Below are 226,648 nucleotides of genomic sequence, written 5' to 3'. Positions count from 1 at the left end.
CGGCGAGCCCGCAGAGGCCGAGCGCGATCACGATCGGGCCCTGTCGGGGCAGCCGGGTGGCCAGCCGCGGGATGACGAAGGCCAGCGGCACGCCCATGACCATCGTGACGGCGAGGAGCACTCCAGCGGTGCCCGCGGAGACCCCCGCGTCCCGGAAGATCTGGGCCATCCAGCCCATCGTGATGTAGGCGGCGGTGGCCTGGAGCCCGAAGAACACGGCGAGCGCCCAGGCGGTGCGGCTGCGGGTGATCCGCAGCACCGGCTGCGCCCCGGGCGCGGGTGCCCCGTCGGCGGCCTCCCGCGCGCGGGGGCGTTGTTCCCCGGAGGGCGCCTCCCGGTGTCGTAGGAGAGCGATCCACGGGAGTACGGCCGCTGCGGCCAGGGCTGCCCAGACGGCGAGGCCCGAGCGCCAGCTGCCGCCCAGGGCATCGGTGACGGGGACGGTGATCGCGGCCGCTGCGGAGGTGCCGAGGGCCAGGGCCATCGAGTACAGGCCGGTCATCGAGCCGACCCGGTCGGGGAACCAGCGCTTGACGATCACCGGCATCAGGACGTTGCTGACGGCGATGCCCATGAGCGCGAGCGCGCTGCCGATCAGGAAGCCGGGCGTGCCGCCGATGTAGGGCCGTATGAGCAGGCCCGCGGTGATGGCCACCATGCCGGCGCAGACCACCGCGGCCGGGCCGAAGCGGCGGGCGAGGCGGGGGGCCATGACGCCGAAGAGGGCGAAGCACAGCGGGGGGACGGAGGTGAGCAGTCCGGCGACGCTGCCGCTCATGCCGAGGCCGTCGCGGACCTCTTCGAGGAGGGCGCCGAGGCTGGTGATGGCGGGGCGGAGGTTCAGCGCGGCCAGCACGATGCCCACGACGATCAGACGTGTGGTCCACGCGCGCGTGGGGGTGCCTCCGGTGGACTCCGGGGAGTCGGCCGAAGCGGAGCTGCCGATGTTCGTCGTGGACTTCAGTGTCCCTGTTTCCTCACGAGCCATGCCACCCATCATAGAATGATGGGATGATTGGTTGTCCATCCCCGGGTGGCCCGCTCCCGCCCCGCCCATGCGAAGGTGAGCCATGCCCCTGAGTCACCCCCGTCGCTCGGCGCTGTCCGAGCAGGTCATCGCCGCGCTGCGGAACCAGATCGCCTCGGGCGAGTGGCCGGTCGGCTCCCGGATCCCGACCGAGCCGGAGCTGGTCGAGCAGCTCGGGGTCGCCCGCAACACCGTCCGCGAGGCGGTTCGCGCGCTCGCGCACAACGGCCTGCTGGACATCCGCCAGGGCTCCGGCACCTACGTCGTCGCGACGAGCGAGCTGGCGGGCGTGATGCACCGCCGGTTCGCGGACGCCGACCCCCGGCACATCGCCGAACTGCGCTCCACCCTGGAGTCGTCGGCGGCGCAGCTGGCGGCCGAGCGGCGCACGGAGAAGGACCTCAAGCAGCTGGACGCCCTCCTCGTACGGCGTGAGGAGGCCTGGGCGTCGGGTGACACGGAGGCCTTCGTGACGGCCGACGCGACCCTGCACATGGCCGTGGTGGCGGCTTCCCACAACGACGTCATGACGGCGATGTACGCCGACCTGGGCGAGGTGCTCCGGGACTGGCTGCGCGCGGACGTCGGCGAGGCGCTGACCCCGGAGACGTACATGGACCACACCCGGCTGGTGGACGCGATCCGCGCGGGGGACGCGCAGGCCGCCGCCGAGGAGGCCGCGGGCTATCCGTTCGTGTGCCGCGCGCTGCGGTTCAGCTCGCCCGCTTCTGGTGGCTGACCCACACCGCGCGGACGTCCTCCCAGCAGCGGCCGGTGAGCCGTACGGTCTGCGCCGGGCCCGCGTCGGTCGCTATGCCGTCGCTGTCGATGTCCCACCAGCGGTCGCACTCGATGTGCAGGCTGACGCGGTCGGTCCGGGGGTACGGGTTGTGGCAGTACGCGATCACGTGCGAGCCGTGGACGGTGGTCCGGCAGTCGGCGCCGAACAACTGGGGCGCGGCCGGTTTTCGTACCTCCACGCGTGCGTGGGGCATCGCCTCGTACGCCAGGGAGATGACGAGCGCGACGGCGATGGTCACTGAGGCCAGGCTGCGGGACAGGCGCACAAGGGAAACCTCCTCGGCGGTGCTGGGGAGGAAATCGAGTGGTGAACGCGTAATCCAGAGTGCGCGGTTGTCCCCGGTCCCCGCCCGGCCGGGTGGGCCGAACGGGTGACGCGGAAAGGGCCCGCACCATGTCCGGTGCGGGCCCTTTCCGTGCTTCCGTGGCGGTGTTACGCGCCGATGGCGTGCAGGCCGCCGTCGACGTGGACGATCTCGCCGGTGGTCTTCGGGAACCAGTCGCTCAGCAGGGCGACGATGGCCTTGCCGGCGGGCTCCGGGTCGTTGAGGTCCCACTCCAGGGGGGAGCGGTTGTCCCACACGGAGGCCAGCTCGCTGAAGCCCGGGATGGACTTGGCGGCCATCGAGCCGAGGGGGCCGGCCGAGACGAGGTTGCAGCGGATGTTCTGCTTGCCCAGGTCGCGGGCGAGGTAGCGGCTGGTGGCCTCCAGGGCGGCCTTGGCCGGGCCCATCCAGTCGTACTGCGGCCACGCGAAGGACGCGTCGAAGGTGAGGCCGACGACCGAGCCGCCGTTCTGCATCAGCGGCAGGCAGGCCGTGGTCAGCGACTTCAGGGAGAACGCCGAGACGTGCATCGCCGTGGCGACCGACTCGAACGGCGTGTTCAGGAAGTTGCCGCCGAGCGCGTCCGCGGGCGCGAACCCGATGGAGTGCACGACACCGTCCAGGCCGCCCAGTTCCTCGCCCACGACGTCGGCGAGGCGTGCCAGGTGCTCGTCGTTGGTGACGTCGAGCTCGATGACCTTGGTGGGCTTCGGGAGCTTCTTGGCGATGCGCTCGGTCAGCGTGGGCCGCGGGAACGCGGTCAGGATGATCTCGGCGCCCTGCTCCTGGGCCTGCTTGGCGGCGTGGAAGGCGATGGAGGACTCCAGCAGCACACCGGAGATCAGGACGCGCTTGCCCTCGAGGATTCCGCTCATGGTGATCAGTGACCCATTCCCAGTCCGCCGTCTACGGGGATGACGGCTCCAGTGATGTACGAGGCGTCGTCCGAGGCGAGGAACCGCACCGTCGCGGCGACCTCCTCGGGCTGCGCGTACCGGCCCAGCGGCACCTGCGCCATGATCGCGTCGCGCTGCTCGTCGGTGAGCGCCTTGGTCATGTCGGTGTCCACGAAGCCGGGCGCGACGACGTTGAAGGTGATGTTGCGCGAGCCCAGCTCACGGGCGAGGGAGCGCGCGAAGCCGACCAGGGCGGCCTTGGAGGCGGCGTAGTTCGACTGACCGGGGCCGCCCATCAGGCCGACGACCGAGGAGATCAGGACGACACGGCCCTTCTTGGCGCGCAGCATCGCGCGGTTGGCGCGCTTGACGACGCGGAAGGTGCCGGTGAGGTTGGTGTCGATGACCGAGGTGAAGTCCTCCTCGGTCATGCGCATGAGGAGCTGGTCCTTGGTGACGCCGGCGTTGGCGATCAGGACCTCGACCGGGCCGTGCTCGGCCTCGATCTCCTTGTAGGCCTGCTCCACCTGCTCGGGGTCGGTGATGTCGCACTTGACGGCCAGGAAGCCGGCCGGCGGCTCACCCGAGCGGTACGTGATGGCGACCTTGTCGCCGGCGTCGGCGAATGCGCGGGCGATGGCGAGGCCGATGCCCCGGTTGCCTCCGGTGACGAGAACCGAGCGGCTCAACGGATCACCCTTTCGATAGCGGTTCTGCACGCCTGCCAGACACACCTGGATGACAGGCGGCTTTATCGAAAACCTATCGGTCCGCCCCGTCCCGCGGACAATCGGGCACCGACAGTGGCTTACGGGACTCACTGTCGGGTCCCTACAGAAAGTGCCGACGCAGCGCGGAAACGTGTGGTCCCCGCCCCCGCTCGCGCGACATGATCGGACCCGACAGGCCACGACAGCAGGGAGACCTCCGTGCCTCATTCCATCGACGAAGCCTTCACGGCGCTTCCGCTACGCGCTCTGGCCGACGCCGCGCTCGCACGCGCGCGTGCCCTCGGCGCGGAGCACGCGGACTTCCGGTTCGAGCGGGTGCGCAGCGCGTCCTGGCGGCTGCGGGACGCCCGCCCGGCCGGTACGTCGGACACCACCGACCTCGGGTACGCGGTACGGGTCGTGCACGGCGGCACCTGGGGCTTCGCCTCCGGGGTCGACCTGAGTCTGGACGCCGCCGCCAAGGTCGCCTCCCAGGCGGTGGCGATGGCGAAGCTCTCCGCCCAGGTGATCAAGGCCGCCGGGTCGGACGAGCGGGTCGAGCTGGCCGCCGAGCCGGTACACGAGGAGCGGACGTGGATCTCGTCGTACGAGATCGATCCCTTCTCGGTGCCCGACGAGGAGAAGGCGGGGCTGCTGGCGGAGTGGAGTGCCCGGCTGCTGGCGGCGGACGGCGTCAACCACGTGGACGCCTCGCTGCTCACCGTGCACGAGAACAAGTTCTACGCCGACACCGCGGGCACGGTGACCACGCAGCAACGGGTCCGGCTGCACCCGCAGTTGAACGCCGTGTCGGTCGACGAGTCGACCGGTGAGTTCGACTCCATGCGCACCATCGCGCCGCCCGTGGGCCGCGGCTGGGAGTACCTCACGGGCACCGGCTGGGACTGGGACGGCGAGCTGGAGCGGATTCCGGAGCTGCTCGCCGAGAAGATGCGGGCACCGAGCGTCGAGGCGGGCCTGTACGACCTCGTCGTCGACCCGTCCAACCTCTGGCTGACGATCCACGAGTCCATCGGCCACGCCACCGAACTGGACCGCGCGCTCGGCTACGAGGCCGCCTACGCCGGCACGTCCTTCGCCACCTTCGACAAGCTCAACAAGCTCAGGTACGGCTCCGAGCGGATGAACGTCACCGGCGACCGCACCGCCGAACACGGCCTCGCGACGATCGGCTACGACGACGAGGGCGTCGAGGGCCAGTCCTGGGACCTGGTCAAGGACGGCACCCTGGTGGGCTACCAACTCGACCGCCGCATCGCCAGGTTGACCGGCTTCGAGCGCTCGAACGGCTGCGCGTACGCCGACTCCCCCGCCCATGTGCCGGTGCAGCGCATGGCCAACGTGTCGCTCCAGCCCGATCCGGCGGGGCTGTCCACGGAGGATCTGATCGGCGGGGTCGACCGCGGGATCTACGTGGTCGGCGACCGGTCATGGTCGATCGACATGCAGCGCTACAACTTCCAGTTCACCGGACAGCGGTTCTTCAGGATCGAGAACGGCCGGATCACCGGGCAGCTGAAGGACGTCGCCTACCAGGCCACGACCACCGACTTCTGGGGCTCCATGGCGGCCGTCGGCGGCCCGCAGACCTACGTCCTGGGCGGCGCCTTCAACTGCGGCAAGGCCCAGCCGGGCCAGGTCGCCTCGGTGTCGCACGGCTGCCCGTCCGCCCTCTTCACGGGCGTCAACATCCTCAACACCACCCAGGAGGCCGGTCGATGAGTCCTCGTACGAACAAGCCGCACGAGATCGTCGAGCGCGCCCTCGAACTCTCCCGGGCCGACGGCTGTGTCGTCATCGCCGACGAGCAGTCGACCGCCAACCTCCGCTGGGCGGGCAACGCGCTGACCACGAACGGTGTCACGCGCGGGCGCACGCTCACCGTCATCGCGACCGTCGACGGCAAGGAGGGCACCGCCTCGGGGGTGGTGTCCCGGTCCGCCGTCACCCCGGAGGAACTGGAGCCGCTCGTACGGGCCGCCGAAGCCGCCGCGCGCGGAGCCGAGGCAGCCGAGGACGCACAGCCGCTCGTCACGGACGTACCCCGGTCGCCCGACTTCACGGACGGGCCCGCCGAGACGTCCTCCACGGTGTTCGCAGACTTCGCTCCGGCGCTCGGCGAATCGTTCGCACGCGCGCGTGCGGGCGGTCGCGAGCTGTACGGATTCGCCTACCACGAACTGGTCTCCAGCTACCTGGGTACGTCGACCGGGCTGCGCCTGCGTCACGACCAGCCCACCGGCACCCTGGAGATGAACGCCAAGTCCCCGGACCGTACGCGCTCGGCCTGGGCCGGCCGCTCGACCCGGGACTTCAAGGACGTCGACCCGGCCGCCCTGGACGCCGAACTGGCCGTACGACTGGGCTGGGCGGAGCGGAGGATCGAACTGCCCGCGGGCCGCTACGAGACGCTGCTGCCCCCTACGGCCGTCGCGGACCTGCTGATCTACCAGATGTGGTCGGCGTCGGGCCGGGACGCGGTCGAGGGACGCACGGTGTTCTCCAAGCCCGGCGGCGGCACCCGCGTCGGCGAGAAGCTCACCGAGCTGCCGCTGTCGCTGCGCAGCGACCCGAACGAACCGGGCCTGGAATCCGCCCCGTTCGTGCTGGCGCACACCTCGGGGGGCGACCAGTCGGTGTTCGACAACGGGCTGCCGCTGGCCGCGACCGACTGGGTGCGCGACGGCGAACTGCGGCATCTGCTGACCAGCCGGCACAGCGCGGGTCTCACCGGGCTGCCGGTGGCGCCGGCGATCGACAACCTGATCCTGAGCGGGGGCGAGGACCGTTCCCTGGAGGAGATGGTCGCGAGCACCGAACGCGGGCTGCTGCTGACCTGCCTCTGGTACATCCGCGAGGTCGACCCGGCGACGCTGCTGCTCACCGGGCTGACCCGGGACGGCGTCTACCTCGTCGAGAACGGCGAGGTCACGGGCGAGGTGAACAACTTCCGGTTCAACGAGTCGCCGGTCGACCTGCTGGGGCGGGCGACCGAGGCGGGGCGGACGGAGAAGACGCTGCCGCGGGAATGGAGCGACTGGTTCACCAGGGCCGCGATGCCCGCGCTGCGGGTGCCGGACTTCAATATGAGCTCTGTCAGTCAGGGCGTATAACCTCGTACCTGATCCACGAGACCATCCCAAGGAGATACGAGAACCGTGACGGACATCGTCGACGAGCTGAAGTGGCGGGGCCTCTTCGCCCTGTCCACTGACGAAGATGCTTTGCGCAAGGCGCTCGCGGACGGTCCCGTCACGTTCTATTGCGGCTTCGACCCGACGGCGCCCTCGCTCCACCTGGGTCACCTGGTGCAGGTGCTCACCGTGCGCCGGCTCCAGCAGGCCGGTCACCGGCCGCTGGCGCTGGTCGGCGGGGCCACGGGCCAGATCGGCGACCCCCGCCCGACGGCGGAGCGCACGCTGAACGACCCGGAGACCGTGGCCGGCTGGGTCCAGCGGCTGCGCCGTCAGATCGAGCCGTTCCTGTCCTTCGAGGGCGAGAACGCCGCGGTCATGGTCAACAACCTCGACTGGACGGCGAACCTCTCGGCGATCGAGTTCCTCCGCGACATCGGCAAGCACTTCCGCGTCAACAAGATGCTCGCGAAGGACTCCGTGGCCAAGCGCCTGGACTCCGACCAGGGCATCAGCTACACGGAGTTCAGCTACCAGATCCTCCAGGGCATGGACTTCCTCCAGCTCTACCGCAGGTACGGCTGCACGCTCCAGCAGGGCGGCAGCGACCAGTGGGGCAACCTCACGGCGGGCCTGGACCTGATCCACCGCCTGGAGCCGGACGCCACGGTCCACGCCTACGGCACACCGCTGATGACCAAGGCCGACGGCACGAAGTTCAGCAAGTCCGAGGGCACCGCCATCTGGCTCGACCCGGAGATGACCACGCCGTACGCGTTCTACCAGTTCTGGCTGAACACGGACGACCGGGACATCTCCACGTACGCGCGCATGCTGTCCTTCAAGTCCCGTGAGGAGCTTGAGGAGCTGGAGCGCCAGACCGAGGAGCGTCCGCAGGCCCGTGCCGCACAGCGCGCGCTGGCCGAGGAGCTGACGACCCTGGTGCACGGCGCCGAGCAGACGGCCGCGGTGACCGCCGCGTCCAGGGCGCTCTTCGGACAGGGCGAGCTGGCGGAGCTGGACGAGAAGACGCTGGCCGCGTCGCTCTCCGAGGTACCGCACGTCCAGGTCGCCGAACTGGGTCCCGTCGTGGATCTGTTCGCCGAGGTGGGGCTGGTGGCCAGCAAGTCCGCCGCGCGGCGGACCGTGAAGGAGGGCGGGGCCTACGTGAACAACGTGAAGGTCGCGGCCGAGGACGCGGTTCCCTCGAAGGAGGATCTGCTGCACGGGCGGTGGCTGGTGCTGCGGCGCGGCAAGAAGAACCTGGCCGCGGTTGAGGTGACCGGAGCGTAAGCGCCGAAGGGGCGCGGGTCGACCGCGGGCCGCGGCTTTCGTCGTGGCCGGTCGCGCGGTGACCCGCGCCCCTCCGGGGCGCTGCCCTAGGCTCGCTGTTTGTTCCTGCCGATCGTCGCCATGTACGCCATGTCGACGACGAAGACGATGATGACCGCGGCCACGAGCTGGAACGCGTGGCGGCTCCAGTCGATGCCGCTGGTGGCGGCGACGCCGGCCGCTCGGGCGATCGCGTTGCCGACGATGGCGCCGAGAATGCCGCAAATGGTGGTCAGCCAGAGGGGACTGTGCTGCTTGCCCGGGATGATCGCCTTCGCGATCAGGCCCAGCACGAATCCCACGATGATGGCCCACAACCAGCCCATGGCTGCCTCCTTGTACGGCTCTACGCGAGCATTACGCCAAGTGTGGGTCCGGTCGCGCTACGGCGCATGTCGGGTGGGGCCGTACGTGTTACGGCGCAGTCCGGTCGCCGTGACCCGAGGTGCCCCGGTCTCGAAGGCGGCGGAGGCGCGGCGTAACGTAGGACGTGTCGGGGCCCCGTTCCCGGATCTGATGCGAGCCGGGGTTGCGGGCCGGGGAGAGTCCGATGCGGGCGAATGGTGGAATGTGATGCGGAAGCTGCACGGCGACGGCAACGCCCAGGTGTTCCGGATCACCGGAGCCCGCACGGGACTCGCGGAGGACATCCGCGGTCGGCAGCGCCGCTACGTCATCTCGATGTCGATCCGTACGGTGTCGGTGATCCTCGCCTGCGCCCTGTGGAACGTCGAACGGCACGTCGCGATCGTCGCGCTGGTGCTCGGTGTGCTTCTCCCCTATGTCGCCGTGGTGATCGCGAACGCCGGGCGGGAGAACGCCCCGGGGCTTCCGTCCACATTCGTCACCACCCCGCTGCGGCCGATGATCGCACCGCCGAGGTCGGACGAGGCGTTCACGGGAGCCGTCCCGGAAGAGGTCGTGACGGAGCCGGCACCGGGTGCGGGAGGCGAACCGTACGACCGGTCGTGACCATGCCGAACGCGTCCGAACCGGAAGCCGAGCCCTCGCCAAGCTCAAGAAAAGCTCAGATCAATCATGTTGTTCCGGTGCCGGGCGGCCGGTTACCCGTGACATACTTCGTACGCGCTCCGCATCCCCCGTCGGAGCGACGGACCGACGCCGGGCAGCTCCCCCCGTGGCTGCTCGGCGTCGCCATGTGAGGCCCCCGCAGCACCCTCCGGAGTCGGCCCGCATCCCCCGTCGGTCAAGGGCTGGGCACGGCTGACGTACGGGCTCGGTTAGGGTCGGGCGCGTGATTCTGAACTCCGCCGGCTCCGATCCCGTCTCCCCGATCTGCTCCGCCAAGGGGTGCCGTGCCGCCGCCGTGTGGGTGCTGGCCTGGAACAACCCGAAGCTGCACACACCGGAGCGGCGCAAGACCTGGCTCGCATGTGAGGAGCACCGCGAGCACCTGTCCCAATTCCTCGGCGTACGGGGCTTCTTGAAGGACGTCGTCAGTTTCGAGGACTGGGAAGAGCCCGGGACTCCTTAGGACCCGCTCGCCCGCTCAGCCCCCGATCGCCGACATCGGGCGGTCCGGCTGGAGGAAGGAGGGGTCGTCCAGGCCCGAGCCCGCCTTCTTGCCCCACATCGCCTCGCGCCAGATGCGGGCGATCTCCTCGTCCGGGGCGTCCGAGCGCAGGGCGGTGCGGAGGCTGGTCTCCTCGCGGGCGAACAGGCAGTTGCGTATCTGTCCGTCGGCCGTGAGGCGGGTGCGGTCGCAGGCCGCGCAGAACGGGCGGGTGACCGAGGCGATGACGCCCACGCGGTGCGGGCCGCCGTCCACGGTCCAGCGCTCGGCGGGGGCGGAACCGCGCTCGTCGTCACGCTCGGGGGTCAGCTCGAAGCGGGTGCGGAGGGAGGCGAGGATGTCGCCCGCCGTGACCATGCCGTCGCGCTTCCAGCCGTGCTGGGCGTCCAGGGGCATCTGCTCGATGAAGCGCAGTTCGTAGCCGTGCTCCACGGCCCAGGCCAGGAGGTCCGGGGCCTCGTCGGCGTTGAGTCCGGGCATCAGCACCGAGTTGATCTTCACCGGGGTCAGGCCCGCGTCGTGGGCGGCTTCGAGGCCGTCGATGACGTCCTTGTGGCGGTCGCGCCGGGTGAGGGTCTTGAAGACGTCGGGGCGCAGGGTGTCCAGCGAGACGTTGACCCGGTCCAGGCCCGCCTTCTTCAGGGCGGCCGCCGTGCGCTTGAGGCCGATGCCGTTGGTGGTGATCGACATCCGGGGGCGGGGCTCCAGGGCCGCGACCCGCTCGACGATGCCGACCAGGCCGGGGCGGAGCAGGGGCTCGCCGCCGGTGAAGCGGACCTCCTCGATGCCGAGGGAGGTGACCGCGATGTCGATCAGGCGGACGATCTCGTCGTCCGTGAGGAGGTCGGGCTTGGCCAGCCACTGGAGACCCTCCTCGGGCATGCAGTACGTGCACCGGAGGTTGCACCGGTCGGTCAGCGAAACCCGCAGGTCGGTGGCTACCCGGCCATAGGTGTCGATCAGCATGTAGGCCCCCTCCCTCGTTTCGGATCGCATGTTTTCCGACACCTGCGAGCCTACGCGACACCACTGACAACGAGGGCGGCCAGATCCCACGAGGTACGGCACGGCCGCGTCGTAGGGATCTACGACGCGGCCGTCGGCGTGGGGGGAACCGTGTGGGGGGATTCAGAGCGACCGGACGGGGCCGGTCAGTGGGCTCCGGTGCCGGTCAGGGACCGTACCTCCAGCTCCGCGTACTTGCCGGTGTCCGGCTCCTCCTTGGAGAGGATCGTGCCGAGCCAGCCCAGCAGGAAGCCGACGGGGATGGAGATGATGCCGGGGTTCTCCAGGGGGAACCACTGGAAGTCGACGTGGGGGAACATCGAGGTCTCCTTGCCGGAGACCACCGGCGAGAACAGGACCAGGCCGACCGCGGTGACGAGGCCGCCGTAGATCGACCAGAGGGCGCCCTGGGTGGTGAAGCGCTTCCAGAAGAGGCTGTAGAGGATCGTCGGGAGGTTGGCGGAGGCGGCGACCGCGAAGGCGAGGGCCACCAGGCCGGCGACGTTCAGGTCGCGGGCGAGGGCACCCAGGACGATGGAGACGGCGCCGATGCCGACGGTGGCGTACCGGGCGGCTGCCATCTCCTGCTTCTCCGTGGCCTGGCCGCGCTTGATGACGTTCGCGTAGATGTCGTGGGCGAACGAGGAGGACGAGGCCAGGGTCAGCCCGGCGACGACCGCGAGGATGGTGGCGAAGGCGACCGCCGAGATGGTGGCCAGGAGGATGGCGCCCCAGTTGGAGTCGACTCCGCCCAGATGCAGTGCCAGGAGGGGGGCGGCCGTGTTGCCCGCCTTGTTGGAGGCGATGATCTCGTCGGGTTTGATCAGTGCGGCGGCGCCGAAACCGAGGGCCAGGGTCATCAGGTAGAAGGCGCCGATCAGGCCGATGGCCCAGTTGACCGACTTACGGGCGGCCTTGGCGGTGGGCACCGTGTAGAAGCGGATCAGGATGTGCGGCAGTCCGGCGGTGCCGAGGACCAGGGCGAGGCCCAGGGAGATGAAGTCCAGCTTGGTCGTGCCGGTGGCACCGTACTTGAGGCCGGGGTTCAGGAAGGCGGAACCCTTGCCGCTGTTGGAGGCGGCCTTGCCGAGCAGGTCGGAGACGTTGAAGTTGAACTTCAGCAGTACCAGGAAGGTCAGCAGCAGCGCGCCGGCGATGAGCAGGCAGGCCTTGACCATCTGGACCCAGGTGGTGCCCTTCATGCCGCCGATGGTGACGTACACGATCATCAGGACGCCGACCAGGGCGACGATGCCGATCTTGCCCGCGTCGGTGGTGATGCCGAGGAGCAGCGAGACCAGGACGCCCGCGCCCGCCATCTGGGCCAGCAGGTAGAAGATCGAGACCACGATGGTGGAGGTGCCGGCCGCGGTGCGGACCGGGCGCTGGCGCATGCGGTACGCGAGGACGTCGCCCATGGTGTAGCGGCCGGAGTTGCGCAGCGGTTCGGCCACCAGGAGCAGGGCGACCAGCCAGGCGACCAGGAAGCCGATGGAGTACAGGAAGCCGTCGTACCCGAAGAGGGCGATCGCGCCGGCGATGCCGAGGAAGGACGCGGCGGACATGTAGTCGCCGGAGACGGCGAGGCCGTTCTGGAAGGCGGTGAACTGGCGGCCGCCCGCGTAGAAGTCGGCGGCGCTCTTCGTCTGGCGGCCCGCCCATACGGTGATGACGAGCGTCGCTGCGACGAAGATCGCGAACAGGGTGATGATCAGCGGCCGGTGCTGGCTCGCCTCGCCTGCGGCCAGGGTGATCTCGGGGCTCATGCGCCGTCCTCCATCCGGGACTTGATGGCTGCTGCCTTGGGGTCGAGCTTCGCGGCGGAGTACCGCGCGTACCACCAGGCGATGAGGAACGTGGTGAGGAACTGGGCGAGGCCCAGGACCAACGCGACGTTGATGTTGCCGACGACCTTGGTGTCCATGAAATCGGCCGCGTAGTTGCACAGCAGCACGTACAGCAGGTACCAGACGATGAAGGCGACGGTCAGCGGGAAGGCGAAGGAGCGGTGGGCGCGGCGCAGTTCGGCGAACTCCGCACTCTCCTGGACCTGTTCGAACTCCTCGGTACTGGGGAGTTGGCGTTCGGCTTTCGAGGGGGGTGGTGTCTCGGTGGCCACGGTGTCTCCTCGCGTTGCGGACCTGCGGGTACTGAGTTGGCTTGGCGCTTCCTGCCCAAGGGCACGGCGCCGCCCCTCGACCGGTTCAACTCCTTTGACTTCTTTCGGTAGTCGTCTTTGGGAAATCATTGCTGGCCAGCTGTCGCGGGAGATAGCTTCGGGTCTGCACCACTCGTCATGTACCTGCCCGAGCGCCAACCACGTCTCGGGCCGTTTCGTTTCCGGATGATGTGGAGATCCCATGGCTCATCTGCGCCCCAGACGCCGGCTCGCCCTCGCCGTGCCGGTCGTGCTGTCGCTGACCGCCTCGCTCGGTTTCCTTCCGTCCGCGGCCTCGGCGGTCCCGGCCGTCGAGACCGGGACCGCGGCCCAGGCCGCCGACGCACCGAATCTTGCGTATGTGGTCAACACACGGCTGGACCACCGGACGATCAACTCGGTCAAGAAGGCGATCAATGCGGCCGGCGGCACCATCGTGGTGACGTACGAGAAGATCGGCGTGATCGTCGTCCACTCGGCGAACCCGGACTTCGGCCCCGTCATCCGCAAGGTGCAGGGTGTGCAGTCGGCCGGTGCCACGCGCACCGCGCCGCTGAGCCTGGCCTCGACGACCGACGAGGGCGCGGTGCAGTACCTCTCCAAGGACCAGGCCGCCAAGACGGCGAAGGCCTCCGCTGCCGCCGGTGACAGCGAGCCCCTGGAAGCCGACCAGTGGGACCTGCCGGCGATCGGCGCCGACAAGGCCGCGAAGATCAACCCGGGCAGCAAGAGCGTGACGGTCGCCGTCATCGACGTCGGCGTGGACGACACCCACCCGGACATCGCCCCGAACTTCTCCCCCTCGCAGTCCGCCAACTGCGTGGGCGGCAAGGCGGACACCACGTACGGCTCCTGGCGCCCCGTGGACTCCGGCCACTATCACGGCACGCATGTCGCGGGTGAGATCGCCGCCGCCCGCAACGGCATCGGTGTGGCGGGCGTCGCGCCGGGCGTGAAGGTCTCCGGGATCACGGTGGCCGAGCCGGACTCGAGCCAGCTCTTCTACCCGGAGAGTGTGGTCTGCGCGTTCGTGTTCGCGGCGGACCATGGCGTGGAGATCACCAACAACAGCTACTACGTTGATCCTTGGCTGTACAACTGCATGGACGACCCCGATCAACGTGCCATTGTTGACGCGGTCAACAGGGCCCAGCTGTACGCGCAGAGCAAGGGCACGCTCAATGTCGCGGCGGCCGGCAACTCGAACGACGACCTCGACTCCCACGCCCTGGTCGACGACTCCAGCCCCGACGACTCGACCGCGACGACCCGGACGGTCGACCCGCACGAGTGCTTCGACGTACCGACCCAGCTGCCGGGCGTCGTCACGGTCAGCTCGGTCGGCGTCAAGAAGGCCAAGTCGTACTTCTCCAGCTACGGCAAGGGCGTCATCGACGTGGCGGCGCCCGGCGGCGACGCCCTTCAGATCCCGGACACCCCGTCGAAGAACGGCCGCATCCTCTCCACGCTGCCGAACAACTCGTACGGCTATCTCCAGGGCACCTCGATGGCGACCCCGCACGTCGCCGCGGTGGCCGCGCTGCTCAAGTCCACGCACCGGTACGCCGGTCCGGCCCAGTTGCAGGCGCTGCTGAAGGCCGAGGCGGACAACCCGGGCTGCCCGACCGAGCCCTACGACACCAACGGTGACGGCGTCGTGGACGCGACCTGCGTGGGCGGCAAGCGGGTCAACGGCTTCTACGGGTTCGGCATCGTCAACGCGCTGCGTGCGGTGAAGTAGCCGACCCCTCGCTTGTTCACGGGCCGGGCGGACTTCCGCCCGGCCCGTTCGCGTCCGTACAGCCATCCATACATATATTGATTGAATCAATACCGCATAGTTCAATCATGATGAAACCCGATGGCATCAAGGTGGCATGGACTGCGATGGGCGGCGATCCCGCCCTGGTCTCACGCGTCTCGACCGTCGTACGCACGGGAGCACTTCAAGCACGCCTTCCCGTACGGGAGTCGGCGCGGGCCTGTGTGGGGGCGTGCGCGCTGGCCGCCGCCGAGCTGGGGGCGCGCCGGGCCGGGCTCGTGGAGGTGCCCGGGGTGCGGGTGGACGACGGGGCCGTCGCCACGGCGTTCGTCAGTGAGCGGCACCTGCTGGTCGACGGGCGGGCGCCGGTCGGCTTCGCGCCGCTGTCGCGGTTCTGGCGGACGGCCGACGGGTGGGTCCGCACCCACGCGAACTATCCGCACCACCGGGCGCGGCTGCTGGGCGCGTTGGGGCTGGCGGAGGATGCCTGCGTGGAGACCGTGGCCGACGTGCTCGCCGGGCGATCCGCCCTGGAGGTGGAGGAGACGGTCTACGGTGCCGGGGGTCTCGCGGTCGCGCTGCGGACGGCGGCGGAGTGGGCCGCGCATCCGCAGGGGGCCGCGGTCGCCGGGCGGCCGCTCGTCGAGCGCGAACGGATCGGCACGGCACGCGCGCGTGCGCTCCCGCGACTCGACGGCGACCCGTTGCTGCCTGCGGCCGGGGTGCGCGTGCTCGACCTGACCCGGGTCATCGCGGGCCCGGTCGCCACGCGGACCCTCGCGCTGCTGGGCGCGGACGTGCTGCGGGTGGACGCCCCGCAGTTGCCCGAGGACACGGACGCGCACGCGGACACCGGCTTCGGCAAGCGGTCGACCCGGCTGGACCTGGGTCTCGCGGCCGATCGGCGTGCCTTCGGGGAGTTGCTGGAGCGGGCTGACGTGGTCGTCACCGGGTACCGGCCGGGCGCCCTGGACCGGTTCGGGCTCTCCCCCGAGGCGCTGCTCGACCGTAGGCCCGGGCTGGTCGTGGCGCAGTTGTCGGCGTGGGGCGGGTACGGGCCGTGGGGTGACCGGCGAGGGTTCGACAGCCTGGTGCAGGTCGTCACGGGCATCGCGGCGATCGAGGGGTCGCCGGAACAACCCGGCGCACTGCCCGCCCAGGCCCTCGACCACGGGACGGGGTACCTGCTGGCGGGCGCGGTGCTGCGGGCGTTGACGGAACAGTCGGAGCGGGGCGGCGGCATCGCCCTGCGGCTGGCGCTCGCGCGGACCGCGGCATGGCTGATCGCGGACGGGGGTGAGCCGGACCGGGCGGCGGCACGCGAGGAGAGCGCGACGCCTCGCCGCGAGAGCGGGACGGCGTACAGCCAACCCGACGCCTGGCTGGTCGAGACAGACAGCGGTATCGGGCGTCTGCGGCACGCCCTGTCGCCCGTGTCGTTCGCCGGCGGCCCCTCGAACTGGACGCGTCCGCCGGGGCGTTGGGGCACCGATCCCGCTCGTTGGGCCTGATTCCGGAGGCGGCCGGAGCACCACTTACGGGCGTAATGCGGTTCCCCCAATGGTTTTGTTGCACTTGCCCGGTTCTGTGACGGCTGGTGAAGATCTTGGGGTGACCCTGATACGACCGACTGTCGAAGCGGCCGACACCAGCGGCTCCGGGCGGCGCCCCGGTCCGCGTCGGGCCGTCGCCGTGCTGGCCCTGGTGGTGCTCGCCGCGCTGATCCCGCTGCTCGGCCCGTCCGCCGCGCTGCACGGCACCGGGGAGGCCGCCGCGCCCGGCGTCTGGGGCATCGCGCTGCTGCGGGCGGTGCTGTTCGGCGCTCTGTGCGTGCCCCTGGGCGAGCTGTTCGTGAACCGGCTGGCGCGCACCGTGCCCGGCGCTCCCCCGATCGGCCCCCGCAGCTGGGCCCTGTACACGTCCGGTGCCGGTCTCGTCGCCGCGCTGGGGCTCGCGTCGGCCGTGGCGATGGGCAACCTGGTGCCGGACGGCGTGACCCGGCTCGACATCGGCGGCCTCTGTCAGTCCCGGGACGGCAGGCTCGCCCTCCTGGAGATCGGCGCGTTCGCCGTGGCGGCCCTGTGCGCGCGGTCGCGACGGCCCGGTGTGCAGATGTGGCCCCTTGGCGCCGTGGTTCTCGCGGAGGCGCTGCGCGCACACCCGGCGGGCGAGTACAGCCCCTTGGTCGGCTCCGAACTGACCCTGGTTCACCTGACGTGCGCGGCCCTGTGGGTGGGGGGCCTGCTGCACGTGTTGCGGACGCTGCGGCAGTGGCGGGGCACCGAGGCGGGCGCCGCGCTGTTGGGTCTCTACGCGCGCGTGGCGGTCGTCCTGCTCGCCGCGATCACCGCCACGGGGGTGTGCAGTTCGCTGCGGAGGATGCCGGTCGGCACGATCCTGGACCAGCTGACGACGACGGCGTACGGGCGCACCCTGCTCGCCAAGGTGCTGCTCGTCGCCGCCGTCGCCGTTCTCGCGCTGTGGGCCAGGTCCCGGCTGCGGCGGGCCACCGATCCGCTGACCGCCTGCTCCCCCGCGCGGGCGGAGGTCGTCGTCCTGGGAGTGGTGGTCGTGCTCTCCGGACTGCTGACGGCCTTGCCGGTTCCGATCCGCTGGCATTGACCAGCCAGACGGTCAACCGGTCGGTCAACCAAGCGACCAGCCGGTCAATGTCTGCCGTCAATGCTTGATCAACTGCTTGATCAGCCGTTGGTGACCAGGACCTTCAGGGCCGTGCGCTCGTCCATCGCCTTGTAGCCGTCCGGCACGCCTTCCAGGCCGACCGTGAGGTCGAAGACGGGCGACGGGTCGATCGTGCCGTCCAGGATGTCGGGCAGCAGTTCCGGGATGTACGCGCGGACCGGCGCGACCCCGCCGCGCAGGGCGATGTTCCGGTCGAACATGACCCCGAGGTCGAGGCCGGTGCCGCTGCCGTGCGGTACGCCGACGAAGCCGATCGCACCGCCGTCACGCGTGATCTCGACGGCCGTACGCATGGACTGCTCGGTGCCGACGGCCTCGACGACGGCGTGCGCGCCCTGGCCCCTGGTGAGTTCGCGGACGGCCGCGACGGCCTCCTCGCCGCGTGCGGCGACGACGTCGGTGGCGCCGAAGCGGCGGGCGATGTCCGTACGGGTCTCGTGCCGGCCGAGCGCGATGATCCGCTCGGCGCCGAGGCGCTTGGCGGCGAGCACGGCGCACAGGCCGACCGCTCCGTCGCCCACGACGGCCACGGTGGTGCCCTTGCCGGCGCCCGCGCCGAGGGCCGCGTGGTGGCCGGTGCCCATGACGTCGGACAGTGTCAGCAGCGCGGACAGCAGGTGGTCGTCGGAGGCCGCCTCCTTCGGCAGCGGTACGAGGGTGCCGTCGGCGAAGGGCACGCGTACGGCCTCGCCCTGGCCGCCGTCGTAGCCCACGGCGCCCCAGAAGCCGCCGTGCACGCAGGAGGTGGTGAGGCCCTCGCGGCAGTAGTCGCAGACGCCGTCGGACCACATGAAGGGCGCGACCACGAGGTCGCCGGTCCTGACGCCGGTCACCTCGGAGCCGGTCTCCTCGACGATCCCGAGGAACTCGTGTCCGATGCGCTGCCCCGGCTGCCGGGCCGCCTCGCCGCGGTACGCCCACAGGTCGCTGCCGCAGATGCAGGCGCGCAGCACCCGGACCACGGCGTCGGACGGCAACTGGACCAGGGGCTCGGGCACGTCCTCCACGCGCATGTCGAACGGGGCGTGGATGGTGGTGGCGCGCATGAGGGTCCTTCTCGTCGCGGATGTGCTGGTGCGGTGCGCTCAGGGGGTGGTCGAGCGCACTTCACGGTACGCCGCCGTCGGTGCGCGGCGCTCGGCGAGGGTGCCGAGCACTCCCCGGACCAGCAGGAACTGTGCGGCGACGTACGTCAGCATGATCCAGAAGTCGGGCCTTGGCGGCTGCGGCCAGTCGGCGACGCCGGTCGCGATGAGGGTGTCGGAGACCATGAAGAGCACCCCGCCGAGCCCGGCGACGAGGCCGAGCCGGGTGACCGCCACGCACGCCATGGCCGTGAGGAGCGCGCTGTAGCCGGCCACGGGGACGCGCAGGTCCGCCGGGAGGTCGGGCCACAGCAGCGTGACGGTGACGGCCAGGGCGACGGCGTACCCGGCGACGAGGAGACCGGCACGCGCGCGTGGAGCACGTTCCGGGCCGCCGTAGGTCCTGAAGAGGGCGAGGTAGCAGACGTGGCCCGCCGCGAAGCAGGCCATGCCGGCGAGGAAGGCGGGGTCGGCGTCGGAGAGCAGCAGGGTGTCGCCGCCCCAGCCGAACAGGAGCGCGGCGACGAGGAGGCGGGGTGCGCCGCGCAGGGCCGCGTACGCGGCGAGGAGTGGCATCAGGAGGGGCTTGGCGACGGTGTGGGCGGGGTCGTGACCGACGGCGAGCGCGAGCAGGTCCACGAGGGCGGCGAGGCCGAAGGCCGCCAGGAGGACGCGCGCGGCGGCCGGGTGTCCGGGACGTCGGTTCACGCGGCCGCGGTCTCCTCGGCGGCCGGGACGCCCTGTTCCACGGCGGGCGCCGGCTGCCAGCCAGGTCCCCGGAAGACGCGTCCCGCGCGCTCGCGCCAACTGGTCGCCGTCCTCAGGTCCTTGGCGATGGCGACGTACTCATGGGTGGCGACCTTGACCGGGTTGAACGTGTTGATGTTCTTGGTCAACCCGTAGACGGGCCGCTCGACCTCGGGCACGAAGGACCCGAAGAGCCGGTCCCAGAGGATGAGGATGCCGCCGAAGTTGCGGTCCAGATAGCCGCCCTGGGAGGCGTGGTGGACCCGGTGGTGGGACGGGGTGTTGAAGACGAACTCGAACCAGCGGGGCATCCGGTCGATGCGCTCGGTGTGGATCCAGAACTGGTAGACGAGGTTCGCCGAGGAGCAGAACGCGAGCGCGGCGGGATGCACGCCCAGGGCGACGAGCGGGACGTAGAACGGCCACACCGTGAGGGTCGTCCAGGGCTGGCGCAGGGCCGTGGTGAGGTTGAACTTGCGGCTGGAGTGGTGGACGACGTGGCAGGCCCACAGGATGCGGATGACGTGGTGGCCGCGGTGGGACCAGTAGTAGAAGAAGTCCTGTCCGAGCAGCATCAGCGGGATCGTCCACCACAGGACGGGCACGCGCAGCGGGGTGAGTTCGTAGATCGCCGAGTAGATCGCGACGATCGGGATCTTCCAGAGGAAGTCGAAGACGAGGCTCCCGAGCCCCATGCCGAGACTCGTCGCGGCGTCCTTCGCCTCGTAGCCCGCCGCGTCCTCGTCGGGGTGGACGCGCACGCTGATCATCTCGATCACGGTGAGCAGCACGAAGGCGGGTATCGACCAGAGCACGGCATCGGGCAGATTCGGCATGGATGAACCGTAGGACCGCGAATCGGTCGCGACTAGACGTTGTTACCCACAAGTATTACCCGGGGTACGCGCTTGCTTGTTGGTGATCTCCGCCAACGCGTCATGCCCCGGCCGCCCCCAGGAGCGTGCCCGCCAGGTAGGTCACCGCCATCGCCAGCGCTCCCCCGGCCACGTTCCGCGCCATCGCCGGCTTCGGGGCGGCGGCGCCGAGGCGGGCGCTGGCCCAGCCGGTGAAGACGAGGGCCGCCAGGGACGAGACGACGGTGACACCGAGGCGCCAGTCGGCCGGGGGCAGGACGATCGCCAGGAGGGGCAGCAGGGCGCCGACCGTGAAGGACAGGAAGCTCGCCCCGGCCGCGTGCCAGGGGTTGGTGAGGTCGTCGGGGTCGATGTTGAGCTCCACGCGCGCGTGGGCACGCAGCGCGTCGCGTTCCGTGAGCTGGGCCGCCGCCTCCATGGCCACATCCCGGGTCAGCCCGCGGTCCTGGAGGAGTTCGGTCAACTCCTCCAGTTCGGCCTCCGGTTGCTCCTTCAGCTCGCGCTTCTCCATGGCCAGGGCGGCCTTCTCCGAGTCGCGCTGCGTCGAGACGGACACGTACTCCCCCGCCGCCATCGACATGGAACCGGCGAGGAGACCCGCGAGGCCGGCCGTCAGCAGCGCCGTGCGGTCGTCCGTGGCGCCGGCCACGCCGACGACGAGTCCGGCGGTCGACAGGATGCCGTCGTTCGCGCCGAGGACCGCGGCCCGCAGCCAGTTCAGCCGGGAGCCGAGGCTGCCTCCGTGGGCCTCGGCGTGGGACTCACCGTTGGTTTCAGTCACCCCCGGAGGATTCCACCCCGGGCCTCACCACACCCGTACCGACGCTCCCCGCGCGAACACCGGGCTCGTCGCGCCGGCCGGCGGTTCGGCGAGGGGCTCCGCGATCTCGCTCACCAGGGGGCCGACCTTCGCCGCGACCGGGTCCAGGGCGTCGAGGTCGAAGCCGTACACGCGGGCCGCGTTGCCGCCGAGCATGGCGGCGACCTCGTCGCGCGGCACGCGCGCGTACGCGAACCGGAGCCCCTCCCGGGAGTACGGGTACGTGCCCTCGTCGTGCGGGAAGTCGCTGCCCCACATGATCTTCTCGATGCCGATGCGGTCGCGCAGGGGCACCTCGTGGGGGCGCATGAAACTGGCGCCCACGAAGCAGTTGTCGCGCCATACCTCCGACGGACCCTTGCCCATGGAGGCGGCCAGTCCCGCGCCGAACTTGGACTCCGCCGTGGACGCCTTCGTGGCCGCCGCGACCAGCCGCCCGTGGTAGTAGTCCAGCATGTCGAGCACCCCGGGTATCCATCCGGAGCCCTGCTCGGTCAGGACCAGTCGCAGATCCGGGTGGCGGCGGAAGGCACCGCCGAAGATCAGGTGCCACAGGGCTCGGTGCGAGAACCAGGTCGTCTCGACCATGTACACCGCGCGGGCGGCCGGTTCGTCGCCCAGGGGCGGGGACGCCGAGCCCGCGTGGTGGTTGACGGGGACGCCGAGTTCCGCGCACACGGCCCAGATCGGGTCGTACGCCGACGAGTACAGCTCCGGCAGTCCGGAGCCCGGCGGAGTGCCCGGCAGCAGCAGACCGCCCCGGAGGCCCGCCGCGACCGCCCAGCGGATCTCCTGGACGGCCTCTTGGACGTCGTTCAGGAGGATCTGGAAGACGCCCGCCCGTCGGCCCGGCGCGGCCGAACAGAAGTCCGCCAGCCAGCGGTTGTGGGCGCGCAGGCCCGCCCAGCGGCGCCGGAACTCCTCGGCTGTGGGCGCGGGCGCCATCAGGGAGCCGGACGGGAAGAACGGCGGGATGGTGTTCGGGAAGACGACCTCCGCGACGATCCCGTCCTGCTCCAGCTCCGCGATCCGCCGCGCGGAGTTCCAGTTCCGGTCGGCCGTGTCGGCGACCAGGTCCTCGTACGGATTGACGTACGTGGCCGCCCACGCGTCGAACTCCTCGTGGTACCGCCGCTCCAAGTAGGGCCTGTAGTCGAGGAGATCGGCGCCCGCGTGGCAGTCCGCGGAGATGACCGTGTACCGGTCCGCGCCGTCGGGGTCCACCGGGTCCAGGGAGTCCGTCGCGCTCATGGCGTCGCCCCCAGGACCGGGAAGTCGTGGTCGGTCAGCCAGTGCCGCCCCACCTCCCGCGAGCGCGCCCACGACGCCCTCACGGCCTCCTGGTCGTCCTGCTGGCCGAGTTCGGCGGGCGTCGGGCCGATCCGGCGGGCCAGCGGGGTCAGCGCCGCCACGTCGAAGCCGAAGGCGTCCGCCGCCGCGAGGCCCAGCATGCGGCGCGTCTCGTCCACCGGGATGTCGTGGAAGGTGCGCTTCAGCCACGCGCGCGTGTCGGGCCAGGTGCCCTCGGGGTGCGGGAAGTCGCTCCCCCAGAGGATGTTGTCGACGCCGATCTCATAACGCTGCGCCAGTTCACGGCGCTTGGTGTTGGTGGCGCAGATGAAGACCTGACGGTCGAGGTATTCGTGCGGCGGCCGCTTCAACTCCGCGAACGGCGACAGCTTCTTGCCGCCATGGGCACCCAGGTAGAGGCGGTCCATGAACCACAGCTGGTTCGGCAGCCACCAGCAGCCCGACTCCGCCACACCGAACGTGAGGCCCGGGTGGCGTTCGAAGACCCCGGACCAGAGCAGGAACCAGAGCGGCCGGGCGGGCCACCAGGTCACCTCGCTCACATAGATGCCCAGGTGGTCGCCGTACTCGTGGCGGGGTGCCGCCCCGGAGTGGGTCAGTACGGGCATCCCGCACTCGGCGGCGGCCGCCCAGACGGGGTCGTAACGGCGGTCGTGGTAGGGCTCCTTGTCGACCCACATGGAGGGGATCATCAGGGCGCCGAGGCCGGACTCCCTGGCGCGGTGGATCTCCGCGACGGCCTTCTCCGCAGGGGCCGTGATCGGCAACAGGGCGACTCCGCAGTGCCGTTCGGGGTGCTCGGAGACGAAGTCGGCGAGCCAGCGGTTGTGCGCCTGGGCGCCCGCCATGCCCAACTCGGGGTCCTGGTCCCCGGAGAGGCCGAGTCCCACTCCGAAGGGCGCGGCCGTCTGGCTGTCGACGGCGTCGGCGTCCGGGAAGACCACCTCGGCGGCCACCCCGTCCCCGTCCAGCTCCTTGAGGCGCTGCGCGGCGTCCCAACCCCCGCGCAGGCCCTCCTCGTTGTCGTGGAACCACTTGGCGGCGAACGCCTCGTTGCGGATGCCCAGCCGGGTCATCTCCTCGCGGCGCCGGTCGCGTCCGGCGAGGAACTCGTCGAAGTCCCGGTGGAACCGGGCGTCCAGATAGGGCCGGTACTCCTCGGTGGGCAGCCCGGCGTGGCAGTCGGAGGAGATGATCAGGTACGGCTCCTGGTCGGTCACAACAGCCCCCTCAGTCCAGGATGAAGCTTTCGAGGTACGACGGGTTTGTCCGGTCGAGCATCGAGGCCGCCCGTGCCCGGATCTGGGCGTCGCTGTGCTCGCTCTCGGGAAGCATCCAGAAGCGGTCCGCGCGGATGCCGTCCACGACGAGGTCGGCGACCTCCTCCACGGGCGTGAAGGCGACCTCCTTGCCGGCCTCCTTCATCGCGCTCTCCCACTGGTCCAGGCTGCGGTACGGCGTCCTGCGGGGGCGTTCCTTGGCGTACCGGGCCGGCCGGTTGCGGTGCGACTCCCACAGGCCGGTGCGCAGCATGTGCGGCCCCGGGAAGAGCACCGAGGCACCCACCCGCGCGTGCTCCGCCTTCAAGTGGGCGTACAGGGACTCGGTCATCGTCACGACGGCCGCCTTGGTGACGGCATACACGGAGGCGGTGGGCAGCGGGGCGATCCCGCCGTCCCCGGAGGACGTGTTGACGACATGACCGGGTTGATCCGACGTGATCATCCTCGGGACGAACGCCTGGATGCCGTGGAAGACACCCCACACGTTGACGGCGAACGCCCACTGCCAGTCGTTCGGTTCGTGCTCCCACATCCGGCCCTCTGCGCCCGAGCCGACCCCGGCGTTGTTGCACAGGACGTGGACGGCGCCATACCTCTCGTAGGCCGACTCGGCCAGATCCAGGACCTGTTGGCGTACGCCGACGTCGACCACGCGCGCGTGCACGTCGGCTCCGTCGGCGCGCAGGTCGGCGGCGGCCTTGTCGAGGGCGCCCTGCTCGACGTCGGCGAGGACCACCTTGAGTCCCTCGGCGGCGAACCGCCGTGCCATCGCGAGCCCGATCCCGCTCGCCGCCCCGGTGACGACGGCGACCTGCCCCTCCCTCAGCTCCATCAGACGCTCCCCTCGGGAGGCCCGTCGTGGATCTGGAGCGGGTCGTCGTAGCGCTGGTGGATGTACGGCAACAGGGCCTGCGCGTCGACCCGTTCGACGACCTTGCCGCGCTGGTCGCTGGTCTTCTCGCCGATGGTGATGTCGACGAGGGTGCGGACGGGGAGGTCGGCGACCGGGTCGTACATGGACTCGCGCAGGACGACGTCCCCGGTGACGCGTTCCAGTCGGCGGACCTTCTCGTTGCGCAGGCAGTGCACGAGCACGGGGTCGGCGTCGAAGCCCGAACCGTCCACCGCGGGAAGGAACTTGAAGTAGAAGTCGGTCTTCTGTGTCGGCCCCGGAAGGGGCAGTTCCTCGCTGATGGCGCCGCGGACCTCGACGAAGGCGATGCCGTGCCGGGCCAGGGAGGCGTGCACGACGAGGCCCACGCGCTCGACGGTCACCTCGCCGAGCTTCTTGGGCTCCCCGAAGACCTCGCGTCCGCCCGTGAGGGCCCGTTCGTGGGTCATCGGCATCACCAGGGGGTACCAGCCCTCGACGCCGTCGTGCACGGCGGCGACCGCCAACGAGCCTGCGCCCAGGGGGTATCCGGTCAGCTCGACCTTGCTGATGTTCACCCGGACCAGGGGCCGCCCGGTCGGCTTGAGCGGCGGCGGCAGGACCGCCGCGACCGCGTCCGGGTCGCTCTCCCAGACCGCCACCACACCGGTGGACCAGATGTCCGGAAGTCTGGAACTCGCCGTGCGCGCGGCGGCGATCTCCGCCTCGGTCCGTGCCCCGTACCGTACGCGTGCCATACGCCGTACCGCCCTTCGTAGGCCGTCATCCGTCAGGCGGGCAGCACGGTGGCACCGGGCGGGCAAAAGGTCCATAGCCACGCGCACGCGCATTCGGCGGACCCGAACGGGCGGGCGAGGCGGGCGACCTGAGGGACAGGGCTGTCAGTGGCGGCCCGTATCCTCAGTGACCATGCTCGAAGACCACTCGCCCGCAGTGTCCGCAGCCACTCCGTGGCCGGCCGCGTATCCCCAGGGGTACGCGGTAGTTGACGTGGAGACCACCGGCCTGGCCCGGGACGACCGGATAATCTCCGCCGCCGTCTACCGCCTGGACGCGCTCGGCGAGGTCGAGGACCACTGGTACACGATGGTCAACCCGGAGCGCGATCCCGGCCCGGTGTGGATCCACGGTCTGACGAGTGACGTCCTGGAGGGCGCGCCCCTCTTCAAGGACATCGCCGACGAGTTCGCGACCCGCCTGGAGGGCCGTGTGCTGGTCGCGCACAACGCGGTCTTCGACTGGCAGATGATCGCGCGGGAGTACGCGCGCGTGCGGATCGATCCGCCGGTCCGTCAGCGGCTGTGCACCATCGCCCTGTCGAAGGAGCTGAGCCTCCCGCTGCCCAACCACAAACTGGAGTCCCTGGCCGCGCACTTCGGTGTGGTGCAGCAGCGCGCGCACCACGCGCTGGACGACGCGCGCGTGCTCGCCGAGGCGTTCCGGCCCAGCCTGCGCGCGGCGGCCCAGGGCGGCGTACGGCTGCCGCTGCACGAGTGCCGGCCGCTGACGGAGTGGGCGGACCGCCCCGCGCCCCGGATCGGCCAGCAGGCGGGCGGCTACAGCGGCTACGGGGCGGGAAGTTGGCGCCCGGCGCGCAAGCGGCCCGCGTGCCCGTACCCGAACCCCGGGCGGTTCGAGGACGGCAGGCCGCTCAAGCAGGGGATGCGGATCGCGTTCTCCGGGGACACGTCCATCGAGCGCGAGCTGCTGGAGGACCGGGCCGTGGAGGCGGGCCTGCATGTCGCGACGAGCCTGTCCCGGCTGACCAGCCTCCTCGTCACGAACGACCCGGACTCGGGCACCTCGAAGGTCGTCAAGGCCAAGCAGTTCGGCACTCCGGTGGTGGACGAGGCGGCGTTCGGACAGCTGCTGCGGGACGTCGAGGCGGCTGACTGACCGCGCGGACGGGTGATTGTCGTACGACTCGCCCCGCGCGCGCTCGCCCGTGCCGGGCGGACGGCCCACCCTGTGGCGCATGGCGAGATGTGAAGTGTGTGGCAATGACTACGGCATGAGCTTCGAGGTGCACGCGCAGGGCGCGGTGCACGTCTTCGACTGCTTCTCCTGCGCGATCCACCGCATGGCCCCCATCTGCGAGCACTGCCGGGTGCAGATCATCGGCCAGGGCGTCGAGGTCGAGGGCCGCTGGTTCTGCGGGGGCCACTGCGCCCGGGCGGAGGGGATGGTGGGGATCATCGACAAGGTGTGAGCCGCCGGTCTCCCGGAATCCGCGACCCGTATCCCTTCCGGTACCCCCCTGAATGCGCCCCACGACCGAGTTGTACGGTCGTGGGGTGTACCGCTTCCTGATGTCCCGGCAGTGGGTGATCCTCGCGTTGATCACCCTCCTCCTGATCCCGACGATGATCAGGCTGGGCATCTGGCAGATGCACCGCTACGAGATGCGCAGTGCCCGCAACCAACTGGTGACGGACGCGCTGCACGCCAAGCCGGTCCCCGTGGAGACGATCAGCTCCCCCGGGCACGCGGTGACCCGTACGGAGAGGTACCGCACCGTCACCGCGACGGGCACCTTCGAGACCTCCAAGGAGGTCGTCGTCCGGCGTCGTACCAATGGCGACGACGAGGTCGGCTTCCACGTCCTCACCCCGTTCGTGCTGACGGACGGCAAGGTCGTGCTGATCAACCGTGGATGGATTCCGGCGACCGGCGCGCAGACCGCGTTCCCGGAGATCCCCGCGCCGCCGGCCGGGAAGACCACCGTCACCGGGCGTCTGATGGCCGACGAGACGACCGCGGCGAGCGGCATCAAGGACATCAAGGGCCTGCCCGACCGCCAGATCATGTTGATCAACAGTGCGGACCAGGCGCGGCGCCTGCACGCCACGGTGCTCGGCGGCTATGTGGAGCAGACCGCGCCCGAGGCGAAGGGCGGCTCCCCGGAGCAGATCTCCGACCCGGGCAAGGAAGACGCCCCGCTGAACTACGCGTACATGATCCAGTGGTGGCTGTTCGCGGCGGCCGTACCCGTCGGCTACGTGGTCCTCGCCCGTCGCGAGGCGCGCGACCGCCGGGAGGCGGCCGCGAAGGAAGAGGAGACGGCGGAGGCCGAGCCCGCGACGGTGTGAGCTGGGCCTCTCTTCACCCGCCCGGCCCCGAACCGAGATTGCTCCGTCGGCAGGGAGGGAACCCGCACCCCGTGCACCCACGTATCGAGGACTACGCCCTCATCGGCGACGAACAGACCGCGGCCCTGGTCGGCATGGACGGCTCGGTCGACTGGCTGTGTCTGCCGCGCTTCGACTCGGCCGCCTGCTTCGCCAGACTGCTCGGCGACGAGGACAACGGCCACTGGCGTATCGCCCCCGAGGGAGCGGACCGCTGCACCCGCCGCGCCTACCGCCCCGACACCCTCGTCCTGGACACGGAGTGGGAGACCGCCGAGGGCACGATCCGTGTCACCGACCTGATGCCCCAGCGCCACCGCGCCCCCGACGTCGTACGCATCGTCGAGGGCCTCAGCGGCCGGGTCACCGTCCGGAGCACCATGCGGCTGCGCTTCGACTACGGCGCGATCGTGCCGTGGATGCGCAGGTCCGACGGGCACCATGTGGCGGTCGCGGGCCCGGACTCGGCGTGGCTGCGCAGCGAGCCCGAAGTGCACACCTGGGGCGAGGACTTCAGCACCCACTCGGAGTTCACCGTCGAGGCCGACGAGAAGGTCGCCTTCGTCCTCACCTGGCACCCCTCGCACGAGCCCCGTCCGGCGCTCGTCGACCCGTACGAGTCGCTGCGCGCCAGCGTCGCGGACTGGCAGCGCTGGGCGGCCCGCTGCCGCTACGACGGCCCCTACAGGGACGTCGTCGTACGCTCCCTGATCACGCTCAAGGCCCTCACCTACCGGCCGACGGGCGGCATCGTCGCCGCGGCCACCACCTCCCTCCCGGAGGAGATGGGCGGCGTCCGCAACTGGGACTACCGCTACTGCTGGCTGCGCGACTCGACGCTCACCCTGGGCGCCCTGGTCTCGGCGGGCTACCACAAGGAGGCCGAGGCCTGGCGCGACTGGCTGCTGCGCGCGGTCGCGGGCGACCCGGCCGACCTCCAGATCATGTACGGCGTGGCGGGCGAGCGGCGGCTCCCCGAATTCGAGCTGCCGTACCTCTCCGGGTTCGGCGGTTCGGCGCCCGTGCGGATCGGCAACGGCGCCGTCAACCAGCTCCAACTCGACGTCTACGGAGAGGTGATGGACTCCTTGTGGCTGGCCCGGCGCGCGGGTCTGTCGCCCAAGCCGCACATGTGGTCCCTTCAGAGCGTCCTCCTGGACTGGCTGCGCGACCACTGGAAGCAGCCGGACGAGGGCCTCTGGGAGGTGCGCGGTGGGCGCCGGCACTTCGTGCACTCCAAGGTGATGGTGTGGGTGGCCGCCGACCGCGCGGTGCGCACCCTGGAGGAGTACGCCGACCTGTCGGGCGACCTGGAGGGCTGGCGCGAACTGCGCGACGAGGTGCACCGGGACGTGTGCGAGAAGGGCTACGACCCCGAACGCAACACGTTCACGCAGTACTACGGGTCGCAGGAACTCGACGCCGCCCTGCTGCTCATCCCCCGCTTCGGCTTCCTCCCGCCCGACGATCCCCGGGTGATCGGCACGGTCGACGCGGTCCGCGAGGCACTCGGCCACGACGGCTTCGTACGCCGCTACGACACCGCGGCCGACATCCCTGTGGACGGGCTCCCCGGCGACGAGGGCGCCTTCCTGGCGTGCTCCTTCTGGCTCGCGGACGCGCTCCAGATGACGGGCCGCCGGAAGGAGGCCCGGGTGCTGTTCGAGCGCCTGGTGGGCCTCGCGAACGACGTGGGACTGCTCGCGGAGGAGTACGACCCCGTGGCGGGCCGTCAGCTGGGCAACTTCCCGCAGGCGTTCAGCCACATCGGCCTGGTGAACACCGCCCTCGCCCTGTTCGGGGACGAGGAGGCAGGATAGGAGCCATGGATCTTGGACTGAAGGACCGGGTGTACGTCGTCACCGGGGCCACCCGCGGGCTCGGCAACGCCGCCGCGCGCGAGCTGCTGGCCGACGGCGCGAAGGTGGTCGTCACCGGGCGGGACGAGAAGCGGACCGCCGACGCGGCGGCCGAGCTGGGGCCGAACGCGGTCGGCGTGGCCGTCGACAACGCCGACGCGGAGGCGCCGGCCCGGCTGATCGCCGCCGCGCGTGAGCACTTCGGGGGCTTCGACGGCATCCTCGTGAGCGTCGGCGGGCCGCCGCCCGGGTTCGTCGCGGACACGACCGACGAGCAGTGGCAGACGTCGTTCGAGTCGGTGTTCCTGGGCGCGGTGCGGCTCGCGCGCGCGGCGGCCGAGGAGCTGGCGCCGGGCGGTGTCATCGGGTTCGTGCTGTCCGGTTCGGTGCACGAGCCGATCCCGGGGCTGACGATCTCGAACGCGCTGCGGCCCGGTCTCGCCGGGTTCGCGAAGTCCCTCGCGGACGAGCTGGGGCCGCGCGGCATCCGTGTCCTGGGGCTGCTCCCGGCCCGTATCGACACGGACCGGGTGCGCGAGCTGGACAGCTTGTCCGCGGACCCGGAGGCCACGCGTGCGGCCAACGAGTCGCGGATCCCGCTGCGGCGGTACGGGACGCCGGACGAGTTCGGGCGGGTGGCGGCGTTCCTGCTGTCGCCGGCCGCTTCCTACCTGACGGGGATCATGGTCCCTGTGGACGGCGGTATGCGGCACGGCTTCTGACGTACCGTCAACTCACCCTTTCCGCGCGGTGCTTGACGCCCGTCAGACGGACCTCCGTCGGCAGTGTCTCCAGGCCCGCCGAATCGCGGGCGTGGGAGAGCGCGTTGGCCGTCAGATGGTCGAGGGCGACTCCGGGGTCCACATGCGGCTCCAGGCTGAGCCGGACGCGGGCCTCGGGGGCCGTGCGGGTCCCGGCGAGCCGCACGTGCGCGTGGGCCACGCCGTCCAGGTCGCCCGCGTCGCCGGCGAGGACGCCCTCCAGTGCCTGGCCCCGCAGCAGCGCGCCCTCGCCGTCGCCGGTGCGGACGGCGACCTCGGTGAGCCGATGCCTCCGCAGGACCGCGACGAGCCACCACAGGGCGAGCAGGACGAGGACCGCGAGTACGGCGAGGACCGTGGGCCACCACCAGCCGTCGTCCCGCCAGCGGGTGCGCCGGGCGGCGCTCAGCAGGACGTCGTGACGCCCGTCGTAGATCCACCAGGAGGGCGGCTTCGCGCCGAGGCCGACGGCCAGGACGGAGCCGCCGAACGCGAGCAGTACGAGGCCCACGACACCGATCAGCACGCGGTTGACGATCCTGAGCACCGGCCTCATCCCTTCCGTCCGGAACGGCCGACACGCACCGACAGCGCGGGCGGCCTGGAGAGTCCCAGCCCGGTGATCGCATCGCCGAGCACGGCTTCCAAGTCGGCCCGTACGTCGTCGAGTTCACGGAAATGCGACACCGCGCGGACATCCGCTTTCGTTCGGCTCGTCCGTACGCGCACCGACTGCACGCCCGAGACCTCCATGGCCCGGTCGCGCAGCACCATCGCGGCGGCGGCGCGCTGAAGACCGGCCCGGACGTCGGCGTGGGTGCGGCGCATCGGCAGCACCTGGCGCAGTCCGGGGGTGAGCGCGAGCACGACCAGCAGGAGGCCGAGGGCGGAGGCGACACCGGCGCCGACGAGGACCCAGGTGTCGTCCAGGGGCCGTTCGGCGAGCTGCCGGGCCAGTGCGCGGCGCCAGTGCATCGCGGGCCGTTCGGCGCGGACGGCGGCGACGTCGTAGAGCAGGACGCCCGCGCCAGCGAGCAGCAGGACGGCGATGACGGCCGCGGGGACGCGGCGCGCCGACCAGAAGCGGCTGCCCTTGCCGTCGCCGTCGTGGACGACGGGAACGTCGTGGTCGGACGCGGCGGTGTACCCGTCGTGTCCGGGGCCGGTGTCCTTCTCCAGAACCGGTAGTCGTTGGGTCGTGCCTTCGGAGCCCTGGGGCTCGCTCATCGCGTCCTCCCCTGTGCCGCGCGGTGCGCATGTGTCGTGTGCAGCCGTTCCACATGGACGGCGACCTCGGGCACATCCATGCCCACCAACGCGCGTACCCGCTGAACCACCTGTCGACGCACCCGAGTACAGCGATCGCCGATATCGCAGGGATAGCCGAGTTCGAGGTGCACGCGCACGCGTACCGACTCGATGGGGGTCCCCCCGCTCGAACGAAGGTGAGAGTGGGGAAGTACGACGACGGTCGCATGCGGCGGCGCGGCTTCCGGGGGCAGCGGCCCGAGCGCCTCACGCGCGGCCTGCGCGGCGATCTTGGCCACGACCCGGTCGGCGATCCGGGTGGCGCCCCGCTCGCCGGGCGCGACGACCGCCGAGGGTCCGCCGCGCTCCTCGACGGCGCTGTCCCCGCCGCTCACGGGTGTCATCGCCGCCGGTCGTCGCGCGAGCGGAAGAAGTCGCCGGGTTCCAGGTCCCCCTCGAGGAACCGGCCGACGACGTACCCGACGGCACCCAGGGCCGCCACCAGCAGGAACGCCCCGAACCCGCCGAAGTATCCGGCGAAGCCCAGCGCCATTCCGGCGATCATGCCGACCACGGCCCTGCTCATCCTGCGCTCCTCAACTCGTTCGTCGGCCCGCTCGTTGACTCGTACGCCGGTCCGGTCACTGGAGCCTGGGCTCCGGTTCGTCGTCCTCTTCGTCCGGCAGCTTCACGTCGCTGACCGCGATGTTGACCTCGACGACCTCAAGGCCGGTCATCCGCTCCACGGCCGCGATCACGTTCTCCCGCACGGCCCGGGCCACGTCCGCGATCGACACGCCGTAGTCGACGACGATCTCCAGGTCGAGCGCGGTCTGCACCTCGCCGACTTCCGCCTTGACACCTCTGGACACCGATTTCGAACCGCCGGGCACCCGGTCGCGCACGGCCCCGAAGGTGCGGGACAGTCCGCTGCCCATCGCGTGGACGCCGAGGACGTCCCGGGCGGCGAGCCCGGCGATCTTCTCCACGACGCCGTCGGCGATCGTGGTCCGCCCCCTGGACGCGGGGTCGCCGCCGCCGCGCTTGGTGGGGGGCTTGCGCGTCTGCGAGAACTCCCGATCGCCGTCGGGGTCCTGTGTCCGGTTCCGCTCCGTCATATCGGTCATCGCCGTACATCCCTTTCGGTCGTCGTCCTTCGACCACGGTAGTTCCGGTTGCTCGGTCTCGCGCTCGACATGCGGCAGGCTGAGGGCATGACGGCGGACGCGTGGACGCGAGCGGTACGGCATCAACTCCGGCTCGGCAGATTGCTGCCCCTGGGTGACCGGCGGGACGGCGCGTGGGTCACCGAGCGGGCGGCGGAGGCGGTGCTACGGGGCGCCGCGAAGCCGGTGCGGGGCGTGCGGCTGGGCGCGCTGCGGATCGCCCTCGCCGATCCCGGGGACACGCGGGAACCCGCCGTACCGCCTCCGCCGGGCGCGCTGCCGCCCGGCCCGCTGCGGATCACGGCCGACTTCGCGGCGGTGGCGACGGAGCCCCTGCCGGAGGCGGCGTCCCGCCTGCGAACGGCGCTGGCCACTGCCTCGGCGGAGCGGCTCGGGCTGGTGGTGGCGGAAGTCGATCTACAGGCGACGGTCCTGCTGGACCATATGGACGACATCGCCGTCGTCGACGACCTTGACCACCTGGACGACGCCGACCGTGTGGACGATGCGGATCACGATCTTGCCGCCGACAATGACCATGTTGATGACGTTGATCGTGTGGACGGCGTTGACGGTGACGCCGGGGCCCAGGTCGCCGCGGCCGTGCTCGCCGTCCCGGGTGTGGTCCGGCTGACCGGTGCGCTGGGCGGCCTGGGCCGGGCGGTGCACATCGAGGAGGTCGCGGGCGAGGGGGCGCTGCCGCGTCTCCACGCGCGTGTGGAGCTCGCGGTGCGCGCGGACCGCCGGGCCGTGGAGGTGGCCCGGGAGGTCCGCGCGGCGGTCGGCGAGGCGCTGCCGGCTCACCCGACCGTGGCCGTGCTGGTCACCAAGGTGGAGTGACGTCACGGTGGGCGGCCGGCACGGTGGGCCGACGGCCCTGAAGGTGAACCGGCGGTCCCGAAGGCGGGCCGACGGCGTTATTCGCCGACGCCCGCCAGGTCCCGCAGCCGGCGTGCCTGCGCGGCCCGCTCGGCGGCGCGCTGATCGTCGTAGGCGCGGCCCTGGACGCCCTGGAGCAGCACCTTGGTCTCGATGACGGCGTCGCGCGGGGCGGCCAGCAGCGCGGTCGTCAGGTCGCTTACGGCGTCCTCGAGCTGGTCGGCGGGGACGGCGATGTTCGCGAGGCCGGTGCTGACGGCCTCCTCGGCCAGGACGGAGCGGCCGGTCGCGCAGATCTCGAGCGCGCGTGCGTAGCCGACGAGGCCCACCAAGGGGTGCGTGCCGGTCAGGTCGGGCACCAGGCCGAGGCTGGTCTCGCGCATGGCGAACTGCACGTCATCGGCGACGACACGCAGGTCACAGGCGAGGGCAAGCTGGAATCCGGCGCCGATGGCATGCCCCTGGACGGCGGCGATGGACACGATGTCGCTGCGCCGCCACCAGGTGAAGCCTTCTTGATACTCGGCGATGGTCCCGTCGAGCACGGCGTCGTCGCTGTGCGCGAGGTCGATGAACGACGGTTCGCCGTCGAAGCCCTCGGGCGTGAACGCCTGCCGGTCGAGCCCGGCCGAGAAGGACTTGCCCTCGGCGCGCAGCACCACGACGCGGACGGTGCCCGGCAGCGACCGCCCGGCCTCCGCCAACGCCCGCCACAGAGCAGGACTTTGAGCGTTGCGCTTGGCCGGGTTGGTCAGGGTCACCGTGGCGATCGCGTCGTCGACGGTGAGCCGTACGCCGTCCTTGTCGAGTACGGGACCGAGGTCCTTGTCGTCCTGTTCGGGCGAAGCCATGGGGCGCCTCCGATGTGTGCGGTCAGCAGAGCAGAGCTAAGTGACTGCACAGTAACCACCCGGCCGGTCAGTCGTCCGACCGGGTGGCCACCATCGAAACCGATGGGCCGCCCGGGATCAGGCCGAAGCCTTCTTGCCCCGGGTCGCCCCGCCACGCCCACGGAGCGTGACGCCCGACTCACTGAGCATCCGGTGGACGAAGCCATACGAACGGCCGGTCTCCTCGGCCAGCGCTCGAATGCTCGCACCGGAGTCGTACTTCTTCTTCAGGTCTGCCGCGAGCTTGTCGCGCGCGGCGCCGGTTACCCGGCTGCCCTTCTTCAGAGTCTCGGCCACCCGTGCCTCCTCATGGGAAGTGCGCTCTTGGTCTCCTCATGATCACCCCTCCAAGCGTTCATGGCCACCCATTCGGCAAGGTCCGTAAGACAAGGTTTTGACGACAGGAGCGCGTCCCCACATACGGAATATGGAATTCCATCGCGCGCTGTCCGTACGACCGAACGAGTTGTTCCGCGAAGTGCCTGGTCAGAGACGCAGAACGGCCGAGCCCTTGTCGATAAAGGGCTCGGCCGGGAAATCGATGTACGACACACCTCGGTACGAGGAGACCTCACACAGATGGTGGATCAACGGTAGGCCGAATGATCCATACGCCGTGGATCAAGCATTCGGTCAAGCGGCACCGACCATCAGGCCAGCGCGACGAGATCCGCGTAATCCGCACCCCACAGGTCCTCGACGCCGTCCGGCAGCAGGATGATGCGCTCGGGCTGGAGAGCCTCCACGGCGCCCTCGTCGTGGGTGACGAGAACGACGGCGCCCTTGTAGGTGCGCAGTGCGCCGAGGATCTCCTCGCGGCTCGCGGGGTCCAGGTTGTTCGTCGGCTCATCCAGGAGGAGGACGTTCGCGGACGACACGACGAGCGTGGCGAGCGCGAGGCGGGTCTTCTCGCCGCCGGAAAGCACCCCGGCCGGCTTGTCGACGTCGTCCCCGGAGAACAGGAAGGAGCCGAGGGTCTTGCGGACCTCGACCAGGTCGAGGTCGGGGGCCGCGGAGCGCATGTTCTCCAGGACCGTGCGCTCCGGGTCCAGGGTCTCGTGCTCCTGCGCGTAGTAGCCGAGCTTGAGGCCGTGGCCCTCGATGACCTCTCCGGTGTCGGGCTGCTCGACGCCGCCGAGGAGCTTCAGGAGGGTCGTCTTGCCGGCGCCGTTCAACCCAAGGATGACGACGCGCGAGCCCTTGTCGATGGCCAGGTCGACGTCGGTGAAGATCTCCAGGGAGCCGTACGACTTCGACAGGCCCTCCGCCATGAGCGGGGTCTTGCCGCAGGGCGAGGGCTCCGGGAAGCGCAGCTTGGCGACCTTGTCGGAGACCCGCACCGCGTCCAGCCCGGCGAGCAGCCGGTCGGCGCGCTTGGCCATGTTCTGCGCGGCGACCGTCTTGGTGGCCTTGGCGCGCATCTTGTCGGCCTGCGAGTGCAGGGCGGCGGCCTTCTTCTCGGCGTTCTGGCGCTCCCGCTTGCGGCGCTTCTCGTCGGCCTCGCGCTGCTGCTGGTAGAGCTTCCAGCCCATGTTGTAGTAGTCGATCTGGGAGCGGTTGGCGTCCAGATAGAACACCTTGTTGACCACGGTCTCGACGAGGTCGGTGTCGTGGGAGATCACGATGAACCCGCCGCGGTACGTCTTCAGGTAGTCGCGCAGCCAGACGATCGAGTCGGCGTCGAGGTGGTTCGTGGGCTCGTCGAGGAGCAGCGTGTCCGCGTCCGAGAACAGGATGCGGGCCAGCTCGATACGGCGGCGCTGACCGCCGGAGAGCGTATGGAGCGGCTGGCCGAGGACCCGGTCCGGGAGGTTCAGCGCGGCGGCGATGGTGGCGGCCTCGGCCTCGGCGGAGTAGCCGCCCTTGGTGAGGAACTCCGTCTCCTGGCGCTCGTACTGCCGCATGGCCTTGTCGCGGGTGGCGCCGCTGCCGTTGGCGATGCGCTGTTCGTTCTCGCGCATCTTGCGGATCAGGGTGTCCAGTCCGCGCGCGGAGAGGATGCGGTCGCTGGCGAGCACGTCCAGGTCGCCGGTGCGGGGGTCCTGCGGGAGGTAGCCGACCTCGCCTGAGCGGGTGACGGTGCCGCCGGCGGGCTGCCCCTCGCCGGCCAGGACCTTGGTCAGGGTGGTCTTGCCGGCGCCGTTGCGCCCGACCAGGCCGATGCGGTCGCCCTTGGCGACACGGAAGGTGGCGGACTCGATGAGGACGCGGGCACCGGCGCGCAGCTCGATACCGGAGGCGGAGATCACGGACAGACTCCAGAGCGGGGTCGTAGGCGGAAGGGGCGGCTGAGGACGTTCCCGCCGTCTAATGCGCGAGGAGAATGGCCATGGGCCAAGTCTAACGGGGACATGCAAGCGCTTTTCCGGTGCGCGGTGGGTCATCGCCGCGGGGCGGGCGGCCCGGGGTGATCCCGTACGGGCCGTGCACTGCGGTGAGCTGCGCGGTACGGGCCGGTTCCGGGTAACAGGAAGGGGGGCGCATCGTGACGTACGGCACGCGCGCGTGCGGAGTCGGTGGCCGTCCCCCGTTCGGCCCGCCGTCCGGCGCCCCGCAGGAGACGGGAAGCGAGGATGACGCCATGCAGTTCGACGACGACGCGAATCTGGACACCTCCGAGGTGCAGGACGTGCGCGGCAGCCGGATTCCCGGCGGCCGGGCGACCGTGGGCGGTGGCCTCGCGGGGCTGATCGCGCTGCTGCTCGGGCTCTTCTTCGGTGTCGGTCCCGACAACCTGGGGTTGTCGTCGGGCAGCGACTCCCCTGCGGCGACGGCGTCCTCGCTGGCCCAGGTGCAGTCGTCCTGCCGGACCGGGCAGGACGCGAACACCAGGGAGGACTGCCGCATCGTGGCGGTGGTCAACAGCGTGCAGGACTTCTGGGCGCAGGAGTTCCGGCGGCGCAGCGGTACGTACACGCGGTCACCCACGGTCTTCTTCAGCGGCCAGGTCGCCACGGCGTGCGGGACGGCGACCTCGGCGGTGGGGCCGTTCTACTGTCCCGGTGACCGGAAGGTCTATCTGGATCTGGGGTTCTTCGACGAGCTGCGGACGAAGTTCGGCTCCAGCGGCGGCCCGTTCGCGCAGGCGTACGTCGTGGCCCACGAGTACGGGCACCACGTGCAGGACCTGATGGGCACGCTGGGCAGGTCGCAGGACGGCCTGACCGGCGCCAACAGCAACGCGGTGAGGGTGGAGCTCCAGGCGGACTGCTACGCCGGCGTGTGGGCGCATCACGCGACCACCACGAAGGACGAGTCGACCGGGCGGCCGTTGATCACCAGCCTCACCGACGCCGACATCCGGGACGGGCTGGACGCGGCGGCGGCCGTGGGCGACGACCGCATCCAGGAGCGGTTCCAGGGCCGGGTGACGCCGGAGAGCTGGACGCACGGGTCGGCGGCGCAGCGGCAGCAGTGGTTCTACACGGGCTACCGGACCGGCGACATGGCCCAGTGCAACACCTTCCGCTGACGGCGGTCGGCGTTCGGCGGTCGCTGTGGGCGGTTCGGGGGCGTTGTCAGTGGCGGGTGCGAGACTCGTCGAAAGGGTTCAGAACAGTGAAAAACGCCCGATGGACGACGAACACGCGATGGACGACGAGCACCCGACGCACAAGGAAGTGATCGGCATGGCAGCCAAGGACAGCGGACGTCCCAGCATCTACCCGTCCCTGCTGTACAAGGACGCGAAGGCGGCGATCCGGCAGCTCACGGAGGCCTTCGGTTTCACCGAACTCGCGGTGTACGAAGGCGAGGACGGCTCGGTGATGCACGCGGAGCTGGTGCAGGGGAACGGCGCGGTGATGCTCGGCTCAAAGGGCCGCGGGGGCCGCTTCGACGAGGCGATGAAGAGCGCGGGTCCCGCCGGGGTGTACATCGTCGTGGACGACGTCGACGCCCATCACCGGCGGGCCGTGGAGCACGGCGCGGAGATCCTGATGCCCCCGACGGACCAGGAGTACGGCTCGCGGGACTACATGGCCCGGGACGCCGAGGGCAACATCTGGAGCTTCGGTACATACGCTCCGGACACAGGGACCTGACCGCCCCTAGCTGCCCCCCGTGTGCACCTGGAAGGCCGCCCGGCGTACGGCCTTGGCGAGTGCCGGGTCGGGGTGCGCGGCGGCGAGCGCGACGAGGACCTGGACCGTGCGGGGATGGCCCACGGCGCGCACCTCGTCGAGGAGCATGGGCACGGTCGGCTGGATCGCGGACTCCAGGTGGCGCACCAGCAGCGGGGCCTCCCCGTGGTCGGCGACCGCGGCGGCGGTGTCGACCCACAGCCAGGTGGCCTCGGCACGGGTGAGCACCTCGTGGGCGTCCTCCGGGTCGATCCCGTCGTGCTCCGCGAGCCACAGCAGGGCGTACGGCCGCAGCGTCGCCTCGTCGGCGACGGAGCGGACGTCGGGCTCGGCGGGGGCTCCCACGACCCGCAGCGCCTCGAAGGCGAGGCCGCGCAGCAGGGCGTCCTCGCCGCGGGCGGCGTCGATCAGCTCACCGACCGCGCTGCCCACGGTGCGGGCGGCGAGCCAGGCGCGGTACTCGGCGCGGGCGGCGTTCGGGCGGAGCTGGGAGCAGCCGCGGAGCATGTCCTCGGCGGACTGCTCGATGTTCCCCGCGGGGCTCTGCGCGGCCACGCAGATCTGCTCCAGCTTGACCCAGACCGCCCAGCTGCCGAGCGGGGTGAGGGTGGCCTGGCCGTCGCCGTAGGTGAGGGCGCCGACGGAGGCGAGAGCGTGCAGGGCCCAGTCGAGGAGGGGGTCGAGGGGGGTGTCGGCGGCCGGTGGCTGCGGCACGGGTTCGGGCTGCGGGCCGTAGGGGATCTCGCAGCGCTCGGTGCGGAGTTCGGTGACCCGTTGGCCGAGGAGGTCGAGGAGCTGTTCGACGGGGACGGGGCCGGCGGACAGCTGAAGGAAGGAGAGCACCTGAGGCATGGCCGAGACGACCTCTGCGACGGCTGAGGGCTCGTGCTCCCGGGGTTCGGGGTGGGCGAGCGACCAGGCGTCGAAGAGGGCGACCCAGCCGCGCAGTACGGCGCTGTCGTCGCGGTCCCAGGCGCGCAGCCGCCAGCCGGGGCGGGCGGTGTCGCCGTGCACCTCGACGAGTCCGGCGAGGCGGGCGGTGTCCCAGTCGGCGCGGACCTGAGCCGGGGTCAGGCCCAGTTCCTCGGCCGCCCGTTCGGCGGTCGCGTCGGAGAGGGTGCCCTTGCCGTCGGGGCTCGCGCTGTCACGGCCGGGGCGTAGTGCGGCGTCGGCCCAGTGGGCGACGCGGGCGGCTCCGGCCAGGCCGGAGCGTGCCATTCTGGCCAGTTCCGCGGGGGCCGGTGTGCCCTCCGGAGGACGGGGTGCGGGGCGGCGCGAGCGCCGCTGGTTCATCGCTCGGGGGGCGGCGGCCAGGGGTCGCGGGCGGACGAGTCGAAGCCTGGAGTCGCGCGGGATACGGGACGTCACGGGTGCAGTCTTCCGGTTGACGGTCCGAAAACCCAAACGGAATGTCACGGCGGGCGACGGGGATGGCCAAGGGACGGGGCGTCGCGGGGTGCCGGGGACCGTGTTCAGGCCAGTGGTACAGGGCTAAACGGAAGGTCGGCGGGGGTGTGCAGGGGGTGGAAGTCCCGGGTGGTGAGGGGGGGCGTCCGGTACGGGCCGGCGAATCACATGAGCGGGGTGAGGAAGCGGCGCAGGATCTCCTCGTAGCCGGCCGGGTCGGGGTTCCACATCGCGCTGTGCGGGGCGTGCGCGACCGGCTGGAGGGTGATCAGGTCGGGGCGCTGCGCGGCGAAGCGGCGCGAGAGGCGCCAGGGGGCCACGGTGTCGTCCGGGCCGTGGACGATCAGGGTCGGGACACTGAGCCGGGCCGGGTCGGCGGCCTCGGCGATGCGGTCGCCGTGCAGACCGGTGCGGCCCTGGGCGGCGCGGACCGCCAGGGGCAGCAGCGCGCCCGGGGTGTGCCGGGCGGTGGCGAGGGCGCGCAGTGTCGTCTCCCAGTCCAGCACCGGGGAGTCCAGCACCAGGCCGGAGACGTGCTCGCGCATCGCGGAGTGGGCGGCGGCACGCAGGGCCATGGTGGCGCCGGTGGACCAGCCGTAGAGGACGACGTGCTCGGCGCCGTAGCGGACGGCGTAGCGGATCGCCGCGTCCAGGTCGCGCCACTCGGTCTCGCCGAGGTGGCCCAGGCCGTCGGGGTTGCGGGGTGCGCCGAGGTCGCCGCGGTAGGCGAGGGCGAGCACCGGGAAGCGGTGGCGGTGCAGGAACTCCATGACGTTCATGGAGAGTTCGCGGGTGGCGGCCAGCCCGTGCACCGCGATCACCCAGGTGCCGCGCGCGCCGGGCACGAACCACGCGGGCAGGGAGCCGAGTTCGCCGGGGATGTCGATGTCGGCGTGGTCCAGGCCGAGGGCGGTGCTCGGGTTGCCGATGTGGACGTTCGGGGTGAGCCACACCTTGTCGCCCGGGCGGAGGGTGCCGTGGGTGACGCGTTCGAGGCGGCGTACGACGGCGTCGGCGGAGGGGGCCGCGCTCTCCACCACGGGCCCGACGACCGCGTGGGACCCGTCGCCGGCGAGGCCGTAGATGCCGGGACGCAGCGAGGCGAGATCCCGGGTGAGGGCGATCTGGCCGGCGGCGGTGGAGTGCACCGTGAGCCGGGGTTCGGTGGGCAGCGGGCGCCCGGGAGACGCCTTCAGCGCGGCGTCACTGGCATACCGCCCGGCGACGACACCGGCGACACCGGCCGCGAGGGCCACGGAGACGGCTGCGGCCGTCGCTTTGACTGTGCGCACGGGTCCAGTGTCGTGGGGGACGGGGTCGGGGGCCAGCGGGAGGGGGCTTCAGGGCGGGGTGGGGTGGTCGGGGGCGGGGGTTTCGGTGGGGGTGGGAGGGGCGGAGTGGGGGAAGCGAGGCACGAGGGAGCGCGGAGCCGTGCGGGTCACGGGGTCACGCGGTTACGCGGTTACGCGGAGCGGCTGGCCGCCGCCGGAGGGGCCTCGCCGGGAACACACCCGGGAAGGAAGCCGGCCGCCGACAACCCCGTCAGGCCTCGCCGCGCACGCCCACCCCGCGACACCCGCAGCGCCACCGCCACCAGCACCGGGACCGGCACCCGCACCCGCACCCGCACCCGCACCCGCACCCGCACCCGAGCAGACCTCACCCACTCACCAACGCCCACCCCGCACTCTCGCCAACCTCACCCACACCCTCGCCGACCCCACCCCTCACCGCGCCGACAACCACACCCGCAATCCCCTCACCTTCACGCCTCACCCTCATGCCTCGACCCTCACCCCCGCTGCCCATACCCCCTCAACCTCTCCCCCGCCTCGGCGACCTGTTCCTCCGTCAGCAACGAAGGCGACAGCCCCGGCACCGAGGACGCCGTGAGCCACAGGCGGCACATCCACTCCAACTGGGCCGTGCGGTCGAACGCCTGGTCGAGGGAGGCGCCGTAGGCGATCGTGCCGTGGTTCTGGAGGAGGCAGGCGGAGCGGTCGGTGAGGGCGTGGAGCATGTTCTCGGCCAGTTCCTCGGTGCCGTAGGTCGCGTACGGGGCGACCCGGACCGGGCCGCCGAGGGCGCCGGACATGTAGTGGACGGAGGGGAGTTCGGGGACGAGGGTCGAGACGGCCGTCGCGTGGACGGCGTGGGTGTGGACGACCGCGTCGGCGCCGGTGCTGCGGTAGACGGCGAGGTGCATGGGCAGCTCGCTCGTCGGGAGCAGCGTGCCCAGCACCTGTCGGCCGTCGAGGTCCACGCCGACCATGTCGGCGGGCGTCAGCCGGTCGTAGGGCACGCCTGACGGCGTGACCAGCACGGTGTCGCCGACGCGCACGGAGACGTTCCCGGAAGTGCCGACGACCAGCCCGTCGGAGACCGTTCGGCGAGCCGTCGCGACGAGCGCGCCCCAGGCGTCCGCCTCCTCAGCACGCACACTCCTGCCCCGCGCCTCTCCCGGACTCCCCAGGCCCTCCCCCGTGCCCCCCGGGGTCTCCCCCGAACTCCCCTGGCCCTCTCTCGTACTCCCCGGGGTCTCCCCCGAACTCCCCGCCCCCTCCCGGGCACCCCGCCCACCCCGCTGGTCCACCCGTCGCTCACCCATCCCCTGATCCTCTCAGCCGGTATCCCAACCCACGTTCGAGCGAAGGCACTTTAGGCCGGAAGCCATAGATCCGAAAGATACATATGGGCACAAATCGCCCACCCCAGTCGCCCGACTGGAGACCGACCGGCAGCGACGGACCCCCCAACACCCGCTGGGGGAGCCGCCGCACACATCACCACCCCCGAAGGAAACATGGCCCACCACCACACACCGAACCCCACCCGCACCCGCCCCCTCGCCACCGCCCTGACCGCCCTCACCGCCGCGGCGCTGGCCACCGCCCTCGCCACCACCCCGGCCACCGCCGCCGGCTCCCCCAAGGGCCACGACGTCTCCTCCCACCAGAAGAGCGTCAACTGGTCGAACGCGAAGGCGAAGGGCGCCACGTTCGTCTACGTCAAGGCGACCGAGTCGACGACCTACCGCAACCCGTACTTCAGCCAGCAGTACGACGGCGCCCGCAACGCCGGCATCATCCGCGGCGCCTACCACTTCGCCCTGCCGAACAGGTCGTCCGGCACGAGCCAGGCCGGGTACTTCGTGGCGCACGGCGGCGACTGGAGGGCGGACGGCTGGACGCTGCCGCCGGCGCTGGACATCGAGACGAACCCGTACGACAAGAAGCACCCCTGCTACAGCCTGAGCAGGACCGGCATGGTCAACTGGATCAAGGCCTTCAGCGCCGAGGTGAACCGGCGGACCGGCCGCCGCCCGGTGATCTACACGACCACCCAGTGGTGGAAGACCTGCACGGGCAACAGCAGCGCCTTCGCCGCGACACACGCCCTCTGGATCGCCCGCCACAGGACGGCGAACGCGGGCACGCTGCCCGCCGGATGGTCGTACTGGACCTTCTGGCAGTACGCCAACAGCGGCGGCCTCCCGGGTGACCAGAATCTCTTCAACGGGACGATGACCCAGCTGCGGAAGTTCGCCCGCGGCTATTAGGCCGCCCCCGGCGAACCCGCCGAGCTGCCATCGGGCCAAGCGCCGCACGGCCACCGGGCGAAACGCCACCCGAGCCCCTCCCCACCCCTCCGCACCCCCAGGCAATCCACCAGGTAATTCGCTGACATGCGGACACCACGGATACCCCCCTAGTTCACCTTCCGTTCATTCAGATTGCCTACGGTCAACGCGCCGATGACCTCGAACGATTGCCTGGGTAAATGGAAAACTTCTCGCTGATCCTCGCGATTGTGGTCGTCACCGCACTCGCGTTCGATTTTACGAACGGTTTTCACGACACCGCCAACGCGATGGCCACCACCATCTCGACCGGTGCGCTCAAGCCCAAGGTCGCGGTGGCCATGTCGGCCACCCTCAACCTCGTGGGCGCCTTCCTCTCCGTGGAGGTCGCCAACACGATCTCCAAGGGACTCGTCGACGAGAGCGGAATCCGGCCCGAGGTCATCTTCGCCGCCCTGGTCGGCGCGATCCTCTGGAACCTGGTGACCTGGCTCGTCGGGCTGCCGTCCAGTTCCTCGCACGCCCTGATGGGCGGTCTGATCGGCGCGACCATCGCCTCCGCCGGGACCGGCGCGGTCCACGGTGACGTCCTCGTCACCAAGGTGCTGCTGCCCGCGCTCGCGGCCCCGGTCGTCGCCGGCGTCGCCGCGCTGCTCGCCACCCGCTTCTCCTACGCCCTGAGCAAGAACGCGGGCGGCAAGGCCGCCGACAAGGGCTTCCGCGCCGGACAGATCGCCTCCGCCGGACTGGTCTCACTGGCCCACGGCACGAACGACGCGCAGAAGACGATGGGCATCATCACGCTGGCCCTGATCGCCGGCGGCTCCATCGCCCCCGACTCGAACCCGCCCACCTGGGTGATCCTCTCCGCGGGCCTCGCCATCGCGATGGGCACGTACATCGGCGGCTGGCGCATCATCCGCACGATGGGCAAGGGCCTGACCGACCTCCGGCCGCAGCAGGGCTTCGCCGCCCAGACCAGCGCCGCCGCGGTCATCCTGGCCTCCTCGCACATCGGCTTCTCCCTCTCCACCACGCACGCCGTCTCCGGTTCGGTGATGGGCGCGGGCCTCGGCCGCAAGGGCGGTGTCGTCCGCTGGTCGACCGCGACCCGGATGTTCGTCGCCTGGGGCCTGACGCTGCCGGCCGCCGCGTTGGTCGGCGCGCTCGCCGAGTCCGTGACCGACCTCGGCGACTGGGGCACCGCGCTGGTGGCCGTCTTCCTGGTCGCCTCCAGCGCCGGCATCTGGGCGCTCTCCCGCCGCCAGGTCGTCGACGCCTCGAACGTCAACGAGATCGACGAGCCGGCCGGCGTGGTCACCACCGCGATCGCCGCCGTGACCCCGCCCCCGTCGGTCGCCCTCTCCGAAGGCCTCACGGCGACGATCCTCTCGCCGCCCGTCGTCGCCACGTCCGACCCGACGACCCCGGCGACCCCGCCGGCCGCCGCCGTCTGAGCCCGCGCCCCAGGTACGAAGGAACGAATCAGCATGGACATCGACTGGGCAGCCCTCGGCTCCGTCTTCGGCGTCAGCCTCGTGACCACCGTGGCCCTCGTGGCCGTCTTCACCCTCGGCATCACCGCCCTCTCCCGCCGCGAACGGGCCACCGCCCAGGGCGACTCCGCGCCTCTCGCCCTGACCGGCGCGTACGCCTGCTTCGCGGCCTGCGCGGCGGCGGTGGCGTACGGGATCTATCTGATCGTGGCCTGACCGGCCGTCAGTCGACGCGGGTGTGGGGTGCGGGACGGATCGCCGTCGCGCACCCCACATCCGCGTGACCGCTCCGACCCCTCGTGTGTGGGCCTCAGCACACTCCGTCCCCGCAGGTCAACAGCAAGTTGACGGCCCTTCCAACAGCATGGTGGACTGCCGGAGCCATGTACGGCGGCAGAAGAGGAAGCCGGTGTGAATCCGGCGCGGTCCCGCCACTGTCACCGGGGTAGACACCCCCGGGAGCCAGGAACTCTCACCGCCGGTCTCGTCGAACCAGGGCGTGGACACCCTGAGTGAGGACATATCGCCATGCTCGGCTGCCGTTCGAGGTCCACCACCAGCACAGAGTCCGACCCGGCGATCGGCTGAGCCGATGCGTGCCGATCGCGTCTTCGCGTACGGCGCCGCCGCCGGCCTCCTCGGCGACCACCTGCTCGGCGATCCCCGCCGCGGGCATCCGGTCGCCGCGTTCGGCCGTGCCGCGGCTGCCGTGGAACGTCTGCTGTGGCGCGACCACCGAGGCTGGGGCGCCCTGCACACCGCCGTGTGCGCGGGGGGCGCCATCGCCCTCGCCACCGCGGCCACTTCGGCCCTACGACCTTCCCGTGCGGCTTCTGTCGCGCTCACCGCCGCCGCCACCTGGGCCGTCGTCGGCGGGACCTCCCTCGCGCGCGAGGCCGGGGCCGTCGGGCGGGCGCTGGAGGCCGGGGACATCGAGGCGGCCCGGGCGCGGCTCCCCCACCTCTGCGGACGGGACCCGCAGGCCCTCGACGCGGACGGGATCGCCCGGGCCGTCGTCGAGTCCGTCGCCGAGAACACCTCCGACGCGGTCGTCGGCGCCCTGGTCTGGGGCGGCATCGCGGGCGTCCCGGGCCTGCTCGGCTTCCGCGCCGTGAACACGCTGGACGCGATGGTCGGCCACAAGTCGCCCAGATACCGCCGCTACGGCTGGGCCTCGGCCCGTCTCGACGACGTGGCCGGCTGGCCGGGCGCCCGTCTCACCGCCGCCCTCGCCACCGTCGCGGGCGGCGACCCGCGCGGTGCCGCCCGCGCCTGGCGCGCCGACGCCTCCAAGCACCCGAGCCCCAACGCCGGTCCTGTGGAGGCCTCTTTCGCGGGCGCCCTCGGCGTACGGCTGGGCGGCACCCTCTCCTACGGCGGTCGGGTCGAGCACCGGCCCGTGCTCAACGGCGACGGACGCCCCGTCGCCGTACCGGACATCGCGCGTGCCGTACGGCTGTCCCGGCGCGTCGGTCTGCTCGCGCTCGGGGTCACTGTCGCCGGACGGCTGTCGCTGAAGGGACGTGCCTCATGAGCGGCGGCGGACTGCTGGTCGCCGGGACCACCTCCGACGCGGGCAAGAGTGTCGTCACCGCCGGGATCTGCCGGTGGCTGGTGCGGCAGGGGGTGAGGGTCGCGCCGTTCAAGGCGCAGAACATGTCCCTGAACTCGTTCGTGACGCGCGAGGGTGCCGAGATCGGGCGGGCGCAGGCCATGCAGGCGCAGGCGTGCCGGATCGAGCCGACCGCGCTGATGAACCCCGTACTCCTCAAGCCCGGCGGCGACCGCAGCAGCCAAGTGGTGCTCATGGGCAGGCCGGTTGGCGAGATGAGTGCGCGCGGCTATCACGGCGGGCGTCAAGAGGCGCTGCTCGGCACGGTGTTGGACTGTCTCGCCGAGTTGCGGGGCACGTATGACGCGGTGATCTGTGAGGGGGCCGGGTCGCCGGCGGAGATCAATCTGCGGCGGACCGACATCGTGAACATGGGCGTCGCGCGCCGTGCGAAGCTGCCCGTGCTCGTCGTCGGCGACATCGACCGCGGGGGCGTCTTCGCCTCCTTCTTCGGGACCGTCGCGCTGCTGAGCCCCGAGGACCAGGCGTTCGTCGCCGGGTTCCTCGTCAACAAGTTCCGGGGTGATGTGTCGCTCCTGGAGCCGGGGTTGGAGATGCTGCTCGGCCTCACGGGGCGGCGGACGTACGGCGTGCTGCCGTTCCGGCACGGGCTCGGGATCGACGAGGAGGACGGGCTGAGGATCTCGCTGCGCGGCACCGTGCGCGAGTCGAACACCGCGCCGCCGGTCGGCGAGGACGTGCTGCGGGTCGCCGTCTGCGCGATCCCCCTCATGTCCAACTTCACCGACGTGGACGCGCTGGCCGCCGAACCGGGTGTCGTGGTGCGGTTCGTGGACCGGCCGGAGGAGCTGGCCGACGCCGATCTCGTCGTGATCCCGGGGACCCGGGGCACGGTGAAGGCGCTGGAGTGGCTGCGGGAGCGGGGACTTGGGGACGCCCTCGTCCGCCGGGCCGCCGAGCGGCGGCCGATCCTCGGCATCTGCGGCGGCTTCCAGATCCTCGGCGAGCACATCGACGACGAGGTCGAGAGCCGGCGGGGCTCGGTCGACGGACTCGGACTCCTGCCGGTGCGTGTGCGGTTCGCGCGCGAGAAGACCCTCGCCCGACCCGGGGGCGAAGCCCTCGGCGAGCCGGTCGAGGGGTACGAGATCCATCACGGGGTGGCCGGGCTCATGGGCGGGGACGCCTTCCTGGACGGGTGCCGGGTCGGTCAGACCTGGGGCACCCACTGGCACGGCTCGCTGGAGTCGGACGGGTTCCGGCGGGCGTTCCTGCGCGAGGTGGCCGCCGCCGCGGGCCGCCGGTTCGTGCCGGCGCCCGGCACCTCCTTCGCCGCGCTGCGCGAGGAGCAGCTCGACCGGCTCGGCGACCTCATCGAACAGCACGCGGACACGGACGCGCTCTGGCGACTCATCGAGTCCGGCGCGCCGCAAGGACTGCCTTTCATTCCACCGGGAGCGCCCGCATGAGCACAGTGTTGTTGTTGTCGACCGCCGACACGGATCTGCTGGCGGCCCGCGCCTCCGGCGCCGCGTACCGGATCGGCAACCCGTCCCGGGTGGACGCGGCGGAGGAACTCCCCGCCCTGATCTCCGGTGCGGACATCGCCGTCGTACGCCTGCTCGGCGGCAAGCGGGCCTGGGAGGACGGGCTCGCCGCGCTCAAGGCCTCCGGCATCCCGACCGTGCTGCTGGGCGGGGAGTCCGTCCCCGACGCGGAGTTGATGGCCGAGTCGTCGGTACCGGCCGGTGTGGTCGCCGAGGCGCTGCGCTATCTCGTCGAGGGCGGCCCCGACAACCTCACCGAACTCGCCCGGTTCCTCTCGGACACGGTGCTGCTCACCGGCGAGGGCTTCGAGGAGCCGCGGAAGACGGCCGAGTTCGGCGTCCACGGCGAGCGCGCCTTCGTCGAGGGCCGCCCCACGGTCGGCGTGCTCTTCTACCGCGCGCACCACCTCTCCGGCAACACCGCCTTCGTGGACACCCTCTGCGAGCAGATCGAGGCGAAGGGCGCCAACGCCCTTGCCGTGTACTGCGGTTCGCTGCGCGGCGCCGACTCCGGCCTGTACGAGATCCTCGGCACGGCGGACGCCCTGATCGCGACCGTCCTCGCCTCCGGCGGCACCCACGCCTCGCAGGCCTCGGCCGGCGGCGACGAGGAGGCCTGGGACATCGGCGCCCTCGCCGACCTCAACATCCCGGTGCTGCAAGGGCTTTGCCTCACGTCGTCCAGGGCGGCCTGGGACGCGTCGGATGCCGCCCTCTCCCCCATGGACGCGGCGATGCAGGTGGCAATCCCGGAGTTCGACGGCCGCCTGATCACCGTTCCGTTCTCCTTCAAGGAGCAGGGCCCGGACGACGTCCCGGTCTACGTCGCCGACCCCGAGCGGGCCGCGCGGGTCGCCGGAATCGCCGTACGGCACGCGCGGTTGAAGCACAAGCCGAACGCCGAGAAGAAGCTCGCGCTCGTGTTCACCGCCTACCCGACGAAGCACTCGCGCGTCGGCAACGCGGTCGGTCTGGACACGCCCGCCTCGGCGGTGCGGGTACTGGACGCGCTGCGGGACGCCGGATACGGGGTCGACCAACACCCGGACAACGGCGACGAGTTGATCCACCGGCTCATCAACGCCGGTGGCCACGACGTCGAATGGCTCACCGAGGAACAGCTGGCCGCCGCGCCCGCGCGGGTGCCGCTCGCCGACTACCAGGCGTGGTTCGACAGGCTCGAACCGGAACTCAGGCAGGGCATGGTGGACGCGTGGGGCGAGCCGCCCGGCAGCCTCTACGTCGACGGCGACGACATCGTGCTCGCGTCCCTTCAGTTCGGGAACGTCGTCGTGATGATCCAGCCGCCGCGCGGCTTCGGGGAGAACCCGATCGCGATCTACCACGACCCCGACATGCCGCCGTCGCACCACTACATGGCCGCCTACCGGTGGCTGGACAACAGCTTCGGCGCGGACGCGGTCGTCCACATGGGCAAGCACGGCACCATGGAATGGCTGCCGGGCAAGGGACTCGGGCTCAGCGGCGGCTGCGCGCCGGACGCCGTGCTGGGTGAACTCCCCCTGATCTACCCGTTCATCGTGAACGACCCCGGCGAGGGCACACAGGCCAAGCGGCGAGGTCACGCGACGGTCGTCGACCACCTCGTGCCGCCGATGGCGCGTGCCGACACCTACGGCGACCTGGCCAAGCTGGAGCAACTCCTCGACGAGTACGCCCTGGTGTCCGATCTGGACCCGACGAAGGCACCGGCCGTCAGGGCGCAGATCTGGACGCTGGTGAAGGCGGCCGAGCTCCACCACGACCTGCATGTCGACGACCAGCCGGACGACGCGGCGTTCGACGAGTTCGTGATGCACATCGACGGCTATCTGTGCGAGATCAAGGACGTGCAGATCCGCGACGGGCTGCACATCCTCGGCGGCGGCCCGGTCGGCGAGGCGCGGGTGAACCTCGTGCTGGCCGTGCTGCGCGCCTCGCAGGTGTGGGGCGGGCAGGCCAACGCGCTGCCGGGGCTGCGGGCCGCGCTGGCGGAGCACTTCGGCCTGGTGGAGAAGGAGTTGCTGGCCGAGCCGGGCGCCCCGGTGAAGGTGCCGGTGGAGCTGACCGAGCTGGTCGACGGGCCCGCCCGGTCCGCCGCCGACGCGATCGACCTGCTGGAGCGGCTGTGCCGCCGGTTCGCCGAGGGCATGGAGTCCCAGGAGTGGGAGGTCACGACCGTACCGGCCCTCGTCCGCGAGGTGATCGGCGCCGAACTCCCGGACGCCGTGGCGGTGTTGGAGTTCGCCTGCGTCGAGGTCGTGCCCCGGCTCGCCCGCACCACCGACGAGATCGACCACATCCTCCTCGCCCTGAACGGCGGTTACGTCCCGGCGGGCCCCTCGGGTTCCCCGACCCGCGGCCTGGTCAACGTGCTGCCGACCGGACGGAACTTCTACTCCGTCGACCCCAAGGCCATCCCGTCCAGGCTGAGTTGGGAGGTCGGGCAGTCCCTGGCCGACTCCCTCGTGCAGCGCTACCTCCAGGACACCGGCGAGTTCCCGACGTCGGTCGGCCTCACGGTGTGGGGCACGTCCGCGATGCGCACCCAGGGCGACGACATCGCCGAGATCCTCGCGCTGCTGGGCTGCCGTCCCGTCTGGGACGACGCCTCGCGCCGGGTCACCGGCTTCGAGATCGTGCCCGTGACGGAGCTGGGCCGCCCGCGCATCGATGTCACCGTGCGGATCTCCGGCTTCTTCCGGGACGCGTTCCCGCACGTCGTCGGGCTGATCGACGACGCGGTCCGCGCGGTGGCCGAGCTGGAGGAGCCGCCGGAGTCCAACTACGTCCGCAAGCACGCCGACGAGGACACCGCCGAGCACGGCGACCGCCGCCGCGCCACGGCCCGTATCTTCGGCTCCAAGCCGGGTGCGTACGGCGCTGGGCTGCTGCCGCTGATCGACGCCCGCAACTGGCGCAGCGACGCGGACCTCGCCGAGGTGTACGCGGTGTGGGGCGGTTACGCGTACGGGCGCGGGCTCGACGGGCGGCAGGCCCGCGGGGACATGGAGACCGCGTTCCGGCGCATTGCCGTGGCGGCCAAGAACGTCGACACCCGCGAGCACGATCTCGTGGACGCCGACGACTACTTCCAGTACCACGGCGGCATGGTCGCCATGGTCCGCCATCTGACCGGCGCCTCCCCCGAGGCGTACGTCGGCGACTCGGCCACCCCCGACCAGGTCAAGACCCGCACGCTGGGCGAGGAGACCCACCGCGTCTTCCGCGCGCGGGTCGTCAACCCCCGCTGGATGGCGGCGATGCGGCGCCACGGCTACAAGGGCGCCTTCGAGATGGCGGCGACCGTCGACTACCTCTTCGGGTACGACGCGACGGCCGGGGTCGTCGACGACTGGATGTACGAGAAGCTCAGCGCGGAGTACGTCTTCGACCCGGAGAACCAGGACTTCATGAAGAAGTCCAACCCGTGGGCGCTGCGCGGCATCACCGAGCGGCTGCTCGAAGCGGCCGAGCGCGGACTGTGGGCCGAGCCGGACGCGGACACGCTGGAACGACTGCGGGCCACCTACCTGGAGCTCGAAGGCGACCTGGAGGGCGACGACAAGTGACAACTCCCTTTCCGTTCACGGCTGTTGTCGGCCAGGACGATCTGCGGCTCGCGCTGCTGCTGAACGCCGTGTCACCGGCGGTCGGCGGTGTGCTGGTGCGCGGCGAGAAGGGCACCGCCAAGTCGACGGCGGTACGCGCGCTTTCGGCGCTGCTGCCCGAGGTCGCCGTCGTGCCCGGCTGCCGCTTCTCCTGCGACCCCGCCGCGCCCGACCCGGCGTGCCCGGACGGGCCGCACGAGACCGGGCCCGGGGCTCAACGCCCGGCGCGCATGGTCGAGTTGCCGGTCGGCGCCTCCGAGGACCGGCTCGTCGGCGCGCTGGACATCGAGCGGGCCCTCGCCGAGGGCGTCAAGGCCTTCGAGCCGGGCCTGCTGGCCGACGCGCACCGGGGCATCCTCTACGTCGACGAGGTCAACCTCCTCCACGACCACCTCGTCGACCTGCTGCTGGACGCGGCGGCGATGGGCGCGTCGTACGTCGAACGCGAAGGCGTCTCCGTCCGGCACGCCGCCCGCTTCCTGCTCGTCGGCACCATGAACCCCGAAGAGGGCGAACTGCGCCCGCAGTTGCTCGACCGCTTCGGCCTGACCGTGGAGGTCGCCGCCTCCCGCGAACCCGACCAGCGGGTCGAGGTCGTACGGCGCAGGCTGGCCTACGACGACGATCCGGAGGGTTTCGCGACCCGCTGGGCGGACGAGGAGTCCGCCGTGCGGGCGCGGATCGTCGCCGCGCGTGCGCTGCTGCCGTCCGTGCGGCTGGGCGACGGGGCGCTGCGGCAGATCGCGGCGACCTGTGCCGCCTTCGAGGTCGACGGGATGCGCGCCGACATCGTGATGGCCCGTACGGCGACCGCGCTGGCCGCGTGGGCCGGGCGGACGGATGTGCTCGCCGAGGACGTCCGGCAGGCCGCGCTGCTCGCGCTGCCGCACCGGCGGCGGCGGAATCCCTTCGACGCGCCGGGACTTGACGAGAACAAGCTCGACGAGACGCTGGAGGAGTTCGCGGAGCCGGAGCCCGAGGACGACGATCCGGATCCGGACGGCGGTCCCGATGGTCCCGGCGGTGGCGGGCAGCAGCCGCCCGAGCCGGACTCCGACGGACCTCAGGGTGATGACACGGGCGCGCGGCCCGAGGCCGGTGAGGGCGGGGAGCCGCAGCCTTCCGGTTCCGGTGAGCAGCAGCCCGTACGCGCCTCCGAGCCCTTTCGCACCAAGGCGCTGAGCGTGCCCGGGATCGGCGAGGGCGCGGCCGGCCGGCGCTCGCGCGCGCGGACCGAGCACGGGCGGACCACCGGGGCCAAGCGGCCCCGGGGGGCGCTCACCAAGCTGCACTTGGCGGCGACCATCCAGGCCGCGGCGCCGCACCAGCTGGCGCGCGGACGGGCCGGGCGCGGCCTGGTCGTGCGCCGGGACGATCTGCGGCAGGCGACACGCGAGGGGCGCGAGGGCAACCTCGTGCTGTTCGTCGTGGACGCCTCCGGGTCGATGGCGGCGCGGCAGCGGATGAGCGCGGTGAAGGGTGCCGTGCTGTCGCTGCTGCTGGACGCGTACCAACGGCGGGACAAGGTGGGGCTGGTGACCTTCCGGGGGTCCGCCGCGGACGTGGCTCTGCCGCCGACCTCGTCCGTGGACGCCGCCGCCGTACGGCTGGAGTCGTTGCCGACGGGTGGGCGGACGCCGCTCGCGGCCGGGCTGCTCAAGGCGCATGACGTGCTGCGGGTGGAGCGGTTGCGGGATCCGGCGCGGCGGGCGCTGGTCGTCCTGGTGACCGACGGGCGGGCCACCGGCGGCCCCGAGCCGGTCGCGCTCGCCGGGCGGGCGGCACGGCTGTTCGCCGCCGACGGGATCGCCTCCGTGGTCGTGGACTGCGAGTCGGGGCCCGTACGGCTGGGCCTGGCCGGGCAGTTGGCCGGTGAACTGGAGGGTACGGCGGTGACGCTGGACGAGCTGCGGGCCGACTCGATCGCCGGGCTGGTCCGGGATGTGCAGGGGAATCAAGGGCGTTCGGGTTCGAGTTCGAGGAGGGCCGCGTAGTGCCGCAGGGTCAGCCCAGTGTCGTACCGGATGACGGTCTGACGACGCGTCAGCGTCGTAATCGGCCGCTGGTCGTCGTGCACACGGGAGTGGGGAAGGGCAAGTCCACCGCTGCCTTCGGGCTCGCGTTGCGGGCCTGGAATCAGGGGTGGCCCATCGGGGTGTTCCAGTTCGTCAAGTCGGCGAAGTGGAAGGTCGGCGAGGAGAACGCGCTCCGGGTGCTGGGGGCCTCCGGTGAGGGCGGGTCCGTCGACTGGCACAAGATGGGCGAGGGGTGGTCGTGGGTGCAGCGCGACTCCCAGATGGACAACGAGGAGAAGGCTCGCGAGGGCTGGGAGCAGGTCAAGCGGGATCTCGCCGCCGAGACCTACCGGCTCTACGTGCTGGACGAGTTCGCCTATCCCATGCACTGGGGGTGGGTCGACGTCGACGAGGTGGTCTCCGTGCTGCGGGACAGGCCGGGCACCCAGCATGTCGTCATCACCGGGCGGAACGCGCCCGAGAAGCTCGTCGAGTACGCCGACCTCGTCACCGACATGTCCAAGGTCAAGCACCCCATGGACGCCGGGCAGAAGGGTCAGCGGGGTATCGAGTGGTGAAGCTGCCGTGACGTCCTCTTCCCCCCTGTCCCCCTCGTCCTCGTCGTCCCCGTCGTCCTTGTCCGTTCCCCGGTTGGTCATCGCCGCGCCGTCCTCCGGCAGCGGCAAGACCACCGTCGCCACGGGGCTGATGGCCGCGTTCGCCTCGCGGGGGCTTGCCGTGTCTCCGCACAAGGTCGGGCCCGACTACATCGATCCCGGGTATCACACGCTCGCCACCGGGCGGGTGGGGCGGAACCTCGACGCGTATCTGTGCGGGCCGGAGTTGGTGGCTCCGCTGTTCGCGCACGGGGCCCGTGGGTGTGATCTCGCGGTGGTCGAGGGTGTGATGGGAATGTACGACGGGGCTGCCGGGGAAGGGGAGTTGGCATCCACCGCGCATGTGGCGAAGTTGCTGCGGGCGCCGGTGGTTCTCGTCGTCGACGCGTCCTCGCAGTCCCGGTCCGTGGCCGCGTTGGTGCACGGCTTCGCTTCCTGGGACCCGGAGGTCCGGGTCGCTGGGGTGATCCTCAACAAGGTGGCTTCGGACCGCCATGAGGCGTTGCTGCGCGAGGCGTTGGACTCGGCCGGGGTGCCGGTGCTCGGTGTGCTGCGGCGGGTTCCTCAGGTGGACACGCCTTCTCGGCACCTGGGGTTGGTACCGGTCGCCGAGCGGCGGGCCGCGGCGGTGGAGGCTGTCGCGGCGATGGGGGCGCAGGTGGCCGCCGGGTGTGATCTTGAGGGATTGGTGGCGCTGGCGCGTAGTGCCGGTGCGCTGTCGTGTGCGGGGTGGGATGCGGATGAGGCCCTGACCTCGTCCTCGAACGCCGGACGGGCTGAAGATGCCCGGCCCGGCTCGAACGTCACCGTGGCCGTCGCCGGAGGCCCCGCCTTCACCTTCTCCTACGCCGAACACACCGAGCTGCTCGCCGCCGCCGGTGCCGAGGTCGTCGTGTTCGATCCGTTGCGGGACGAGGAACTGCCGGACGGGACACGGGGGTTGGTGATCGGGGGCGGGTTCCCCGAGGTGTACGCCGCTGAGTTGTCCGCGAACGAGCCCTTGCGCAAAGCCGTGGCCGCTCTCGCGCGGAGTGGCGCCCCCGTCGCCGCCGAATGTGCCGGACTGCTGTACCTGTGCCGGGAGTTGGACGGGATGCCGATGTGCGGGGTGCTGGACGCGGCCGGCGCGATGAGCGGGCGGCTGACCTTGGGGTACCGGGACGCCGTCGCGTTGAGCGACAGTGTGCTGGCCGTGGCGGGGACGCGGATGCGGGGGCACGAGTTCCATCGGACCGTCGTGGAGCCCGGCTCGGGGGCGGCGCCCGCCTGGGGGGTTCGCGCCCCTGAGCGGCGGGTCGAAGGTTTCGTACAACAGGGTGTGCACGCGAGTTATCTGCACACGCACTGGGCGGCCGAGCCCGGTGTGGCCCGTCGGTTCGTGGAGAGGTGCCGGACGTCATGAGCAGCAGCAGGTTGATCGGAGTCGGGGTGGGTCCCGGCGATCCGGAGCTGGTGACCGTCAAGGGCGTCAACGCTCTGCGGGAAGCCGACGTGATCGTCGTGCCCGTCATGGACACCGGGGAGCGGGGGCGGGCCGAGGCCACCGTTCTGCACTACGTGCCCGAGGCGAAGGTGCTGCGGGTGGTGTTCGCGCTCAACGAGCGGACCGACCGTGCCCGTCGTGAGGCCGCCTGGGATGCCGCGGGGGCCAAGGTCGCCGAGCTGCTCGGGACGAACGGTGTCGTCGCGTTCGCCACCATCGGGGACCCGAACGTCTACTCCACCTTCACCTATCTCGCCCTGACCATCAGGGAGTTGGTGCCGGGGGTCGTCGTCGAGACCGTGCCCGGGATCACCGCCATGCAGGATCTCGCGGCCCGCTCGGGGGCCGTGCTCACCGAGGGGACCGAGCCGTTGACGCTGGTGCCGGTGACCGCCGGGTCGGGTGTGCTGAAGGACGCGCTGGCGGGGCCGGGGACGGTCGTGGCGTACAAGTTCGGGCGGCAGGCCGCCGAGGTCGCCGAGGCGCTGCGGGAGACCGGGCGGATCGGGGACGCGGTGTGGGGGTCGGCGCTCGGGCTGCCCGGGGAGTCGATACGGCCCGCCGCGGAACTGGACGGGGAGCCGTTGCCCTATCTGTCGACGCTCATCGCGCCCGCGCGGCGCGAGGGCGGGCGGGGCGGGAAGCTGTGAGCGGTCGTGGCTCAGGCCGCCGCGAGGCCGACCACCAGCCAGATGAACGCCGCTCCCGCGACCGTGCACAGCAGGGTCGCGGGTGCGGGGTGTTCGTGGTGCGCCTCGGGGAGGATCTCGGCCGCGGCGAGGTAGAGGAGCACCCCGCCGAAGAAGCCGAGATAGCCGCCGAGCAGGGCCTCCGGGATGGTGAGGAAGGCCGTCGACACGGCACCGGCCACGGGGGCCGCCGCGTCCGCGACCAGCATCGCGATCGCCTTGCGGCGGGCGTTGCCGTACAGACTCGTGATCGTGTACGTGTTGAAGCCGTCCGCGAAGTCGTGGGCGACGACCGCGAGCGCGACCGCCGTGCCCATGCCGCCGCCCACCTGGAACGCGGCGCCGATCGCGACCCCGTCCATGAAGCTGTGCCCGACCATCGCGGAGGCCGCCGTGAGGCCCACCTCGGGCGCGCGGGCGTCGCGGAGCCTCTCGGGCGCGTCGGTGTCGTGCGATCGAGCGCCCGGAGGCGGAGCACTGTAAACGGTCTCCTCCGCGCCGTGCGAGGCCTGGCGGGCGGCGAGCAGGCGTTCGACCAGATGGGCCACGAGGAAGCCGGCCACGAAGAGCAGCAGGGCGGCCGGTACGCCGAAGACCTCGCGGCCCGCCGCGTGCAGCGCCTCCGGCAGCAGGTCGAGGCCGACCACGCCCAGCATCAGGCCGCCGGCCAGGCCCAGGACGAGATGGCGGCGGTCGGTCACGCGCTGTGCCGTCCAGCCGCCGGCCAGCGTCATCAGGAACGCGCCGAGCGCGACGAAGACCGCCATAGTTCCCTTGCTATCCGATCAACCCCTGTTCGCGCACATCCTGGCCCACTTCAGCCCCCCTCGCATTGACGTTCCCCACCCTTCCCGCCTTTCTTCCGTTCCGCCTGAGAGGACCCAGCCCCATGGCCGATGCCGATACCCCCGCCGGCAAGGTGACCTTTGTCGGTGCCGGCCCCGGCGCCGCCGATCTGCTCACCTTCCGTGCCGCGCGCGCCATCGCCGAGGCCGACGTCGTGATCTGGGCGGCCAGCCTGGTGCAGGCCGAGGTCCTCGACCACGCGCGCGAGGGCGCCGAGATCCTGGACTCCGCCACGATGTCCCTGGAGGACGTCGTCGCCGTCTACGAGCGAGCCCGCGCCGAAGGACTGCGCGTCGCGCGTATCCACTCCGGTGATCCGGCCCTCTGGGGCGGTACGCAGGAGCAGGTCGACCGGTGTGCCGCGATCGGGATCGCGACCGAGATCGTCCCCGGAGTCTCCGCGTTCTCCGCCGTCGCCGCGCTCGCGCGGCGCGAGCTGACGATCCCCGAGGTCGCGCAGTCGGTCGTCCTCACCCGGCTCGGCGGCGGCAAGACGCCGATGCCGCCCGGCGAGGAGGTACGCGAGTTCGCGCGCCACGGCACGACCATGGCGATCTTCCTGTCGGCCGCCCGCAGCGGGCAGTTGGTACGGGAGCTGCTGGAGGGCGGCTACCCGACGGACACCCCGGTCGTCGTCGCGTACCAGGCGACCTGGCCGGAGGAGCTGATCGTGAAGTGCACGGTCGGCACGCTGGAGGAGACGGTCAAGGAGCACAAGCTCTGGAAGCACACGCTCTTCCTGGTCGGCCCGGCCCTCGACGCCCACGGCACCCGCTCGCACCTCTACCACCCGGGCCACTTCCACGGCTATCGCAAGGCCGACCCGGAGGCCCGCAGGGCCCTGCGCTCGCGGGGTGCGAGCACATGATCACGGTCGTCGGGACGGGGACCGGGGCGCCCCTCGCGGACGACGTGCTCGCCGGCGCCCGGCTCGTCGTCGGCGGCCGGCGCCATCTGGCCGCCGTCACGGTCCCCGAGGATGCCGAGCAGCTCGTCCTCGGCCCGCTCGCGCCCGCGCTCGACACCATCGAGGCCTACGTCGGGAAGGGCGAGCCGGTCGTCGTGCTGGCCTCGGGGGACCCCGGGTTCTTCGGGATCGTCCGGGCCTTGGCGGAACGGTTCTCCGGCGACGTCCTCGACGTACGCCCCGGTGTTTCCTCGGTGGCCACCGCCTTCGCCCGGCTCGGGCTGACCTGGGACGACGCGGTCGTGGTCAGCGCGCACGGCCGTGATCTGCGTACGGCCGTCAACGCGTGCCGTGCGCACCCCAAGGTCGCCGTGCTGACCGGGCCGGGCGCCGGGCCCGCCGAACTGGGCGCCGCGCTCACCCACTGGACCGCCGGACGCGTCCTCGTCGTCGCCTCCGCACTCGGTTCCGGTGCGGAGCGGGTCGAACGGGTCACGCCCGCCGAGGCCGCCGCCCGGGACTGGGGTACGGCCGTGAGTGTCGTCCTGAGTCTGGACGAGTCGCGGGTGCCGGGTGCCGTGCGGACGGTCGCCGGGGCCGCGGTCGGACCGGCCCAATGGGCGCTGGACGAGCGGGAGTTCGAGCACCGGGACTCGATGATCACCAAGTTCGAGGTGCGGGCGCTGGCGCTGGCCCGGCTCGGGCCGCGGCTCGGCGAGCTGGTCTGGGACGTCGGTTCGGGCTCCGGGTCCGTGGCCGTCGAGTGCGCGCGGCTCGGCGCCGCCGTCACCGCCGTGGAGAAGACCCGGGACGGTGTCGAGCGGATCAACGCCAACGCCGAGGCGCACGGCGTCGAGGTGCACACCGTGCACGGGGCGGCACCGGCCGTGCTGTCCGATCTCGACGATCCCGACGCCGTGTTCGTCGGCGGGGGCGGGCGCGAACTGCCCGCCATCGTCACCGTGTGCGCGCGGCGGGCCCGGCGGACCGTGGTCGTCGCGCTGGCCGCGCTCGACCGGGTGCCTGCCGTACGGGAGGCCCTCTCGGCGGCCGGACTCGCGGTCGACGGGGTGCTGTTGCAGTCGTCCCGGCTCGCGCCGCTGCCGGGTGACGTGACCCGGCTCGCGGCGGCCAATCCCGTTTTTCTGCTGTGGGGAATCCGAACCCCGGACCGCATCCAGGACCGAGTCCACGACCGAATTCAGGACCGAATCCAGGACCGGACCCCCTTGTCTCCAGAAGGAGTTGCTCTGTGATCGGCCTCATCTCCGCCACCGCGGCGGGCGCGGGTGCGCGGGACCGGCTGGCCGCCGCGTGGCCGGACCATACCCGCGTCTACGAGGGTCCCGTGGCGGACGCCGTCCGGACCGCGTTCGCGGAGTGCGAGCAGCTCGTGTGCTTCCTCGCCACCGGAGCCGTCGTACGGCTGATCGCCCCGCTGCTGGGCGACAAGCGGACCGACCCGGGGGTCGTGTGCGTCGACGAGGGCGGCCGGTTCGCCGTGTCGCTGGTCGGCGGGCACGGCGGCGGCGCCAACGAACTCGCCGTGGAGGTGGGCGAGTTGCTCGCCGCGCAGCCGGTGGTGACGACGGCGACCGACGCGGTGGGTATGCCCGGCCTCGACACGCTCGGGTTCCCCGTGGAGGGCGACCTCGCCGGCGTCTCGCGCGCGCTGCTCGACGGCGAACCGGTCGCCCTGGAGGCCGAGACGGCGTGGCCGCTGCCGCCGCTGCGGGTCTCGGAGCAGGGCGGCGCGTACGTCATCCGGGTCACCGACCGCGCCGTCGAGCCCGCCGCACGGGAGGTCGTGCTGCGACCGCCGTCCCTGGTCGTCGGGGTCGGCGCCTCCAAGGGGGCGCCGGTGGACGAGGTGCTCGGGCTCGTCGAGAGCGCGGTGCGTGACGCGGGGCTGTCCCTCGCCTCCCTCGCCCGACTCGCCACCGTGGACGCCAAGTCGGGAGAGCCCGGCATCGTGGAGGCGGCCCGCCGTCTGGGGGTGCCGCTGGTGACGTACTCCGCCGAGGAGCTGGCCGCCGTGGACGTGCCCAACCCCTCGGGCGCGCCCCTGGCCGCCGTGGGCACGCCGTCCGTGGCGGAGGCCGCCGCGCTCGTGGACGGGGGTGAACTCCTCGTCCCCAAGCGGAAGTCGGAGCGTGCGGACGGACAGCCGGCCATGGCGACCTGTGCCGTGGTACGACGGGTCGCGCGCGGACGGCTCGCGGTGGTCGGGCTCGGGCCCGGCGCCCGGGATCTGGTCACCCCGCGCGCGAAGGCCGAACTCCGGCGCGCCGCCGTGCTGGTGGGGCTCGACCAGTACGTCGACCAGATCCGGGATCTGCTGCGGCCCGGGACCGTGGTCCTGGAGTCGGGGCTCGGCGCCGAGGAGGAGCGGGCCCGCACCGCCGTCGCCGAGGCGCGCAAGGGGCAGGCGGTCGCGCTGATCGGCAGCGGGGACGCCGGGGTGTACGCGATGGCCTCGCCCGCGCTCGCGGAGGCGTCCGACGACATCGACGTGGTCGGAGTCCCGGGCGTGACCGCCGCGTTGGCCGCCGCCGCGATCCTCGGGGCGCCGCTCGGCCACGACCACGTCTCGATCAGCCTCTCCGATCTGCACACGCCGTGGGAGGTCATCGAGCGGCGGGTGCGGGCGGCGGCCGAGGCGGACATCGTGGTGACGTTCTACAACCCCCGCAGCCGGGGCCGCGACTGGCAGCTCCCGAAGGCCCTCGCGATCCTCGCCGAGCACCGGGAGCCGGGGACGCCGGTCGGTGTCGTACGGAACGCCTCACGGCCCGACGAGTCCAGCCGGCTCACCACCCTGGCCGCGCTCGATCCCGCGACGGTCGACATGATGACGGTCGTGACCGTGGGCAACACCGCCACCCGGGACATCGCGGGGCGCATGGTGACGCCGCGCGGGTACCGCTGGCAGGCTTCGCGGACGGCGCAGGCATCGCGGGAGGTGGCGAAGTGAGTTCCGTGGACCGGGTGATCCATCCGATCGAGCTGGAGTCCTACCGGCGGCTGCGCGCCCGCCTCGACACCTCGCACTTCCCGCCGCTGACCCGCGCGGTCGTGGAACGGGTCGTGCACTCCGCCGCCGACCTCGACTACGCGTCCGATCTCGTCCTGGACGAGGACGAGTTGGCGACCGCGCACCGCGCGCTGCACGCCGGGGCGCCGGTCGTCGTGGACGTGGAGATGGTCGCCGCCGGCATCACCCGGCGCGACACCGTGTGCCGGCTCCGGGACGCCAGGTCCGGCCCCGGACTGACCCGTTCGGCACACGCGATCCGGCTCGCCTACGACGAGGTCGGGCCCGGCGCCCTGTGGGTGATCGGCAACGCGCCGACCGCCCTGGAGGAGCTGCTGCGGCTGGACGCCTCCCCCGTGCTCGTCATCGGGCTGCCGGTCGGCTTCGTCGGCGCGGTCGAGTCCAAGGCCGCGCTGCGCGAGAGCGGGCTGCCCGCCGTGAGCAACGTGTCCGAGAAGGGCGGTTCGGCGGTCGCCTCGGCGGCCCTCAACGCCCTGCTGTACCACCCCGCTTCACCGTCCGGGCCCGTTCCGGCCGCCGGAGCTGTTCCTTCTTCCGATCCCCTCTCACCTTCCGACGCGTACCACCAGGAGACATCGTGACCACCCCGCCGCCCGCCCTGCTCATCGCCGGACACGGCACCCGGGACGAGGCCGGAGCCGAGGCGTTCCGGGACTTCGTACGGGAGTTGGGCCGCCGTCACCCCGAACTGCCCGTCGCGGGCGGGTTCATCGAGCTGTCGCCGCCGCCGCTGGGCGACGCCGTGACCGAGCTGGTGGAGCGCGGGGTGCGCCGGTTCGCCGCCGTACCGCTGATGCTGGTGTCCGCCGGGCACGCCAAGGGGGACATCCCGGCGGCGCTGGCCCGGGAGAAGGAGCGGCACGAGGGCATCTCGTACACCTACGGCCGTCCGCTGGGCCCGCATCCGGCGCTGCTGAACGTGCTGGAGCGGCGGCTCGACGAGGCGCTCGGCGAGTCGGCGCGCCCCCCCGCCGACCGGGCCGACGTGACCGTGCTGCTGGTGGGGCGCGGGTCGACGGACCCGGACGCCAACGCCGAGGTACACAAGGCGGCACGGCTGCTGTGGGAAGGGCGCGGCTACGCGGGCGTGGAGGCGGCGTTCGTGTCGCTGGCGGCGCCCGACGTGCCGAGCGGTCTTGACCGGTGTGTGAAGCTGGGCGCGAAGCGGATCGTCGTCCTGCCCTACTTCCTGTTCACCGGCATCCTGCCCGAGCGGGTGCGGCAGCAGACGGAGGGCTGGGCGGCGGCGCACCCCGGCATCGAGGTGCGGTCGGCCGAAGTCATCGGCCCCGAGCCGGAGTTGCTGGACCTGGTGATGGAGCGGTACCGGGAGGCGGTGAAGGGTGATCTGCGGATGAACTGCGACTCGTGCGTGTACCGGATCGCGCTGCCCGGCTTCGAGGACAAGGTGGGGCAGCCGCAGCAGCCGCACTTCCATCCCGACGACGAGGGTCACGACCACGGGCATCACCATCACGGCGGGCACGCCCATGCACACTGACAGAGCCCACGGTCCGACGGACAGGGCCCACGATCTGCGTCATCACGGTGACGTCGAAGTCCGGGACGGCGGCGCCCTGTTGATCGATCTCGCGGTGAACGTCCGCGCGAACACGCCCCCGGCCTGGCTGCGCGAGCGGATAGCCGACTCGCTCACCGGCCTCGCCGCCTACCCGGACGGGCGGGCGGCGCGGGCGGCGGTCGCGGCGCGGCACGGGCTGCCGGTGGACAACGTCCTGCTGACGGCGGGCGCCGCCGAGGCCTTCGTGCTGCTCGCCCGCGCCCTGAAGGTCCGTCAGCCGGTCGTCGTTCACCCTCAGTTCACCGAGCCGGAGGCGGCGCTGCGGGAGGCGGGGCACGCGGTGGAGCGGGTGCTGCTGCGGGAGGCGGACGGTTTCCGGCTGACCCCGGGGGCGGTGCCGGAGGACGCGGACCTGGTGCTGATCGGCAACCCGACGAACCCGACGTCCGTCCTGCACCCCGCCGCCGCCATCGCCCGACTCGCGCGTCCCGGGCGGACGTTGGTGGTCGACGAGGCGTTCATGGACGCGGTGCCGGGTGAGCGGGAGTCCCTCGCCGGCCGGACCGACATCCCTGGCCTGGTCGTCCTGCGCAGCCTCACCAAGACGTGGGGGCTCGCGGGACTGCGGATCGGGTACGTCCTCGCCGCCGCCGAGACGATCGCGGAGTTGGAGCGGGTCCAGCCGTTGTGGCCGGTGTCCACGCCCGCGCTGGCCGCGGCGGAGGCCTGTATGGACTCCCAGGCCCTCGCCGAGGCCGCCCATGCCGCCCACCGGGTCACCGCCGACCGGGCCCATCTCGTGGCCGGTCTCGCGGAGTTCGCCCCCGACGGCCTCCGCGTCACGGAACCCGCCGAGGCGCCGTTCGTCCTGGTCCGGGTCCCGAACGCGGTGGCCGTACGGCGCCACCTCCGCGACCTGGGTTTCGCCGTCCGCCGTGGGGACACGTTCCCGGGGCTGGATGAGCAGTGGCTACGGCTCGCCGTCCGGGACCGGGCGACAGTGAACCGTTTCCTCCAGGCACTGGACCAGGCGGTGACGCTGGCGGGCCGATGACCGGGGCCGGGAAACCGGTGGTTGCCTCAGGTGCGGCGACGGCGCGTCATCAGTACCGCCGCTCCCCCCGCCGCCAGCAGCACCACCGCCCCGCCCGCGATGTACGGCGTCGTGGAGCCGCCCCCCGTCTCGGCCAACCCGGCCTCCGCGGGCGCCCCTTGGGGCTTCACGTCCGGCGCGGGCCGGGCGGAGGGCGGCGTCACGGAGGCGGCTTTCGGCGCCTCACAGGTCGCCCGGGCCAACGTCACCGTGCCCTCGACGTCCGCCACGTTCAGCTTCAACGGGTTGACGGAGACCTTGAGTTCGAGCGCGGTCGCGGCGGCCGTACGGGACGTGGTCGACGTCTTGGACAGATCGAGGCTGACGGAGCCGACGCCCGGCACCTGAACCTCCGTAGGACCACTCGCGGTCACCGTGATCCGCTTGCCGAGCACCGTCACCGCCCCCGGCAGGTGCGACGTGGCGACAGGCGTCCTCCCGGCCTCGCACGTCGCCTTCGAGGTGACGGCGTCGATCTCGATGAGCGAGAGCAGCGGCAGCCCGGGAACATGGAGCCGAACGTGGGCAAGGTTGGTGTACCCCTCGGCCTTCGTCGCGGACACGGTCGCCTTCGCCGTGGCGACGTCCGCGCCGAGCACGCTGAAGGGCTGCCCGCCGTTCACGCCGTCCAACTGGGCGGTGAGCGCGGTCTTTTCGGCACTCTGCGGTGCGTGGACCTCGTTGAGGGAGACCGCGAGCGGGACATCCACGGTCTTGTTGAGCAGGGAGACGTCGAGCCCGGTACGGAGCACGACGGCGCTCGCGCGACCCTGGTCGGTGGTCGCGTGGGCAGAACCCGCGCCGGCCAGCGCCACGGGACCTGTGGCGAGGGCGGTCGCCGTGGCCACGGTGGCCCAACGGCGTGCGGGCATGCGGAAGTTGGTGCCGTTCAAGGTGTGGGACCCCCAGAAGAGACATGCGTGGGACCCGGTAAGAATTACTCACGAAGGGTGAACCGTCAGCGATCCGGCGCCACTTCACCCCATCGTGGGTTTTCCGTGAACGTATTCGAATCATCTGGCGACTATTCGACCACCAGCCCGTTCAGCACCACCCGCCGCGGCGACGCGAGCACGCGCACATCGGCGCGCGGGTCGGCCTCGTACACGACGAAGTCCGCCGGCGCGCCCTCCTCCAGTCCGGGCCGCCCGAGCCACTCCCGCGCCCCCCACGCGGTCGCCGACAGCGCCTCCACGGCGGGGATGCCGGCGGTGACGAGTTCGGCGACCTCGGCCGCGACCAGGCCGTGGGCGAGGGAACCCCCGGCGTCGGTGCCGACGTAGACCGGGACGCCCGCGTCGTAGGCCGAGCGCACGGTGTCGTAGCGCCGCTCGTACAGTCGCCGCATGTGAGCCGACCAGCGGGGGAACTTGGCGTCGCCGTCGTCGGCGAGCTTCGGGAAGGTCGCGATGTTGACGAGGGTCGGGACGATCGCGACGCCCCGCGAGGCGAACAGCGGGATCAGCTCCTCGGTGAGGCCGGTCGCGTGCTCGATGCAGTCGATGCCGGCCTCGACCAGGTCGCGCAGCGCGTCCTCCGCGAAGCAGTGCGCGGTGACGCGGGCGCCGAGGCGGTGGGCCTCCGCGATGGCCGGTTCCACCGCGTCGCGCGGCCAGCAGGCGGACAGGTCGCCGAGGTCGCGGTCGATCCAGTCGCCGACCAGCTTGACCCAGCCGTCGCCTCGTCGGGCCTCCTGGGCGACGTAGGCGAGGAGGTCGCCGGGTTCGATCTCGTGGGCGAAGTTGCGGATGTAGCGGCGGGTGCGGGCGATGTGCCGGCCGGCGCGGATGATCTTCGGGAGGTCTTCGCGGTCGTCGATCCAGCGGGTGTCCGAGGGGGAGCCCGCGTCGCGGAGCAGGAGGGTGCCGGCGTCGCGGTCGGTGAGGGCCTGCTGCTCGGCGGTCTCGGCGTCCACCGGGCCGTGGGTGCCCAGGCCCACGTGGCAGTGGGCGTCGACGAGGCCGGGGAGGGCCCAGCCGTCCACCGTCCGGATGTCGTCGGCGGCGACGGGGCGGTCGTAGGAGACGCGGCCGTCGATGACCCAGAGTTCGTCGCGGATGTCCTCCGGTCCCACAAGGACCCGGCCCTTGACGTGCAGCACGGCTTGATCGCTCATGGGACGCACGATAGTTCGTCGGGTGCGGGTCCGTTGTGGCTGGTGGCGAACGTGCGGCGGAGCCACACATCGACGCAGCCCAGCGCCCTTCAGGGGGCGTTGTCCTCGTCCTGTACGTCGGCCATCGCCGGGTCCAGCAGGCGGGACAGGAAGTGGCGGGTGCGGGCGTGCCGCGGGTTGGTGATGACCCGGTCCGGAGTGCCCTCCTCGACGATCGTCCCCGCGTCCATGAACACCACCCGGTCGGCCACCTCACGCGCGAACGTCATCTCGTGGGTGACCACCATCATCGTCATGCCCTCGTTCGCGAGCATCCGCATGACGGCGAGCACGTCTCCCACCAGCTCGGGGTCGAGTGCCGACGTCGGTTCGTCGAAGAGCATGACCTCGGGGTCCATCGCCAACGCCCGTGCGATGGCGACGCGTTGCTGCTGGCCGCCGGAGAGGGAGGCGGGGTGGGCGTCGGCCTTTTCCGCGAGGCCGACACGGCGGAGGTTGTCGGCCGCGATCTTGGCGGCCTGTGCCTTGTCCCGGCGCAGGACACGGCGTTGCGGGAGGGTGAGGTTCTCGGTGACGGTCAGGTGCGGGAAGAGGTTGAACTGCTGGAAGACCATGCCGATACGGCGGCGTACGGCGTCGATGTCGACATCGGGGTCGGTGATCTCGGTGCCGCCGACGAACACCCGCCCCCGGGTGGGTTCTTCGAGCAGGTTCACGCAGCGCAGGAGGGTCGACTTGCCGGAGCCGGAGGGGCCGATGACGCAGACGACCTCGCCCTGTGCGATCTCCAGATCGATGCCCCGCAGCACCTCGTTGGCGCCGAACGACTTGTGCAGGCCGCTCACTTGGATCTCCGGGGTGCTCGTCACCGGATCGCCTCCCCCGTCCTGGTCTCCATCCGCCGGACCACGAAGCTCAGCGGGATCGTCACCAGGAGGTAGCACAGGCCGGCCACCAGGATCGGCGTGGAGTTGGCCGTCGTACTCGCCAAGTCCCTGCCGTATTTGGAGAGTTCGCGTTCCTCCAGGGTGACGCCGAGGAACAGGACCAGGGAGGAGTCCTTGAAGAGGAGAACGAGTTCGTTGGTCAGCGGCGGCAGGATGATCCGGAGCGCCTGCGGGACGACGATCGACACCATGGCCCGCGCGGGCGAGAAGCCGAGCGAACGGGCCGCCTCCGTCTGCCCTTTGGGCACCGCCTGGATGCCCGCGCGGATCGTCTCCGCCATGTACGCGGCCGACACCAGACCGAGCGCGAGGGCGACCTTGCCGTACGTCCCGCCGACGATCTCCGTGCCCGGGAAGGCGAGCGGCACGGCGACGCCGACGAAGATGAAGATCAGCAGGGCCGGCAGGCCGCGGAAGATCTCGATGTAGATCCCGGCGAGCCAGCGGTAGGGGCCCACGGACGACAGCCGCATCAGCGCGACGACCATGCCGAGGACGAGGCCGAAGACGAAGCCGGACAGGGTGTACAGCACCGTGTTCTTCAGCGCCAGCGTGATGACGTCCGGGAACATCTGCCTCGCGATGCTCCACTGGGCGAACTGGTTCTTCAGGCGGCCCCAGTCGGCGGTGACCGCGAAGACGATCACGACGGCGGCGAAGACGGCGTACTGCACGCCCTGGGACAGCCTGCGCCGCTGCCGTCTGCTCAGCCCCTGTCTCCTGGGCTGGAGTGGGAGGTCCGCCGGGTCGCCGGTCATGAGGCCGACGGGGAGGCGGCCGAGGCGTCGTAGGGGCCGATCCACTTCTCGTAGAGCTTCTTGTACGTGCCGTCGGCCTTCGCGTCCTTGATGGCCTTGTTGATGGCGGCAAGGAGTCTGGTGTTGCCCTTCTTGACCGTGAAGCCGTACTGCTCACCGGTGTTGAGGTTGTCGACGACCTTGAAGGCGTCGGCGTTGGCCTTGTTCTTAAGCCAGCCCTGGACGACCGGGTAGTCGATGATGACAGCCTGGACCTGGCCGGTGCGCAGTCCATTGAGGACGGCGTCGGAGGACTCGAAGGAGACGGGGTCGAAGCCCTGCTTCTTGGCGTAGTCCTCGCCGGTGGTCTGTGCCTGGGCGCCCAGCTTCTTACCCTTGGCCTTGACGTCGGCCAGCGAGGTCAGGCCGCTCTTCTTGTCGACGAGGACGGCCTGGGTGGCGTTGAAGTAGGGGTCGGAGAAGTCGACGTTCTTCTTGCGCTCGGCGGTGATGGTCATGCCGGCGGCGGCCAGGTCGCACTCGCCGGCGTTGAGGAAGGCGCCGGTCTTGAAGTTCTCGAAGGGGGTGTCGAGGATCGTCTGCTTCACGCCCAGGTCCTTGGCGACCAGGTCGATGAGGGAGACGTCGAAGCCCTGCACCTTGCCGTCGATCTCGGACTGGAAGGGCGGGTACGGGAGGTGGGTGCAGGTGGTGAGCCGGCCGGCCTTGACGAGTTCGACGCCACCGGCGGCGGTCTTCGAGCCGCTGCCGCCGCTGTCGCTCGACGTACAGCCGGCCACGAGGACGAGTGCGGCGCTCGCGGTGGTGGCGGCCAGGGCGCGGATCATCCGGCGGCCGAGGAGCGTGTTCACGGAGGCCTCCTGTGACGGAACTATGGGTTCCGATTATTCGGAGGGGTTCGGCGGGGCGCTCACCCGGACGGTGACCAGGGGGCCGTCCGGGCTAAGAAGTCGCCGGTTACGCTCATCTCCGTCGATCAGGACCGTCCCGCCCGGCCCCTCCCCCGCGAGCGAAAGAGCACCGCCATGACCCACCCCTACCTCGACCTGGCCCCGCTGAGCGCCACGCACTTCGCCGCGATCGAGGACCGGGTGGCCCGGTTGCTCGGCACCGAGCAGGATGTCGTGATCATGCAGGGTGAGGCGCTGCTGCCGCTGGAGGGGGCGATCCGTTCGACGGCGGGGCCGGGCACGCTCGCGCTGAACGTCATCACCGGCCCCTACGGGCAGACCTTCGGGAACTGGCTGCGGGACTGCGGCGCCGAGGTGATCGACCTCTCCGTGCCCTTCCACACGGCGGTGACCGCCGACCAGGTCCGGGAAACCTTCGCGGCACACCCCGGGATCGACTTCGTGTCCCTCGTGCACGCGGAGGCGGCGACCGGCAACACCAACCCGGTCGCGGAGATCGGCGAGATCGCGCGGGCGCACGGCGCGATCTTCTACGTCGACGCGGTGGCGTCCATCGGCGCGGAGCCGGTGCTGCCGGACGCGTGGGGTGTCGACCTGTGCGTGATCGGGGCGCAGAAGGCGATGGGCGGTCCGGCGGGCGTCTCGGCGGTGTCGGTGAGCTCGCGGGCGTGGGCCCGTATGACGGCGAATCCCGTCGCCCCGCGGCGCTCCTACCTCTCCCTCCTCGACTGGAAGGACCGCTGGACCGACGCGGGCCGCACCGCGCTGCCGCACGCTCCGGCCCAGCTGGAGATGCTCGCGCTGGAGGCGTGCGTGGAGCGCATCGAGTCGGAGGGCCTGGCCACGGTGATCGAACGCCACGCGACCGCGGCGGCGGCGACGCGGGCGGGCGCCCTCGCCCTGGGCGGCGGCCTCGAACCGTACGTCCACAAGGCCTCCGAGGCGGCCCCGGTCGCCACGACTCTCAGGACCCCGCCGGGTGTGGTGGCCTCCGACCTGGTGGCGGCCGCCCTCTCCTCGAACCCGGGGTTGCCCCTGGCCGCGGGCGGCGGCGCCCTGGCCAAGGACATGATCCGGGTCAACCACTACGGCGTGGACGCGACGGCGGAGGCGGTGCGGAACTCCCTGGCGGCGCTCGGCGCGGCGCTGGCCGGGCAGGGGGCTTCGGTGGACCTGGAAGGCGCCCGGTCCGCCGTCGACAACGCTTGGCGCCGGTAGCGAACGTCTGGTGCCGGTAGCGGACCGAGTAATGCGGGTCTAATTCCCACGCAATTCCCGGGAACTTTATCGCCGCTTTTACGGGGTAGCTTCCCACATTCTCCTGCCCGATTCCCGCGCGGGCAAACGCAAATAATTCGCGCAGATCTCGTGAGGGTTACACCCCTGTGACCCGTTACACAGCGCGCCCGTTTTACACCTTATGTGGCGGTCAAAGCAGGACATAGATCCCGTCGTCGCACGCGTGATAACACAAGCAGCCCTCAGACGTAACCCCATCCCTCCATGCAATTTTGAATTTCCCTCGGTAAATTCAATTCGCATGACTGCCACCCAAGCAGACCTGCACATCGACCGCCCCACGGTGGCCGACGGCGCCGCGTTGTGGCGTATTGCCAAGGACTCGAACGCCCTCGACCTGAACTCGTCGTACAGCTATCTGCTGTGGTGCCGGGACTTCTCCCGTACCTCGGCCGTCGTCCGTGACGAGCGCGGCGAACCGGTCGGCTTCGTCAGCGGGTATGTGCGGCCCGAGCGACCGGGCACGCTGCTCGTGTGGCAGGTGGCCGTCGACGCCGCGCAGCGCGGTCGCGGGCTGGCCGCGCGGCTGCTCGACGGACTCACCGAGCGGGTCGCGGAGGAGTACGGCGTGACCGAGGTCGAGACCACGATCACGCCCGGCAACACCGCCTCCGAGCGCCTCTTCACGTCGTACGCCGAACGCCACGACGCCCCCGTCGAGCGCACGGTCCTGTTCGAGGCCGGTGACTTCCCCGACGGACCGCACGACCCCGAGGTGCTCTACCGCATCGGCCCGCTGAGTCACTGAGCCCCCGTTGCCCGCCACCCGCACCCCCACACCGAGGAGCGATTCGCGTGACCATCACCCAGCCCGATCTGAGCGTCTTCGAGACTCTGGAGTCCGAGGTCCGCAGCTACTGCCGCGGCTGGCCCACCGTCTTCGACCGGGCCCGGGGCAGCCGTATGTACGACGAGGACGGCCATGCCTACCTCGACTTCTTCGCGGGCGCCGGCTCGCTGAACTACGGGCACAACAACCCTGTCCTGAAACGCGCGTTGATCGACTACCTGGAACGCGACGGCGTCACGCACGGGCTCGACATGTCGACCGGTGCCAAGCGCGCGTTCCTCCAGACCTTCCAGGACCTGGTGCTGCGCCCGCGCGACCTGCCGTACAAGGTGATGTTCCCCGGACCGACCGGCACCAACGCCGTCGAGTCCGCGCTGAAGCTGGCCCGGAAGGTGAAGGGGCGCGAGGCGATCGTCTCGTTCACCAACGCCTTCCACGGGATGTCCCTCGGCTCGCTCGCCGTGACCGGCAACGCCTTCAAGCGCGCCGGTGCCGGCATCCCGCTGGTGCACGGCACGCCGATGCCGTTCGACAACTACTTCGACGGCCAGGTTCCCGACTTCCTGTGGTTCGAGCGGCTGCTGGAGGACCAGGGCTCCGGCCTCAACAAGCCCGCCGCGGTGATCGTCGAGTCCGTGCAGGGCGAGGGCGGCATCAACGTCGCCCGCCCCGAATGGCTGCGCGCGCTGGCCGAGTTGTGCGAGCGCCAGGACATGCTGCTGATCGTCGACGACATCCAGATGGGCTGCGGCCGCACGGGCGCGTTCTTCTCCTTCGAGGAGTCGGGCATCGTCCCGGACATCGTCACCGTGTCCAAGTCCATCAGCGGCTACGGCCTTCCGATGTCGCTGTGCCTGTTCAAGCCCGAGCTGGACATCTGGGAGCCGGGCGAGCACAACGGCACGTTCCGCGGCAACAACCCGGCGTTCGTCACCGCCACCGCCGCCCTGGAGACGTATTGGGCGGACGGCTCCGCGATGGAGAAGCAGACCCGGACCCGCGGTGAGCAGGTCGAGCAGGGGCTGATCTCGATCACCGAGGAGAACCTCGCCGACATCAAGGAGTACCGGGGCCGCGGCCTGGTCTGGGGCATCGAGTTCAAGGACCCCGAGCGCGCCGGCCGGATCTGCGCCCGCGCCTTCGAACTCGGCCTGCTCGTCGAGACGTCGGGCCCGCAGAGCGAGGTCGTCAAGCTGCTGCCCGCGCTGACCATCACCCCCGAGGAGCTGGACGAGGGACTGAGCATCCTCGCCCGCGCCGTACGCGAGACCGCCTGACCCCGAACCACCATCTGATACCGCGTCAAGGAGGCGTCACCACACCGTGATTGTCCGTTCGTTCAAGGAACTCGAAGGCACCGACCGGCACATCAAGGCCGCGTCCGGCACCTGGGAGAGCAAGCGCATCGTCCTCGCCAAGGAGCGGGTCGGTTTCTCGGTGCACGAGACCATCCTCTACGCGGGTACCGAGACGTCGATGTGGTACGCGAACCACATCGAGGCCGTCGTGTGCGTCGAGGGCCACGCCGAACTCACCGACGACGAGACCGGGCAGACGTACACGATCACGCCCGGGACCATGTACCTCCTCGACGGACACGAGCGGCACACGATGCGGATCAAGGAGGACTTCCGCTGCGTCTGTGTCTTCAACCCGCCCGTCACCGGACGGGAGGACCACGACGAGAACGGCGTCTACCCGCTGCTGACCGAGCCCGAGGAGGTGTGACGAGCATGACCACCGTCACCGACATCACCGACCTGTACCCCAGCCGCGGCACCACCGAGGTGTCCGTCCCACGCAAGGACCCCGTCGTCTGGGGCTCCCCCGACACCCCGGGACCGATCCCGACGGCCGACCTCCAGGCCTTCGAGCGCGACGGCTTCCTCTCCATGCAGGAACTCCTGCGGGACGACGAAGTCGAGGTCTACCGGCAGGAGTTGGAGCGGCTGGTCACCGATCCGGCGATCCGGGCCGACGAGCGCTCGATCGTCGAGTCGAAGTCCAAGGAGATCCGGTCCGTCTTCGAGGTGCACCGGATCAGCGAGGTGTTCGCGCGCCTCGTGCGGGACGAGCGGGTCGTCGGGCGGGCCCGGCAGATCCTCGGCTCGGACGTGTACGTCCACCAGTCGCGGATCAACGTGAAGCCGGGCTTCGGCGCGAGCGGCTTCTACTGGCACTCGGACTTCGAGACCTGGCACGCCGAGGACGGCCTGCCGAACATGCGCACCGTGTCCGTGTCGATCGCGCTCACCGAGAACCACGACACCAACGGCGGCCTCATGATCATGCCGGGCTCGCACCGGACGTTCCTCGGCTGCGCGGGCGCGACCCCCGAGGACAACTACCGTCAGTCGCTCCAGATGCAGGACGCGGGCACCCCGTCCGACGAGGCGCTGACGAGCATGGCCTCCGAGTACGGCATCAAGCTGTTCACGGGCAGGGCCGGTTCGGCGACCTGGTTCGACTGCAACTGCATGCACGGCTCCGGCGACAACATCACGCCGTTCCCGCGCAGCAACGTCTTCATCGTGTTCAACAGCGTGGAGAACAAGGCCGTCGAGCCGTTCGCGGCTCCGGTACGACGCCCCGAGTTCATCGGCGCCCGGGACTTCACCCCGGTGCGGTGACGGCGAGGCGGTTCACCGCGAGGGCACCCCGGTCACGGCGACCGGGGTGCCCTTCCGCACGTCAGCCGGCCAGGACCTCCAGCAGCCGGTCGACGTCCTCGGCGGTGTTGTAGAGATGGAAGGCCGCCCGCAAGTTCCCGGCCCGGTCGGAGACTTCGACCCCCGCGGCGCTCAACTCGCCCTGCCGACGGCCGAGTCCGGGCACGGAGACGATCGGGGACCCGGGGGACGCCACCGGCTCGTGCCCGAGGGCGTCGAGCCCCGCGCGGAAGCGGTCGGCGAGGGCCAGGTCATGGGCGCGTACGGCATCGACCCCCACCTCCTCCAGCAGCGCGAGCGAGTGGCGGGCTCCGGCGTAGGAGAAGAGGGCCGGGCTCTCGTCGAACCGGCGGGCGGAGTGGGCGAGTTCCTCGACCGGGCCGTAGCAGCTGTCCCAGGGGGCCTCGCCCGCGACCCACCCGGCGAAGATCGGGGCGAGGCCGCCGAGGTCCTCCGGGGTGACGAGGAAGGCGACCCCGCGCGGGCAGAACAGCCACTTGAAGCCGACGGAGGCGACATAGTCGTAGGCGCCCGCGTCGAGGTCGAACCAGCCGGTGGCCTGGGACGCGTCGACGTACGTCCGCGCCCCGTGTTCCTGTGCCGTCGCCCGCAGCGCGGGCAGGTCGGCGACGCGGCCGTCGGCGGACTGGGCGGCGCTGACCGCGACGAGCGCGGTGCCGGGGCGTACCGACTCGGCGATCCGCTCCAGCGGGACGGCGCGCACCTTGAGGTCGGCGCGCATGTGGAAGGGGTTCACCACGGAGCTGAAGTCGGCCTCGGCGGTGAGGACTTCGGCGCCGGCGGGCAGGGCGGAGGCGATCAGCCCGCTGTACACCGCGACCGAGGCCCCGGCCGCCACCCGGCCGACCGGTACCCGGGTCAGCCGGGCGAACGCGGCGCGGGACGCCTCGACGTCGTCGAACATGTCGGTCGGCGTACCGACCGCGGCGGCCTCGATGGCGGTGCGCATCGCGGTGACGGTACGGGCCGGGAGGAGGCCGGTACTCGCGGTGTTGAGGTAGGTGTTCTTCGGGGCGAACTCGGCGCGGACGAGGCTCTCGAAGGTCTCCATGCCCCCACTCTGCGGCGCCGGAAAGCCCTCGTCCATTGCGGATTTCTACGTGGTTCCGCCAAGGAACGCTTATAGGTCACCGGCCGATCGCCCCTGACCAGCACCTTTCCGGCCCGGGGTCCGCGGCTGTCAGGCCTGCGGCACCGCACATCCGTCGGGCCCGCACGCCTCGGCGTCGTCGCCGCCGGTCCCGCTGTCGATCAGCTTGAGCGGCGCGTGCTCGCCCCACGCCTGGGTGAGCGCCTGGGCGAAGACCTCGGCGGGCTGGGCGCCGGAGACGCCGTACTTGCGGTCGAGGACGAAGAAGGGGACGCCGTTCGCACCCAGTTCGGCCGCCTCGCGCTCGTCGGCGCGGACGTCGTCGGCGTACGCGGCCGGGTCGGCGAGGACCTTCCGGGCGGCCTCGGCGTCGAGACCGGCAGCGGCGGCCAGCTCGACGAGCCGCTCGTCGTCGCCGAAGACGGACCGCTCCTCGGCGAAGTTCGCCTTGTACAGCGCCTGGATCAGCTCGTCCTGGCGGCCGTGCTCCTTGGCGAAGTGGAGGAGGCGGTGCATGTCGAAGGTGTTGCCGTGGTCGCGGTCGCGGGTGCGGTAGTCGAGCCCCTCGGCGGCGGCCTGCGCACCGAGGTTGTCCTCACCGGCCTGGGCCTGCGCCTCGCTCATCCCGTACTTCTTGGTGAGCATCTTGATCACCGGCTGGGTGTCGCCCTTGGCGCGCCCCGGGTCCAGCTCGAACGACCGGTGCACGACCTCGACGCCGTCACGGTGCGGGAAGGCATCGAGCGCCTTCTCGAAGCGGGCCTTGCCCACGTAGCACCACGGGCAGGCGATGTCGGACCAGATCTCGACGCGCATTCTTCGGCTCTTTCCAGGACGTACGGAGGAGACGGAGACGTCCTCCGTCTCCCCCGTGAACGTTCAAGCACTTCGCTTCATTCCCCCGCCACGACCAACCGCATCCGCAGATGATGACCGCCGTCGCCCGGCTCGGCGATCCACCCCCGCCCGGCGTAGAACCGCTGCGCCCGCTCGTTGTCGACATGCACGTCGAGTATGGCGCTCCGCCGCCCGTCGGCCCGCCACTGCTCGACGCAGGCCGCGTGCAGGGCGGTACCGAGCCCGGAGCGCCACCGCTCGGGCTCGACGTGGAACTGGAACAGCTTGACCGTGTCCGCCGCCCCGCCCTCGGGTGTGCGGAAGGAGGCGACGGCGACGATACGACCGCTCTCCACGACGCACAGCACAGGGGCGTCGGGCCGCTCGATGACACCGCGCCAGGCGGCGAGCCAGTCCTGCCCGTCCTCCGGGACGCCCTCGGGGTAGTAGGTCGCCCGGGCCCGCGCGTGCAGCGCGGCGACGCTCTCCGCCTCCGCGGGCAGGGCCGTACGGATCACCCGGGTTCCACCGACTCGGTCACTGATCATGCAACCGATGACGTGACCTCGGCCCCTCCGGTTCCCAGCCGGCTGAACTGCGCCCGGTAGGCGCTCGGCGTCAGCCCGGTGCGGCGGACGAGGTGGCCTCGCAGGGAGTCCGCCGTCCCCAGGCCGCAGGCGCGGGCGACCTGGTCCATGGGCAGGGCGGTGGTCTCCAGGAGTTCCCTGGCCCGCTCGACGCGCTGGTGGAGCAGCCACTGAAGGGGGCTCACCCCGCTCTCCGCGTGGAACCGGCGGGTGAGCGTGCGCACGCTCACGCCCGCGTGCCGGGCCAGGTCGGTGAGGGTGAGCGGCTTGTCGAGGTTGCGCATGGCCCAGCCCCGGGTGTCCGCGCAGGCGACACCGCGCTCGGGCGGCAGCGGGGTGTGCGTGAACTGCGTCTGCCCGCCCGGCCGTACGGGTGCGACGAGGGCGAGGCGGGCGACCTCGTTGGCGACGGCGGCGCCGTAGTCGGTGCGGATGATGTGCAGGCAGAGGTCGATGCCGGCGGCGTACCCGGACGCGGTCAGGAACTGGCCGTCCTGGACGTAGAGGACGTCGCCGGTGAGGTCGACCTCCGGATAGCGCCTGCGCATCTCCTCGGCCTGGTTCCAGTAGGTCGTGGCCCGGCGCCCGTCCAGCAGCCCGGCCTCGGCCAGGGCGAACGCGCCGCTACAGATGGACGCGATCCGTCTGCCCGCGTCGGCTGCCTCGCGCAGGGCGCTCACCGTGCGGGGGTCGGGCGTGTACCGGTGCCCGGTCCCGACGACGAGCACCAGGTCCGCGTCCCGCACGACGTCGAGCCCGTGCCGTACGTGCAGGTCGAGGCCGCCCGTGGTGGGAACGGGCCCCGGTTCCGGAGCGCAGATGACCGTCTCGTAGCCCCGCTCCCCGTCGACCTCGACCCGTTCGAAGAGCAGCTCCGGGATGGCCAGGTTGAACATCGAGACCGGGGTCGCCGCGACGACGGCGACCCGGCGGGGACGGCGGGGACGGACCATGGCCAGAACCTCCGGACGTATGGCATTCCGGCCACTACTGTACGGCGCCGCCCGCCCGCACCATGAGGAGATGACGACGCCCACCGCCCGACTGACGCCCCGCACCAGGGACTTGCCGCCGCCTTCCCCCACGCTCACTCTCACCGCCGCCCTCCTCGGCTTCGCGCTCATCACCCTCGACGCGTCCGTGGTGAACGTGGCGCTGCCGTCGATCGGGACCGCGCTGGGCGGCGGGATGTCGGGACTTCAGTGGGTGGTCGACGCGTACACCCTGTCCTTCGCCGCCCTGATGCTGTCCACCGGAGCCTTCGCCGACCGAGCCGGGGCGAGCCGCGCGTACGCGATCGGCATCGCGCTCTTCACCCTGGCCTCGGCGGCCTGCGGCCTGGCCCCGAACCTGCCCGCGCTGATCGGCGCCCGCGCTCTCCAGGGCGTGGCGGCGGCCGTGGTCCTCCCGGCCTCCCTGTCCCTCGTACGACAGGCCTACGCCGAACCGGTCAAGAGGGCGCGGGCGGTGGCGACGTGGGCGGCCGGCGGCGCGGTACCGGTGGCGCTCGGCCCGGTGGCCGGGGGTGTGCTGACCACGCTCTGGGACTGGCGGGGCATCTTCTTCGTCAACCTGCCCCTGGGCGCGACGGCACTCGTCCTGCTGCTCCGGGCCCCCCGTTCGGCACGCCGTCCCGCGCCCCTGGACCTCCCCGGCCAGCTGACCGCGGTGGTCGCCCTCACGGCGGCGACGTTCGCGGTGATCGAGCGCGGGAGCACCGGACTCGCGGCCGCGCTCACGGCGATCCTCGCGGGCGCGGCCTTCATCGCCGTCGAACGGCGTCAGTCGCACCCGGTGGTGCCGCTCGCCCTGTTCCGCAGTCGTACGGTGTCGGTGGCGGTCGCGACGGGCGCAGCGTGCAGCGTCGCCTTCTTCGGCCTGACCTTCGTCTTCGCGCTCTTCTTCCAGCAGGTGCAGGGCCGTTCGGCGCTGTACGCCGGACTGATGTTCCTGCCGATGACCGGTCTGATCCCGCTGACGAACATCGCGGCGGGCAGACTGGCGGCCCGCCACGGCGCCCGGCTCCCCATGCTCACGGGCCAGTCGCTGGCGGCACTGGGCACGCTCGTCCTGCTGTGCGTCGACGAGAGCACACCCCCACTGCTGGTGGCGGTGCTCCTCGTGCCGATGGCCCTGGGCTGCGCCCTGACGGTCCCGCCGCTGACCGCGGTGATGATGGACGCGGTGACGGCGGAACGTGCGGGCTTGGCGGCAGGCGTACTCAACTCCGCACGTCAGGTGGCAGGCGGCTTGGGCATCGCCGTCTTCGGGGCACTGGTCTCCGCCGACTTCACGGCGGGGCTGCGGGAGAGCCTCGCGATCAGCGCGGCCCTCTTCGCGGCAACGGCCTTCCTCAGCTTCCGTCTCGCAGATCGTTCGGCCAACTAGGCCTGAACTCAAGGTGGTCGTACGTCACGACACACCCTTCCCCCATGGGCGACTGGGCCATGAACCCGACGAGCGCGGCGTCGGTCTCCTTCTCGTCACCGAGGGTGAAGAGCCGGACGAATATCCACTTCTTTCCGTCCCGGGACGCGTGGAAGGCAAACGCCCGCCCGGTCCGACTGACCCGCAGCCACACCGAACTCCCGTCCACGGTGAAGGAGTTGGCGTCATCGGAGTGCCCCCGCGTCACCACCGTGCACACGGTGGGCACATCGGGCGAGTACTCCAGACAGAGCTTGGCCCAGGCCCGCTCCCCCACGTGGACGTACAACACCCCGGCATCGAACGACCCCGCGAACCCGACGGTGACCCGCGCGATCAGCTGAAAGTCCCCATGCGGCGCTCCGAGCAGCCGAGGCGCGTCGGAGGCGGGTTCCAGCCCTTCCCCGGTCGGCGGCACAAACCGGTCCTGCCGGGGACCCGCCCATCCGCTGAGCACACCGTCGTCGTACGACCAATGCCCGTCGGGCCCGTACGTGCGGAGGGGAAAGGGCAGTGGGGAGAGTTCCAAGTCCATCCGCTCATCATCTCAGGCCAGGGAAAACGCTGTTGAGGGCGCGGGTCTGTAGCGAAGTGCCGCTCCGCCGCGTGGGCGCGGCCTGCGACAACGGACCGGCACTCCGCACTGCACCGCGCCCCGACGGCGCTACCGCTCCAGATGCCCGTCGTAACGCCGGGGCAGCCCGAGCGGGTTGCCGTCCCGCAGCTCCGGCGGCAGCAGCGCTTCCGGAGTGTTCTGGTAGGCCACAGGCCGCAGCCAGCGCTCAATGGCCGTCCCCCCGACCGAAGTCGAGGTGGACGTCGTGGCCGGGTAGGGCCCGCCGTGATGCTGCGCGGCCGCCACCGCGACCCCGGTGGGCCACGCGTTGACCAGCACCCGCCCGGCCAACGGCGTCAGCTCCGCGAGGATCTCGGGACCACGGCCCTCCCCGGCCGCCTCCCCCGCCGACAGATGAACCGTCGCCGTGAGGTTCCCGGGCAGTCGCGACAGCACGGCGTTCGCCTGCGCGTCGTCGTCGTAGCGGGCCACCACCGTGACCGGTCCGAAGCACTCCTCCAGAAGCAGGTCGTAGGCCCCCTCGGCCGCCAGCTTCTCCGCCGGCACCGTGAGGAACCCGGGACTCACCGTGTGCTCGCTCCCCGCGCCCGGCGTCACCGGCGACTCCACCTCGGGCAGCCCGGCCCGCTCGGTGACGCCCGCGAGGAAGTTGTCCCGCATCCGGTGATCCAGCAGCACCCCGGAGTCCGTGTCGCTGACGGCGTCGGTGAGGGACTTGACCAGCCCGTCCCCGGCGGCGCCGGACGGCACGAGCACAAGCCCCGGCTTCACACAGAACTGCCCGACGCCCAAGGTCATCGACCCGGCGAGCCCCGTACCGATCGCCTCGGCCCGCTCGGCCGCGGCGGCCTCGGTCACCACGACCGGGTTCAGGGAGCCCAGTTCGCCGTGGAACGGGATCGGGACGGGCCGCGCCGCCGCCGCGTCGAAGAGGGCACGGCCGCCCCGGACGGACCCGGTGAACCCGGCCGCCGAGACCAGCGGGTGCTTGACCAGCTCGACGCCCGCCTCGAAGCCGTGCACCAGGCCGAGGACACCGGCCGGGATGCCGTGCTCGGCGGCGGCCCGGCGCAGCACGCTCGCGACCAGCTCGGACAGGCCGGGGTGGTCGGGGTGCGCCTTGACGACGACCGGGCAGCCGGCGGCGAGCGCGCTCGCGGTGTCGCCGCCGGGGACGGAGAAGGCGAAGGGGAAGTTGGAGGCCGAGTAGACGGCGACGACGCCCAGCGGCACCTTGTAGCGGCGCAGGTCCGGGATCGGCGGGGTGGCGGTGTCGTCGGGGTGGTTGATCACCACGTCGAGGAAGGCGCCCTCGTCGACGATGTCCGCGAAGGCCCTCAACTGGTAGCAGGTGCGGGCCAGTTCGCCGTTCAGCCGGACCGGGCCGAGCGCGGTCTCCGCATCGGCGACCTCGACCAGCTGGTTCCTGGCCGCCTCCAACTGGTCGGCCGCCCCGCGCAGGAAGGCCGCGCGGACGGTGCGGTCGGCGAGCGAACCCCGCGCGGCGTGCGCGGCGCGGACGGCGGCGTCCACCTCCTGGGCTGTGGCCTCCACCGCAACCTGTTCGCGCTGCTTCCCGGTTCGGGGGTCGACACTCCAGACTGGTGCTGCTGCCACAGCGGGTCCCTCCACATGTAATGCCGCGGTTCTGGGTCATTCACCAGGGTCGTTCGATATGCTGAACGCTGTCTCTGATGATGAATATGCTCTCGGAGACTATTTCCCGTCCAACGAAGGGGTCAAGGGCGATGTCGGCAGGCGAGACAGGCGGCGGGGCACAGGTCAAGTCCGCGGTGCGGACGGTGGAGCTGCTCGAATACTTCGCCGGCCGGCCCGGAATGCACTCCCTCGCGGCGGTCCAGGAGGCCGTCGGATATCCCAAGTCCAGCCTCTACATGCTGCTGCGCACCCTGGTGGAACTGGGCTGGGTGGAGACGGACGCGACGGGCACGCGGTACGGCATCGGGGTGCGGGCGCTGCTCGTGGGCACCTCCTACATCGACGGCGACGAGGTCGTGGCGGCGGCCCGCCCGACCCTGGACCGGCTCTCGGACGACACCACCGAGACCATTCACCTCGCCCGCCTCGACGGCACGAACGTGGTCTATCTGGCCACACGCCAGTCGCAGCACTATCTACGGCCCTTCACGCGCGTCGGCCGCCGGCTCCCCGCGCACTCGACCTCGCTGGGCAAGGCGCTGCTGAGCACCTACTCCGACGAGCAGGTCCGCAAGATGCTCCCGGAGACCCTGCCCGCGCTCACCGAGCACACGATCACCGACCGCGAGAAGCTCATCGAGGAGCTCCACCAGGTCCGCGACCAGGGCTTCGCCGTGGACCGCGAGGAGAACACGCTGGGCCTGCGCTGCTTCGGCGTGGCGATCCCGTACCGCACCCCCGCGCGGGACGCGATCAGCTGCTCGGTGCCGGTGGCGCGGCTGACGCCCGCGCACGAGCAGATGGTGAAGGACGCCCTGTTCGACGCCCGTGACCGGCTCACCCTCGCCACCCGGAGGCTCTGAACTCATGCAGGTCTCGCTCCGCCCGATCCACGACAGTGATCTGCCGGTCTTCTTCCGGCTGACGAACGACCCCGAGTCCGTCCGGATGGCCGCCTTCACCGCGAAGGACCCGACCGACAGGGACGCCTTCGACGCCCACTGGAAGCGCGTCCGCGCCCTGCCCGGCGTCCTGAACCGCACGATCCTCGCCGACGGGGACGTCGTGGGCAGCGCCGCGGTCTACGGCGATCCGGGCGAGCGCGAGGTGACGTACTGGATCGACCGCGCCTACTGGGGCAAGGGCATCGCGACGGCCGCGCTGCGCGACCTCCTCGCCGAGGAGCCCGAACGCCCGCTGCACGCGCGCGTGGCGGCCGACAACGCGGGCTCGCGGCGCGTTCTGGAGAAGTGCGGGTTCCGCGTCACCGGGCACGACCGGGGGTTCGCGAACGCGCGGGGCGAGGAGATCGACGAGCTGCTGCTGACGCTGGAGCCGTAGCGGACCGCCGGGTTCGTGAGCGGCCGCCGGGCTTGCAGGCGGACGCCGGTTTCCTGAACGGCCGCTGATTTCATGAGCGCTCGATGAGAAATGGCGATCTCAGGGAACGATTCGTTCCCGTCCGGTCGTCTTCAGAGCGGGATGAACAAGACGATCAGGCGCGCCTCCGTCTTCGCGCTGCTCCTGGTGCTCGCCCTCCTGGTGAGGGCGACCTGGGTGCAGTTCTACGACGGCCAGGCTCTCGCGGACGACAAGGACAACCGGCGGAACGCGATCGCGACGTACGCGGACCCGCTCGGGAACATCATCGTGGCCGGCAACGCGATCACCGGCTCGGCACGGACGGGTGACGGAAGCGACCTCGCGTACAAACGCACGTACACGGACGGCAAGCTGTACGCGGCGGTGACGGGCTATGCCTCGCAGAGCTACGCGCCGACACAGCTGGAGGGGATCTACGCGAATCTCCTCGACGGCACGGACAGCGGCCTGAAGACCGCCATGGACACGGTCACCGGCGAGCGGGCCGCCCCGGGCAACGTGGTCACGACGATCGACCCAGCGGTGCAGAAGGCGGCGTACGACGCGCTCGGCGACAAGAAGGGCGCGGCCGTCGCGATGGACCCGACGACCGGCAAGATCCTCGCCGTCGTCTCGACCCCGTCCTACGCCCCCTCGTCGCTGGCCGACGCCAACACCGCGGGCACGGCCTGGAAGAAACTCACCGCGGACCCCGACAAGCCGCTGACCAACCGCGCGCTGCGCCAGCCGCTGCCGCCGGGGTCGACGTTCAAGCTCGTCGTGGCTGCGGCCGCCCTGGAGAGCGGGCTCTACTCCTCGGTGGACGAGAAGACGACCAGCCCCTCGCCGTACACCCTGCCGGGCACGGTCACCCCGCTGGGCAACGAGAGTGCGTCCGCGCCCTGCACGAACGCCTCGATCCGGGTCGCGCTCCAGTACTCCTGCAACACCGTGTTCGCGAAGATGGCCGTCGACCTGGGCCAGGACAAGATCAGGGCGATGGCCGAGAAGTTCGGCTTCAACGACGACAAGCAGGACATCCCGGTGCGCGCGTACCCGAGCGTGTACCCGTCCGACATGAACACCTCGTCCACGGCCCTCACCGGCATCGGCCAGTACGACGTGACGGCCACCCCGCTCCAGATGGCCATGGTGTCCGCAGCCATAGCCAACAACGGCAAGCTGGTCTCCCCGCATATGGTCTCCGAGACCACCGACAGCGGCGGGGACGTGGTCCACAACTACGACGACGCCACGACGACCCAGCAAATCGTCAGCTCCCGCACCGCCCGGCAACTCCAGTCGGCGATGCAGACGGTCATCACGGACGGCACCGGCACGAACGCCCGGATCGCGGGCGTGACGGTGGGCGGCAAGACCGGCACGGCCCAGCACGGCGAGAACAACGACCAGTCGCCGTACGCCTGGTTCACCGCATACGGCACGTCCGACTCGACCGGCAAGCAGGTCGCGGTGGCGGTCCTGGTGGAACAGTCGAACGCGGCGAGGTCGGAGATCAGCGGCAACGGCCTGGCGGCCCCGGTGGCCAGGGCCATGATGAAAGCGGCGCTGACCTGATGGGTTGAGGGGCGCGAGGAACCGCGCGACCGGCCACGGCGAACCGCGAGCCGGCCGCGCAGCGCCCCTCAGTCCTACTTCACACCGAGAATCTGCTCAACGGGGTCGATCGCGAAGTACACCAGGAACAGCGCCGACACCCCCCACAGCAACCAGTTGACCTCCTTCGCCTTGCCGAGCACCGCCTTGATCACGACGTAGGAGATGAACCCGGCACCGATCCCGTCGGTGATGGAGTACGTGAACGGCATCGCGGCGATGGTGAGGAACGCCGGGATCGCGATCTCGTACCTGTCCCAGTCGATGTGCTTGACGTGAGTCATCATCAGGAACCCGACGGCGATCAACGCGGGCGCGGCGGCCTGAAGCGGCACGATCGTCAGCAACGGCGTGAGGAACAGCGCCAGCCCGAACAACCCGCCGGTGATCAGATTGGAGAACCCGGTCCTGGACCCCTCACCGACACCCGAAGCCGACTCGATGTAGGCGGTGTTGGAGGAAGCGGACCCGATCCCGCCGGCGACCGCGGCGGCGCCGTCGATGAACAGCACACGCCCGATGTTCGGCACCTGCCCCTCCTCGTCCAGGAGCCCGGCCTCCGCGCTGATACCGACGATCGTGCCCATCGCGTCGAAGAAGTCCGACAGGATCAGGGTGAAGATCAACAGGACGACGGTGATCGCACTGGTCTCACCGAACGCGCCGAACAGACTGAAGTGACCGATGAGCCCGAAGTCGGGTGCGGCCACGATCTTGTCCGGCACCTTGGGGGTCATCAAGCCCCAACTCTTGATGTCGGCGGCGGAGTTGATGATGATCGCGAGGACGGTCATCGTGACGATGCTGATGAGGATCGCGCCCTTCACCTTGCGCGCGACGAGCGCGATGGTCAGCAGGACACCGAGACAGAAGACGAGGACGGGCCAGCCGGTGAGATGACCGACGGCGCCGAGCTGCACGGGGACCGTGGTGTCGGCGGCGTCCGGTATACGGCTGACGAAGCCCGCGTCGACGAAGCCGATGAACGCGATGAACAGCCCGATGCCGACGCCGATCGCCTGCTTGAGCTGCTGCGGGATCGCGTTCATGATCGCCTCGCGCAGCCCGGTGAGGACGAGCACACAGATCAGGACGCCTTCGATGACGACGAGGCCCATCGCGTCGGGCCAGCTCATCAGCGGTGCCAGCTGGAAGGCGACGACGGCGTTGAGGCCGAGGCCGGCCGCGATGGCGAGCGGCAGGTTGCCGCCGACGCCCATGATGACCGTCATCACACAGGCCACCAGGGCGGTGGCGGTGACCAGTTGGCCGGTGTCGAGCGAGTGCCCGAACTTGTCCTTGGCGCTGCCCAGAATGATCGGGTTCAGGACAAGGATGTAGGCCATCGTGAAGAACGTGGCGAAGCCGCCGCGTATCTCACGGCCGAAGGTGGACCCCCGTTCGGAGATCCGGAAGAACCGGTCGACCCCGTTCGACGCCGGTGGTTCGGCACGTGGCCGGTCGGCCACCTTCTGTGACTCGGACATGCGGGTACTCCTCGTGGCTTCACTGATCGGTGCGCGGATGCTGGCTGGATTGTTCCCGCGTTGAACCTGTTTCAGGTTTTCCCCGTGTTACGGAATCGAGGTCGGCCCGGCCCGTCCGCGGTCGGCCCGCCAGACACTGTTCGAAGGTCCGTACCAGAACGGCCAGTTGACCACTGCTACGCTTCCGGATCTCGCGGGGGTCACCCCCGAACCCACACGTGTCATCTACATGACACACACAACACCGCAGCGAGGAGAGGTCCGCCGTGGGCACAGTCGTCGACGACGCCGCCTCCGAGGAGTTCCACGCCTTCTTCGAGCGCCACTACGCCGAACTGTCGCGCCTGGCCCACCTGTTGACGGGTGACGCGGACGCCGCCGACGATCTCGCGGCCGACGCGCTGCTCGCGCTCTGGCACCGCTGGGACCGGGTGCGCGCCGCCGACCATCCGGCGGCCTACGCCCGCGGCGTCGTCGCCAACCTGGCCCGCACCCGGATCCGCGGCGCGGTGCGCGAGCGGCGCCGGGTCGCCCTGTTCTGGTCGCAGCGCGAGGAGAAGACCGAGAACCCGGACGTGGCGGGCGTGGTCGACGTCCAGGAGGCCCTGCGCAGGCTGCCGTTCCGTAAGCGGGCCTGTGTGGTGCTGCGGCACGCGTTCGATCTGTCGGAGAAGGACACCGCGCTCGCCCTCGGTGTATCCGTCGGTACGGTGAAGAGCCAGACGTCGAAGGGCATGGCCGAGTTGCAGCGTCTGCTCGGCCCGCAGAGCCCTCCGCTGCGGATGCACGCGGCGCTGGCACGCGGCGGCGAGAGCGGAGGGAGGACCCGATGAGGCACCAGGACGTGCACGACGACGAGTTGATCGCCCGGCTGCACGAGGCGGCCGAGGGACACGAGCCCGACCGCTCCCGCATCCTCGCCCGGCTCGAACGCGGGATGGCCGCGCATTCCCGCCCCGACCACCGGGCCACCCGGCCGCCCGTGTTCGGCTGGATGCGGGTGATCGGCGCGACGGCCGCGGTGGCGAGCGTCCTCGCGATCGGCGGCTACGCGGTGGCGTCCGCGGTGAAGAGCGACTCCCCCGCCGAGCAGACGGTGTCCGTCCCACCGACCCCGACCCCCACACCGTCACCGGACGCGACGAGCCGTAGGCCGGTCGAATCCCCTGCCCCGCAGCCGAGTTCGGGCTCCGGCACCGGGCACAGCGCCCCGAGCGCGACCGCCACCCCGACGACGTCCGGGACCACGTCGCCCGCCGCACCCCCCGTGCTGCCGGCCGCCTCCGGCACCCAGGACGGCCCGCTCCGGTCGGACGGTTCGATCGACCCGGGCAGCAACGACTTCTGGGCGCAGAGCGACGTCACCCTGAAGACGACGAAGCAACTCACCGCGCTCACCGTCCAGTTGAAGGTGAAGCAGACCGGCGGGGTCGCCTCGACGGGTGCCTGGCGCTCGCTGCCCGAGCGGGACTTCACACAGACGGTGGCGGAGCGGGACGGCTTCCTGGTCTACACATGGGTGCTCAAGGCGGGCCGTACGGTCGCGGTCGGGGAGTGGGTCTTCGCCGGGCAGTACAACCATGATCGCGGCGGCCGGGACGCCAAGGACGACAGCTACTCGGCGGCGGGCACGACGGCGGGCCGACAGCTCGCGGTGAAGGGCGACTTCGCGGCGAAGAAGTCGTAGCGGAAACAACCACATGTTCGTTTTCGACGTCCTTTTCAGTGCGTGGGGTTCGGACGCGACGCGGTACCGGGCACCTCGTTCGGCCGCACAGACCTGCTGACCCGAGCCCCCCTCGGTCAGCAGAGCAGCGCCCCCGCCGGTGACGACCGGCGGGGGCGTTGCGTATCGGCGTCGTCGGGGCATGCTGGTGGTCCTGCGTGTGGGCCGGGAGGTACTGGGATGCGATGGTGGACCGGGGTCGGGGGATGGACGGCCGCCGTCGTGGTCGTCCTGGCGGGGTGTGATGCGTCGCAGGGCGGTGGAGCGGCGGGAGGCACGCCGGGGAGCACCGGTCCGGCGGGGCCGTCGGCCGGTGCGTCGACGCACACGCCGGGAGTACCGACCGCCGGGGGGAGCCCATCGGCGTCGGCCACCGGTTCCCCCACCGCGCAGGGGAGCTGTGCGGCCGGGCACGCGGAGGTCTCCGTCGGCCCTGGTGAGGCGGTCGTCCGGCGGCTCTGTGTACGGCCGGGTACCGTGGTGTCGCTCGTCCTGCGTCCTCGCTCGGACGACAAGCGGTGGACGGCCGTGCGGAGTTCCGCGCCGGCCCTCGCCCTGGCGTCCGGCTGGCGGCTGGACGCCGACGGTACGGCCCACGCCTCGCTGCGATGTGCGGGGACCCGGGGCGGTACGGCGGATGTCACCGCTTCGGCGAAGGCGCCGGACGTGGCGGGCGCGGCGCGGGTCGTCTTCACGCTGCACGTGAATGTGGTGCCGTACACGACGCAGGGGTGATCCCGGCGACCCGGGACCACCCCTCCGATCAGCGCCGCGTCAGCGGCAGTCGCGCACGTCGATCGTGTAGATGCCGCGGCCGTGGGTGGCCGCGTACAGCGTCCGCCCGTCGGGGCTCAGCTTCAACTGGAGTACGGCGACGGCCGGGAGGTTCCCGACGCGCTCCCAGCCGGTACGGCCGGGCGCGCGGTAGACGACGCCGAGGTCGGTGGCGACGGCGAGGCCGCCGTTGGAGGTGACGACCGCGGAGTTCGTCGGCACGTCGGGGAGGTTCTTCGAGATGTCCTTCCAGGTGGTGCCGCCGTCGGTGGACTCGAAGACGTGGCCGACGCCCGCGCCGGGGCCTTCGGTCCAGTGCCGGGAGAAGCCGTTGACCGCGAGGTAGACGTGGTCGGCGTTCTTCGGGTCCACGGCGAAGCCGGCGAGGTAGCGGTTGGGTACGGTGCCGTCCGCGCCGGTGGCCGGAAGGGCGATGTCGTGCCAGCCGGTGCCGTCCGCGTTGCCGACGGAGATGCCGCGGGCGAAGCCCTGGTTGTTGCAGGGGCCGCACCAGGCCGCGTACACCTTGCCGCCCGAGGCCGCGACGGCGGTCGCGGTACGGCCCGCGCCGAGGTCGTAGACGCTCTTCCACTCGTCGCCGCTGCGGATGGCGTAGCCGTGGGTCTGCACCCAGACGTGACGGCCGCCCGCGATCCAGGTCGAGCTGTTCTTCATGTCGGCCGTGATCGGGGCGATGAAGCGGGCCTCACCGGTGGCGTTGTCGGCGGGAGCCACGTTGTACGACGTGATCTTGCTGGGGTCGGTGACCCAACTCCCGTCGTTCACCGCGCAGTTCTGCGTCACCTGGATGGCCAGGTACACGTACTCCTCGGCGATGTTGCAGCCGTTGGCCGGGTCGGTGAGCGTGTCACCGCCGTCGCCGCCGAAGTTGGAGCCCATGACCTTGTCGTTGCTGCGGAGGATCGACTGGCCGTTGTCCTGGAGGCCGCCGGTGACGGAGACGCCGCCGTAGGTCAGGTCCTTGCCGACGCCCACCGAGTAGTACTGGAGGGTGTCGATGGTGCCGTCGTTGAGCGAGGTCCAGTCGGTGGCGTGCCCGGAGGCGTCCTGAGAGCCGTTGAGGGGGCGCTTGTAGGCGCCGCCGTCGTTGCCGACGTAGACGAAGCTCTTGCCGTGGTAGCGGCCGATCGCGACGCCGTGCTGGTCGGAGTGGGTGGTCTGGTTGCAGTCGCCCGTCTGCTTGGTGGGGTCGATGCTCCAGCAGGGGAAGCCGAAGTTCCAGTACGGGCCGACGGTCGACCAGCTGGAGCCGCCGTCCTTCGTCTCGTAGACCTCCTCCAGGCCCGCGTACACGTGCTCCGCGTTGGCCGGGTCGACGGTCAGGAACTGGTTGTACCAGGCCTGCACGCCCGGCATGTAACCGCTGGAGGTGAGCGCCGAACCGTCCGCGGCCAGGCCTTTGTAGTCGGCGATCTTCGTCCAGGGGCCGGTCGGAGAACCGGACTTGGAGACGTAGATGCCCTCCAGGGCGCTGTCCGGGTTGGTGTTGAGCTGCTCCGGGGACTGGTCGATCGCGTAGTAGCGCGAGCCGTCGGCGGAGCGGGCGAAGGTGACGTTGCCGACGTTGTCCGGGTCGGCGGGCAGGTCACCGAGGCCGCTCGTGATCCGGGTCCAGACGCCGTTCACCTTGGTGTAGAAGCCGTTGTAGTCGTCACCGCTGCGCCAGCCGACCGCGAGGACCACCTTGGAGGGGTTCTTCGGGTCGACCGCGATGTCGTTGGCGATGTTCTTGTACGCGGCCGAGGCGTCGTTCGCGAGTGAACCGCCCGGCAGATAGGCCGGGTTGGGCGCGAACTCCAGCTTCCAGGCGCCGCTGAGCCGCTTCGCGGAGTGGCTCCACACGCCCTTGCTGGTCGCGGCCCACACCTTGCCGCCGCCGAAGCGCAGTTCGTGGATGGTGGTGGATTCCAGCTCGTCGCCGCCGACGCGGCCGCGGGAGGAGAACGTGCCGTGCCGGGGGTCCGACAGGACGTAGACGCCGCTGCCGAGATAGGCGTCCGCGTTGGTCGTCGCCTCGCCGGTGCCCAGCCACAGCCGCCCTGCGCCGTCGAGGGCGAGGGCGCCGGTGGACTGCGAGGGCAGCTTGTCGCTGATGGGCTGCCAACGGCCGCCCCCGGTCCGGGAGCGCCACACTCCGCCGCCCGCGCTGCCCGCGTAGACGTACCCGTCGTCGTCGGCGGCCATCGCGGCCATCCGGCCGGTCACATTGCCCGAGCCACCGCTGGAGTTGGAGTCGTAGTCGCGGTAGCGCGGGTCGTCGGAGTTGTACGGCAGGTTGGTGATGTTGTGCCAACTGCCGCCGGTACCGGGCAGTTTGGTCAGGCTCGTCCAGGCGGCGCCGTAGGCGCCCGGTGCGACGATGCCGGGCGAGGTGCGGGCCTCGGCGTACTGGTCCGCACCCTCGGCTATCTCGTCGGCCTCGTTGCCGTCGTCACCGCCGTCGTCGTCGGCCTTGGCTTTCGGGCTGACGGTACCCACCGAGTGGCTTCGTTCGGCGGCGAGTTGAGCCAGCGCGCGGGCTCCGAAGGGGCTGCTCCCCGAGCCGGGCGCGGCCCCGGCGGGTATCGCCACGAGTGCGGCCGATGCGGTGATGGCGCAGATCGTGAACCAACGTCTCTTGCGGGTCGGTACTGGCACCAGGTCCTCCCGAGCGGGCACGGATACGGTCGTCGGGGACGACCCGATCACTGACGACAGGAAATGTCCGGCATTTGGACAGTCCTTGACCAGAACCTGTCACCAGACATGGCCGGAAGCCGACGGGCCCGTCCCGCCCCGGGGCCCCGGATCAGCGCGCCGCGGTCCGTGCGCCGTGGTGGCGTCCGTCGATGTGAAGGCCGGGGTGCCGACCGCGAGATTCCGGGCCAGGGGGCCTTGCCTGTGGCGAAGAAGAAGCCGGACTCGGTGTTGGAGCAGGCCGTGTTGCGGTTGCACCGAAACTTTCGCTCCACCCCGCCCCACCCGCGTCGATTGACGCCCCGCACGCCACTGGTGACACTCCGAAAACCCACCTCGCCCGACACCCCCGCCCCTCCCAGGAGCACCGCCCGTGACCCACCCCCACGCCTACGCCGGCTACCTCTTCGCCTACTTCACCGGCGAAGCCACCCCCGACGGCGAACAGATCCGCTACGCCCTCAGCCGGGGCAACGACCCGCTGCACTGGCGGGAGTTGAACGCCGGGCGGCCCGTCCTCACCTCGGCGATCGGCGAGCGGGGGCTGCGCGACCCCTTCCTGATCCGGTCCCCCGGCGGCGACACCTTCTACCTGATCGCCACCGATCTCCGCATGTACCGCAACAGCAGCGGCAGTTGGGACGACGTCCAGCGCCATGGCAGCAGGTCCGTGATGATCTGGGAGTCGGCCGACCTGGTGCACTGGACCGACCCGCGGCTGGTGCGGGTGGCCCCGGACAACGCGGGCAACGCCTGGGCTCCGGAGGCCCATTGGGATGACGCGCGCGGCGAGTACGTCCTCTACTGGGCGTCCACGCTGTACGCCGACGACGATCCCGGCCACACCGGCCCGACGCACCACCGCATGCTGTACGCGACGACCAAGGACTTCCGCACCTTCAGCACGCCCCAGGTGTGGAACGACCCCGGCCACTCCGTCATCGACTCAACTCTCGTGCGGCACAAGGGCATCTACTACCGTTACACCAAGGACGAGCGCGCCCCGTCCCCCGACTCCCCCGGCTCGAAGTTCATCACCGGCGAGAAGTCCGCCTCGCTGACCTCCCCGTCGTACGACCTCGTCTCGGAGGGCATCGGCAGCGAAGTGATCGAACGCGGGGAAGGCCCCACGGTGTTCAAGTCCAACACCGAGGAGAAGTGGTACCTGTTCGTCGACGAGTACGGCCTGCGCGGCTACGTCCCCTTCGAGACCACCGATCTCGACTCCGGCGAGTGGACACCGTCCACCGACTACCGGCTGCCTTCACGTCCGCGTCACGGCACGGTACTTCCGGTGACGCGGGCCGAGTACGACCGGCTGCTGGCCGCGTACCCGGTGACGCCGGCGTCGGTCGTGGACGCGACCGTGCGGGGGCAGAAGGCGTACGCCGTGGTCACCGAGGTCTCGTCCAAGGTCGTGCTGCCCATGCGACCCGACGCCGATCTAAGCCACTTGGCTCCGATCCTCGCCGTCGGCACGGGCGCGACCCTCGACCCGCCGTCCGGCAGCCGACGCGACTTCCGCACTCCACAGCGATACACGGTCACGGGGGTGGACGGCACCAGCCGTACCTGGACGGTGGAAGCGGTGCCGACCCGAAGTCCGGTGCTGCCGGGCCTGACCGCCGACCCGGACGTGCACGTCCTCGACGGCCAGTTTTGGATCTACCCGACGAGCGACGGCTGGGCGGACTGGGGCGGGACGCGCTTCAAGGCGTACTCCTCACCGGACTTGGTCCACTGGCGGGACCATGGAGTGATCCTCGATCTGGGGACCGACGTGTCCTGGGCGGACGAGCACGCGTGGGCACCGGCGGTCGCGGAGCGCGGCGGGTCGTATTACTTCTACTTCTGCGCCGAGCAGCAGATCGGGGTCGCGGTGGCGGACTCGCCCGCCGGCCCGTTCAGGGATGCCCTGGGCGAACCCCTCGTGCGGAAGGGACAGTTGGCGGGTCAGATGATCGACCCGGCCGTCTTCACGGACGACGACGGGCAGGCGTATCTCTACTGGGGCAACGGGCATGCGTACGTGGTGCCGTTGAACGACGACATGACGTCGTACGACGCGACGAAGGTGGAGGAGATCACGGCGGGCGACTTCCGTGAGGGGTCCTTCGTGGTGAAGCGCGACGGGACGTACTACTTCATGTGGTCCGAGGACGACACCCGCAGCGAGGACTACCACGTGGCCTACGCGACGGGCCCGTCCCCGTCCGGTCCGTGGACCGAACGGGGCACGATCCTGTCCAAGAACCCCGAGTACGGCATCCTGGGCACCGGCCACCACTCCGTGGTGAACGTGCCGGGGAGCGACGACTGGTACGTCGTCTATCACCGGTTCGCCCTGAACGGGCCGGGAAGGCCCGGTGGGGACGGCACGCACCGGGAGACCACGATCGACCGCCTGCGGTTCGCGGCGGACGGAACGATCCTGCCGGTGGTGCCCACCCTCGGGTCGGTCGGCGCCGTCGGGACCGCCCGCGAGGACTAGCCGACGAAGTAGGTCGGGTTCGGGATCTTGTACGTCCTGTCGGCGTAGCCCCCGTCGAGGTCCGAGTACTGGTCGCCGAAGTTGGCGATGATGTCGTAGCCCAGGGACTCGATGTGCTTCCGGGTACCGGACTTGTACTGCACGGTGGTGCAGGTCCAGGAGCCGGCGGTCGCGCAACCGCTCAGGTACGACGGCGGGTTGGCCGTGTTCTTGAGGAACATGTGGTCGGCGTCGAGGTTGACGTCGACACCGACCTTCTTCAGGTTGTCGACCGCGGAGGTGCGCTGCGCCTCGGACAGGCCCGAGTTGTAGAACACGGCGACGCCCTTGGACGCGGCGTACTCGACCAGCGCGGGGGTGCCGAAGACCTCCGGGCGGTTGGCCTGGGCGACATAGGCGGCCCAACTGGCCGAGCTGTAGCCGTAGTTGTTCTTCTTCTCGTAGTCGAGGCTGAGCAGCAGCGTGTCGTCGATGTCGAAGACGACGGCCGGCTTGACGCCCTTGTGGTGCGTGCGGACGGCCGCGTCGATGTACCTCTTCGCGGAGGCGTCGATGCGCGCCAGGTCCTTGGCGTACGGGCTCGTCGCCGAGGCCTGGTACACGCCGTTGCTGTCGAGCGTGGTGCCGTAGTAGGTGTCGATGTCCTTCGTCAACAGGCCGATGTTGTACGGCTCGTGCGTCGAGTTGGCCGTCGACTGGCCGGCACTGGCGACGCCGCTGCCGTACAGGGCGGCACCGGCGACGACACAGGCGGCGCCGAGGGCGGCCGCTCTAAGGGACTTCCGCATGGAATCTCCGGATCTGGTTCCGATGGGTGATGCACCAGGTCAGGGACTGTCTACGCGCATCACGCGCCGGGCGCGAGGTGCGTTATCCGATCGATACGGAATCCACAGGGCGGCCAATTACCGGCCCATGGGCCCCACTTGACCTTCTCTTGGCGGGCCTCGCGTACGCGGGCCCGGCCCGGTGGGCACCCGGACCGGGCCCGCACAGGGGTCAGTTCATCGTCGCGCCGATCGTCGTGCTGCCCGTCGTCAGGAACGTCGTGGACGGGAGTGTGCCGCTGGACGAGCGGGCGTTGTACGTCGTCGACGCGTCCGTGGAGATGAAGGAGGGGGTGGAGACGCCGGAGTCCCAGTTGTTGCCGGCGGAGGTGACGGCGGAGCCCTTGGTGACCGAGCCGCCGCTGTTGCTCACGGCGAGGTTCTTGCCGAGTTTGGCGGAGCTGGTGGCGAAGTAGTAGCCCGCGCCGCCGTTGACGTAGGCGGTGGTGCGGTTGATGACGATCGCGCCGGTGTTGGAGTTCTCGGTGAAGCCGTTGCCCGCGTTCCCCCAGGCGGCCGAGTTGTTGACGACGTGGGCGACGGTGACGCCGTTGCCGCCCAGCTTGTAGCCGTTGCCGTTGCCCTCGAACGCGGAGTCGCCCCAGCGGTTGATCCCGTTGCCGAAGGACCAGCTGTGCTCGATGGTGACCGGCGACGAGAACGACCAGAGGTCGATGCCGTCGTCCGAGTTGTTGTACAGGCGGGCGCCGGTGACGAGGTTGCCGGTGCCGGAGCCGAACTTGATGGCGACCCCGTCCGCGTTCTGGCCGTGCGTCGCGGCGTCGTAATTGCCGTACGAGTCGAGGTTCTTGACCGTGTTGTTGACGGTGCCGTCGCCGGTGAGCGTGAAGCCGGAGTCGCCGCCGTTGATGGTCTTGACGTTGTTCCAGTTGGTGCCGGTGCAGGACTGGCAGACGACCGCGCTGTCCGGGGAGTTCTGGAAGGTGATGTTGGAGACGTTCCAGTAGTCCGCCGTCAGTTTGAAGATCCAGGACCCCGACGGCAGCGACGAGCCGTCGATCTTGACCGTCTCCGAGCCGTACGCGGTGAGGGTGACCGGCGCGGACGAGGTGCCGTTGGCCGTCGACTGGAGGGTGGCCGTCGGGTAGTAGGTGCCGCCGCGGACCTGGATGACCGTGCCGGCGGTGGCGTTCTTGATGGCGCTGGTCAGATCGGTGGAGTTGCTGACCACGACGGTCGCCGCGTGTGCCGGGGTGGCGATCACGGCGAGTCCGAGCGAGGCCGTGGTCACGGCGAGCGCGGTGAAGGTGCTGATACGACGCATGACGTGCGGGTCCTTTCGTCGATCAGGAGGGGCGGACGGGTCGCCAGTCGCCGAGGTAGGCGGCAGGGGTGTGCGCGTCGGCCTCGGTGGGCGTGAGCTGGGGCCGGTTCTCCGGGACGGTGATCACGGAGCCGGGCCCTGTGTTGCGGTACTCGGCGAAGCGCATCGACTGCCAGGGATAGGCGTCGCGCATGTTCGTGTAGGGCGCGACCGGGTCGATGCCGGGCCCGATCCAGGAGTCCCGCACGACGAGGGACGGCCAGGCCGTCGTCTCGTACGACGGGACCCACGGCCGGGCCAGCTTGTACGCGGCGTCCTCCGCGCCGGAGGTGATCCGGGAGCGGACCGCGAGGATGCCGTGCGGGTTGGCACGGGCGGTGGACGGGGCGAAGACCATGCCCTTGGGGGTGAACGCCACGTCCCGTCGGAGGGTGTGGAAGTGGCAGTCGGCGAAGACCGCTGTCGCCCGCCCGAAGACGAAGTCGACGTCCCCCTCGATGTAGCAGTGCGAGAAGTACTGCCGGTCGAATGCCTCCAGCGCCGACGTGTCCACGAACAGCGTGTCCTGGTGCGCGAGGAGACGGACCCGCGAGAACCGCGAACGGTCGCCCGTCACATACGCGGCCACCGCCTGTGTCCCGGTGATCTCCGGATGGTCCGCGCGCAGCCAGTCGTTGGCGAGGGTGAGGTCGCGTACGGTCAGCCCGGGTGCCGCCGAGGTGAAGGTCGCGGAGCCCGCCGTACCGTACGTCCCCGAACCGTCCGGCTTCGGCGTCCCGTTGGCGTTGTCGTGGACGATGACGACGTCACGCGGGTCACCGGTGGCGCCGCGCAACGTCAACTCACCCGCTTCCACCGGCACGTTGACGACCTCGCGATACGTCCCCGGATGCACGACGATCGTCCGGCCGCTGCCGGCCACCGCGTCGACGGCGGCCTGCACCGAGTCACCGGGCCGGACGTGCAGCACCCGACGACGGCCGAGGCCTACGGCGGGCCCGGCACCGGCGGCCACCAGTCCGCCGGCGACCCCCGTCAGGAGGGTGCGTCTGGGCACGGCCATCTCAGCGCCTCCGCCCCGGGAGCCAGTCACCGAGATACGCCTCACGGGTCGCCGACTCGGCCTGTGCGGAGGTGAGTTGAGGCCGGTTCTCCGGCACGCCGATCACGGCACCGGGTCCCGTGTTGCGGTACTCCGCGAACCGCTGGCTCTGCCAGGGATGGCTGTCCGACATGTTGGTGTACGGCGCCACCGCGTCGATCCCCGCGCCCAGCACCGTGTTCCGCACGGTGAGCATCGGGCGGGCGGTGGTGTCGGAGCCGGGCACCCAGGGGCGGGCCAGCTTGTAGTAGCCGTCCGGTGCTTGGCTGCTGACGCGGCCGTGCGTCACCAGATAGCCGCGCGGGTTCGCGACCGCCGTGGAGGGCGCGAAGACGAAGCCGTACGGCGCGGTCGCCAGGTCGGTGCGGTTCAGGGTGCGGAAGTGGCAGTGGTCGTAGACGGCGGTCGCGCGCCCGAAGACGAAGTCGACGTCTCCCTCGACGTAGCAGCGCGCGTAGTACTGGCGGGCGAAGACGCCGAGCGCCGACGAGTCGGCGTACAGGGTGTCCTGGTGGCCGAGGAATCGGCAGTCGAAGAACGCCGAGCAGTCGCCCTGCACCTTGACCGCGACCGCCTGGGTGCCGGTGATGCCGGGGTGGTCGGCGCGCAGCCAGTCGTTGGCGAAGGTGATCCAGCGGGCGGTGAAACCGTCGGTGCGAAGGGTCGTGGTCGCCGAGCCGGAGGTGCCGTAGGTGCCCGAACCGTCGGGTTTCTGGGTGCCGTTGGCGTTGTCGTAGACGATGACGACATCGCGCGGGTCCTCGCTCGCGCCGATCCAGGTCATCTCCGTGGCGGCGTCGGTGAGCCGGCCGGTCGCCGGGTCGGTGACCCCGGTGAGGACCGTCTCGCGGTAGACGCCGGGCGCGAGGACCAGGGTGTGTCCGGCGGTGGTGGCGGCGTTCACGGCGGACTGGACGGTGGTGAAGTCGCCCCGGCCGCGCGGGTCGACGTACAGGGTGAGCGGGGTGAGGCGCGCGGCGGGTGAGCCGTAGCGGCCGAACGGGCGGGGTCTCCCGACGGCGCGGGCGGGGGCGGTGGTGAGGCCGAGCGCGATGCCCGCGCCGGCGCCGGCCATGAGGAACCCCCGTCTGGACAGGGGACGGTGGAGGGGGTGGTGCGAGGGCATGCGGGTGCTCCTTCGCGGTGCGGCTCGTGAAGTGGGCGCGGCGCCGGGCCGATCGGACGGGACCGGCCCGGCATCCGGCGTGGTGGTGTCAGCGCAGGCGGCCCGCGCCCGCGCCCCGGTCGACGAGGAACGGCACGGCCTTCGCGGGGTCGATCTTCGTGCGCAGGGTGGGCGTCCAGCCCGCGCCCGACTGGAGGATCTCGGTCGGCACGCCCGCGTTGTGGACGGCTATCAGGTCGGTGAGCGTGCCGTTGACGTAGTTGTCGTCGGCGGTGAGCGGCGCCTCGGACCACTTCTTGAGGATGGTGGCCTCGTCGATGCCGGACGGGACCGTGAACGCGTTGTGTTCCGCGACGAGTTGGGACCCCAGCCCGATGCCGTAGCTGTAGCCGTAGCCCGGCTCGGCGACGAAGTGGTTGTTGTAGGAGTCGACTTGGCCGAAGCGGACGCGGGGTGCGCGCTCGACGAGGTTGGAGAACAGGTTGTGATGGAGCGTCACCTTCAGATGGCCGCGGTCGACGGCGGCTGTGGAGGCGCTGTCGCTGTTGCCGATGAGAATCGTCTTGTCGTGGTCGGCGAAGACGTTCCAGGAGGCGGTGACGTAGTCGGCGCCCTTCACGATGTCGAGTTCGCCGTCGTGCTGCTCGAAGATCCGCCCGAAGTAGGTGGGCAGCGAACTGTCCGGGTGGGCACCGTCGGTGAACGTGTTGTGGTCCAGCCACACATGCGTGGAGCCGTAGATGACGGCGCTGTCGTACTCGGAGTTCCAGTTGCCCGTGGCGCCGTCGGTCGGGTCCCACTGCGGGAAGCAGTCGAGGGGGCTCTCGAAGGAGAGGTTGCGGACGATGACGTTGTCGACGGCCTTGATCTGGAGGCTGGCGCCCTTGAAGCCGGCGTGCTTGCCGATGCCGACGATGGTGGTGTTGGCGGGGATGTACGCCTCGATGGCGGCGTACTGGTCGGCGGCGGAGACGCGGCGCAGTCCCTCGGGGCTGTCGGCGGGCTCGTTGTCGAGGTTCTGGTCGTAGCCCCAGACGGCGGGGTCGTAGGTGGTGAGGTACTGGGCGAAGTCGTAGCCGGGCGCGGCGAAGGAGTCGCAGCCCTCGGCGTTGGCGTCGATCACGCCCTTGACTCTGATGATCTTCGGCGCGGTGCCGCCTGCGGCCAGCGCGGCCTTGAATTCCGCCCAGGTGGAGACGGTGTAGACGTGGTCGCGGGTGGCCGCCGCGCCGCCGCTGGTGCCGGTGCCGTAGGAGGCCCAGCCGTCAGCGGCGCCGAGGATCTGCCGGTCGAGCGGGCGCGGATGGGCCTGGGCGGTGGTCGTGGTGACGGCGAGGGCCAGTGCGGTGCAGCCCACCAGCGTTGCTATGACGCGTCCATGACATTTCTGTGTACGCACTGTGCGGGTCTCCTTGTTCAGAGGACCGGGGCGTCCGTCGCCTCGGGCCAGGTGATCCAGGACGTCGGAATGTCCTCGTGCAGCCGGACGACCTCACGGGACGCGAGCACCCGTGTGCGCAGCAACTCCCGCGCCACGAGCCGCGCCACGGCGATCGCACCGGGCGGATTGAAGTGCGTGTTGTCCTGCTCGGTATCGGTCCAGTTGAAGTAGACCTTGGTCTCCTCCACCCCGAGCCGCTGCCACAGCGCGAGCGACAACGCCTCGATGTCCAGCAGCGCGACGCGTTCCTCCTGCGCGAGCGCCCGCATCGCCGCCGGGTAGTCCCCGTGCGTCGGCAGCGCGTTGCCGTCGGCGTCGAACCTGCGCCGCTCGACCGGGGTGGCGAGCACGGGCCGGGCGCCATGAGCCCGGGCCCCTTCGATGTACAGCCGCAGATAGTCCTGGTACGTCGTCCACGGCTCGGTGTAGCGAGTGGGATCGGCGGTCTTCTCGTCGTTGTGCGCGAACTGCGCGAGGAGGACGTCACCGGGCCGGACGGCGGAGAGAATCGCGTCCAGCCGTCCTTCATCGACGAAGCTCTTCGAACTCCGCCCGTTCACGGCCTGGTTGGAGACCTTCACCGCCTTGCGCAGAAAGAAGGGAAGCGCCATTCCCCACCCGGTCTCCGGCGCTTCGGTGGAGTACTTCTGGGCGGCGGTGGAATCACCGGCGATGTAAAGAGTGCGCTCCCGTCGAACACCGCCACCGCGTAAAGGAACGGCGGCGAGAGCACCCAAGGCGACTTGCCTACGGCTGAGGGACACGTTCGGCTCACCTCTCGGCTTGTGTCTTCTGTCTTTTGTCTTGAGGGGCGCGGGGAACTGCGCGACCAGCCACAACGGACCGGCAGTCCCCCACAACCGAGACCCACCCGTTCAGTGGTTCTTCTTCCAGTCCGCCTGAGCCTTGTTCAACTGATCAGCCAACGTGTCCAGGAACTCCTTCGCCGTCATTTTTCCCAGCAACAGCTTCTGGAAATTCGGCTCGTTGTCCGCCTTGGAGATCGTGTTCCAGTCCGGCAGGTAGTACGGCAGCTGCACGATCTTCGTGTTGGCCCCGTTCAACGCCTTCGCCGCCAACTGCGTGGGCTCGGCCTTCTGGATCCACGCCGCGTCGGCCGCGTCCGTGTTGGCCGGCACCTGCCCCGCCGACTCGTTGTACTTGGAGTTCTCCGCCGGGGACACCGCGAACTCGATGAACTTCCAGGCCGCTTCCTTGTTCTTGCTGGACTTGAACAGACTCAGCCCGTCGACGGGATTGGAGATCTGCACCCGCGTACCGTCGTCCAGCGTCGGATTGGGAATTCCCTTGAACTTGTCCGCGCCCAGCGCCTTCAGATGGTCCTGGTACGACCCGAGGTTGTGACTCAGCATTCCGATGGTGCCGCTGTCCCACTGCGCGACCATCTTCGTGAAGTCGTTGTTGAGGTCGGCGGACGGAGTGTCCTTCTTGAACAGCCCGACGTACTTCGCCAACGCGGCGACGTTCTTCGGGTCGTTGACGGTCGTCTTGTCACCGTTCCAGAAGGACGTGATCCCGGTCTGTCCGTACACCGCGTCCAATGCCGGCGCGATGGACCCCTCGCCGCCCCGGATGGTGAACCCGAACTCGTTCTTCGCCTTGTCGGTGAGTTTGTCGGCGGCGGCGTAGAACTTCGACCAGGTGGTGGGCGCGTCCAGCCCGGCCGCCTTGAACAGATCGGTGCGGTACCAGAGCGTGCCGTTGTTGGCGGAGGTGGGAATCTGGTACAGCGTGTCCCCGCCCCCCGCGCTCTTGCTGACGTCGAGCAGGTTCTGGCTCAACTTGCCGTTCAGGGAACTGGACTTGAGTCGGCTGTCCAACGGCTCCAGCGCCCCCTGCACCGCCACCTCGGCCAGCACCGCCGTCCCCACCCCGCCGACGTCGGGCAGCCCACCACCCTGGATCGCGGTGTCGTACTTGGACTGGGCGCTCGCGGCGGGTATCCCGACGTACTTGACCTTGATATCGGGGTTCTTCTTCTCGAAGTCCGCGATGATCTGCTTCCAGATGTCGGTGCGGACACCGCCGTTGTTGTCCCAGAAGGTGATCGTGCCCTTGCCCGACCCCTCGCCGCCCTTGTCCCCCGCGGCCCCGCTGCCGTCGTCGCCGCAGGCGGTGGCGGTCAGCGCGAGCACGGAGCCCAGGGCGACGGCCAGTGCGGCACGCCTGTTTCTGCGGATGCTGGTCTTCATAGGTCGGCTCTCTTCCGATGGATCCAACGGGGTGGTGACGTCACGAAGGACGGGCAAGCGCTTGCCACGGAGGTGCGTCATGGCGACTCCCAACAGGCGTACGGGCAGGGCAGGTCAGTGGAGGGAAGTGATCCGGAACCGCGTGAAACCGGCCGCGCCGGCATGTCCCGTGCCGACGGGCGCGAGCGCGAACAGCCCGAGCAGGGCGCCGACCCAGCGCCACGGGGTGGCGGCGAAGATCTGACCGCTCGGACGCGGCCCGTCCCCGAGGTCGTAGCGGAAACGGCAGCGCGCGCCCGTGCCGATCTCGATGCGGAGGCTGACCCGGCCCGAGGGCGCGGGGCAGGGCTCGCCCGCGTCGCGTTCGCTCTCCCACTGCCCGGGAGGCGCGGGAGGTGTTCCCACGGTGCCGGGTTCGGCGAAGCGGTGGACGAACATCACCGTGCCGTCGGCGCCCCGCTGCAACCCGATCCAGCTGTACGTGTCACCGAGCACGGCGAGTCCGGCGCGCGCGCCCGCCTCCTCGCTGTGCAGCCGCAGTTCGACCTCGACGGCGACGGGGGTGGCGGGGAGGCGCTGGGTGAGGAGGTTCGGCAGGCGGCGCAGGTCGTGGGTGTCGGCGGTGCGGACGCAGGTCAGCCGCAGGCCGTCGCCGGAGTGGTGGGTGGCCCAGCCGTCATGGGGGTTCGCCGTCCACTGCCACTGGCGGCCGTACCGTCCGCCGGGGAAGTCGTCGTCGGTGGCGGGCGCGGCGGTCGGCTGCGGCGGAAGATCAGGTTTCCGGTGTACGGCCACGGGGGCGCCCGCGTCGCCGATGACCGGCCAGCCTCCCCCATTCTCGGCTTCGCTCGACCGGGAGGTGCCCCCACCGTCCCAGCGCATCGGCTGGAGGTGGACCAACCGGCCGTAGGCGCCGCGCTGTTGGAAGTGCAGGAACCAGTCCTCGCCGGACGGCGTGCTCACCCAGGCGCCCTGGTGGGGGCCGTTGACGTCGGTGTCCCCCTGCTCCAGGACGACCTTCTCCTCGTACGGTCCGAAGAAGCCGCGGGAGCGGAACGCGCCCTGCCAGCCGGTCTCGACTCCCCCCGCGGGGGCGAGAATCCAGAACCAGCCGTCGTGCAGGTGGAGTTTGGGGCCCTCCAGGGTGAACCAGCCGGGGATGCGGTCGGCGTCGACGATGACCTTGCCGTCGTCGAGGAGGGTCGTGCCGTCGGGGTGCATGCGGTGGCCGGTGAGGCGGTTCTTGATGCCCGCGCGGGACCTGGCCCAGGCGTGCACGAGGTAGGCCTCGTCGTGGTCGTCGTCCCACAGCGGGCAGGGGTCGATGAGTCCCTTGCCCTCCTTGAGGAGGTGGGGACGGGTCCAAGGGCCGCGTATCTCCGGGGCGTTGACCTGGAAGATGCCCTGGTCGGGGTCGCCCCAGAAGATCCAGAAGCGTTCGTCGTGGTACCTCAACGCCGGTGCCCACACCCCGCAGTCGTGCCGTGGTGCCGTGAACTCCGCCTCCGGTTCCAGGCGTTGGAGGGCGTGGCCGACCAGAGTCCAGTTGACGAGGTCGCGGGAGTGCAGCAGGGGCAGGCCCGGTACGCGGCCGAAGCTGGACGCGGTGAGGTAGAAGTCGTCGCCGACGCGGATGACGTCCGGGTCGGACCAGTCGGCGTTCAGGACGGGGTTGGTGTACGTCTCGTGGGTCACCGGCCGACCGCCTTCCGCACGAGCGCGGCGGCCTCGGCGCGGTCCAGGCGGCCGTCGGCGACGACGGTGACGATCCGCCGTACGACCGTGTCGCCGGGCGGGACCGACAGCCGCTCCTCCGTCGCCAACGAGGCGCCCACGCCGGGGTATTCGGCGGTGCGGACGAACCACGGGTCGCGGCGGGTGCGGTCGGTGGCGCCGGCGAAGACGAGGGTCCAGCCGGTGCCGGTGAGGGCGAGCCAGTCGGCGCGGGTGCCGTGGACCTCCGGTTCGCCCTCGCGGTCGGCGGTGAAGACGCCCGGGGTCTCGGCCTCCTTGCGGGCTCGCCAGAAGAAGCCGCCGTACGCGGCTCCGGGGCGGCCGTTGGTGGCGGGGCTGCCGATCGAGAGGGCGCCCTGTGTGACGTTGGTGAGGGAGAAGGTGAAGTCCAACGCCCAGGCCGTGTCGGTGAGTTCGGTGGCGGCGACCGTACGGCGTTCGCGGAGCAGCTCGGCACCGGAGGCCACCCAGCGGAGTTCCTCGACGAAGCCGTCGGGGTCGCGGAGCTGGAAACCGGAGTGGCGTTGGGCGCCGTGGTTGTCCAGTTCCGTGGGGCCCTGGCCCCGGACGTAGGTGCGGCCGCCCCAGAAGTTGTGCCCCTCGACGTCGGGAACGGCGACACCGACGCCGAGGTGGTGGGTGTGGTCGACGGGGCTCAACTCGGTGACCGCCGTGCCCGCGAGGGTGGTCACGGGGTGCAGATACGGGCGCGGGGAGAGCCGGTCGGGCAGCTCGGGCCGGGTGACGTACCGGGCGACCGGGCGGCCCGCGACGCGCAGCACCGGCGTGTCGTGGGTGATCATCAGGTGCTCACCTCTTTCGGTGGGGCCCAGGCGGCGCCCAGTTCGGAGTAGAGGGCGAGGGTGTCGGCCGCCGCCGTGACCAGGGCGTCGATGCCGGGGACGACCCGGCGGTGCTCGGTGGGGATCACGTGCCAGGCGCCGGTGGGCAGTTGGGCCGGGTCGGGGGCCCGGCGGATCGCCTCGACGACCTTCATGAAGGCGCCTGTTGCGTCGGGTTCGACCAACAGGGCGTCGCCGTCGGTGAGATGGGCGACGAGGTTCTCCAGCAGGTCGGTGCGGCCGTACTCGAACTCCTCGGGGCCGTGGCCCGCGCGCTGGAGCAGGACGCGGTCCTGCTTGTACCAGTAGGTGATCCGGCCCTCGCTGCCGTGCACCACCACGTAGGGCTCGCCGGGGTGTTCGGCGCACAGGGTCACGGCGACGGTGACCGGGCGGCCCTGGACGGTGGTGACGCGGACGCAGGAGGTGTCGTCGGACTCGATGTCGTTGGCCCGCAGGAGTTCGGTCTCGATGCGGACCACGTCCTCGGCGCGGGTCGTCTCATTGAGGGCGAGAGCGGTGGCGACGGCGTGCGCGAGGGGGTTGGTGAGCGCCCCGTCGATCACGTCTACGCCGTTCAGGCGCCGCTTGCCCGCCCAGGGGGCGCGCCGGTAGTACGCCTCGTCGCGGGCCCAGGCACCGGCGCCGCCGACCCCGGTCACCGTGCCGATCGCGCCCTTCTCGATCAGCTCGCGGACCGCGGGCACGGCGTGCGAGCCGAGCGACTGGAACCCGATCTGGCAGACCACCCCGGCCGCGGCGACCCCGTCGGCCATGCGGCGGAACTCGGCGTACGACGGTGCGGGCGGCTTCTCCAGCAGCAGATGCACGCCCCGCTTCGCGGCGGCCAGGGCGAGGTCCGTGTGGGTGGGGATCGGGGTGCAGACCACCGCCACCCGGGCGCCGGTGGAGTCGAGGAGGGCGCCGAAGTCCGGTGACTGCGCCGGGAGTTCGCCCCCGAACTCCTCCTCGGTCAGCGGGGTCAGCTCGCAGATTCCGGCGAGGCGGACGAGCCCCTTGTCCTGGAGCCTGCGGATGTTCTCGACGTGCCAGCGGCCGTGACCGCGCGCACCGGCGAGGACCAGGGGGACGGGCGTGGAGACGGTCGTAGGACCGGCGGTGGGGTTCATGGGATTCTCCCTGCTTCGGCGATCTTCGTCAGCAGGGTAAGCGGTTGCCTCATCCCTTCACCGCCCCCGCGCTGAAGCCGGTGATCAGCCACTTCTGGATGAAGGCGAACACGATCACCACCGGTACGGCCGCGATGATGCCGCCCGCGGCGAGCGCGCCGAGATCGACGCTGTCGGCGCCCATCAGGGTGTTGAGGCCGACCGGGATCGTCTGCTTGCTCTGGTCGGACAGGAACATCAGGGCGAACAGGAAGTGGTTCCAGGCGTGCACGAAGGCGAAGGAACCGACGGCGATCAACCCGGGCCGCAGCAGCGGGAGGACGACGATGCGGAAGGCGGCGAAGCGGTCGCAGCCGTCGACCCAGGCGGCCTCCTCCAGGGACTGCGGGACGTTCCGGATGAAGCCGCTGATCAGGATCATCGACAGCGGCAGCTGGAAGACGGTCTCCGCGATGACGACACTGCCGAGCGAGTTGATCATCTGGAGCTTGGCGAAGATCTGGAACAGCGGCACCAACAGCAGGGCGCCCGGCACGAATTGGGAGCAGAGCAGGGCCAGCATGAACGCCCGCTTGACCCTGAACTCGAAACGGGCGAGCGCATAGCCGCCGGCCAGGGCGACCACCGTGGTGAGGACCAGGGTGGCGACGCCGACGTAGACGCTGTTCTGGAAGTAGACGCCGAAGCTGCGGTCGGTCCACACCTTCTGGAAGTGGTCGAAGGTCATCGGCCAGGGCACCAGGGAGGTCGAACCGGCCGGGCGGAACGCGAAGAGGAGAATCCAGTAGAAGGGGATCAGGGTGAAGACGAGGTAGATCCCCAGGGGGACGTAGATCTGCCAGCGCGGGACCTCGTCCCAGGCGCGGCGGGCCTTGCGCGGCGGGGGCGGGGCGGCGGACTCCCGCTCGCGGGCCGGGGCGATCTCGGTGATCACTTGTCGCCACCTCCGAACTTGCTCAGCCGCAGATAGACGATCGAGAAGAAGAGCAGGATCACGAACGCGACCGTGGTGAGGGCCGACGCGTAGCCGAAGTTGTGGGCCTCGACGCTGGTGTTGGCGACGTACAGCGGGAGCGTGGTCGTCTCGCCGGCCGGGCCGCCGCCGGTCAGGGTGTAGAGCAGGTCGACGTTGTTGAACTCCCAGACCGCGCGCAGCAGGGTGGACAGCACGATCGCGTCCTTGAGGTGCGGCAGGGTGATGTTCCGGAACTGCTGGAAGCGGCTGGCGCCGTCGACCTCGGCGGCCTCGTAGAGGTCCTTCGACACGGACTGGAGGTCGGCGAGGATGAGGATCGCGAAGAAGGGGACGCCTCGCCAGAGGTCCGCGACCACGGCCGCGGAGAAGACGGTCGAGGGGTCGGAGAGCCAGCTCGTGCCGTACTGGCCGATTCCCATGTCGGCGAGGTAACGCGTCACGCCCGTCTGGGAGTTGTAGAGCAGCACCCAGATCGCGGAGGTCAGGACGCCCGACACGGCCCACGGGGAGAACACCAGCGCGCGGCCGATGGAGCGGCCCACGAAGGTCTGGTTGACGATCAGTGCGAGGGCCAGGCCGAAGAGCAGTTGGAGGCCCACCTCCACGACGACCCACTTGGCGCTGAACGTCAACGTGTCCCAGAACTGCGGGTCGTCGGTGAAGGCGTGGGTGAAGTTGTCGAGGCCCGCGAAGCCGTTGCGCCACGGCTTGGTGGGGTTGTAGTTCTGCAGGCTGTAGTAGAAGACGCTGATGACCGGGTAGGCGATGAAGCCCAGCATGAGCAGGGCCGCCGGAGCGATCAGCAGGTACGGGAGCCTGCGCGGGGTCGCGGAGGCACGGCGCCGCCGGGGTGGCGCGGGCGGTTTCGCCACGGCTGCGGCTTGGGCCATGACTGTTCTCCGTTCGCTTGCGGTGGGTCATGTACGAGGGGAAGCGCTTTCTCGATGGGTGGAGTGCGGCGCTGTGCGGGACGCTGTGGTGCGGTGCTGTGCGCTGATGCGCGGGACGCTGTGGTGCGGGGCGCTGCTGTGCGATGCTGTTCCGTGCGTGACGAGCGGGGCTAACCCGCGTACGGGTCGGCGACCTTGCCCGGTCGGGCGAGGAACTCGAAGTCGCAGCCGGTGTCCGCCTGGGTGATCTGGTCGTTGTAGAGCGCGCCGTAGCCGCGTTCGTACCGTGCGGGCGGCGGTGTCCACTCCGCCCTGCGTGTCTCCAACTCCTTTTCTTCCACGTTGAGTTGGAGGGTGCGCGCCTCGACGTCCAGGGTGATGGTGTCCCCGGTCCGCACGAGCGCCAGTGGTCCGCCGACATACGACTCGGGCGCGATGTGCAGCACGCAGGTGCCGTAACTCGTCCCGCTCATCCGGGCGTCGGAGATACGGACCATGTCCCGGACGCCCTGCTTGAGGAGGTGGTCGGGGAGCGGGAGCATGCCGTACTCCGGCATGCCGGGGCCGCCCTTGGGGCCCGCGTTGCGCAGCACCAGCACGCTGTCGGCGGTGATGCCCAACTCCGGGTCGTTGATGGTGCGTTGCATGGTCCTGTAGTCGTCGAAGACGACCGCGGGGCCGGTGTGCTTCAGCAGGTGGGGTTCGGCGGCGATGTGCTTGATGACGGCGCCGTCCGGGCAGAGGTTGCCACGCAGGACGGCGACCCCGCCCTCGCTCGCGACCGGGTTGTCTCGGGGGCGGATCACGTCGTCGTTGTGCACCAGGGCGCCCGCGAGCTGCTCGCCGAGGGTGTCGTGGGAGACCGTCGGCCGGTCGAGGTGGAGCAGGTCGGTGATGCGGGAGAGGAAGCCGGGGAGGCCGCCCGCGAAGTGGAAGTCCTCCATGAGGTACGTCTGTCCGCCGGGCCGTACGTTCGCGAGGACCGGGACCGTGCGGGCGATGCGGTCGAAGTCGTCGAGCGTGAGGCGGGCGCCCGCGCGGCCGGCCATGGCGATGAGGTGGATCACGGCGTTGGTGGAGCCGCCGAGGCCGAGGACGGTGGTGACCGCGTCCTCGAAGGCCTCCTGGGTGAGGATCGACGAGAGAACACGGCCCTTGTGGACCTGTTCGACGATCCTCATGCCGGATTGCGCGGCCATCCGATCGTGCCCCGAGTCCACGGCGGGAATGCTGGACGCGCCCGGCACGGTCACGCCCAGCGCCTCGGCGGCGGCCGTCAGCGTGGACGCCGTCCCCATGGTCATGCAGTGCCCGGGGGAGCGCGCGAGGCCGCTCTCCAGTTCGGTCAGCTCGCAGTCGCCGATGAGGCCCGCGCGCCGGTCGTCCCAGTACTTCCACATGTCGGTGCCGGAACCGAGGACCTCGTTGCGCCAGTGGCCCGGCAGCATCGGCCCGGCCGGCACGAAGACGGTGGGGAGGTCGACGGAGGCGGCGCCCATGAGCAGCGCGGGCGTCGACTTGTCGCAGCCGCCCATCAGCACGGCGCCGTCCACGGGGTACGACCGCAGCAGCTCCTCGGTCTCCATCGCGAGGAGGTTCCGGTAGAGCATCGGGGTCGGCTTCTGGAAGGTCTCGCTGAGGGTGGCGACCGGGAATTCGAGGGGGAAGCCGCCCGCCTGCCACACCCCGCGCTTCACGGCCTGCGCGCGGTCGCGGAGGTGGACATGGCACGGGTTGATGTCGGACCAGGTGTTGAGGATCGCGATGACGGGCTTGCCGAGGTGTTCCTCGGGGAGGTAGCCGAGCTGGCGGGTGCGGGCCCGGTGGCTGAAGGAGCGCAGCCCGTCGGTGCCGTACCACTGGTGGCTTCTGAGCTCTTCCGGTGACTTCATATCGACCACCCGGCGGCTATCGCGGCGACCTCGGCGCGCTCGCTCTCGGGCAGGGGCTTGCTCGGCGGGCGGACCTCGCGGCGGCACAGGCCGAGGGAGGCAAGCGCCTCCTTGACGATCGTGACGTTGTTCGCGGAGCCGTTCGCCGCCCTCAGCTCCTCGAAGCGGCGGATCTGCTCCCACACCTTCATGGCGCCCGGGTAGTCCCCCGACCGAAGCGCTTCGATCATGTTCAGCGAGACGGACGGGGCGACGTTCACCAGCCCGGAGGTGAAGCCGGTGGCGCCCGCCGAGAAGTAGGAGGGCGCGTACGGTTCGGCCAACCCCGCGATCCACACGAAGCGTTCGAGTCCCGCGTCCCGGGCGAAGGCGGCGAAGCGGGCCGCGTCCGGGACGGCGTACTTGACGCCGATCACGTTCGGGCAGTCGTCGGCGAGTTCGGCGAGGCGGGCGCCGGGCAGTTGGGCGTTGCGGATGTACGGGACGACGCCCAGGTCGGGCACGGCCCCGGCGATGGCGCGGTGGTAGTCGACCCAGCCGCCCGGCGAGACGTACGGGTGGACGGGCTGATGGATCATCACCATCTGGGCGCCGAGGTCGCGGGCGTGCCGGGCGGAGGCGATGGCGGTGGGGACGTCGTGCCCGACGCCGACGAGGACGGCGGCGCGGTCGCCCGCCTCCTCGACGGTCGACTCCGTGACGAGCTGCCGCTCTTGAGGGGTCAGGGCGTAGAACTCGCCGGTGTTCCCGTTCGGCGTGAGGATGCCGATCCCGCCGTCGAGCAGGCGGCGGAGCAGGGCGCGGTGGGTGTCCTGGTCGATGCTGCCGTCCTCGGCGAACGGGGTGACCGGGATCGCCACCACGTCGGCCAGGGCGGTGCGTTGGGCCTCGAACGCCGCTGTCATGCCTGACCGCCCTCTTCCTGGGGTCCCAACTCGGTGCCGGGGAAGGCCCGTTGCACGAACGACGCGATGTGGGCGTGGAGCGCGGTGGCCGCGCCGTCCGCGTCGCCGTCGAGCGCGAGGCGCAGGATCTCGCGGTGTTCGCCGGCCTCCCGTTCCCAGGAGGGCGAGGCGGCCCAGGCGACGGCGGAGACGAGGGCGGCCTGGTCGCGGACCTCGTCGAGCATCCGTCCGAGCAGCGGGTTGCCGCACGGCAGATACAGGGCGCGGTGGAACTCCCGGTTGGCCAGGGAGCGTTCGGCGGTGTCGGTGGCCTCGTCGGCGCGGGTCAGGGCGTCGCGGGCGTCGTCGAGGGACGCGCTCAGCCGCACGGCCCGGCGCAGCGCCTCGGGTTCGAGGAGCAGCCGTACGTCGTACACCTCGCGCGCCATGTCCGCGTCCACCATGCGCACCGTGACGCCCTTGTACTGGTTCATCACGACGAGTCCGGTGCCGGCCAGGGTCTTGAGCGCCTCGCGCACGGGGGTCTTGGACACCCCGAACTGTGCGGCGAGTTCGGTCTCGACCAGTGGCTGACCCGGGGTCAACTGACCGGTGAGGATGCGGCGTTTGATCTCCTCCTGCACGTACTGCGTGCGGGACGGGATCGGCGTGGGCACAGAGGTCATGCGCGCCTCTCGGATGTCACGTGGCTGCGGTCGCGTATCTGATCTCGCGTATCGCGTCTCATATATGACGTACGAAGTACGACGGCTTGAAGGTAGGAGCGGCCCTGTGTTTCGTCAATGCTTCTGACAAAGGAAGGTGGGATTGCGGGCCGGCGGGACTCACATGGTCTTGGTGACGCCTTCGAGCGCGGCGGAGGTCCGGCCTGGGAAGATCGCGGCGGCGCGCTCCAGGGCCGCTTCGCGGGTGAGGGTGGGTCCCACGTGGGTGATGAGGAGTTCGCGGGCACCCTTGGCACAGGCACCGGCGTCCTCGGGCGTGAGGTGCACCCGCCGTTCGCCTTCGCGATGCCGGTCGATGTCGGCCTCGCAGAGGAACACGTCGGCGCCGGCCGCGAGTTCGGACAGCGCCTCGCAGGGTCCGCTGTCCCCGGAGTAGCCCAGCACGCTCCCCTGGCACTCGGCGCGCAGCCCGTACGCCTCGGTGTCGTGGACGACGGCGCGGGCGGTGAGGCGGAGGTTCCAGTGCCGGACGGCGTGTCCGTCGTAGAGCGGCCTGAAGTCGAAGACACCGTTCAGGAACCGTACGTCCGGCCGCCCGAAGAATCCGGCGAGCCGGCGCGCGCAGTCCTGCGGGGCGTAGAGCGGGATCGGGGCGGCCGGTGTCATCCCGCCGAAGGCGAACGCGTAGGCGGCGGCGAGGAGATCGGCGCTGTGGTCGGCATGCAGATGCGAGATCCAGATCGCCGTCAGCCGCGCCGGGTCCGTGTGCCGCTGCAACTCGGCGAACGTCCCGGTCCCCGCGTCCACCCACACCTCGGCGCCCCCACCGCGCACCAGATACCCGGAACAGGGTCGGCCGGGTCGCGGGTGCGGGGAGGCGGTGCCGAGGGTGGTGAGGCTGAGGGGCATGGTGGGGAAGAGTACGGTTCCGGGCCCTGGAGTGCTCACGGTTCAGGTGTTCCGCGGCGCCCGGACTCCGGGGGTTCGCGGGTATCCCCCGGACGAGGCGCGGTCAGTATCCTGCCGCGGTGATGACCAGCCCCCTCCTGTCGCAGGCGATGTGCGGCACCGTCGACACCTCTCTGCTCCCCCTGCCGGATGTTGTCGTCGGCCTTCTGTCGGAGCTGGACAGCCCGCCCCGGCTGGCGGCTCACCTGCGAGCCGTCCACGACGTCGCACATCAGCTGCTCACCTGGCTGGAGCGGCACTACCCGGCCGTGGTCGTCGACCGTGAGGCGGTGCTCTTCGGGGCGGCGACGCACGACGTGGGCAAGTCGGTGCACGTCTCCGAACTCTCCGGGCTCGGGTCGGCGCACGAGGAGGCGGGGCAGGCCCTGCTGCTCCGGCACGGCATCAGCCCGGAGCTGGCCCGCTTCGCCGCGACGCACGCGTCGTGGGAGCGGTCATCTGTCGGCCTGGAGGACCTCCTGGTGAGCCTCGCCGACAAGATCTGGAAGAACAGACGTGTTCCCGGACTGGAGGATCTCGTCGTGGCCCGGCTGGCCGAAGCGACCGGCAGGGCGGTGTGGGAAGAGTTCCTCGCGCTCGACGAGGTCCTCGCCCGGATCGGCGACGGGGCCGACGAGCGGCTGGCGTTCCAGGCGTCCTTCCCGATCCACGGCTGAGGGACCAGTCCTCGGCAGCGCCTACGGCTTCCACCCCGGATTCCGGCCGCTGAGTCCCACCGCCCGGTCCAGCAACGGCGCGTCCTCCGGTACCGGGACGACCGGGCCGAAGATGCCGCCCCCGCGGGTCGGGTCCTGTGCGGCCGCGAGCAGGAAGTCGTACGACGCCTGGAGGGCGGCCGGGTCGGGGGCGTAGGGCAAGCCGGTGACCGTGGCCAGGTCCCAGCCGTGGATGACCAGTTCGTCGGCGGCGACGGCCGCGGCGACCGCGCCGGGGAGGTCCACTCCGCCCGCGCGGGTCATACCGGTCCAGGCGGCCGGGTCGCGCCAGGCCTCGGCGAGTCCGTCGAGGGCCTTGGAGAGCTCGGCGCGCCAGTCGGGGCCGATGTCGGGGAGGGTGGCGAGGCTCGGGCTGGTGTCGGTCGTGGCACCCAGGTCCTTGCGCGCGGCGTCGCGGAAGGCGACGGACAGGCCGAGCACATGGCCCAGCAGATGCCGTACGGCGTAGTCGGGACACGGCGTCCCGTCCCCGAGACGCTCGTCCGGGATGCCCTCCGCGAGCCCGGCGATGACCCGGGTCTGCGGTCCGAAGTCGAACGTGTTGTCAGTCATGCGCTGCCCTTCCGGTGGTTCGGTCTCCACACCTGATCCGAAGTGAACTCGTGAAGCGGACTCGTCAAACGGACTCGTGCGGCGGACTCGTGAGCTGAATCCATTGGGTAGACCGGCGGTGCGCCCGAAACTCATCGCTCCCCGTCCCGCACCACGGCGACCACCCCGTTTCTACGGCACCTGCCCGATGCCCCCACCCCCGCCTTAGACCCACGATGACCAGGCATGACGACAAACTGGACGGTCACGCGCATCCTGCGGGACCGCAACGCGGGGCTGTATCTCGCGGGCCTCGTGGTGTCCGCCTTCGGCACGTCCGCGCTCGGGCTCGCGGCCGGGGTGTGGGTGAAGGACCTCACCGGTTCGAACGGTCTCGCCGCGCTGTGCACCTTCGCCGTGTGGGCCCCGACCCTGTGCGGCCCGGCCCTCGGCACGATCGCCGACCGCGTCCGCCGCAAGCCCCTGCTGATCGGGACCAACCTCGGTCTGGCCGCCCTCCTCCTCACCCTCCTCGCCGTCGACTCCCGCACCCGCCTGTGGCTGCTCTTCACGGTCCTCTTCGTCTACGGCACCACCATCGTCGTCCAGGACCCCGCCGAGTCCGCCCTCCTCGCGACCGTCGTCGACCGGGACCTCCTCGGCGACTTCAACGGGCTGCGGATGACGGCCGTCGAGGGCATGAAGCTGGTCGCACCGCTGACCGGCGCGGGGCTGTACGCCGCGTTCGGCGGGCCCGCGGTGGCCGGTCTGGACGCGGTCACCTTCGTACTGGCGGCGGGCCTGTGGCTGCCGATCCGCGCGCAGGAGGAACGGCCGCAGCGCCCCTCCGGCACCTGGCGCTCCCAAACCGCCGAGGGCGTACGGGAGTTGTGGCGCCACCCGTTGCTGCGCCCGCTGGTCCTGGCGGGCGGGGCCACGATGTTCCTCGCCTCCCTGAGCAGTTCCACGACCTACGCGATCGTCGGCGCCCTGGGCCACTCCCCCACCTACACAGGCGTGTTGTACGCGGCCCAGGGCACCGGCTCGGTCGCGGTCGGACTGGTCTCGGGGCCCGCGCTACGACGGCTCGGTGAGCGGCGGTTCGGGGCGGCCGGGATCGGGCTCACGGCTGTCGGGGTGGCGGCGCGGGCCGTGCCCTCCGACGCGGTGGTGCTGGCGTGCGGTGCGGCCATCGGGCTGGGGCTGCCGTGTGTGCTGATCGCCGCGTTCACCGCCGTGCAGCGGGAGTTGCCGGGACCGCTGCTGGGCCGGGGCACCGCGACCGCCAACACCCTGATCTTCACGCCGAACGTGATCGGGCTGGGGGCGGGGGCGGGGATGGTCGAACTGGCCGACGTCCGGGTGTTGTTGATCGCCATCGGGCTGGGGTTGCTCGCAACGGGGGCCTGGCTGGGGGTGTTTGGGGCGGGCGCGACTCCGGATCGGGCCGCGGCACACCCGGAACAAGGCCCGGCGCAGGTCCCTGCACACCCGGATCAAGGCTCGGCTCAAAACCCGGATCAAGGGCCGACTCCTGGCCCAGCTCAAGGCCCAGCTCAAGGCCCGCCCCAGGCGCCGGGCAAGGTGTCGTCTCAGGACCCCGCCAGTGCCGACCGCACCTCCGCCAGATCCCCTTCCGACGCCAACCCCGCGTGATACAGCCGTAGTTCGGTCGCGCCGAGGCTCCGGGCCCGTTCCGCGTCCGCCGCCAACGACCCCGGCCGTCCCCCCATCCCGGAGACCACCGTGAAGTTGGCTGCCAGCACCGCCCCGTCGCGGCCCTGCTCGGCGAACGGTGTCAGCAGGCCCGCGCCGGCCGTGCAGGGTACGACCACACCGTCCGCCACCGAGAGAATGTGCCCCGGGTCCACACCCGCGTTGGCGCCGCAGTGGTACGACTCCGGGTCCGCGTGCAGGAGGATCTGGAAGTCGGCGGGTGCGGCGGCCCGGACCGCCGCGACCGCCGTCTCCTGGAGGGTGCGGGCCCGTTCGTCGCGCCAGGCGCGGGTGGCGGTCGCGTGGGCGTCGCCGAGGAGTTTCCCGACCCCCGCCCAGCCGCCGTCGGAGGGCGCCCCCTGCCACACCGGCGCCAGCGCGGCGTGTACGGCCGCCGCCAACTCCTCGGCGTCGAGGCCGTGTTCGCCGTAGCCCTCCCGGCAGGTGGGGCAGAAGCACAGGGACATCAGGTACTGGCCGGCGTCCCCGAGCCCGACCCCGGCGGTCTTGTCGTGGGCGTGCAGGTGGGCGAGGCCGTACCAGCCGAGGGACTCCAGTTCGGTGCCGTGCGCGCCGGGGCGTACGGCGGCCTCGGCAGCGAGGTCGACGAGGTACGTCCGGGTCGCGGGCTGGGCGATGCAGGGGGCCCAGGGGTAGCGGTCGCCGTAGGCGTTGACCACCGAGGTGTCCGGATGGTCCGCGCCCAGGCGGGAGTTGTGGGCGAGGACGACCCAGGTGTGGACCGCCAGGCCCGCGTCCGCGAGGGCGGCGGCGGCCTCGCCGAAGGCGTCACCCGGCGCCCAGTCCCCGGCCGGGTACGGCCTCAACTCCCGTCCCTGCCAGCGGCCGTCCGGCGGATACAGCACGGCCGCGTGTTCGGCGGTGACGATGCGATGGCGCGGGTGGCGGGGGGTCAGTGCGCGCGTGGAGTGGTACGCGGAGGCCAAGGTCGCCTGCCGGACGCCGAGTCGAGCGATCCGGTCACCGGCCTCCGGGTCGCCGTTGACGTCCCAGGGGTAGACGAACGCCGATGCCTTCACGCGTCCTCCTCGATCCGCGGCTCGATCTGCGTCTCGACCTGCGACTCGATCAACGTATAGCCGCGCTCGATGAGTTGGGCCAGTTGTTTGACGTGGTCCTCGGTCGGTTCGGTCAGCGGTGGGCGGACCTCGCCGACGTCCAGCCCCCGCATGCGCACACCCGCCTTGACGAGCGAGACGGCGTAACCCCGTCCCTGCGCGCGGAGTTCGACGAACGGGCGGTAGAAGCCGTCCAGGAGGCGGTTGGCCGTGGTGTCGTCGCCGGTGGCGAGGGCCCGATGGAAGGCGAGCGCGATCTCGGGGACGAAGCAGAACACGGCGGACGAGTAGAGGGTGATGCCGATACCCCGGTAGGCGAGCTGGGTCAGTTCGGCGGTCGGCAGGCCGTTGAAGTAGAGGAATTCGCCGGGGACTTCGGCGCGGAGGGCGCTCAGGACGCGTTGCATCAGGTCGAGGTCGCCGAGGCCGTCCTTGAAGCCGATGATGCCGTCGGTGCGGGCGAGTTCGACGACCGTGGCCGGGGTGAACACCGCGTTGTCGCGCTGGTAGACGATGACGGGCAGCGCGGTCGCGGCGGCCACCTCGCGGTAGTGCCGCAACAGTCCCTCCTGCCCGGCGACCACCAGGTACGGCGGCATGGCGAGCAGCCCGTCCGCCCCGGCGTCCTCCGCGAGCCGTGCGTACCGTACGGCGAGGGCGGTGCCGTAGCCCGCGCCCGCGACCACCGGCACCCGGCCCGCGGTCGCCTCCACGGCCGCCCGGACGCACGCCTCGAACTCCTCGGGCAGCAGCGCGTGGAACTCGCCGGTGCCGCAGCACGCGAACACGGCGGCGGCCCCGGCCTCGACGCCCCGGCGGACATGCGCGCGGTAGACGTCGAGATCGACGGAGCCGTCGGGGCCGTACGGGGTGACGGGGAAGAACAGCGGCCCGCTGGGGATACTGAGCCGGTCGGCGAGAGGGGCTGGCGTCACGGGCTCTCCCTTGAAACAGGCGCGTGCGTTCTTCTGATCAACGTCTACATTTCTGAACAGCCCCACCCTAAGGATCTGCCTCAGGGTGGGTCAAGCAGGCAAATGAGCAAGAAGGAAGCGGATTTCCCAGGTCCGCGCCACACTTGACGGGCATGGTGGCCGCTCCTTAGCGTGTCCATGCATGTGAATTGAGTTCACGGATGAGGCCAGTCAGCCACTGCCGACCCCAAGGAGACCGAGGATGCCCGCTCCCCGCACCGTTCTGCTCACCGGCGCCGCAGGCGGGCTCGGCACCCTGATGCGGGAGCTGCTCCCCTCCTACGGCTACGAACTGCGCCTGCTGGACGTCCGCCCCATCGAGGGCGAGCCGGACGCGATCACCGCCGACCTCTCCGACCGGGCGGCGCTCCGCGAGGCCGTGCGGGGCGTCGACGCGATCATCCATCTCGCGGGCATCTCCCTGGAAGCCTCCTTCGACAAGATCCTGGCGTCGAACATCGAGGGCACGTACAACCTGTACGAAGCGGCCCGCCAGGAGGGCGTCCCCCGTATCGTCTTCGCCTCCTCCAACCACGCCGTCGGCTACACCCCGAGGCCCGAGGGCGACGACCCCCTGATCCCGGTCGACACCCCGCACCGCCCCGACACCTTCTACGGCCTGTCGAAGTCCTTCGGCGAGGACCTGGCGCAGCTCTACTGGGACAAGCACGGCCTGGAGACCGTCTCCGTGCGCATCGGCTCCTGCTTCCCGGAGCCCAGCAGCGTCCGCATGCTGTCGATCTGGATGAGCCCCGCCGACGGCGCCCGCCTCTTCCACGCGGCCCTGACCGCCGAGGACGTCCGGCACACCGTCGTCTACGGCTCCTCCGCCAACACCCGCCTGTGGTGGGACCTGTCGACCGCGCGGGCGCTCGGCTACGAGCCGCAGGACGACTCCGAGCCGTACGCCGAGAAGCTCGTCGCCGAGCAGGGGGAGCTCCAGCCGGGTATCGAGGCGCACGCCTACCTCGGCGGCCACTTCGTGACCGACCCGCCGATCTGGCCGTACTGACGGAAAAAGGGACTCCGGAGCGGCGGGCGGGCACCGAACGGGCCCGCCCGCCGCCGTGTTCGGGCACGGACGCTGCCCGATCTCACGCCCCGGCGCACAGCCGCGCAGGTCCGCGACGGGCACGGCGCGCGGCAAACGGTCACACCCGGGCAGCATCGGGCGTGCAACAGGCCTGGTCAGTGCCGCGCACCCGCTGTAGAACTTCCCCCAAGGGTCCCACCGGGCCCGAACGGGCAGTACCCAGGTGAGCGGAAGGCGGTGTCGGCCATGAGCACGAGTTCGGCGGAGGAACGCCAGCGGGAGATCGTGCGGGTCGCGCGCCGCACCGGCTCGGTCGACGTCACCGCGCTCGCCGCCGAGCTGGGCGTGGCCAAGGAGACCGTGCGGCGCGATCTGCGGGCCCTGGAGGACCACGGGCTGGTCCGCAGGACCCATGGCGGCGCCTACCCCGTGGAGAGCGCCGGCTTCGAGACGACGCTCGCCTTCCGCGCCACCAGCCATGTCCCCGAGAAGCGCCGGATCGCCCTCGCGGCGGCCGAGCAACTCGGGGACGCCGAGACCGTCTTCGTCGACGAGGGCTTCACCCCCCAGCTCATCGCCGAGGCGCTGCCCAGGGACCGGCCGCTGACCGTGGTCACCGCGTCCCTGCCCGTGGCGGGCGTGCTCGCCGAGTCGGAGAACACCTCGGTGCTGCTGCTCGGCGGCCGGGTCCGGCACGGCACCCTGGCCACCGTGGACCACTGGACGACGAAGATGCTCGCCGGCTTCGTCCTCGACCTCGCCTTCATCGGCGCCAACGGCATCTCCCGCGAACACGGCCTGACCACGCCCGACCCCGCCGTCAGCGAGGTCAAGGCGCAGGCCATCCGCGCCGCCCGGCGCACCGTGTTCGCGGGTGTGCACACCAAGTTCGGGGCGGTCAGCTTCTGTCGGTTCGCCGACATCGGCGCCCTGGAGACGATCGTCACGAGCACGCTCCTCCCGTCGGCCGAAGCCCACCGCTACTCGTTGCTGGGGCCGCAGGTCATCCGCGTCTAGAGCACCCCGGGCGTCCAGAACACCGTTCGGAATTCCAACCGAGTCACTCCGTAGGGCGCAGCCATGCCCGGCGACGCCTTTGTCACCCCATAAGTCCACCTCCCCTTACTGCAGGAGCGATCCATGCGAACCCAGAGCCGACGACGGCCGCCGCGAGCCACGCTCGCCCTGGCCGCCGTAGGGACGCTGCTCGCCCCGCTGCTCTCCGGCTGCTGGGTCGGAGCGGGCGGCGCCGGATCCGGCGGCAACTCGATCAACGTCCTGATGGTCAACAACCCCCAGATGACCGAACTCCAGAAGCTGGCACCGCACTTCACGAAGGAGACCGGCATCAAGGTCAACTTCACGGTGCTGCCCGAGAACGACGTCCGCGACAAGATCAGCCAGGACTTCGCCAACCAGGCCGGCCAGTACGACGTGGCGACCCTGTCCAACTACGAGATCCCGATCTACGCCCGCAACGGCTGGCTGCACGAGATGGACTCGTACGTCGCGAAGGACCCGGGCTACGACGAGCAGGACATCCTCAAGCCGATGCGGCAGTCCCTGACGGCGGACGACGGCAAGCTCTACGGGCAGCCGTTCTACGGCGAGTCGTCCTTCCTGATGTACCGCAAGGACGTGTTCGCGGCGAAGGGTCTCACGATGCCCGCGCACCCGACCTGGACCCAGGTGGCCGACCTGGCCGCGAAGGCGGACGGCGCCAAGCCGGGCATGAAGGGCATCTGTCTGCGCGGGCTGCCCGGCTGGGGCGAGCTGATGGCGCCGCTGACGACCGTCGTGAACACCTTCGGCGGGACCTGGTTCGACAAGAACTGGAAGGCGCAGCTCGACTCCCCCGGGTTCGAGCAGGCGACGAAGTTCTATGTCGACCTGGTCCGCAAGCACGGCGAGTCCGGCGCGGCCCAGTCCGGCTTCGCCGAGTGCCTGAACAACATCACCCAGAGCAAGGTCGCCATGTGGTACGACGCCACCTCCGCGGCCGGTTCGCTGGAGGCCAAGGGCTCCCCGGTGAAGGGCAAGATCGGCTACGTCCCCGCGCCGGTCGAGAAGACCGACTCCTCGGGCTGGCTGTACACGTGGGCGTGGGGCATCCAGAAGGCGTCCCACAACTCCGACAAGGCCTGGAAGTTCGTGTCCTGGGCGTCGAGCAAGCGGTACGAGCAGCTGGTCGGCGACACGGCCGGCTGGTCCAACGTGCCGGCCGGGAAGCGCGCCTCGACGTACACGAACCCGGACTACGTCAAGGAGGCCGCCGCCTTCCAGGAGATGACGAAGGCCGCCATCGAGGGCGCCAAGCCGAACGACCCCGGCGTGCAGCCGCGGCCCGCGCCCGGCATCCAGTTCGTCGACATCCCCGAGTTCACCGACCTCGGTACGAAGGTCTCCCAGGAGATCAGTTCGGCCATCGCCGGACGGCAGTCCGTCGACTCGGCCCTGAAGAAGTCCCAGAAACTCGCCGAGCAGATCTCCAAGGAGTACGAGGGACGATGACCGCCACGACAACGGCCCCCCTGGCCACCAGTACGACCCGTACCGCGCGGCAGCCCTCGGACCGACTGCGCGCCTGGGCCACCCGTGCCCCGCTGCTCCCCGCCCTGATCTTCATGATCGTCGTGACCCAGCTCCCGTTCGTGGCCACGCTGGTGATCTCGTTCTTCGACTGGAACGCGCTCTACCCGAAGGCCCGGCACTTCACCGGTCTCGACAACTACCACCAGGTCCTGACCGACGCGGACCTGCGCCACTCGGTGTGGACGACCGTCCTGCTCACCGTGGCGGTGGTGCTGGCCAGCCTGGTCTTCGGGCTGCTGCTCGCGCTGCTCCTGGACCGGAAGTTCAAGGGCCGGGGCTTTGTCCGCACGCTGCTGATCGCGCCGTTCCTGGTGGTGCCGGTGGCCGCGGCCCTGCTCTGGAAGCATGTGCTCTACAACCCTGAATACGGCCTGTTCAACGGGCTGTTGCACTATGTGGGCGGCCCACAGCCGGACTGGATCTCCAACACCCCGCTGCTCGCCGTGGAGGCGTCGCTGGTGTGGCAGTGGACGCCGTTCATGATGCTGATCCTGCTGGCCGGACTACAGAGCCGCGACCACCAGCAGATCGAGGCCGCGAAGGTGGACGGCGCCAGCGACTGGCAGGTGTTCCGCTATCTGACGCTGCCGCATCTGCGCCGCTATCTCGAACTCGGCGCCCTGCTGGGCTCGATCTACATCGTCCAGAACTTCGACGCGGTGTTCACCATCACGTCCGGCGGCCTGGGCACCGCCAACCTGCCCTACACCGTCTACCAGAGCTTCTACCAGGCGCACGAGAACGGCCTCGCCTCGGCGGCCGGCGTCCTGGTCGTCATCGGCTCGATCATCATCGCGACCTTCGCGCTGCGCGTCGTGTCGTCCCTGTTCCGTGAGGAGGCGTCCCGCGCATGAGCAGTGTCGCCGTACGCGCGCGTGCCCGCCGCAAAGGCGCCGGCCTCGGCCTGGTGGCCTGGGTGCTCGGCATCGTGTTCTTCCTGCCCATCGCCTGGATGGCGCTGACGTCCTTCCACTCGGAGTCGGACGCGGCGACCAACCCGCCGTCCTTCGGGGCCGCCCTCACCCTGGACGGCTACCGCGACTTCTTCGGCACCGGAGGCGGCGCGAGCCCCTGGCCCGCGCTCGTCAACTCCCTGGTGGCGTCGCTGGCTTCGACGCTCTTCGTGCTGGTGCTGGCGTTCCCGGCGGCCTACGCGCTGTCGATCCGCCCGGTGAAGAAGTGGACCAACGTCCTGTTCTTCTTCCTGTCCACGAAGATGCTCCCGGTGGTGGCGGGCCTGCTGCCGATCTACCTGTTCGCGAAGAACGCCGGGATGCTGGACAACATCTGGCTCCTGGTCATCCTCTACACCTCGATGAACCTGCCGATCGCGGTGTGGATGATGCAGTCCTTCCTCGCCGAGGTCCCGGTCGCCGTCATCGAGGCCGCGCAGATCGACGGCGCCCGGCTGCCGACCATCCTCGCGCGCGTGGTCGCCCCGATCTCCCTCCCCGGTATTGCCGCGACAGCCCTCATCTGCTTCATCTTCAGCTGGAACGAGCTGCTGTTCGCCCGGGTCCTCACGGGCGTGGTCGCCGAGACCGCCCCCGTGTTCCTGACCGGCTTCATCACCAGCCAGGGCCTGTTCCTGGCGAAGGTGTGCGCCGCGTCGCTCGTCATCTCCCTGCCGGTGCTCGCCGCGGGGTTCGCCGCCCAGGACAAGCTGGTCCAGGGCCTCTCCTTGGGAGCCGTGAAATGAAGGCCGCCGTCATCGAGTCCGTGGGCCGCGCCGTCGTCACCGAGGTCCCCGACCCGACGCCGGGACCCCGCGAGGTCGTCGTCGAGGTCGCCGCCTGCGGGCTGTGCGGCACCGATCTGCACATCCTCCAGGGCGAGTTCGCGCCCAAGCTGCCGATCGTGCCGGGCCATGAGTTCGCGGGCGAGATCGTCGCGGTCGGCACCCAGGTCACCGAGGTCTCGGTCGGCGACCAGGTGGCCGTCGATCCGTCGCTCTACTGCTACGAGTGCCGGCAGTGCCGCAACGGCCACAACAACCTCTGCGAACGCTGGGCCGCGATCGGTGTCACCACGGCGGGCGGGGCGGCCCAGTATGCCCTCGCCCCGGTGGCGAACTGCGTGAAGCTGCCCGAGCACGTGCGCACCCAGGACGCGGCGCTCGTGGAACCGCTGTCGTGCGCGGTGCGCGGCTACGACGTCCTCAAGTCCCGGCTCGGCGCGCATGTGCTGATCTACGGCTCCGGGACCATGGGCCTGATGATGCTGGAGCTGGCCAAGCGCACCGGCGCGGCGAGCGTCGACATCGTGGACCTGAACCCGGCCCGCCTGGAGACGGCCCGCACGCTCGGGGTCTCGGGCTCGGCGGCGAACGCGGACGAGCTGGACCGGCCGCAGGGCTGGGATCTCGTGGTCGACGCGACGGGCAACGCGGCGGCGATCCAGGACGGCCTGGACCGGGTGGCGAAGGCGGGCACGTTCCTTCAGTTCGGGGTGGCCGACTACGCGACCCGGGTGTCGATCGACCCGTACCGCATCTACAACCAGGAGATCACCATCACCGGCTCCATGGCGGTGCTGCACAGCTTCGAGCGGGCGGCGGAGCTGTTCGCGAACGGCGTCCTCGACCCGGAGATCTTCATCAGCGACCGGATCGAGCTGGAGCGGTATCCGGAGGCGCTGGAGCAGTTCGCGGCGGGGGTGGGGCGGAAGATCGTGGTGATTCCCTAGGGCGGGACGCGGGAGGGTGTCGGGCCGGGAATTCCCCGGCCGGGCGAATTGGCCGCTTGGTAAGGGAACGGCAAAATGGTCTCGGTCGTTCACGAGTCATGACAGCTATGACCCCCGGCTCGAACATCCCTCTCTCCGCCGCCCGCGTGACGGTGGACGTCGCCGCCCCGGTGCGGCTCGACGTATCGGGCCTGCTGCTCACGGGCGACGGCAAGGTGCGCTCCGACGACGACTTCATCTTCTACAACCAGCCGACGGGCCCCGGCGTGACCTACCGCTCCGGCGGCGGTACGGCACCCGACGCGATCACCGTCGACACCGGCGCCGTCCCGCCGGGCATCGAGAAGATCGTCGTCACCGCCAGCCCGGACGCGGCCGGCCAGAGCTTCCAGGGCATCGAGCCCACGGCCACGATCCGCAACGCGGACGACAACAGCGTCCTGGGCACCTTCACGCCCCCGCAGCTCGGCGCCGAGACAGCGCTCGTGGTCGTCGAGATCTATCTGCGCAACGGCGTCTGGAAGGCCCGAGCCGTCGGCCAGGGGTACGCCAACGGCCTGGCGGGCATCGCCACGGACTTCGGCGTCTCGGTCGAGGAACCGGCGGCGGCTCCGGCACCCGCACCGGTCGCCCCGCCCACCCCCACGGTGCAGACCCCGGTGGCACCCCCGGCCCCCGTGACTCCCCCGCCCCCGCCCGCCGCGCCCCCGCTCGGCGCCGGAAAGATCAACCTCGACAAGGGCCGCGTCAGCCTCCAGAAGAACCAGACGGTGTCCCTGGTCAAGGGCGGCCGCCCGCTTCTCTCCCAGGTCAAGATGGGCCTCGGCTGGGAGCCCGCGTACCGCGGCAAGGACATCGACCTGGACGCCTCGGTCATCGCCTACGGCCCGCAGCGCAACCACATCGACAGCTGCTACTTCGGCAAGCTCTCGATCCTGAACGGCGCGATCAAGCACTCCGGGGACAATCTGACGGGCGAGGGCGGCGGTGACGACGAGGTGATCGTGGTCGACCTCGGCCGCATCCCCCAGGAGGTCACCGGCCTGGTCTTCACGGTCAACTCCTTCTCCGGCCAGAAGTTCACCGAGGTGGCCAAGGCCTACTGCCGCCTCCTGGACGCCGCGACCGGCGAGGAGCTGGTCCGCTTCGACCTCACCAACGCCGAGGCCCAGACCGGGGTCATGATGGCCAAGCTGGTGAAGCAGTTCTCCGGCGAGTGGGACATGACCGCGATGGGCAACTTCGTGAAGTCCCGCACGGTGCGCGGCATGGTCAAGCCGTCCGCCCAAGCACTGTAAGCAGTCCTACGACCGCTGCGGGCGCCCCTGACCGAGGGGCGCCCGGCGTTCACTCCCCCTGGCCGGCGGGCCGTAGCCCGTCCGTCAGCAGGGACAGATAGCGGCGGATGAACTTCCCCTGGCCATCGGCCAGTTCGGACGCCGTCGACACCCCGTGGGCCAGCCGCAGGACCTCGATCGGCTCGACGTCCTGACGCAGGGTCCCCTCCCGCTGCGCCGCCTCGACCAGCCGCTGCGCCGCCCCTTTCATGGACGTGCCGCAGGCCGTGAGCGCGGCGTGGCTGCCGTCCGTGACGGCCGAGCCGAGCAGGGTCTTCATCCCGCGCACCTGGATCGTGCCGACGCAGACCTCGTACAGCCACTCCACCAGCGCCTCGCCCGGCGGGAGTTCCTTCGCCAGCTCGTCCGCGCGGGTGCCGAGCGCCTCGATCCGGTCGACGTAGGCCGCCTCCAGCAGGGCCTGCCGGGTCGGGAAGTGCCGGTACAGCGTCCCCGAGCCGACGCCCGCGCGTTTGGCGATGTCGTCGAGGGACGCGTTCTCCCCGTGTTCGGCGAAGGACTCCGCCGCCACCTTCAGCAGTCGGTCGTAATTGCGCCGGGCGTCCGCGCGCATGGGTCTGACCTGCGCCATCCAGATACTCCTTGCGAACCGGGGACTGTCTCCGTATCTTACCGAGTACTAAACGGAGACAGTCCCCGCTTACCTTTGCGGGCAGTCCGTGCTGCCCGCACGTCGCTTGCACGGGGACACCACAACGGGAGAACTCCATGTCCACCCCGTCCGCACCGCCCACCACAGCCGATGATCTCTCCGCACCACCCCGACCCGCCAGGCTCGGCGCCGTCCTCTTCGCCGTCGTCACCGCCTATCTGATGGTCGGCGTCGACTCCACCGTCGTCAACGTCGCGCTGCCGGACATCCAGAAGAACCTCGACTTCAGCCCCACCGGCCTGTCCTGGGTCCTCAACGCCTACACGCTCGCCTTCGGCGGGCTGCTCCTGCTCGGCGGCCGGGTCGGCGACATCGCCGGCCGCCGCCGTACGCTCACGATCGGCGTCCTGCTCTTCGCCCTGTCCTCCCTGCTCGGCGGGCTCGCCACCGACAGCGTCTGGCTGCTCGCGGCCCGCGCGTCGCAGGGACTGGGCGCCGCCCTCATCGCGCCCAACACGCTCGCGCTGATCACCACCAACTTCCCGGAGGGCCCGCGCCGTCACCACGCGCTCGGCATCTACTCCTCGATGGCCGGCATCGGCGCCTCGATCGGCCTGGTCATCGGCGGCATGCTCACCTCCTGGGCGTCCTGGCGCTGGGCCCTGCTGATCAACGTGCCGATCGGCGCCGCCGTCGCCCTGGCCCTGCCCCGCTTCGTCACCGAGACCCCGCGCCACGCGGGCCGGTTCGACGCGGCGGGCGCGCTCACCGGCACCGCCGGGATGACCTCGCTGGTGTACGCGTTCATCGTGGTCTCGTCGGACGGATGGGGCGACCTTCAGGCGCAGTTGGGGTTCAGTTTCGCGGCGGCCCTGCTGGCGGGCTTCGCCCTGGTCGAGTCGCGCGCCGCCCAGCCCATCATGCCGCTGCGGCTGTTCGCCGACCGCAACCGCGCGGGCGGCTACGCGGGCGTCCTGCTGCTGCCCGCGGGCATGTTCGGCGCGTTCTACTTCCTCACCCTGATCAGCCAACGGGTCCTGGACTACAGCCCGTTGCGCGCGGGTCTCGCGTTCCTGCCGATGACGCTGGCGATGTTCACGGTGGTCCGCCTCGTCCCGCGGCTGCTGGCCCGCCACGGCACCAAGCCGGTGCTGCTCACCGGCATGACCCTGCTCGTCGTGTCGGCGGGCTGGCTGTGGCAACTCCGTCCCGGTGACGGCTATGTGGCCGGTCTGCTCGGCCCGCTGCTCCTCATGGGCATCGGCGTCGGCATGAGTTTCATGCCCCTGAACGCGACGATCCTCGCGGGCATCGCGCCCCGGGAGGCGGGCGCCGCGTCGGGCCTGCTCCAGACCCTCCAGTGGCTCGGCGGCACCCTGGGCCTGTCCGTGCTGGTCACCGTCTTCGGTACGGCGACCCGGCACGCGAGCGGATCGCCGTCCGAGATCCTCGTCCACGGCTCGGCCCGGGCGTTCGGCGTCGGTGCGCTGATCGCCCTGGCAGCGCTGCTGGTGTCGGCGTTCGTGATCACCGGCAGGAAGGCCGAGGGGACCGGGGGGACGGTCCAGAAGACCGGGAGGGCGGTCTAGAACAGCGCGCTGTACGCGTTCAGCGCGGGCTGGCCGCCGAGGTGGGCGTACAGGACGGTGGAGTCGGCGGAGATCTCGCCGCGCGCGACCAGGTCGATCATCCCGGCCATCGACTTGCCCTCGTACACGGGGTCGGTGACCATCCCCTCGGTGCGGGCGGCGAGGCGCATCGCCTCCAGGGTGGTGTCGTCCGGGATGCCGTAGACGCCGGCGTGGTAGCGGTCGTCGAGTTCGATGTCGTCGACGGTCACCTCCCGCTCGACCCCGATCAGCCGGCCGGTGCCGTGGGCGATGCGGGCCACCTGCTCGCGGGTCTCGGCGGGCTTCGCCGAGGCGTCGATGCCGAGCACCCGGCGCTCACGGCCGCCCGCCTCCTCGATAGCCCTGAACCCGGCGACCATGCCCGCCTGGGTGGAGCCGGTCACCGAGCACACCACCACGGTGTCGAAGAAGACGCCCAACTCCCGCTCCTGCTCGGCGACTTCGTGCGCCCAGTTGGCGAAGCCGAGGCCGCCGAGCGGGTGGTCGGAGGCGCCGGCCGGGATGGCGTACGGCTTGCCGCCGCTCTCCTCGACCTCGCGCAGCGCCAGCTCCCAGCTCTCCTTGAAGCCGATGCCGAAACCGGCCTTCACCAGGCGTACGTCCGCTCCGGCGAGGCGGCTGATCAGGATGTTGCCGACCTTGTCGTAGACGGAGTCGGGCCACTCCACCCAACTCTCCTGGATCAGCACGCACTTGAGCCCGGCGCGGGCGGCACAGGCGGCGACCTGGCGGGTGTGGTTGGACTGCACGCCGCCGATCGAGACGAGGGTGTCGCAGCCCTTCGCGAGGGCGTCGGCGACGAGGTACTCCAGCTTGCGGGTCTTGTTGCCGCCGTACGCCACACCGGAGTTGCAGTCCTCGCGCTTGGCCCAGAGGGCGGCGCCGCCGAGGTGAGCGGTGAGGCGCTCCAGCGGATGGACGGGCGAGGGGCCGAAGAGGAGGGGGTAACGGTCGTACGAGGAAAGGGACATGGGGGTTCTCCCGGGTCGCTGGTCGGTCGGGGCGCGGGTCAGCCGGCGTCGGCGAGGCCTTCGAGGCCCCGCCAGATCTCCGCCGTCACGCGGACCGCCTCGTCCACGTCGCCCTCGGCGCATGCCTCGATGAGGCGCTCGTGCAGGTCGGCCGAACGGCAGTTGCCGCCCTCGCCGAAGCGTTGTCGCTCCAGCCGGCGGATGAGGGGGGTGTAGCGGGCGACGGTGGCGGCTGCGGCGCGGTTGCCGCTGACGTGGACCAGGACGTCGTGCAGTTCGTCGTCGGCGCGCAGCGCGGCGTCCACGTCACCGGCGCGCACGGCCGCCGCGAACCGGTCGTTGGCCGCGCGCATCACGTCGACGTCGGTGCCCCGCAGGAGTGGTACGGCGATCCGTGTGACCAACTCGTGCAGGGCACCGACGACGGCCGCCGCGTCCCGTACGTCGGCGGCCACGACCGGGGTCACCCGGGTGTAGCTCTGCGGCTTGCTCTCCAGGAGCCCGTCGTCCACGAGCCGCGAGAACGCCTCCCGCACGGGTGCCCGGGACAGCCCGAGCCGCTCGGCCAGTTCGGCGTCGCGCACCACCGCGCCGGGTTCGATCTCCCCGGCGACGATGGCGTCACGGATCGCTTCGTAGGCGCGGTCCCTGAGCAGGGTGCGGCGGACGGGCCGTAGGGCTTCCATGGCCGTAATGCTAGAACTGAAATGTTAGATGTCAATGCCTCCTGGTGGCATGACGCGCTCTATCGGCTCTGGCGCTTCCAGGGGCCGGTGATCGCCAGCATGATGCCCGGCGTCTGGATGTTCGCGTACAGGGTCCTGCCGTCGGGCGAGAAGGTCACACCGGTGAACTCGCTGTATTCCGGCTTGTCCTCGGTGCCGATGTTCAGCTCGTTGCGGGCGATCGGGTAGGTGCGGCCGGAGTCGGTCGCGCCGAACAGGTGCTGGACGCCCTCGCCGTCCTCGGCGATGACGAGGCCGCCGTAGGGAGAGACGGTGATGTTGTCGGGGCCGTCGAACGCGCCGTCCACGGACGGGTCCGGGTTGACGCCGAGGAGGACCTTGAGGGTGAGGGTGCGGCGCTTGGGGTCGTAGAACCAGACGGCGCCGTCGTGCTGGACGGGGCTCTCCGTGCGGGCGAACGAGGAGACGATGTACGTGCCGCCGTCACCCCACCACATGCCCTCCAGCTTGCGGGCGCGGGTGACCTGGCCGGCGGCGAACTGCTTGCGGACGGACACCGTCTTCGCGTCGCGGTCGGGGACGTCGACCCAGTCGACGCCGTAGACCGTGCCGATCTTCGTGGCGCGCGAGAGGTCGTCGATGAACTTACCGCCGGAGTCGAAGCACTTGAACGCCTGGAGGACGCCCGCGTCGTCGGCGAGGGTGCGGAGCTTGCCGCGGCCGTGGTGGAAGTGCTCGGGCGGGGTCCAGCGGTAGAGGAGGCCGTTCGGGTTCGACGCGTCCTCGGTGAGGTAGAGGTGGCCGCGCTTGGGGTCGACGACGACCGCTTCGTGGGCGTAGCGGCCAAGTGCCTTGATCGGCTTGGGGTTCCGGTTCGCGCGGCGGTCGACCGGGTCGACCTCGAAGACGTAACCGTGGTCCTTGGTGAAGCCGTTGGTGCCGGCCTTGTCCTCGGTCTCCTCGCAGGTGAGCCAGGTGTCCCAAGGGGTGTTGCCGCCCGCGCAGTTGGTGGCGGTGCCGGCGATGCCGACCCACTCGGCGACGTGGTCGCGGCGGACCTCGACGACCGTGCAGCCGCCCGCCGCGGCGGGGTCGTAGACCAGGCCCTCGGTGAGCGGGACGGGGTGGGGCCACTGGGCGCGGGGGCCGGCCAGCTCGTGGTTGTTGACGAGGAGGGTGGCGCCGCGCGGGCCGTCGAAAGTGGACGTGCCGTCGTGGTTGGAGGGGGTGAACTCGCCTGATTCCAGCTTGGTCTTGCCGCTGTGGGTGATGACGCGGTACGTGAAACCGGCGGGGAGGGCGAGAAGGCCGTCCGGGTCGGCGATCAGCGGGCCGTAGCCGACGCCGGGGTGACCGTGGCCCTGTCCGTGGCGGTCCGCCGATTCCTCGGTGTCGGTGGACGCGAGGGCGTTGGGCGCGGTGGCGAGGGCGCCGACGCTGCCCGCCAGCGCGACCCCGGCACCTGTCATCGCGGACTTGGCGGTGAATTCCCTGCGGGTGAGCGACATGGTGTCTCCTGTGACGGTGGGTGTGCCGTGGAGGGTGGCGGACCTCGGTCGGCGCCACGCTCCCGCCCATGTCTGAACACGAGTTGAACACCGGCCGACTTCGCCGGGCTCTCTTCCATGAATCCGTCCGCTTCCGGCCACGAAGCCGTATGCGCTCACCCAAGGGATTCAAAAGCCGCCAGGGCCGCGTCGGCTCAACTCCCTTGCTGGGAGCGTGCCTTGAAGGCCGCCTTCCGTGCTTCCTTCGCGATCCGCTTGTCGGGGTGCAGGCGGCCCATCGCCTCCAGGACGTCCGCGGTCGCCGGGTGGTCGACCCGCCAGGCCGCGGCGAAGAAGCCGTTGTGCTGCTGGGCCAGGCCCTCGACCAGGGCCTGAAGCTCCTCGGAGTTGCCCTCGGCGGCGAGCTGGGCGGCCACCGTGTCGACGGTCAGCCAGAACACCAGCTCCTCGGAGGGCGCGGGTACGTCGCTCGCGCCGTGCTCGCTCAGCCAGACCCGGGCGAGGCCGCCCAGCTCGGGGTCGTCGAGTACCGCGCGCAGTGCGGGCTCGGCCTCCGCGCCGACGAGGGAAAGCGCCTGCTGGCAGAGCAGCCGCCGCAGGGGCGCGCCCGGGTCGACGCCGCGGGCCGCGGCGAGCAACTCCCCCGCCGCGGCGAGGGGTTCACGACCGGCCAGCCACTGCTCGATCTCGGCCTGCGCCGCCCGCTGCGGGAACCGCGACGTCCCGTCGAGCAGCGCGTCCGCACCCTTGTCCGCGAGATCTCCTACGGCGGGGGCGGCGAAGCCCGCTTCGAGGAGGCGGGCGCGGAGGCCGTAGAGGCCGAGGGGGGTGAGGCGGACCATGCCGTAGCGGGTGACGTCGGTCTCGTCGACGGCGGGCGCGGGGTCTTCGCCGGGTTCGTCGACGTCGGCCATGAGGGCCTCGTCGACGGGCTGGTACTCGACGATGCCGACCGGTGCGAGCAGCCGGAACTGGTCGTCCAGGCGCATCATCGCGTCGGACACCTGTTCCAGGACGTCGTTGGTGGGCTCGCCCATGCCGCTGGGGACGATCATCGAGGCGGCGAGCGCGGGCAGCGGGACGGGGCCGTCGCCGGGGCCGTCCTCGTTGACGGTGAGGAGGTAGAGGTTGCCGAGGACGCCGTCGAGGAACTCGGCCTCCGCCTCGGGGTCCCAGTCGAGTGACGAGAAATCGACCTCGCCGCCCTCGTCCATGGCGTCGACAAGACCGTCCAGATCGGGCACGCTCGCGTCCGCGAGGAGGGTGTCGAGGGCGCCGAGCCAGACCGCGAGGACGTCGTTCGGCGAGCCGGAGGTGAGCTGGGCCAGCTCCTCGCCGGCCGCGACCGTGCCCTCCTCCTCGTCGACGACCTCGACGAGCCCGGTGTCCACGGCGACCCGCCAGGCCTCGCTGGCGTCGGCCGCGGCGTCGTCGCCGGTCAGCCCGAGGACCTCGGCCGCGGCGGGCAGCTGCTCGTCGACAAGGCTGCCACCGGCGTCGATCCGGGTGTCGGGGCCGGCCCAGCGGGCCAGTTGCGCGGCCCGGGAGAGCAGGGGGGTGGACAGCGCGTCGCGCGCCAGCTCCGCTTCGGAGTGCAGCCGCACCGGCGGCAAGGGGGAGCTGTCTGACATCGGCGGGATCTCCTAGGGCGCCTCGATGGCCGTACGACGGCCGGACACGACACACGACTCAGCCGCTCAGCCTAGACGGATTTCGACCCATGCCGCCCGGTTCATGTGCCGGCCACACGGTGTCCATGGCCGAAACCTTGACAACTGGCCTGCCCCGCAATGAGATTGACGCGCGTAGAAATGTCATGGACACCTTATCCAGGTAACTTCTACGCGCGTCGCTGCCGCCCCACCGGTCGCGGCTCCCACCGCCGCAGTACGTGTTCCCGTCACCCTCGTCCCGGCACTCATGCATGTCCCCGGAGGGATTCCGTTGCCGAGCAAGTCCTCCGCGCGCCTCGCCGCGCTCACCGTCGCCGCCGTCTGTTCTGTGGCGTCCACGATCGTTCTCACCTCGCCCGCGCACGCCGACGGCGTCCGCATCCACGACATCCAGGGCACGACCCGGGTGTCCCCGTACGCCGGCCAGAAGGTCGCGGACGTCCCGGGCATCGTCACCGGCATCCGCGCCTACGGCTCGTCCAAGGGGTTCTGGTTCCAGGACGCGGCCCCGGACGACAACCCGGCCACCAGCGAGGGCGTGTTCGTCTTCACCGGCTCGACCCCGACCGTCGCGGTGGGCGACGCGGTCACCGTCTCCGGCACGGTCTCCGAGTACGTCCCGGGCGGCGCCGCCACGGGCAACCAGTCGCTGACCGAGATCAGCAAGCCGACGGTCACCGTCGTCTCCAAGGGCAACGCCGTACCGGCGCCGGTCGTGATCAGCGCCAAGTCCGTGCCCGGCGAGTACACCCCGGCCGGCGACCCCGCGGCGAGCGGTTCGATCAACGGTCTGCCGCTCCAGCCGAAGAAGTACGCCCTGGACTACTACGAGTCCCTGGAGGGCATGAACGTCCAGGTCTCCAACGCCCGCGTGGTCACCGCGACGGACCCGTACGCGGAGCTGTGGGTCACGGTGAAGCCGCACGAGAACGCCAGCCGCCGCGGTGGCACGGTCTACGGCTCCTACACCTCGCAGAACACGGGCCGCCTCCAGATCCAGTCCCTGGGCGCGACCGCGGACTTCCCCGTGGTCAACGTCGGCGACAAGCTGACGGGTGCCACGGACGGCCCGCTGGACTTCAACCAGTACGGCGGCTACACCCTCGTCGCGAACGAGATCGGCGCCGTGAAGAGCGCCGGTCTGGAGCGCGAGACGACGAAGCGGCAGTCGCGCGGCCAGCTCGCGGTGGCGACGTACAACGTCGAGAACCTCGACCCGTCGGACGGCACCTTCGCCGCGCACGCCTCGGCGATCGTGAACAACCTTCAGTCCCCCGACATCGTGTCCCTGGAGGAGATCCAGGACAACAACGGCGCGACGGACGACGGCACGGTCGACGCGAGCGTCACGGTCGGCAAGCTGATCGACGCGATCGTCGCCGCGGGTGGCCCGAGGTACGACTGGCGCTCGATCAACCCGGTCAACGACAAGGACGGCGGGGAGCCCGGCGGCAACATCCGCCAGGTGTTCCTGTTCAACCCGGAGCGGGTCTCCTTCACCGACCGCGCGGGCGGCGACTCGACGACCGCCGTCGGGGTCACCAAGGTGCACGGCAAGGCGCAGCTGACGGCCTCACCCGGCCGCGTCGACCCGGCCAACGCGGCCTGGAGCGCGAGCCGCAAGCCGCTCGCGGGCGAGTTCGTCTTCAAGGGCAGAACGGTCTTCGTGATCGCCAACCACCTGATCTCCAAGGGCGGCGACCAGGCCCTGACCGCGCAGTACCAGCCGGTCACCCGCAGCTCGGAGACCCAGCGGCACGCGCAGGCGACCGCGGTCAACGCCTTCGTCCAGCAGATCCTCGCGGCCCAGAAGGACGCGAACGTCATCGCGCTCGGCGACATGAACGACTTCGAGTTCTCCGACACGGCGAAGATCCTCGAAGGCGACGGCGAGCTGTACTCGGCGATCAAGTCCCTGCCGAGGAACGAGCGTTACACGTACGACTACCAGGGCAACCAGCAGGTCCTGGACCAGATCCTGATCAGCCCGTCGATCCGCAAGGACTGCTTCGAGTACGACAGCGTCCACATCAACTCGGAGTTCAACGACCAGATCAGCGACCACGACCCGCAGGTGCTGCGCTTCCAGCCGTAGCACCTACGGGCCCACGGGGGTGGGTGGACGGGGTCTCGCCGGCTCGCACCAGGTCAGGCGAAGGCCCCGTCCAGCCAGTTCTGCCAGGCGAGTTCGTTCGTCTTGGCGTCGGCGCCCGCGGCGAAGTCGTGGACGCTGACGCCGACCGGGGCACCCCAGTGGTTGCGCCCGAAGAACCGGATCAGCGCGCTGTCGGTGCGCAGTCCGATGAAGTACGGGTCACGGAAGTCGACCACGGCGTCCAGGAGTTGGCCCTCGGGACCGCGCGCCCGCACCCGCGCCCCCTCGGAGACGTCGTCCGCGAGACCGAGCGCCCGGGCCGCGACGTCGAGCGCGCCGGGGGCGGTTGAGGCATCCGGCCCGTTCAGCGTGGCGAAGGCGACCGGCCGGCCCGCGAAGTGCGTGACGTACTCGCGCAGGGTGTGCATGTAGAACGCGTTGTGCTTGCTCGCGCCGTCGAACTGGTTGTCCCAGTCTTCGGTGAAGATCCCGCTGTGCACGTAGCGCACCCAGGCGCGCCTGCCGCCGTCGCGAGGCTCGATGGTCTCGTCGATCTGGTTGAGGCTCTGGGTGGGGAAACCGACGTCCTCGGTCCGGGCGGTGAGCCGGTGCGGCGGTTCGAAGTTCGTGAGGGTGGACCCGAAGGGCCCGACCCGCTTCTCCCCGTCGAACTCCATCGGCCACAGCCAGCCGCCGGTGCCGGAGGTGATGGCCTCCCACACCTCGTCCGGCGTGGCGTCGACCTCGAACTCGTGGACGATCTCGAATTCCTTGGACATGGCTGGCTCCTGAGTCCTACCGGTTCTGCTGGTCCAGTTCCGGGGCGGGCGGTGTCTTGAGCGTGGGGTGGACGGCGATGACGATCCTGTGGTCACGGCCTTCTTCGGTCTCCCCCGCGTCGTACTTGCGGACGAGGGCGCTCACCCCGGCGGTCAGTTCCTGGATGAACGCGGCGCGGTCGGCGGCGGACGCGAAGCGCACCTCGCCGTCGAGCGCGAAGGTGGCCAGCCGCTTGTGCGCCTTGGCCGCGCCGGTGATCAGCGAGCCGACGTCCCGCACCAGGCGGGCGCCGAGCGCCAGCAGCCAGCGCGCGGAGAGCTGGTCGCGGAACCGGTCCGGGTCCGGCTGCACGGCGGCGAGCGCGAGCGGCGAGATGACGTACGACGCGGCGGTCGCCCGCATCAGCCGCTCGGTGACATTGCCCTTGCGCCGCTCGTCGGCCAGCTCGACCAGGCCGTGCCGCTCCAGCGCCTTGAGGTGGTAGTTCACCTTCTGCCGGGGCAGTCCGACCTTGCCGGCCAGCATGGTGGCCGACGCGGGCCCCGCCGCCAGCTCGGCGAGCAGCCGGGCCCTTATGGGGTCAAGCGAGACGGCTGCGGCCTCGGGGTCCTCGATCACGGTGACGTCCAGCATGCGTCCACCGTCCCACCGAACACTTTTTTTGTCCAGGCGGGTGGGGTTGTCGGTGGGCGAGGCTTTCCCGGATCAGCCGGGGACGAGGCCGAGGGCGTGGTCGTAGCGGCTGACGGTGCTGCTCTTCAGGCCGGGCCAGGTCTGGACGCGTTCCCAGAGGGCGGTGGCGGAGTCGATGCCGTCACCGGGGGCCGCGAGGGCGTCGAGGTGGGACTGGGCGCTGTCCCACTCGGCGTAGTTGAGGACGCGGGTGCCGTCGGTGGAGAGGTGGAAGTGTGCGGAGATGCCGCCGGGGTGCGGGGCGGGTTCGTTGGCCAGGGCCTCGAACACGGCGTCCACCCAGGCGTGTTGGCGGGCGGGGTCGGGCCCTTCGAACTCGACGTCGACGATCACGACGCAACCCGGGGTGCGGCCCGCCCGGTCCGCCGGGCCGCCGCTGCGGTAGTGGCGGTAGCGGGTGAGGCCGAGGCGTTCGATGTCCGGTACGGCGGTGTCGATCTCGTCGACGCGCTCCTGACGGCGGGTCCTGGCGAAGGCTTCGTAGGCGGGCTCGGTCGTCCACCGCGCGTAGTGCAGCAGGGTGGAGGCGTCGTGGCCGGTGTAGACGTGGTAGCCGAGGAGGTCGTCGGCGGGCCAGGGGCGGCGCTCCCAGGCAGCCGCGATCGCCTCGACGGTCCGGCGTTGCCGCAGCGGGGTTCCGACGCGCCAGGTGCCGAAGATCGGGGCACCGATGCGGGGGTCGGCGATGTCCGGGTGGGAGTCGGTACGGCGGGTCATGCGGGCCTCCGGCGGTCGGTACGGATCTGCGTCACCGACCAGCCTTCAACCTCGACCGAACTTGAGGTCAAGGCCGCCTGCCGCTGTCCGCCCAGGGCCTGTCTGACCATTCCCGTCGTCGCCCGCAGGGCGGCCGGGCGGCGTCAGATGCGCGCTCTCGGCGTGCCGGGCGTGGGCCCACGTACTGGACGTACCTGGGTCCGCGCTCGGTGCGGCGAGAGTGCGTGCATGGCGTCGCGCGGCGGACGGGAATGGTCAGACAGGCCCTGGCTTGAGTTTTGACGTCGTACGTCCGCCAGTCGCTCATGTTTGTACAGGTTGGCCTCTGGGCTGTCGCGAGGCGGCGGGCTGGGCTCGGGTTCAGGTACGCCCGCCCGACGAGTGCTCGTCCCGACGGTGTTCCACAACCTCCTGCTCGGGTGCCGGACTACCGAGGGCGGTGGCCAGAGCCCTGGCTTGGTCCTGTGTGATACCGAGGGCGAGCGGAACCTGGCGGGGGCTGTACGGGGACGAGCACACGGCGATCGGGTTATCGCCGGTCGGGGTCCACCGGACTCCGCCGGCCGAGTCCTGCTCCCCCAGCAGAGTCGCGGCCAGATCGCTGGCAGCGTCCGCGCGTATCCCACAGCGGGACAGCGCGCCCGCCACGGTGTCACGAGCCTCGCCGGGCATGTCGGCGTCGCCAAGCATGGGCAGCAGGAGCAGGAGGCGCTCAGATGGATCGGTCAATCCCTCGCTGCCTTCGTGCGTGCTCATGGCGAGAGCGAGGAGCTCCGTCCAGGACAGGCCGGGGCCGGCCTCGTCGGCGCCGCACTGGCCTAGATGGCCGAGGCGCCCCCAGTTGGGATGGCGGATGAAGAAGTCGACGCTGTTCTCGTCCTCCCAGTTGGCGTAGACGGCATAGGCCGTATGCCCACCGTCGAAGCAGACCCGCAAGACGGGCCAGGGCTGCTCGGGGTCCCCGAGGCGGTCCACCATTGCGTCGTAAGCCGACGCGGCCACTCCGTACGCCTCGGCTGATTCGCCGGGATCGCCCATCGTCAACAGGACATGAGCGAGCCAGAAAGCGGGCTCTCGCGCGAGGTCCTCACTCGCGATCAGCTCGCAGTCCTGCAGGTACTCAGGGACGTGTACGCCAATGCTCATGGGAGGAGGTTAGGGAACACCGGAGAGACGACCTGGCGCGGGGTTGTTCCCGAAGCGGTGGACAGCCAAGCAGACCTGCACGAGCAGAACGCCCTCACATGGCGCGCGAGGTTCAAACGCAAGCTAATGCGGCTTCCCGCCCCCTTCCAGCCGGGCCAGCCGGCTCTGGAACCAGTCGAGACGGGCCTGCAACAGGGCTGCCTCCGCGAGGAGTTCGGGCACACCCAGGTCCTCGGGGAGTCCGGGGTCGACGGTCGCCCTGTGCGTGCCGCTCCCCGCGACCACCCGCAGTCCGTCCCCGGCCAGCCGGGCGAACGCGGCGAGCGAGACGGACGTACGGCCGCGCACGCAGCCCGGGCACGCGGCGGCCAGGGCGCGCCAACCGGGCCTGCCCCAACCCGCGTCGGCCAGCGCGACGGCCCGCGCCCCGCAGGCGCAGGGGCCGACCGTGGCGGTGCGGACGCGCTGATGGGCGTAGCGGAAGCCGAGTTCGAAACGGATGTAGGCGCCGAGCACGGTGATGTCGAGGAGGACCGCCGCGCGGTGCTCCTCCATGCACAACAGGGCTTCCGCGGCGGCCCGTTCGTGCACACAGTGGAAGCCGCAGTCGCAGCGCCGCGCGGGCGAACGGTGGCGGCGGCCGTAGACGCAGGACGCGTCGGCCACGACTCCGTACGGCAGCGCGCCGCCCAGCGACACACCGGTGAACCCGGCCCGGGTGCCGTCCTGGGACAGCACCGGGTGGGCGATCTTGAATCCGGTCGGCGGCTCCGTAGGACGTTCCTCGGGGAGCCGCAGCCTCATCGGGCGGCCGGGACCTCTTCGGGCGCCGCCAGTTCCGCGACCTCCGCGAACTCGCCGGTCTCCTCGGGGAGTTCGAGTTCACCGTCGTGGATCTGCGGCCGCTCCTCGGCGACTCCGGTGGCCAGTGCCTTGCCGAGCTTCATGACGCCTCCCGTGACCAGGGTGGATCAACTTCCCACGTCTGTGACCTTCCTGGCCATGGTGACCCATGGAGGGGCCAATTGGACATAGGGCCTGGGGGACAGGGCCTGGGTACAGAGCTTGGGTACAGAGCTTGGGTACCGCGCCCGCGTCGGCGATCTGTCGGCGGTGAGCGCGCGCTGTCAGCGGTACGTCGGCGGTTCGTCAGCGATCTGTCGGTGGAGGTTGCGAGCTTGGTGGGGCAGGTGCTCCCCCTGAGCACCGTGCCCCAGAGCGCAAGGAGCCTGTCATCGTGTCTTCCGCATCCCCGAGCCGACCGTGGGACGTTCACCGGCTGCCGTCCGCCGAGGGCAGGAACATCCTGGTCACCGGAGGCAACGCCGGGATCGGCTACTTCGCCGCGGAACAGCTCGCCGCCACGGGTGCCGTCGTCGTACTCGGCAGCCGGGACGCCGCGAAGGCCGACGCCGCCATGGCCTCGATCCGCTCGCGCGTCCCCGGCGCGCGGGTACGGCACCTTCGGCTGGACCTCGCCGACCTGTCGTCCCTGAGGAAGGCCGTGGACGGGCTGGACCTCACCCATCTCGACGCGGTGATCCACAACGCGGGGGTCGCGCTCGACGACCCGCCGCGCGTGGAGACCGCGGACGGCCACGAGCTGATGTTCGGCACCAACCACCTCGGCCACTTCGCGCTCACCCGGTGGCTGGCACCCCTGCTGTCCGCGGCACCGGCGGCCCGCGTCGTGACGGTGGGGAGCTTCGCGGCACGGTCCGAACGACTGGACCTGGACGACCTGGAATCGGCCCGGGACTACCGCCCCAAGCGCACCTACGGCCGGTCGAAGCTGGCGCAGATGTACTTCGGCTTCGAACTCGACCGCCGCCTGCGCGCCCTCGGCAGCCCGGTGCTCAGCGTGGTGGCCCACCCCGGCGGCGCACTGGACTCCCTCACCCCGTCCCGTTCACCGGTCCACGTGACGGACCCCGGCCGACGGCTGCGCGCCCTGCCCGCCGGACTCCTCGTCCAGGGCAAGCACGCGGGAGCATGGCCCGCCGTCCGCGCCGTCCTCGACCCGGAGGTACGGGGAGGCCAGCTCTGGGGCCCGAGGATCTTCGGCCTCCGCGGCCTGCCACGCCGCGAGCCGGTGCCCGCGCACATGGCCGACCTGGATGTCGCCGCCCGGCTCTGGGCCGCGAGCGGGGAGCTGACCGGAGCGGATCCGATGCCCGGGTTCCGCTAGGCGCCGGAACTCCCTTCGGCCGAGGGCGAGTTGCCCACGTCTCACGCCCAGCGGGCCGGCCACCCTGGTCTAGTACGGACCGCCACGGAAGTAGAGGCTTCCGTACGGGCGAGGGCGGTCGCCGTGTTCATGGGCGGCGTCGGAACGGTCGGCGGGGGCCGAGCGCTCGGCCAGGGCTCGCAGTGTCCTCAGACCGGCCATGATCCCGGCGCGGTGCTCGGAGGTCTTCATCCAGGCGGGCAGCCTCGGGAACATCGCCCTCGTCGGGGACAGTGCGCCGCGCTCGCGCAACCGGGCGCCCACGTAGGCCGCGAGAGCGTCGACGTGTTCCTCGTCGTAGGCCCACAGGATGTGGCCCACGCAGCGGGTCTGGAGCCAGAGCGGGCGCCGGAAGAAGGGGTCCTCGGTACCGCCCGGCTCCGTGCCGACCAGGGCGTTGCCCCGCACCGCGGCCTCCCAGTCGGCCACGGCTCCGCACCCGGCGCAGCTCAACCGGCGCGGCTGGAACAGGAGTTCCGCGGCATACCTGGGCGCGGGCAGCCCGGGACGCGGGACCACGAGCGCGCGGCCACCGCAGCGGGGGCAGACCACCAGGACGCGGCGGGTGAAACGGGCGAGGGGGGCGTGGTCGTCGCGGTGACGGACGGGGAGGTCGGCGCCGCCTTCCACGTCCCGCCGTCGCGCGGAGTCCCAGTCCCCACTGTCGCCGCTCCCCGTCACACCGCCACCCCCGGTCGCCCACTGTTGCCCATCATTCCGCAGCATGTCTTACCGATACCCGGTAGAAGAATTAAGTGGAGCTTCACTGTCGCACTGCCGAGACTACTCCCATGACGAACCCGGCCACCTCCGCCCCACCCCTCTTCGGCCGCGCCCTGTGCGCCATGGTCACTCCCTTCACGGAGGCGGGCGCGCTCGACCTCCCCGGGGCTCAACTCCTCGCCGTGCGGCTGGTGTCGGAGGGGTGTGACGGGCTGGTGCTGTCCGGGACGACCGGGGAGTCGCCGACGACGTCGGACGCGGAGAAGGCGGCGCTCGTCGCGGCTGTCAGGGAGGCCGTCGGGGACGGGGTGCCGCTCGTCTCGGGGGTGGGGACGTTCGACACCCGGCACACCGTCGAACTCGCCCGGCAGGCCGAACAGGCGGGCGCGGACGGGATGTTGGTGGTCTCGCCGTACTACAGCAGGCCGCCGCAGGACGCCCTGGAGGCACACTTCCGCGAGGTCGCCGACGCCTCCGGGCTGCCCCTCGTGCTCTACGACATCCCGGGCCGCACCGGCACCCGCATCGAACCGGAGACCTTGATCCGGCTCGCCGAGCACCCCAGGATCGTCGCGGTCAAGGACTGTTCCTACGACTTCCTCGGCACCCAAAAGGTCCTGGGGCGGACGGACTTGGCGTACTACGCGGGCTGCGACGAGCACATCCTCGCACTGTACGCGGTGGGCGCGGCGGGCTATGTGAGCACGGTCGCGAACGTCGTCCCGGCCCAACTCCGGGCGATCCTCGACGCGTTCGAGGCGGGCGACACTGCCGGTGCCGCCCGCCTCCAGCAACGCGCCACGCCGCTCATCGAGTTGATGATGGCGGCGGGGCTGCCCGGCACCGTGACGACCAAGGCGCTCCTCAACTCGCTGGGCCTGCCCGGGGGTTCGGTGCGCGCGCCGCTGCGGGACGCGGGCCGGGGTGCGGTCGACGGGTTGGTGGCGGCTTATGAGGAGTTCGTCGCCGGATGAGCCGGGGCCGGGCTAGGTCGGCCCGGCCCCGGTCTCTCAGCGTTGAGCGAAGACGGGCTTCCAGCGTCCGGCGCTGACGTCCGTGCTGCCGCCCAGGAAACCGCTCAGCGGCACCTCCTTGTCGCTGCCGATGGTGACCAGCACCAGCCGCTGGTGGAACTCGCTCTTCCCCGCCCCTTCACCCTTGCCGGTGTCCCAGGCGATGAGTGACCTGTCGTCGGCCCAGGCGAGCAGTTCCTGCCCGTGGATCTCGGTCTTCTCCCCGGTGGCGGAGTCGATGACGTACGACGAGGTGGTCCACGTCTGCCCCGCGAAGTCACCGGCGACGTGCTTGCCGTCGGGAGACAGTCCCGCGGTGATGTACCAGACCAGGTACGTGCTTCCGTCCTCCGGTGCGGGGACCTCGGCGCCGGTGGAGTCGTAGAACAGCTTGTTGACGTCGTCGGAGAGGATGCCGGCCCAGACGTGTCTGCCGTCGGAGGTGAAGGCGAAGTCCTGGCGGTTGTTGACGGAGGTGCTCACCCCGTCCGCCCGCTCGCCGCCGGCCGCGACGCCGCCCCAGGTGCTCTTGCCGGAGGCCACGTCGAAGATGTAGAGACCGGTGCGGCTCGACGGCTTGTCGGGCTCCCCGACGTTGGGGTCCGCCGGCTGGAAGGTCGCGTCGGGGTTGTAGGTGTAGGTCGTCGCGACCAGTTTCCGGCCGTCGGCCGAGAACGACAGGCCGCCGACCTTGTGTGTGACCGGGAACCACCGCTTCACCTCGCCGGTGGCCAGGTCGAGCAGACCGATCCGGGAGGCGGGCAGGGTCCGTTCCAGGACGGCGGCGGTCCTCATGCCCGGGGCGACGGCGACGACCGACCACTTGGGGGCCTTCACGTAGGTGCCGCTCTTGCGGTCGAACAGCCAGTAGGTGCGCTCGGTGACCTTTTCCGTGGCCGACTTCCTGACCGTGGTCGGGATGTAGTAGGCGGCAAGTGCCGTCCGCCCGGCGGCGATCAGCTCGCGCGGCGGCGACTGGTCCGCATGCGCGCTCGTGTTCTCCCGGTCCACGACACCCGTCGGACGGACGTCGTCCTTGCCCGAGGAGAGCCGTGGCACACCCACCGCGAGGGCGACCACGGCGACCGTCGCGATGACGACGGCCACGAGTTGCCGGGTACGGCGGCGGCGCCGGACGGCGAGCACCCAGTCGGCGAACCCCGGTCCCGCCGGCAGCTGTTCGGCGGCCTGTTCACGCAACGTGTCGCGCAGGAGATCGTCGACGTTCACGGGCGCACCTCCGCGGGCGAGTGGTCACGGGAGGACCCGAGCTCGGTGTCGGCCGGCCCCAGGGCGGCCAACTCCGGTGCGAGGACGCGTAGTCGGGCCAGAGAACGGTGGGTGGTGGACCGCACGGTGCCGATCGAGCAGCCGAGGAGACGGGCGACGTCGGCCTCCGGCAGGTCCTCGAAATAGCGGAGGACGAGGACCGTGCGCTGGCGCGCGGTGAGCCGGGAGAGCGCCTCGCGCATCACGACGCGCAGTTCGGCGGCGGACGAGGCGTCCGGGGCCGTGCGGGTCTCCGGCGGTTCGGCGACGGTCAGTTCGCGTCTTCGCCACTTCAGCCGCCACCGGCTGATCTGCTGGCGGTAGAGGATCTGCCGTACATACGCCTCGGGTTCGTCGATCCGCTGCCACCGTCCGGCCGCCTTGGCCAGGGCGTTCTGGAGCAGATCCTCACCGGCGTACCGGTCTCCCCCGCTGAGCAGCACGGCGGTCCTCAGCAGCGCCGACGACCTGTTGTCCACGAAGTCCCGGAAACCTTCCAGCCCTTCGGCATCCATCGTCACCTTCACTCACTTCCCCGACGGCACCCGATGCCCCGCCCCCTGTTCCCCTTGTGACGCGTGCGACGACCGGCCGCTATGCCTGCCACCGCAAGAAATTTCCGCCCACCCCACCCACCCCCTCCCCTACGGTGACCCCATGAGCCGCCGCCCGCTCCTGTTCCTCGACGTCGACGGCCCCCTCAACCCGTATGCCGCACAGCCGGAACGCCGTCCCCAGGGCTGCACCACGATCCGTGTGACCGTGCCCGACCGCCCCCGTCCCCTACGGGTCTGGCTGAACCCCGCGCACGGCCCCGCGCTCCTCGGACTCGGGTACGACCTGCGCTGGGCGACCACGTGGATGGACGCCGCGAACGAGTGGATCGGCCCGGTCGTCGGCCTGCCCGAGCTGCCGTACGTCGACTTCGGTGACCGGCTGTTCGCCGAGCGGCCCGACGGGGTGCACTGGAAGACGGAGGCGATCGTGGCGTACGCCGAGGGGCGTCCCTTCGCCTGGGTGGACGACGAACAGGGCGCGCCCGACGGGGTGTTCGTGACCGCCCGGCATCCCGGACCGGCCCTGCTGCACCACGTGAATCCCCGACTCGGGCTGCGCGAGGGGGACTTCACGGCGCTGGCGGAGTTCGCGGCAACCGTACGCAGCTGACCCCGCACATGGGTCGAGCGCCTCCCCTACGACCGGGAAGACGCTCAACTCACCTGCATGAACCGCTAGTTGTGGCTGTGCAGGATCTCGTTCAGGCCGCCCCAGACCGCGTTGTTCGGGCGGGCCTCGACGGTGCCGGTGACCGAGTTGCGGCGGAAGAGGATGTTGGAGGCGCCGGAGAGTTCACGGGCCTTGACGATCTGGCCGTCGGGCATCGTGACGCGGGTGCCGGCGGTGACGTAGAGCCCGGCCTCGACGACGCACTCGTCGCCGAGCGCGATCCCGACGCCCGCCTCCGCGCCGACCAGGCAGCGCTCGCCGATGGTGATACGGACGTTGCCGCCACCCGACAGCGTGCCCATCGTGGACGCGCCGCCGCCGATGTCCGACCCGTCGCCGACCACGACACCGGCGGAGATCCGGCCCTCGACCATCGACGTGCCGAGCGTGCCAGCGTTGAAGTTGACGAAGCCTTCGTGCATGACCGTGGTGCCCTCGGCGAGGTGCGCGCCGAGCCGGACGCGGTCGGCGTCGGCGATACGGACGCCCTTCGGGGCCACGTAGTCCGTCATGCGGGGGAACTTGTCGACCGAGGTCACCTGAAGGTGCAGGCCCTCGGCGCGCGCGTTCAGCCGCACCTTCTCGACGTCGTCCACGGCGACCGGGCCGAGCGAGGTCCAGGCGACGTTGGCGAGGAAGCCGAACATGCCGTCCAGGCTCTGGCCGTGCGGCTTGACCAGGCGGTGCGAGAGGAGGTGCAGGCGGAGGTAGACGTCGTGCGCGTCGAGCGGCTTGTCGTCGAGGGAGGCGATGACCGTACGGACCGCGATCACCTCGACGCCCCGGCGGGCGTCCGGACCGAGCGCCTTCGCCGCACCGTCACCGAGCAGCTCCACGGCACGCTCGGCGGACAGCCGCTCCGTACCGGCGGGCCCGGGTTCGGCGGACAGTTCGGGAGCGGGGAACCAGGTGTCGAGTACGGTCCCGTCGGCGGCGACGGTGGCGAGCCCGGCGGCAACGGCGCCGGTGGTGCGAGGTGCGGTCGTGTCGGTCATGAGGGAAACCTAACCTGGCGGGGGCGGCCGGGACCAACTCGCCGACGGGGCGTCTCAGCAAACGACACGAAACGGCCCGGACGGACCCCGGCCCACCCGACAAGACGGCCCGGACGGACCCTGGCGCAGCGCCCCGGACGAATCCCGGCCCACCCGGCGATACGGTCTGGACGGACCCTGGCACGCCCCGGAGGGGGCCAGCTTGGGTGACCCCCGCATACCCGGCGAGACGGCCCGGGCGGACTCCCGAGACACCACGGGAACGGCCCTGAACGACCCCCCGGTATACCCGGCAGGACAGCCCCGACGAACTCCCGACAGGCCACAGAAGGGGACGGCTCGGACGGACCCCGACACGCCCCCCGAGGGGCAGCTCGGACGGACCCCGCACGCCACCGGGGACCAGCTCGGGCGAACCCCGGCACACCCGGCGGAACAGCCCGGGCAAAACCCCGACACGTCACGGAGGGGGCAGCTCGGATGGACCCCGACACACCCAACGAGACAGTCAGGGGGACCCCAACACGCCCCGCGGGAGACAGCCTGGCGGACCCCGCCATGCTCGGCGGGACAGCCCTGGCGGGCGGCGGCGACCGAGGTGTCCGTGCCCGGTACCCCGGCAGCCTCCGCGTCACGGGTGCCGGAGAAGACACACGCGGGCCGGGGCGCACCCCGCCCCCCGTCACTCCCCCGCCGCCCCCGGAATCACCCGCCCCAACACCTCCCGCGCATACGCCTCGTCGTACGCCGCGTCCGTCAGCAGGACCTGAAGGCAGATGCCGTCCATCAGCGCGACCAGCGCCCGCGCGGTGACCGGGTCCGTGCGCCGGGAGAGCCGTTCGGCGAGGTCGCGGGCCCACTCGTCGGCGACCGGGCGCAGGGCGGGGCGGCGGAGGGCGGCGAGGTACAGCTCGTACTCCAGTTCCACGCCCGTGCGGTCGCCCGCGAGCCACTCCCCCATCCAGCCCGCCAACTCCGCGGCCAGATCGGCGCGTTGATCCTCCAGACCGCCGCGTCCTGCGATCACCTTGGCGAAGCCCTCGTTGGCCTGGCGCAGGGCCGCGACCATCAGCTCGTCGAGGGTCGTGAAGTGGTACGTCGTCGAGCCGAGCGGCACATCGGCCTCGGCGGCGACGGAACGATGGCTGAGTCCGGCGAGCCCCTTCTCCCCGACCACCCGGATCGCCGCGTCGATGATCCGCTGCCGCCGCTCGGGGTCGTAACGCCGCGCCATCAGTACCTGCCCGCCGTGGTCCTCGGCTCGCGTCCCCCGGCCATCAGTGCGCCCCGCCCAGGTTGAGCAGCACGACCCCGACGATGATCAGCGCGATCCCGGCGGCCTTCGCCAGGGTCATCCCCTCGCCCAGGAACACCGTCCCGATGGCCACGATCGCGGCGGTGCCGAGGCCCGCCCAGATCGCGTAGGCCGTACCCACCGACATGGACTTCAGCGTCTGCGCGAGCAGCGCGAAGGAGAGCACGTATCCGAGGACCGTGAGAACCGAGGGCCACAGCCGGCTGAAGCCGTGGCTGAACTTCATGGCGGTGGTACCGCCCACCTCCGCGGCGATCGCCGTGAGGAGCATCAGGAAGGCCATGTGTACGAGTGTACATAACGGCGCTGACGCAGGAGCCCACACGCCAGTTGGGCCCAGGAGGCGCCGAGGAGTGACCGCGGAGTCCCTTACGTCATGTAGTTCCGCTACGCCCTCGTCACGGCGTTCCGCCACGTCTTCGTCACGGAGTTCCACCACGTCGCACACGCTTCCGGGAAACTCGTAGAAACCGCTCACTGAAACGGCTGCTCGCGCCCCTCTCGCTCCACTACTGTTTCACCGTTCACACACCTGTCACACACCTGGCTTTTACGGTCACGGCCGTCGCCATGGGCGCCGCTGGAGGAACAGCGCATGCCAGACAGCACGTCCCAGCCCCCTTTCCCGCACAACACCCCTTGGGAGAACGGCTGGAACCCCGACAGCTCCCGGCCCCCCGGAACCCGCCGGCTCTGGCTGGCCGGAGCGCTCGCCCTCACCACGATCGCCCTGTGCGTGACGGCAATCGTCGTGACGGACAGGCATCCTGACGCCGCGTCACATACGAAGCGGGCGGACCCGACGTCACCGGACGGCGCGGGCGGTCCCGGTCTGCTCTCGTTCGCCTCACCGTCGAAGAAGGGCACGCCGACACCGGACGAGCACACACCGGCGTCCGCGACGGCGTCCGGCCCCACCGCGTCGACCGCCGCTTCGGACCACAGCGCGACACCGTCCACGAAGGCCCCCGCGCCGCCCAAGTCGACCTCCACACACGGGAGTTCAACGGGCTCGTCCGGCTCCTCCGGCTCCTCCGGCTCGTCCTCCACCGCCCGGACGTCGGTCCGCTCGGTCAACTACCCGGACCGCTACTGGCAGGTGAGCGGCGACTACGTCAAGCTCAACCCGGTCACCTCCGCCGCGGCCCGCGCCGCCGCCACCTTCACCCTGGTCAAGGGCCTTGCGAACAGCTCCTGTTACTCCTTCACCACGGCCGCCGGCACCTACCTCCGCCACCGCGACTTCATCCTCCGCGCGGAACGCAATGACGGCTCCGCCCTCTTCACACAGGACGCCACCTTCTGCCCCCGCACCTCGTCCTACTCCGGCGCGGTGATGCTGGAGTCGGTCAACTACCCCGGCCGCTACCTCCGCCACCAGAACTTCCAACTCAAGCTGGACCGCTACCAGAACAGCACGCAGTACCGGTCGGACTCGGCGTTCCGGCTGGTGGACGGGCTCAACTAGCCGGGCACGTCACGAAAGACGATCAGCGAGGCCTTGGGCCGTGTCGCACGCGTCGACGACCACGTAACGCGAAGAAACGGCCATACCCGAAGGTATGGCCGTTCCTGGTGTGCCAGCAGGCTCAGATGTTCGCGTCAGCAGGCTCGGACGTCCGCGTCGGCAGGATCAGACGTTGAAGCCCAGCGCCCGCAGCTGGTCGCGGCCGTCGTCCGTGATCTTGTCGGGGCCCCACGGCGGCATCCAGACCCAGTTGATGCGGAGTTCGTTGACGAGGCCGTCCGTGGCGGACTTGGCCTGGTCCTCGATGACGTCCGTCAGCGGGCAGGCCGCCGAGGTCAGGGTCATGTCGATGGTGGCGATGTTGGCGTCGTCGATGTGGACGCCGTAGATCAGTCCGAGGTTGACGACGTCGATGCCCAGTTCGGGGTCGACGACGTCGAGGAGGGCCTCGCGGACCTCCTCCTCGGAGGCGGGCTTGATCTCCATGGTCTCGGTGTCGCTCATGCCGTCTTCCTTTCCGCGTCGGCGTCGGCTCCGCCCAGGGCCTGGGCCGTCGCGTCCTTCCACGCCATCCAGCTGAGGAGGGCGCACTTCACCCGTGCCGGGTACTTGGAGACACCGGCGAACGCGATCGCGTCCTCCAGTACCTCCTCCATCGCGTCGTCGGGCTCGATCCTGCCCTTGGACTGCATCAGCTCCAGGAAGGTCTCCTGGATCTTCTGCGCGTCGGAGAGGTCCTTGCCGACGAGGAGGTCGTTCAGTACGGAGGCCGATGCCTGGCTGATCGAGCAGCCCTGGCCCTCGTAGGAGATGTCCGTGATCTGCTCGCCGTCGTACTTCACGCGCAGCGTGATCTCGTCGCCGCACGTCGGGTTGACGTGGTGCACCTCGGCGTCGCCATCCCGCAAGCCCCGGCCGTGCGGGTGCTTGTAGTGGTCCAGGATGACTTCCTGGTACATCGAATCAAGCTTCACGATTCCAGCCAGCCCCTCAGCCGAAGAAGTTCCGTACGTGCTCCAAGCCGTCGACCAGTGCGTCGATCTCGGCCGGCGTGGAGTACAGATAGAACGACGCTCGCGTGGTCGCAGGAATTCCGTAGCGCAGGCAGACCGGGCGGGCGCAGTGGTGGCCGACCCGGACCGCGATGCCTTCCTCGTCCAGCACCTGGCCCACGTCGTGCGGGTGGATGTCACCCAGCGTGAAGGAGATCGCCGCGCCCCGGTCCTCGGCCGTCGTCGGGCCGATGATCTTCAGGTCGGGGACGTCCAGCAAGCGCTTCACGGCGTACTCGGTCAGCGCGTGCTCATGGGCGAGGATCTTGTCCATGCCGATCGAGGACAGGTAGTCGATCGCCGCGCCGAGGCCCACGGCCTGGGCGATCGGCGGGGTGCCCGCCTCGAACTTGTGCGGCGCTGGAGCGTATGTCGACGAGTGCATCGACACGGTCTCGATCATCTCGCCGCCGCCGAGGAACGGGGGCAGGTCCTCCAGGAGCTCCTGGCGGCCCCACAGCACGCCGATGCCCGTCGGACCGCACATCTTGTGGCCGGTGAAGGCCACGAAGTCGGCCTGGAGCGCCTGCACGTCCAGCGGCATGTGCGGCGCGGCCTGCGAGGCGTCGATCAGGACCAGGGCCCCGACCTCCTGTGCCCGGCGCACTATCTTCTCGACCGGGTTGACCGTGCCGAGGATGTTCGACACCAGCACGAAGGAGACGATCTTCGTCTTCTCGGTGATGATCTCGTCGATGTTCGACAGGTCGAGGCGGCCGTCGTCGGTGAGGCCGAACCACTTCAGCTTCGCGCCCGTGCGCTGCGAGAGCAGCTGCCACGGCACGATGTTGGAGTGGTGCTCCATCTCCGTGATGACGATCTCGGTCTCGTGGTCCACGCGGTAGGGCTCGTCGGCCCAGCCCAGCATGTTGGCCACGAGGTTGAGCGACTCGGAGGCGTTCTTGGTGAAGATCACCTCGTCGCGGGAGGGCGCGTTGACGAACGTCGCGACCTTGTCCCGCGCGCCCTCGTACAGTGCCGTGGCCTCTTCGGCGAGCACATGCACACCGCGGTGGACGTTGGCGTTGTAGCGCTCGTAGTACTCGTTCAGGGCGTCCAGGACCTGGCGCGGCTTCTGCGAGGTCGCCGCGTTGTCCAGGTACACGAGCTTCTTGCCGTCGTGAACCGTGCGGTCCAGGATGGGGAAGTCCTTGCGGAGCGCCTCGTCGAGTAGTTGAGATGAACTCGTGAGGAGGCCCGGCAGCTGCGTCACGCTGATACGCCACCCTTCGTGTAGACCTCGTAGCCCTCGTTCTCCAGCTTGTCGGCGAGCTCGGCGCCGCCGGACTCGACGATCTTGCCGCCGGAGAAGACGTGCACGAAGTCGGGTTTGATGTAGCGCAGGATGCGCGTGTAGTGCGTGATCAGCAGGGTGCCGACCTCGCCGGTCTCGCGGACCCGGTTGACGCCCTCGGAGACGACGCGGAGGGCGTCGACGTCGAGGCCGGAGTCGGTCTCGTCGAGGATCGCGATCTTCGGCTTGAGCAGCTCCAGCTGAAGGATCTCGTGGCGCTTCTTCTCACCGCCGGAGAAGCCCTCGTTGACGTTGCGCTCGGCGAAGGCGGGGTCCATGGAGAGGCGCTCCATGGTCTCCTTGACCTCCTTCACCCAGGTCCGCAGCTTGGGGGCCTCGCCGCGGACGGCGGTGGCGGAGGTGCGGAGGAAGTTGGAGACGGAGACACCGGGGACCTCGACCGGGTACTGCATCGCGAGGAAGAGGCCGGCGCGGGCGCGCTCGTCGACGGACATCTCCAGGACGTCCTCGCCGTCGAGGGTGACGGTGCCGCCGGTGATCGTGTACTTGGGGTGACCCGCGAGCGAGTAGGCGAGCGTCGACTTGCCGGAGCCGTTCGGGCCCATGATGGCGTGGGTCTCGCCCTGCTTCACGGTGAGGTCGACGCCCTTGAGGATCTCCTTCGTGGCGTTGTCGGCCTCGACGGTGACGTGCAGGTCGTGGATTTCAAGCGTTGCCATGGGTTCCTCAGGACTCCTGGGTGAGGGAGGCGCGTACGTCAACGAAGACGCTGCCCCCTTCGATCTTTACGGGGTAAACGGGTACGGGGCGCGTGGCGGGGAGGCCGGACGGCTTGCCGGTGCGCAGGTCGAACGCGGAGCCGTGCAGCCAGCACTCGATCTGGCAGTCCTCCACCTCGCCCTCGGAGAGCGAGACGTTCGCGTGCGAGCAGATGTCGTTGATCGCGAACACCTCCCCCTCGGTCTTCACGACCGAGACCGGCGTGCCGTCGAGCTCCACCCGCTTCGGGGTGTCGTCCTCCAGCTCGCCGAGACCGCAGGCGCGTACGAAGGTCATCAGACCGACGCCTCCAGCTCCGCGTCGATCTTCTCGAGCAGCCGCTCCTCGATGTCGGTGACACCGATCTGCTGGACGAGTTCGGCGAAGAAGCCGCGGACGACCAGACGGCGGGCGTCGTCGGCGGGGATGCCGCGGGCCATCAGGTAGAAGAGCTGCTCGTCGTCGAAGCGGCCGGTCGCGGAGGCGTGGCCGGCGCCGACGATCTCGCCTGTCTCGATCTCCAGGTTCGGCACGGAGTCGACCCGGGCGCCGTCGGTCAGCACGAGGTTGCGGTTCATCTCGTACGTGTCGGTGCCCTCGGCGGCGGCCTCGATGAGGACGTCTCCGATCCACACCGCGTGGGCGCCCTCGCCCTGCAACGCGCCCTTGTACATGACGTTGGACTTGCAGTGCGGGGTGTTGTGGTCGACCAGGAGACGGTGCTCCTGGTGCTGGCCCGCGTCCGTGAAGTACAGGCCGAACAGCTCGGCGTCGCCGCCGGGTCCGGCGTAGGCCACGCGCGGGTGCAGTCGTACGACATCGCCGCCGAAGGTGACGACGAACGACTTGAACGTGGCGTCCCGGCCGATCAGGGCGTTGTGCTGGCCGACGTGCACGGCCTTGTCGTCCCAGTCCTGGACGGAGACGACGGTGAGCTTGGCGCCGTCGCCGAGGATGTAGTCGACGTTGGCGGCGAGGACCGCGTCACCGGTGTGGTCGATGACGACGACGGCCTCGGCGAAGGCTCCCAGCTCGATGACCTGGTGGCCGTAGGCGACGCCGCCCTCGCCGTGCACGACGATGCGGATCGGCTCGGTGAGGACCGTCTCCTTGGGGACGGTCACGACCGAGGCCTTCTCGAAGGACGAGTAGGCCTGCGCGGCCACGCGGTCCACCGGGGTGCCCGCCTTGCCGAGCCGTGCGTCGTCACGGCCGACGGTCTCCACGGTGACCCCCTCGGGGGACCCGATGGCGACCTTGACGCCCTCGCCGGTGGCGACCGCGGTGCCGTCGTGCAGCCCGCGCAGGCGCTCCAGCGGGGTGAACCGCCACTCCTCCTCGCGGCCGTGGGGGACGGGGAAGTCCGCCACGTCGAAGGACGGGGGCGCGCTCATGCGCGTGGCGACGGTCGACTCGGCGGCAACTGCCACCGCGCCGGCGGTGGTTGACCCCACCGGAATGCTCTGAGCCTCAGCCATGGCTGTCGGTCTGCTCTCTTTCCTGCGTCAGAATTCGCTGGCTACGTACGGAAGAACCGGTCTTAACCGACCGAGCCTTCCATCTGCAGCTCGATCAGCCGGTTGAGTTCGAGGGCGTACTCCATCGGCAGCTCCTTGGCGATCGGCTCGACGAAGCCGCGCACGATCATCGCCATCGCCTCGAACTCGGTCAGACCGCGGCTCATCAGGTAGAAGAGCTGGTCCTCGGAGACCTTGGAGACGGTCGCCTCGTGGCCCATGGACACGTCGTCCTCGCGGACGTCGACGTACGGGTACGTGTCCGAGCGGGAGATGGTGTCGACGAGCAGCGCGTCGCAGAGCACGTTCGACTTGGAGCCGTGGGCGCCCTCGCCGATCTCGACGAGACCGCGGTAGGACGTACGGCCGCCGCCGCGCGCCACCGACTTGGAGACGATGTTGGAGGACGTGTTCGGCGCCATGTGGACCATCTTGGAGCCGGCGTCCTGGTGCTGGCCCTCGCCCGCGAAGGCGATGGAGAGGGTCTCGCCCTTGGCGTGCTCGCCCATCAGGTAGACGGCCGGGTACTTCATCGTCACCTTGGAGCCGATGTTGCCGTCGATCCACTCCATGGTCGCGCCCTCGTACGCCACGGCGCGCTTGGTGACCAGGTTGTAGACGTTGTTCGACCAGTTCTGGATGGTCGTGTAGCGGCAGCGGGCGTTCTTCTTCACGATGATCTCGACGACCGCGGAGTGCAGCGAGTCCGACTTGTAGATCGGCGCCGTACAGCCCTCGACGTAGTGCACGTAGGCACCCTCGTCGACGATGATCAGGGTCCGCTCGAACTGGCCCATGTTCTCCGTGTTGATGCGGAAGTAGGCCTGGAGCGGGATCTCGACGTGCACGCCCTTCGGCACGTAGATGAAGGAACCGCCGGACCACACGGCCGTGTTGAGCGACGCGAACTTGTTGTCGCCGACCGGGATGACGGTGCCGAAGTACTCCTTGAAGAGCTCCGGGTGCTCCTTCAGCGCGGTGTCGGTGTCGAGGAAGATGACGCCCTGCTCCTCCAGGTCCTCACGGATCTGGTGGTAGACGACCTCGGACTCGTACTGCGCGGCGACACCGGCGACGAGGCGCTGCTTCTCCGCCTCGGGGATGCCGAGCTTGTCGTACGTGTTCTTGATGTCCTCGGGCAGGTCCTCCCAGGACTCCGCCTGCTTCTCCGTGGAGCGCACGAAGTACTTGATGTTGTCGAAGTCGATGCCGGAGAGGTCGGAGCCCCAGTTCGGCATGGGCTTCTTCTCGAACAGGCGCAGGCCCTTGAGACGGAGCTTGGTCATCCACTCCGGCTCGTTCTTCTTGCCGGAGATGTCCCGGACGACGTCCTCGTTGATGCCGCGCTTCGCGGAGGCACCGGCCACGTCGGAGTCGGCCCAGCCGTATTCGTAGGTGCCCAGACCCTCGAGCTCGGGGTGGGCGGTCTCCTCGATGGGGAGCGTCATGCGGGGTTCCTCCCGGCGTCACTTACAGATGTGTTAGCTGCGTTCTTGGAAATCTTCGGGATAAACGTGGTGCACACGCCGTCGCCGTGGGCGATGGTGGCCAGTCGCTGGACATGGGTGCCGAGCAGCTGGGAGAAGAGCTCCGTCTCCGCATCGCACAGTTGCGGGAACTGCTCGGCGACATGGGCGACCGGGCAGTGGTGCTGGCAGAGCTGCTCACCGACCGGTGCGCTACGCGCCGTAGCAGCGTACCCGTCCGCGCTCAGGGCCTTGGCCAGCGCTTCCGCGCGGTTCTCGGGGGCGACGGCCTCGACGGCCTTGCGGTAGGCGATGGCCTGGGCGGCCATGCGGTCGCGGGCGAAGGCGACGATCGCCTCGTCCCCGCCGCCCTGTGCGGCGATCCAGCGCAGGGCGTCCGCGGCGAGCTTGTCGTAGGACTGGTCGAAGGCGTCCCGGCCGCAGTCGGTCAGGGCGAACACCTTGGCGGGGCGGCCGCGCGTGCGCGCTCCGTAGACCCGCTGCTCGCGTGCTTCCACGACGTCGTCGGCGACGAGTGCGTCGAGATGGCGGCGCACGGCGGCCTGGGTCAGCCCCAGCCGGCCGGCGAGGTCGGCGACGGTCGACGGGCCGTGGTCCAGGATGGAGCGCGCGACGCGGTTGCGGGTGGACCGCTCACCGGTCGCGAGTTCCTCCTGCGGAGCCTCGCCAACGTTTTTCACAACGCCATTGTTGCGTAATTCCTCAGAGGCAGGCAACCCGCGTCCGGCGGATGGACGGTGCGCTGCATCACTTAGGCATACCTAATCTGACCTGCGGGAACGATCTTTGATCGATCAATTCACTGGCCCCCGCGCGCCCCTTGCGGGAGACTCCTCCACCATGCCCGTACCCCCTCCCACCGGCCCACTTGTCACCCGGGACACAGTCGCCGCACAGCTGCGCGCCCTCGGTGTCCGCCCCGGCGAGACCCTGCTCGTCCACACCTCCCTCAGCTCCCTCGGATGGGTCTGCGGAGGCGCCGTGTCGCTCGTCCAAGGAGTGCTCGACGCCCTCGGCCCGGACGGCACCCTGGTCGTCCCCACCCAGACCGGCGACCTCTCGGACCCGGCCCACTGGGCGAACCCGCCGGTCCCCCAGGAGTGGTGGGACACCATCCGCACCGCCATGCCGCCCTACGACCCCCTCGTCACGCCCTCGCGGGGCGTCGGCGTGGTCCCGGAGACCGTGCGCACCTGGCCCGGAGCCGAGCGCTCGGCGCATCCGCAGACGTCCTTCGCGGCGGTCGGTGCGCGGGCGGCCGAGGTCGTCGCCGGGCACGCGACCGACTGCCGGCTCGGCGAGCGCAGCCCCCTGGCCCGCCTGGAGGCCCTCCACGCGCGCGTGCTGCTGCTCGGCGCGGGCTACGACACCTGCACGAGCTTCCATCTCGCCGAGTACCGCATACCCTCGCCGCTGGTCCGGGTCGGCCGCCCCGGACCGGACGGCTGGGAGACGGTCACCGAGGTGTCGATCTCCTCCGACCGCTTCGACGAGCTGGGCCACGACTTCGAGCGGGACCGTCCCGCCGGCCACCCGGTGCTCCGCGGCACGGTGGGCGCGGCCGACGCCCGCCTGTTCCCGGTGGCGGACGCCGTGGCCTACGCCGAACGGTGGCTGGCGCTGCACCGTTCCCGTGAGGAGGAGATCCCGGCACCCGCCCGCCTGCGGCGCGGGCCGCGTACCTAGACTCGGGCCCATGCGAAGTGAGCCCGTGCTCCAGGTCCAGGCCCTGGTGAAGCGGTACGGCACGAAGACCGCGGTGAACGGCCTCGACCTGGTGGCCGGTGCGGGAGTCACCGCGGTGCTCGGCCCCAACGGGGCGGGCAAGACGACCACGGTCGAGACCTGCGAGGGGTACCGGAGGCCGGACGCCGGCGCGGTACGCGTCCTGGGCCTCGACCCGGTCCGTGAGTCCGCCGCCCTGCGCCCCAGAATCGGCGTGATGCTCCAGTCCGGCGGCGTCTACTCGGGCGCCCGCGCCGACGAGATGCTCCGCCACATCGCCAAGCTGCACGCGCACCCGCTGGACGTGGACGCGCTCATCGAGCGCCTGGGCCTGGGCAGCTGCGGCCGCACGACCTACCGGCGGCTGTCCGGCGGCCAGCAGCAGCGCCTCGCGCTCGCGATGGCCGTCGTGGGCCGCCCCGAACTGGTCTTCCTGGACGAGCCGACCGCCGGCCTCGACCCGCAGGCCCGCCGCGCGACCTGGGACCTCGTCAGGGACCTCCGCACGGACGGCGTCTCGGTCGTCCTCACGACCCACCACATGGACGAGGCCGAGCAGCTCGCCGACGACGTCGCGATCATCGACGCCGGCAAGGTCATCGCGCAGGGCTCCCCCGAGGAGCTGTGCCGCGGCGGCGCCGAGAACACCCTCCGCTTCAGCGGGCGCCCCGGCCTCGACGTCGGCTCCCTGCTGAAGGCGCTCCCGGCCGACTCCACGGCCGCGGAACTGACCCCGGGCTCCTACCGCGTCGGCGGCAAGGTCGACCCGCAACTGCTCGCCACGGTCACCTCCTGGTGCGCGCAGCACGGGGTGATGCCGGAGAAGATCTCGGTCGAACGGCACACCCTGGAGGACGTTTTTCTTGAGCTGACCGGCAAGGAGCTGCGCGGATGACCACGGCGACCTACGCGCCCGCACCGGGGGCGGCCCCGCTCCCCCGCATGATCGCGGCACAGGCGGTCCTGGAGACGAAGATGCTTCTGCGGAACGGCGAGCAGCTCCTGTTGACGGTCGTGATCCCCACCCTCCTGCTCGTCCTGTTCAGCTCGGTGGACATCGTCGACACCGGCAAGGGCAAGTCCGTCGACTTCCTCACCCCGGGCATCCTGGCCCTCGCCGTGATGTCGACGGCGTTCACCGGCCAGGCCATCGCGACGGGCTTCGAGCGGCGCTACGGCGTCCTGAAGCGCCTCGCGTCCTCCCCGCTGCCCCGCTGGGGTCTGATGACCGCGAAGACGGTCTCGGTGCTGGTCACGGAGATCCTCCAGATCATCCTGCTGACGGCGATCGCCTTCGCGCTGGGCTGGTCCCCGCACGGCAACCCCTTCGCGGTGTTCCTGCTCCTGGTCCTCGGCACGGCGGCCTTCTCGGGTCTCGGCCTGCTGATGGCGGGCACCCTGAAGGCCGAGGCCACGCTCGCCGCCGCGAACCTGGTGTTCCTGCTGCTCCTGGTCGGCGGCGGAGTCATCGTGCCGATGGACAAGTACCCGTCGGGGGTGCAGGACGTGCTGGGCCTGCTGCCCATCTCGGCGCTGTCGGACGGCCTGCGGGACGTGCTCCAGCACGGGGCCGGGATGCCCTGGGGCGACCTCGGCATCCTGGGCGTGTGGGCGGTCGTCGGGCTGGCGGCGGCGGGAAGATTCTTCCGCTGGGAGTAACCGGGTCACGGGGTCCCTCGCGCAACCCCCGGGGGACCCTCGTGAACGCGTGCACAAGCACCCCCCTACGATGGTCCCCGTGCCAAACGTGACCCGCGCCGACGTCGTAGCCGCCGCGCGCAACCCCCTCGCCTTCATCGCCGCACGCTGGACCCCGGATTCCCGGACGGTGCGGCGGGCGGCTCTCGCCGCACTCGTCATGTCGGTGGTCATCGTGGTCACCGGCGGTGCCGTGCGGCTGACGGGATCGGGGCTCGGCTGCCCGACCTGGCCCAAGTGCACGGACGACTCGCTCACCACGACCAGCGCGATGGGCTTCCACGGAGCCATCGAGTTCGGCAACCGCATGCTGACGTACGTCCTGTGCGCCGCCGTCGGCTGGGCGATCATCGCGGCGCGTTCGCAGAAGCCGTGGCGGCGCGGGCTGACCCGGCTGGGCTGGGCCCAGTTCTGGATCGTGATGAGCAACGCGGTCCTCGGCGGCATCGTGGTGCTCGTCGGCCTCAACCCCTACACGGTCGCGGCCCACTTCCTGCTCTCCTCGGCGCTGATCGCGGTGGCCACGCTGATGTGGCAGCGCAGCCGGGAGGGCGACGCGGAGCCCAAGCCGCTGGTCGGCAAGGCCGTGCAGCAGCTGGTGTGGTTCCTGGTCACCGCCTCCGTGCTGCTGATCGCGGTCGGCACGGTCGTCACCGGCGCGGGTCCGCACGCGGGCGACTCCAAGGAGGTCGACCGCATCCCGATCGACTGGGAGACGGTCGCCAAGCTGCACGCGGTGCTCGCCTGGATCGTGGTCACGCTGACCTTCGCCCTGTGGTTCGTCCTCAAGGCGGTCGACGCCCCCAAGGGCCCCCTGGACCGCACCCGCGACCTGTTCCTGATCCTGCTCTCCCAGGGCGTCATCGGGTACGTCCAGTACTTCACGAACCTCCCCGAGGCCCTGGTCGCCCTCCACATGCTCGGCTCGTGCCTGGTGTGGATCGGCGTGCTGCGGGTGCTGCTGTCGCTCCGCGAGCGGCCGGAGGTCGTTGCCGACCTGCCCGGCCCGTCGGTGGAACAGTCGCTCCCCACGCGCGCGTGAGGCATCACCCGCGCTGAACGGCTCACCCGTAGCGGGTCACCAGGTCGTCGATCGCCGGGCCCAGATAGGCCCGGGTCAGCTCCGCCCTGCGGTGGAGCCAGTCGCCCTCCACGGAGGCAGCGGACGGCGCCGTACCGTCGTAACGCCTCCGTACGACGTCCGCCACGACCTCCGCCGGGGCGCCCAGCGCGGGCAGCAGGTCGAGGGCCTCGCGCTTGGTGATCAGGCGGCCGTCCCTGCGGGTGACGGTCGCGCGGGCGAAGGTGGTCAGGCCCACGTCGACCCAGACGTCCTGGAGCCAGAGCTGCGGCTTGTCGACGGCCGGCCGCCAGAACTCCCGCTGGTCGCGTACGACGAACTCGGCCAGCTCCTGGTCCGTCACCTCCGGGAGCAGGTCCTTCGGTGATCCGCCGTGCAGCACCCGCCCGAACGCGTGCAGTTCACGCCGGGTGACAGGTGTGACGGGCCGACGGGTGACGTGGTCGTGGGCCCAGGTCAGGTGGCGCTGGTTGGGGGCGTCCTGCGTGCCGGGCGCGAGGTAGCTGCAATGCAGCCGGACCGCGAGGGGGTCGGTGCGCAGGCCCCGGTGCAGGGCGACGAGGCTGCGGGCGGTGCTCGGCTTGAGCGGGTGGTCCAGGATCGCTATCAGGTCCAGGTCGCTGCGGCCCTCCTGGTAGTCGCCCCCGGCGAGCGAACCGTGGGCCCACACGGCGAGGGGGGCCAGTGGGGCCAGTTCGTTCAGGAAGCGGTCGAGCAAGGCGTCGGTCGGCATGGGCCCAGTCTGTACAGCTCACTCCAGCCCGTACACCCTCTTCGCGTTGCCGACCGCGATCAGTCCCGCGACCCGCTGCGCGTCGGCCGGCGACCAGGCTCCGTCGGCGACCCAGGCGCCGAGCACGCGCCCGAGCGCGTCGCGGAACAACCGGGCGCCCACGACGTGCAGTTCGGGCAGCCCGTGGGCCCCGCTGGAGAAGAGGATCTTGCCGAAGGGGGCCAGCTCCAGGATCTCGGCGAGCACGGTCGCGGCGCGGGCGCCGGTGCGGACGAGGGCGGCGCCCGAGTCGGCGTAGACATGCGGGAAGACACCGGCGAGGTGGGCCGCGTGGCGGTGGTACGGGTAGCTGTGCAGCAGGATCAGGTCGGTGCCGAGTCCGGCCGTCGCGCGGACGAAGTCGGTGAGCAGGACGGGGTCGGTGCGGTCGATACGCAGGCCCGGTTCGCCCAGTCCGGCGTGCAGTTGGAGCGGCAGCCCGGACGCCACGGCGATCCACAGCAGGTGGCGCAGCAGCACGGGGTCGCTGAGCGTCCCGCCGACCCGGCGCCCGGCCAGCCAGCGGGCCGCCGCGCCGCGCACCTCGCCGGGGCCCGGCGGTTCGGGAGCGAGCGCGAGGCCGTGCCGTACGCCCGCCACGGAGGTGAAGGCGACCGCGCTCGCGGCGGCGCCGTGCACCGACTCGGCGAGGTTGGCGAGGAAGGACTCGACGGTGCCGGAGGTGTCGGCGACCTGTTCCGCGAGGAGTTCGAGGCGGACGATCTCCCGCGCGTCCGCCTGCCCCGCCGTCGCCATCTCGGCGGGGCCCGTGAGGTCGCCCGGCAGGCCCGTGTCGATCAGGTACGTCGTGATGCCGCTGCCGCGCAGCAGCCTGCGGCCCGCTTCCAGTACGCCCAGTTCACGACGGCGGGCGAGATAGCGGGCGGGCGGGCAGTGCGGCTCCAGGCCGAGCAGGGGCGGGCACCAGCGTCGTACGGCGAAGCCCGTCTGGGTGTCGAAGAGGGTGGTGCCGGGGGCGGGTGGGCCCTCCGTGCGGGCGAGTTGGGCCTCGAAGGTGCCGAGGCCCAGCTCCGTTCTCAGTACGCCGTGGCAGTACTGGTCCACGAGGGACGGCGTTTCGATCATCCGGGCTCCCCGTTGCTGGACCTTGTGTTCCTGAGGTCCTAACGGGTGAATCGGGTGTGAGGTGTTGCTCGTCCACACCCCGTGTGAGGGACGCCGCGCCTCCGGGGGCGCGATTCATGGGCCCTGTTCAGCTGTTGCTCGGGCCGCCCACCTGGATGCCCGCCATGCGGGTCCACTCGTACGGGCCCGTTTTCACCTTGGCCGCGAACTCGCCGTCGAAGGCCTCGTGGACGGTGATCCCGGACTTCTCGACGGCCTGCTGGGCGATCTCGTAGGAGGTGGCCACCAGGTCGCCCCAGGCGCCGTCCTCGCCGACGAGGACGATGCGGGCGCCGCGTTCGCCGATGTAGGCGACCTGGCCCTCGGCGCCGCCGTGTGCCGTGGAGAAGGTGCCGATCTGCTTGGCGAGGCGGGCCACCTGGCGCTCGGCCTTCGCGTCAACCTGCTGCGTGTCTGCCATGGCCAGGATGCTACCGACGAGTAGCGCCGAGGGCGACGGGCGGGGTCCGTGACTCCCGCCTCAGCGGGCCCCCTCACCTGAGGAAGGGGTCCACCGCGATCGCCACGAACAGGATCGACACATAGGTGATCGACCAGTGGAACAGCCGCATCTCCTTGAGCTTGCCGCCGGTCACCTCGGCCTTGGCGCGGTTCTGAAGCCCGTGCGCCTCCCACAGCCAGAACCCGCCGGCCAGCAGCGCGACCAGGGTGTAGAACCAGCCGGTGTAGCCGAGAGGCGTCAGCAGCAGCGAGACGGCGACCATGACCCAGCTGTAGATCACGATCTGCCGGGCGACGACCTTGTTGGAGGCGACGACCGGGAGCATCGGCACGCCCACGCGCGCGTAGTCGTCCTTGACCTTCATCGACAGCGGCCAGTAGTGCGGCGGCGTCCAGAAGAACATGACGAGGAAGAGGATGACGGGGGCCCAGGACATGGAGTCCGTGACCGCGGACCAGCCGATGAGGACCGGGAGACAGCCGGCGATGCCGCCCCACACGATGTTCTGCGACGTACGCCTCTTGAGGAGCATCGTGTAGACGACGACGTAGAAGAGGAGCGCGCCGAGCGCGAGCCAGGCGGACAGCCAGTTGACGGTCAGGCCGAACATCAGGGTCGAGATGACCGCGAGCGAGATGCCGAAGGCGAGGCACTCGCGGGGGCTGACCATGCCGGTGACCAGGGGCCGCTGCGAGGTGCGGTCCATGAGCGCGTCGATGTCGCGGTCGATGTACATGTTCAGCGCGTTGGCGCCGCCGGCGGACAGATAGCCGCCGACACAGGTGAGGAGGACCAGCTTGAGGTCCGGCACACCCTGCTGGGCCAGGAACATCACCGGAACGGTGGTGATCAGCAGCAGCTCGATGATCCGCGGCTTGGTCAGCGCCACGAACGCCATGACCCGGGCCCCGATCGGCCGCCGGCTCGGGCTCTGGCTCGCCCCGACAATCCCCGCTGGACGGGATTCAACGGCCGTCACGCACACCCCTGACAGAGACATCCCAGCAAGCCTTCGGGTGTGAACTCCCCGTAAAGGCTCACGCGTACCACGCCACTGTAGACGTTGCCCAGACCCGGACATTCGCGGGGGTGGGGTCGTGTTGGACGGGGCCCCCGGAAGAGCTGATCACCACTCTGTTGAGCACTCGAACGAGCACCTCCGTATTCAGTTGCCGGATACGAAACGACCCAGTCGGGAGGCGGATCCGCGAGAGTCCCGGCAGTCTGGAATGACTCGAAAAAATGCACGTTCTCACGGGGGTAGGCTCGACAACGGCCGGTGGGCGCCAAGTGCACCGGCATCCGACATGCGTGACATGTGGAGAGGAGCCCTGACCCAGGGTGAGCACCAAGCCGACCACAACAGACCTCGAGTGGACCGAGTTGGACCAGCGGGCGGTGGACACCGCCCGCGTCCTGGCCGCCGATGCCGTACAGAAGGTCGGTAACGGCCATCCCGGTACGGCCATGAGCCTCGCGCCCGCCGCGTACACCCTCTTCCAGAAGGTGATGCGGCATGACCCGGCCGACCCCGACTGGGTGGGCCGCGACCGGTTCGTGCTGTCCGCCGGCCACTCGTCCCTGACCCTCTACACGCAGCTCTACCTGGCCGGGTTCGGCCTGGAGCTGGCCGACCTCGAAGCGTTCCGCACCTGGGGCTCGAAGACCCCGGGGCACCCCGAGTACGGCCACACCACCGGCGTGGAGACGACGACCGGCCCGCTGGGCCAGGGTGTCGCCAACGCGGTGGGCATGGCGATGGCCGCCCGCTACGAGCGCGGTCTGTTCGACCCGGACGCCCCGCAGGGCGAGTCGCCCTTCGACCACTTCATCTTCGCGATCGCCGGTGACGGCTGCCTCCAGGAGGGCATCTCCGCGGAGGCCTCCTCCATGGCGGGCCACCAGGAGCTCGGCAACCTCATCCTCCTGTGGGACGACAACCACATCTCCATCGAGGGCGACACGGAGACCGCGGTCTCCGAGGACACCGTCAAGCGCTACGAGGCCTACGGCTGGCACGTCCAGCGCGTCGCCCCGAAGCCGGACGGCGACCTCGACCCGCACGCCATCTACAACGCCATCGAGGCCGCGAAGAAGGTGACGAACAAGCCGTCGTTCATCGCGATGCGCTCGATCATCGCCTGGCCCGCGCCGAACGCGCAGAACACCGAGGCCGCGCACGGCTCGGCGCTCGGCGCCGACGAGGTCGCCGCCACCAAGCGCGTCCTCGGCTTCGACCCGGAGAAGTCCTTCGACGTCTCGGACGACGTCCTCAAGCACACCCGCCAGGCGCTGGAGCGGGGCCGCGAGGCGAAGGCCGCGTGGGACCCGTCGTACCAGGAATGGCGCGCCAACAACCCGGAGCGCGCGGCCGAGTACGACCGCATCCGCGCGGGCGAGCTGCCGGCCGGCTGGGAAGAGCAGCTCCCGGCCTTCGAGACGGGCAAGTCCGTCGCCACCCGTGCCGCGTCCGGCAAGGTGCTCCAGGCGCTCGGCGCGGTCATCCCGGAGCTGTGGGGCGGCTCGGCCGACCTCGCGGGCTCGAACAACACGACCATCGACAAGACGTCGTCGTTCCTCCCGGCGGACAACCCGCTGCCGGAGGCGAACCCGTACGGCCGCACGATCCACTTCGGCATCCGCGAGCACTCCATGGGCGCGGAGCTGAACGGCATCACGCTGCACGGCAACACGCGCGTCTACGGCGGCACGTTCCTCGTCTTCTCCGACTACATGCGCAACGCCGTACGCCTGTCGGCGCTGATGCACCTGCCGGTGACGTACGTGTGGACGCACGACTCCATCGGCCTCGGCGAGGACGGCCCCACCCACCAGCCGGTCGAGCACCTCGCCTCGCTGCGCGCTATCCCAGGCCTGAACATCGTGCGCCCCGCCGACGCCAACGAGACGGCCATCGCCTGGCGCGAGGTCCTGCGCCGCTACACGAAGGTGTACGGCGAGGGTCACCCGCACGGTTTCGCCCTGACCCGTCAGGGCGTGCCGACGTACGACGCCAACGAGGACACCGCCAAGGGCGGTTACGTGCTCTTCGAGGCGTCCACCGGAACCCCGGAGGTCATCCTCATCGGCACCGGTTCCGAGGTGCACCTGGCCGTCGAGGCGCGGGAGCAGCTGGAGGCCGAGGGTGTGCCGACGCGGGTCGTGTCCATGCCGTGCGTGGAGTGGTTCGACGCGCAGGACAAGGAGTACCGGGACAGCGTGCTGCCGCCGTCGGTCAGGGCGCGGGTCGCGGTCGAGGCCGGTATCGGTCTGACCTGGTACCGCTTCGTCGGGGACGCCGGTCGCATCGTTTCCCTTGAGCACTTCGGGGCTTCCGCCGACGGCAAGGTGCTCTTCCAGGAGTTCGGCTTCACTGCCGAGAATGTGGCCGCCAAGGCCAGGGAATCCATCGCCGCCGCCCAGAGCTGACGCTGACATACGACACGTAGGAGATGCATTTTCCATGACAGACGCACTCAAGCGCCTCTCTGAAGAAGGCGTCGCGATCTGGCTGGACGACCTGTCGCGCAAGCGGATCACGTCCGGCAACCTCGCCGAACTGATCGACCAGCAGCACGTCGTGGGCGTCACCACCAACCCGTCGATCTTCCAGAAGGCCATCTCGGAGGGCGACGGTTACGACCAGCAGCTCGCCGACCTCGCGGCCCGCAAGGTCACCGTCGAGGAAGCCATCCGCATGATCACGACGGCGGACGTCCGCGACGCCGCCGACATCCTGCGGCCGGTCTTCGACGCGACCGGCGGCCAGGACGGCCGGGTCTCCATCGAGGTCGACCCGCGCCTCGCCCACAACACGGCGGCGACCATCGCCGAGGCCAAGCAGCTGGCGTGGCTGGTGGACCGGCCCAACACGCTCATCAAGATCCCGGCGACCAGGGCGGGGCTCCCGGCGATCGCCGAGACCATCGGCCTGGGCATCAGCGTCAACGTCACGCTGATCTTCTCGCTGGAGCGCTACCGCGAGGTCATGGACGCGTTCATCACCGGCCTGGAGAAGGCCAAGGAGCGCGGCCTGGACCTCTCGAAGATCCACTCCGTGGCGTCCTTCTTCGTGTCCCGCGTGGACACCGAGATCGACAAGCGGCTCGACGCGCTGGGCACCGACGAGGCCAAGGCCGCCCGCGGCAAGGCCGGTCTCGCCAACGCGCGGCTCGCCTACGAGGCGTACGAGGAGGTCTTCTCCTCGGACCGCTGGGCCGCCCTCGACAAGGCCCAGGCCAACAAGCAGCGTCCGCTGTGGGCCTCGACCGGCGTCAAGGACAAGGCGTACAAGGACACCCTGTACGTGGACGAGCTGGTGGCGCCGAACACGGTGAACACCATGCCGGAGGCCACTCTCGAGGCCGTCGAGGACCACGGGCAGATCACCGGCGACACCATCACCGGCACGTACGAGCAGTCCCGCGCCGAGCTGGCCGCCCTGGAGGCGCTGGGCATCTCCTACGACGAGGTGGTGCAGCTGCTGGAGGACGAGGGCGTCGACAAGTTCGAGGCGTCCTGGACCGACCTGCTCAAGTCGACCGAGGCGGAGCTCCAGCGCCTCGCCCCTTCGGAGGGCTGAGACCTTGGCTCCTCATTCCGGTTCCGGGGCGAATCCGCTTCGTGACCCCGCCGACCGACGGCTCCCGCGTATCGCGGGGCCGTCGGGCCTGGTCATCTTCGGCGTCACAGGCGATTTGTCACGCAAAAAGCTGATGCCCGCCGTGTACGACCTCGCCAACCGGGGTCTGCTGCCGCCGGGCTTCTCGCTCGTCGGCTTCGCCCGGCGCGAGTGGGCCAACGAGGACTTCGCGCAGGAGGTCCACGACGCGGTCAAGGAGCACTCGCGTACGCCGTTCCGTGAGGAGGTCTGGCAGCAGCTCGTCCAGGGGATGCGCTTCGTCCAGGGCACCTTCGACGACGACGACGCGTTCGAGCGGCTCCGCGACACGATCGACGAGCTGGACAAGGCCCAGGGCACGGGCGGCAACTTCGCCTTCTACCTGTCGGTGCCGCCGCGTTCCTTCCCGGTCGTCATCCAGCAGCTGAAGAAGCACGGTCTTGCCGACCAGGAGGGCGGTTCCTGGCGGCGCGCGGTCATCGAGAAGCCCTTCGGCCACGACCTCAAGTCGGCCGAGGACCTCAACAAGGTCGTGCACGAGGTGTTCGCCGCGGACCAGGTGTTCCGCATCGACCACTACCTCGGCAAGGAGACCGTCCAGAACATCCTGGCGCTCCGCTTCGCCAACACGATGTTCGAGCCGATCTGGAACCGGTCCTTCGTGGACCACGTGCAGATCACCATGGCCGAGGACATCGGCATCGGCGGCCGGGCCGGCTACTACGACGGCATCGGCGCCGCCCGTGACGTCATCCAGAACCACCTGCTCCAGCTGATGGCGCTGACCGCGATGGAGGAGCCCTCCTCCTTCTCCGCCGACGCGCTGGCCGCCGAGAAGGAGAAGGTGCTCGGCGCGGTACGGCTGCCGAAGGACCTGGGGAAGAACACGGTCCGCGGGCAGTACGCCGAGGGCTGGCAGGGCGGCGAGAAGGCCGTCGGCTACCTCCAGGAAGACGGCATCGACCCCAAGTCGAAGACCGACACGTACGCCGCGATCAAGGTCGAGGTCGACAACCGCCGCTGGGCGGGCGTCCCCTTCTACCTGCGCACCGGCAAGCGCCTCGGCCGCCGCGTCACGGAGATCGCGGTGGTCTTCCAGCGCGCCCCGCACTCCCCCTTCGACCAGACGGCGACGGAGGAGCTGGGCCAGAACGCGATCGTCTTCCGCGTCCAGCCCGACGAGGGCGTCACGGTCCGCTTCGGCTCCAAGGTGCCCGGCACCTCGATGGAGATCCGGGACGTCTCCATGGACTTCGCCTACGGCGAGTCGTTCACGGAGTCGAGCCCGGAGGCGTACGAGCGGCTCATCCTCGACGTCCTTCTCGGCGACTCGAACCTCTTCCCGCGCACGGAGGAGGTCGAGCTGTCCTGGAAGATCCTCGACCCGATCGAGCAGTACTGGGACAAGCACGGCAAGCCCGCGCAGTACCAGTCCGGGACGTGGGGTCCGGTGGAGGCCGACGAAATGCTCGCACGAGAGGGACGGAGCTGGCGCCGGCCATGAAGATAGACCTCACCGACACCACTGCCAGCAAGATCAACAAGGCGCTCGTCAAGGGGCGCCGCGCCATCGGTACCCCCGCCGTCGGCATGGTGCTCACCCTCGTCGTCGTCACGGACGAGGAGAACGCCTACGACGCGCTGAAGGCCGCCAACGACGCGGCGCACGAGCACCCCTCGCGCACGCTCGTGGTCATCAAGCGCGTCTCGCGCTCGTCCCGCAACCGCACCCAGTCCCGCCTCGACGCCGAGGTACGGGTGGGCGCGGACGCGGGCAGCGGCGAGACGGTCGTCCTGCGGCTCTACGGCGAGGTCTCCGACCACGCCCAGTCCGTGGTGCTGCCGCTGCTGCTGCCGGACGCGCCGGTGGTGGTCTGGTGGTCGGTGGATGCGCCCCGCGACCCGGCGAACGACCCGCTGGGCGCCCTGAGCCAGCGCCGGGTCACCGACAGCTACGCGGCGGAGAAGCCCGTCGACGAGCTGCGGTCCCGTGCCGAGAGCTACGAGCCGGGCGACACCGACCTGGCCTGGGCCCGGATCACCCCGTGGCGTTCGATGCTGGCCGCCGCGCTCGACCAGGTCTCCTCGGAGATCGTCTCCGCCGAGGTGGCGGGCGAGGAGTCCAACCCGAGCGTCGAACTGCTCGCGATGTGGCTCGCCGACCGCCTCCACGTGCACGTCCGGCGGGCGGTCTCCGCGGGTCCCGGTCTGACCCAGGTGCGCCTGGAGACGACCGGCGGCCCGATCACCCTGCACCGGTCCGACGGGGCGATGGCCACCCTGGCGCTGCCCGGCCAGCCGGACCGCGCGGTGGCGCTCAAGCGCCGGGAGACGTCCGAACTCCTCGCGGAGGAGCTGCGCAGGCTCGACCCGGACGACACCTACGCGTCCGCGCTGCGGTTCGGCGTGGACCGGCTGGGCGGTATCCAGTCGGCGGCGGAACGGGCGGAGGCGGCGGCTCAGCCGACGCCCGCGCTCCCGGTGCGCGCGGTCTCGGATACGGCGCCCGCGTCGGCTCCGGCGTCCTCGGGTACGGCTTCGGCTTCGTCGGAGCAGGGCGACGCCGACCGGCCCACCCCCGCGAAGATGCCCCCGGTGAAGAAGGCTGATCCGCAGTGAGTACTCCCCAGCTCGTCGTCCACCGCGACAAGGAACTGATGGCCCAGGCCGCCGCGGCCCGGCTGATCACAAAGATCGTGGACGCGCAGGCCTCGCGCGGCTACGCCTCGATCGTGCTCACCGGCGGTCGCAACGGCAACGGTCTGCTGGCAGCCCTGGCGGGCCAGCCCGCCCGGGACGCCGTCGACTGGGGCCGCCTCGACCTGTGGTGGGGCGACGAGCGGTTCCTGCCCGAGGGCGACCCCGAGCGCAATGTCACCCAGGCCCGTGAGGCACTGCTCGACTCGGTGCCGCTGGACCCGAAGCGCGTGCACGCCATGCCCGCGTCGGACGGTCCCTACGGCAACGACGTGGAAGCCGCCGCGGCCGGCTACGCCGAGGAACTCGCCCGGTCCGCCGGTCCCGAGAACCATGGCGCCGTACCGACCTTCGACGTCCTCATGCTGGGCGTCGGACCGGACACCCATGTGGCGTCGCTCTTCCCGGAGCTGCCCGCCGTACGGGAGACCGAGCGCACGGTCGTCGGTGTGCACGGCGCGCCCAAGCCGCCGCCGACCCGGGTCACGCTGACCCTGCCGGCGATCCGGTCGGCCCGCGAGGTGTGGTTGCTCGCGGCCGGCGAGGACAAGGCCGAGGCCGCGGCGATCGCCCTGTCGGGCGCGGGTGAGATCCAGGCACCGGCCGCCGGTGCCCAGGGCCGCTCCCGCACCCTGTGGCTGCTGGACGCGGCGGCGGCCTCCCAGCTGCCCCGCGCGCTGTATCCGCCGGCTTCCGCCTGACACCGGCGCTGCCCGCACCCCGCCGAAGAGCCCGTACGACCTCGGTCGTACGGGCTCTTCGCTGTCTCAACGCCCGCGCAGCTCGCGGTACTCGGCGACCAGGGCGGTGGTGGAGGGGTCGAGGCCGGGTACGTCGGCGCCTTCGGTGAGGGCGGGTTCGACGCGTTTGGCGAGGACCTTGCCGAGTTCGACGCCCCACTGGTCGAAGGAGTCGATGTTCCAGACCGCGCCCTGGACGAACACCTTGTGCTCGTACAGGGCGATCAGCTGCCCCAGTACGGACGGGGTCAGCTCGCGGGCCAGGATCGTCGTCGTGGGGTGGTTGCCCCGGAACGTCTTGTGCGGCACCAGTTCCTCGGGCACGCCCTCCGCGCGGACCTCGTCCGGTGTCTTGCCGAACGCCAGCGCCTGGGTCTGGGCGAAGAAGTTGGCCATCAGCAGGTCGTGCTGCGCCTTGAGAGCCTCGCTCAGCTCACCGACCGGACTGGCGAAGCCGATGAAGTCCGCCGGGATCAGCTTGGTGCCCTGGTGGATGAGCTGGTAGTAGGCGTGCTGGCCGTTGGTGCCCGGGGTGCCCCACACCACCGGGCCGGTCTGCCACTCCACCGGATTGCCGTCCCGGTCCACGGACTTGCCGTTGGACTCCATGTCCAGCTGCTGCAAGTAGGCGGTGAACTTGGAGAGATAGTGGCTGTAGGGCAGCACCGCGTGCGACTGGGCGTCGTGGAAGTTGCCGTACCAGACACCCAACAGGCCCAGCAGCAACGGTGCGTTGGACTCCGGGGGCGCGGTGCGGAAGTGCTCGTCGACGAGGTGGAAGCCATCCAGCATCTCCCGGAAGCGGTCCGGCCCCACAGCGATCATCAGCGACAGGCCGATCGCCGAGTCGAAGGAGTAGCGTCCCCCGACCCAGTCCCAGAACTCGAACATGTTGTCCGTGTCGATACCGAACTCCGACACCTTCCCGGCGTTCGTCGACAGCGCCACGAAGTGCCGGGCGACGGCGTCCTGGCCGGCCTTCAGCTCGGTCAGGAGCCAGTCCCGGGCGGAGGTCGCGTTGGTGATCGTCTCGATCGTGGTGAACGTCTTCGAGGCGATGATGAACAGCGTCTCGGCCGGGTCGAGGTCACGGGTGGCCTCGTGCAGGTCGGCGCCGTCCACGTTCGACACGAACCGGACCGTCAGATCCCGGTCCGTGAACGCGCGCAGCGCCTCATAGGCCATCGCCGGGCCGAGGTCGGAGCCGCCGATGCCGATATTGACGACGTTCTTGATGCGCCTGCCGGTGTGCCCGGTCCACTCGCCCGAGCGGACCCGGTCCGCGAAAGCGGCCATCTTGTCGAGGACGGCGTGGACCTGGGGCACCACGTTCTCGCCGTCGACCTCGACCACCGCGTCCCGCGGGGCACGCAGGGCGGTGTGCAGGACCGCGCGGTCCTCCGTGACGTTGATCTTCTCACCACGGAACATGGCATCCCGGAGACCGAACACATCCGTCGCGGCGGCCAGTTCCTGGAGCAGGGCGAGGGTCTCGTCGGTGACTAGGTGCTTCGAGTAGTCGAGGTGCAGGTCACCGACCTTGAGCGTGTACCCGGTGCCGCGCCCGGGATCGGCGGCGAACAGCTCCCGCAACCGCACCTCGCCGAGCTCCTCACGGTGCTGGGCCAAGGCGGTCCACTCGGGCGTCTGGTTGAGCCTGGTACGGCCGTCTGCGTTCATTGCGACTTCAGCCTTCTTTCCTACCGACCTGCGGGCCTGTTCCAACCTAATTGATCAGCCCGTGACGCGAGCTGTCGTCGCGTCGTCCTCCAGGGCAACAACAGGTACGTCCGGCTTGACCGCCGGTATCAGTGCCAGGACCGACAGAACGAAGAAAGCCGCGGTGAGCAGCGCGGGCGTGTTCGTTCCCCAGGCGGTGGCGACGGCCCCGCCGAGAAGCGCGCCCAGTGGGGCCCCGGCCGCGGCCAGGGTCCGGAAGGCCGAGCTGACCCGGCCCAGCAGATCGGTGGGCGTGCGCTGCTGCATCAGCGTGGTCGTGTTGACGTTCCACACCATGCTCATGACGCCGAAGGCCGCCATGGCCACGACGACGGCGGTCAGGCTGCGCGCGGTGCCGATGACGACGAGCGCTCCGGTCTGCACGAGACCCGCGAGCAGCACGGCCCGCAGGGGACCGAGCCGGTCGGTGATCCGCCGGTGCAGCGCTCCCCCGGCCAGGCCGCCGACCGTGAACGCGGTGGTCACCGCGGCGTATCCGGCGGTGCCGCCGTGCAGCCGGCCGGTCACCAGGACGACCAGGGTGGCGATCAGGGCGCCCATGCCGATGTTGCACAGGGCGGTCGCGGCGCACAGGCCGCGCAGGGGCCGGTCGTGCCACAGGGTGCGCAGCCCGTCGGCGATCTCCCCGCGCAGGGTGCTGCCCGCCGGTCTCGGGCCGCGCGGCGCACCGTCCTCGGGTCCCGCTCCCCCGGCGGGCGCGGGAGTCCGCAGCGAGGCGACCAGTGCGGCGGCCACCAGGAAGGTCAGGGCGTCGGCCGCGAAGGGGACGGCGGCCCCGGCGACGATCAGCACCGGCACCACGGGCGCCCCCAGCAGACCGCCCGCGATCTTCTGCCCGGTCATCAGCCGGGCGTTGGCGGCACCGAGCGCGGAGCGGTCCACCAGGGCCGGCAGCAGCGCCGTGGCGGCGTTGTCGAAGAGGGTCTGGAGCGTGGTCAGGGCGAAGGCGAGCGCGATGAGCAGCGGGATCGAGGCCCGGCCGAGCGCGACGGCCACGGCGAAGGCGGCGACGAGCAGCCCGCGGGCCGCGTCCACCCGCCACATCGCGCGCCGCTGGTCCACCCGGTCCGCGACCGCGCCGCCGAGCAGGCCGAAGATGATCCAGGGCAGATAGCCGCAGGCGGTGACGGACGCGATGAGCAGGGGCCGGCGCGTCAGCGACACGGCGAGCAGCGGCAGCGCCGAACCGCGCAGGGCGTCCCCGAAGCGCGACACCACGGCCGCGCTCTACAGCCGCCCGAATCCCCCTTGCCACGCGGGCACATGACTGCCCGTCACCTCGACCGTCGTCACCGTTCCCCCTCACGGTTCGTCACTTCACAAACCGTAGAGGGCAGCACTGACAATCGGTCCGGAGGCCGTCGGCCGCCGGGGGGCGAAACAGCTCCGTCCAGACACCTCGTGGGCGTCCGGCCGGTTCAACTCCTAGATTTCTCCCCGCAGTTTGGCGAGCGCCTCGGCGAGGATCGCCTCGCCGTCCGCGTCGCTGCGCCGCTCCCGTACATACGCGAGGTGCGTCTTGTAGGGCTCGGTGCGCGGCGGGTCCGGCGGGTTGTCCCGGTCCTGTCCGGCCGGGAAGCCGCAGCGCGGGCAGTCCCAGGTGTCGGGAACCTGCGCGTCGCTGGCGAAGCTGGGCTGCGTCTCGTGCCCGTTCGAGCACCAGAAGGAGATGCGCAGCCGGGGCGCGGACTCGCCACGCTCGGCCTCGCCCATCGGCCCCGCCCCGACCCGGCTTCCACGGATCGCGTTGCCACTTGCCACGGTCGTAACTCCCTGCGTGATGGTGCCGCGAAGCGAGTCGGCGTTTCGCTCCGTTGCGAGCGCCTCAGTCTACGTAAGGCCCAACGCGCGTCCAGTGGTTGGAGTTACAGCCCCCACACCTAGACGCAAGCCCCATGATAGGCCGCGCTCAGCTGCGCGTACCGAACATGGGGCCTTACGTACGGAATGTGCGACGGAACGTGCGGTCAGTTCGTCTTCATCAGCAGACCGAGCACGACGATGCAGGCGAACCAGAGCAGACCGAGCACCACGGTGATGCGGTCCAGGTTGCGCTCGGCGACCGAAGAGCCGCCGACGGACGACGCCATTCCGCCACCGAACATGTCGGAGAGACCGCCACCCTTCCCCTTGTGCATCAGCACCAGCAGCATCAGCAGCAGGCTGAAGACGATCAGGGCGATCGAGAACCCCAAAACCACGGCTGGACCAACTTCCTCGGATTCGGATGGACGACAGGGGCACAGCGGCTGGCGCTATGCCCCCGCAAGGGTACGACGGATCGCGGCTACCGCCTACACACGGTCAAGCTCACTGATCGCGGAAGCGCACGATCTTGACGAACTCGTCGGCGTCCAGCGAGGCACCGCCGACCAGGGCGCCGTCGACGTCGGGCTGGGCCATGATCTCGGCGACGTTGCCGGACTTGACCGAGCCGCCGTACTGGATGCGGACCTGGTCGGCCAGCTCCTGGGTGTACAGCTCGGCGAGCTTGCCGCGGATGGCCTGGCAGACCTCCTGGGCGTCGCCGGAGCCGCAGACCTTGCCGGTGCCGATGGCCCAGACGGGCTCGTAGGCGATGACGATCGTCTCGGCCTGCTCGGCCGGGACGTCCTTGAGGCCGCCCTCGACCTGGCTGAGCGTGTGCGCGACGTGGTTGCCCGCCTCGCGGACGTCCAGCTCCTCGCCGACGCAGAGGATCGGGGTCAGGCCGTGCTTGTACGCGGCCTTCACCTTGGCGTTGACGACCTCGTCGGTCTCGGCGTGGTACTGGCGGCGCTCGGAGTGGCCGATGGCCACGTACGTGCACTTGAGCTTGGCCAGCATCGCACCGGAGATCTCGCCGGTGTAGGCGCCGGAGTCGTGTGCCGAGACGTCCTGGGCGCCGTACTTGATCCTGAGCTTGTCGCCGTCGACCAGGGTCTGCACGGAGCGCAGGTCGGTGAAGGGCGGCAGGACGGCGACCTCGACGGCCTCGTAGTCCTTGTCCGCGAGGGCGAAGGCGAGCTTCTGGACGTGGGCGATGGCCTCGAGGTGGTTGAGGTTCATCTTCCAGTTGCCCGCCATGATCGGCGTGCGCGTGCTCATTGAGGTCAGTCCTCCAGTGCGGCGAGGCCGGGGAGCGTCTTGCCCTCGAGGTATTCGAGGGATGCGCCGCCGCCGGTCGAGATGTGGCCGAATGCGGTCTCGTCGAAGCCCAGGATGCGGACGGCCGCGGCGGAGTCGCCACCGCCGACGACCGTGAACGCCGAGGAGTCGAGAAGTGCCTGGGCGACCGCCTTGGTGCCCGCGGCGTAGTCGGGGTGCTCGAAGACGCCCATCGGGCCGTTCCAGAAGATGGTGGCCGCGTCGGCGAGCTTCGAGGCGTACAGGGCACCGGTCTCGGGACCGATGTCGAGGCCCATCTGGTCGGCGGGGATGGCGTCCGCGGCGACGGTGGTGGGGTTGGACGGGGCCTTCGTCTTCAGGTCGGGGAACGCGGACGCGGTCACGACGTCGACCGGGACGACCAGCTCGACGCCGTTCTTCTCGGCGCGCTCGACGTACTCGGTGACGGCGGGAATCTGGTCGTCCTGGACCAGGGAGGCGCCGATCTCGTAGCCCTTGGCCTTGAGGAAGGTGAAGGCCATGCCGCCGCCGATGAGGATGCGGTCGGCCTTGCCGAGCAGCTGGTCGATGACGGCGAGCTTGTCGGAGACCTTGGAGCCGCCGAGCGCGACCACGTAGGGCCGCTTGACGTCCTCGGTGAGCTTCTTCAGGACGCCGACCTCGGTGGCGATGAGGTAGCCGGCGTAGTGCGGCAGCCGGGCCGGGAGGTCGTACACGGAGGCGTGCTTGCGGTGCACGGCACCGAAGCCGTCGCCTACGTAGATGTCCGCCAGGGCGGCGAGCTGGTCGGCGAACTCGCCGCGCTCGGTGTCGTCCTTGGAGGTCTCGCCCGCGTTGAAGCGCAGGTTCTCGATGACCGCGACCTGGCCGGGCTCCAGGCCGCGGACCGCGTCGTGGGCGGCGGGGCCGACGGTGTCCTGGGCGAACGCGACCGGCGCGCCCAGGAGTTCGGCGAGGCGCTCGGCCGGCTGGAGGAGGGAGAACGCCGGGTCCGGGGCGCCCTTGGGGCGGCCCAGGTGCGAGGCCACGATCACCTTGGCGCCCGCCTCGGCGAGGGCCTTGACGGTGGGCAGCACGGCGCGGATACGGCCGTCGTCGGTGATGAGGCCGTCGGCCAGCGGGACGTTGAGGTCGGCGCGGACGAAGACCCGCTTGCCGTCCACGCCTTCGGCGAGAAGTTCGTCGATCGTCTTCATAAAGGGACTCCTAGGGAGGGCTCTTCAGATCCGAGAGGGCTGATCGATCACTACGTAGTACAGGGCCCGGGCAGCGCGGCGTGCGCTGCCCGAGCCCTGACTCACATCGAGTTGCCTGCTCCGGGAGTTAGAGCTGGCCGCCGACGAAGACCGTGAGGTCGACGAGGCGGTTGGAGTAGCCCCACTCGTTGTCGTACCAGCCGAGGATCTTCACCGTGTTGCCCTCCTGGACCATGGTCAGGGAGGCGTCGAAGGTGCAGGACGCCGGGTCGCTGACGATGTCCGAGGAGACGATCTCGTCCTCGGTGTACACCAGGTAGCCCTTGAGGTCGCCGTCCTCGGAGGCCTTCTTGAACGCGGCGTTGACCTCGTCCTTGGTGGTCTCGCGGGCCAGCGTCACGACCAGGTCGGTGGCCGAGCCGGTCGGGACCGGGACGCGCATCGCGATGCCGTCGAGCTTGCCCTTGAGCTGCGGGAGCACGAGGGCGGTCGCCTTGGCGGCACCGGTCGTCGTCGGGATGATGTTCTCGGCGGCGGCGCGGGCGCGGCGCAGGTCCTTGTGCGGGAAGTCCAGGATGCGCTGGTCGTTCGTGTACGCGTGGACCGTCGTCATCAGGCCCTTGACGATGCCGAAGTTCTCGTCGAGCACCTTGGCCATCGGCGCCACACAGTTGGTGGTGCAGGAGGCGTTCGAGATGACGTGGTGGTTCGCCGGCTCGTACTTGTCCTGGTTGACGCCCATCACGATGGTGATGTCCTCGTCCTTGGCCGGAGCCGAGATGAGGACCTTCTTGGCGCCACCGGCGATGTGCTTCTCGGCGTCGGCCTTCTTCGTGAAGATGCCGGTCGACTCGATGACGATGTCGACCCCGAGGTCGCCCCACGGGATGTCGGCGGGGTTGCGCTCGGACAGCACCTTGATGGTGTGGCCGTCGACGGTGATGGTGTCCTCGGTGTGCGACACCTCGGCCTTGAGTCGGCCCAGGATGGTGTCGTACTTGAGCAGGTGAGCGGTGGTCGCGGTGTCACCCAGGTCGTTGACAGCCACGATCTCGATGTCAGCACCCTGCTCCAGCAGCGCGCGGAAGTAGTTACGACCGATGCGGCCAAAGCCGTTGATGCCTACGCGGATCGTCACGAACCGATCTCCTCGTTGGTACGCCGGCTCAGTGCCGGCGAGTTGTATGGGATGTCCCCGACCGCCTACGACCCTACCTCCCTGAGGCCTCCGTGGTGACATCGAGATGCCCCATACACGGCAGGGCGGTCCGTACCCGCCAGTAGGGGTACGGACCGCCCTGGATGTTCATGACATCGTCGTACCGAGTCAGCTCCGAAGAGCCGCCAGAGCCTTCTTGAGCAGGGCCGCCCGGTCGGCGGCCGAGGTGACCTGTTCCAGGCCGAAGCCGAGCAGCACGGTGCGGTCGGTGGTGACCGCGCCGTACGTCTGGAACAGGGCTCCCGTGCGCGTCCAGTCCTTCAGGACGGCCGGGCTGCCCGGAGGCGGGCCTGTGACGCTCCAGGCGCCGAGGGAGGTCTCGAAGCCCTCGGTCTGGGTCGCCGTGCCGCCCAGGACGAGCGAGGTGTCGTCGGCGAGGACGCCGTGACCGCCGGAGCCCGGGTCGGTGATGTAACTCAGCGAGACCTCGACCGACTTGCCGGCGTAGGCGCTCAGGTCGAAGCCGACCTGCTGCCAGCCGTCGGAGGCGCCGGTGAAGCTGTTCCACTTACCGGTGGTGCCGGTCGCGGTGCAGCCCGCGGTGGAGAAGGTCAGGTAGTGCTTGAGCCAGGGGTGCTCGGCGACCAGGAAGCCGGCCTCGCACTCGGACGGCAGGGCGGTGCTGGTGGCGCCGCCGACCTCCGGGAGCGTGGTCCAGTCGTCGGCCCCGGTGGTGTGGATCTCGACCACGGCGTGGTCGTAGCCGGGCTCGGTGTCCCACAGCAGTTCGCTGCGCAGCGTGGGCTTGTCGGCCGCGCTGACACCGGTGAGGTCGATGGTGCGGGTGAGGCGCTTGTAGGCGTCGTCGGTGTGGACGGCGGCGGCCATGTAGGAGCCCGCGTAGGGCCCGTACGGGTTGACGGTCCCGGCGAACTGGCCCGCCCCCGCGCTCGCGAACTGCGGATACGTGGCGGGCGCCAGCGAGTCGGAGGTGACGCTGTACGTACCGGCCCGGTCCAGCGGGTTGCCGGGCGCGCCGCTCAGCGGTCCGGTGAAGCCGGCGAGCTTGCCGGAGCCGTTGAAACCGGTGGCCCCGGGGGTGGACGTACGTGAATAGGCGCCCAGGTAGTACTGGCTGAAGTCGTTCGAGGGGGTGCCGTCGCCGAGGTCGACGAAGCCGCCGGCCTGTTCGCCGGCCTCGATCAGCTTGCCGCCCTCGTTGAGGAAGGCGCGCAGCTGGAGCTGGGTGTCGTTGCCCGGTCCCGCCGTGCCCGAGTAGTGGACGACGGTCTTGAAGTGGTCGAGCACGCCGAGCGCGTCGGGCGCGCCCTGGGTGGCGACGTCCCAGACGACCGCCTTGCGGCCGGCGGCCTTCAGCGCGTCGACGTAGGTCTGCGCCTGGGTCGCGGCGGCGCCTTCCTCGGCGACCACGAGGGTGTCGGCCGCGGGCCGCTTGGCCACCGTGTACGTGAAGTGGGTGCTGGAGGTGGGCTTCCCGGCTTTCGTCTCACCGGTGAACCACACCTCGACCTTGTCGCCCGGGTCGCCGTCCCTGACCGTGGCGCGGTACTCGTCGAAGTACAGGTTGTCGTGCCCGCCGTAGGTCTGGCCGCCCTTCCAGGGCTTGAGCGCCATGTGCTCCGTACGGCCGCCGTTGACGCGGTACTTGAGTTCCTTGTCGCGCACGGACTTCCGTACGACGACGGAGACCTTCTGGTCGGCGCCGCGGGAGTACGACGTGGTGAAGGCGGCCGGGGTGAAGTCGGCGGCGCTGAGGCCGACCGCCGAGGTGGGCCGGTCGGGGTGGACGGCGGTCTCGGCGACGGAGAGCGCGAAGGGGATGTTCTTCTTGAACTCGTCCTGGATCAGCTTCTCGTCGTCGGGGAAGTTGAAGACGGACTGGCAGTCGGCCGCGTTCCAGGCGTCGTTCGGGTCGATGTTCGACGCGGTCTGACAGGTCGACATCTCGGGGGTGAACATCGACATCCTGTTGACGTTCGACGCGTGGCCGTCCGCCTCGCCATTGGTCGTGTACAGCTCCGAGGAGACCTGCGAGTGGTAGCCGGGGATCGCCGGGTTGTCCGGGGTACCGGCGAGCGCCTTGTAGAGGACGTCGTCCGGGGTGGGGGTCGCGACCTGCCAGCCGACCCCGTAGAGGAGGAGTTCGGCGGCGGAGTGGTAGTTGATGCCGTAGGTGAAGCCGATCCGCTTCTCGAAGGCGTCGAGCGCCGCGGTCTCCGGCTCGGAGTTCGGGCTCGCGCCCCGGTAGGTCTCACTGGTGGGGTTGGGGGACGAACCCTCGTCGTCGTAGCCCCACTTGTAGGCGAAGTTGCGGTTGAGGTCGACGCCGTCGCCGGTGGAGATGGTGCCGTCGCCGTTGACGTCCCGCAGGTTCTTGCGCCACAGGCGCGTGTCGCTGTTCTGGAACGTGTAGTCGTAGCCGTCCGGGTTGGCCGACAGCACGAACCACAGCTCGGTGGAGTCGACGATCTTCTTGATGCGCTTGTCGGTCTTGTAGTTGTCCAGGTAGTAGTGCATCAGCCGGCGGGTCATCTCCGGCGTGATCCACTCGCGCGCGTGCTGGTTGGACACGTACAGCACGGAGGGCTTGGAGCCGTCCTTGGTCTTCTTCGCGCCCTTGGTCAGTTTGAGCGCGAGGATGTCCTGGCCGTCGACCGTCTTGCCGATGGACTCGACCTTGGTGAGACCGGGGTTGGCCTGCCCGGTCCTGACGATCTCCTCCTTGAGCCCGCCGCTTCCGCTGTACGGGCGGAAGACGCCCTGTGCCGCGTTCTCGACGCGTGTCTCGGCCTTGGCCGTCAGCGTGTGCTCGGTGAGGGCGACGCCCTGCTTCTCCAGCTTCTGGGCCTGCCGGTCGGTGAGATAGACCTCCACGGCGGTCTTGCCGGAGGCCGAGAACTGGTTGTCGCCGAGTTCGTGGGCGTCCTGTCCGGCCTTCAGGAGCAGGGGTATCTGCTGCTGGGTGACGTCGGCGTGGAAGACCTTGACCTCGTCGGGGTCGGACTTCGTGGAACTCCCGCCCTGTGCCTGGGCGATGGGTGCGATGCTCGCGCCTGCGATCAGGAGCGCGCCGACAGCGAGGATCGATCTCGCTCTGTGTCTCATGAAACCCCCTGGCAACTGTTCGCCACAGTGGCGAACAGTTGCCAGGCTCATGACACTTCATGATCGAGTCAAGGGTGCCTCAAGGGGAGATAAATGGGGCTCTTCGGTGTACGGGCCGTTGGCCGCCCCCGACCTGACCGGCCGTCAGAGCCGAACGGGCGCCGGCGTCGGCATGGTGACGGCCCGTCCGTCGTCGCCCACTGTGCCACGGACGACGACACGCCGGTGGCGGCGCCCCGAATCGGGCATCCGCACCGGCGTGTTGAGGGTCCGTCAGCACCCTGCGGGTCAGCCGACCAAGTTGTCGGCCATCTCCTCGGTGATGCTCGACTCCGTGCCCGGGATGCCGAGGTCCTGGGCGCGCTTGTCGGCCATCGCCAGCAGTCGGCGGATACGGCCGGCCACCGCGTCCTTGGTGAGCGGCGGGTCGGCGAGGGCGCCCAGCTCCTCCAGGGAGGCCTGCTTGTGGTCCATGCGGAGCCGTCCGGCCGCCGCGAGGTGCTCGGGGACCTCGTCGGCGAGGATCTCCAGCGCGCGCTGGACACGGGCGCCCGCGGCGACGGCCGCGCGGGCCGAGCGGCGGAGGTTGGCGTCGTCGAAGTTGGCGAGGCGGTTCGCCGTGGCGCGCACCTCGCGGCGCATCCGGCGCTCCTCCCAGGCCAGCACCGACTCGTGCGCGCCGAGCCGGGTGAGCAGGGCGCCGATCGCGTCACCGTCGCGGACGACCACGCGGTCCACGCCGCGCACCTCGCGGGCCTTCGCCGCGATCGACAGCCTGCGGGCGGCACCGACCAGCGCGAGCGCCGCCTCGGGGCCCGGGCAGGTCACCTCCAGGGAGGAGGACCGGCCGGGCTCGGTCAGCGAGCCGTGCGCGAGGAACGCGCCTCTCCAGGCCGCCTCGGCGTCACAGGTGGCCCCGGAGACGACCTGCGGGGGCAGGCCCCGGATGGGGCGTCCGCGGCCGTCCACGAGGCCCGTCTGCCGGGCCAGCTGATCGCCGCCCGCGACCACCCGGACGACGTAACGCGAGCCGCGGCGCAGTCCGCCGGGCGCCATCACGATCAGCTCGGAACTGTGGCCGAAGATCTCCAGGATGTCCCGCTTCAGCCGGCGCGCCGCCATCGCGGTGTCCAGCTCCGCCTCGATCACGATGCGCCCGCTCACCAGGTGGAGGCCGCCGGCGAACCGCAAGATGGCGGAGACCTCCGCCTTCCTGCAACAGGTCCGGGTGACGGGGAGCCGGGAGATCTCATCCTTCACCGCTGCCGTCATCGCCATGGGCCGATCCTTCCATGCATCCGAAAAATACGGTCGTACGCGGCGGCCAACAGCTCCGGGTCGTGCCTTGGAGTTCCGTCGGTCCGGGCCACCGGCGCCAGCTCGACCGCGGCGTCCAGCCGCTTGGCGGCTTCGGTGAGCGACGCTCGGTCGGGCACGGCTGCCTCGTCGGCCAGCACCACGTCCAGGGCGAGTTTAGGGGCGTGTCGTCCCAAAACCTCCAAATGACGCTGCGGGGAGAAGCCATCGGTTTCTCCGGGCTGCGGCACGAGGTTCAGGGAGAGTACCCGGCGCGCCTTCGTCTCGGTGAGCGCGTCGAGCAGTTCCGGCACCAGCAGGTGCGGGATGACGGACGAGAACCAGGAGCCCGGGCCGAGCACCACCCAGTCCGCGTCGAGCACCGCGGCGACGGCCTCCGGCACGGCTGGCGGGTCGTGCGGCACGAGGTGCACGGACTGCACCTCGCCGGGCGTGAGCGCCACGGTCGCCTGCCCCCGGACGGTGTCCACGTCGTCGGGCCGCGCCGGATCGTGCCCCTTGACGAGGGCCTGCAACTCCAGCGGTACGGCGGACATGGGCAGCACGCGCCCATGCGCGCCGAGCAGCTTGCCGACCAGGTCGAGGGCCTGCACATGGTCGCCGAGCTGCTCCCACAGGGCGACGATCAGCAGATTGCCGACCGCGTGTTCGTGCAGGTCGCCCTTGGACTGGAAACGGTGCTGGATGACGCGGGCCCAGGTCTGGCCCCAGTCGTCGTCGCCGCAGAGCGCGGCCAGCGCCTTGCGGAGGTCGCCGGGGGGCAGTACGCCCAGTTCGTCGCGCAGGCGGCCGCTGGAGCCGCCGTCGTCGGCCACGGTGACGACGGCGGTGAGGTCGCCGGTGATCCGGCGCAGCGCGGTGAGCGAGGCGGACAGGCCCATGCCGCCGCCGAGGGCGACCACTTTGGGCTGGGTGCCGCGCCGGCGCGGCTTGCCGCCGCGGGCCTCCACGGGCCGGGTCGTCCGTCCTTCGGGCACCACGCGGCGCAGCCTGCCCAGCCGTGGGCTACGTCCTGTCATTCCCGTCCCATGTCCCGGTGTACGACCACCGTCTCCACGCCCTCTGCCGCGAGCCGCGCGGCGAGCTTCTCCGCCGTGGCGACCGAACGGTGCTTGCCGCCGGTGCAGCCGATCGCGATGGTCACGTACCGCTTGCCCTCGCGCCGGTAGCCGGCCGCGATGAGGCGGAGCAGCTCGGCGTAGCGGTCGAGGAACTCCTTGGCGCCGGGCTGGTTGAAGACGTACGCGGAGACCTCTTCGTTGAGGCCGTTGAAGGGGCGCAGCTCCGGGATCCAGTGCGGGTTGGGCAGGAAGCGCATGTCGGCGACGAGGTCGGCGTCGACCGGGAGGCCGTACTTGAAGCCGAAGGACATGACGGTGGCCCGCAGTTCGGGCTCCTCCTCGCCGGCGAACTGGGCGTCCATCTTGGCGCGCAGTTCATGGACGTTGAGGCTGGAGGTGTCGATGACGAGGTCGGCGTCGCCGCGCAGCTCGCGCAGCAGCTCGCGCTCGGCGTCGATGCCGTCGACGATGCGGCCGTCGCCCTGGAGGGGGTGGGGGCGGCGCACCGACTCGAAGCGGCGCACCAGGGCCTCGTCCGAGGACTCCAGGAAGACGATCCGCCGGGTGACGTGCTTGGACTCCAGGTCGGCGAGGGACTCGCGGAGGTTGTCGAAGAAGCGCCGGCCCCGGACGTCGACCACGACCGCGATGCGTGCCACGTTGCCCTGGGAGCGGGCGCCGAGCTCGACCATGGTGGGGATCAGGGCGGGCGGGAGGTTGTCGACGACGAACCAGCCGAGGTCCTCCAGGCACTTGGCGGCGGTGGACCGCCCCGCCCCGGACATGCCGGAGATGATCACCAGCTCGGGGATGGCCGTCTCGGGCACCCCGGCTGCCGTGCTGTCCGTACTCACCTGTGCTCCGTCGTCCTGGACCGTCTCCTGGGAGGACTGATCCTCGCCCGGTTCCTTGTGCGTCCGATCTCGGTCCGCTGTGGGCTGCTTCTCTTGTTCGGTCATGTCTCCTGCCCCCGTCGCTCGTCCGGGGCTCCCGCGGTCACGGGCTCCCCTGGGGCACCCGCCGTCGTCTCGGGTGTCCCGTCTTCCATGTCGTCCATGATCTCTCCGGTCGCCGTGTTCACGGCGGGTGCGGCCGGGGCCGCCTGGGCGAGGGCCGCGGCGATGGTCTCCGCGGTCTTGCGGCCTATGCCCGGAACCTCGCAGATCTGGTCGATTGTCGCGGATCGCAGCTTCTTCACGGAACCGAAGTGTTTGATCAGCGCCTGTTTGCGGGTCTCGCCGAGGCCGGGCACGTCGTCCAGGGGGCTCGCCCGGAACCGCTTGGCCCGCTTGGCGCGCTGGTAGGTGATCGCGAAGCGGTGGGCCTCGTCGCGGACGCGCTGGAGGAGGTAGAGGCCCTCGCTGGTGCGGGGCAGCACCACGGGGTCGTCCTCGTCGGGCAGCCAGACCTCCTCCAGGCGCTTGGCGAGGCCGCACACGGCGATGTCGTCGATGCCCAGCTCGTCCAGGGCCCGCTTGGCCGCGGCGACCTGCGGCTGTCCGCCGTCGACCACGACGAGCTGCGGCGGGTAGGCGAACCGCTTGGGGCGGCCCTCGTCGTCCTTCAGGTCCGTCAGCTCGTCGCCGTCGGCCCACTCCCCCGTCTTCTCCTTCTCGGCGAGATAGCGCCGGAAGCGGCGGGTGATGACCTCGTGCATGGAGCGGACGTCGTCCTGGCCCTCGAAGCCCTTGATCTGGAAGCGGCGGTACTCGCTCTTGCGGGACAGCCCGTCCTCGAAGACGACCATCGACGCCACGACGTCGTCGCCCTGGAGGTGCGAGATGTCGTAGCACTCGATCCGCAGGGGGGCGCTGTCCAGGCCGAGGGCCTCGGAGATCTCCTCCAGGGCGCGCGAGCGGGTGGTGAGGTCGGAGGCGCGCTTGGTCTTGTGGAGGATCAGCGACTGCTGGGCGTTGCGCGCGACGGTCTCCATGAGGGACTTCTTGTCGCCGCGCTGCGGGATGCGCAGCGACACGTTCGCCCCGCGCCGGTCCGTCAGCCACTGCTGGACCGGCTCCACCGGGTCGGGCAGGGCCGGGACGAGGACCTCCTTGGGGACGGAGTCCCCGGTCTCCTCGCCGTAGAGCTGCTGGAGGGCGTGTTCCACGAGGGCCGGGGTGGTGACGTCCTCGACCTTGTCGGTGACCCAGCCGCGCTGGCCGCGCACTCGTCCGCCGCGCACGTGGAAGATCTGGACGGCGGCCTCCAGCTCGTCCTCGGCGACCGCGATCAGGTCGGCGTCGGTCGCGTCGGCGAGGACGACCGCGCTCTTCTCCATGGCCTTCTTCAGGGCCTCGATGTCGTCACGGAGGCGGGCGGCCCGCTCGTACTCCATGTCCTCGGCCGCGTCCGTCATCTGCTTCTCCAGACGGCGGATGTACGTGCCGGTACGGCCGGCCATGAAGTCGCTGAACTCCTCGGCCAGTTCGCGGTGCTCCTCCTCGGAGACGCGGCCGACGCAGGGGGCGGAGCACTTGCCGATGTAGCCGAGCAGACAGGGGCGGCCGGTGCGCGCCGCGTTCTTGAAGACGCCGGCCGAGCAGGTGCGGACGGGGAACACGCGCAGCAGGAGGTCCACGGTGTCGCGGATCGCCCAGGCGTGTCCGTACGGCCCGAAGTAGCGGACGCCCTTCTTCTTGTGACCGCGCATCACCTGCACGCGCGGGTACTCCTCGTTCATCGTCACCGCGAGGTACGGGTAGCTCTTGTCGTCGCGGTACTTGACGTTGAACCGGGGGTCGTACTCCTTGATCCAGGTGTACTCCAGCTGGAGTGCCTCGACCTCGGTGGACACCACCGTCCACTCCACCGACGCGGCCGTGGTGACCATCGTGCGCGTGCGCGGGTGGAGTCCGGCCAGGTCCTGGAAGTAGTTCGCCAGGCGCTGGCGCAGGCTCTTCGCCTTTCCGACGTAGATCACCCGGCGGTGCTCGTCGCGGAATCTGTAGACCCCGGGCGAGTCCGGGATCTCTCCCGGCCTGGGGCGGTAGCTGGAGGGGTCGGCCATGTTTCACACCCTACTGGCGCGGGGTGACAGCGCGGCGGGGCTGTGGACAACGCCGGGCGCGCCGGGCGGATCTCCTCCGGAACTCTTACCGGGAGTCGAGAAACGTGAGAACCGCCAGCACACGGCGGTGGTCCTCGGAGGCTTCCGGAAGGCGGAGCTAGCCCAGGATGCCGCGGACGTGCTTCTCGACGGCGCCCTCGGTGACCTTCAGCCTGCGGCCGATACCGGCGTTCGAGAGGGTGCCGGTGCCGGGGTGGCGCTCGCGGGTGGTCCGGGCCGCCTTCAGGCCCTCGGTGACGTGGTCGGGCGGCATCCTGATGTCGACGATCGCGAGGCCGGGCCGCTCGTCGTCGACCAGTTCCAGGAGCCGCACGGCGTCGCCCGCCTGGCCCGCGACTTCGTAGCCCAGGGGTTCGCACAGGCTAGCGAGGCCCTCCCTGAGCAGGACGTCGTCCGCGAGGACGATCCGTCCCTTCGCGGTCTGCCGCGCTGCGTCCATTGTCCCGGCTCCCCCGGTGGGCCGGTGACGCGCAGCCTGCCGCCGATCGCCTCGACGCGGTCGACGAGTCCGATGAGCCCGGAGCCGTGCCCGAGGTCGACGCCGCCCACCCCGTCATCGGCGATCGTCACCTCCAGGACGTCGTCCTCGACCCGCGCGGACACCTCCACGTAGCTGTTCCTCCGGCTGCTCGCCCAGCATCGACTGGGCCGTCCTGAGGTCGAGTCGGAGCGAGACGAGCCGCTGCTGGACGCCGTCATGGAGGTCACGTTCGATACGACGCCTGGAGGCGTCCCCCGCGGCGACCACGCGCGCGCGTGACGCGGTGAGCTGGTCACGGCTGTCGGCGTTGGCGAGGGCGTTGGCGACGAGCTCGGTGAGGTCGGCGAGCCGGGACTCGGTGCCCGGGGGCAGCGGTTCGGGTCGCGGACCTGGGAGCGCCGACCGCGATCGGGCCAGATCACATATGCCTGATGGGCGACAGGTGTTGTCGGGACTTGGTCAACACGCTTCAATGCGGGGGAACTCGGGGCGTGAATGACGGCGTACGGATGTGAAGAACTTTCTCCGGTGCCGACGGGGGCCCCGAAGCAACCCGCGTGAACGGCCTGACCAGCCGTTGTGAACATTCACAGAAAGGGCCCCTGCATGCCGCACGCCACACAGCAGGCGGACGTCGCCACCGCGGAACTGGACTCGGCCCTGCGCGGCGGCCCCTTCCACGTCGCGCTGCGCGCCGCCATCGCCGCCCGGGGACTGCCCCTGCAACGCGTCCAGCACCATCTGACGCGCTACGGGGTCAAGGTCGGCGTCACCAGCCTGAGTTACTGGCAGCAGGGCGCCCGCCGCCCGCAGCGCCCGGAGTCGCTGCGCGCCGTACGCGCGCTGGAGGAGATCCTCCAGCTCCCCGAGGAGTCCCTGATCCGGCTGCTCGCCGAGGCCGAGGAACGCTCCGTCGCGCAGCGCCCCGCCGCCCGCTCGTACCGCTCCTTCGTCGAGGCGTCCGGTGTCCTGGAACAGCTGCTGGCTGACCTGGAGTCCTCGCTCGACAGCGGACTGCACTCCTTGGGGCTGCACGAGCGCGTGCGCGTCGGACCGCACCGCGAGCTGGCCGGCCGCGAGTCCCACCACATCGTCCGCGCCCACCGGGACGGCATCGACCGCTACATGGCCGTGCACTACGGAGACCCCGGCTGCGCCCCCGACCGCATGACCGTGCACGCCCTGGAGAACTGCCGCACCGGCCGCGTCCGCCGCCACCACGAGACCGGCATGCTGGTCGCCGAACTCCTCTTCGGCACCCGGCTCCGCTCCGGAGATACGTTCCTCTTCCGCTACGGCGTAGAGGACGGCACCGCCGGCGTCTCCCGCGAGTACGTCCGCGACTTCGGTGTCGCAGGCGGCCAGTACGCCCTCCAGGTGCGCTTCGAGGAGAACGCGCTCCCGGTGCGCTGCCACCGCTTCACCCAGCACTCGGCTGCGGCACCGCGCAGTGGCCGCCAGGAGCTGCGCCTGACCGGAGGACACCACTCGGTGCACCTCGTCGAGCCGCGGATGCGGTCGGGGATCGTGGGGATCGGCTGGGACTGGGAGTGAGGGGCCGGGGCCGCACGCCCCGGTGATCAGGCGGCCGGGCCCGCGACGATCTTCCCGTTCGCGGCCGTCACCTTCAGCTCCTTCAGGGGTTCGGTGGCCGGGGACTGCACCACCTTGCCGGTCAGCGCGTCGAACTGGCTGCCGTGGCACGGGCAGACGAGGGTCGTGCCGTCCAGCTTGTTGATGGGGCACTGCGCGTGCGTGCAGATCGTGCTGTACGCCTTGAGGGTGCCGTCCGCGGCCCGGCTGACCACCACGTTCTGATCCCGGTACAGCTTCGCGCTCCCCTTGGCGACCTCGCTCTCCGCACCCAGCTCCACGGGCGCGGTCGGGGTCGCGGCGGCCCCCGAACCACCGCCCGAGCACGCGACGAGTCCGAGCCCGGCGACGGGCGTGAGGGCCGCTCCGCGCAGGACGGTACGACGGCTCGGGGCGGGGAGGGCGGACATGGGGGTCTCCAGTTGTTGTTCGGGGCGGGCGGGCCGTGCGGGCCGCCCGGGTCGCTCGGGCCCTCTCAGGGTGCTCGGGCCCTCTCAGGGTGCTCGGGCCGCTCAGCGTGCTTTGGCCGCTCGGTCCCTTCGGGCCGCTCGGCCTGTTCGGGCCCGCTCACGAGGCGGTGCGCGACGGTGCGGGCGTAGGTGCACGGCGACGATACCTGGGGTGTTCCGTCCGCTTTGAGGGGGGTTCACCAAAGGGGCCTTCACGGTACGTAAACGTTTGCGCAAGCGTTTACGTCAGGCGCCGGATGGGATACCTTCCCGGTCAGAGGACCCGCGTCGACCAGGGAGGGGACCCGCGATGGCCACCATGGTCGATGTCGCACGGAGCGCCGGTGTGTCCGTCGCGACCGTCTCGCACGTCCTGAACGACACCCGTCCGGTGTTGCCGGGCACCCGGGAGGCCGTGCTGACGGCGATCGAGGAACTGGGCTACACGCCCAACACCCTCGCCCGCTCCCTGGTGACGTCCCGCACCCGCTCGATCGGCCTGGCGGTGTCGGCGATCAGCAACCCGTACTTCACGGAGATCCTCCAAGGCGTCGAGGCCGGCGCCCTGGAGCACGGTTACAGCCTGCTCATCGCCGACCCGCACGACGACCCCGAGCACGAGCGCACGGTCGTCCAACTCCTGCACGAGCGCCGGGTGGACGGCATGATCGTCGCCCCGTCGGCGGCCCCGGACGCGCTGGTCGCCTACCTCGGCCGGCACTCCGTACCGACGGTGTTCCTCGACCGGCTGGTCGAGGCGCCGCCGAGCGACGCGGCCCCCTTCGACCAGGTGAGCGCGGAGAACATCGAGCCGACGGCCCGCCTCGTCACGCACCTCGCGGAACTCGGCCACCGCCGCATCGGCCTGGTCGCGGGTCTGCCCGGGCTCAGCACCACCGGCGAGCGGATCGCCGGATACCGGCAGGGCCTCGCCGCCGCCGGACTCCCGTACGAGGAACGGCTGTTGGCGCACGGCGACTCCGAGTCGGCCGCCGCCGAGCGGGCCACCGGGACGCTGCTGTCCCTGGCCGCCCCGCCCACGGCTCTGATCACCGCCAACAACGCGATGACCATCGGAGCCCTGCGCGCCCTGCGCGAGCGCGGCCTGTCGGTCCCCGGCGACCTGGCGCTGTGCTGTTTCGACGACTTCGCGTGGGCCGATCTGTTCGAGCCCCGGCTGACCGCGATCGCCCAGCCCAGCAAGGAGATCGGCGCCGAGGCCGTACGGCTCCTGCTGGACCGGCTCGCGTCCCCGGACCGGGCCGCCCGTGTCGTACGCCTGCCGTGCGCGTTCGTCCACCGCTCGTCCTGCGGCTGCCCGGACCGGCCGCCGTCCGACCGGCCCGCCCGGCCCCTCTGACCAGCAGAGCCCCTCCAGCCCGTCCGACCAGCCCGCGAAAGGAACCGCCCCGTGATCGTCGTAGCCGGTGAGGCCCTGATCGACCTGGTGCCGCAGGGCACGGGAGCCCTCGCCGCCCTGAAGCCGGCGCTCGGCGGCGGCCCCTACAACACCGCCGTGGCCCTGGGCCGCCTCGGCTCCCCCACCGCCTTCTGCTCGCGGATCTCCCGCGACGCGTTCGGCGAGGCCCTTCTCGCCGGACTGCGGCAGGCCGACGTGGACGTCCTGGACGTGCAGCGCGGGGCGGAGCCGACGACCCTCGCGGTCGCCACGCTCGACGCGCACGGCTCGGCCACGTACTCGTTCTACGTCGACGGCACCGCCGACCGGCTCTTCGCGGTGCCCGCCGCGCTGCCCGCCCAGACCGAGGCCGTGTCCTTCGGCACCTGCTCGCTCGTCCTGGAACCGGGGGCGACCGCCTACGAGAAGTTGATGCGGACCGCCTCCGAGCAAGGAGTGTTCACCCTGCTCGACCCGAACATCCGGGCGGGCCTCATTCCCGACGCGGACGCCTACCGGGCGCGGTTCAGGAGCTGGCTGCCGTACGTGGACCTCCTCAAGCTGTCCGAGGAGGACGCGCTGTGGCTGGGCGGCACCCCGCGCGAGTGGCTGGACGCGGGTCCCTCGGCCGTCGTGATCACGCAGGGCGGCGACGGCCTCTCCGCGTTCACCGAGGACGGCACGGTGTATCCGGTGCCGGGCGAGAAGGTCGAGGTCGTGGACACGATCGGCGCGGGTGACACCGTCAACGCGGCGCTGCTGCACGGCCTGTCGACCCGGGATGCGCTGTCCCCGGAGGGGCTGGCCGGGCTGGGCCGCGAGGGCTGGACCCGGCTGCTGAGGTTCGCGGCACGGGCGGCGGCGATCACCTGCTCACGAGCGGGGGCGGAGCCGCCGTACGCCTCCGAACTGGGCGGTCTGTAGCGGCTGTTGAGCGGTGGCAGGCTGTTCGGTCCGCCACGTGCGGCGCCCCGCGGGGAGGTTCCCGCGGGGCGCCGCATTCGTGTTCCTGCCGGGTGCCGGTCAGGCCTTGGTCCCGGTCCGCGTCGATCAGGCCTTGCGGGCCCGTGTCGTCTTCTTCGCGGCAGTCGTCTTCTTCGCCGGGGCGGCCTTCTTGGCGGGCGCCGCCTTCTTCGCCGCGGTCTTCTTGGCCGCCGTCTTGCGCGGGGCCTTCACCGGGGCGCCGTCGCTGATGCGGTCGGCGTCGAGGATCTCGCGGAGGAACTTGCCGGTGTGGCTGGTCGAGACCGCGGCCACCTCCTCGGGTGTGCCCTCGGCGATGACGAGACCGCCACCCGCGCCACCCTCCGGACCCATGTCGACGACCCAGTCGGCGACCTTGATCACGTCGAGGTTGTGCTCGATGACGATGACCGTGTTGCCCTTGTCGACCAGGCCGCCGAGCACCGTGAGGAGCTTGCTGATGTCCTCGAAGTGCAGGCCGGTGGTCGGCTCGTCCAGGACGTAGACCGTACGGCCGGTGGAGCGGCGCTGGAGCTCGCTGGCGAGCTTGACGCGCTGGGCCTCACCGCCGGACAGGGTGGTCGCGGACTGGCCGAGCCGGACATAGCCGAGGCCGACGTCCTTGAGGGTGTTGAGGTGGCGGGCGATCCCGGGGACCGCCTCGAAGAACTCCGTGGCCTCCTCGATCGGCATGTTCAGGACGTCGGCGATGGACTTGCCCTTGTAGTGGACGTCCAGCGTCTCCCGGTTGTACCGAGCGCCGTGGCAGACCTCACAGGGGACGTAGACGTCCGGCAGGAAGTTCATCTCGATCTTGATGGTGCCGTCGCCCGCGCAGTTCTCGCAGCGACCGCCCTTGACGTTGAAGGAGAAGCGGCCGGGCAGATAGCCCCGCACCTTCGCCTCGGTCGTCTCGGCGAACAGCTTGCGGACGTGGTCGAAGACTCCGGTGTACGTCGCCGGGTTCGACCGCGGGGTGCGGCCGATGGGCGACTGGTCGACGTGCACGACCTTGTCGACGAGGTCGTCGCCGTCCACGCGCGTGTGGCGTCCCGGCACGTTCCTCGCGCCGTTCAGCTCGCGGGCGAGGTGAGTGTACAGGATGTCGTTGACCAGGGTCGACTTGCCGGAGCCGGAGACGCCGGTGACCGCGGTGAACACGCCCAGGGGGAACGAGACGTCGATGTCCTGGAGGTTGTTCTCCCGGGCGCCGTGCACCGTGAGCTGGCGCGAGAGGTCGCGCGGGCGCCGGATGTCGGGCAGCGGGATGGCCTTCTTGCCGGACAGGTACTGCCCGGTCATCGACTCGTCGTTGGCGAGCAGCTCCTTCAGGGAGCCGCTGTGCACGACCTTGCCGCCGTGCTCGCCCGCGCCGGGGCCGATGTCGACGATCCAATCGGCGACCTTGATGGTGTCCTCGTCGTGCTCGACGACGATGAGCGTGTTGCCCATGTCGCGGAGCCTGACCAGGGTCTCGATCAGCCGGTGGTTGTCGCGCTGGTGCAGGCCGATGGACGGCTCGTCCAGGACATACAGGACGCCGACGAGTCCGGAGCCGATCTGGGTGGCCAGGCGGATGCGCTGGGCCTCGCCGCCGGAGAGGGTGCCCGCCGCGCGGTTCAGCGAGAGGTAGTCGAGGCCGACGTCGACCAGGAAGCGCAGCCTCTCGTTGCACTCCTTCAGCACCCGCTCGGCGATCTTCTTGTCGCGGGCGTCGAGCTTCATGCCGCCCAGGAACTCCGCGCAGTCACTGATCGACATCCCGGCGATCTCGGCGATCGACTTGCCCATGATCGTGACCGCGAGGACGACGGGCTTCAGGCGCGTGCCGTGACACGTGGGACAGGGCACCTCGCGCATGTAGCCCTCGAAGCGCTCGCGGCTGGCGTCGCTCTCCGCCTCGCTGTGCCGGCGCTTCACGAAGGGGACGGCACCTTCGAAGGGCGTCGTGTAGACCCGCTCGCGGCCGTACCGGTTGCGGTACCGGACCTCGATCTGCGTCTTGTGGCCGTAGAGCAGGGCCTTCTTGGCGCGCTGCGGGAGGCCCGCGAAGGGGATGTCCGTGCGGAAGCCCAGGGCGTCCGCGAGGGCGCCGATGAGACGGCTGAAGTAGTCCTTGGTGTGGCCGTGAGACCAGGGGTGGATGGCGCCCTCGTCCAGGGACTTGTCCTCGTCCGGGACGATCAGCTCGGCGTCGACCTCCATGCGCGTGCCGATGCCGGAGCAGTCGGGGCAGGCGCCGAACGGCGAGTTGAAGGAGAAGGAGCGGGGCTCCAGCTCCTCGAAGGACAGGTCGTCGTACGGGCAGTACAGGTGCTCCGAGTACATGCGCTCGCGCTCGGGGTCGTCCTCGGGGAGGTCGACGAAGTCGAGCACGACCATGCCTCCGGACAGACCGAGGGCGGTCTCCACGGAGTCGGTGAGACGGCGCTTGGCGGAGTCCTTCACCGTGAGGCGGTCGATGACCACCTCGATGGTGTGCTTCTCCTGCTTCTTCAGGGTGGGCGGCTCGGAGAGCTGGATGGTCTCGCCGTCCACGCGCGCGCGGCTGTAGCCCTTGGTCTGGAGGTCGGCGAACAGGTCGACGAACTCGCCCTTGCGCTCGCGCACCAGCGGCGACAGGACCTGGAAGCGGCTGCCCTCGGGCAGCGCCAGGACCTTGTCGACGATGGCCTGCGGCGACTGGCGCGAGATGGGCCGGCCGCACTCGGGACAGTGCGGCTTGCCGATGCGCGCGAAGAGCAGACGCAGGTAGTCGTAGACCTCGGTGATGGTGCCGACCGTCGAGCGCGGGTTGCGCGAGGTCGACTTCTGGTCGATGGAGACGGCCGGGGACAGACCCTCGATGAAATCGACGTCCGGCTTGTCCATCTGGCCGAGGAACTGGCGGGCGTACGAGGAGAGCGATTCCACGTAGCGCCGCTGGCCCTCGGCGAAGATCGTGTCGAAGGCCAGGGAGGACTTGCCCGACCCGGACAGGCCCGTGAAAACGATGAGCGAGTCGCGTGGCAGGTCGAGCGAGACATTCTTCAGATTGTGCTCGCGCGCGCCACGGACGATGAGACGGTCGGCCACGCCGGTCCGCACCTTTCTTGAGAGAAGTGACAGGGGCGAGGCCCCCGTCCATCCCAGACTAGGGGGAGCCACTGACAACGCCGGTCGGAATCCCGGCGGAGGCATAACAACCTCCGGCCTTCCAGCATGCCCGACGCCAAGCCCGACGATATAGCACGTGCATTCGATTTACGGCACTGCTTCACCACCTTCACCCAAAGGGGTGGCGGGACTAGGGTCAGCAGCATGATTGATCACGCTCATGACCTGGCCTCTGTACGTGATGCGACCGAGCGAGTGCTCAGCGCTGTCGCCGGACTGGACAACGTTTCGGTGGCCGGGCCGTCACGGCTTCCCGGCTGGAGCCGCGGCCACGTCCTCGCCCACCTCGCCCGGAACGCGGACGCTCTGACGAACGTCCTGGAGGGGCGCCCCATGTACGCGACGGCGAGCATCCGAGACGCCGACATCGACCGCGACGCCCCGCGGCCCCTCGACGTCCAGCTCACCGACCTGCGCGAGAGCGAGGCCCGTTTCCAGGCCGCGGGTGCCGCCCCGGCGGACTGGTCGCGCACCGTGGAGCTGCGCAACGGGGTCGTCGACTCCGCGTCCCGGGTCCCGTTCCGCCGCTGGGCCGAGGTCGAGCTGCACCACGTGGACCTCGGGATCGGCTACGAGCTGGAGGACATCCCCGAGGAGTTCACCCGGCGGGAGATCGACTTCCTTGCCGAGCGCTTCGACGGGCACCCCGAGGTCCTCTCGGCCCGCCTCACCGACGGCACGCACGCGTGGACCACGGGCCGCCCTTCCGACAAGCCCGAGGTAACCGTCACCGGGTCCCTCGTCGACCTGCTCGGCTGGCTCTGCGGCCGCCGCGACGGCTCCGGCCTGACGGTCGACGGCGGCTCCTTGCCCGCCCTGCCCCCGCTATAGGGTGACGGCCATGACGTACAGCGGCGAGGTCACGGTCGGTGGACCGGCGGACGTGCACGAACTCCCGGACCTGATGATCACGAAGATCGCGGTCGGGCCCATGAACAACAACGCCTATCTGCTGCGCTGCCGGGCCACCGACGAGCAGCTGCTGATCGACGCGGCCAACGACGCGGACACCCTGCTCGGCACGATCGGCAAGGACGGGATCGCGTCCGTCGTCACCACCCACCAGCACGGCGACCACTGGCAGGCGCTCGCCGAGGTCGTGACCGCCACGCGCGCGCGTACGTACGCGGGCCGCGAGGACGCCGAGGGCATCCCCGTGCCGACCGACGTCCTGGTCGACGACGGCGACACGATCCGGGTGGGCCGGGTCGAGCTGACCGCGCGTCATCTCGTGGGCCACACACCGGGTTCGATCGCGCTCGTCTACGACGACCCGCACGGGCACCCTCATGTGTTCACCGGGGACTGCCTGTTCCCGGGCGGCGTGGGCAACACCCGCAAGGACCCCGAGGCGTTCGCGAGCCTGATCCACGACGTCGAGACGAAGATCTTCGACGCGCTCCCGGACGAGACCTGGGTCTACCCGGGCCACGGCAACGACACGACCCTGGGCGCCGAGCGTCCGCACCTGCCGGAGTGGCACGCGCGCGGGTGGTGAGAGTCCGGCACGCGCGCGCGTGGGTGGCCGGCACGCGCGCGTGGGTGGCCGGCACGCGCGCGCGTGGGTGGCGGGTGAACGTCCGGCACGCGTGCGGGTGTTGAACGTCCGGCCCCCGCGCGCGCGGGTGCTTGAAGGTCCCGCCCACGCGTGCCGGTCGTCTGCATTCCCGCTCACGCGCGCCTGTCGTCGACAGTCCCGTCCACGCGCCCGGGTGGTGGAAAGTCCCCTCCACGCGCGCGGGTCGTAGAGAGTCCGGCACTCGGCGTGGGCGGCGAGATGTCCGCCGTTCAAGCCGTGGGCCCGCTCCCGGCGTGAACCATTCCGCGCGCGCCCCGCACACCCTCCGCGCACGCGCCCCGTGTGAATCCTTCGCACGCGCCGGTGTCCCGCGTGCGCTCCCCGCGTACCTGGTTGCGCGGTCAACTGGAGGCAGCCCCGCTCAGGATGACGGCTCCTGCGCGGATGGGCCGCCGGTCCATCGATCCCCGCCCTGACCGGCGGCCCCGGCTCCCGCCCCGGCGGACGTCGTCGGATCCGCACCGCACAGGTGCCGTTCACAAGAGCGCAACACCTGTTCCCACTATGCGGACAATCGGGGCTGTGACCTGGACAATCAGGACGACTGACTGTCACTCTCCCGCCATGCACCTTGCCCCTCGCGTATTGCGCCGCGCGATATCCGCCGCGACCATAGCCCTGCTCGCCACCGCCGTCGGCTGTGCTCCGCAGCCGGAGGAGAAGGCCTCCGACCAGGCCTCGGGTTCGGCCGGAACCACCTGCGCCAAGGGCAAGTTGGCCACCCAGACCTCCGGCAAGCTGACGATCGCGACGGACGAGCCGGCGTACGAGCCGTGGTTCGAGGACGACAAGCCCGCCAACGGCAAGGGCTTCGAGTCTGCGGTCGCCTACGCCGTGGCGAAGCAGCTCGGCTACGACAAGAGCGACGTCGTCTGGCAGAGCGTCCCCTTCAACAAGGCCTTCGCGCCCGGCGTGAAGACCTTCGACTTCGACATCAACCAGGTGTCGATCAGCACCGAGCGCAAGAAGGCCGTCGACTTCTCGTCCGGCTACTACGACGTGCGCCAAGCCGTCATCGCGCTCAAGGGCACCAAGGCCGCCAAGGCGACGAGCATCGCGGACCTCAAGGGCCTCAAGCTGGGCGCCCAGGTCGGCACCACGAGCCTGAACTACATCAGCGACGTGGTGAAGCCGAAGCAGGAGGCCGCCGCGTACTCCAAGAACGACCAGGCGATCTCCTCGCTCAAGAACGGCCAGGTCGACGCGATCGTCACCGACCTGCCGACCGCGTTCTACGTCACCTCCGCCGAGGTCACCAACGCCAAGATCGTCGGCCAGTTCGAGAACCAGGGTGGTACGCCCGAGCAGTTCGGGCTGGTCCTCGACAAGGGCAGCGACCTGACGTCGTGCGTGTCGTCGGCCGTGGACGCGCTCCGCAAGGACGGCACCCTGGCCGCGCTGGAGAAGCAGTGGCTCTCCGACGCCGTCGACGCCCCGGTCCTCAAGTGACCGTGGTGAAGGGCGAGTCGGGCCGGGAGACGGCGGACGACAACGGAGACATGCCCGGCGGGGGCGACACGTACGTCCCCTCCCAGCGGCGCGTGGACCGCGAGCGGCACAAACGCGCGCGTGCCCGTCGCGCGACCGCGATCGCCGCGGTGTCGACCCTGGTCACGGCCGTCGTCCTGTACCTCGTCGTGGTCAGCGCGCCGGGCTGGGAGCGCACCAAGGAGACCTTCTTCGACGGGCACTACGCGCGCGAGGCGCTGCCCAAGGTCCTCGAAGGGCTCTGGCTGAACATCCGGCTGCTGCTGATCTGCGGCGTGCTGGTGCTCGTCCTGGGCATGCTGATCGCCATCGCGCGCACCCTGCGCGGTCCGGTGTTCTTCCCGCTGCGGGTGCTGGCCGCCGCGTACACGGACTTCTTCCGCGGGCTGCCGCTGATCATCAACCTGATGATCGTCGTCTTCGGAGTGCCCGCTCTGCGCCTCCAGGGCGTCACCGTCGACCCCGTCCTGCTCGGCGGCGCGGCCCTGACGCTCACGTACTCGGCGTACGTCGCCGAGGTGTTCCGCGCCGGCATCGAGTCCGTGCACCCCTCGCAGCGCGCCGCCGCCCGCTCGTTGGGCCTGACCAACCGGCAGGCGCTGCGGCACGTGGTGCTCCCCCAGGCCGTACGCCGGCAGGTGCCGCCCTTGTTGAACGATCTCGTGTCCCTCCAGAAGGACACCGGGCTCGTCTCGATCGGCGGGGCGATCGACGCCGTGCGGGCGTCCGACATCATCGCGCAGCGTGCCCTGAACTACACGCCGTACATCGTCGCGGGGCTCGTCTTCGTGGCTCTGACCATCCCGATGACCCGCTTCACGGACTGGGTGACCGCGCGGATGGACAAGCAGCGCACCCAGGGAGGCACGACATGAGCACCACCGAGACGTCACCCGTGCTGCGCATGGAGGCCGTGCGCAAGACCTTCGGTACGTCGGTCGTCCTGCGGGACGTCGACCTGGAGGTCCCGCAGCACACGGTGACCGCGCTGATCGGCGCCTCCGGGTCCGGCAAGTCGACGCTGCTGCGGTGCGCGAACCTCCTGGAGGACATCGACGACGGCGCGATCTGGCTGGACGGCGAGGAGATCACCGATCCGCGCGTCGACCAGGACGCGATACGGCGCCGTATCGGCGTGGTGTTCCAGGCGTACAACCTGTTCCCGCACATGACCGTCCTGGAGAACATCACCCTCGCCCCGCGCCGGGTGCACGGCGCGTCCCGCGCGGAGGCCGAGGCACACGCGCGTGAGCTGCTGGAGCGGCTCGGGCTCGGGGACAAGGCGGGCGCCTACCCGGATCGGCTGAGCGGTGGTCAGCAGCAGCGGGTGGCGATCGTGCGCGCCCTGGCCGTACGTCCCCGGCTGCTGCTTTTCGACGAGATCACCGCGGCGCTCGACCCCGAACTGGTCGGTGAAGTGCTCGCCGTGGTGCGGGACTTGAAGGACGAGGGCATGACCATGGTGCTGGCCACGCACGAGATGGGCTTCGCCCGGGACGTCGCCGACCAGGTGTGCTTCCTGGACGGCGGCGTCGTCCTGGAGCGCGGCACGGCCCAGCAGATCTTCGGCGACCCGCAGCAGGAGCGCACCCGGCGCTTCCTGCGACGGATCGTGGAGGCGGGCCGCCTGTAAGGGGCGTGCGCCAGGAGGCCGGTGCTTACGCGTCGGCCTTCCCCGCGCCCGCCAGCGCGGCGACGCGCTCCACGCCGAACGCGTACCCCTGCACACCGCACCCCGCGATGACCCCGTCGGCCCGCAGCGAGACATACGAGTGGTGCCGGAAGGCCTCGCGCTGGTGGATGTTGGAGATGTGGACCTCCACCACCGGCAGCCCGTCGCAGGTGTTGAGGGCATCCAGGATCGCGACCGAGGTGTGCGAGTAGGCGGCCGGGTTGATCACGATGCCGCAGTGGTTGAGCCGCGCCTCATGGATCCAGTCGACCAGTTCGCCCTCGTGGTTGGACTGCCGGAAGTCAACCGTGCCGCCGTGCCCGGCCGCCGCCTTGACGCACAGGGCCTCGACGTCGGCGAGCGTGTCGGAGCCGTAGATCTCCGGCTGTCGCTGGCCCAGGAGGTTCAGGTTGGGGCCGTTGAGGATCATGATCGGGGCGTTGGCCAGGGTGCGGGGCACGGTTCCTCCGGTCCGTTCGGACATGTCGTTCGAGACGGGGCCGCCGGTCGACGGCCGCTGCTCGGACCCGGTCTATCACGCCACCTCCGCACCACCGCGCGCCCCCGTAACCGTTGTTCACTGTGGGTAGTTGACGCGGCATGCGCAATGTACGCACAGTAAGACCCCCATCCATGCTGCGCCTCGCGGCCGCCTCACTGGCCGGCACGGCGATCGAGTTCTACGACTTCTTTGTGTACGGCACGGCGGCGGCCCTGGTCCTCGGTCCCCTGTTCTTCCCGACGTTCTCACCGGTGGCGGGGACACTCGCGGCCTTCGGGACGTTCGGGGTGGGCTTCGTGGCACGGCCCCTGGGCTCGATCCTGTTCGGCCACTTCGGGGACCGGCGCGGGCGGCGGCCGGTCCTCGTCGCGTCGCTCCTGCTGACCGGCGCCTCGACGGTCGCGGTCGGCTGCGTACCGTCGTACGGCTCGATCGGGGTGGCCGCTCCCGTGCTCCTCCTGGTGCTGCGTTTCCTACAGGGCCTCGGACTCGGCGGTGAGTGGGGCGGGGCGGTGCTCCTGACCGCCGAACACGCGCCCGCCGGGCGGCGCGGACTCTGGTCGAGCTTTCCGCAGATCGGTCCCGCGGTGGGGTTCCTGCTGGCGAACGGGGTGATGCTCGCGCTGTCGGCGACCCTGACGGACGCGCAGTTCGCGCAGTGGGGCTGGCGGGTGCCGTTCTGGGTGGCCGGGGTGCTGGCCCTGGGTGGACTGTGGCTGCGTTCGTCGCTCGCGGAGAGCCCACGGTTCCTCGAACTCGGCGACCACGCGCGCGTGCCGCTAGCCGAAGTGGTGCGCGAGCACTGGAGGTTGGTCCTGCTGACCGCCGGCGCGCTGTCGGTGGGGTACGCCGTGTTCTACGCGGTGACCACCTGGTCCCTCGCCTACGGCACGGAGCGGCTCGGGGTGAGCCGTACCGTCATGCTGACCTGCATCATGGCCGCCGTGGTGGTGAAGGGCTCGCTGACCCCGCTGGTGGCGCTGCTGAGCGACCGCTACGGGCGCCGTCCGCTGTGTCTGCTGGGATGCACGGCCGCCGCGCTGTGGATGTTCCCGATGGTCGCGCTGCTCGCCACGGGTGCGCCGCTGCTGATGTTCGTCGGGTTCCTGGGGGCGCTGCTCGCGTTCGTGACGATGTTCGCCGTGGTCGGCGCGTACCTGCCGGAGCTGTATGAGCCGCGGGTGCGCTGCACCGGTGCCGCCGTGGGCTACAACCTTGGCGGGGTCGTCGGCGGCGCGCTCACCCCGGTCGTGGCGACAGCCCTCGCCGAGCACGGCGGGCGCGTCCCCTGGGGCGTGGGCGCCTACCTGACCGGGATCGCGCTGTTCAGCCTGGGCTGCTTCGCACTCCTGCCGGAGACCCGGCCGGTGGGGGCGGTGGCGGCGGAGCCTGTCGCCGGGTGAGGGCGAGTGGGACGGATTGGGTGGCGGGGGGGCGGATTAGGGCCGAGGACGGAGACGTAAACGCTTGCGCGAGCGTTTACGTCGGCGGACGGCGCACCTCGTGCATGTGCTGCACAGGCGATGACATGGTGGGTGAGAAGCCGCGCACACCTGCGCAAGCTTTTACGCAGCTGTCCCAACCCCGCACGCTACGGATTGATCGCCAGCTCCAAGTAGGCCGCGAACAGCACCAGATGGACGCCGCCCTGGAGCGGTGTCGCCCGTCCCGGCACGACCGTCAGCGAGCTGACCACGACCGTCAGGGCGAGCAGCACCATGTGGGTGGAGCCGAGGCCGAGGACGAGTGGGCCGGAGAGCCAGATGGACGCCAGGGCGACGGCGGGGATGGTGAGGCCGATGCTGGCCATCGCCGAGCCGAGTGCGAGGTTGAGGCTGGTCTGCACCCGGTCGCGACGGGCGGATCGCAGGGCGGCGATGGTCTCGGGGAGCAGCACGAGCAGCGCGATGATCACACCGACGACGGCATGGTGCAGGCCGGCCGCCTCGACGCCGGACTCGATGGTCGGCGAGACGCCCTTGGCCAGTCCGACCACGCCGATCAGGGCGAGGCCCAGCAGGCCGAGGCTGATCAGGGCGGTGCGGGCGGACGGGGCGTCCGCGTGGACGTCCTTGGTGATCGTCTCGCCCTGGTGGGAGACGGGCAGGAAGTAGTCGCGGTGCCGCACGGTCTGCGTGGCCACGAAGAGGCCGTACAGGGCGAGTGAGGAGAGCGCGGCGAAGGTGAGCTGGGCGCCGGAGAACTCCGGCCCGGGCTTGCTGGTGGTGAAGGTCGGCAGGACCAGGCTGAGGGTGGCCAGGGTCGCCACGGTGGCGAGGGCGGCGCCGGTGCCCTCGGGGTTGAAGACCGCCGTGCCGTGTCGCAGCGAGGCGACGATGAGGACCAGGCCGACGATGCCGTTGCAGGTGATCATGACGGCGGCGAAGACGGTGTCTCTGGCGAGGGTTGAGCTCTTGTCGCCGCCGTCGGCCATCAGGGTGACGATCAGGGCGACCTCGATGATCGTCACGGCGACGGCGAGGACCAGGGAGCCGAAGGGTTCGCCGACCCGGTGGGCGATCACCTCGGCATGGTGCACCGCGGCGAGCACGGCACCGGCGAGGACCACGGTCACCAGGGCGACGACCACACCGGGCAGATCCTTCCGCCCCCAGGTGAAGACCAGGAGGACGGCCGCGAGCACCGGTACGACGGTCGTCCACTGAGTGGTGAGCGACCTGAGCCGAGTGATCATGAAGCGATCCTCGCAGAGGCGTTCAGCACCCGCATTCCGGCGCTTGCGGGCCTTTCCCGCGTCACCTGGACGCGGGTGGCCGGTATCCGACGAAGCACCGGGAGCGGTGATCGGCGATTCATGGTGCGTGCTCCCGGTGCTCGTGTTCCGGCGACTTGCTACGTCGTCGTCCCGCGTCGGACGTGATCAGGATCAGGCGTCGATGCTGTCCTTCGGGGTGCCTTCGGCCTCGGTCCTGGCCGCTTCGGCCGCCGCCGTCTTCTTGTTGGCCATCAGGCTGGTGATCGTGGTGACGATCAGGACGCCGCAGATCACACCCAGGGAGACCGGGATGCTGATCTCCGGGACATGGAGGCCCGATTCGTGCAGCGCGTGCAGCACCAGCTTGACGCCGATGAAGCCGAGGATGACCGACAGGCCGTAGCTGAGGTGGACCAGCTTCTTGAGCAGGCCGCCGATGAGGAAGTACAGCTGGCGCAGGCCCATCAGCGCGAAGGCGTTGGCCGTGAACACGATGTACGGGTCCTGGGTCAGGCCGAAGATCGCGGGGATGGAGTCGAGGGCGAACAGTACGTCCGTCGTACCGATCGCGAGCATCACGACCAGCATCGGGGTCATGACCCGCTTGCCGTTCTCCCGGATCCACAGCTTGGTGCCGTGGTAGCGGTCGGCCACGCCGAAGCGGCGCTCGGCTGCCTTGAGGAGCTTGTTCTCCTCGAACTCCTCGTCCTCCTCGTCGGCGCGGGCCTCCTGGATGAGCTTCCAGGCGGTCCAGATGAGGAAGGCGCCGAAGATGTAGAAGACCCACGCGAAGCTGGCGAGGATGGCCGCGCCGACCGCGATGAAGATGGCCCGCAGGACCAGGGCTATGAGGACACCGACCAGCAGCACCCGCTGCTGGTACTGCGAGGGCACCGCGAACTTGGCCATGATCAGGACGAAGACGAAGAGGTTGTCCACGCTCAGCGACTTCTCGGTGATGAAGCCCGCGAAGAACTCACCGCCCGCCTGACCGCCCCCGAAGAGGAGCAGGCCGAGTCCGAACAGTCCGGCGAGGGCGATCCAGACGATCGTCCAGATCCCGGCTTCCTTGATCGACACGTCGTGCGGCTTGCGGCCGATGAAGAAATCGACCGCGATGAGGGCCGCCAGCCCCACGATGGTCAGGACCCACAGGGTCACGGAAACATCCACTACTGCTCCTCCGGCGGTATTAACGGCAAATGGTCAGCGTCGTCGCTACCGGAGGTCTCTTCCACCTTGGGCGGGCGCCCAGGGCCGACGCCCCGGGATCTGGCCTGATCCGTATTGACGGGTACGCCGCAGCAGATAGGGAGTACTCCCCTCCGTACGGACGACAGTACCCCAATCACCAAGGAATAGTAAAGCGATTGGCAAAAGAAGAATAAAAACAGCTGGTCAGGCGACTTTACCTATGCTTGGTACGAGCGGTCGCGACCGCTGTCAGCACCTGTCGCAGCACCTGGCTGCCGGGCGGCACGACCGACGGCTCGTACGTCCAGGCATGCCCGACCCACGGGTCGGCGAGGTGGTCGTCGGGGAGCGGGGTGAGTCGCATCAGCGAACGCCAGAGGGGGTCGAGCAACGGGCCGTAGCCCGCCGCGTCCTCGCGGTCCGCGACCATCATCAGATGGACGCCGACGGCCGGGCCCTCGTCCGCGAGATAGCGGAGCTGGGTGACGGCACGGTCGTCGAAGCCGTGCGGGAAGTCGTTGACGATCAGCAGCTGCTCGGCCGTGTCCAGACCGGGCGGCAGTGAGTCTGCGGCACCGCCGCGCACCGCCATCTGCACCAGGTCCACCCGCTGGGTGAGCCGGGTCAGGACGTCCGCCACACCGGCGGCACCCGCGGCGGGCGGCGCCGCGAGCACGCCCGTCTGCACCAGCGGGGCCAGCGCCTGCGCCGCCGAGCCGGCCGGGTCGATGACGTGCACGGAGAACTCGCCCGTCGGGTAGACCGCGAGCAGCCGGGCCGCGTGCGCCACGGCCGTGTCCAGCGCGAGGCGCCGCAGCTCGTGGGAGTCGGCGAAGGAGCCGTCGAGCGACTCCGCGTTCCCGCTGTCGATCCACAGGCCGCGCTCCAACGGCAGCCGCACCAGCATCGGGATGCGCAGCTCGGGGCTCTCCGGGAGGTGGAGATCGCCCAGGCGCACGGCCATGGGGATCTCCATCGGGACGCGGTACCCGTGCCAGACCGGGTTGTCCCAGCCGGCGAACGCCGGTGGCAGCGCGGGTTCGACCACGTCGGCCTCGGCGACCAGCTGGTCGAGGTCCCGGTCGAGGGCGGCCCGTGCCTGGTCGACGAGTTGGGCGTGCTTGGCCTGGGCCGCCTCGCGGGCCGCGTCGCCCTGACCGCCGATACGGCTGCGCGGGTCGGAGAGGGCCTGGTCGAGCTCCTTCTCCATGCGCGAGTCCGCGAAGTCGACCGCGCTGCGGTACGCGGACATGGTGCGCGCCAGGTCCTCGAACATGCCCCACACCTGGTTGTAGAGCCGCTCCTCCATCGACCACCCCGTCGCGTCCCCGGCAACGGGCCGCGCGGGCTGTCCCGGCGCACCCGGTGGCACGGCGGGCGCGGGCTGCGGCGGCGCCCCGGCCTGCCGCCGCGGATGGCTGTAGTCGATCGGCCCACCGGCCGCGGAAGCACCGGGCTGAGCGGCAGCGGCGTCCGCGCCACCACCGGGACACCCGGCCGGCGGGGTGCCCTGCGCCCCGTAAGGAGAACCCGACTGCGGTGCTACGGCTCCGGGGGCGCCCTGTGTCGTAGCGCCGCTCCCCTCGGGTCCGAGGGCCGGTGTGGCCGTCTGCCGGGTGCGGTCGGTGTCCGGGGTGCGGGGTGGGGGTGCTGCCACGGAGCGGGCGAGGCCCTGGGCCACCGCTTCGTTGATGCCGCCGGCCAACTGGAGGGCCTGGGGCAGGCCCTGGTCGGTGAGGAGTTCGGCGAGGCCGCCCGCGTAACCCTGGCCCACGGCGCGGACTTTCCAGGCGCCCTGTCTGCGGTACAGCTCCAGGGCCACGACCGCCGACTCGGTGTCCAGGCCGGTGATCGTGTAGCTGGCGAGCTCGGTGCCGTCGAGGCCAGTGACCGCCACGAAGGGCGCGGCGACGGCGCCGAAGCGGGTGGGTCCTTCGCCGCCGAGGGGCAGGGCGAGGAGCACGCTGACGCGGTGCACTGCCTCCGGCATGGCGCCGAGGTCCACCGCGAGGCGGTGGTCGGCCGCCGCCTGCTTGGAGACCTCGAGGCCGGGCAGGGTGGGTGTGCCCGGGTGGGCCACCCACTCGACGCCGTGGATCCTGCCGTGCTCGTCGCCGAGCGTGGCGGCGGCCACGACCGGCTTGCCGGCCGCGACCCGGATCTCCAGACGCACATGGGACAGCGGGTGGTTCTGCCCCCGCACCAGCTCGGCTGCCATCGCTCTCGTCCCCCTGCTCAGCCGTGTCGTGTCGTGTGCGCCGGGCCGTCCTACAGGTGCGGCAGGATCGCCGGCATCAGGTCCTGGAAGGTGCGGCCGTTGGTCGGTGTGCCGAGGGCCGTCAGCGTCCAGCCCGAGCCGGTGCGGTGCACCTTGGCCATGATCTGGGCCGTGTACTGGCCGCCGCCCGCCAGGGTGTAGCGGGCCAGCTCCTGGCCGTTGGTCTCGTCGACCAGGCGGCAGAACGCGTTCTGCACCTCCTGGAAGGTCTGGCCCGTGAAGGAGTTCACGGTGAAGACGATCTGGTCGATGTGGACCGGCACGCGCGCGAGGTCGACGAGGATCGCCTCGTCGTCGCCGCCCTGGCCGACACCGCCGACGAGGTTGTCACCGGTGTGGCGCACGGAGCCGTCGTCGCTGACCAGGTGGCGGAAGAACACGACGTCGACGGGCTGCTTGTCCGCGAAGAGCACGGCGGACGCGTCGAGGTCGATCTCCCGGGTGCGCGAGCCGAACAGGCCGCGCCGGGGAGCCGCCTGCCAGCCGAGACCCATGCGCACCGCGGTCAGGCCTGACCCGTCGTTCTTCTCCAGACTGATGGCCTGACCCTTGGTCATGTTGACCGTCACGGCTGTTCCCCTCTCGAACTGTCCCCTGTTGCCGCGGAATCCGCGGATGTCCAGAACCCTACGCAGCGCCACTGACAGTGCCGAACCCCGCATCGGACTTTGTGTCGGTCTTGCAACACAGCGCGCGTAACCCGAGGTCCGGCGGTCCGCCCGGGCCGGTCAGGCCAGGCCCGCCTCCCTCATCTGGCGCAGTTCCTTCTTCATCTCGTGCACCTCGTCGCGCAGGCGGGCAGCGACCTCGAACTGCAGGTCGGCGGCGGCGGCGCGCATACGGTCGGTCATCTCCTCGATCTGCTCGGCGAGTTCGGCCGCGGGACGGTCGGTCGGGGCGCCGTCCTTGGCCTTGCCCTTGGGGGGCTTGGCGTTCTTCGCGGCCTTGCCGAGGGCGGGCACGGGGGCCTTGGCGCCCTTGCCGTCCTTGGACTTGCGGTAGCCCGAGCCGAGCAGCTCCTCCGTGTCGACGTCCTCGCGGGCGATCTGCGCGACGATGTCGTTGATCTTCTTGCGGAGCGGCTGGGGGTCGATGCCGCGCTCCGTGTTGTACGCGACCTGCTTCTCCCGGCGGCGGTTGGTCTCCTCGATGGCCTTCTCCATGGCCGGGGTGATCCGGTCGGCGTACATGTGGACCTGTCCGGAGACGTTGCGCGCCGCGCGGCCGATGGTCTGGATCAGGGAGGTGCCGGAGCGCAGGAAGCCTTCCTTGTCGGCGTCCAGGATGGCGACCAGGGACACCTCGGGGAGGTCGAGGCCCTCACGGAGGAGGTTGATGCCGACCAGGACGTCGAACTCGCCGGAGCGCAGTTCGCGCAGCAGCTCGATGCGGCGCAGGGTGTCGACGTCGCTGTGCAGATAGCGGACCTGGATGCCGAGCTCCAGGAAGTAGTCCGTGAGGTCCTCGGCCATCTTCTTGGTGAGCGTGGTGACCAGGACCCGCTCGTCCTTCTCGGTGCGCTTGCGGATCTCGTGCACCAGGTCGTCGATCTGGCCCTCGGTGGGCTTGACGACGACCTCGGGGTCGATGAGGCCGGTGGGGCGGATGATCTGCTCGACGGCGCCGTTCGCGCGGGACAGCTCGTACTTGCCGGGGGTCGCCGACAGGTAGACGGTCTGTCCGATGCGCTTCTGGAACTCCTCCCACTTCAGGGGGCGGTTGTCCAGGGCGGAGGGCAGCCGGAAGCCGTGGTCGACGAGGGTGCGCTTGCGGGAGGCGTCGCCCTCGTACATGGCGCCGATCTGCGGGACCGTGTTGTGCGACTCGTCGATGACGAGCAGGAAGTCTTCAGGGAAGTAGTCGATCAGGGTGTTCGGCGCGGAGCCCGGCTGGCGGCCGTCGAAGTGCATCGAGTAGTTCTCGACGCCGGAGCAGGAGCCGATCTGGCGGAGCATCTCCAGGTCGTAGGTGGTCCGCATGCGCAGGCGCTGGGCCTCCAGGAGCTTGCCCTGCTTCTCCATCTCGGCGAGCCGCTCGGCGAGTTCCTTCTCGATGTCGTTGACGGCCCTCTCCATGCGCTCGGGGCCGGCGATGTAGTGGGAGGCCGGGAAGACGTAGAGGTGCTCGTCCTCGCTGATGATCTCGCCGGTGAGCGGGTGGAGGGTGGAGAGTGCCTCGATCTCGTCGCCGAACATCTCGATGCGGACGGCGAGCTCCTCGTAGACCGGGAAGATCTCGATGGTGTCGCCGCGGACGCGGAAGGTGCCGCGGGTGAAGGCCAGGTCGTTGCGCGTGTACTGGATGTCGACGAAGCGGCGCAGCAGCTGGTCGCGGTCGATCTCGTCGCCGACCTTGAGGGGGACCATGCGGTCCACGTACTCCTGGGGAGTACCGAGGCCGTAGATGCAGGAGACGGAGGCGACGACGATGACGTCGCGGCGGGTGAGCAGCGAGTTGGTCGCGGAGTGGCGCAGGCGCTCCACCTCCTCGTTGATCGAGGAGTCCTTCTCGATGTAGGTGTCCGACTGCGGGACGTAGGCCTCGGGCTGGTAGTAGTCGTAGTACGAGACGAAGTACTCGACGGCGTTGTTCGGCAGGAGCTCGCGGAACTCGTTGGCCAGCTGGGCGGCCAGGGTCTTGTTCGGCGCCATCACCAGGGTGGGGCGCTGGAGCTTCTCGATCATCCACGCGGTGGTGGCGGACTTGCCGGTGCCGGTCGCGCCCAGGAGAACGACGTCCTTCTCACCTGCCTCGACGCGTCGGGCCAGCTCGGCGATGGCCGCCGGCTGGTCGCCGCTGGGCTGGTAGGGGCTGACGACCTCGAAGGGCGCCACCGTACGTTCGATGTGAGAAACGGGCCGCATGGAACCAACCGTACGACTCGCCACTGACAACGGGGTCGGATCAGCGGTTCTGCGGGGTCCGGGAGCGGCGGTGCGCGAGGTCGCGGTCGGCGCGGACGGGGACGCGGCGCGGGTGCGGGACGAGGGCGCCGGCCGGGACGCCGGGCTTGTGCTCGACGGGGGTCCGGGCGGGCCTGCCCGTGACCATCAGCGGGTCGAACATCACAACGACGCCGGCCAGCAGGAGGAAGGCGAGGGGGCCGATCATCATGGGCGCCAGAAGGGACGCGGGCGACACGCCGTCGGCGGTCGCGGCCGTGCCGTGGACGTGGACGGTGAGCGCGGCCATGCCGGTGTAGTGCATGCCGGTGACGGCGAGTCCCATGACGAGGCTCGCGCCCACGCTCCAGAGGAAGCCGCGGACCTGTCCGGCCGCCCAGAGGGCGCTGATCGCCGCGACGACCGCTATGACGACGGAGACGGCGACGGTGAACGTGTTGTATTCGAGCTTTCCGTTGAGGCGCATGCTCGCCATGCCCAGGTAGTGCATCGAGGCGATGCCCAGGCCGGTGAGGGTGCCGCCGGTGAACAGCGCGGTTCCCCTGGCTCCCTTGTAGCCGACGATGAAGATCCCGACGCCCACCATGAGGATGGCGACGGCGAGGCTCGCGAAGGTCATCGGCCTGTCGTAGTGGACCGGTGTCTGGCGGACCGAGAACCCGATCATCGCGACGAAGTGCATCGTCCATATGCCGGAACCGATGGCCGCCGATCCGAGGGCGAGCCAGCCGGGGCGCCAGGACTGGGCGACGAGCATCGATCTGGTGGTGCAGCGCAGGCCGAGGGCGGCACCGAGGCAGGCCATGAGGTAGGCCACCAGCGGTGTGACGAGTCCGTAGCTGAATCCGTCGACCGTGCCCTGCATGCGCAGTTACCCTTCCGCCCTGTTCCGTCCCGGAATTCCTGAAACGCGCCCAGCCCCGGGACCGCGGGAACGGTCAGGGTCGACGCAGAGAGTATGACCCCCACCGGAATGGTCGAACGATTTTCCGGCAAAGAAACACGGCCTTCCCCCAGTTGTGCGGCACCGGTGAGCGGACTTGGGCAACTCCATCCATTCTGTGTCCATCCTGTACCCCACGGATAGTGACGTTCCGCTGTCATTCCTGAGCTGTATGTGATCGCCCGATGCGAGGAGTACGCATGCACCTGCGCGCAGTTGCCGCCTCGACCACCGCGCTCCTGGGGGCCGCCGCCCTTCTGCTCCCCTCCCCCGCCGCCCGGGCCGGCGACGCGGCCCAGTGGCCCACCGTTGTCGCCCACCGGGGCGCGTCCTCCTATGCGCCCGAGAACACCCTGGCCTCCATCGACAAGGCGGCCGGGCTCGGTTTCCGGTGGGTCGAGAACGACGTCCAGCGCACCAAGGACGGCGAGCTCGTCGTCATCCACGACGACAGCCTGAAGCGCACCACCGACGTCCAGAGGGTGTTCCCTCATCGAGCCCCCTGGAAGGTGAAGGACTTCACCGCCGCCGAGATCGCGCGCCTCGACGCGGGAAGCTGGTTCGGTCCCGCGTACACAGGCACGCGCGTGCCCACCCTCACGCAGTACATGCGCGAGGTGGAGCACAACGACCAGAGCCTGCTCCTGGAGATCAAGAACCCGGAGCTGTACCCGGGCATCGAGCAGCAGACCCTCAAGCTCCTGGGCAACGAGGGGTGGCTGGACCCGAACCACCTGGACGGCCGGTTGATCGTGCAGAGCTTCAGCGCGGACAGCATCCGTATCGTGCACGATCTGAAGCCCGCCATCAGGACCGGCTTCCTGGGCACCCCCGCCGTGTCCGCCCTGAGCGCTTACGCCGCGTATACGGACCTGATCAATCCTTCGTACGGATCGATCTCCCTGGGCTACGTCTCCGCCGTGCACGGGCACATGGGTCCGCACGGCCGTCCGATGGAGGTGTACGCCTGGACCGTCGACGACGCGCCCACGGCCTGGAAGGTCGCCGGGTACGGCGTGGACGGGCTCATCACGAACAAGCCGGACGTGGTGCGGTCCGCGCTGTACGGGTTCTGAGGCCGCTCGCGGGGCGTTGTCAGTGCCGGGTCGTACGGTGGGCGCATGGACAGCCATGGGCAGAACGAGCAGCGGGTCGTGTGGACCGTCGTCGGCACCGACATCGGTCCGCTGCTGCTGGCCGCGACGCAGGACGGCCTGGTCAACGTCGTGTTCCACGCCACGGACGCGGTACGCGACAAGACCCTCGACCGACTGGCGTCCCGGCTGGGCACCGAGCCGGTCGAGGCCCCCGACTCCCCGCTGCTGGCCGAGCCGATACGTCAGGTCGAGGCCTACTTCGCCGGTGACCGGCGCGATTTCGACCTGCCGCTCGACTGGTCCCTGATCTCCGGCTTCAACCGCCAGGTGCTGCGCGAGCTGGCGTCCGGCGTGCGGTACGGCGCGGTCGTCGGGTACGGCGAGCTGGCCGGGCGGGTCGGACAGCCGGGCGCGGCCCAGGCGGTCGGGGTGGCGATGGGGTCCAACCCGCTGCCGGTCGTCGTGCCATGCCATCGCGTCGTCGAGAGCGACGGCGGCATCGGCGGGTTCGGAGGCGGCCTGGAGACGAAGCGGAAGCTGCTGGCGCTGGAGGGGGTGCTGCCCGAGCCGCTGTTCTGAGCGCTCGGACGGACAGGGGGACCAGGGGGAGGTCACATTGCTGAGGACCGGCTTCATGCACGCGTGCGGGCGCGGCGGCCCGGGGTGGGCGCCGTGACCGCGGTCGAGGGGCGGGGCGCGGTGCCCGTCGCGGCGGAGCGGCTGCCCGCGCTGCGGCGCCGGGTGTCCGGGGTGCTGATCGCGACGCAGATCCTGGGCGGGCTCGGAGTCGCCACCGGGGTCGCGCTGGCCGCCGTACTGGCCAGGCAGGTCAGTGGGACGGAGTCGCTGTCCGGGTTGGCTCCTACGGCGACCGTGACAGGCACGGCGGTGCTGTCGATGCCGTTCGCGGCGCTGATGACGGCGCGCGGCCGGCGTCCCGGGCTGGTCCTCGGGTATCTCGTCGGGGCGCTGGAGCCGGGGTCGTGGTGCTCGCGGCGAGCATCGGGAGCTTTCCGCTGCTGCTGTGCGGCATGGCCGGGTTCGGGGCGGCCTCGTCGGCGAATCTGCAGTCCCGGTTCGCCGCCGCCGATCTGGCCGAGCCGGAGCAGCGGGCCCGGGCGATCTCCCGTGTCGTGTGGGCGACGACCATAGGGGCGGTCCTCGGACCCAACATCGCGGCGCCCGCGGGCCGTAGCGTCTCCGGGCTCGGGATACCCGCGGCGGCCGGGCCCTTTCTGTGGGCGGGTGCGATCTTCCTGGTCGCCGCGGTCGTGGTCGCCGTACTGCTGCGGCCCGATCCGTTGCTGACGGCGCGGGCGCTCGCGCCGGACGAGGACCGGTCACCGTCCGCGCGGTCGTTGCGGGCCGGGTTCGCGGCGGTGATGGCCTCGCCGCGGGCGCGGCTGGCGCTGGTGACGGTGGCCGTGTCGCACACGGCGATGGTGTCGGTGATGGCGATGACCCCGGTCGAGCTGGGGCACCACGGGGCGGGCATCGATCTGATCGGGCTGGTGATCAGCGGGCACATCGCGGGGATGTACGCGTTCTCGCCGCTGATGGGGAGACTGTCCGACCGGGTCGGGCGGCTGTCCGGGATAGGGCTCGCGGTGGGGCTGCTGGCCTGCGCCGCGTTCCTCGCCGGTACGGCGGGCGGGAGTCACGGGCGGATCGCGCTGGGCCTGTTCGTGCTGGGCCTGGGCTGGTCGGCGGGGCTCGTCTCCGGCTCGGCGCTGCTCACGGACTCGGTGCCGCAGCCCGCGCGTGCCGCCGCGCAGGGGCTGTCGGACCTCACGATGAACACCTCGGCGGGCATCGGCGGGGCGGTGGCCGGACTGGTGGTCGCGGAGGCGAGTTACGGCTGGCTGAACCTCACCGCCGCCTGCCTGCTGATACCCCTGGCCGCGCTGGCCCTGTTCACCCGCTCCCGGAAGATCCCGGTTTCCGATGTCCCGCGAAGGGTGGCCGGGAGGCCGAGCCGGTAGCAGACTCCGCCGTGCGCGCGCACAGCCACTGGCATCCGGGGGATCGGAGCCGAAGGGACGGCGAACACGCATGAGTGGAAGCGGAAACAGGGCAGTCGCGTATCTCAAGCCGGGCGCGGTCGAGGTCAGGACCATCGACTATCCGACGCTTGAACTGCAGGACGGGCCGGGAGTCGCACGCGAGAACGTCGGCCGCAAGTGCCGGCACGGTGTGATCCTGAAGGTGCTCGCCAGCAACATCTGTGGCAGCGACCAGCACATGGTGCGCGGCCGGACGACCGCGCCCGAGGGGCTGGTCCTCGGACACGAGATCACCGGAGAGGTCGTCGAACGAGGGCCGGACGTCGAGTTCATCGACGTGGGCGACATCGTCTCCGTACCGTTCAACATCGCCTGCGGGCGGTGCCGCAACTGCAAGGAACGCAAGACGGGCATCTGCCTGAACGTCAACCCGGCCCGCCCGGGGGCGGCTTACGGCTATGTCGACATGGGCGGCTGGGTCGGCGGTCAGGCCGAGTACGCCATGGTCCCGTACGCGGACTTCAACCTGCTGAGGTTCCCGGACCGGGACGAGGCACGCGAGAAGCTCCTCGATCTGACGATGCTGTCGGACATCTTCCCGACCGGTTTCCACGGCGCGGTCACCGCGGGCGCCGGGGTCGGGTCCACGGTGTACGTCGCCGGGGCGGGTCCGGTCGGTCTGGCGGCGGCCGCTTCGGCGCAGCTCCTGGGCGCCGCGGTCGTCATCGTCGGCGACCTGAACGCCGAACGCCTCGGCCAGGCAAGGAGTTTCGGCTGCGAGACGGTCGACGTCTCGCGCGGCGACATCGGGGAGCAGATAGCCGAGATCCTCGGCGAGCCCGAGGTGGACGCCGCGGTGGACGCGGTCGGCTTCGAGGCACGGGCCCACGGCCCGGACGCCCCGGAGGCGCCGGCGACGGTCCTCAACTCGCTGATGGGCATCACGCGCGCGGGCGGTGCCCTGGGCATCCCCGGGCTGTACGTCACCGCCGACCCCGGCGGGGTCGACGAGGACGCGAAGAGCGGCACCCTGAAGGTGCGGCTCGGCCTCGGGTGGGCCAAGAGTCACGCGTTCACGACCGGTCAGTGCCCGGTGATGACGTACCACCGGAGTCTGATGATGGCGATCCTGCACGGGCGCGTGCACATCGCCAAGGCCGTGAACGCGACGCCGATCAGCCTGGAGGACGCGCCGCGCGGCTACGCCGAGTTCGACCAGGGCGCCAGCCGCAAGTACGTGCTCGATCCGCACGGCACGCTGGCGGGCGTGAGCCCGGTCTGACGCGTGGAAAGAGGGGGCCACGCACGCGTGGCCCCCTCTTTCCACGTCGGGCGCCGGTGGTGTCTCCCACAGCCCACGGGGGTTTGACCGGGCGCGGTACCCGCCAGGGATGAGGGAAGACCGAACGACAGGAGGCCCGTGGTGCTGGTGGTGTCCGAGGAAGTACGCGAGGCGATCGACGCGCGTCGACCCGTGGTGGCCCTGGAGTCGACGATCATCGCGCACGGGCTGCCGCGCCCGCGCAATCTGCGGGTGGCGCTCGAACTGGAGGACGCGGTACGGCAGGAGGGTGCCGTCCCCGCGACGATCGCCGTGCTGGACGGGCGGCCCCATGTCGGCCTGGACAAGGAGCAGTTGGAACGGGTCGCCAATGAGGACGGCATCCGCAAGCTGGGCCACCGCGACCTCCCGCTCGCCGTGGCGGCCGGGGCCAGCGGAGCGACCACGGTGTCGGCCACGGCGCTGCTGGCGGCGCGGGCGGGCATCCGGGTGTTCGCGACCGGCGGGCTCGGCGGGGTGCACCGGGAATGGACGGTGACGCAGGACGAGTCCGCCGACCTGGGCCTGTTGGCGTCCACCCGGATCACGGTGGTGTGCGCGGGCGTGAAGTCGATCCTGGACGTGCCGGCCACCCTGCAACGCCTGGAGACGCTCGGTGTGGCGGTCGCCGGATACGGCACGGACCGCTTCCCCGGCTTCTACCTCTCCGACTCCGGATACCCGGTGGACTGGACCCTGGAGACCCCGGAGCAGGTCGCGGCCGTGATGCGCGCCCAGGACGCGCTGGACGCCCCGGAGTCGACGCTGATCGTCGCCAACCCGGTGCCCGAGGACGAGCAGTTGGACCCCGCGCTGCACGCGTGCGTGCTGGCCGACGCGCTGCACGCGTGCGAGGCGGAGGGCATCACCGGACAGGCGGTCACCCCGTTCCTGCTCGGCTACCTGGTGGAGCACACCGACGGCGCCTCCCTGTCCGCCAACCTGGCGGCCGTACGCGGCAACGTACGGCTGGCGGGGCGGATCGCGGCGGCCTGGGCCGAGGCGTGACGACAGGGCCGAACGGCGCCCTCCTGGTCGTCGGGGACGTCGTCACGGATGTCGTCGCCCGGCACCGGGGCCCGCTCGCCCCGGGCACCGACACCGCTGCCACGATCCGTACCGTGCCGGGCGGCGCGGGCGCCAACGTGGCCTGCTGGGCGGCCCATTGGGGCTGCGCGGACGTACGGCTGCTCGGCCGCGTGGGTGAGGACGCGGCGGCGTGGCACGAGCGGGAGCTGATCGCGTCCGGGGTGCGGCCCCGTCTCGTGGTCGACCCGGAGGCGGCCACCGGGACGGTGATCTGCCTGGTCGACACGGGGGCGTCGGCCGAGCGGACGTTCCTCACCGACAGCGGCACGTCCCTGCGGCTCGATCCCGGCGACTGGTCGGACACGCTGCTCGACGGCGTCGTACGGCTGCATCTGTCGGGGTATCTGCTGTTCTCGGAGCCGAGTCGGGCGCTGGTGGCGGCGGCGATGGAATCGGCACGCGCGCGTGGGGTGCCGGTGAGCCTCGATCCGGCGTCGGCGGGGTTTCTGACGGAGCTGGGCGTGGACCGTTTCCTCGCGCTCGTCGAGGGGGTGGACGTCCTGCTGCCGAGCCGGGACGAGGCATGCCTGCTCACGGGCCTGCCCGATCCGGCGGACGCGACAGCCAAGTTGAGCCGTCATGTCCCCCTGGTGGTCACCAAGCAGGGCGCCGAAGGAGCCCTCGTGGCCCACTCCGGCACGGTCCACGCACGCGTGCCCGCCGAGCCGGCCACACCCCGGGACACCACCGGCGCGGGCGACGCCTTCACGGGGGCGTTCCTCGCGACGCTGCTGACGGGCGCCGAACCGGAGGAGGCGGCGCGGGAGGGGTGCCGGGCGGGGGCGCGGGCGGTGGAACGGGTGGGAGGCCGGCCGGGGGCGTAGGAGGTGCGGGCTTGCAGGGGTGCGCGGGGAGTGGACGGTGGTGCGGGGCTCGGACGGGAAACAGGTGGCTCCTGCCGACATCAGCCTCTACGTGAAGACCGGCGCCGCGCATGAACGTCCCCGCGCCCGCACCCGCAACCGCACCCGCATTCGAACGCGAACCCGGACACCGAACCCGCAGCCCACGCCCACCCTCACGGCAGGCATCGCCCAACCCGACGTCAAACTCCCGCCCCCCGCCTACGCCTTCCGCCCCCATGCCGAGATCATCGGTGCCGTCGCGAGGTCCATCGAACCGGATGCGACGTTGGCGAGATGGCGGTCGATGTCCTCGTCCGTAGCCAGGCCCGCGGTGACGAGTTGGTCGCGGATCTGGCGGACCGTCGCGGATTCGAGGGCGGCGCAGGCCGGTGAGGTGACCGGGAAGTACGCGTCGGCCTCCACGCGGCGCAGGCCGGCCTCGCGGAGCAGGCGCGGGAGCCGGCGGCCGTAGGAGAGGTCTGCGCCGCGGGCGGCGAGGAGTTCGCGGAAGCCGTGCCGGAGGCGGTTCGCGAGTTGCTGCTCGGGGCCGTGTTCGTCGGGGCAGAGCAGGGGCTGGAGGGCGGGGTCGGCGTCCTCGACCAGAAGGCGGCCGCCGGAGCGCAGGGACGCGATCATCGAGTACAACGCCCGTTCACGGTCCGGGACATGGACGAGTACGAGGCGGGCGTGCACGAGGTCGAAGCCCTCGCCCGGCGGTTCCTCGGCGCCCACGTCGTGGACACGCACCTCGATCGGCGGGCGGGCGGCCGAGGCGACCTGGGAGGTGTCGATGTCGGTCGCGAGAACCTTCCCGGTCGGGCCGACCTTCTTGGCCAGCCAGGACACCACCGAGGTGCCGCCGACGCCGACCTCCCAGACGCGCCAGCCGGGCCCGACGCCCAACCCCTCCAGGTGCCGGAAGGTGGTGGGGTCGAAGAGCGTGGCGAAGGCGTCGAAGCGCTGTCCCGCCTCGGACTGCCGGTTGTCGAGGAGATACCCGTCGGATCGCGTCATGCCGCGATCATCCCAGTTGCCCCGCTTGTCGGAAGGGGGCGACGCTCCGGTTGTCGGGAGGGGTGAACTCCGCTTGTGGCGGGGGCGGCGATCCGGTTCGGGCTCCGGCCCGCGACGCCTTCGCCACGACCGCATACCGGTTCGTCCGCAACCGCGTACCGGTTCGTCCACGGCCTCATCCACAGGCGGGAACAAAGCGGAGGATTCCGTTCCCACAGGCTTACCCGCGGCTCACGCGGGCCTGGCAAACTGGCACGCCAAGGCGCAGAAATGCGATGCGAGAGGATCCACGCAAGGAGATCCGGATGTCCATGGCAGGGAATCTTCGGAAGGTCACGGGCCTGGGCAGGGTCGGCGGCCTCCGCAAGGTGGCGCGGCTGGCCCGGCGGCGCCCGCGGGTCGACCTGAGCCACCACGCCCGGTCGCCGCTGGGCTCCTCGGTGGTGAAGTGCGTCACGTATCAGGACGGCGTCCGCGTCCCCGTCGCCGGCGATCTGGTGGACACCGTCGAGCGGGTGCGCAAGAAGGACGACGGCTTCGTCTGGCTCGGCCTGCACGAGCCGACGAACGAGGAGTTCGCGGGCATCGCCGAGCTCTTCGACCTGCACCCGCTGGCGGTCGAGGACGCCGTCGAGGCGCATCAGCGCCCGAAGGTGGAGCGTTACGGCGAGACGCTGTTCGCGGTGTTCAAGACGGTCTGCTACGTCGAGCACGAGAAGCTGACGGCGACGAGCGAGATCGTGGACACCGGCGAGATCATGGTGTTCATCGGCACCGACTTCGTGATCACCGTGCGGCACGGACGGCACGGCTCACTGGGGCCCCTGCGCGAGGAGTTGGAGTCGGACCCCGGGCAGCTCGCCAAGGGCCCGGCCGCGGTGCTGCACGCGATCGCGGACCATGTGGTCGACGACTATCTGCTCGTCACGGACTCGGTGCAGGCGGACATCGACCAGGTGGAGACGGACGTGTTCGCGGAGAACGGCGCGCGGGCGGACCCGGGCCGTATCTACCAGCTCAAGCGTGAACTCCTGGAGCTGAAGCGGGCGGTGGTCCCCCTCGGCCGACCACTGGAGGAGCTGGCGACCCGGCCGATGCGGGTCATCGGACCGGAGATACAGGCCTACTTCCGGGATGTCTCCGACCATCTGCTGCGCGCGAAGGAGCAGATCGCGTCCTTCGACGAACTGCTCAACTCGATCCTTCAGGCGCACCTGGCGCAGGTGACGGTCGCGCAGAACGAGGACATGCGGAAGATCACGGCCTGGGCCGCGGTGATCGCCGTGCCGACGATGGTGTGCGGTGTGTACGGCATGAACTTCGACCACATGCCGGAGCTGCACTGGCGGTTCGGCTACCCCCTGGTGATCGGCGTGATAACCGTGGCGTGTCTCGCGCTGTACCGGGGCTTCCGGCGCAACGGCTGGCTCTGAGCGGCAGCCGCTGGACCGGAGCCGTCCGATGGTTCAGCGCATACCGCTGCGGGCGTAGACGCTCTCGACCCAGCCGGCGAGCTGTTCCTCCGTCAGATGCTGGGCGAGGTCGGCCTCGCTGATCATGCCGACGAGGCGTTTGTCGTCGATGACGGGGAGCCGGCGGATCTGGTGTCCCTTCATCTCCTGGAGCACCTCGCCGACATCGGCGCCGGCGTCGATCCAGCGGGGTGTGCCCTGGGCCATCTCGCCGGCGGTGATCCTGGCCGGGTCATGGCCCATGGCCACACAGCCGACGACGATGTCCCGGTCGGTGAGGATGCCGCAGAGGCGTTCGTTCTCGTCGCTGATGGGCAGGGCTCCGACGCCCAGTTCGCGCATCAGCTGGGCGGCGCGGTCCAGGGTTTCATGGGCGGGGATCCACTGGGCGCCCCGGTGCATGATGTCTCCGGCGGTGGTCATGAAGTACCTCCCGGTGCCGGACGGCCGGCGCGGCACAGAACGTTCCGCTAGTCCCGGCGCCCTACATTCTCGCCGCGCGACGGGACGGACGCACCTGGACGGTCCCGGTTTCCGGTGCGTGGGGGCGCTCCGGATCACCGCGGATCATCCCCTTCACCCCCGGTGGATCTGCTGGCCCCTGGTGGATCCGTTGAACCCTGATGGATCCCTTCCCCGCCCGACGGACCCGTTCCTCCCCCGGTGAACCGCTGCGAGCCGGTTCACCCGCCCCACGCCGGGTGACGCGGGTCGTCAGCGCGGATCAGGACGTCCGCCGTGCCGGCCGGGTCGGTCTCGGCCTCGTAGCGCTCGAAGGCGGGGAGGGTCCAGTGCTCGGGTTCGGGGGTGCGGCGGCGCAGGGCGCCGGGTGAGAGGAGGACGTGGACGGTCAGGTCGAAGGGGAACCAATGGCGAAGAAGGAGGGGTCCGTGCAGCAACAGGATGGCGCCGGGCGGGAGTTGGACGTAGGGGCTGCGGGTGGCTCGGTCGGCGACCGGGTCCCACAGGTCGGGCAGGACGCGGCCGTCGCCGTCCGGATCGAGCGGGCCGAAGACCTCGCGCCACAGGGCGCGGGTGTCGAACCAGCCGTCGTAGTACGCCTCGACGTCCTGCCGTCCGTACTCCAAACGCAGCGAGGCGGGGCGCAGGAAACCCTCGGTGCCGACGACGAGCGAGGGGCGGCCACGGACGCGCAGGGCTTCCGCGACGCGTTCGGCGAGTTCGCCGGGGCGGGCCGCCGGGGCACCGTCGAGGGCGACGCGCGGCCAGGGGCTGCCGTCGGCCGGCTTCAGGTCGAGCAGGCGCTCGGCGAGGAGGTCGCCGAGCCGGTCCCAGGTGATCGCTTCCAGTCGCACAGGGCCCATGATGCGTCAGGCCGCGATCAGCGTGCGTCGGGCCGGTGGTCGCGACGGGTTGCGAGGAGGTGCGGGAGGTGGGTCTCGCTCCAGGCGCGGGCCGCGTCTAGGAGGGGGACGAGGGTGCGGCCGAGCGGGGTGAGGGCGTACTCGACGCGGGGCGGTTCTCGGCGTACGCGGTCCTGGTCAGCAGGCCGTCGCGCTGCATCGCGCGCAGGGTCTCGCTGAGGACCTTGGGAGTGACCGCCTTGAGGGGGGTGCGGAGTTCGGTGAAGCGACGCGGGCCGCCTTCGAGGCAGCGGACGACCATGCCGGTCCTCCCCCACTGCCTTGAGGGCGTGGGCGGTGCCCCCAGTCGCCGACGCGGAAGGGCATCGCGGAGGAGGGAACAGACGGGGTCGAACATGTCGGGGTCGAGCGGGTCCCGCATATCGAGGTCGGGCGGTTCCGGCCGTGCGGCGTCCGTCGCGTCGGTCATGTGCCGAGGCTAGCGCCGGTTCCGTTGAAGTAACCGGGGCTGTGCGGCCTAGCGTGCAGGCCGGGCGGCGAACAGCGTTGCCGGGCAGGGGGGTTGGGCATGATCGGGATCATGGTTCTCGGGGCCGGTGGCCGAGCGGGGCGGGCCGTGACGGCGGAGGCGCTCGGGCGTGGGCACGAGGTGACCGCCGTGGTGCGGGGTCCGGCGCGGTACCCGGACCTCGCGGTGCCGGGCGTCTCGGTCGTACGGGGCGATGTGACCGATGCCGGTTCTGTGCGGGAGGCCACGGGCGGGGCGGTGGCAGCCGTGCACGCGGTGTCGCCGTTCAGCGGGCCCGAGCAGGGGTTCGACGCGCTCGATCCCGGCTTCTTCGTCAAGGCGGCGGACGCGTTGCTGGCGGGGCTGGCCGGGACGGGGGTGCGGCGGCTCGTCGCGGTCGCGTTGTTCGCGGATCTCCTCGGGGCGGACGGGCGGCCGGTGATGGACGACCCGTCGGCGTTCCCGCCGGAGATACGGCCGTTCGCGCTGGCCCACACGGCTGGGCTGCGGCGCCTGCGGGAGGCGGGCGGGAGCGAGGTGGACTGGGTGATGCTCACCCCGGGCGGCGGCCTGGACCAGGACGCCCCGCGCACCGGGCGCCACCGCCTGGGCGACGAGCGGGTGCCGGAGGGTGCGCCCGGCTTGTCGTACGCGGACCCGGCGGTGGCGGTGCTCGACGAGATCGAGACGCCGACCCGGCACCGGGTGCGGGTGTCGGTGTTCGTGCCGCGTGACGTGCGGAGCGCGGAGGAGAGAGGGACGGAAGAGAGATAGGAGAGAGGCGCACAGAGGAGGGGAATGCTTCTTGTATGGCCGGCATGGCACGCAGCGCTCGTTCGACACCGCTTGGGACTCCACCTCCGTCAACTTCCCCTGGGCTTCTGGTGGTTCAGCCGCTGCGGAAGCGGCACTGTGCCGGGTGCCGTCGGGGGCAGTTGCCGTTGCTGGTCGTCGAGGGCGGTGTGCCGCGGTGTCTCGACTGCGTGGATCTCGGGCATCTGGTGTTCCTGCCGCGCGGCGACACCGCGCTGACACGCAGGGCGCGGGAGGAGAGCGCGCTGTCGGCGGTGGTGGTGCGGTTCGACCGGCGCCGGGGACGGTACGAGCGGCAGGGCGTACTCGTCGAGGAGTCCGGGCTCGCGCGGGCCGAGGAGCGGTGCCTCGCGGACGCGGAGGCGCGGCGGCGGCGCCGGGTGCGGGACGCGGGGCGGCGGGCCGCGGAGGACGTGCGGTTCGCGGGGGCGTTCGCGGCGCGGATACGGCACCTGTTCCCCGGTTGCCCCGAGGACCGGGCCGAGGCGATCGCCGCGCATGCCTCGGCGCGGGGCAGCGGGCGGGTGGGGCGGAGTGCGGCGGGGCGGGCGCTGTCCGAGGGCGCGGTGGTCTCGGCGGTGGTGGCATCCGTACGGCATGTGGACACGCCCTACGACCAGTTGCTGATGAGTGGGGTGCCGCGATATGAGGCGCGGCGGCGGATCGCGGTGGGGGTGGAGGCAGTGCTGCGGGGGTGGCGGGAGGAGGGGCTGCGGGCGGACCCGGCGGCGGGGAGGGAGGTGGACGCCGGGTGAGAAGGAGACCGGTGAGGACCCCGGAGTCCCGACGCACGCCCGACCTTGGCACCGCCCGACCTTGGCACCGCCTGACCCCCGTGGCGCCCAACCTCCGCGCCACCCGACTCCGCGCTGCCCAACCCCCGCGCCACCCGACCCCGCGCTGCCTAACCTCCGCGCCGCCGACCTTGCCACCGCCCAACCTCCGCGCCGCCCAGCCCCCTGGCACCTGACCCCTGTGGCGCCCGACCTCCGCGCCACCCGACTCCGCGCCACCCGACCTGGCACCGCCGAACCCCCGTGGCACCTGACCCCGTGGCGCCCGACCTCCGCGCCACCCGACCTGGCACCGCCCAACCCCCGTACCGCCCACCCCTTGGCGCCCAACTCTCACGCCACCCGACCGACTGACACCCCGCCCAACCGTCCCTCAGCCCGACCCTCACACCGCCTAACCTCCTCGCCTCCCAACCTCCGCGCCAACCGCCAACCGCCAACGGCCAACCGCCCCCGGCCCACCCCCATAGACGCTCACGCATGCCCCGGCGATTCTCGGCCATGGTGGGCGGGCCGGGGGCGGTCTTGACTTGTCTCCGTGATGGGGGATGGGCAGGATCTCGGCTCTACGGGCGGGAGTTGGTGTCGGCATGATCGGTGAGCCGTATGTGACGTTGACGGTTCTGGGGGTGCTCGCGACCGGGGTGATGGCCGGGGTGTTCTGTGCCTTCTCCGTGCTGGTCATGCGGGGGCTGGCCGGGCTGCCGCCCGCGCAGGGGGTCGCGGCGATGAACGCGATCAACAGGGCGGCGATGACGCCCGCCTTCATGCTGCTGTTCGCGGGTTCCGCGGTGGTGTGCGCGGTGATCGCGGTGGTGACGTTCGTGCTGTGGCCGGATCAGGGGACCCTCGAACTGCTGCTGGGCAGCGCGCTGTATCTGTTCGGTGCGTTCGGGCTGACCATCGTCGCGAACGTGCCCCGCAACGAGGCGCTGCTGAAGCTGGACCCGGGGACGCCGGAGGCCGCCGCGTACTGGCCGTCGTACGTGCGCGAGTGGACGATGTGGAATCACGTCCGCGCGGTCGCCTCGGCCGCCGCCGCGCTGGTGTACATGCTGGCTCTCACCTGAGAGAAACCGCATGATCACCTGAGCGGAAGCTGGTGAGACCCCGCGGAATCCGGGCAGAAAGCCGTCTCGTCCACTCTGCGCGCCCGGCCGATGGGCCTTATCGTGGCTGAAAGAGTGCCGCCCGATGACGCACGGCCTGTCGTACGCGGACGCGAGGAAGACCGCCATGGCCGATCCCAAGGGTTTTATGACCACTCCGCGCGAGGAGTGGCCCCGCAGGCCCGTCGAGCAGCGGGTGCGGGACTGGGACGAGGTGTACGTCCCCGGTGCCCTGCTGCCGATCGTGACGAGGCAGGCGGACCGGTGCATGGACTGCGGTGTCCCGTTCTGCCACGACGCCTGCCCGCTCGGCAATCTGATCCCCGAGTGGAACGACCTCGTCTCGCGCGAGGACTGGCGCGCGGCGAGCGACCGGCTGCACGCGACGAACAACTTCCCCGAGTTCACCGGGCGGTTGTGCCCGGCGCCGTGCGAGGCGGGGTGCGTGCTCGCCATCAACCAGCCCGCGGTCACCATCAAGAACGTCGAGGTGGCCATCGCGGACCGCGCCTGGACCGACGGTTTCGCGCCACCTCGGCCACCGGACCGGTTGTCCGGGCGGACCGTCGCGGTGATCGGTTCCGGGCCCACCGGCCTCGCGGCGGCACAGCAGTTGACGCGCGCCGGGCACACGGTCGCCGTGTACGAGCGGGACGACCGGCTCGGCGGGCTGATGCGGTACGGCATCCCCGAGTTCAAGATGGAGAAGCGGCATCTGGAGCGGCGGCTCGACCAGATGCGGGCCGAGGGCACCAAGTTCCGTACGTCGACGACGGTCGGGCGGGACATCGGGGCGGCCGGACTGCGGGCGCGCTACGACGCGGTGGTGATCGCCACCGGAGCGACGGCGTGGCGTGAACTGGACGTGCCGGGGCGGGAGTTGACCGGCATCCACCAGGCGATGGAGTACCTGCCGCTGGCCAACCGGGTGTGCGAGGGCGACCTGGCGGCCTCTCCCCTGTCCGCCGCCGGGAAGCACGTGGTCATCGTGGGCGGCGGTGACACGGGGGCCGACTGCCTCGGTACGGCGGTGCGTGAAGGGGCCGCGTCCGTCACGCAGTTGGACATCTACGCGCAGCCGGTTGCCGAGCGCGACGAGGACGTGGAGCCCTGGCCGACGTACCCGAAGATCTACCGGCTGTCGGCCGCGCACGAGGAAGCGCGGGACCTGGAGACGGCGCCGGCGGCGCACGCGGACGCGCGGCTGTTCGCGGCGTCGACGCTTCGCTTCGAGGGGGACGAGGACGGACACGTACGGTCTCTGCATCTGGTCGAAGTCGACGAGCGGCGGCGCCCGTTGGACGGTTCCGGGCGCAGCCTCCCCGCCGATCTCGTGCTGCTCGCCCTCGGCTTCTCCGGGCCCGGCCGGGAGGACGGACTCATCGACCAACTGGGGCTGGCGATGGCCCCGCGCGGCACGGTCACCCGGGACGCGGACTTCGCGACGAGTGCGCGCGGGGTGTTCGTCGCCGGGGACGCGGCGCGCGGGCAGTCGTTGATCGTGTGGGCGATCGCGGAGGGGCGGGCGGTGGCGGCGGCCGTCGACCGCTATCTGACGGGGAGTTCCCAACTCCCGTCGCCCATCGGACCGTACGACCGCCCCATGACCGTGTGAGGCGGGGGGCGGCGAGGTGCCGCTGCCGCCGGAGGGGCGGGAGGACGCGAGCGAGCCCCGGCCGGGCTGCGACGGGCCTGGCACGACCTCTCCGACTCGGGCCCCGGGCCTGGCGCGACCACCCCAACCCGGGCCCGGGCCTGGCACGACCACTCCAACCCGGGGCCCGAGGCCGGCACGACCACCCCAACCCGGGCCCGGGCCTGGCACGACCACTCCAACCCGGGCCCGGCGCCGGAGCGGCCGCCGTTGCCGGTGGTCGCCCCGCGCGGGCAGGTCTGTCAGCCAGCTGGTGGACGCACCAGGACGCATGCTGTCGTGGTGCGGAATCAGCGGATCAAGTGTTTCAGGGCTTGCGGCCCACCGCCCCGTAGCCCGGAATCGTGCCGTCTTCCTGCCCCGGCACCGGTTCGCCCAGTTCCGGGTGCCACCGGTCGACCACCGCCACGCCGGGCTCGACCAGGTCGAGGCCGTCGAAGAAGCGGGCGAAGCCGGCGCGGGAGCGGAGGGTCAGGGTGATGCCCGACGCCGTGAGTTTCTCGACCGCCGCCGTCGACTCCTCCGGGGTGAAGTCGGCGGTGGCGTGGGTCATCATCAGGTAGCTGCCGCTGGGCAGTCGGGACAGCAGATCGTCGACCAGGTCGTGCGCGCCGTCCTCGTCGGTGACGAAGTGCAGCAGCGCGACCAGGGACAGGGCGACGGGCTGGGTGAGGTCGAGGACCGCCCGCGCGCCCTCGATGACGGCCTCGGGCTCGCGCACGTCGGCCCGCAGATACGCGGTCGCACCCTCGGGTGTGCCACGCAGCAGTGCCTCGGAGTGGGCGAGCACGATCGGGTCGTTGTCGCAGTAGACGACTCGCGCGTCGGGCGCGATGCCCTGTGCGACCTGGTGCAGGTTCGGCTCGGTCGGGATGCCGGTGCCGATGTCCAGGAACTGCCGTACGCCGTGCTCGGTGAGCCAGCGGGTGGCCCGGTGCATGAACGCGCGGTTGACACGTGCCATGACCGGCACCCTCGGGTCGAGGGCGAGCATCTGGCGGCCCATCTCCGCGTCGACGGGGTGGTTGGCCCCGCCGCCGAGGTACCAGTCGTACATCCGGGCGGGGTGGGGCCTGGTGGTGTCGATCTCGTCGGACTTGTCGGTGGGCCGCACGGTCATGGCGTGCTCCATAAGGTCCTGAAGCTCTTACTGCAACACGTGGTCAAGTCAGTACCAAATTAAGGAGGTTCGGTAAGGAAAAAGCATTCAGCACAGGCCGGTCAGGAGAGCAGGAAATCCGCCTCGCCCGCTTTCGCCCCCTCGATGAAGGCCGTCATCTCGTCGGTCGTGTAGATCAGGGCCGGCCCGTCCGGGTCGGTGGACTGACGGACGGCGATCCGGCCGTCGGCGAGCTTCATCGCCTCCAGGCAGTTGCCGCCGTTGCCGCCGCTCCACGGCTTGTGCCAGCCTTCGCTTCCCAAGTCCCGCGCGGGCATACCGTTGTAGACGCTCATACGCGGCTTGATGCGATCCATTCACAGCTCCTTGCGGAGATCCTTGAGGATCTCCTTCGTGCGATGTGCCGTAGCGGCCTGCGCCGCCATGCGGTCCATGACCTCGAGATGGGTCGCCACCTCTTCGCGCGCGTCCAGATAGACGGCGCCGGTCAGGTACTCGCTGTAGACCATGTCCGGCAGTTCTGACATGGCAAATCGGAACAGCACGAAGGGCCCGTACGTGCCTGGGTGCGGCCCCGAGGAGAACGGGGCGACCTGCAAGGTCACGTTGGGCAGCTTCGTGGCGTCGAGCAGCTTGTCGATCTGGGCTCGCATCACCTCCGGACCGCCGACCGGACGGCGCAGGGCGGTCTCGTCCATGACGACCCAGAAGCGGGGCGCGTCGGGGCGGGTCAGCAGATCCTGGCGCTGCATGCGCAGCGCGACATGGCGCTCGATGTCGTCGGGATCGGTCTGGCCGATGGCACCGGACTTCAGCACTCCGCGCGCGTACTCCTCGGTCTGCATCAGCCCGGGCACGAAGTGCGGTTCGTACGACCGGATGAGCGCGGCCGCGCCCTCCAGGCTGACGTGCATCGAGAACCAGCCGGGCAGGATGTCGTGGAAGCGCTGCCACCAGCCGGGCCGGTTGGCCTCCTCGGCGAGCTGGACGAAGGCCTCGGCCTCCTCGTCGGAGACGCCGTAGGACTTCAGCAGGAGCTGGAGGTAGGGGATCTTGAGAGAGACCTCCGCCATCTCCATGCGGCGGACCGTGGCGGGGGCGACACGGAGGACGCGGGCGGCCTCCTCGCGCTTGAGCCCCGCGCGTTCCCGCAGGTCCAGCAGGCGCCGGCCGAGGACGACCTGGCCGACCGTCGGTGCGGACCGCGGCTCGCTCACGCTCCACCTCCACGAATGAGTGACGAGTTACCGAGTGAGTGACGAGTTTCGTGCTGCGTCACGAGTGCCGTGTACTGCGTGATGAGTGCCAAGTGCCGTGCGATGAGTGCCAAGTGCCGCGTGACGGGTTGAGCACTGACAGCCATGCGTCCGTACAGCCCGGTGAAAGGGTTCTCCCGACCCGACGAACCGATCCCGGCCCGACGCGACGATTCCGGCGAACCGATCCCGGCGAACCGAATCCTGACAGCCCTGCGGCGCCATTCGAAGACTCATTCGAAGATCGGGACAGACCTCCGGAGATCCCAACTGGCGCCGCGCGACTTTCTGTTGCGAGCAGTGTGCCACGACCGTCCAGACCGTCATACGGCACTCTGCATTTTTCATAGTGACACTTGCCAAGTGTTCACGGCGGGGCGATAGTGGCAAGCGTGATTCCGTCCGCGCCCTTAGGAACAGACGCCGCCGCAGGCCGCCTCGGTCTCGGTGCCGCTGCGGGAGCCGTCCCTGGTGGGGCCGCTGCCGAGCGCCGGTTCCGGTTCGAGCTGGCCGCACATCCGGGTTCCCCGGCCCAGGCGAGACGCCTGACGCGGGCCCGGCTGGCCGGCTGGTCCGTGTGCGAGGACACCTGCGACACGGCGGTACTCGTCGTCTCCGAGCTGGTCACCAACGCGATCGTGCACACCGCGAGCAGCCACATAGTCTGCGAGCTGCGCGATGGCGACGACCTGGTGCGGATAGCCGTCCGTGACGAGGGCTGTGCTCCCGGCGAGCCTCATCCGTCCCCGCAGCGGCCCGATGAGGAGCACGGGAGGGGGCTGCTTCTCATCGACGGGCTGTGCCGGTCCTGGGGCGCCCAGGAACACGGACCCGGCCTGCTGGTCTGGGCCGACCTGCCGCGGCAGGCGGACCCGGCGGCGCACGGCCACCACCCGGCCTCCGGCCTCGACAGTTCCGCACCGCGCAACGACCTGGGTTGGGGCGCACGACCCAAGCCGGGTCCGTCGGGCGGTTCGGACGACGAGGACGAGGCGACGGCACACTTCGGGGCCTTCGAGGATCTGGGCGTATTTCCGGGGCGGGGGCATGGGGGTGCCTCCGGCAGCGGGCATGGGGGTGCCGGCGACTTCGGAGACCTGGATCTCGACGGCTTCGGGGGCCGGGTACACGAAACCGGGGGCGGTCTCGGGAACGGGACCGCCCCTGGGGTTCGGGGTGGGTTCGAGGACGAGGACCTTTACGGGGCTGACGAGGACGTTTCCGGGGCGCGGGATGCTGTTGGGGGCGAGGGTGTCTCCGGCACTCGGGGTGGTCCCCGGACCGAGGGCGGCCACGCGACTCCGGGGGACTTCGTAAGCCGGGACGTTCACGGCACTGGGGGCGCTGGGGGCGGCCTCGGGAACGGGGACGTCACCGGGACGCGGGGCCAGGAGGCCTCGGGCCACTTCGGGGCGCTCGGTCCCGGCCCCGGCCTCAGCCTCGGCGGGGGCATAGGCGCTGACATCGGTGTCGGCCAGGAAGCTGTCGCGGGTCACTTCAGGGGCCTGGGGCATCAGGACGCCGGCGAGCTGCCGGACTCGGCGGAGACCGGGGAGTCGGCTCCGTTCGGGGAGGCCGTTCCGTTCGGGGAGTCGGCTCCGCTCGGGGAGCACGCTCCTCTCGGGGAATCCGCATCTCTCGGTGAGTCCACTCCCCTAGGAGAGTCCGCACCGTTCAAGAGTTCCCCCGGATTCAAGGACTCCCCGGCGTTCGGGGACTCCGCCGCGTTCGGGGCTCCCACAGCATTCAGGGATTCCATAGCGCACGGGGACTCCACCGCGTTCGGAGACTCCCCCGCGCACAGAGACACCACCGCGTTCGGAGATTCAGCCGCGCACAGAGACTCCACCGGGCACAGAGATTCCGCCGCGTACGGAAACCCCGCCGGGTTCAGGCAAGCCAGTGGATTCGGGGATTTCGGGACGGGAGTCGAATGGGTGTGAGCGGCGTGTCCGGTCCCGGCCAGGTGCTCAGTCTCGACACGCTGGTCCGTCTGGGGCGTGCACTGCACGGTCCGGAGGGCACACCCCGGAGACTCGCCGTCCCCGAGGGCATGACCGCCCCGCTGGGTTGCGACGCGGTGGCGGTACCGGCCCGTTTCGGCCCGCTGGTCCTGCCGCGCCTGCCGCGCGTCGGCTGTGTCTACGCCGACGAGACGCACTGGTGGTGGATCGTCCCGTCCGACTCGGACTACGCCCTGGACTGGCCCGCCCCGGCGCGCTACACCACCGGCGCGCTGGTCCCGGACTCCCCCCGCGCCCCCGGCCTCATCCACAAACCTGACGGCAAGCTGCCGTACACCCCGCCGATCCCGCTGTACCTCGCGGTGTGCCGGGTGACGGGGACCACACCGTCCTGGTCCCGCCCCATCAGCGCGTAGCCCCGCGGGGCGTGAGCGGGGGCGGGGTTTGCCGCGGGGCGCCGAGTCCGGGCACCGGGCCGGGACCGCTGCGAGCGGGGCAGCCGTGGGGGCACCCGCTTGCGGCGGTCCCGGCCCGGGTCGCCCACCGAGGGACAAGCCGGTCGTCGTCACGGCACCGCTTGAGCGGCGGGCTCTCGGGAGGGCCGTAGAAGCGCGGTGTCGGGTGAGGGCCCGGCGGCCGACGCCCACGGCCTGACGGCACCGCCCGGGAACACGACGGAGCTGCGAAGGCCGGAGTCCGAGCAGGTTGACGAAACCGCCCGGGTGAGACGCCCGTCTTTCAGGGGCGCGGGGAACTGCGCGCCCAGCCCCCACCGGACCCGCGGAAAACCACGGCCCGAAGCCACCCGGCACATGCGGCGACGACACCGCACCCCGCACGGCGTACGCCCGCGCACCCCCACCCCTTCCCTCCCGCGCTCTCCCACCGACCCGCCCCGCCCCGCGATAGTGGCCGTTCGTCCACGATCGGGGGAGGTCGGCGGTGGAGAGCAAGGGGGACCCGGAGTCGGGGGTGCCGTCCGCGTCGGAGCAGCTGCTCTTCGGTGGGCCCCTCCGGTACGACATGGGATGGAACCAGCACAACGGCGCGTTCC

General features: G+C 70.8%; 208 protein-coding genes, 4 pseudogenes and 1 riboswitch (2 of these 213 only partly in view). Of the genes and pseudogenes, 93 read left to right on the top strand and 119 right to left on the bottom strand.

The genetic code is table 11. The annotated features are described in order from the left end of the window. Positions 1–1,000, bottom strand: the 5' portion of a protein-coding gene (locus tag ACIRB1_RS11480; protein WP_352184506.1) for an MFS transporter. The gene continues 329 nt to the left of window position 1, outside the view; only the first 1,000 of its 1,329 coding nucleotides appear in the window; its start codon is at positions 998–1,000; its stop codon lies off the left edge, out of view. A gap of 70 nt (positions 1,001–1,070) precedes the next feature. Here ACIRB1_RS11480 and ACIRB1_RS11475 point away from each other — a divergent pair, with 70 nt between their 5' ends. Beyond that, entirely contained in the window at positions 1,071–1,766 is a 696-nt protein-coding gene (locus tag ACIRB1_RS11475; protein WP_352184507.1) for a FadR/GntR family transcriptional regulator, read from the top strand. Here the strand turns inward: ACIRB1_RS11475 and ACIRB1_RS11470 are convergent. The 3 genes from ACIRB1_RS11470 to fabG form a co-directional block, all read right to left on the bottom strand. Beyond that, complete coding sequence (locus ACIRB1_RS11470) at positions 1,741–2,094, bottom strand: hypothetical protein (protein ID WP_352184508.1); 354 nt, start codon at positions 2,092–2,094, stop codon at positions 1,741–1,743. The two genes, ACIRB1_RS11475 and ACIRB1_RS11470, sit on opposite strands and share 26 nt — an antisense overlap. Before the next feature lie 167 nt (positions 2,095–2,261). Continuing rightward, positions 2,262–3,029 (bottom strand): enoyl-ACP reductase FabI, encoded by a 768-nt coding sequence (fabI, locus tag ACIRB1_RS11465; protein WP_266767292.1) that lies wholly within the window; start codon positions 3,027–3,029, stop codon positions 2,262–2,264. A gap of 5 nt (positions 3,030–3,034) precedes the next feature. Further along, positions 3,035–3,739: a 3-oxoacyl-[acyl-carrier-protein] reductase gene (gene fabG / locus ACIRB1_RS11460; protein WP_352184509.1), complete on the bottom strand. Its 705-nt coding sequence runs from the start codon at positions 3,737–3,739 to the stop codon at positions 3,035–3,037. 240 nt (positions 3,740–3,979) lie between these two features. Here fabG and ACIRB1_RS11455 point away from each other — a divergent pair, with 240 nt between their 5' ends. From ACIRB1_RS11455 to tyrS, 3 genes are read left to right on the top strand one after another with little or no spacing between them, the layout of a single operon-like run. Beyond that, complete coding sequence (locus tag ACIRB1_RS11455; RefSeq protein ID WP_403465351.1) at positions 3,980–5,503, top strand: TldD/PmbA family protein; 1,524 nt, start codon at positions 3,980–3,982, stop codon at positions 5,501–5,503. After that, positions 5,500–6,894: a metallopeptidase TldD-related protein gene (locus tag ACIRB1_RS11450; protein ID WP_352184511.1), complete on the top strand. Its 1,395-nt coding sequence runs from the start codon at positions 5,500–5,502 to the stop codon at positions 6,892–6,894. The genes ACIRB1_RS11455 and ACIRB1_RS11450 overlap by 4 nt, the downstream gene beginning before the upstream one ends. 45 nt (positions 6,895–6,939) lie before the next feature. Continuing rightward, positions 6,940–8,208 (top strand): tyrosine--tRNA ligase, encoded by a 1,269-nt coding sequence (gene tyrS, locus ACIRB1_RS11445; protein ID WP_352184512.1) that lies wholly within the window; start codon positions 6,940–6,942, stop codon positions 8,206–8,208. Between the two features lie 86 nt (positions 8,209–8,294). Here the strand turns inward: tyrS and ACIRB1_RS11440 are convergent, their stop codons facing one another. Next, complete coding sequence (locus ACIRB1_RS11440) at positions 8,295–8,573, bottom strand: GlsB/YeaQ/YmgE family stress response membrane protein (RefSeq protein WP_352184513.1); 279 nt, start codon at positions 8,571–8,573, stop codon at positions 8,295–8,297. A 247-nt stretch (positions 8,574–8,820) separates the two neighbouring features. Between ACIRB1_RS11440 and ACIRB1_RS11435 the strand changes: the two genes are divergently transcribed. Beyond that, entirely contained in the window at positions 8,821–9,219 is a 399-nt protein-coding gene (locus ACIRB1_RS11435) for a DUF3099 domain-containing protein (protein WP_403465350.1), read from the top strand. A gap of 283 nt (positions 9,220–9,502) precedes the next feature. Then, complete coding sequence (locus tag ACIRB1_RS11430) at positions 9,503–9,742, top strand: hypothetical protein (protein ID WP_403465349.1); 240 nt, start codon at positions 9,503–9,505, stop codon at positions 9,740–9,742. A gap of 15 nt (positions 9,743–9,757) precedes the next feature. On the opposite strand, the gene moaA is transcribed toward ACIRB1_RS11430, so the two are convergent. From moaA to ACIRB1_RS11415, 3 genes are all read right to left on the bottom strand, one after another. Continuing rightward, entirely contained in the window at positions 9,758–10,747 is a 990-nt protein-coding gene (gene moaA, locus ACIRB1_RS11425; RefSeq protein ID WP_352184647.1) for a GTP 3',8-cyclase MoaA, read from the bottom strand. Between the two features lie 185 nt (positions 10,748–10,932). Then, entirely contained in the window at positions 10,933–12,552 is a 1,620-nt protein-coding gene (locus tag ACIRB1_RS11420; RefSeq protein WP_352184516.1) for a cation acetate symporter, read from the bottom strand. Beyond that, complete coding sequence (locus tag ACIRB1_RS11415; protein WP_352184517.1) at positions 12,549–12,905, bottom strand: DUF485 domain-containing protein; 357 nt, start codon at positions 12,903–12,905, stop codon at positions 12,549–12,551. Before ACIRB1_RS11415 ends, ACIRB1_RS11420 begins: the two co-directional genes overlap by 4 nt. A gap of 241 nt (positions 12,906–13,146) precedes the next feature. On the opposite strand from ACIRB1_RS11415, the gene ACIRB1_RS11410 reads away from it, so the two are divergent. The 3 genes from ACIRB1_RS11410 (at position 13,147) to ACIRB1_RS11400 (ending at position 17,328) form a co-directional block, all read left to right on the top strand. Further along, entirely contained in the window at positions 13,147–14,685 is a 1,539-nt protein-coding gene (locus ACIRB1_RS11410) for a S8 family serine peptidase (RefSeq protein WP_403465348.1), read from the top strand. A 107-nt stretch (positions 14,686–14,792) separates the two neighbouring features. Continuing rightward, complete coding sequence (locus ACIRB1_RS11405; RefSeq protein WP_403465347.1) at positions 14,793–16,217, top strand: CoA transferase; 1,425 nt, start codon at positions 14,793–14,795, stop codon at positions 16,215–16,217. A gap of 100 nt (positions 16,218–16,317) precedes the next feature. Next, entirely contained in the window at positions 16,318–17,328 is a 1,011-nt protein-coding gene (locus ACIRB1_RS11400; RefSeq protein WP_403465346.1) for a CopD family protein, read from the top strand. 80 nt (positions 17,329–17,408) lie between these two features. Here the strand turns inward: ACIRB1_RS11400 and ACIRB1_RS11395 are convergent, their stop codons facing one another. The 8 genes from ACIRB1_RS11395 to ACIRB1_RS11360 form a co-directional block, all read right to left on the bottom strand. Continuing rightward, positions 17,409–18,455, bottom strand: coding sequence for a zinc-dependent alcohol dehydrogenase family protein (locus ACIRB1_RS11395; protein WP_403465345.1), 1,047 nt, complete (start codon positions 18,453–18,455; stop codon positions 17,409–17,411). 39 nt (positions 18,456–18,494) lie between these two features. Beyond that, a complete protein-coding gene (locus ACIRB1_RS11390; RefSeq protein ID WP_403465344.1) occupies positions 18,495–19,202 on the bottom strand; it encodes a lysoplasmalogenase in 708 nt (235 codons plus the stop codon). After that, positions 19,199–20,077, bottom strand: coding sequence for a sterol desaturase family protein (locus ACIRB1_RS11385; RefSeq protein WP_403465343.1), 879 nt, complete (start codon positions 20,075–20,077; stop codon positions 19,199–19,201). Before ACIRB1_RS11385 ends, ACIRB1_RS11390 begins: the two co-directional genes overlap by 4 nt. 100 nt (positions 20,078–20,177) lie before the next feature. Further along, positions 20,178–20,897 (bottom strand): VIT family protein, encoded by a 720-nt coding sequence (locus ACIRB1_RS11380; RefSeq protein ID WP_403465342.1) that lies wholly within the window; start codon positions 20,895–20,897, stop codon positions 20,178–20,180. 24 nt (positions 20,898–20,921) lie between these two features. Next, positions 20,922–22,187, bottom strand: coding sequence for an amidohydrolase family protein (locus tag ACIRB1_RS11375; protein ID WP_403465341.1), 1,266 nt, complete (start codon positions 22,185–22,187; stop codon positions 20,922–20,924). Then, a complete protein-coding gene (locus tag ACIRB1_RS11370; RefSeq protein WP_403465340.1) occupies positions 22,184–23,467 on the bottom strand; it encodes an amidohydrolase family protein in 1,284 nt (427 codons plus the stop codon). The genes ACIRB1_RS11375 and ACIRB1_RS11370 overlap by 4 nt, the downstream gene beginning before the upstream one ends. A gap of 10 nt (positions 23,468–23,477) precedes the next feature. After that, positions 23,478–24,362, bottom strand: a complete 885-nt coding sequence (locus ACIRB1_RS11365; RefSeq protein WP_403465339.1) for an SDR family NAD(P)-dependent oxidoreductase — start codon at positions 24,360–24,362, stop codon at positions 23,478–23,480. Then, on the bottom strand, positions 24,362–25,159 hold the full coding sequence (locus tag ACIRB1_RS11360; protein ID WP_403465338.1) for an acetoacetate decarboxylase family protein: 798 nt from the start codon (positions 25,157–25,159) through the stop codon (positions 24,362–24,364). Before ACIRB1_RS11360 ends, ACIRB1_RS11365 begins: the two co-directional genes overlap by 1 nt. Before the next feature lie 172 nt (positions 25,160–25,331). On the opposite strand from ACIRB1_RS11360, the gene ACIRB1_RS11355 reads away from it, so the two are divergent. From ACIRB1_RS11355 to ACIRB1_RS11335, 5 genes are all read left to right on the top strand, one after another. Further along, positions 25,332–26,318 carry a DEDDh family exonuclease gene (locus tag ACIRB1_RS11355; RefSeq protein ID WP_403465337.1) on the top strand — a complete coding sequence of 329 codons (987 nt, stop codon included), beginning with the start codon at positions 25,332–25,334 and terminating at the stop codon, positions 26,316–26,318. 79 nt (positions 26,319–26,397) lie between these two features. Further along, positions 26,398–26,631, top strand: a complete 234-nt coding sequence (locus tag ACIRB1_RS11350; RefSeq protein WP_033286388.1) for a hypothetical protein — start codon at positions 26,398–26,400, stop codon at positions 26,629–26,631. 85 nt (positions 26,632–26,716) lie between these two features. Beyond that, complete coding sequence (locus ACIRB1_RS11345) at positions 26,717–27,511, top strand: SURF1 family protein (RefSeq protein ID WP_403465336.1); 795 nt, start codon at positions 26,717–26,719, stop codon at positions 27,509–27,511. Positions 27,512–27,582: 71 nt separating this feature from the next. Beyond that, positions 27,583–29,370, top strand: a complete 1,788-nt coding sequence (locus ACIRB1_RS11340) for a glycoside hydrolase family 15 protein (protein WP_403465335.1) — start codon at positions 27,583–27,585, stop codon at positions 29,368–29,370. Between the two features lie 5 nt (positions 29,371–29,375). Next, positions 29,376–30,131 (top strand): SDR family oxidoreductase, encoded by a 756-nt coding sequence (locus ACIRB1_RS11335; RefSeq protein ID WP_352184532.1) that lies wholly within the window; start codon positions 29,376–29,378, stop codon positions 30,129–30,131. Between the two features lie 7 nt (positions 30,132–30,138). Here the strand turns inward: ACIRB1_RS11335 and amaP are convergent, their stop codons facing one another. Genes amaP through ACIRB1_RS11310 form a run of 5 tightly spaced genes read right to left on the bottom strand, consistent with a single transcriptional unit; the run spans position 30,139 to position 32,545 of the window. Continuing rightward, positions 30,139–30,726: an alkaline shock response membrane anchor protein AmaP gene (gene amaP, locus ACIRB1_RS11330; RefSeq protein WP_352184533.1), complete on the bottom strand. Its 588-nt coding sequence runs from the start codon at positions 30,724–30,726 to the stop codon at positions 30,139–30,141. Next, the gene (locus ACIRB1_RS11325; protein ID WP_403465334.1) at positions 30,723–31,397 is read right to left on the bottom strand and encodes a DUF6286 domain-containing protein; all 675 of its coding nucleotides are present in this window, start codon (positions 31,395–31,397) and stop codon (positions 30,723–30,725) included. Before ACIRB1_RS11325 ends, amaP begins: the two co-directional genes overlap by 4 nt. Beyond that, entirely contained in the window at positions 31,394–31,822 is a 429-nt protein-coding gene (locus tag ACIRB1_RS11320; protein ID WP_403465333.1) for an Asp23/Gls24 family envelope stress response protein, read from the bottom strand. The genes ACIRB1_RS11325 and ACIRB1_RS11320 overlap by 4 nt, the downstream gene beginning before the upstream one ends. Continuing rightward, positions 31,819–32,004 carry a hypothetical protein gene (locus ACIRB1_RS11315; protein ID WP_352184536.1) on the bottom strand — a complete coding sequence of 62 codons (186 nt, stop codon included), beginning with the start codon at positions 32,002–32,004 and terminating at the stop codon, positions 31,819–31,821. The genes ACIRB1_RS11320 and ACIRB1_RS11315 overlap by 4 nt, the downstream gene beginning before the upstream one ends. Before the next feature lie 55 nt (positions 32,005–32,059). Further along, positions 32,060–32,545 (bottom strand): Asp23/Gls24 family envelope stress response protein, encoded by a 486-nt coding sequence (locus ACIRB1_RS11310; protein ID WP_352184537.1) that lies wholly within the window; start codon positions 32,543–32,545, stop codon positions 32,060–32,062. Positions 32,546–32,632: 87 nt separating this feature from the next. Here ACIRB1_RS11310 and ACIRB1_RS11305 point away from each other — a divergent pair, with 87 nt between their 5' ends. Then, the gene (locus ACIRB1_RS11305) at positions 32,633–33,424 is read left to right on the top strand and encodes a nucleopolyhedrovirus P10 family protein (protein ID WP_403465332.1); all 792 of its coding nucleotides are present in this window, start codon (positions 32,633–32,635) and stop codon (positions 33,422–33,424) included. A 77-nt stretch (positions 33,425–33,501) separates the two neighbouring features. Here ACIRB1_RS11305 and ACIRB1_RS11300 read toward each other — a convergent pair whose 3' ends face one another. The 3 genes from ACIRB1_RS11300 to ACIRB1_RS11290 form a co-directional block, all read right to left on the bottom strand. Continuing rightward, on the bottom strand, positions 33,502–34,314 hold the full coding sequence (locus ACIRB1_RS11300; RefSeq protein WP_352184539.1) for an enoyl-CoA hydratase/isomerase family protein: 813 nt from the start codon (positions 34,312–34,314) through the stop codon (positions 33,502–33,504). 117 nt (positions 34,315–34,431) lie between these two features. Further along, on the bottom strand, positions 34,432–34,650 hold the full coding sequence (locus tag ACIRB1_RS11295) for a helix-turn-helix domain-containing protein (RefSeq protein WP_019060653.1): 219 nt from the start codon (positions 34,648–34,650) through the stop codon (positions 34,432–34,434). 353 nt (positions 34,651–35,003) lie between these two features. Further along, positions 35,004–36,602 carry an ABC-F family ATP-binding cassette domain-containing protein gene (locus ACIRB1_RS11290; RefSeq protein WP_352184540.1) on the bottom strand — a complete coding sequence of 533 codons (1,599 nt, stop codon included), beginning with the start codon at positions 36,600–36,602 and terminating at the stop codon, positions 35,004–35,006. A 332-nt stretch (positions 36,603–36,934) separates the two neighbouring features. On the opposite strand from ACIRB1_RS11290, the gene ACIRB1_RS11285 reads away from it, so the two are divergent. Together ACIRB1_RS11285 and ACIRB1_RS11280 are read left to right on the top strand one after the other, a co-directional pair. Then, positions 36,935–37,825: a neutral zinc metallopeptidase gene (locus tag ACIRB1_RS11285; RefSeq protein WP_352184648.1), complete on the top strand. Its 891-nt coding sequence runs from the start codon at positions 36,935–36,937 to the stop codon at positions 37,823–37,825. Between the two features lie 157 nt (positions 37,826–37,982). Continuing rightward, positions 37,983–38,396 (top strand): VOC family protein, encoded by a 414-nt coding sequence (locus ACIRB1_RS11280; protein ID WP_403465391.1) that lies wholly within the window; start codon positions 37,983–37,985, stop codon positions 38,394–38,396. Positions 38,397–38,402: 6 nt separating this feature from the next. On the opposite strand, the gene ACIRB1_RS11275 is transcribed toward ACIRB1_RS11280, so the two are convergent. From ACIRB1_RS11275 to ACIRB1_RS11265, 3 genes are all read right to left on the bottom strand, one after another. Then, positions 38,403–39,803: a hypothetical protein gene (locus tag ACIRB1_RS11275; protein WP_352184541.1), complete on the bottom strand. Its 1,401-nt coding sequence runs from the start codon at positions 39,801–39,803 to the stop codon at positions 38,403–38,405. A 203-nt stretch (positions 39,804–40,006) separates the two neighbouring features. Beyond that, a complete protein-coding gene (locus ACIRB1_RS11270; RefSeq protein WP_403465331.1) occupies positions 40,007–41,134 on the bottom strand; it encodes an alpha/beta hydrolase family protein in 1,128 nt (375 codons plus the stop codon). A gap of 500 nt (positions 41,135–41,634) precedes the next feature. After that, positions 41,635–42,282, bottom strand: coding sequence for a class II aldolase/adducin family protein (locus tag ACIRB1_RS11265; RefSeq protein WP_352184543.1), 648 nt, complete (start codon positions 42,280–42,282; stop codon positions 41,635–41,637). A 363-nt stretch (positions 42,283–42,645) separates the two neighbouring features. Here ACIRB1_RS11265 and ACIRB1_RS11260 point away from each other — a divergent pair, with 363 nt between their 5' ends. From ACIRB1_RS11260 to cobI, 10 genes are all read left to right on the top strand, one after another. After that, on the top strand, positions 42,646–43,401 hold the full coding sequence (locus ACIRB1_RS11260) for a lysozyme (protein ID WP_403465330.1): 756 nt from the start codon (positions 42,646–42,648) through the stop codon (positions 43,399–43,401). Positions 43,402–43,622: 221 nt separating this feature from the next. Beyond that, positions 43,623–44,879, top strand: coding sequence for an anion permease (locus ACIRB1_RS11255; protein ID WP_403465329.1), 1,257 nt, complete (start codon positions 43,623–43,625; stop codon positions 44,877–44,879). Between the two features lie 33 nt (positions 44,880–44,912). Continuing rightward, positions 44,913–45,134, top strand: coding sequence for a hypothetical protein (locus ACIRB1_RS11250; protein WP_352184546.1), 222 nt, complete (start codon positions 44,913–44,915; stop codon positions 45,132–45,134). 134 nt (positions 45,135–45,268) lie between these two features. After that, positions 45,269–45,411, top strand: a riboswitch (cobalamin riboswitch). A gap of 99 nt (positions 45,412–45,510) precedes the next feature. Continuing rightward, positions 45,511–46,452, top strand: a complete 942-nt coding sequence (locus ACIRB1_RS11245; RefSeq protein WP_403465328.1) for a cobalamin biosynthesis protein — start codon at positions 45,511–45,513, stop codon at positions 46,450–46,452. Next, entirely contained in the window at positions 46,449–47,960 is a 1,512-nt protein-coding gene (locus ACIRB1_RS11240) for a cobyric acid synthase (protein WP_403465327.1), read from the top strand. Before ACIRB1_RS11245 ends, ACIRB1_RS11240 begins: the two co-directional genes overlap by 4 nt. Next, on the top strand, positions 47,957–51,610 hold the full coding sequence (cobN, locus tag ACIRB1_RS11235) for a cobaltochelatase subunit CobN (RefSeq protein WP_403465326.1): 3,654 nt from the start codon (positions 47,957–47,959) through the stop codon (positions 51,608–51,610). The genes ACIRB1_RS11240 and cobN overlap by 4 nt, the downstream gene beginning before the upstream one ends. Beyond that, positions 51,607–53,643: a putative cobaltochelatase gene (locus ACIRB1_RS11230; RefSeq protein WP_352184550.1), complete on the top strand. Its 2,037-nt coding sequence runs from the start codon at positions 51,607–51,609 to the stop codon at positions 53,641–53,643. Before cobN ends, ACIRB1_RS11230 begins: the two co-directional genes overlap by 4 nt. Next, positions 53,643–54,242 carry a cob(I)yrinic acid a,c-diamide adenosyltransferase gene (gene cobO / locus ACIRB1_RS11225; RefSeq protein ID WP_328832266.1) on the top strand — a complete coding sequence of 200 codons (600 nt, stop codon included), beginning with the start codon at positions 53,643–53,645 and terminating at the stop codon, positions 54,240–54,242. Before ACIRB1_RS11230 ends, cobO begins: the two co-directional genes overlap by 1 nt. 7 nt (positions 54,243–54,249) lie before the next feature. Then, positions 54,250–55,683: a cobyrinate a,c-diamide synthase gene (locus tag ACIRB1_RS11220; protein WP_403465325.1), complete on the top strand. Its 1,434-nt coding sequence runs from the start codon at positions 54,250–54,252 to the stop codon at positions 55,681–55,683. Further along, positions 55,668–56,414 carry a precorrin-2 C(20)-methyltransferase gene (cobI, locus tag ACIRB1_RS11215; RefSeq protein ID WP_352184551.1) on the top strand — a complete coding sequence of 249 codons (747 nt, stop codon included), beginning with the start codon at positions 55,668–55,670 and terminating at the stop codon, positions 56,412–56,414. The genes ACIRB1_RS11220 and cobI overlap by 16 nt, the downstream gene beginning before the upstream one ends. Before the next feature lie 11 nt (positions 56,415–56,425). On the opposite strand, the gene ACIRB1_RS11210 is transcribed toward cobI, so the two are convergent. Beyond that, positions 56,426–57,220 carry a ZIP family metal transporter gene (locus ACIRB1_RS11210; RefSeq protein ID WP_352184552.1) on the bottom strand — a complete coding sequence of 265 codons (795 nt, stop codon included), beginning with the start codon at positions 57,218–57,220 and terminating at the stop codon, positions 56,426–56,428. Between the two features lie 122 nt (positions 57,221–57,342). Between ACIRB1_RS11210 and cobM the strand changes: the two genes are divergently transcribed. The 6 genes from cobM to cobC are packed head-to-tail and all read left to right on the top strand — an operon-like array spanning position 57,343 to position 63,837. Beyond that, positions 57,343–58,167, top strand: coding sequence for a precorrin-4 C(11)-methyltransferase (gene cobM / locus ACIRB1_RS11205; RefSeq protein ID WP_352184553.1), 825 nt, complete (start codon positions 57,343–57,345; stop codon positions 58,165–58,167). Beyond that, on the top strand, positions 58,164–59,462 hold the full coding sequence (gene cbiE / locus ACIRB1_RS11200; RefSeq protein WP_403465324.1) for a precorrin-6y C5,15-methyltransferase (decarboxylating) subunit CbiE: 1,299 nt from the start codon (positions 58,164–58,166) through the stop codon (positions 59,460–59,462). Before cobM ends, cbiE begins: the two co-directional genes overlap by 4 nt. Beyond that, entirely contained in the window at positions 59,459–61,180 is a 1,722-nt protein-coding gene (gene cobJ / locus ACIRB1_RS11195) for a precorrin-3B C(17)-methyltransferase (protein ID WP_403465323.1), read from the top strand. Before cbiE ends, cobJ begins: the two co-directional genes overlap by 4 nt. 5 nt (positions 61,181–61,185) lie before the next feature. Beyond that, a complete protein-coding gene (locus ACIRB1_RS11190) occupies positions 61,186–61,842 on the top strand; it encodes a precorrin-8X methylmutase (RefSeq protein WP_352184650.1) in 657 nt (218 codons plus the stop codon). Then, positions 61,839–62,762: a sirohydrochlorin chelatase gene (locus ACIRB1_RS11185; protein ID WP_403465322.1), complete on the top strand. Its 924-nt coding sequence runs from the start codon at positions 61,839–61,841 to the stop codon at positions 62,760–62,762. Before ACIRB1_RS11190 ends, ACIRB1_RS11185 begins: the two co-directional genes overlap by 4 nt. Then, positions 62,752–63,837 carry an Rv2231c family pyridoxal phosphate-dependent protein CobC gene (gene cobC / locus ACIRB1_RS11180; RefSeq protein WP_403465321.1) on the top strand — a complete coding sequence of 362 codons (1,086 nt, stop codon included), beginning with the start codon at positions 62,752–62,754 and terminating at the stop codon, positions 63,835–63,837. The genes ACIRB1_RS11185 and cobC overlap by 11 nt, the downstream gene beginning before the upstream one ends. A gap of 26 nt (positions 63,838–63,863) precedes the next feature. On the opposite strand, the gene ACIRB1_RS11175 is transcribed toward cobC, so the two are convergent. The 5 genes from ACIRB1_RS11175 to ACIRB1_RS11155 all read right to left on the bottom strand — a co-directional run bounded on the left by ACIRB1_RS11175 (position 63,864) and on the right by ACIRB1_RS11155 (position 68,548). Beyond that, entirely contained in the window at positions 63,864–64,769 is a 906-nt protein-coding gene (locus ACIRB1_RS11175; RefSeq protein ID WP_403465320.1) for an SCO1860 family LAETG-anchored protein, read from the bottom strand. A gap of 131 nt (positions 64,770–64,900) precedes the next feature. Further along, complete coding sequence (locus ACIRB1_RS11170; protein WP_352184559.1) at positions 64,901–65,992, bottom strand: amidohydrolase family protein; 1,092 nt, start codon at positions 65,990–65,992, stop codon at positions 64,901–64,903. Positions 65,993–66,081: 89 nt separating this feature from the next. After that, positions 66,082–66,861: an amino acid ABC transporter ATP-binding protein gene (locus ACIRB1_RS11165; RefSeq protein ID WP_352184560.1), complete on the bottom strand. Its 780-nt coding sequence runs from the start codon at positions 66,859–66,861 to the stop codon at positions 66,082–66,084. Then, positions 66,858–67,697, bottom strand: a complete 840-nt coding sequence (locus ACIRB1_RS11160; protein ID WP_352184561.1) for an amino acid ABC transporter permease — start codon at positions 67,695–67,697, stop codon at positions 66,858–66,860. The genes ACIRB1_RS11165 and ACIRB1_RS11160 overlap by 4 nt, the downstream gene beginning before the upstream one ends. Beyond that, positions 67,694–68,548: a transporter substrate-binding domain-containing protein gene (locus ACIRB1_RS11155; protein ID WP_352184562.1), complete on the bottom strand. Its 855-nt coding sequence runs from the start codon at positions 68,546–68,548 to the stop codon at positions 67,694–67,696. Before ACIRB1_RS11155 ends, ACIRB1_RS11160 begins: the two co-directional genes overlap by 4 nt. Positions 68,549–68,722: 174 nt before the next feature. Between ACIRB1_RS11155 and ACIRB1_RS11150 the strand changes: the two genes are divergently transcribed. The 5 genes from ACIRB1_RS11150 (at position 68,723) to thpD (ending at position 73,327) form a co-directional block, all read left to right on the top strand. Beyond that, positions 68,723–69,826 (top strand): pyridoxal-phosphate-dependent aminotransferase family protein, encoded by a 1,104-nt coding sequence (locus tag ACIRB1_RS11150; RefSeq protein ID WP_403465319.1) that lies wholly within the window; start codon positions 68,723–68,725, stop codon positions 69,824–69,826. Positions 69,827–70,148: 322 nt separating this feature from the next. Further along, entirely contained in the window at positions 70,149–70,655 is a 507-nt protein-coding gene (ectA, locus tag ACIRB1_RS11145; protein ID WP_403465318.1) for a diaminobutyrate acetyltransferase, read from the top strand. Between the two features lie 47 nt (positions 70,656–70,702). Beyond that, positions 70,703–71,974 (top strand): diaminobutyrate--2-oxoglutarate transaminase, encoded by a 1,272-nt coding sequence (gene ectB / locus ACIRB1_RS11140; RefSeq protein ID WP_352184565.1) that lies wholly within the window; start codon positions 70,703–70,705, stop codon positions 71,972–71,974. A gap of 46 nt (positions 71,975–72,020) precedes the next feature. Next, on the top strand, positions 72,021–72,425 hold the full coding sequence (locus tag ACIRB1_RS11135) for an ectoine synthase (protein WP_352184566.1): 405 nt from the start codon (positions 72,021–72,023) through the stop codon (positions 72,423–72,425). A gap of 5 nt (positions 72,426–72,430) precedes the next feature. Next, positions 72,431–73,327 (top strand): ectoine hydroxylase, encoded by an 897-nt coding sequence (thpD, locus tag ACIRB1_RS11130; protein ID WP_352184567.1) that lies wholly within the window; start codon positions 72,431–72,433, stop codon positions 73,325–73,327. Positions 73,328–73,388: 61 nt separating this feature from the next. Here the strand turns inward: thpD and ACIRB1_RS11125 are convergent, their stop codons facing one another. The 4 genes from ACIRB1_RS11125 to ACIRB1_RS11110 all read right to left on the bottom strand — a co-directional run bounded on the left by ACIRB1_RS11125 (position 73,389) and on the right by ACIRB1_RS11110 (position 76,854). After that, positions 73,389–74,438, bottom strand: a complete 1,050-nt coding sequence (locus ACIRB1_RS11125) for an aminotransferase class V-fold PLP-dependent enzyme (protein WP_403465317.1) — start codon at positions 74,436–74,438, stop codon at positions 73,389–73,391. A gap of 129 nt (positions 74,439–74,567) precedes the next feature. Then, positions 74,568–75,293, bottom strand: coding sequence for a DsbA family oxidoreductase (locus ACIRB1_RS11120; RefSeq protein ID WP_403465316.1), 726 nt, complete (start codon positions 75,291–75,293; stop codon positions 74,568–74,570). A 77-nt stretch (positions 75,294–75,370) separates the two neighbouring features. Next, entirely contained in the window at positions 75,371–75,862 is a 492-nt protein-coding gene (locus ACIRB1_RS11115) for a GNAT family N-acetyltransferase (protein WP_403465315.1), read from the bottom strand. Then, on the bottom strand, positions 75,859–76,854 hold the full coding sequence (locus ACIRB1_RS11110; protein WP_403465314.1) for a GlxA family transcriptional regulator: 996 nt from the start codon (positions 76,852–76,854) through the stop codon (positions 75,859–75,861). Before ACIRB1_RS11110 ends, ACIRB1_RS11115 begins: the two co-directional genes overlap by 4 nt. Positions 76,855–76,924: 70 nt before the next feature. On the opposite strand from ACIRB1_RS11110, the gene ACIRB1_RS11105 reads away from it, so the two are divergent. Further along, the gene (locus ACIRB1_RS11105; RefSeq protein ID WP_403465313.1) at positions 76,925–78,289 is read left to right on the top strand and encodes an MFS transporter; all 1,365 of its coding nucleotides are present in this window, start codon (positions 76,925–76,927) and stop codon (positions 78,287–78,289) included. Here ACIRB1_RS11105 and ACIRB1_RS11100 read toward each other — a convergent pair. Next, positions 78,255–78,863 (bottom strand): DUF1349 domain-containing protein, encoded by a 609-nt coding sequence (locus tag ACIRB1_RS11100; protein ID WP_352184573.1) that lies wholly within the window; start codon positions 78,861–78,863, stop codon positions 78,255–78,257. The genes ACIRB1_RS11105 and ACIRB1_RS11100 overlap by 35 nt on opposite strands. A 129-nt stretch (positions 78,864–78,992) precedes the next feature. Further along, positions 78,993–80,522 (bottom strand): aldehyde dehydrogenase (NADP(+)), encoded by a 1,530-nt coding sequence (locus ACIRB1_RS11095; RefSeq protein WP_352184574.1) that lies wholly within the window; start codon positions 80,520–80,522, stop codon positions 78,993–78,995. 131 nt (positions 80,523–80,653) lie between these two features. On the opposite strand from ACIRB1_RS11095, the gene ACIRB1_RS11090 reads away from it, so the two are divergent. From ACIRB1_RS11090 to ACIRB1_RS11080, 3 genes are all read left to right on the top strand, one after another. Next, a complete protein-coding gene (locus tag ACIRB1_RS11090; protein ID WP_019060609.1) occupies positions 80,654–81,427 on the top strand; it encodes an IclR family transcriptional regulator in 774 nt (257 codons plus the stop codon). Between the two features lie 4 nt (positions 81,428–81,431). Next, positions 81,432–81,905 (top strand): GNAT family N-acetyltransferase, encoded by a 474-nt coding sequence (locus tag ACIRB1_RS11085; RefSeq protein WP_352184575.1) that lies wholly within the window; start codon positions 81,432–81,434, stop codon positions 81,903–81,905. 141 nt (positions 81,906–82,046) lie between these two features. Continuing rightward, positions 82,047–83,504, top strand: coding sequence for a peptidoglycan D,D-transpeptidase FtsI family protein (locus ACIRB1_RS11080; RefSeq protein WP_403465312.1), 1,458 nt, complete (start codon positions 82,047–82,049; stop codon positions 83,502–83,504). Positions 83,505–83,578: 74 nt separating this feature from the next. On the opposite strand, the gene ACIRB1_RS11075 is transcribed toward ACIRB1_RS11080, so the two are convergent. Then, positions 83,579–85,030 (bottom strand): NCS2 family permease, encoded by a 1,452-nt coding sequence (locus tag ACIRB1_RS11075; protein ID WP_352184577.1) that lies wholly within the window; start codon positions 85,028–85,030, stop codon positions 83,579–83,581. A gap of 266 nt (positions 85,031–85,296) precedes the next feature. Between ACIRB1_RS11075 and ACIRB1_RS11070 the strand changes: the two genes are divergently transcribed. From ACIRB1_RS11070 to ACIRB1_RS11060, 3 genes are all read left to right on the top strand, one after another. Then, positions 85,297–85,863, top strand: a complete 567-nt coding sequence (locus ACIRB1_RS11070; protein WP_403465311.1) for a SigE family RNA polymerase sigma factor — start codon at positions 85,297–85,299, stop codon at positions 85,861–85,863. After that, positions 85,860–86,717, top strand: coding sequence for a hypothetical protein (locus tag ACIRB1_RS11065; RefSeq protein WP_403465310.1), 858 nt, complete (start codon positions 85,860–85,862; stop codon positions 86,715–86,717). Before ACIRB1_RS11070 ends, ACIRB1_RS11065 begins: the two co-directional genes overlap by 4 nt. Before the next feature lie 516 nt (positions 86,718–87,233). Continuing rightward, positions 87,234–87,491, top strand: coding sequence for an acetyl-CoA synthetase (locus ACIRB1_RS11060; RefSeq protein ID WP_352184580.1), 258 nt, complete (start codon positions 87,234–87,236; stop codon positions 87,489–87,491). Between the two features lie 39 nt (positions 87,492–87,530). Here the strand turns inward: ACIRB1_RS11060 and ACIRB1_RS11055 are convergent, their stop codons facing one another. Continuing rightward, positions 87,531–90,188 carry a glycosyl hydrolase gene (locus ACIRB1_RS11055; RefSeq protein WP_403465309.1) on the bottom strand — a complete coding sequence of 886 codons (2,658 nt, stop codon included), beginning with the start codon at positions 90,186–90,188 and terminating at the stop codon, positions 87,531–87,533. A 412-nt stretch (positions 90,189–90,600) separates the two neighbouring features. On the opposite strand from ACIRB1_RS11055, the gene ACIRB1_RS11050 reads away from it, so the two are divergent. Further along, the gene (locus ACIRB1_RS11050) at positions 90,601–92,718 is read left to right on the top strand and encodes a family 43 glycosylhydrolase (RefSeq protein ID WP_403465308.1); all 2,118 of its coding nucleotides are present in this window, start codon (positions 90,601–90,603) and stop codon (positions 92,716–92,718) included. Here ACIRB1_RS11050 and ACIRB1_RS11045 read toward each other — a convergent pair. From ACIRB1_RS11045 to ACIRB1_RS10970, 16 genes are all read right to left on the bottom strand, one after another. After that, the gene (locus ACIRB1_RS11045; protein WP_403465307.1) at positions 92,715–93,506 is read right to left on the bottom strand and encodes an HAD family acid phosphatase; all 792 of its coding nucleotides are present in this window, start codon (positions 93,504–93,506) and stop codon (positions 92,715–92,717) included. The genes ACIRB1_RS11050 and ACIRB1_RS11045 overlap by 4 nt on opposite strands. 211 nt (positions 93,507–93,717) lie before the next feature. Beyond that, entirely contained in the window at positions 93,718–94,830 is a 1,113-nt protein-coding gene (locus ACIRB1_RS11040; protein ID WP_352184585.1) for a right-handed parallel beta-helix repeat-containing protein, read from the bottom strand. Positions 94,831–94,852: 22 nt separating this feature from the next. After that, positions 94,853–95,893, bottom strand: coding sequence for a pectinesterase family protein (locus ACIRB1_RS11035; RefSeq protein WP_403465306.1), 1,041 nt, complete (start codon positions 95,891–95,893; stop codon positions 94,853–94,855). A gap of 1 nt (position 95,894) precedes the next feature. Then, positions 95,895–97,058: a pectinesterase family protein gene (locus tag ACIRB1_RS11030; RefSeq protein WP_403465305.1), complete on the bottom strand. Its 1,164-nt coding sequence runs from the start codon at positions 97,056–97,058 to the stop codon at positions 95,895–95,897. Between the two features lie 88 nt (positions 97,059–97,146). Beyond that, positions 97,147–98,457, bottom strand: coding sequence for a polysaccharide lyase family 1 protein (locus ACIRB1_RS11025; RefSeq protein WP_403465304.1), 1,311 nt, complete (start codon positions 98,455–98,457; stop codon positions 97,147–97,149). Between the two features lie 17 nt (positions 98,458–98,474). Then, entirely contained in the window at positions 98,475–99,263 is a 789-nt protein-coding gene (locus ACIRB1_RS11020) for a rhamnogalacturonan acetylesterase (RefSeq protein WP_403465303.1), read from the bottom strand. A gap of 111 nt (positions 99,264–99,374) precedes the next feature. Beyond that, on the bottom strand, positions 99,375–100,712 hold the full coding sequence (locus ACIRB1_RS11015; RefSeq protein ID WP_403465302.1) for an ABC transporter substrate-binding protein: 1,338 nt from the start codon (positions 100,710–100,712) through the stop codon (positions 99,375–99,377). 114 nt (positions 100,713–100,826) lie between these two features. After that, positions 100,827–102,407 carry a family 43 glycosylhydrolase gene (locus ACIRB1_RS11010; protein WP_403465301.1) on the bottom strand — a complete coding sequence of 527 codons (1,581 nt, stop codon included), beginning with the start codon at positions 102,405–102,407 and terminating at the stop codon, positions 100,827–100,829. After that, a complete protein-coding gene (locus ACIRB1_RS11005) occupies positions 102,404–103,249 on the bottom strand; it encodes a PmoA family protein (protein ID WP_403465300.1) in 846 nt (281 codons plus the stop codon). Before ACIRB1_RS11005 ends, ACIRB1_RS11010 begins: the two co-directional genes overlap by 4 nt. Next, positions 103,249–104,418 carry a Gfo/Idh/MocA family oxidoreductase gene (locus tag ACIRB1_RS11000; protein ID WP_352184592.1) on the bottom strand — a complete coding sequence of 390 codons (1,170 nt, stop codon included), beginning with the start codon at positions 104,416–104,418 and terminating at the stop codon, positions 103,249–103,251. The genes ACIRB1_RS11005 and ACIRB1_RS11000 overlap by 1 nt, the downstream gene beginning before the upstream one ends. Positions 104,419–104,467: 49 nt before the next feature. Continuing rightward, positions 104,468–105,352 carry a carbohydrate ABC transporter permease gene (locus ACIRB1_RS10995; RefSeq protein ID WP_403465299.1) on the bottom strand — a complete coding sequence of 295 codons (885 nt, stop codon included), beginning with the start codon at positions 105,350–105,352 and terminating at the stop codon, positions 104,468–104,470. After that, on the bottom strand, positions 105,349–106,284 hold the full coding sequence (locus ACIRB1_RS10990) for a carbohydrate ABC transporter permease (RefSeq protein WP_403465298.1): 936 nt from the start codon (positions 106,282–106,284) through the stop codon (positions 105,349–105,351). Before ACIRB1_RS10990 ends, ACIRB1_RS10995 begins: the two co-directional genes overlap by 4 nt. A 170-nt stretch (positions 106,285–106,454) precedes the next feature. Further along, a complete protein-coding gene (gene araD / locus ACIRB1_RS10985) occupies positions 106,455–108,176 on the bottom strand; it encodes an L-arabinonate dehydratase (RefSeq protein WP_403465297.1) in 1,722 nt (573 codons plus the stop codon). Next, complete coding sequence (locus ACIRB1_RS10980) at positions 108,173–109,081, bottom strand: dihydrodipicolinate synthase family protein (protein ID WP_403465296.1); 909 nt, start codon at positions 109,079–109,081, stop codon at positions 108,173–108,175. Before ACIRB1_RS10980 ends, araD begins: the two co-directional genes overlap by 4 nt. Continuing rightward, entirely contained in the window at positions 109,078–109,746 is a 669-nt protein-coding gene (locus ACIRB1_RS10975) for a GntR family transcriptional regulator (protein WP_352184596.1), read from the bottom strand. Before ACIRB1_RS10975 ends, ACIRB1_RS10980 begins: the two co-directional genes overlap by 4 nt. Before the next feature lie 159 nt (positions 109,747–109,905). Next, a complete protein-coding gene (locus ACIRB1_RS10970; protein WP_352184597.1) occupies positions 109,906–110,655 on the bottom strand; it encodes an MBL fold metallo-hydrolase in 750 nt (249 codons plus the stop codon). Between the two features lie 122 nt (positions 110,656–110,777). Here ACIRB1_RS10970 and ACIRB1_RS10965 point away from each other — a divergent pair, with 122 nt between their 5' ends. Continuing rightward, positions 110,778–111,371, top strand: coding sequence for an HD domain-containing protein (locus ACIRB1_RS10965; RefSeq protein ID WP_403465295.1), 594 nt, complete (start codon positions 110,778–110,780; stop codon positions 111,369–111,371). A 21-nt stretch (positions 111,372–111,392) separates the two neighbouring features. Here ACIRB1_RS10965 and ACIRB1_RS10960 read toward each other — a convergent pair whose 3' ends face one another. Continuing rightward, the gene (locus ACIRB1_RS10960) at positions 111,393–111,983 is read right to left on the bottom strand and encodes a TIGR03086 family metal-binding protein (protein WP_403465294.1); all 591 of its coding nucleotides are present in this window, start codon (positions 111,981–111,983) and stop codon (positions 111,393–111,395) included. A gap of 225 nt (positions 111,984–112,208) precedes the next feature. Between ACIRB1_RS10960 and ACIRB1_RS10955 the strand changes: the two genes are divergently transcribed. Then, the gene (locus ACIRB1_RS10955; protein ID WP_403465293.1) at positions 112,209–113,618 is read left to right on the top strand and encodes an MFS transporter; all 1,410 of its coding nucleotides are present in this window, start codon (positions 112,209–112,211) and stop codon (positions 113,616–113,618) included. On the opposite strand, the gene ACIRB1_RS10950 is transcribed toward ACIRB1_RS10955, so the two are convergent. Further along, positions 113,555–114,718, bottom strand: a complete 1,164-nt coding sequence (locus ACIRB1_RS10950) for a hypothetical protein (RefSeq protein ID WP_403465292.1) — start codon at positions 114,716–114,718, stop codon at positions 113,555–113,557. The two genes, ACIRB1_RS10955 and ACIRB1_RS10950, sit on opposite strands and share 64 nt — an antisense overlap. Then, positions 114,715–115,692, bottom strand: a complete 978-nt coding sequence (locus tag ACIRB1_RS10945) for a 5-dehydro-4-deoxyglucarate dehydratase (protein ID WP_403465291.1) — start codon at positions 115,690–115,692, stop codon at positions 114,715–114,717. The genes ACIRB1_RS10950 and ACIRB1_RS10945 overlap by 4 nt, the downstream gene beginning before the upstream one ends. A gap of 241 nt (positions 115,693–115,933) precedes the next feature. Here ACIRB1_RS10945 and ACIRB1_RS10940 point away from each other — a divergent pair, with 241 nt between their 5' ends. The 7 genes from ACIRB1_RS10940 to ACIRB1_RS10910 all read left to right on the top strand — a co-directional run bounded on the left by ACIRB1_RS10940 (position 115,934) and on the right by ACIRB1_RS10910 (position 123,339). Continuing rightward, positions 115,934–116,743 (top strand): NAD(P)-dependent oxidoreductase, encoded by an 810-nt coding sequence (locus tag ACIRB1_RS10940; protein ID WP_352184603.1) that lies wholly within the window; start codon positions 115,934–115,936, stop codon positions 116,741–116,743. Positions 116,744–117,010: 267 nt separating this feature from the next. Beyond that, positions 117,011–117,781, top strand: coding sequence for a DeoR/GlpR family DNA-binding transcription regulator (locus tag ACIRB1_RS10935; RefSeq protein ID WP_266767449.1), 771 nt, complete (start codon positions 117,011–117,013; stop codon positions 117,779–117,781). Positions 117,782–117,904: 123 nt separating this feature from the next. Then, positions 117,905–119,275, top strand: coding sequence for a sugar ABC transporter substrate-binding protein (locus ACIRB1_RS10930; protein WP_352184604.1), 1,371 nt, complete (start codon positions 117,905–117,907; stop codon positions 119,273–119,275). Further along, positions 119,272–120,210, top strand: coding sequence for a sugar ABC transporter permease (locus ACIRB1_RS10925; RefSeq protein WP_352184605.1), 939 nt, complete (start codon positions 119,272–119,274; stop codon positions 120,208–120,210). Before ACIRB1_RS10930 ends, ACIRB1_RS10925 begins: the two co-directional genes overlap by 4 nt. After that, positions 120,207–121,055: a carbohydrate ABC transporter permease gene (locus ACIRB1_RS10920; protein WP_328832213.1), complete on the top strand. Its 849-nt coding sequence runs from the start codon at positions 120,207–120,209 to the stop codon at positions 121,053–121,055. The genes ACIRB1_RS10925 and ACIRB1_RS10920 overlap by 4 nt, the downstream gene beginning before the upstream one ends. After that, positions 121,052–122,041 carry a zinc-dependent alcohol dehydrogenase family protein gene (locus tag ACIRB1_RS10915; protein WP_352184606.1) on the top strand — a complete coding sequence of 330 codons (990 nt, stop codon included), beginning with the start codon at positions 121,052–121,054 and terminating at the stop codon, positions 122,039–122,041. Before ACIRB1_RS10920 ends, ACIRB1_RS10915 begins: the two co-directional genes overlap by 4 nt. Before the next feature lie 107 nt (positions 122,042–122,148). Next, a complete protein-coding gene (locus ACIRB1_RS10910; protein WP_329557723.1) occupies positions 122,149–123,339 on the top strand; it encodes a TerD family protein in 1,191 nt (396 codons plus the stop codon). Between the two features lie 49 nt (positions 123,340–123,388). Here the strand turns inward: ACIRB1_RS10910 and ACIRB1_RS10905 are convergent, their stop codons facing one another. Next, positions 123,389–123,970 (bottom strand): TetR/AcrR family transcriptional regulator, encoded by a 582-nt coding sequence (locus tag ACIRB1_RS10905; protein ID WP_403465290.1) that lies wholly within the window; start codon positions 123,968–123,970, stop codon positions 123,389–123,391. A gap of 137 nt (positions 123,971–124,107) precedes the next feature. Here ACIRB1_RS10905 and ACIRB1_RS10900 point away from each other — a divergent pair, with 137 nt between their 5' ends. After that, complete coding sequence (locus tag ACIRB1_RS10900; RefSeq protein WP_403465289.1) at positions 124,108–125,580, top strand: MFS transporter; 1,473 nt, start codon at positions 124,108–124,110, stop codon at positions 125,578–125,580. Here the strand turns inward: ACIRB1_RS10900 and ACIRB1_RS10895 are convergent. The 4 genes from ACIRB1_RS10895 to ACIRB1_RS10880 all read right to left on the bottom strand — a co-directional run bounded on the left by ACIRB1_RS10895 (position 125,577) and on the right by ACIRB1_RS10880 (position 130,418). Beyond that, the gene (locus tag ACIRB1_RS10895) at positions 125,577–126,593 is read right to left on the bottom strand and encodes a 1-aminocyclopropane-1-carboxylate deaminase (RefSeq protein ID WP_352184609.1); all 1,017 of its coding nucleotides are present in this window, start codon (positions 126,591–126,593) and stop codon (positions 125,577–125,579) included. The genes ACIRB1_RS10900 and ACIRB1_RS10895 overlap by 4 nt on opposite strands. A gap of 38 nt (positions 126,594–126,631) precedes the next feature. Next, on the bottom strand, positions 126,632–127,279 hold the full coding sequence (locus ACIRB1_RS10890; RefSeq protein ID WP_403465288.1) for a GntR family transcriptional regulator: 648 nt from the start codon (positions 127,277–127,279) through the stop codon (positions 126,632–126,634). Between the two features lie 59 nt (positions 127,280–127,338). After that, on the bottom strand, positions 127,339–128,787 hold the full coding sequence (locus ACIRB1_RS10885) for an alkaline phosphatase PhoX (protein WP_403465287.1): 1,449 nt from the start codon (positions 128,785–128,787) through the stop codon (positions 127,339–127,341). A gap of 194 nt (positions 128,788–128,981) precedes the next feature. Then, the gene (locus ACIRB1_RS10880; RefSeq protein ID WP_403465286.1) at positions 128,982–130,418 is read right to left on the bottom strand and encodes a hypothetical protein; all 1,437 of its coding nucleotides are present in this window, start codon (positions 130,416–130,418) and stop codon (positions 128,982–128,984) included. Between the two features lie 313 nt (positions 130,419–130,731). On the opposite strand from ACIRB1_RS10880, the gene ACIRB1_RS10875 reads away from it, so the two are divergent. Continuing rightward, complete coding sequence (locus ACIRB1_RS10875) at positions 130,732–132,555, top strand: endonuclease/exonuclease/phosphatase family protein (RefSeq protein WP_403465390.1); 1,824 nt, start codon at positions 130,732–130,734, stop codon at positions 132,553–132,555. Between the two features lie 53 nt (positions 132,556–132,608). Here the strand turns inward: ACIRB1_RS10875 and ACIRB1_RS10870 are convergent, their stop codons facing one another. From ACIRB1_RS10870 to ACIRB1_RS10845, 6 genes are all read right to left on the bottom strand, one after another. Then, positions 132,609–133,334, bottom strand: a complete 726-nt coding sequence (locus tag ACIRB1_RS10870) for an SRPBCC domain-containing protein (RefSeq protein ID WP_403465285.1) — start codon at positions 133,332–133,334, stop codon at positions 132,609–132,611. Positions 133,335–133,350: 16 nt separating this feature from the next. Then, complete coding sequence (locus tag ACIRB1_RS10865) at positions 133,351–133,968, bottom strand: ArsR/SmtB family transcription factor (protein WP_403465284.1); 618 nt, start codon at positions 133,966–133,968, stop codon at positions 133,351–133,353. A 72-nt stretch (positions 133,969–134,040) separates the two neighbouring features. Beyond that, the gene (locus tag ACIRB1_RS10860) at positions 134,041–134,745 is read right to left on the bottom strand and encodes an antibiotic biosynthesis monooxygenase (protein WP_403465283.1); all 705 of its coding nucleotides are present in this window, start codon (positions 134,743–134,745) and stop codon (positions 134,041–134,043) included. 360 nt (positions 134,746–135,105) lie between these two features. Then, a complete protein-coding gene (locus ACIRB1_RS10855; protein WP_352184616.1) occupies positions 135,106–135,891 on the bottom strand; it encodes a hypothetical protein in 786 nt (261 codons plus the stop codon). A gap of 123 nt (positions 135,892–136,014) precedes the next feature. Beyond that, positions 136,015–136,695 (bottom strand): hypothetical protein, encoded by a 681-nt coding sequence (locus tag ACIRB1_RS10850; protein ID WP_352184617.1) that lies wholly within the window; start codon positions 136,693–136,695, stop codon positions 136,015–136,017. Further along, positions 136,692–136,838: a hypothetical protein gene (locus ACIRB1_RS10845; protein ID WP_352184618.1), complete on the bottom strand. Its 147-nt coding sequence runs from the start codon at positions 136,836–136,838 to the stop codon at positions 136,692–136,694. The genes ACIRB1_RS10850 and ACIRB1_RS10845 overlap by 4 nt, the downstream gene beginning before the upstream one ends. A gap of 290 nt (positions 136,839–137,128) precedes the next feature. Between ACIRB1_RS10845 and ACIRB1_RS10840 the strand changes: the two genes are divergently transcribed. Further along, on the top strand, positions 137,129–138,079 hold the full coding sequence (locus tag ACIRB1_RS10840) for an SDR family NAD(P)-dependent oxidoreductase (protein ID WP_403465282.1): 951 nt from the start codon (positions 137,129–137,131) through the stop codon (positions 138,077–138,079). Positions 138,080–138,148: 69 nt separating this feature from the next. Here ACIRB1_RS10840 and ACIRB1_RS10835 read toward each other — a convergent pair whose 3' ends face one another. Continuing rightward, complete coding sequence (locus ACIRB1_RS10835) at positions 138,149–138,844, bottom strand: hypothetical protein (protein ID WP_403465281.1); 696 nt, start codon at positions 138,842–138,844, stop codon at positions 138,149–138,151. Positions 138,845–138,909: 65 nt separating this feature from the next. On the opposite strand from ACIRB1_RS10835, the gene dapA reads away from it, so the two are divergent. Further along, positions 138,910–139,815, top strand: coding sequence for a 4-hydroxy-tetrahydrodipicolinate synthase (gene dapA, locus ACIRB1_RS10830; protein ID WP_403465280.1), 906 nt, complete (start codon positions 138,910–138,912; stop codon positions 139,813–139,815). 36 nt (positions 139,816–139,851) lie between these two features. Here the strand turns inward: dapA and ACIRB1_RS10825 are convergent, their stop codons facing one another. Both ACIRB1_RS10825 and ACIRB1_RS10820 read right to left on the bottom strand, forming a co-directional pair. Continuing rightward, positions 139,852–141,084 (bottom strand): WD40 repeat domain-containing protein, encoded by a 1,233-nt coding sequence (locus ACIRB1_RS10825; protein ID WP_403465279.1) that lies wholly within the window; start codon positions 141,082–141,084, stop codon positions 139,852–139,854. Further along, complete coding sequence (locus tag ACIRB1_RS10820) at positions 141,081–141,638, bottom strand: SigE family RNA polymerase sigma factor (RefSeq protein WP_403465278.1); 558 nt, start codon at positions 141,636–141,638, stop codon at positions 141,081–141,083. Before ACIRB1_RS10820 ends, ACIRB1_RS10825 begins: the two co-directional genes overlap by 4 nt. A gap of 142 nt (positions 141,639–141,780) precedes the next feature. On the opposite strand from ACIRB1_RS10820, the gene ACIRB1_RS10815 reads away from it, so the two are divergent. Further along, positions 141,781–142,290 carry a hypothetical protein gene (locus tag ACIRB1_RS10815; protein WP_403465277.1) on the top strand — a complete coding sequence of 170 codons (510 nt, stop codon included), beginning with the start codon at positions 141,781–141,783 and terminating at the stop codon, positions 142,288–142,290. Between the two features lie 65 nt (positions 142,291–142,355). Here ACIRB1_RS10815 and dapD read toward each other — a convergent pair whose 3' ends face one another. The 3 genes from dapD to ACIRB1_RS10800 form a co-directional block, all read right to left on the bottom strand. Next, a complete protein-coding gene (gene dapD / locus ACIRB1_RS10810; RefSeq protein WP_266767487.1) occupies positions 142,356–143,345 on the bottom strand; it encodes a 2,3,4,5-tetrahydropyridine-2,6-dicarboxylate N-succinyltransferase in 990 nt (329 codons plus the stop codon). Positions 143,346–144,027: 682 nt separating this feature from the next. Beyond that, complete coding sequence (locus ACIRB1_RS10805; RefSeq protein WP_403465276.1) at positions 144,028–144,579, bottom strand: TetR/AcrR family transcriptional regulator; 552 nt, start codon at positions 144,577–144,579, stop codon at positions 144,028–144,030. 43 nt (positions 144,580–144,622) lie between these two features. Beyond that, complete coding sequence (locus ACIRB1_RS10800) at positions 144,623–144,943, bottom strand: multidrug efflux SMR transporter (RefSeq protein ID WP_352184626.1); 321 nt, start codon at positions 144,941–144,943, stop codon at positions 144,623–144,625. Between the two features lie 312 nt (positions 144,944–145,255). Here ACIRB1_RS10800 and ACIRB1_RS10795 point away from each other — a divergent pair, with 312 nt between their 5' ends. After that, positions 145,256–146,128, top strand: coding sequence for an AbfB domain-containing protein (locus tag ACIRB1_RS10795; protein ID WP_403465275.1), 873 nt, complete (start codon positions 145,256–145,258; stop codon positions 146,126–146,128). 165 nt (positions 146,129–146,293) lie between these two features. Here the strand turns inward: ACIRB1_RS10795 and ACIRB1_RS10790 are convergent, their stop codons facing one another. From ACIRB1_RS10790 to ACIRB1_RS10755, 8 genes are all read right to left on the bottom strand, one after another. After that, positions 146,294–146,632, bottom strand: coding sequence for a metal-sulfur cluster assembly factor (locus tag ACIRB1_RS10790; RefSeq protein ID WP_019060535.1), 339 nt, complete (start codon positions 146,630–146,632; stop codon positions 146,294–146,296). Then, the gene (gene sufU, locus ACIRB1_RS10785) at positions 146,629–147,102 is read right to left on the bottom strand and encodes a Fe-S cluster assembly sulfur transfer protein SufU (protein ID WP_352184628.1); all 474 of its coding nucleotides are present in this window, start codon (positions 147,100–147,102) and stop codon (positions 146,629–146,631) included. The genes ACIRB1_RS10790 and sufU overlap by 4 nt, the downstream gene beginning before the upstream one ends. A 16-nt stretch (positions 147,103–147,118) precedes the next feature. Continuing rightward, positions 147,119–148,393 carry a cysteine desulfurase gene (locus tag ACIRB1_RS10780; protein WP_403465274.1) on the bottom strand — a complete coding sequence of 425 codons (1,275 nt, stop codon included), beginning with the start codon at positions 148,391–148,393 and terminating at the stop codon, positions 147,119–147,121. Then, positions 148,390–149,154, bottom strand: coding sequence for a Fe-S cluster assembly ATPase SufC (gene sufC / locus ACIRB1_RS10775; protein WP_266767494.1), 765 nt, complete (start codon positions 149,152–149,154; stop codon positions 148,390–148,392). The genes ACIRB1_RS10780 and sufC overlap by 4 nt, the downstream gene beginning before the upstream one ends. 7 nt (positions 149,155–149,161) lie before the next feature. After that, positions 149,162–149,491 (bottom strand): bifunctional 3-phenylpropionate/cinnamic acid dioxygenase ferredoxin subunit, encoded by a 330-nt coding sequence (locus tag ACIRB1_RS10770; protein WP_352184630.1) that lies wholly within the window; start codon positions 149,489–149,491, stop codon positions 149,162–149,164. Continuing rightward, positions 149,491–150,672, bottom strand: a complete 1,182-nt coding sequence (sufD, locus tag ACIRB1_RS10765; protein ID WP_352184631.1) for a Fe-S cluster assembly protein SufD — start codon at positions 150,670–150,672, stop codon at positions 149,491–149,493. The genes ACIRB1_RS10770 and sufD overlap by 1 nt, the downstream gene beginning before the upstream one ends. A 62-nt stretch (positions 150,673–150,734) precedes the next feature. After that, a complete protein-coding gene (gene sufB, locus ACIRB1_RS10760) occupies positions 150,735–152,159 on the bottom strand; it encodes a Fe-S cluster assembly protein SufB (protein ID WP_352184632.1) in 1,425 nt (474 codons plus the stop codon). Next, entirely contained in the window at positions 152,156–152,878 is a 723-nt protein-coding gene (locus ACIRB1_RS10755) for a metalloregulator ArsR/SmtB family transcription factor (RefSeq protein ID WP_352184633.1), read from the bottom strand. The genes sufB and ACIRB1_RS10755 overlap by 4 nt, the downstream gene beginning before the upstream one ends. A 160-nt stretch (positions 152,879–153,038) precedes the next feature. Here ACIRB1_RS10755 and ACIRB1_RS10750 point away from each other — a divergent pair, with 160 nt between their 5' ends. From ACIRB1_RS10750 to ACIRB1_RS10735, 4 genes are all read left to right on the top strand, one after another. Continuing rightward, positions 153,039–153,884 (top strand): AAC(3) family N-acetyltransferase, encoded by an 846-nt coding sequence (locus ACIRB1_RS10750; protein ID WP_352184634.1) that lies wholly within the window; start codon positions 153,039–153,041, stop codon positions 153,882–153,884. Between the two features lie 10 nt (positions 153,885–153,894). After that, a complete protein-coding gene (locus ACIRB1_RS10745) occupies positions 153,895–154,818 on the top strand; it encodes an ABC transporter ATP-binding protein (protein WP_352184635.1) in 924 nt (307 codons plus the stop codon). Continuing rightward, a complete protein-coding gene (locus tag ACIRB1_RS10740) occupies positions 154,815–155,582 on the top strand; it encodes an ABC transporter permease (RefSeq protein ID WP_352184636.1) in 768 nt (255 codons plus the stop codon). The genes ACIRB1_RS10745 and ACIRB1_RS10740 overlap by 4 nt, the downstream gene beginning before the upstream one ends. A gap of 70 nt (positions 155,583–155,652) precedes the next feature. Then, a complete protein-coding gene (locus ACIRB1_RS10735) occupies positions 155,653–156,663 on the top strand; it encodes a COX15/CtaA family protein (RefSeq protein ID WP_352184637.1) in 1,011 nt (336 codons plus the stop codon). 22 nt (positions 156,664–156,685) lie between these two features. On the opposite strand, the gene ACIRB1_RS10730 is transcribed toward ACIRB1_RS10735, so the two are convergent. The 4 genes from ACIRB1_RS10730 to ACIRB1_RS10715 form a co-directional block, all read right to left on the bottom strand. Then, complete coding sequence (locus tag ACIRB1_RS10730; RefSeq protein ID WP_403465273.1) at positions 156,686–157,435, bottom strand: nucleotidyltransferase domain-containing protein; 750 nt, start codon at positions 157,433–157,435, stop codon at positions 156,686–156,688. Between the two features lie 18 nt (positions 157,436–157,453). Continuing rightward, on the bottom strand, positions 157,454–158,560 hold the full coding sequence (locus ACIRB1_RS10725) for an amidohydrolase family protein (RefSeq protein ID WP_352184639.1): 1,107 nt from the start codon (positions 158,558–158,560) through the stop codon (positions 157,454–157,456). A 127-nt stretch (positions 158,561–158,687) separates the two neighbouring features. Next, a complete protein-coding gene (locus ACIRB1_RS10720; protein WP_352184640.1) occupies positions 158,688–159,020 on the bottom strand; it encodes a hypothetical protein in 333 nt (110 codons plus the stop codon). Positions 159,021–159,093: 73 nt separating this feature from the next. Continuing rightward, the gene (locus tag ACIRB1_RS10715; protein WP_403465389.1) at positions 159,094–160,047 is read right to left on the bottom strand and encodes a heme o synthase; all 954 of its coding nucleotides are present in this window, start codon (positions 160,045–160,047) and stop codon (positions 159,094–159,096) included. Between the two features lie 356 nt (positions 160,048–160,403). Here ACIRB1_RS10715 and tkt point away from each other — a divergent pair, with 356 nt between their 5' ends. The 5 genes from tkt to pgl are packed head-to-tail and all read left to right on the top strand — an operon-like array spanning position 160,404 to position 167,081. Further along, a complete protein-coding gene (tkt, locus tag ACIRB1_RS10710) occupies positions 160,404–162,491 on the top strand; it encodes a transketolase (RefSeq protein ID WP_352184642.1) in 2,088 nt (695 codons plus the stop codon). 34 nt (positions 162,492–162,525) lie between these two features. Further along, complete coding sequence (gene tal / locus ACIRB1_RS10705) at positions 162,526–163,644, top strand: transaldolase (protein ID WP_352184643.1); 1,119 nt, start codon at positions 162,526–162,528, stop codon at positions 163,642–163,644. Between the two features lie 4 nt (positions 163,645–163,648). Next, positions 163,649–165,187 carry a glucose-6-phosphate dehydrogenase gene (zwf, locus tag ACIRB1_RS10700; protein ID WP_352184644.1) on the top strand — a complete coding sequence of 513 codons (1,539 nt, stop codon included), beginning with the start codon at positions 163,649–163,651 and terminating at the stop codon, positions 165,185–165,187. Then, positions 165,184–166,302: a glucose-6-phosphate dehydrogenase assembly protein OpcA gene (opcA, locus tag ACIRB1_RS10695; RefSeq protein WP_403465272.1), complete on the top strand. Its 1,119-nt coding sequence runs from the start codon at positions 165,184–165,186 to the stop codon at positions 166,300–166,302. The genes zwf and opcA overlap by 4 nt, the downstream gene beginning before the upstream one ends. Further along, positions 166,299–167,081 carry a 6-phosphogluconolactonase gene (pgl, locus tag ACIRB1_RS10690; protein WP_403465271.1) on the top strand — a complete coding sequence of 261 codons (783 nt, stop codon included), beginning with the start codon at positions 166,299–166,301 and terminating at the stop codon, positions 167,079–167,081. The genes opcA and pgl overlap by 4 nt, the downstream gene beginning before the upstream one ends. Before the next feature lie 66 nt (positions 167,082–167,147). Here pgl and pgi read toward each other — a convergent pair whose 3' ends face one another. The 14 genes and pseudogenes from pgi to ACIRB1_RS10620 form a co-directional block, all read right to left on the bottom strand. Continuing rightward, positions 167,148–168,800, bottom strand: a complete 1,653-nt coding sequence (gene pgi, locus ACIRB1_RS10685) for a glucose-6-phosphate isomerase (protein ID WP_403465270.1) — start codon at positions 168,798–168,800, stop codon at positions 167,148–167,150. 54 nt (positions 168,801–168,854) lie between these two features. Beyond that, positions 168,855–170,078, bottom strand: a complete 1,224-nt coding sequence (locus ACIRB1_RS10680; protein ID WP_403465269.1) for an MFS transporter — start codon at positions 170,076–170,078, stop codon at positions 168,855–168,857. 207 nt (positions 170,079–170,285) lie between these two features. Further along, positions 170,286–170,621: an RNA polymerase-binding protein RbpA gene (locus tag ACIRB1_RS10675; RefSeq protein WP_003957010.1), complete on the bottom strand. Its 336-nt coding sequence runs from the start codon at positions 170,619–170,621 to the stop codon at positions 170,286–170,288. A 206-nt stretch (positions 170,622–170,827) separates the two neighbouring features. After that, entirely contained in the window at positions 170,828–171,061 is a 234-nt protein-coding gene (gene secG / locus ACIRB1_RS10670) for a preprotein translocase subunit SecG (protein WP_078532404.1), read from the bottom strand. 109 nt (positions 171,062–171,170) lie between these two features. Next, positions 171,171–171,947 (bottom strand): triose-phosphate isomerase, encoded by a 777-nt coding sequence (gene tpiA / locus ACIRB1_RS10665; RefSeq protein ID WP_352183849.1) that lies wholly within the window; start codon positions 171,945–171,947, stop codon positions 171,171–171,173. Positions 171,948–171,952: 5 nt separating this feature from the next. Further along, positions 171,953–173,164: a phosphoglycerate kinase gene (locus tag ACIRB1_RS10660; RefSeq protein WP_403465268.1), complete on the bottom strand. Its 1,212-nt coding sequence runs from the start codon at positions 173,162–173,164 to the stop codon at positions 171,953–171,955. A 127-nt stretch (positions 173,165–173,291) separates the two neighbouring features. Further along, entirely contained in the window at positions 173,292–174,302 is a 1,011-nt protein-coding gene (gene gap / locus ACIRB1_RS10655; RefSeq protein WP_352183847.1) for a type I glyceraldehyde-3-phosphate dehydrogenase, read from the bottom strand. A gap of 189 nt (positions 174,303–174,491) precedes the next feature. Then, on the bottom strand, positions 174,492–177,449 hold the full coding sequence (locus ACIRB1_RS10650) for a M14 family zinc carboxypeptidase (protein WP_403465267.1): 2,958 nt from the start codon (positions 177,447–177,449) through the stop codon (positions 174,492–174,494). Positions 177,450–177,737: 288 nt separating this feature from the next. Beyond that, the gene (whiA, locus tag ACIRB1_RS10645; protein ID WP_329555556.1) at positions 177,738–178,727 is read right to left on the bottom strand and encodes a DNA-binding protein WhiA; all 990 of its coding nucleotides are present in this window, start codon (positions 178,725–178,727) and stop codon (positions 177,738–177,740) included. Then, a complete protein-coding gene (gene yvcK, locus ACIRB1_RS10640) occupies positions 178,718–179,785 on the bottom strand; it encodes a uridine diphosphate-N-acetylglucosamine-binding protein YvcK (protein WP_352183845.1) in 1,068 nt (355 codons plus the stop codon). The genes whiA and yvcK overlap by 10 nt, the downstream gene beginning before the upstream one ends. Next, on the bottom strand, positions 179,782–180,786 hold the full coding sequence (gene rapZ, locus ACIRB1_RS10635; protein WP_352183844.1) for an RNase adapter RapZ: 1,005 nt from the start codon (positions 180,784–180,786) through the stop codon (positions 179,782–179,784). The genes yvcK and rapZ overlap by 4 nt, the downstream gene beginning before the upstream one ends. Continuing rightward, positions 180,783–182,834, bottom strand: coding sequence for an excinuclease ABC subunit UvrC (gene uvrC / locus ACIRB1_RS10630; RefSeq protein ID WP_403465266.1), 2,052 nt, complete (start codon positions 182,832–182,834; stop codon positions 180,783–180,785). The genes rapZ and uvrC overlap by 4 nt, the downstream gene beginning before the upstream one ends. Before the next feature lie 85 nt (positions 182,835–182,919). Continuing rightward, positions 182,920–183,333, bottom strand: a pseudogene (locus ACIRB1_RS10625) (response regulator transcription factor). 114 nt (positions 183,334–183,447) lie between these two features. Then, complete coding sequence (locus ACIRB1_RS10620; RefSeq protein ID WP_403465265.1) at positions 183,448–183,642, bottom strand: histidine kinase; 195 nt, start codon at positions 183,640–183,642, stop codon at positions 183,448–183,450. 339 nt (positions 183,643–183,981) lie between these two features. Here ACIRB1_RS10620 and ACIRB1_RS10615 point away from each other — a divergent pair, with 339 nt between their 5' ends. Next, on the top strand, positions 183,982–184,929 hold the full coding sequence (locus ACIRB1_RS10615; protein ID WP_352183842.1) for a hypothetical protein: 948 nt from the start codon (positions 183,982–183,984) through the stop codon (positions 184,927–184,929). 26 nt (positions 184,930–184,955) lie between these two features. Here ACIRB1_RS10615 and ACIRB1_RS10610 read toward each other — a convergent pair whose 3' ends face one another. Then, complete coding sequence (locus ACIRB1_RS10610) at positions 184,956–185,378, bottom strand: Rieske 2Fe-2S domain-containing protein (protein ID WP_403465264.1); 423 nt, start codon at positions 185,376–185,378, stop codon at positions 184,956–184,958. 349 nt (positions 185,379–185,727) lie between these two features. On the opposite strand from ACIRB1_RS10610, the gene ACIRB1_RS10605 reads away from it, so the two are divergent. Together ACIRB1_RS10605 and ACIRB1_RS10600 are read left to right on the top strand one after the other, a co-directional pair. Beyond that, positions 185,728–186,777 carry a LacI family DNA-binding transcriptional regulator gene (locus ACIRB1_RS10605; RefSeq protein ID WP_403465263.1) on the top strand — a complete coding sequence of 350 codons (1,050 nt, stop codon included), beginning with the start codon at positions 185,728–185,730 and terminating at the stop codon, positions 186,775–186,777. Positions 186,778–186,828: 51 nt separating this feature from the next. Further along, the gene (locus ACIRB1_RS10600) at positions 186,829–187,740 is read left to right on the top strand and encodes a carbohydrate kinase (RefSeq protein WP_403465262.1); all 912 of its coding nucleotides are present in this window, start codon (positions 186,829–186,831) and stop codon (positions 187,738–187,740) included. Between the two features lie 126 nt (positions 187,741–187,866). Here the strand turns inward: ACIRB1_RS10600 and uvrA are convergent, their stop codons facing one another. Continuing rightward, entirely contained in the window at positions 187,867–190,854 is a 2,988-nt protein-coding gene (gene uvrA, locus ACIRB1_RS10595) for an excinuclease ABC subunit UvrA (RefSeq protein WP_403465261.1), read from the bottom strand. Positions 190,855–191,079: 225 nt separating this feature from the next. Between uvrA and ACIRB1_RS10590 the strand changes: the two genes are divergently transcribed. The 5 genes from ACIRB1_RS10590 to ACIRB1_RS10570 all read left to right on the top strand — a co-directional run bounded on the left by ACIRB1_RS10590 (position 191,080) and on the right by ACIRB1_RS10570 (position 195,635). Next, positions 191,080–191,766 (top strand): maleylpyruvate isomerase family mycothiol-dependent enzyme, encoded by a 687-nt coding sequence (locus ACIRB1_RS10590; protein WP_403465260.1) that lies wholly within the window; start codon positions 191,080–191,082, stop codon positions 191,764–191,766. A 10-nt stretch (positions 191,767–191,776) separates the two neighbouring features. Then, a complete protein-coding gene (locus ACIRB1_RS10585) occupies positions 191,777–192,433 on the top strand; it encodes an MBL fold metallo-hydrolase (RefSeq protein ID WP_403465259.1) in 657 nt (218 codons plus the stop codon). A 645-nt stretch (positions 192,434–193,078) separates the two neighbouring features. Then, a complete protein-coding gene (locus ACIRB1_RS10580; RefSeq protein WP_403465258.1) occupies positions 193,079–193,963 on the top strand; it encodes an ABC transporter substrate-binding protein in 885 nt (294 codons plus the stop codon). Beyond that, positions 193,960–194,877, top strand: coding sequence for an amino acid ABC transporter permease (locus ACIRB1_RS10575; RefSeq protein ID WP_352183834.1), 918 nt, complete (start codon positions 193,960–193,962; stop codon positions 194,875–194,877). The genes ACIRB1_RS10580 and ACIRB1_RS10575 overlap by 4 nt, the downstream gene beginning before the upstream one ends. Further along, a complete protein-coding gene (locus ACIRB1_RS10570) occupies positions 194,874–195,635 on the top strand; it encodes an amino acid ABC transporter ATP-binding protein (protein WP_352183833.1) in 762 nt (253 codons plus the stop codon). The genes ACIRB1_RS10575 and ACIRB1_RS10570 overlap by 4 nt, the downstream gene beginning before the upstream one ends. Before the next feature lie 25 nt (positions 195,636–195,660). Here the strand turns inward: ACIRB1_RS10570 and aroQ are convergent, their stop codons facing one another. Further along, positions 195,661–196,134, bottom strand: coding sequence for a type II 3-dehydroquinate dehydratase (gene aroQ, locus ACIRB1_RS10565; RefSeq protein ID WP_329555542.1), 474 nt, complete (start codon positions 196,132–196,134; stop codon positions 195,661–195,663). A 173-nt stretch (positions 196,135–196,307) separates the two neighbouring features. Here aroQ and ACIRB1_RS10560 point away from each other — a divergent pair, with 173 nt between their 5' ends. Further along, positions 196,308–197,579: an MFS transporter gene (locus ACIRB1_RS10560; protein WP_403465257.1), complete on the top strand. Its 1,272-nt coding sequence runs from the start codon at positions 196,308–196,310 to the stop codon at positions 197,577–197,579. A gap of 188 nt (positions 197,580–197,767) precedes the next feature. On the opposite strand, the gene ACIRB1_RS10555 is transcribed toward ACIRB1_RS10560, so the two are convergent. From ACIRB1_RS10555 to ACIRB1_RS10530, 6 genes are all read right to left on the bottom strand, one after another. Further along, positions 197,768–198,871 carry an ionic transporter y4hA gene (locus ACIRB1_RS10555; RefSeq protein ID WP_352183831.1) on the bottom strand — a complete coding sequence of 368 codons (1,104 nt, stop codon included), beginning with the start codon at positions 198,869–198,871 and terminating at the stop codon, positions 197,768–197,770. Between the two features lie 192 nt (positions 198,872–199,063). Then, positions 199,064–200,065 carry a TerC family protein gene (locus ACIRB1_RS10550; protein WP_403465256.1) on the bottom strand — a complete coding sequence of 334 codons (1,002 nt, stop codon included), beginning with the start codon at positions 200,063–200,065 and terminating at the stop codon, positions 199,064–199,066. Positions 200,066–200,300: 235 nt separating this feature from the next. Beyond that, the gene (locus tag ACIRB1_RS10545; protein WP_352183829.1) at positions 200,301–202,304 is read right to left on the bottom strand and encodes a TerD family protein; all 2,004 of its coding nucleotides are present in this window, start codon (positions 202,302–202,304) and stop codon (positions 200,301–200,303) included. Between the two features lie 50 nt (positions 202,305–202,354). Continuing rightward, entirely contained in the window at positions 202,355–202,933 is a 579-nt protein-coding gene (locus tag ACIRB1_RS10540; protein ID WP_352183828.1) for a TerD family protein, read from the bottom strand. 159 nt (positions 202,934–203,092) lie between these two features. Then, complete coding sequence (gene uvrB / locus ACIRB1_RS10535) at positions 203,093–205,228, bottom strand: excinuclease ABC subunit UvrB (RefSeq protein ID WP_352183827.1); 2,136 nt, start codon at positions 205,226–205,228, stop codon at positions 203,093–203,095. A 40-nt stretch (positions 205,229–205,268) separates the two neighbouring features. After that, positions 205,269–206,132 carry an MHYT domain-containing protein gene (locus ACIRB1_RS10530; protein WP_403465255.1) on the bottom strand — a complete coding sequence of 288 codons (864 nt, stop codon included), beginning with the start codon at positions 206,130–206,132 and terminating at the stop codon, positions 205,269–205,271. A 278-nt stretch (positions 206,133–206,410) separates the two neighbouring features. Between ACIRB1_RS10530 and ACIRB1_RS10525 the strand changes: the two genes are divergently transcribed. The 6 genes and pseudogenes from ACIRB1_RS10525 (at position 206,411) to ACIRB1_RS10500 (ending at position 212,544) form a co-directional block, all read left to right on the top strand. Continuing rightward, entirely contained in the window at positions 206,411–207,286 is an 876-nt protein-coding gene (locus ACIRB1_RS10525) for a glycerophosphodiester phosphodiesterase (protein ID WP_403465254.1), read from the top strand. Between the two features lie 45 nt (positions 207,287–207,331). After that, positions 207,332–207,886 carry a methylated-DNA--[protein]-cysteine S-methyltransferase gene (locus tag ACIRB1_RS10520; protein ID WP_403465253.1) on the top strand — a complete coding sequence of 185 codons (555 nt, stop codon included), beginning with the start codon at positions 207,332–207,334 and terminating at the stop codon, positions 207,884–207,886. Positions 207,887–207,979: 93 nt separating this feature from the next. Further along, positions 207,980–209,289 (top strand): annotated as a pseudogene (locus ACIRB1_RS10515) (MFS transporter). A 70-nt stretch (positions 209,290–209,359) separates the two neighbouring features. Next, complete coding sequence (gene fdhA, locus ACIRB1_RS10510) at positions 209,360–210,592, top strand: formaldehyde dehydrogenase, glutathione-independent (protein ID WP_403465252.1); 1,233 nt, start codon at positions 209,360–209,362, stop codon at positions 210,590–210,592. 141 nt (positions 210,593–210,733) lie between these two features. Continuing rightward, entirely contained in the window at positions 210,734–211,639 is a 906-nt protein-coding gene (locus ACIRB1_RS10505) for a pseudouridine-5'-phosphate glycosidase (protein WP_352183821.1), read from the top strand. Beyond that, positions 211,636–212,544 (top strand): sugar kinase, encoded by a 909-nt coding sequence (locus ACIRB1_RS10500; protein ID WP_352183820.1) that lies wholly within the window; start codon positions 211,636–211,638, stop codon positions 212,542–212,544. Before ACIRB1_RS10505 ends, ACIRB1_RS10500 begins: the two co-directional genes overlap by 4 nt. A 240-nt stretch (positions 212,545–212,784) precedes the next feature. On the opposite strand, the gene ACIRB1_RS10495 is transcribed toward ACIRB1_RS10500, so the two are convergent. Further along, positions 212,785–213,579, bottom strand: a complete 795-nt coding sequence (locus ACIRB1_RS10495; protein WP_403465251.1) for a methyltransferase domain-containing protein — start codon at positions 213,577–213,579, stop codon at positions 212,785–212,787. 305 nt (positions 213,580–213,884) lie between these two features. Between ACIRB1_RS10495 and ACIRB1_RS10490 the strand changes: the two genes are divergently transcribed. Next, the gene (locus ACIRB1_RS10490; protein WP_352183818.1) at positions 213,885–215,012 is read left to right on the top strand and encodes a magnesium and cobalt transport protein CorA; all 1,128 of its coding nucleotides are present in this window, start codon (positions 213,885–213,887) and stop codon (positions 215,010–215,012) included. 33 nt (positions 215,013–215,045) lie between these two features. Here ACIRB1_RS10490 and ACIRB1_RS10485 read toward each other — a convergent pair whose 3' ends face one another. The 3 genes and pseudogenes from ACIRB1_RS10485 to ACIRB1_RS10475 form a co-directional block, all read right to left on the bottom strand. After that, on the bottom strand, positions 215,046–215,474 hold the full coding sequence (locus tag ACIRB1_RS10485) for a CBS domain-containing protein (RefSeq protein WP_352183817.1): 429 nt from the start codon (positions 215,472–215,474) through the stop codon (positions 215,046–215,048). 260 nt (positions 215,475–215,734) lie between these two features. Continuing rightward, positions 215,735–216,376, bottom strand: coding sequence for a uridine kinase (locus ACIRB1_RS10480; protein ID WP_403465250.1), 642 nt, complete (start codon positions 216,374–216,376; stop codon positions 215,735–215,737). 17 nt (positions 216,377–216,393) lie between these two features. After that, positions 216,394–216,677 (bottom strand): annotated as a pseudogene (locus tag ACIRB1_RS10475) (winged helix-turn-helix transcriptional regulator). A gap of 279 nt (positions 216,678–216,956) precedes the next feature. Here ACIRB1_RS10475 and ACIRB1_RS10470 point away from each other — a divergent pair. From ACIRB1_RS10470 to ACIRB1_RS10455, 4 genes are all read left to right on the top strand, one after another. Beyond that, positions 216,957–217,658: an NAD(P)-dependent oxidoreductase gene (locus ACIRB1_RS10470; RefSeq protein ID WP_403465249.1), complete on the top strand. Its 702-nt coding sequence runs from the start codon at positions 216,957–216,959 to the stop codon at positions 217,656–217,658. 44 nt (positions 217,659–217,702) lie between these two features. Beyond that, a complete protein-coding gene (locus ACIRB1_RS10465; protein ID WP_403465248.1) occupies positions 217,703–218,452 on the top strand; it encodes a DUF2293 domain-containing protein in 750 nt (249 codons plus the stop codon). 629 nt (positions 218,453–219,081) lie between these two features. Then, positions 219,082–219,561, top strand: a complete 480-nt coding sequence (locus tag ACIRB1_RS10460; RefSeq protein WP_352183812.1) for an anthrone oxygenase family protein — start codon at positions 219,082–219,084, stop codon at positions 219,559–219,561. 166 nt (positions 219,562–219,727) lie between these two features. Continuing rightward, positions 219,728–221,215 (top strand): glutamate synthase subunit beta, encoded by a 1,488-nt coding sequence (locus ACIRB1_RS10455; RefSeq protein WP_403465388.1) that lies wholly within the window; start codon positions 219,728–219,730, stop codon positions 221,213–221,215. Between the two features lie 346 nt (positions 221,216–221,561). On the opposite strand, the gene ACIRB1_RS10450 is transcribed toward ACIRB1_RS10455, so the two are convergent. The 3 genes from ACIRB1_RS10450 to ACIRB1_RS10440 all read right to left on the bottom strand — a co-directional run bounded on the left by ACIRB1_RS10450 (position 221,562) and on the right by ACIRB1_RS10440 (position 223,591). After that, on the bottom strand, positions 221,562–222,374 hold the full coding sequence (locus ACIRB1_RS10450; protein ID WP_403465247.1) for an SAM-dependent methyltransferase: 813 nt from the start codon (positions 222,372–222,374) through the stop codon (positions 221,562–221,564). 101 nt (positions 222,375–222,475) lie between these two features. Next, a complete protein-coding gene (locus tag ACIRB1_RS10445; protein WP_019060458.1) occupies positions 222,476–222,730 on the bottom strand; it encodes a DUF397 domain-containing protein in 255 nt (84 codons plus the stop codon). Beyond that, positions 222,731–223,591 carry a helix-turn-helix transcriptional regulator gene (locus tag ACIRB1_RS10440; protein WP_352183810.1) on the bottom strand — a complete coding sequence of 287 codons (861 nt, stop codon included), beginning with the start codon at positions 223,589–223,591 and terminating at the stop codon, positions 222,731–222,733. It lies immediately after the preceding gene. Between the two features lie 422 nt (positions 223,592–224,013). On the opposite strand from ACIRB1_RS10440, the pseudogene ACIRB1_RS10435 reads away from it, so the two are divergent. The 3 genes and pseudogenes from ACIRB1_RS10435 to ACIRB1_RS10425 all read left to right on the top strand — a co-directional run. Continuing rightward, a pseudogene (locus ACIRB1_RS10435) lies at positions 224,014–224,625 on the top strand (ATP-binding protein); the annotation flags it as partial. Between the two features lie 938 nt (positions 224,626–225,563). Beyond that, complete coding sequence (locus ACIRB1_RS10430; RefSeq protein ID WP_352183809.1) at positions 225,564–226,010, top strand: hypothetical protein; 447 nt, start codon at positions 225,564–225,566, stop codon at positions 226,008–226,010. Positions 226,011–226,617: 607 nt separating this feature from the next. After that, positions 226,618–226,648 carry the start of an ABC transporter ATP-binding protein gene (locus ACIRB1_RS10425; RefSeq protein WP_403465387.1) on the top strand. The gene runs 1,832 nt beyond the window's last position, so the window shows 31 of its 1,863 coding nt (coding positions 1–31); its start codon is at positions 226,618–226,620; its stop codon lies beyond the right edge, outside the window.

Source organism: Streptomyces sp. NPDC096013 (assembly GCF_044763565.1).
Lineage (GTDB): Bacteria > Actinomycetota > Actinomycetes > Streptomycetales > Streptomycetaceae > Streptomyces.
Note: the sequence above shows the minus strand (reverse complement) of the source record. Positions and strands in the feature narration are given on the sequence as shown.

Coding starts and splice junctions, on each gene's coding strand:
- ACIRB1_RS11440 (WP_352184513.1), bottom strand. CDS start 8,573: ATGGGCTGGTTGTGGGCCATCATCGTGGGATTCGTGCTGGGCCTGATC.
- ACIRB1_RS10570 (WP_352183833.1), top strand. CDS start 194,874: ATGAGCACCACCGAGACGTCACCCGTGCTGCGCATGGAGGCCGTGCGC.
- ACIRB1_RS10885 (WP_403465287.1), bottom strand. CDS start 128,787: ATGTCGCTCACCCGCAGGGAATTCACCGCCAAGTCCGCGATGACAGGT.
- ACIRB1_RS10615 (WP_352183842.1), top strand. CDS start 183,982: ATGCCGCACGCCACACAGCAGGCGGACGTCGCCACCGCGGAACTGGAC.
- ACIRB1_RS11105 (WP_403465313.1), top strand. CDS start 76,925: ATGACGACGCCCACCGCCCGACTGACGCCCCGCACCAGGGACTTGCCG.
- ACIRB1_RS11435 (WP_403465350.1), top strand. CDS start 8,821: ATGCGGAAGCTGCACGGCGACGGCAACGCCCAGGTGTTCCGGATCACC.
- ACIRB1_RS11450 (WP_352184511.1), top strand. CDS start 5,500: ATGAGTCCTCGTACGAACAAGCCGCACGAGATCGTCGAGCGCGCCCTC.
- ACIRB1_RS10430 (WP_352183809.1), top strand. CDS start 225,564: ATGGGTGTGAGCGGCGTGTCCGGTCCCGGCCAGGTGCTCAGTCTCGAC.
- ACIRB1_RS10890 (WP_403465288.1), bottom strand. CDS start 127,279: ATGGAAGCCCTACGGCCCGTCCGCCGCACCCTGCTCAGGGACCGCGCC.
- ACIRB1_RS10935 (WP_266767449.1), top strand. CDS start 117,011: ATGAGCACGAGTTCGGCGGAGGAACGCCAGCGGGAGATCGTGCGGGTC.
- ACIRB1_RS10805 (WP_403465276.1), bottom strand. CDS start 144,579: ATGGCGCGGCGTTACGACCCCGAGCGGCGGCAGCGGATCATCGACGCG.
- ACIRB1_RS10970 (WP_352184597.1), bottom strand. CDS start 110,655: ATGCCCCTCAGCCTCACCACCCTCGGCACCGCCTCCCCGCACCCGCGA.
- ACIRB1_RS11335 (WP_352184532.1), top strand. CDS start 29,376: ATGGATCTTGGACTGAAGGACCGGGTGTACGTCGTCACCGGGGCCACC.
- sufC (WP_266767494.1), bottom strand. CDS start 149,154: ATGGCAACGCTTGAAATCCACGACCTGCACGTCACCGTCGAGGCCGAC.
- ACIRB1_RS10660 (WP_403465268.1), bottom strand. CDS start 173,164: ATGAAGACGATCGACGAACTTCTCGCCGAAGGCGTGGACGGCAAGCGG.
- ACIRB1_RS11170 (WP_352184559.1), bottom strand. CDS start 65,992: ATGAGCGATCAAGCCGTGCTGCACGTCAAGGGCCGGGTCCTTGTGGGA.
- thpD (WP_352184567.1), top strand. CDS start 72,431: ATGACCACCGTCACCGACATCACCGACCTGTACCCCAGCCGCGGCACC.
- ACIRB1_RS10835 (WP_403465281.1), bottom strand. CDS start 138,844: ATGCTGCGGAATGATGGGCAACAGTGGGCGACCGGGGGTGGCGGTGTG.
- ACIRB1_RS10455 (WP_403465388.1), top strand. CDS start 219,728: ATGGCCGATCCCAAGGGTTTTATGACCACTCCGCGCGAGGAGTGGCCC.
- ACIRB1_RS10965 (WP_403465295.1), top strand. CDS start 110,778: ATGACCAGCCCCCTCCTGTCGCAGGCGATGTGCGGCACCGTCGACACC.
- ACIRB1_RS10865 (WP_403465284.1), bottom strand. CDS start 133,968: ATGCTGGACGTCACCGTGATCGAGGACCCCGAGGCCGCAGCCGTCTCG.
- ACIRB1_RS10480 (WP_403465250.1), bottom strand. CDS start 216,376: ATGGGCCCTGTGCGACTGGAAGCGATCACCTGGGACCGGCTCGGCGAC.
- ACIRB1_RS11245 (WP_403465328.1), top strand. CDS start 45,511: ATGCGTGCCGATCGCGTCTTCGCGTACGGCGCCGCCGCCGGCCTCCTC.
- araD (WP_403465297.1), bottom strand. CDS start 108,176: ATGAAGTCACCGGAAGAGCTCAGAAGCCACCAGTGGTACGGCACCGAC.
- ACIRB1_RS11120 (WP_403465316.1), bottom strand. CDS start 75,293: ATGCGCGTCGAGATCTGGTCCGACATCGCCTGCCCGTGGTGCTACGTG.
- ACIRB1_RS10990 (WP_403465298.1), bottom strand. CDS start 106,284: ATGGCCCAAGCCGCAGCCGTGGCGAAACCGCCCGCGCCACCCCGGCGG.
- ACIRB1_RS10725 (WP_352184639.1), bottom strand. CDS start 158,560: ATGATCGAAACGCCGTCCCTCGTGGACCAGTACTGCCACGGCGTACTG.
- ACIRB1_RS11210 (WP_352184552.1), bottom strand. CDS start 57,220: ATGGCGGTCTTCGTCGCGCTCGGCGCGTTCCTGATGACGCTGGCCGGC.
- ACIRB1_RS10520 (WP_403465253.1), top strand. CDS start 207,332: ATGGACAGCCATGGGCAGAACGAGCAGCGGGTCGTGTGGACCGTCGTC.
- cobM (WP_352184553.1), top strand. CDS start 57,343: ATGGCCGATGCCGATACCCCCGCCGGCAAGGTGACCTTTGTCGGTGCC.
- tal (WP_352184643.1), top strand. CDS start 162,526: ATGACAGACGCACTCAAGCGCCTCTCTGAAGAAGGCGTCGCGATCTGG.
- ACIRB1_RS10745 (WP_352184635.1), top strand. CDS start 153,895: ATGCGAAGTGAGCCCGTGCTCCAGGTCCAGGCCCTGGTGAAGCGGTAC.
- ACIRB1_RS11000 (WP_352184592.1), bottom strand. CDS start 104,418: ATGAACCCCACCGCCGGTCCTACGACCGTCTCCACGCCCGTCCCCCTG.
- ACIRB1_RS11075 (WP_352184577.1), bottom strand. CDS start 85,030: ATGTCCGAGTCACAGAAGGTGGCCGACCGGCCACGTGCCGAACCACCG.
- ACIRB1_RS10530 (WP_403465255.1), bottom strand. CDS start 206,132: ATGCAGGGCACGGTCGACGGATTCAGCTACGGACTCGTCACACCGCTG.
- ACIRB1_RS10960 (WP_403465294.1), bottom strand. CDS start 111,983: ATGACTGACAACACGTTCGACTTCGGACCGCAGACCCGGGTCATCGCC.
- ACIRB1_RS10925 (WP_352184605.1), top strand. CDS start 119,272: ATGACCGCCACGACAACGGCCCCCCTGGCCACCAGTACGACCCGTACC.
- ACIRB1_RS11300 (WP_352184539.1), bottom strand. CDS start 34,314: ATGGCTTCGCCCGAACAGGACGACAAGGACCTCGGTCCCGTACTCGAC.
- ACIRB1_RS11110 (WP_403465314.1), bottom strand. CDS start 76,854: ATGGTCCGTCCCCGCCGTCCCCGCCGGGTCGCCGTCGTCGCGGCGACC.
- ACIRB1_RS11315 (WP_352184536.1), bottom strand. CDS start 32,004: ATGAGCAGGGCCGTGGTCGGCATGATCGCCGGAATGGCGCTGGGCTTC.
- ACIRB1_RS10560 (WP_403465257.1), top strand. CDS start 196,308: ATGCTGCGCCTCGCGGCCGCCTCACTGGCCGGCACGGCGATCGAGTTC.
- sufB (WP_352184632.1), bottom strand. CDS start 152,159: ATGACGCTCCCCATCGAGGAGACCGCCCACCCCGAGCTCGAGGGTCTG.
- cbiE (WP_403465324.1), top strand. CDS start 58,164: ATGATCACGGTCGTCGGGACGGGGACCGGGGCGCCCCTCGCGGACGAC.
- ACIRB1_RS11150 (WP_403465319.1), top strand. CDS start 68,723: ATGACCCACCCCTACCTCGACCTGGCCCCGCTGAGCGCCACGCACTTC.
- ACIRB1_RS11280 (WP_403465391.1), top strand. CDS start 37,983: ATGGCAGCCAAGGACAGCGGACGTCCCAGCATCTACCCGTCCCTGCTG.
- ACIRB1_RS11065 (WP_403465310.1), top strand. CDS start 85,860: ATGAGGCACCAGGACGTGCACGACGACGAGTTGATCGCCCGGCTGCAC.
- ACIRB1_RS11405 (WP_403465347.1), top strand. CDS start 14,793: ATGATGAAACCCGATGGCATCAAGGTGGCATGGACTGCGATGGGCGGC.
- ACIRB1_RS10525 (WP_403465254.1), top strand. CDS start 206,411: ATGCACCTGCGCGCAGTTGCCGCCTCGACCACCGCGCTCCTGGGGGCC.
- cobC (WP_403465321.1), top strand. CDS start 62,752: ATGCACACTGACAGAGCCCACGGTCCGACGGACAGGGCCCACGATCTG.
- fdhA (WP_403465252.1), top strand. CDS start 209,360: ATGAGTGGAAGCGGAAACAGGGCAGTCGCGTATCTCAAGCCGGGCGCG.
- whiA (WP_329555556.1), bottom strand. CDS start 178,727: ATGGCGATGACGGCAGCGGTGAAGGATGAGATCTCCCGGCTCCCCGTC.
- ACIRB1_RS11090 (WP_019060609.1), top strand. CDS start 80,654: ATGTCGGCAGGCGAGACAGGCGGCGGGGCACAGGTCAAGTCCGCGGTG.
- ACIRB1_RS11005 (WP_403465300.1), bottom strand. CDS start 103,249: ATGATCACCCACGACACGCCGGTGCTGCGCGTCGCGGGCCGCCCGGTC.
- ectA (WP_403465318.1), top strand. CDS start 70,149: ATGACTGCCACCCAAGCAGACCTGCACATCGACCGCCCCACGGTGGCC.
- ACIRB1_RS10750 (WP_352184634.1), top strand. CDS start 153,039: ATGCCCGTACCCCCTCCCACCGGCCCACTTGTCACCCGGGACACAGTC.
- ACIRB1_RS10850 (WP_352184617.1), bottom strand. CDS start 136,695: ATGAGGCTGCGGCTCCCCGAGGAACGTCCTACGGAGCCGCCGACCGGA.
- ACIRB1_RS11115 (WP_403465315.1), bottom strand. CDS start 75,862: ATGATCAGTGACCGAGTCGGTGGAACCCGGGTGATCCGTACGGCCCTG.
- ACIRB1_RS11395 (WP_403465345.1), bottom strand. CDS start 18,455: ATGCGCGCCACCACCATCCACGCCCCGTTCGACATGCGCGTGGAGGAC.
- ACIRB1_RS10555 (WP_352183831.1), bottom strand. CDS start 198,871: ATGATCACTCGGCTCAGGTCGCTCACCACTCAGTGGACGACCGTCGTA.
- ACIRB1_RS10650 (WP_403465267.1), bottom strand. CDS start 177,449: ATGAGACACAGAGCGAGATCGATCCTCGCTGTCGGCGCGCTCCTGATC.
- ACIRB1_RS11240 (WP_403465327.1), top strand. CDS start 46,449: ATGAGCGGCGGCGGACTGCTGGTCGCCGGGACCACCTCCGACGCGGGC.
- dapA (WP_403465280.1), top strand. CDS start 138,910: ATGACGAACCCGGCCACCTCCGCCCCACCCCTCTTCGGCCGCGCCCTG.
- ACIRB1_RS10450 (WP_403465247.1), bottom strand. CDS start 222,374: ATGACCGTGCGGCCCACCGACAAGTCCGACGAGATCGACACCACCAGG.
- ACIRB1_RS10485 (WP_352183817.1), bottom strand. CDS start 215,474: ATGACCACCGCCGGAGACATCATGCACCGGGGCGCCCAGTGGATCCCC.
- ACIRB1_RS10815 (WP_403465277.1), top strand. CDS start 141,781: ATGAGCCGCCGCCCGCTCCTGTTCCTCGACGTCGACGGCCCCCTCAAC.
- ACIRB1_RS10460 (WP_352183812.1), top strand. CDS start 219,082: ATGATCGGTGAGCCGTATGTGACGTTGACGGTTCTGGGGGTGCTCGCG.
- ACIRB1_RS11325 (WP_403465334.1), bottom strand. CDS start 31,397: ATGAGCGAGCCCCAGGGCTCCGAAGGCACGACCCAACGACTACCGGTT.
- ACIRB1_RS11305 (WP_403465332.1), top strand. CDS start 32,633: ATGACGGCGGACGCGTGGACGCGAGCGGTACGGCATCAACTCCGGCTC.
- ACIRB1_RS11045 (WP_403465307.1), bottom strand. CDS start 93,506: ATGCGGAAGTCCCTTAGAGCGGCCGCCCTCGGCGCCGCCTGTGTCGTC.
- uvrB (WP_352183827.1), bottom strand. CDS start 205,228: ATGCGGCCCGTTTCTCACATCGAACGTACGGTGGCGCCCTTCGAGGTC.
- ACIRB1_RS10795 (WP_403465275.1), top strand. CDS start 145,256: ATGCCAGACAGCACGTCCCAGCCCCCTTTCCCGCACAACACCCCTTGG.
- ACIRB1_RS10980 (WP_403465296.1), bottom strand. CDS start 109,081: ATGACAGCGGCGTTCGAGGCCCAACGCACCGCCCTGGCCGACGTGGTG.
- ACIRB1_RS11125 (WP_403465317.1), bottom strand. CDS start 74,438: ATGGAGACCTTCGAGAGCCTCGTCCGCGCCGAGTTCGCCCCGAAGAAC.
- ACIRB1_RS11015 (WP_403465302.1), bottom strand. CDS start 100,712: ATGAAGACCAGCATCCGCAGAAACAGGCGTGCCGCACTGGCCGTCGCC.
- ACIRB1_RS10495 (WP_403465251.1), bottom strand. CDS start 213,579: ATGACGCGATCCGACGGGTATCTCCTCGACAACCGGCAGTCCGAGGCG.
- ACIRB1_RS10895 (WP_352184609.1), bottom strand. CDS start 126,593: ATGTCCCTTTCCTCGTACGACCGTTACCCCCTCCTCTTCGGCCCCTCG.
- ACIRB1_RS10860 (WP_403465283.1), bottom strand. CDS start 134,745: ATGACCCGCCGTACCGACTCCCACCCGGACATCGCCGACCCCCGCATC.
- ACIRB1_RS11375 (WP_403465341.1), bottom strand. CDS start 22,187: ATGAGCGCGACGGACTCCCTGGACCCGGTGGACCCCGACGGCGCGGAC.
- ACIRB1_RS10870 (WP_403465285.1), bottom strand. CDS start 133,334: ATGTCCAAGGAATTCGAGATCGTCCACGAGTTCGAGGTCGACGCCACG.
- ACIRB1_RS11260 (WP_403465330.1), top strand. CDS start 42,646: ATGGCCCACCACCACACACCGAACCCCACCCGCACCCGCCCCCTCGCC.
- sufD (WP_352184631.1), bottom strand. CDS start 150,672: ATGGCTGAGGCTCAGAGCATTCCGGTGGGGTCAACCACCGCCGGCGCG.
- ACIRB1_RS10770 (WP_352184630.1), bottom strand. CDS start 149,491: ATGACCTTCGTACGCGCCTGCGGTCTCGGCGAGCTGGAGGACGACACC.
- yvcK (WP_352183845.1), bottom strand. CDS start 179,785: ATGACAGGACGTAGCCCACGGCTGGGCAGGCTGCGCCGCGTGGTGCCC.
- ACIRB1_RS10915 (WP_352184606.1), top strand. CDS start 121,052: ATGAAGGCCGCCGTCATCGAGTCCGTGGGCCGCGCCGTCGTCACCGAG.
- tpiA (WP_352183849.1), bottom strand. CDS start 171,947: ATGAGCACGCGCACGCCGATCATGGCGGGCAACTGGAAGATGAACCTC.
- uvrC (WP_403465266.1), bottom strand. CDS start 182,834: ATGGCCGACCCCTCCAGCTACCGCCCCAGGCCGGGAGAGATCCCGGAC.
- ACIRB1_RS10490 (WP_352183818.1), top strand. CDS start 213,885: ATGTCCATGGCAGGGAATCTTCGGAAGGTCACGGGCCTGGGCAGGGTC.
- ACIRB1_RS11080 (WP_403465312.1), top strand. CDS start 82,047: ATGAACAAGACGATCAGGCGCGCCTCCGTCTTCGCGCTGCTCCTGGTG.
- ACIRB1_RS10905 (WP_403465290.1), bottom strand. CDS start 123,970: ATGGCGCAGGTCAGACCCATGCGCGCGGACGCCCGGCGCAATTACGAC.
- ACIRB1_RS11310 (WP_352184537.1), bottom strand. CDS start 32,545: ATGACCGATATGACGGAGCGGAACCGGACACAGGACCCCGACGGCGAT.
- ACIRB1_RS10730 (WP_403465273.1), bottom strand. CDS start 157,435: ATGCCGACCGACGCCTTGCTCGACCGCTTCCTGAACGAACTGGCCCCA.
- ACIRB1_RS11255 (WP_403465329.1), top strand. CDS start 43,623: ATGGAAAACTTCTCGCTGATCCTCGCGATTGTGGTCGTCACCGCACTC.
- ACIRB1_RS10845 (WP_352184618.1), bottom strand. CDS start 136,838: ATGAAGCTCGGCAAGGCACTGGCCACCGGAGTCGCCGAGGAGCGGCCG.
- ACIRB1_RS10545 (WP_352183829.1), bottom strand. CDS start 202,304: ATGGCAGCCGAGCTGGTGCGGGGGCAGAACCACCCGCTGTCCCATGTG.
- ACIRB1_RS10470 (WP_403465249.1), top strand. CDS start 216,957: ATGGTTCTCGGGGCCGGTGGCCGAGCGGGGCGGGCCGTGACGGCGGAG.
- pgi (WP_403465270.1), bottom strand. CDS start 168,800: ATGAACGCAGACGGCCGTACCAGGCTCAACCAGACGCCCGAGTGGACC.
- ACIRB1_RS11040 (WP_352184585.1), bottom strand. CDS start 94,830: ATGCGTCGTATCAGCACCTTCACCGCGCTCGCCGTGACCACGGCCTCG.
- ACIRB1_RS10580 (WP_403465258.1), top strand. CDS start 193,079: ATGCACCTTGCCCCTCGCGTATTGCGCCGCGCGATATCCGCCGCGACC.
- ACIRB1_RS11355 (WP_403465337.1), top strand. CDS start 25,332: ATGCTCGAAGACCACTCGCCCGCAGTGTCCGCAGCCACTCCGTGGCCG.
- opcA (WP_403465272.1), top strand. CDS start 165,184: ATGAAGATAGACCTCACCGACACCACTGCCAGCAAGATCAACAAGGCG.
- amaP (WP_352184533.1), bottom strand. CDS start 30,726: ATGAGGCCGGTGCTCAGGATCGTCAACCGCGTGCTGATCGGTGTCGTG.
- ACIRB1_RS10605 (WP_403465263.1), top strand. CDS start 185,728: ATGGCCACCATGGTCGATGTCGCACGGAGCGCCGGTGTGTCCGTCGCG.
- ACIRB1_RS11285 (WP_352184648.1), top strand. CDS start 36,935: ATGCAGTTCGACGACGACGCGAATCTGGACACCTCCGAGGTGCAGGAC.
- ACIRB1_RS10465 (WP_403465248.1), top strand. CDS start 217,703: ATGGCACGCAGCGCTCGTTCGACACCGCTTGGGACTCCACCTCCGTCA.
- ACIRB1_RS10585 (WP_403465259.1), top strand. CDS start 191,777: ATGACGTACAGCGGCGAGGTCACGGTCGGTGGACCGGCGGACGTGCAC.
- ACIRB1_RS10790 (WP_019060535.1), bottom strand. CDS start 146,632: ATGAGCGACACCGAGACCATGGAGATCAAGCCCGCCTCCGAGGAGGAG.
- ACIRB1_RS10800 (WP_352184626.1), bottom strand. CDS start 144,943: ATGGCCTTCCTGATGCTCCTCACGGCGATCGCCGCGGAGGTGGGCGGT.
- ACIRB1_RS10610 (WP_403465264.1), bottom strand. CDS start 185,378: ATGTCCGCCCTCCCCGCCCCGAGCCGTCGTACCGTCCTGCGCGGAGCG.
- ACIRB1_RS11350 (WP_033286388.1), top strand. CDS start 26,398: ATGGCGAGATGTGAAGTGTGTGGCAATGACTACGGCATGAGCTTCGAG.
- ACIRB1_RS11385 (WP_403465343.1), bottom strand. CDS start 20,077: ATGCCGAATCTGCCCGATGCCGTGCTCTGGTCGATACCCGCCTTCGTG.
- fabI (WP_266767292.1), bottom strand. CDS start 3,029: ATGAGCGGAATCCTCGAGGGCAAGCGCGTCCTGATCTCCGGTGTGCTG.
- ACIRB1_RS11160 (WP_352184561.1), bottom strand. CDS start 67,697: ATGACCGGCGACCCGGCGGACCTCCCACTCCAGCCCAGGAGACAGGGG.
- ACIRB1_RS11100 (WP_352184573.1), bottom strand. CDS start 78,863: ATGGACTTGGAACTCTCCCCACTGCCCTTTCCCCTCCGCACGTACGGG.
- ACIRB1_RS10880 (WP_403465286.1), bottom strand. CDS start 130,418: ATGTCAGACAGCTCCCCCTTGCCGCCGGTGCGGCTGCACTCCGAAGCG.
- ACIRB1_RS10720 (WP_352184640.1), bottom strand. CDS start 159,020: ATGGCAGACACGCAGCAGGTTGACGCGAAGGCCGAGCGCCAGGTGGCC.
- ACIRB1_RS11320 (WP_403465333.1), bottom strand. CDS start 31,822: ATGACACCCGTGAGCGGCGGGGACAGCGCCGTCGAGGAGCGCGGCGGA.
- ACIRB1_RS10735 (WP_352184637.1), top strand. CDS start 155,653: ATGGTCCCCGTGCCAAACGTGACCCGCGCCGACGTCGTAGCCGCCGCG.
- cobN (WP_403465326.1), top strand. CDS start 47,957: ATGAGCACAGTGTTGTTGTTGTCGACCGCCGACACGGATCTGCTGGCG.
- ACIRB1_RS10820 (WP_403465278.1), bottom strand. CDS start 141,638: ATGGATGCCGAAGGGCTGGAAGGTTTCCGGGACTTCGTGGACAACAGG.
- ACIRB1_RS10445 (WP_019060458.1), bottom strand. CDS start 222,730: ATGGATCGCATCAAGCCGCGTATGAGCGTCTACAACGGTATGCCCGCG.
- rapZ (WP_352183844.1), bottom strand. CDS start 180,786: ATGACCGAACAAGAGAAGCAGCCCACAGCGGACCGAGATCGGACGCAC.
- ACIRB1_RS10975 (WP_352184596.1), bottom strand. CDS start 109,746: ATGACCTCTGTGCCCACGCCGATCCCGTCCCGCACGCAGTACGTGCAG.
- ACIRB1_RS11475 (WP_352184507.1), top strand. CDS start 1,071: ATGCCCCTGAGTCACCCCCGTCGCTCGGCGCTGTCCGAGCAGGTCATC.
- ACIRB1_RS11365 (WP_403465339.1), bottom strand. CDS start 24,362: ATGGAGCTGAGGGAGGGGCAGGTCGCCGTCGTCACCGGGGCGGCGAGC.
- ACIRB1_RS10740 (WP_352184636.1), top strand. CDS start 154,815: ATGACCACGGCGACCTACGCGCCCGCACCGGGGGCGGCCCCGCTCCCC.
- ACIRB1_RS10900 (WP_403465289.1), top strand. CDS start 124,108: ATGTCCACCCCGTCCGCACCGCCCACCACAGCCGATGATCTCTCCGCA.
- ACIRB1_RS11035 (WP_403465306.1), bottom strand. CDS start 95,893: ATGGCCGTGCCCAGACGCACCCTCCTGACGGGGGTCGCCGGCGGACTG.
- ACIRB1_RS10930 (WP_352184604.1), top strand. CDS start 117,905: ATGCGAACCCAGAGCCGACGACGGCCGCCGCGAGCCACGCTCGCCCTG.
- ACIRB1_RS10590 (WP_403465260.1), top strand. CDS start 191,080: ATGATTGATCACGCTCATGACCTGGCCTCTGTACGTGATGCGACCGAG.
- ACIRB1_RS11250 (WP_352184546.1), top strand. CDS start 44,913: ATGGACATCGACTGGGCAGCCCTCGGCTCCGTCTTCGGCGTCAGCCTC.
- ACIRB1_RS10855 (WP_352184616.1), bottom strand. CDS start 135,891: ATGAGCATTGGCGTACACGTCCCTGAGTACCTGCAGGACTGCGAGCTG.
- dapD (WP_266767487.1), bottom strand. CDS start 143,345: ATGACCGACACGACCGCACCTCGCACCACCGGCGCCGTTGCCGCCGGG.
- moaA (WP_352184647.1), bottom strand. CDS start 10,747: ATGCTGATCGACACCTATGGCCGGGTAGCCACCGACCTGCGGGTTTCG.
- ACIRB1_RS11085 (WP_352184575.1), top strand. CDS start 81,432: ATGCAGGTCTCGCTCCGCCCGATCCACGACAGTGATCTGCCGGTCTTC.
- ACIRB1_RS11030 (WP_403465305.1), bottom strand. CDS start 97,058: ATGCCCTCGCACCACCCCCTCCACCGTCCCCTGTCCAGACGGGGGTTC.
- ACIRB1_RS10920 (WP_328832213.1), top strand. CDS start 120,207: ATGAGCAGTGTCGCCGTACGCGCGCGTGCCCGCCGCAAAGGCGCCGGC.
- ACIRB1_RS11360 (WP_403465338.1), bottom strand. CDS start 25,159: ATGGCACGCGTACGGTACGGGGCACGGACCGAGGCGGAGATCGCCGCC.
- ACIRB1_RS10940 (WP_352184603.1), top strand. CDS start 115,934: ATGCCCGCTCCCCGCACCGTTCTGCTCACCGGCGCCGCAGGCGGGCTC.
- ACIRB1_RS11410 (WP_403465348.1), top strand. CDS start 13,147: ATGGCTCATCTGCGCCCCAGACGCCGGCTCGCCCTCGCCGTGCCGGTC.
- ACIRB1_RS11420 (WP_352184516.1), bottom strand. CDS start 12,552: ATGAGCCCCGAGATCACCCTGGCCGCAGGCGAGGCGAGCCAGCACCGG.
- ACIRB1_RS10910 (WP_329557723.1), top strand. CDS start 122,149: ATGACCCCCGGCTCGAACATCCCTCTCTCCGCCGCCCGCGTGACGGTG.
- ACIRB1_RS10955 (WP_403465293.1), top strand. CDS start 112,209: ATGACGACAAACTGGACGGTCACGCGCATCCTGCGGGACCGCAACGCG.